A 189,528-nucleotide genomic window follows, 5' to 3' on the forward strand; every position below is an offset into this window, starting at 1 on the left:
CCGCCCGCGACTCAGCGCCGTCGCCACGTTGCTCGGCATGCTCGGGCTCGCCGGCTGCCAGATGGGTGGCTACCAGGACAGCGTGCCACCGAGCACCGGCGTGCAGCCGCTCAAAGGCCTGGCACAGAACGTCTCGGTCCGGCGCAACACCATGGGCGCGCCGCTGATCGAAAGCAGCAGTTTCCATGACGCCCTGTTTACCCTCGGCTATGTGCATGCAGGTGATCGCATCGAGCAGATGCTCACCATGCGCCTGCTCGCCCAGGGCCGCCTGGCGGAGCTTGCCGGCAGCGAAGCGCTGGATATCGACCGGCTGATGCGCGCCGCCAACCTCAAGCAAAGTGCCGCCCAGCAGTACGCCGACGCATCACCACGCCTGAAGCGCTTCTTCGAAGTGTATGCCCGCGGGGTCAACGCCTACCTGTTCCGTTACCGCGACAAGCTGCCCGCCAACCTGGCCAGCAGTGGTTATCGCCCGGAATACTGGAAGCCTGAAGATTCGGCGCTGATCTTCAGCCTGTACGCCTTCAGCCAGTCGGTGAACCTACAGGAAGAGCTAAGTGCCCTGACCCTGGCGCAGAAAGTCGGCAACGACAAACTGCCCTGGCTGCTGCCCGGCGCGCCAGACGAGCCCTTGGCTCACGCCGAAGTGGAAAAACTCAAGGGCCTGAACCTGGGCAGCCAGCTGCCAGGCTTGCCTGCGTTGGCGGCGGCCAGCCAGAAACTCGCCGACCTCGACCTGCTGGGCAGCCCCGGTTCGGCCAACCTGGCGCTGGGCCCGCAACGCAGCCGCAGCGGCAAGAGCCTGTTGGCCAGCGACAGCCGCGCGGCCTGGGCCTTGAGCCCGGTGCAGATCCACACGGGCAAGTACCAGGTTGCCGGCCTGTCCCTGCCGGGCCTGCCCATCGTGCTGGCCGGCTACAACGGCAAGTTGGCCTGGAGCAGCAGCGCGGTGATGGCCGACAACCAGGACCTGTACCTGGAGCAACTGCGCCATGCGGGCAGCCAGGTGACCTACCTGGCCGACGGCAAGTGGCTGCCAGCCCGAGCCCGCAGCGAAACCTTCTTTGTTCGCGGCCAACGCCCACAGCGCGAGGTGATGTACGACACCCGCCACGGCACCCTGCTCCCCCAGGCAGGGAACGCCAGCCTGGGCCTGGCGCTGAGCCTGCCTCAGCTCAAGGGCGACCGTAGCCTCGATGCACTGTTCGACCTGACCCGCGCACAAAACATAGAGCGCGCCTTCGACAGCACCCGTGAAGTCGCCACGGCCGCGCTCAACTTCGTTTTCGCCGAGCCTGAGCATATCGGCTGGCAAGTCAGCGGCCGTTACCCGAACCGCCGCGAAGGCCAAGGGCTGTTGCCATCGCCTGGCTGGGACGGTCGCTATGACTGGGACGGCTACGCCGACCCGATGCTGCACCCCTATGACCAGGACCCACCGGCCGGCTGGATCGCCCACGCCAACCAGCGCAGCCTGCCGCGGGGCTATGGCATGCAGCTGTCCAGCACCTGGTACTACCCTGAACGCGCCGAGCGCCTGGCGCAGCTGGCCGGCAACGGCCGCCACGACAGCCGCAGCGTGATGGCCATGCAGAACGACCAGGTGACGCTGCTGGCTGACAAGCTGAAGCAGATGTTCGACGCGCCTGGCATGGCCCAGCCGCTCAAGCACGCGATCGATGCGCTGCCCGCGGCCCAGCGCGACAAGGCGCGCGATGCCCTTGCCCGGTTGAAGGCCTTTGATGGCCGCCTGAGCCCGGTTTCGGCGGATGCCGCGCTTTACGAACTGTTCCTCCAGGAAGTGGCCCGGCAGACCTTCCTCGACGACCTCGGCCCGGAATCGAACCCAGCCTGGCAGGCGTTCGTCAGCGGCGCCCGCCTGTCGTACTCGGCACAGGCCGACCACTTGCTGGGCCGCGACGACAGCCCGTTCTGGGACGATCGCAATACCCCGCAAAAAGAAGACAAACCCGCCATCCTCGCCCGCAGCCTGGCCGCCGCCGTGGATGCCGGCACCGCGCAACTGGGCAGCGACCGCCGCGCCTGGCAGTGGGGCAAGCTGCACCAGTACCGCTGGCCAGCCCCTGCCTACCACGGGCTGGGCGATGCGCTGAGCCGTTCGCCGCTGGCCGCCGGTGGCGACTTCACCACACTGGCCCTGACCCCTTATGCCTGGGGTAGCGACTTCGACACTCGCCTGCCCGCCTCGGCGCGGATGATCGTCGACTTCGGCCAGGCCGAACCGCTGCAGGTGCTGACCAGCAACGGCCAGTCAGGCAACCCGGCCAGTTCGCATTACAGCGACGGGCTGGATGCCTGGTTCAAGGGGCGGTTCATGAGCCTGCCGTTGCAGCCGCAGAACTTCGGGCGGGCCTATGGCAGCCAGCGGTTGACGCTGGTTCCGGGCAAGTGAGGGCGTGTGGAAAGATCGGCCGGGGGGCCGCCAGGGTGACCGCCAGAAAGCTCTCAGCGCCTGTGAGATCGAGCGCCGCCCGCGCGGCGCATCGCGGATAAATCCGCTCCTACATTTGTTTTGGGCCAGTCACTCCTGTGAAGCCAACAGGGACCGCCTTGTTGGTATGGCGATACATCTCTGTGGGCATTGACGCAGCCCCATCTGTCTCCCGTCATGCACCAAGGCGGACAGCGATAACCTCACAGGAATAATTGGCCCGAAAAAATGTAGGAGCGGATTTATCCGCGATGCGCCGCGCGGGCGGCGCTCGATCTCAAAGACGCCATAAATCTTCCGCCAGGCACCTATCAGCCCCAACTCCATCCGAACTTCCACCTTCAGCCACGGCTCCTAACTGGTAACCCCAAACCAGCACACAGAAGCCATGGACCTCGTCATCGCCCGACCCGAAGGCCTTTACTGCCCACCCGGCGACTTCTACATAGACCCCTGGCGGCCGGTCGATCGGGCCGTGATCACCCACGGCCATGGCGACCATGCCCGCAGCGGCAACCGCCACTACCTGACCGCAGCCCCTGGCGCAGGCATCCTGCGCAGCCGCCTGGGCCAGGACATCGACCTGCAGACCCTGCCTTACGGCGAGCATATCCAGCATCACGGCGTCACACTCAGCCTGCACCCGGCCGGCCATGTCCTGGGTTCGGCACAGGTGCGTCTCGAGTATCAAGGTGAAGTGTGGGTGGCTTCAGGTGACTACAAAGTCGAGCCGGATGGCACCTGCGCCGCCTTCGAACCGGTGCGCTGCCATACCTTCATCACCGAGTCCACGTTCGGCCTGCCCATCTACCGCTGGCCCAGCCAGGCGAACATCTTTGCCGGGATCAATGCCTGGTGGCGTAGCAACTGCGAGCAAGGCAAGGCCAGCGTGCTGTTCTGCTATGCCTTCGGCAAGGCTCAGCGAATTCTTCATGGGCTGGACCCGGACATCGGACCGATCCTCGTGCATGGCGCTGTCGAGCCGCTGAACAGGGTGTACCGCGACGCCGGCGTGCAGCTGCCGGCCACCCGCTATGCCGGTGATGTCCCGCGCAACGACCCGCTGATGCGTCAGGCGCTGATTCTGGCGCCGCCGTCTGCCGCAGGTAGCAGCTGGATGCGCCGTTTCGGCGAGTACAGCGACGCCTTTGCCAGCGGCTGGATGCTGTTGCGCGGTACCCGCCGACGGCGCGGTGTGGATCGGGGCTTCGTGTTGTCTGACCACGCCGACTGGCCGGGGCTGCTGTGGGCCATCGAACAGACAGGAGCGGAACGGGTCATGGTTACCCACGGTTCGGTAAATGTGCTGGTGCGCTACCTCAACGAGCAAGGCCTGGATGCCCGCGCCTTCGTCACCGAATACGGCGAAGAGGATGACACCACGATCAGGGAGCCTGAGGCATGAAAGCCTTCGCCGATCTGTACCTGCGCCTGGATGCCACCACGTCCAGCAATGCCAAGCTCGAGGCCCTGCGCGACTACTTTGCTGCAGCGCCCGCCGAGGATGCAGCCTGGGCCGTGTATTTCCTCGCTGGCGGGCGCCCGCGCCAGCTGGTACCAACCCGCATGCTGCGCGAACTGGCCACGGCGATGGCGGGGTTACCCGAATGGTTGTTCGAAGAGAGCTACCAGGCCGTGGGCGACCTGGCCGAGACCATCTCGCTACTGCTACCAGAAGACAGCCAGGCCAGCGACGATGGCCTGGCATACTGGGTCGAAACCCGGTTGCTGCCCTTGCGTGGCCTGCCAGCTGACGAAGCCCGGCAACGCCTGCCCCCCTTGTGGGCACAATTGGACCGCCCCAGCCTGATGGTTTGCCTGAAACTGATCACCGGCAGTTTTCGCGTCGGCGTGTCCAAGCTACTGGTCACACGGGCCCTGGCACAACTGGCCGGGCTGGATGCCAAACGCGTGGCCCAGCGATTGGTCGGCTATACCGATATCGGCCATCGCCCAACGGCCGCCAGTTACCACACGTTGATCGCCGAAGAATCCGCTGATGAACATAGCCAGCGCGGTGGCCTGCCTTACCCATTCTTCCTGGCTCACGCCCTCCAGGCCCCACCAGAGCAATTCGAAGCCTTGCTCGGCTTGCCCGCTGCCTGGCAGATCGAATGGAAGTGGGATGGCATCCGCGCCCAAGTCGTCAAGCGCGATGGCCAGCTGTGGATTTGGTCGCGCGGCGAGGAACTGGTCACCGAGCGCTTTCCCGAATTGCACGGTTTGGCCGAGAGCCTGCCGGATGGCACCGTGCTCGACGGCGAAATCCTGGTCTGGAAGCCAGGCATGGATGCCAGCGCACCGGCAGTGCAGCCGTTCGCCGTACTGCAGCAACGCATCGGCCGCAAGACCCTGGGCAAGAAGCTCCTGGCTGACGCTCCAGTGGTGCTGCAAGCCTATGACTTGCTGGAATGGCAAGGCGAGGACTGGCGCAACCGCCCGCAACATGAACGGCGTAAGCAGCTGGAGTGTGTAGTGGCCGAGCACCCCTTGGCCCCACTGCTCCTTTCACCGCTGCTCGGTGGCCAGAACTGGAGCGAGCTCGCCCGGCAACGCGAACAGTCGCGCATCCTGGGCGTGGAGGGGCTGATGCTCAAGCAGCGCGATGCCCTGTACGGCGTAGGCCGGACCAAGGACATGGGCCTGTGGTGGAAGTGGAAGATCGACCCATTCAGCGTCGATGCGGTACTGATTTATGCCCAACGCGGCCACGGCCGCCGTGCCAGCCTCTACAGCGACTACACCTTTGCCGTGTGGAACGCGCCACCCGGCACACCCGAGCGCGCGCTGGTGCCCTTCGCCAAGGCCTATTCGGGGCTAAGCGACGAAGAGATGCGCAAGGTGGATGCAATCATCCGCAAGACCACCGTGGAAACCTTCGGGCCAGTGCGTAGCGTCACCCCCACCCTGGTGTTCGAGCTGGGCTTCGAGGGCATTGCGCTGTCCAAACGCCACAAGAGCGGCATCGCCGTCAGATTTCCGCGGATGTTGCGCTGGCGCCTGGACAAACCGGTCGATGAGGCCGATGACCTGGCAAGCCTGCAGGCATTGCTGGTCTGAAAGAAGGCAATGCGGTGAGGCGCGACAACGGAAATTATGCTTCTATCTTTCTGCCGACCCGTCGCAGACCGTTTTCGCCACGCAGCCAGGACCACCATGCACCATTCGACTCACGACCTGCTCTCGCCCGTACCGGGCATTACCCGCCAATTGCACAGCTTCCACTACGGCCCACGTGGTGGCGCCAAGGTGTATATCCAGGCCTCGCTGCATGCCGATGAACTGCCCGGCATGCTGGTGGCCTGGCACCTCAAGCGCCGCCTGGCAGAGCTGGAACAGCAGGGTCGCCTGCTGCGCGAGATCATTCTGGTACCGGTGGCCAACCCGGTCGGCCTGGAGCAGGTGATGCTGGACGCCCCCCTGGGCCGTTTCGAGCTGCAGAGCGGCGAGAATTTCAACCGTAACTTCGTCGACCTCTCCGACAGCATCGGCGACCAGATCGAAGGCCACCTGACCCAGGACCCAGCCCACAACGTGGCATTGATCCGCGAATACCTGCGTCGCGGGCTGGATGCTCACCCGGCGCACACGCCGTTGCAGTCCCAGCGCCTGACCTTGCAACGGCTGGCCTGCGATGCCGACCTGGTGCTGGACCTGCACTGTGACTTCGAGGCTGTCGAACATCTTTACACCACCCCGGAAGCCTGGCCACAGGTCGAGCCACTGGCCCGCTACCTGGGGGCCCAGGCCAGCCTCCTGGCCACCGACTCCGGCGGGCAATCGTTCGACGAATGTTTCAGCCTGGTCTGGTGGCAACTGCAGCAGCGCTTCGGCAAGCGCTACCCGATCCCGCTGGGCAGCATCGCGGTGACCGTCGAACTGCGTGGCCAGGCCGATGTGAACCATGACCTGGCTAGCCAGGACTGCCAGGCGATTCTCGATTACCTGACCCACGCAAGTGTCATCGAAGGCACTGTGCCCCCCCTGCCGGCGCTACCACGCCTGGCCACACCACTGGCTGCCGTTGAACCCGTGGCCGCGCCCCTTGGCGGGCTGCTGGTGTATCACGCCCGCCCTGGTCAGCAGCTGGAAGCCGGGCAACTGATCGCCGAAGTCATCGACCCGCTGAGTGACCGGGTGACCGCCATACGCAACAGCCAACCCGGCCTGCTGTATGCACGCAGCGTACGGCGCATGGCCACGGCGGGCATGGTCATTGCCCATGTCGCGGGTGAGCAGGTGTGCCGCAGCGGATACCTGCTGGCCAACTGATCGGTTAAAACCAATGCATGGGGCAAGTGGTCTGTAGAAGCACAACCTGCTCAGGACCTCTCGCCGCCATGCCCGCCCCTGCCGACCTCGCCAATGCCTGGTTCACCGCCCGTGGCTGGAAGCCCTTCGCTTTCCAGCGCCAGATATGGGCGGCAGTCGGCCGTGGCGAATCAGGGCTGCTGCATGCCAGCACAGGCGCGGGCAAGACTTATGCGCTCTGGCTGGGAGCGCTGCGTGCCTTCGCCAAGCCAGCCACCGGGCGCCAGCCCGCAGGGCTGCAGGTGCTCTGGATCACCCCCATGCGCGCACTGGCGGCCGATACGGCGCGTGCCCTGCAAATGCCACTGGATGAGCTCGGCCTGAACTGGACGGTCGGCGTGCGCAGTGGCGACACCGGCAGCGCCGAGCGCGCTCGCCAGGCCCGGCGCCTGCCAAGCGCCCTGATCACCACGCCGGAAAGCCTGACCCTGCTGTTGACCCGGGCGCAGGCCGCCGATGACTTTGCCAGCCTGCGCCTGTTGGTGGTGGATGAATGGCACGAGCTGCTTGGCAACAAGCGCGGGGTGCAGCTGCAACTGGCCCTGGCCCGCTTGCGCCGCTGGCATCCCGGCCTGATGACCTGGGGTTTGTCGGCCACGCTTGGCAATCTGCCGCACGCCCTTGAGGTGCTGCTTCCAGAGGGTGGTGAGCTGGTGAAAGGCCGGCAGGACAAGCAGCTGCTTGTCGACACCTTGCTGCCCGATGCCATCGAACGGTTCCCCTGGGCTGGGCACATGGGCTTGAAGATGCTCGGCCAGGTTGCCGATGAGCTCGACGCCAGCACCAGCAGCCTGGTGTTCACCAACACCCGTGCCCAGGCCGAACTCTGGTACCAGGCCTTGCTGGACGCCCGCCCCGACTGGGCCGGGCAAATTGCCTTGCATCATGCGTCACTGGCCCGGGCGACCCGCGACTGGGTCGAGCAGAGCCTCAAGCAGGGCACACTCAAGGCAGTCGTCTGCACGTCCAGCCTGGACCTGGGGGTGGATTTCCTGCCGGTCGAACGGGTGCTGCAGGTCGGCTCGGCCAAAGGCATTGCTCGCCTCATGCAGCGTGCCGGCCGCTCTGGCCATGCACCGGGGCGCCGCTCGCGCATAACCCTGGTACCGACCCATAGCCTGGAACTGGTGGAAGCCGCCGCTGCCCGGGCGGCACTGGCTGCCGGCCACATCGAGGCGCGTCGCTCGCCGCGCCTATGCATGGATGTCCTGGTCCAGCACGTGGTCAGCATGGCGCTGGGCAGTGGCTTTCGCCCTGGTCAATTGCTTGAGGAAGTTCGCAGCACCTGGGCATTCCGCGACCTGCGCGACGACCAGTGGCAGTGGGCCCTGGACTTCGTCAATCACGGTGGCCACGCCTTGACGGCCTACCCCGATTATCAGCGGGTAGAGGCGCACCCAGACGGGGTCTGGCGGGTGACCAGCGAGCGCCTGGCACGGCGCCAGCGCATGGGCATCGGCACTATCGTCAGCGACGCCAGCCTGCAGCTCAAGTACTGGAGCAAGGGTGGCGGCGGCAAGCACCTGGGCAGTGTCGAGGAAGCCTTCATTGCCCGCCTGCGACCTGGCGATACCCTGGTGTTTGCCGGACGGGTCCTGGAGTTGGTGCGGGTCGAAGGCATGACCGCCTACGTACGCCGCAGTACCGCGCGCAAGGCCGCCGTGGCGCGCTGGAATGGCGGGCGCATGCCGCTGTCCAGTGAACTGGCCGACGCGCTGGTCAAGCAACTCGATGCAGCCGCGCATGGGCACTTTACCGGCCCGGAGATGCAGGCCGTACGGCCACTTTTGGCCGTGCAGTCGCAGTGGTCGGCCTTACCCACCTGCGGCACGCTGCTGGCCGAAACGCTGGGATCGCGCCAGGGCTCGCATCTGTTCCTTTACCCTTTCGCAGGGCGCATGGCCAACCTGGGCCTGGCCAATCTGATCGCCTGGCGGGTGAGCCGGGTGCAGCCGCTATCGGTGTCCATCGCAGTGAATGACTATGGTTTCGAGCTGCTCAGCCCCAGCAGTGTGGATTGGGCCAGTTGCCTGCCAGAGGCGCTGTCGGGCGACAAGCTGCTGGAGGACGTGCTGGCGAGCCTGAACGCTGGCGAAATGGCGCTGCGGCGTTTTCGCGAAATCGCCCAGATCGCCGGCCTGGTGTTCGGGGGCTACCCGGCCGCGCAAAAAAGCACACGGCAGATTCAAGCCTCCAGCGGGTTGTTCTATGAGGTGTTCCGCAAACATGATGCCGGCAACCTGCTGCTCGGCCAGGCCCGCGATGAAGTACTGAGCGAAGAACTGGAGATCGAGCGGCTGCATCGCCAGTTGCTCAAGATGCAGGGCCTGCAATTGGACCTGCGCGCACTGCAGCGGCCTGGCCCGCTGGCGTTCGCCCTATTGGTGGAAGGCATGCGCGAGACCTTGAGCACAGAAAAACTGGCCGACCGCATTGCGCGAATGGTGGCCGACCTGGAGAAGGCGGCAAACAGGCCATGAATACTTATCTGCCCATCGAGCACTGTGGCGAAACGCTCTGGCTGTTACCGGACAAGGCAATCTACTGGCCAGCCCGCCGCGCCCTGCTGGTGGCCGACGTCCATATCGGCAAGGCGGCCAGTTACCGAGCGTTGCATCAACCTGTTCCACGAGGCACCACGGCCGCCACCCTGGCACGCCTGGATGCATTGCTGAACAGCCATGATTGCGAGCAGTTGATCATCCTCGGCGACTTTCTTCACGCACGTGCTGCGCATTCCCCTGCCACGCTGGCCAGCCTGCACACATGGAGAAGCCGCCATGCCAGGCTCAAGGTAGTGCTGGTGCGTGGCAACCATGATCGCCACGCCGGTGACCCGCCTCTGGCACTGGGGATCGAAGTGCGGGACGAACCGTTGCTGCTGGAACCCTTTGCCCTGCAGCACGAACCGCTGCCTCACCCCAGCCACCCAGTGCTGGCCGGGCACGTGCATCCGGTATTCGTGCTGCGCGGGCGGGCTCGACAAAAGCTCAGGCTACCTTGCTTCTTGATCGATGCTCAGGTCAGCCTGCTGCCGGCATTTGGTGAATTCACCGGGGGATGGTTGGTCGAGCCGGGCCTGAGCGGCCGCGTTTTCCTCGCTGGCGACGATCATGTCTGGGCACTTGCCCTCTGATCAGGCAACCGGAGAAGGTGGCGGCTCGTCGGGAAGGGTAGGTTCACCCGGCTCCATCGGCGGATGTTCACCGGGCTCCGCCGGCTGCGGCGTATCGGGATCTGGCTGGTGCGGCACGCCGCCGGCCTGCATGGGCAGCGGGTGCGCCAGCAGTGACCAGGCCAGCAACCCGATCTGGTTGGGCTGCAGTACAGCCAGCTTCGCAGTGATTACGGGGTCGAGTTTCATTGGCAGCTCCTGACGAGGGCCGACACGCTGCATGCGTATTCGGCACTGTTCAAATTCTTGGAGTGCCAGCAGGGAAAGTAATTCCCCGCGCTCGTCGGATCAGGTGCGCGGCAGGGTGACGCCGCGCTGGCCCTGGTACTTGCCGCCACGGTCCTTGTAAGACACTTCGCACTCTTCATCGGATTCGAGGAACAGCATCTGCGCCACGCCTTCGTTGGCGTAGATCTTCGCCGGCAAGGTGGTGGTGTTGGAGAATTCCAGGGTCACGTGGCCTTCCCACTCCGGCTCGAGCGGGGTGACGTTGACGATGATCCCGCAACGGGCGTAGGTGCTCTTGCCCAGGCAGATAGTCAACACGTTGCGCGGGATGCGGAAGTACTCGACAGTACGGGCCAGCGCGAAGGAGTTCGGCGGAATGATGCAGACATCGCTCTTGACGTCGACGAAGCTGCCGGCGTCGAAGTTTTTCGGGTCGACGGTGGCCGAGTTGATGTTGGTGAACACTTTGAATTCGTCGGCGCAACGCACGTCGTAGCCGTAGCTGGAGACGCCGAAGGAGATGACCCGGCTGTCGTGTTCGCCGCGCACCTGGCGCTCGACGAACGGTTCGATCATGCCGTGTTCCTGCGCCATGCGGCGAATCCACTTGTCCGATTTGATGCTCATGGCGGGGGTGTCCTGAAGAGTTGCGAGGGGAAAATCCAGACGCGCATATTACCGGTCCCGGCGCCTGGGTTAAAGTTCCGTGCCACATCCCGCGCCGGACGGGGGCTGTAGCCGCCGCCGATCTGAATTTGCGTAAAGCGTTCACAGACCATTGGCAGCTCGCGGAAAGTGGGGTAAGGTGACGCCACTGTGCTGCACGTGACACCGAGAATCTCTAGTTTGATGCACGATCCTGATCGGCCCATCGCTGAATTTTCTGCTCTCTTTGCGCTCAGTCCCGGCCAGGGTTTTTCCTGACCGTTATCAAATTGTCCAAGGAGACAGAAAAATGTCCAACCGTCAATCCGGTGTTGTTAAGTGGTTCAACGATGAGAAAGGCTACGGCTTCATCACCCCTCAGTCGGGCGACGACCTGTTCGTGCACTTCAAAGCCATCCAAGCTGACGGCTTCAAAACCCTGAAAGAAGGCCAGGCTGTTACTTTCGTCGCTACCCGCGGCCAGAAAGGCATGCAGGCTGAAGAAGTTCAGATCGCCTAAGTCGATCTCAGCTTCCTAGCTTTCAAAAAAACCCGCCTTCTGGCGGGTTTTTTTATGCCTCACTGAAATGCTGAGTCGCCTGCTTCGCGGGCAGCCCGCGAAGCAGCTCGTGCGGTTTTCAGTCCTCGCTGATGGTGATGCTCGGCATTGCCGGCGCCGCCGCTTCCTGCAGCACGATCCGTGCGCCCACCTGGCGCGCCAGTTCCTGGTAGACCATGGCAATCTGGCTTTCCGGCTCGGCAATCGCCGTCGGCTTGCCGCTGTCGGCCTGCTCGCGGATCAGCATCGAGAGCGGCAGCGAGGCCAGCAGGTCGACGCCATACTGCGCCGCCAGCTTCTCACCACCGCCTTCGCCGAACAGGTGCTCGGCATGGCCGCAGTTCGAGCAGATGTGCACGGCCATGTTCTCCACCACACCCAGCACCGGGATGTTGACCTTGCGGAACATCTCCACGCCTTTCTTGGCATCCAGCAGGGCCAGGTCCTGCGGCGTGGTGACGATCACCGAGCCGGCCACCGGCACCTTCTGCGCCAGGGTCAGCTGGATATCGCCAGTACCCGGCGGCATGTCGATGACCAGATAATCCAGGTCGTCCCAGGCAGTCTGGGTCACCAGTTGCAACAATGCACCCGAGACCATCGGCCCACGCCAGACCATCGGCGTGTTGTCATCGGTGAGAAATGCCATGGACATGACTTCGACGCCGTGGGCCTTGATCGGCACAAACCACTTCTGCTCGCGAATCTGCGGGCGGGTACCCTCGGGGATACCGAACATCACGCCCTGGCTGGGGCCATAGATGTCGGCATCGAGAATGCCCACGCGGGCACCTTCACGGGCCAGGGCCAAGGCCAGGTTGGCGGCCGTGGTCGACTTGCCGACCCCGCCCTTGCCCGAGGCCACGGCGATGATGTTCTTGACGTTGGCCATGGCCGGCACTTGGGCCTGGGCCTTGTGCGCGGCGACCTGGCAGTCGATCGATACCTGGGCCGAGCTGACACCGTCGAGGTTTTCGATCGCGGTCTGCAGCACCTGGGCCCAGCCGTTCTTGAACAAGCCGGCGGCATAGCCCAGCTGCAACTGCACAGCGACCTGCCCAGCCTGGATGTCGATAGCGCGCACGCAGCCGGCGCTGACCGGGTCCTGGTTCAGGTAAGGGTCGGTGTACTGGCGAAGCACGCCTTCGACGGCGGCACGGGTGACGGCACTCATGGACACTCCCATTGGCAAACAGAGTACGAAACAGACGCCTATCGTAACCCGTCAATCGTCAGCAGATGCGTGCTTGGGGTGAAATATCTTCGCCGGCCCTTTATAGTGGCCGATCACCCTCATTTTTACCCGAGCCAGATAAGTAGCCGAGCCACCATGTCCGAGCCACGTCAGATTCTCGTCACCAGCGCCCTGCCCTATGCCAATGGATCCATCCACCTTGGCCATATGCTGGAGTACATCCAGACGGACATGTGGGTGCGCTTCCAGAAGCTGCGCGGCAACCAGTGCATCTATGTCTGCGCCGACGATGCCCACGGTTCGGCCATCATGCTGCGCGCCGAAAAGGAAGGCATCACCCCCGAGCAGTTGATCGCCAATGTCCAGGCCGAGCACAGCGGCGACTTCGCAGACTTCCTGGTGGACTTCGACAACTTCCACTCCACCCACAGTGACGAAAACCGCGAGCTGTCGAGCCTTATCTACTCACGCCTGCGTGACGCCGGGCACATCGCCACCCGTTCGGTGACCCAGTATTTCGACCCTGAAAAGGGCATGTTCCTCGCCGACCGTTTCATCAAGGGCACCTGCCCGAAATGTGCGGCTGAAGACCAGTACGGCGACAACTGCGAGAAGTGCGGCGCCACCTACGCCCCGACCGAACTGAAGAACCCCAAGTCGGCAATCTCCGGTGCCACGCCGGTACTGCGCGATTCCCAGCACTTCTTCTTCAAGCTGCCAGACTTCCAGGCCATGCTGCAGCAGTGGACCCGCAGCGGCACCCTGCAGGATGCCGTGGCCAACAAGCTCGCCGAATGGCTGGATTCCGGCCTGCAGGAGTGGGACATCTCGCGTGATGCGCCCTACTTCGGCTTCGAGATCCCAGGCGAGCCAGGCAAGTACTTCTACGTCTGGCTGGACGCGCCGATCGGCTACATGGCCAGCTTCAAGAACCTCTGTGCCCGCCGCCCTGAACTGGACTTCGATGCCTTCTGGAACGAAGGCTCCAAGGCCGAGCTGTATCACTTCATCGGCAAGGACATCGTCAACTTCCACGCCCTGTTCTGGCCAGCCATGCTCGAAGGCGCCGGCTTCCGCAAACCGACCGCGGTCAACGTGCACGGCTACCTGACCGTCAACGGCGCGAAGATGTCCAAATCGCGTGGCACCTTCATCAAGGCTCGCACCTACCTGGACCACCTGCAGCCGGAATACCTGCGCTACTACTACGCCGCCAAGCTTGGCCGTGGCGTCGATGACCTCGACCTGAACCTCGAGGACTTCGTGCAGAAGGTCAACTCCGACCTGGTCGGCAAGGTCGTCAACATTGCCAGCCGTTGCGCAGGCTTCATCCACAAGGGCAATGCTGGCGTGATGGTCGCGGGCGACGCAGCGCCGGAGCTGACCGAGGCCTTCCTCGCCGCAGCCCCGTCGATCGCCGAGGCCTATGAAGGCCGCGACTTCGGCCGTGCAATGCGCGAAATCATGGCCCTGGCCGACCGTGCCAACGCCTGGATCGCCGACAAGGCGCCCTGGTCGCTGGCCAAGCAGGAAGGCAAGCAGGACGAAGTCCAGGCCATCTGCGCCCAGGGCATCAACCTGTTCCGCCAGCTGGTGATCTTCCTCAAGCCAGTGTTGCCGCTGCTGGCCGCCGACGCCGAAGCGTTCCTCAACGTCGCCCCGCTGACCTGGAACGACCATCAATCGCGCCTGGAAAACCACCCGTTGAACCCCTTCAAGGCGCTGATGAGCCGCATCGAGCCGGCCAAGGTCGAAGCCATGGTCGCAGCCAGCAAGGAAGACCTGCTGGCCGCCGAAGCACAGGCACCAGCTGGCAATGGCGAGCTGAGCAAAGACCCGCTGTCGACCGAGATCGAGTTCGACACCTTTGCCGCCGTCGACCTGCGCGTCGCGCTGATCGTCAAGGCCGAAGCCGTGCCTGGGGCCGACAAGTTGCTGCAACTGACCCTGGACATCGGTGACGAGCGCCGCAATGTGTTCTCCGGAATCAAGTCGGCCTATCCGGACCCGTCCAAGCTGGAAGGCCGCCTGACCATGATGGTGGCGAACCTCAAGCCGCGGAAAATGCGCTTTGGCGTGTCCGAGGGCATGGTCATGGCGGCCGGCCCTGGCGGCGAAGAGATCTACCTGCTCAGCCCTGACAGCGGCGCCAAGCCAGGTCAGCGCATCAAGTAACCCCACTGCCCCGGACTCACCGCCGGGGCAGCTCCATCTGCTGCGCCAATGCCGGACGTGCAAGGCGTTTCCCGGCTATCGTCATTCACATGAACGACTACATGCTGATCCTGGCAAGCGCTGCGCTGGTCAGCCATCTGCTCTTGCAAAAACAGCCGCCAAGCCGGCTGCGGCTGCACGTGTGCGGCCTGGCAGGTGCCATGTCGACAGCGCTCGGGGTAATCGGCGGGCAAGTGCTCGAGCGCGTGATCGTAGTGCCCTTGCATGCGCAGGACCTGCGCCTGTTCCTGCTCCTGCCCTGGCTGGGACTGCTCGCATGGGGACTGCCGCAGATGCTGGCAACGCTACGTCCGCAGTGGCCCACCCGGCACCTTGCGCGACCGATGCTGGGCAATGCATTGCTGCTGGGCTTGGCACTGCAAGTGACGGGAACCCGCACTGGCGCGCTTGCAACGTTGAGCGTGGGGATACTGGCCGGCCTCGGCTTCTGGCTTGCGCTGACGCTGTTTGACGACCTGTACCAGCGCAGTCAGCACGCTGAAATACCGGCCGCGCTGCGCGGCCTGCCTATTACATTGATCGGTACGGGTGTCATGGCCCTGGCGTTCTCGGGTTTCAACGGACTTTTCACGCAATGAACTTGATTCAACGTATCGACGCCCTGTTGCCGCAGACCCAATGCGGAAAATGCGGCCACAATGGCTGCCGGCCCTACGCCGAAGGCCTGGCTGCAGGCGAAGCAATCAACAAGTGCCCGCCGGGCGGCAGCGAAACCATCGCCGCGCTGGCCGCGCTGCTCGAGGTACCGCTGCTGGCGCCGGACCCGCAACGGGGCAGCGCACCGCCCCAGGTTGCCTATATTCGCGAAGCCGAATGCATCGGTTGCACCAAGTGCGTCCAGGCTTGCCCGGTCGATGCCATCATCGGTGCCGCAAAACTGATGCACACGGTCATCGCCAACGAATGCACCGGCTGTGACCTTTGCCTGTCGCCCTGCCCGGTCGACTGCATCGACATGCGCCCACTGCCGGCGGCGGTGGTGCCGATTGTCAGCGGCCTGGCCCATACCCCCGAGCAACTGCAGGCCCGCCGCCAGCGCCGCGATAAAGCCCGCCAGCGCCATGAACAGCGAAGCGCCCGCCTGCAACGCGATGTGGCGCGCCGGGAAGCGCAGCGCCTGGCACGTGCGGCCGAAGCCGCCAAAGGCGCGGCAGACCCGATCAAGGCCGCCCTCGAACGCATCAAGGCGCAACAAACCGCCGCCGCCAATGCCGCGCACACAGCGGCCGGGCCTGAACATGACAAGCCCTGACCCACGATTACGCAGGGCCATGGGCCTGGTGCTGCTGGCCTGTATACCCGGCTTGCTCGCCTCGTTCTGGACGCAGGGTTGGGGGGTACTGTTCAGCCTGTTGCTGTGCGCCAGTGGCGCTCTGGGTTGCGAAGCGGCACTGCTGGCAGTACGCCGCCTGCCTGTTCTGCCGGCATTGAACGATGGCAGCGCCCTGGTGACGGCCGTGCTGCTGGCCCTCGCCCTGCCAGCAGCGGCGCCTTGGTGGTTGCCCGTGACAGCGGCATGCATTGCCATCGGCGTCGGCAAGCAGGCCTTCGGCGGAGTGGGCCGCAACCTGTTCAACCCGGCGATGGTCGGTTACGCATGTGTGCTACTGAACGTTCCACTGCAAATGACTCACTGGCCCAGCCAGGCCCTTGGCTTTATCGACAGCCTTCAGCTAGTGTCTGGCAGCGCTACCCAGATCGATGCTTGGGCGGGACCGACCATTCTCGACGGCCTGCGCCACAATCGCAGCCTGACCATCGACGAGCTGTTCGCCAGCCACCCCGGCTTTGGCAATGTCGGCGGCAGCAGCAGCGAATGGATCAACCTGGCCCTGCTGCTCGGCGGGTTGTTTCTGTGGCTGCGCAAGGTCATCAGCTGGCATGCCCCGGCAGGCCTGCTGAGCGGGCTGTTTCTGTTCAGCCTGCTGGCCTGGAATGGCTCAGGCTCGGATTCGAACGGCTCGCCACTGCTGCACCTGTTCAGCGGCTCAACCATGCTGGCAGCGTTTTTCATCGCCACTGAGCCTGTGTCCGGCCCCAAGTCCAATCTGGCCAGGCTGCTGTTCGGCTTTGGCGCAGGCGCGCTGATCTACCTGATTCGCACTTGGGGCAGTTACCCGGATGGCACGGCATTCGCCATCCTGCTGATGAACCTGACCGCGCCCGCCCTGGATCGGTTCGCCTCGCGGCGCCAGCAGGCGTTGCCATGATCGCGCCCATTCGCAGTACCTTGCTGCTACTTGCCCTCGGTGGCTCGGCGATGGCGGTGACGTTGGCCTGGCAATACTGGACCCGCCCCGCCATCGTCGATGCCGAGCGCCAGTTGCGGGCTAGCCAGTTCCTCGCAGCCCTGCCGACGCAAAACTACGACAACCACCCGCTGGACAGCGCGTTGGCATTGCCGGCCGACCAGCCGCTGCATAGCAAGATACTCGCCGCCTATCGCGCAACACGCGGCACTTCGCCAACCGCCATCGTGCTGGTAAGCCAGGTACAGGGCTACGCCGGCCCTATCAGGCTGACCATTGCCATCGACACCGCTGGCCGCCTGATCGGGACTCGGGTGGTCGAACAGCAGGAAAGCCCTGGGTTGGGCGCCCAGATTGCCGATCCGCAGTCTGGCTGGCTGGAGCAGTTTGCCAAGCATGGCCTTGGCGACCACTGGGCGATCCGGCGCGACCAGGGCGACTTCGACCAGTTGGCCGGTGCAACCGTTACTTCTCGGGCAGTCATCGACGCCCAACAAGAGGCATTGCGCTATTTTGACCAGCATCGCCGCGAACTGCTCGGAGCACCTGACCATGAATAGATTCTGCTTGCTGGCAACCGGCCTGGCTCCACTGCTTGGCGCAACGCGAACGCTGCCTCAGGCTTTTGCCATCGGCATGTGCATGCTCGTGCTGCCGCTCCTCCACCAATGCTTGCTAAGCCCATTGCGGGCAACACTTCGCGGCGCGAAATACTGGCTGGCAAGCCTGCTGTTGCTTGCTGCGCTTGTCAGTTGCCTGCAACTGGCGCTGCGCGCCTGGGCATTGCCATTGTCGCTGGCGCTTGGCTATTTCCCAGCCCTGATCTGCCTGCAATGCCTTGCTCTCGACATACTGCTGCCAAGCGCAGGCCGCTGGCGGCAACTGTTGCTCCTTTTGCCTGGCGTGCTGCTCGCCTGCCTGCTGCTAGGTGCTGGTCGCCAATGGCTGGACCAGGTTGCGGGCATGCATCTGGCCAACCTGCCGGCAGGTGCACTGCTACTGCTCGGCACCCTGCTGGCCTTGTACAATTGGCTAGGCCCCACCCTCACACGTCGTCAAGGAAAGCGTTGACCCCATGAATGCCGCCAAACGCCTGGAGATCTTTCGCAGGCTGCACGAAGATAATCCCGACCCGAAAACGGAACTGGCTTACACCACCCCTTTCGAGCTGCTGGTTGCGGTGACGCTTTCTGCTCAGTCCACCGATGTCGGCGTCAACAAAGCCACCGCGCGCCTGTTCCCGGTCGCCAATACACCGCAGGCTATTCATGCTTTGGGGGTCGAGGGGTTAAGCGACTACATCAAGACCATCGGCCTCTACAACAGCAAGGCCAAGAATGTCATCGAGGCATGCCGATTGTTGATCGAACGCCATGACGGCGAAGTCCCGCAGACGCGGGAAGCACTGGAAGCGTTGCCAGGCGTTGGCCGCAAGACCGCCAACGTGGTGCTCAACACCGCCTTCCGCCAGCCGGCCATGGCCGTTGACACGCACATCTTCCGCGTCAGCAACCGCACTGGCATCGCACCCGGCAAGACCGTGCTCGAAGTCGAGAAGAAACTGCTCAAGTTCGTCCCCAAAGATTACCTGATCGATGCCCACCACTGGCTCATCCTGCATGGCCGCTACGTTTGCCAGGCTCGCAAGCCACGTTGCGGCAGCTGCCGCATCGAAGACCTTTGCGAATACAAGCACAAGACCGCCGATGATTGAGCCAATAGCAAAAACTGTTGCCGTGCGATTGAAAAAATCTTTTTTACCGAACTCCGCTTTCTCGCTATAAGGACGGCCAATGGCCCATTGGCTTGGAGCGACTCATGAGTACCGATAAAGACGACCTGTCGATCGAAGATGACTTTGCCACCGCTGACGACGAGGCGGAGCCTCAGGTGGAAACCGCGAAGACCAACCTGAGCAAGCGTCGCACCATAGACAACCTCCTCGAAGAACGGCGCCTGCAACGGCAACTCGCCGATTTCGACTACGACCTGTAATCCCATGCAAAGCCTCCTTCGCGGAGGCTTTGTGCATGCGCGGTTCAGCTGAGATCATGACGCCGGGCCAGCTCGATCAAGTCCACCAGCGAGTGGGCATTGAGCTTCAGCAACAAACGGGTCTTGTAGGTGCTGACCGTCTTGTTGCTGAGGAACATGCTGTCGGCGATCTCTTTGTTGGACCTCCCCCGAGCAAGCTGCTGCAGTACCATCATCTCCCTTGCCGACAGGCGATCGACCATCTCAGACTCGCTTGCGCCCCCTACCCGGCCACGCGACTTGTGCAAGGCCTGATTGGGGAAGTAGCTGTAACCGGAGAGCACGGCTTTGATAGCACTGAGCAGCTCGGTGAGCTCTTGCTGCTTGCACACATAGCCAGCGGCCCCCGCCTGCATGCAGCGCATGGAAAAATGCCCGGGGGCCTGTGAGGTCAATACCAGCACACGGCTGCCAGGGCTGGCAGCTGCCATGCGGGCGATGACCTCCAGCCCATCGAGTTTTGGAATACCAATATCCAGTACGACAATATCGGGAAGGTGTTTACGCGTGAGCTGCAAGGCCTCTATGCCGTTGTCGGTTTCCGCGACTACGTCGTACCCATGCCGCTCCATCAGCATGCGCACTGCCAAGCGTATGACCGGATGATCATCCACGATAAGGACTTTATTCATGCGATATCCATCATTCGTTATTTTGCTTTGACGACTGCCTCACCATAACCGAGCACAACGCTCAATGGCGCGTCCATTTCTCGAACAAATAGCCGAATAGATGAACCCTACATCGGTTTGGGAATTTTCCTACAAGAAAAAATTTATAAAATTTCCTCGAAAAAACTTGCGAATACGCGAAGCAGTAATGATCCAACCGCGTGCATCACTGGCCTTGTGGACAAATTCCCTCCCCCGGAAAAAGTCCACAATTTAGTTGAGGCGTTCAGTCGGTTATTGATAAGCCGAACATGCAGGAGGCCATTACATGATCGATAACCAACCTGTTGCTCCGTTGACGATAATCGCCATCTTCGCTGGCATCATTGAAGCTTCTGCCCTGGCAACATTGCCTTTTCTCAGCGAAAAAAGTCAGACGTACTACACATGGTTCCTAGTAGGGTTTCCATTCTTTCTCACTGCGCTGTTCTTCCTCACCTTGAATTTCAACTACAAGTCCTTTTACAAGCCCGACCCAGCCGAGCAGAAGAGCACACCCGAACTGGCGGGGCGTACCGATACTCAAGAATCTGTAACCATGATGTTTTCTGGCCCTGACGCGCAGAAGATGATTCAACAACAGGTGATGCAAGCCATTGCCCAGCAGCCTACCGAGAATAGAGAGTTGCGCTTGTGCAACATGGAACTACACCAATGTATCGTTCTTTCGATCACCCGCTTGCCTGAGGGTTTATCCCATGGGCATTGATCAGAGCAGTGACCAGAAGGCAAAAAAAACCCCGACCAAGGCCGGGGTTCAGTTGCCAGTTCAGCCAGATGCTCAGAGCATCCCGCGGCCTTTGTTGGCTGCGATGCGCATGCGCAGCGCATTGAGCTTGATGAAGCCAGCAGCATCGGCCTGGTTGTAGGCGCCGCCGTCTTCTTCGAAGGTGGCGATGTTGGCATCGAACAGCGAATCGTCTGACTTGCGACCCACCACGATGACGTTGCCCTTGTACAGTTTCAGGCGCACAACACCGTTTACGTTGACCTGCGAAGCATCGATCATCTTCTGCAGCATCAGACGCTCCGGGCTCCACCAGTAGCCGGTGTAGATCAGGCTGGCGTACTTCGGCATCAGCTCGTCTTTCAAGTGAGCGACTTCGCGGTCCAGTGTGATCGACTCGATGGCGCGGTGGGCCTTGAGCATGATGGTGCCGCCAGGGGTTTCGTAGCAGCCGCGGGACTTCATGCCCACATAGCGGTTTTCCACGATGTCCAGACGGCCGATACCGTTGGCGCCGCCGATGCGGTTCAGTTCGGCAAGCACGGTGGCCGGGCTCATGTCGACGCCGTCGATGGCGACGATGTCACCATTGCGATAGGTCAGTTCGATATAGGTAGCCTGGTCTGGGGCGTTCTCTGGCGAGACGCTCCAGCGCCACATGTCTTCTTCGTGCTCGGTCCAGGTATCTTCCAGGACACCGCCTTCGTAGGAGATGTGCAGCAGGTTGGCGTCCATCGAGTACGGCGACTTCTTCTTGCCGTGGCGCTCGATCGGGATACCGTGCTTCTCGGCGTAGTCCATCAGCTTCTCGCGGGACAACAGGTCCCACTCGCGCCATGGGGCGATGACCTTGACACCTGGCTTGAGCGCGTAGGCACCCAGCTCGAAGCGGACTTGGTCGTTACCCTTGCCGGTAGCGCCATGGGAAATGGCGTCGGCGCCGGTTTCGTTGGCGATTTCGATCAGACGCTTGGCGATCAGCGGGCGAGCGATGGAAGTACCCAGCAGGTACTCGCCTTCGTAGACGGTGTTGGCGCGGAACATCGGGAAGACGAAGTCACGCACGAACTCTTCGCGCAGGTCGTCGATGTAGATCTCTTTTACGCCCATCGCCTGAGCTTTGGCGCGAGCCGGCTCGACTTCTTCGCCCTGACCCAGGTCAGCGGTGAAGGTCACCACCTCGCAGTTGTAGGTGTCCTGCAGCCACTTGAGAATCACCGAAGTATCAAGGCCGCCGGAATACGCCAGTACGACCTTTTTTACGTCCGCCATGCCATCACTCCACGGGGTTGTACGGAAAAGGACCGATTCTACCGGCCTTGCGGATAAATTTACAGTGGGGCGACAGCTTCTGACGACAAAGCGACAGGAACTGTCAGTGGCGCGACGTCTGGTTGTGCATGCCCCAACGTTTTCAGCGCCAGTGACACCGAGCGCCGCCCGCGCGGCGCATCGCGGATGAATCCGCTCCTACATCTAATGCAACGTGCCACGCCTGTAAGGCCATGGTTGTCAGCCGGTTTACACGGCTCAAGTCATGCGCCAAGGCTGGCAACCATGGCATAACAGGTTCGGCACGTTGCAACAAATGTAGGAGCGGATTTATCCGCGATGCGCCGCGCGGGCGGCGCTCGATCTCACAGGCGCTGAAACTGATAAGGCATACACCCGCAAGCTCTGGGCAACTCAGAGCGCTTTAGCCCCCGGCGCAGCCTGTTGTACCGGCTGCACCACCGGCTTCTCCACCTGCGCCACGCGATCCAGTTCGATGTTCACACGACGGTTGCGCGCCCGATTGCCCGGGCTGTTGTTCTTCACCAATGGATAACGCTCGCCATGGAAGCGCACGAGGATCTGATCTTCAGGCACACCATGGGCCTTGAAGTAATCGGCAACGGCCAAAGCCCGGCGCCGCGAAGTGTCGCGATTGGTCAGCCGATTGCCGCTGTTGTCGGAATGGCCGTTGAGTTCGATGTGGTTCACTGTCGGGTCGGCCTTGAGGTAATCGAGGATCACGTCCAGCCGCGCGCGGGCATCGGCGTCCAGGTCGAAGCCACCGCCCGGGAAGCCGACCTGGGTCTGGCGAACCTGGTCGTAATTCATCGCCAGCATCTTGCTTGCACACACCTGATAGTCGCTGTATGCCTTGGCGAAGCTTACCGGCAATACCCGCACTTCCATCACCCGCCCACCTTCGCCAGTGTAATTGCGCACCACTGTGCTGCGGCCATCGAGCAGCCCATTGATCAGGCGGCTGGCCTGGCTCTGTGACGAGCTGAACAGCACGCCGCTGCGGGCCATGCGCACGGCGCCGAGGTTCACATCACCGCGGCCCGGCTGCCAAGGGGCAGCGGCCGCCAGCAAGGTGGCGGAACCTGCGCCCAGCACGTTGCTGGCCGAACGCAGCTGGAACACCGGCTGTTCACCGGCCTTGCGCACGAACTCACCACTGCCGAAACCGTCGATCGGCTGTATCAACCGGCATTCGAACTGGTCACCCTCGACTTTCCAGGCGACATTCTCCATGCGGGTCTGGAAGGTCAGTGCACCGGCCGGCAGGCTGGCGACAAGGGTCAACAGGGCTAGGTAACGCTGGCGCACGGGCGGCTCCACAAATTCTGACGGCTTACAGGCAGGCTATCGGACGCTCGCCGGAAAACTTGATAGCCGTGCTCGGCCCGGGGTTTTCCGGTAGCATTGGGGCCTGAGTTCGACCCGCCTGGAATTCCCAATGTCCGATCGCCTGACCCTCCTGCGTCCCGACGACTGGCACATCCATCTGCGCGATGGTGCCGTCTTGCCCCATACCGTTGGCGATGTGGCGCGTACTTTCGCCCGTGCCATCATCATGCCCAACCTGGTCCCGCCGGTGCGCAATGCCGTCGAAGCCAGCGCCTACCGCGAGCGCATCCTTGCCGCCCGCCCGGCCGGCAGCCGCTTTGAACCGCTGATGGTGCTGTACCTCACCGACCGCACCAGCCCCGAGGACATCCGCGCGGCCAAGGCCAGCGGGATCGTGTACGCCGCCAAGCTGTACCCCGCCGGCGCCACCACCAACTCCGATTCGGGCGTCACCAGCATCGACAACATCTTCCCGGCCATCGAGGCGCTGGCCGAGGTCGGCATGCCGCTGCTGGTGCACGGTGAAGTGACCCGCAGCGAAATCGACGTGTTCGACCGCGAGAAGCGCTTCATCGACGAGCACATGCGCCGCCTGGTCGAGCGCTTCCCGACCCTGAAAGTGGTGTTCGAACACATCACCACCGGTGATGCCGCGCAGTTCGTGACCGAGGCCCCAGCCAACGTCGGTGCCACCATCACTGCCCAGCACCTGCTGTACAACCGCAACCACATGCTGGTTGGCGGTATCCGCCCGCACTTCTATTGCCTGCCGATTCTCAAGCGCAACACCCACCAGGTGGCGCTGCTGGACGCGGCCACCAGTGGCAACCCGAAGTTCTTCCTCGGCACCGACTCGGCTCCGCACGCCCGTCACGCCAAGGAAGCTGCCTGCGGTTGCGCCGGCTGCTACACCGCCTATGCGGCGATCGAGATGTACGCCGAGGCGTTCGAACAACGCAATGCACTGGACAAGCTGGAAGGGTTCGCCAGCCTGCACGGCCCGGCTTTCTACGGTCTGCCAGCGAACACCGATACCATCACCCTGGTCCGCGAAGAATGGACTGCCCCGGACAGCCTGCCGTTTGGCGAGCAGACCGTGATCCCGCTGCGTGCCGGTGAAAAACTGCGCTGGCGCCTGCTGGAGGACAACGCGTGAGCGAAGACCTCTACGAAGACGACCAGGACGGCCAGGTCGGCAGCGGCTCGCGCCACCCGATGGCTGAGCGCTTCCGTGGCTATCTGCCAGTCGTGGTGGATGTCGAGACCGGCGGCTTCAACAGCGCCACCGACGCCTTGCTGGAAATCGCCGCAGTGACCATCGGCATGGACGAGAAAGGCTTCCTGTTCCCCGAGCACACCTACTTCTACCGGGTCGAACCGTTCGAAGGGGCCAATATCGAGCCCGCCGCGCTGGAGTTCACCGGCATCAAGCTGGACCACCCACTGCGCATGGCCGTGAGCGAAGAAAGCGCGCTCACCGACATCTTCCGCGGCGTGCGCAAGGCACTGAAAGCCAACGGCTGCAAACGGGCAATCCTGGTCGGCCACAACAGCAGCTTCGACCTTGGCTTCCTCAATGCGGCAGTAAGCCGCAACGATATCAAGCGTAACCCGTTCCACCCGTTCTCCAGCTTCGACACCGCGACCCTGGCGGGTTTGGCGTATGGCCAGACCGTACTGGCGCGGGCCTGTCAGAGCGCCGACATCGACTTCGACGGCCGTGAGGCGCACTCGGCGCGTTACGACACCGAGAAAACTGCCGAACTGTTCTGCGGCATCGTCAACCGCTGGAAAGAAATGGGCGGCTGGCGCGACTTCAACGATTGAGCTGCAAGCCACAAGCTTCAAGCGTCAAGGAAAACAGGCCGCATGCGCTGTGCTTTTTACTTGCAGCTTGAAACTTGAAGCAAAAAAAACCGGCCACATGGGCCGGTTTTTTTATGCGCGTGGCAATTACAGCTTGCCAGCGTTCTCGCTCAGGTAAGCAGCAACGCCTTCTGGCGAAGCGGTCATGCCCTGGTCGCCTTTTTTCCAGTTGGCAGGGCAGACTTCGCCGTGCTCTTCGTGGAATTGCAGAGCGTCGACCAGGCGCAGCAGTTCGTCCATGTTGCGGCCCAGTGGCAGGTCGTTGACGATCTGCGAACGGACAACACCGTTGGTGTCGATCAGGAAGGCGCCACGGAAGGCTACACCGCCTTCGGACTCAACGTCGTAGGCCTTGCAGATTTCGTGGGTGATGTCGGCTGCCAGGGTGTACTTGACCTGGCCAATACCACCGGCGTTGACCGGGGTGTTGCGCCAGGCGTTGTGGGTGAAGTGCGAGTCGATCGAAACGCCGATCACTTCAACGTTGCGCGCCTGGAAGTCAGGAATGCGGTTGTCCAGGGCGATCAGCTCGGACGGGCAGACGAAGGTGAAGTCCAGTGGGTAGAAGAACACCAGGCCGTACTTGCCCTTGATGGCCGAAGCCAGGTTGAAGCTGTCGACGATCTCGCCGTTGCCGAGGACGGCCGGGACGGTGAAGTCGGGGGCTTGTTTGCCAACGAGTACGCTCATTGTAATCTCCAGATGAGGGTGAAGAACCGTTTGCCGGGCCAAGGCAGGCTTGCCCGACATCCAACAAAGGCCGACCATCATACACGGCTTGCCGTGACAGGCCGAATGCAACCGTCGGTCGCTCAAGCACGGCCCTCTCAGAAAGTCCTTTGACAAGCATTCTCATTAACATTAAGCTCCAACCCATCGACTCAACCAGCGATGGTCAGCCCTATGTATGTGTGTCTTTGTGTCGGCGTCACCGACGGACAGATCCGCGATGCGATCTATGAAGGATGCTGCAGTTACAAGGAAGTCCGAGCTGCGACCAACGTCGCCAGCCAGTGTGGCAAATGCGCCTGCCTGGCCAAGCAGGTGGTCCGCGAGACCCTCACCGAATTGCAGGTGAGCCAGCACGCCGCCCTGCCCTACCCAGTGGAATTTACTGCTGCCTGATGTTACCGAATTTGAAGAACCGGACCTTGTGTCCGGTTTTTTTATGCCTGTATATCAATAAGTTAGCGCTCCAACGCGGTTCACAAACATTCTTATTCCTATTAATTTTCACTTATTATTCAATAACTTAGGTTTGACAGCCCTTAGTATCGGGCTCAAACTTCCCTGCATTGGCACACTTCTACAGGGCAGGAACCCGGCATGAAAGGCGACGTAAGCGTCATCCAGCATCTCAACAAGATCCTCGGAAACGAGCTGGTCGCGATCAACCAGTACTTCCTGCACGCGCGCATGTACGAAGATTGGGGCCTGAACAAGCTCGGCAAGCACGAGTACAAAGAATCGATCGACGAGATGAAGCACGCTGACAAATTGATCAAGCGTATTCTTTTCCTCGAAGGTATCCCGAACGTTCAGGACCTGGGCAAGCTGCTGATCGGTGAGCACACCAAAGAGATGCTCGAGTGCGACCTGAAGATCGAACAGAAGGGCCTGGTCGACCTGAAAGCTGCCATCGCGCACTGCGAAACCGCCGGCGACTTCGGGTCGCGTGACATGCTCGAAGACATCCTCGAATCCGAGGAAGAGCACATCGACTGGCTGGAGACCCAGCTCGGCCTGATCGACAAGATCGGCATCGAGAACTACCTGCAATCGCAGATGGGCGAAGAGTAAATTCTCCAGCCATAAAAAAACCCGCCTTGAGCGGGTTTTTTTATGGCGGCCTGATATCAGGCTTCGGAAGCCTTGGCCTTGGCAGCCGCTTCCTTGATCAGGGTCTGCAGCTCACCCTTCTCGAACATTTCCAGAATGATGTCGCTACCGCCAACCAGCTCACCGGCTACCCACAGTTGCGGGAAGGTCGGCCAGTTGGCGTATTTTGGCAGGTTGGCGCGGATTTCCGGGTTCTGCAGGATGTCGACGTAGGCGAACTTCTCGCCGCAACCCATCACGGCCTGCGAAGCACGCGCGGAGAAGCCACACTGCGGGGCATTCGGCGAGCCTTTCATGTAAAGCAGAACGGTGTTGTTGGCAATCTGCTCTTTGATCGTTTCGATGATATCCATGTAGCACCTCGGCTGAACTTTCCGACACTGTCGTCGGCACGGTGACGCATTGTATCGGAAAGCCGAGCAGCATGCTCGGCCTTACCGTTGCTCATGCGGCCTCGACCTGCACGGGGACGCCATTGAGCGCAGCATTACCGGAAACCTGATCACGCAGGCGTTCATCCGTGAGGTCGTTGGCACTTACACCCGCTTGTGCCCGGGCAACCTGCAACTGCACGCCCTGGCGGCCGTGGCCGAAGCCATGGGGCAGGCTGACTACCCCCGGCATCATGTCTTCACAGGCCTGCACCTCGACCTCCAGCGTGCCGGTGCGTGAACGGATACGCACCCGCTGGCCATCCTGCAGTTGCCGTTGCTGCAGGTCTTGCGGGTGCATCAGCAGCTGATGGCGCGGCTTGCCTTTGACCAGGCGATGAAAATTGTGCATCCATGAATTGTTGCTGCGCACGTGGCGGCGACCAATCAGCAGCAACTCGCCCGGCGCAGGCGGTGCCTGCAAGGCCAACCGCTGCAGGTCATCCAGCAGCACCTGCGGCGCCGCCTCGACGGTTTTGCTGGCGGTCGCCAGGCGCAACGCCAGGTTGGCCCGTAGCGGTCCCAGATCAAGCCCATGGGGGTGCTCATCCAAGGCCGACAGCGAGAGATTCCATGCGGTGCCTTCGCCATAGCGGCCCTTGCGCAAGGCCACATCGATCATCTGCGCCGGCGGCCAGGTCGGTTTCAATGCAAGTCCGGCACGCTCGGCGAACGCCTGCGCCAGGCCCACGAAGATTTCCCAGTCATGCAACGCACCTTCCGGCTTGGCCAGGATGGCGCGATTGAAACGGGTTACATTGCGTACGGCCAGCAGGTTGAAGGTGCTGTCGTAATGATCATTTTCCAGCGCCGAAGTCGAAGGCAGGATCAGGTCGGCGTGGCGGGTAGTTTCATTGATATAGAGGTCGATGCTGAGCATGAACTCCAGCCCGTCCAGCGCCGCATCCAGCTGCCGGCCATTGGGCGTGGACAACACCGGGTTGCCGGCTACTGTCACCAGGGCGCGCACCTGGCCCTCCCCGGGGACCAGCATCTCTTCGGCAAGGGCTGCCACCGGCAGCTCGCCGCCGTATTCAGGCAGGCCCGAAACCCGGCTTTGCCACGCATTGAAATGACCACCCGAAGTGGTTGCCACCAGATCGACCGCAGGTTCGGTACACAACGCCCCACCCTCTCGGTCGAGGTTGCCGGTAATCAGGTTGATCACCTGCACCAGCCAGTGACACAGCGTGCCGAACGCTTGGGTCGAGACCCCCATGCGCCCATAGCAGACTGCCTTGTCTGCAGCAGCAAAGTCCCGCGCCAGTTGGCGTATCTGGGTTGCGGGTATGCCGCAGTGAGCACTCATAGCCTCTGCGCTGAACGGCAAGATCGCTTCACGCACTTGCTCCAGGCCGCTCACCGGCAAATGCGAGCCACGCGCCAGATGCTCCTCGAACAGCGTGTTGAGCAGGCCGCAGAGCAAGGCGGCATCGCCACCGGGCCGGATGAACAGATGGTGGTCGGCCATGGCGGCGGTTTCGCTGCGCCGGGGATCGACCACCACCAGGCGACCACCCCGCCCGCGCAGGGCCTTCAGCCGCTTCTCCACATCCGGCACGGTCATGATGCTGCCATTGGAGGCCAGCGGGTTGCCACCGAGGATGAGCATGAAGTCGGTGTGGTCGATATCAGGGATCGGCAGCAGTAAGCCGTGGCCGTACATCAGATGGCTGGTCAGGTGTTGCGGCAGCTGGTCGACCGAGGTGGCGGAAAAGCGATTGCGGGTCTTGAGCAGGCCGAGGAAGTAGTTGCTGTGGGTCATCAGCCCATAGTTATGCACGCTGGGGTTGCCTTGATAGACCGCTACGGCATTGCGCCCGTGAGCCTGCTGGACAGCCCACAGCCTGTCGGCGGCCAAGGCAAAAGCCTCGTCCCAGCCGATTGGCTGCCACTCGCCCCCTACCCGCCGGTGAGGCTGGCGCAGGCGGTCCGGGTCGTTCTGAATGTCCTGCAGGGCCACTGCCTTGGGGCAGATGTGGCCGCGGCTGAACGGGTCCGCGGGGTCACCCTTGATCGAGCTGATCAGCGCCCGCCCGTCGTCTTCATGGCTGACTTCTATATTCAGGCCGCAGATTGCTTCGCACAGGTGACAGGCACGGTGGTGCAGGGTCTTGGTCATGGCCGCCTCTGCCTTGCTGTTGTAGGGAGTCGTGGAGCCATGACTATGCGCCGCAGCACTCGCGACGACCATCGCACTTCGCGGCGTGAATCCCGCGACATCAGGCGTACGATTTACGACAGGCATTTGCCAAATTGCCAGCTAGCCGTGTACAACCGTCTGTAACAAATAAAAAACAGCACTGGCCCCAGGGTTACGACACCCTTTGCAACATCCTTTGAAACGAGCTGCTGTTTCCCCTCTTGGTTTCAGGCGACATTTAATTATAGTATTGCGCCTTTCCCATTTCGTCCGCCCCGTGCGGCTTACGCCGCAGGTCACTCCCGTTGTCAAAAAAAACCATACGGTCGACCTGCATACCGTTGCAGATAAGGTAGTCAATCATGAGCGCTAGGCACTTTCTCTCCCTGCTGGATTTCACCACCGACGAATTGCTCGGTGTGATCCGCCGAGGCATCGAGCTGAAGGACCTGCGCAAGCGCGGCGTGCTGTTCGAACCCCTGAAGAACCGTGTGCTGGGCATGATCTTCGAGAAGTCCTCGACCCGTACCCGCGTCTCGTTCGAAGCCGGCATGATCCAGCTCGGTGGCCAGGCCATCTTTCTTTCGCCACGCGATACCCAGCTGGGCCGTGGCGAGCCGATCGGTGACAGCGCTATCGTTCTGTCGAGCATGCTTGACGTGGTGATGATCCGTACCCACGCCCACAGCACCCTGACCGAGTTCGCCGCCAAATCCCGCGTACCGGTGATCAACGCCCTGTCCGACGAGTCGCACCCGTGCCAGCTGCTGGCCGACATGCAGACTTTCCTCGAGCACCGCGGCTCGATCCAGGGCAAGACCGTGGCCTGGATCGGCGACGGCTTCAACATGTGCAACTCGTACATCGAAGCGGCCAAGCAGTTCGATTTCCAGCTGCGCATCGCCTGCCCCGAAGGTTATGAGCCCGATCCACGCTTCATGGCCCTGGGTGGCGAGCACGTGCAAATCGTCCGTGATCCACAGGAAGCCGTACGGGGTGCGCACCTGGTGACAACGGATGTCTGGACTTCCATGGGCCAGGAAGAGGAAACTGCTCGGCGCCTGGCGCATTTCGCGCCTTACCAGGTCACCCGCGCACTGCTCGACCTGGCGGCACCCGACGCCCTGTTCATGCACTGCCTGCCCGCCCACCGTGGTGAGGAAATCAGCCATGACCTGCTCGACGACCCTCGTTCGGTCGCCTGGGACCAGGCTGAAAACCGCTTGCATGCACAGAAGGCCCTTCTCGAATTCCTTGTCGAACCGGCTTACCACCACGCATGAGTCAACCCCTACTGCTCAACCTGCGCAACCTCGCCTGTGGCTATGGCGACCAGCGCATCGTCCAGAACCTCAACCTGCACCTGAACGCAGGCGACATCGGTTGCCTGCTGGGTTCCTCGGGTTGCGGCAAGACCACCACCCTGCGGGCCATCGCCGGCTTCGAGCCGGTGCATGAAGGCGAGATCCAGCTGGCCGGCGAGGTCATTTCCCGCGCGGGCTTCACCCTGGCGCCGGAAAAACGCCGGATCGGCATGGTGTTCCAGGACTACGCCCTGTTCCCGCACCTGACCGTGGCGCAGAACATCGCCTTCGGCATCAGCAAGCACCCGAACCAGGCGCAGGTGATCGAAGAAATGCTCGAACTGGTCAAGCTCGGCGGCCTCGGCGGGCGCTACCCGCATGAGCTGTCGGGTGGCCAGCAACAACGTGTCGCCCTGGCCCGCGCACTGGCACCTGAGCCGCAGCTGCTGCTGCTCGACGAGCCATTCTCCAACCTCGATGTGGAACTGCGCCGGCGCCTGAGCCACGAAGTACGGGACATCCTCAAGAGCCGTGGCACCAGCGCGATCCTGGTCACCCATGACCAGGAAGAAGCGTTTGCCGTCAGCGACCACGTCGGTGTGTTCAAGGAAGGCCGGCTGGAGCAGTGGGACACGCCCTACAACCTGTATCACGAACCGCAGACGCCATTCGTGGCCAGTTTCGTCGGCCAAGGCTACTTCATCCGTGGCCAGATGAGCAGCCATGAAGCGGTCAATACAGAACTCGGCGAGCTGCGTGGCAACCGTGCCTATACCATGGCACCGGGCAGCTCGGTGGATGTGCTGCTGCGCCCTGATGACATCGTGCCGGCCCCGGGCAGCGCGCTGCAGGCGAACATCGTTGGCAAGAGCTTCCTTGGCGCGTCGACGCTGTACCGCTTGCAGCTGCCTACTGGCAGCCAGCTCGAGGCGATCTTCCCGAGCCATATCGACCACCAGGTCGGTGAGGATGTGGGGATTGCAGTGAAGGCCGACCACCTGGTGGTGTTTCCGGTGCCAGGCAGTGTCTCGGCGCAGTTGTCGCGCCAGGAGAATGGGGTTCGCCGCTACAGTTCGGCGACCTGATGACAGAACGCTGGGGCCGCTTTGCGGCCCTTTCCGACCGGTCCGACGCCCCGGCAAGGCCGCTCCTACAGGGGATTACTGTCTCTGTATGCCGCAAAAGGGCTGCAAAGCAGCCCCCGCAATCTCACCCCCTGCCAATCCCGGCGAACTTGCCCTGGGTATGCTCGGCCAGTACCGCCGCCGCCAATTCAACCTCCAGCCCCCGACGCCCGGCGCTGACATGGATGGTTGCAAAATTTTGCGCCGAATCATCAATGAACGTACGCAGGCGCTTCTTCTGCCCCAACGGGCTGATACCTCCCACCAGATAGCCCGTTGCTCGCTGTGCCGCAGTGGGGTCAGCCATTTCACATTTCTTGACCCCAGCCGCATGAGCCAAGGCCTTGAGGTCCAACGTCCCCACCACTGGCACCACCGCCACCAGCAATTCGCCCTTTTCGCTGCTCGCCAGCAAGGTCTTGAATACCTGCTGCGGATCGAGCCCGAGCTTTTCCGCCGCCTCCAGCCCGTATGACGCCGACTTGGGGTCATGTTCGTAACTGTGCACGCGATGTTCGGCGCGGGCTTTCTTCAGCAGGTCGAGTGCAGGGGTCATGCAGTGCTCCGGTCTGGGACAGGTCGCGGCTACTTTAGGGCAAATCCCACATCCCAGCCAGCCAATGCCTGACGTAGCCCCTCTACTACGGGCTTCAGCCTTTGAAATAGGCGTCCAAAACGTGACTACCCGTTCACTTTCGACCTTTGACATCAGCGTTTCTTGTCTATATTTTTTCGTTTCTGAATAAATGGTGCCCTTTAAAGGTGCGCTTCTTAATACCCGCCTGAGGTCAATGGGGATAGACATCAGGCTTTGCTGTCGAGCGCTTCGCGCCTCACAACAAAAACAAAGAGGTCATACATGACGACTGCTCTACGCGAACCCACACTGTCCAGCCAATGCCTGGCCGAGTTTCTCGGCACCGCCTTGCTGATCTTCTTCGGTACCGGTTGCGTCGCCGCGCTCAAAGTCGCTGGCGCCAGCTTCGGCCTATGGGAAATCAGCATCATCTGGGGCGTCGGTGTAAGCATGGCGATCTACCTCACTGCAGGCATTTCCGGTGCGCACTTGAACCCGGCCGTGAGTATCGCGCTCACCCTGTTCGCCGGCTTCGACAAGCGCAAGCTGCCGTTCTACGCACTGGCCCAGATCTGCGGCGCCTTCTGCGGCGCGGCGCTGGTGTACACCCTGTACAGCAACCTGTTCTTCGATTACGAACAAGCCCACGCCATGCTGCGTGGCAGCACCGAAAGCCTTGAGCTGGCCTCGGTATTCTCGACATATCCGCACCCGTCGCTTTCCACTGGCCAGGCGTTCCTGGTCGAAGTGGTGATCACCGCGATCCTGATGGCCGTGATCATGGCCCTGACCGATGACAACAACGGCCTGCCACGCGGCGCCATGGCACCATTACTGATCGGCCTGCTGATTGCCGTTATTGGCAGTGCCATGGGCCCGCTGACCGGCTTCGCGATGAACCCTGCCCGCGACTTCGGGCCAAAATTGATGACCTTCCTGGCTGGCTGGGGCGAAATCGCCTTCACTGGCGGTCGGGACATTCCGTATTTCCTGGTTCCGGTGTTCGCACCGGTTCTCGGCGCTTGCCTGGGTGCCGCGATCTATCGCGGCCTTATCGCCCGCAACCTGCCGACGGCGCAAAGCGCAAGCGCCGAGACAACCGACAATCGCCAGGGCGATACTCAAGCCAATTGATGCTGACGCCCTGAACTCCTCTTTTTGCAAGGCCTACGACCATGACAGACACCCAGGATAAGAACTACATCATCGCCCTGGACCAGGGCACCACCAGCTCGCGGGCGATCATCTTCGACCGCGATGCCAATGTGGTAGGTACCTCGCAGCGCGAGTTCGCCCAACACTACCCACAAGCTGGCTGGGTCGAGCACGACCCGATGGAGATCTTCGCCACCCAAAGCGCGACCATGGTCGAGGCCCTGGCCCAGGCCGGTATCAGCCATGCGCAAGTTGCTGCGCTGGGGATTACCAACCAGCGTGAAACCACCGTGGTGTGGGACAAGGAAACCGGCCGCCCGGTGTACAACGCCATCGTCTGGCAGTGCCGCCGCAGCACCGAAATCTGCGCCCAGCTCAAGCGCGATGGGCATGAGGCGTACATTCGCGAAGCCACCGGCCTGGTTACCGACCCGTACTTCTCCGGTACCAAGCTGAAGTGGATCCTCGATAATGTCGAAGGCGCACGCGAACGCGCCGAGCGCGGCGAGCTGCTGTTCGGCACCATCGATACCTGGTTGATCTGGAAGTTCTCCGGCGGCAAGGTGCATGTCACCGACTACACCAACGCCTCGCGCACGCTGATGTTCAACATCCACAGCCTGCAGTGGGACGACACGCTGCTGGAAATCCTCGGCATCCCGCGGCAGATGCTGCCCGAGGTGCGTCCTTCCTCGGAAGTGTACGGCCACACCAAAAGCGGTATCGCCATCGCCGGTATCGCCGGCGACCAACAGTCGGCGCTGTTCGGCCAGATGTGCGTGGAACCGGGCCAGGCCAAGAACACCTACGGCACCGGCTGCTTCCTGCTGATGAATACCGGCGACAAGGCCGTCAAGTCCTCCCACGGCCTGCTCACCACCATCGCCTGCGGCCCGCGTGGCGAGGTGGCCTATGCCCTGGAGGGCGCGGTATTCAACGGCGGCTCCACCGTACAATGGCTGCGTGACGAGCTGAAGATCGTCAATGACGCCTTGGACACGGAGTACTTCGCCAGCAAGGTCAAGGACAGCAACGGCGTGTACCTGGTGCCGGCCTTCACTGGCCTGGGTGCTCCGTACTGGGACCCGTATGCCCGTGGCGCGCTGTTCGGCCTGACCCGTGGGGTGAAGGTCGACCACATCATTCGCGCTGCGCTGGAATCGATCGCCTACCAGACCCGCGACGTCCTTGACGCCATGCAGCAGGACTGCGGCGAACGCCTGTCGGAACTGCGCGTGGACGGTGGTGCGGTGGCCAACAACTTCCTCATGCAGTTCCAGGCCGACATTCTCGGCACCTGCGTGGAGCGCCCGAAAATGCGCGAAACCACCGCCCTCGGTGCCGCCTACCTGGCAGGCCTGGCCTGTGGCTTCTGGAGCGGCCTGGAAGAACTGCGCGACAAGGCGATCATCGAGCGCGAGTTCAGCCCGCAGCTGGATGAGGCTCAGAAAGAGAAACTGTATGCCGGCTGGAAGAAGGCCGTTGACCGCACCCGTGACTGGGAAGATCACGAGGTCTGACCCTTCCTCGGTAGCCACGCTTCAAGTGGGGGAGCGGCCTTGCGACGCGATAAGGTCGCGAAGCGGCCCCAGCAATTTGTGCCTTGACGCTGAAACCTTGGGGCTGCTTCGCAGCCCTATCGCGACACAAGGCCGCTCCACCCCAACAGCGCGTCACATCCCCATCGTCTACTGGCCGTAGTCCCCTTCCTACGGCATCATTGCAGAATTTGTCCGGCAGCCCCAAAGGACCGCCCATGAATCTGCCCCCACGCCAACAACAAATCCTCGAGCTGGTGCGCGACCGCGGCTACGTCAGTATCGAAGAAATGGCGCAGCTGTTCGTCGTCACCCCGCAAACCATCCGGCGCGACATCAACCAACTGGCCGAGCTCAACTTGCTGCGCCGCTACCACGGTGGTGCCGCCTATGATTCGAGCATCGAGAACACCGCCTATGCCATGCGCGCCGACCAGATGCGCGATGAAAAACAGCGCATCGCTGAAGCCGTGGCCAAGCAGATTCCCGACCATGCGTCGCTGTTCATCAACATCGGCACCACCACCGAATCGATTGCCCGGGCGTTGCTCAACCACAACCACTTGAAGGTCATCACCAACAACCTGCACGTGGCGGCGATTCTTGCGGCCAAGGATGACTTCGAGGTGTTGGTGGCAGGTGGCACGGTACGCCGCGATGGCGGCGTGGTCGGCCAGGCCAGCGTCGACTTCATCCACCAGTTCAAGGTCGACTTCGCCTTGGTCGGCATCAGCGGTATCGACGAAGACGGTAGCCTGCTCGACTTCGATTACCAGGAGGTACGGGTGTCCCAGGCGATCATCGCCAACGCCCGGCAAGTCATCCTCGCCGCCGACTCCAGCAAGTTCGGGCGCAATGCCATGGTGCGCCTGGGCTCGATCAGCCTGGTCGACTGCCTGGTGACCGACCAGCCGCCCACACCCACCCTCACCCAGCTGCTGAACCAGTACAAGATCCGCCTTGAGGTTGTGTGAGGGCTCTGGGGGCATGACGTGAGCCTTTTCGCGCCTGTGAGATCGAGCGCCGCCCGCGCGGCGCATCGCGGATGAATCCGCTCCTACATCTGTTTCTGGCCAGTCTGTCCTGCGCCAGATGGGCTGCCCGCCTTGCCGCCCACCTCGAAATTGTAGGGAACAAACGAGGCGGGCAAAGGTGATCTCACAGGCTGAACTGGCCCGAAACGGATGTAGGAGCGGATTCATCCGCGATGCGCCGCGCGGGCGGCGCTCGATCTCACAGGCGCCAAAAGGCGCAAACTGATCACCCAGAATATTCGTAAATGTTCATTTCTTTGTCATCTGATCAGTTTTTTCTATAAAGACTGACTGGCGACCGGCTTTCTGTTGCGCTAGTATTTTCGGAAACGAACATAGATGTTCATATTCGATGTGAACAGCCCCCAGGAGGCCTTGCCCGTGTCCCAGCCCGTTCCGTCCCAGCCATCACTCGCCGACTGCTATGACCTTGCCGTGATCGGCGGTGGCATCAATGGCGTGGGCATCGCTGCCGACGCCGCCGGCCGCGGCCTGAAGGTCTTTCTCTGCGAGAAGGACGACCTGGCCCAGCACACCTCCTCAGCCAGCAGCAAACTGATCCACGGCGGCCTGCGCTACCTGGAGCACTACGAGTTCCGCCTGGTGCGTGAGGCGCTGGCCGAGCGCGAAGTACTGCTGGCCAAGGCACCGCACATCGTCAAGCCGATGCGTTTTGTGCTGCCGCACCGCCCGCACCTGCGCCCTGCGTGGATGATCCGTGCCGGCCTGTTCCTCTACGATCACCTGGGCAAGCGCAAGCGCCTGGGCGCCTCACGCAGCCTGCGTTTTGGCCCGGGCTACCCACTCAAGCCGGCGATCACCCGCGGTTTCGAATATGCTGACTGCGCCGTGGACGACGCCCGCCTGGTGGTGCTCAATGCCATGGCCGCCCGTGAGAACGGTGCGGATATCGTCACTCGAACCCGCTGCCTGCGCGCCGAGCGCGTTGACGGCGTATGGCAGGTCGAACTGCAGCATGCCGACGGCCGCCTGCAGACGATTCGTGCCCGCGCCCTTGTCAATGCTGCCGGCCCTTGGGTAGCCAGCTTCATCAAGGACGATCTCAAGCTGAACGCCCCCTACGGCATCCGGCTGATCCAGGGCAGCCACATCATTGTGCCGCGCCTGTACGAAGGCGAGCATGCCTACATCCTGCAGAATGAAGACCAGCGCATCGTGTTCTGCATCCCGTATCTGGAACGTTTCACCCTGATCGGCACCACCGACCGTGAATACAGCGGCGATCCGGCGCAAGTAAACATTACCGAAGGCGAAACCGACTATCTGCTCAAGGTGGTCAACCAGCACTTCAACCACCAGCTCAGCCGTGCCGACATCCTGCACACGTATTCCGGCGTTCGCCCGCTGTGCAATGACGAATCGGACAACCCGTCGGCCGTGACTCGCGACTACACCTTGGCACTGTCCGCAGGCGATGGTCAGGCGCCATTGCTCTCTGTGTTCGGTGGCAAGCTCACCACTTACCGCAAGCTGGCTGAATCAGCGATGGGCGAGCTCAAACCCTTCTTCAACCAGATGCGCGGCAGCTGGACGGCTGAAAGCCCTCTTCCGGGTGGCGAGAACATGAGCGACGCACAAACCATGGTGGATGGCTTGCTCAAACGCCACGAGTGGTTGTCTGCAGACATTGCCAAGCGCTGGGCAACCACCTACGGCAGCCGCACATGGCAGCTGCTGGAGGGTGTTCAAGGGCCGGCCGACCTTGGCCAGGCAATCGGTGGTGGCCTGTTCGCACGTGAGGTGGATTACCTGTGCAACGAAGAATGGGCGCTGACGGCCGACGACATTCTGTGGCGCCGCACCAAGTTGGGCCTGTTCACCACGGCGGCTGAGCAACAAGCCCTGGCGGGGTACCTGAAAGAGGTAGAACGACAAGGCGTTCAAGCGGCCTGAAGGCATCTTGGTGCAGCGCTTCGCCATCAACGAAGCGCCGCATCAATGCGTCACAGCGCTACAAGGGCCAACGTGAGTAAGCCTCTGCGGTCAAGCGCTTGATGAGCGCTGTTTCCTGCGTTTCCAGATTCGATTTCAATGCGTTGGACCGCTCAATATACGTCTGCTCGTCTATCTCGCCGCTCTCTACTTGTGATTCGTACTGCTCCATTGCCGGCCGTTGAGCATCTACCAACGCCCTGAATCGCATGAAGTAAGTCTGGCGCAGGTAATCCTGCCAGAACATCTGATCTGCCAGAGATTGCGCCAGTTGCTCGGTGGACTCGGAAGACAGGATCTCAACCCGGGCACTGTTGATGTCCTGCGCCGTGACGAAAGATTCCTGCTCGTAATGCATACGAACAGGTTGAGCCGGCAGTTGCAGCGGCCCGGCCAGTCTCACCCGGTATGCCAGATAGGTTTCGATATCGTCGATCCGCTCCAGGTTGCTGGGTACATTCGCGTTCACCTCCCTGAGCCACGCCAGCTTGCGTGCGGCAATCCTGTCCACCTGTTGCAAGCGAAACAGCGAACGTCCAAGCCTCATCAAAGCGACCTCACTCTGCATCTGTGTAAGGCCCGTCGTCTGTCGGTGAACCAGCACACGCGTCTCCATCTGGCTGAACAACCACAGCAACCTGTCCTCGCAGCTGGCTATACCGCCCGCCTGCTCGAATAAAAGCTCGCGCAACTCGCTGTTCTGCTCGCACGCCTCGATGATGTTCCACACCCTGGCCCGGTAGTACGTCGGATGTTTCAAGTAATCCGGCAACCGTACGAAGTCACGCAGGAAGTTGAAGAAGTCATCCGAACCCGCCTCACTGCGCACGTTGCTCCACAGCATTTCACGTTCGGCGCGCAAGGCTCCTTTGGTGCCCGTCAACCATTCCTCCAACTCGGCTTGCAGAACAAGATGATGCCGATAGAAAGGACTGTGTCGGACACCGTGGGCAGAAGCATTCGATGGCCCCGGCTGCTCATCCAGCAATGCCTCGCTGGCTTCATCCAAGGGGTTATCGTGCAACGCCATCTGCTGCAAGCGAACCCTCAGCCCTAGAAGGTCGCTGTTGACTTGCTGAATGCGGTTTTGCCGCAAATCGACGATCCCCCGCCAGGGCAATTGTTGAATATTCTCGGGCAGTTGCTCGATGCCTGCCCCACGCAGCCCCAGCTGGCGCACGTTCAACAAGCGCCTCACCTCGGGAGGGTTACCCAACGGGTTGTAATTGAGTTCAATCCTTTCCAGATTGAGCAGCGTATTGATGCGTTGGCTGTCCGCCGGCGTCAGGGCGATCTGATTATTGTCCAGCCGCAGGAGGCGCAGTTGGGTCAGTTGCTCCAGACCTTGCGGGATGGACGACAGTCGATTGCTGCGCAGGTCAAGCTCCATAAGTTTCGGGAAACGCCCCAGGAAGTCGGCATCGACACGCTGCAGAGCCATGTCGCGCAGCACCAGGCGTGTCACATGCGCGAAGGTGATGCCCCCAGGCAACTGGGGTAAGCTGCCCACGCGCTCGCCGCTGATTTCCAGTGCGTAGCTACCGTCTGTGCGTCGCCGCAACTTGCGGCGCCAACAACGTCGGAGCGCGTTTGCCACCCTGCTACGCCTCAGTAAATCCAAAAGGTTTGCATACTCGGCTCGCCAGCTCGCCAATGACGACCGCAACGTCATCCATTGCTGATACAGCGCTTCGTAATGTGACCACGGGTCAACCTGCTCAGCAATCAAGTTGAGCATGTACTGCTGCAATTGTGCATCGTCCAGCGTTGGGTAAACCTGCAGAATGCCGCGCCTGGCCGCCTGCCCACGGCTTTCCCCCCGACCACTGAGCGGGTAGCCAAGACGACCATCGGCAAAGCGCAGGGGCGGACGGACACCACCGGAGATCGGCACCTGGCCTATGAGCCTTGATGCCAGGTCCCGGTGCCCCCGCACGTGGCCTGCCAGCCGATCGACCAGTTGCTGCTCGCCGAGCATCGCATTGCCCAGGATGATCTTCTGCTGGTCGTCCATGCACAACAGCAGCGCGTGCATCAGGCTGTAGGTAGGGCCTGCGGGGGTACGAGGATGTACTGCCTGATCATGGATGCTGTAGGTATGCTCGCCTCGCACGATGCCTATCACCTCCTGCGCTGCCTCTGCGCCCGCCTGCGCCAGCAGGGCACCTTGTGCCGAGCCCTCACGCAGCTCGACACGCAACGCCTCGGGCCAAGGCGCAAGCTCATGAATCAAACCGATCGCCAGCCTTTCAGTATCGCCATTGACTGCCTGCCATTGACGCAAACCGGCGCAGGCACGATCCAGCCGACTATCACGCAGGTACCAACGGATTCGTTCAGCCATTGCCAATGGTACCCGTCCACTCGAACGCAGTTGTTCGAGGAGTTGATTGTCGACCTGCTGGCGTATCTCCTTCGCCCCTCTGACCGAAAGCCCGGGGAACGTTCGCCGTATCAACGCATCCTCTACTTCTTCCCTTTCCTGGGCTGCAGCGACCAACAATTCAAAGGCCTCTGCCTCCATGGCTGGGTGCAGGACATGCAGGCGGTAGCGGTCGAAAGCATCCCGCAACCGTGCAGGCGCCGGGGCATTCTCCACATGCAACTGGCGTAGCCGCGCCTCGTCGAAACCGGTGCAGTCCAGCACGGCAGTCGCTTCTTCTGGTGTCATTTCAAAAAATGCCGCTGCCAGACGACGCAAGAGTTGCAGCTCCCCCACCCACTCCTGAGGCAGCTCCAGCGCATGTCGCCACGCACCGCTGCCGTTGCGCCGGAGCAACGGTCGGTATGCCTGCTCACGCGTTGGATGACGGATGACCAGGTCCTTGCCATCCTGCGAACGCGCGATCTGGAAAGTGCCTTCGTGAAACTGCACTTGAGTACGCCCAAGGTAACCCTCGCCTTGCACCACCGACACGCCAGGCGGTTGTTCGATCTGGTACGGCGCCATGTCCAGAGAGCAGAGCCTCAACCGCCCAGCGTCGAGCAGCACGGGAGTCAGCTTTTTCACAATGGCTGCCCCTGCCCCCACTGCCGCGCCCACCGCCAGGTTTTCCGCAATCGCGAATACATGCCCCAGGGCAGCCTCGCGATCCCCCAACTGCCAATCCTGATAGCCTTCATAGACTTCGTCGGCGATCTGAAGCGCAGCAACACCCAGCATCAGCTCACCCAGGACGGGTATGAACAGCCCAGCCAGGCCCAGCAGCGTCAAGCCCGCATTTTCATAGCTTGCGAGGCGCCGGCTGCGCGAGGCGGCATCTTCATCTTTGCTAGGTACCGCCAGCACCCTGGCGTCGTCGAGAATCTTGTCGATGTGCTGCGAACGCAGATGGGCGAACAACGGTTTGTCCAACGCAAAATGACGCCCGTCGAGTTCAAGCGCTGCGCCTGTCGCGGCTTTGGCCAGCAGACGCTCGAGTGTGCTGCTGAAGGCCATACGCTCGCGCTCACCTATAAATCGCATGAAGAACGTTGCATAGCTTGGTTCGCGCAAGCGCAGCCCCAAATCCTCATAGAGCGCGGCCCAGGAGGCATGCTGGCGAACAGGCCGGTCAGCGTCGCCCGGAATCCAGACGATAAGACCGGCGGGGTTGGTGCCACCCTGCTCACGCCACTCGACCACCACCACACCCTGGATGCACTTGCCCAGCAGGAACAGCTGCCTGCAGGCAAGCAGCGTCGTATCGGCCGGCACGGTCGGCTTTGCCGCAATGACCCTGAGCATCTGCAAATAACTGCGCTCATCGATGTCGGCCCTGACAAAGGCAACACGCACTGCCGCCTCCAGGGCCGTGCGCTGTGCTTCTTCAAACACGGCCTCGACTTTTCGTCGGGCATGGCCTGGCGGGTCACCCGCCTTGTCAGCTGGCAGCAGATGCTGGCGCAGCAGGTCTTGATAACGGCCGCCCAGGTCCAGCGCATGGCAGAGCTTTGCAAAAAGCACAAACGAAATGGGCAGCTTCGCGCCCGAGGGGGCCTCCAGCTGTCGACGGATACGTGGCCTGGTTACGATTTCGTCCTCGGCAAAGTTGTGCATCGCCGCCGACAGCAGCGGTATGGCGTTTGTACGCACCGTCCTCTCGATGGGCGGCAGCGGAAATATGCTGGGATAGGACCTGCGCACCACGGTACACAACTGCGCCGTTCGTACATCGACATGGATGTTGTGCTCCTTGTACAGCGCCTCTTCCAGCTGCGGAGCGCAAAACGCTATCAGGTCAGGAATCCCCCTCAACAGCCGCTTCAAGTGCTCGGCACTTTGCTGCTGCTGAATCAAGGAAAGGTGAAGTGCCTCTCGTGCCTCGCCCGATGCATTCTTGAGCCATTCAGGCATCTGCTTGGCGATCAAGGCGTCTATCGAGTCGGGTGGCAGGTCGTGTTCAGGGGAATCGGTCATGGGTTGCCTCTCTATTTCTTGAGAAGCGACCAAGAAGCCTGATACGGGCCTCAACTAAGTATTAATTAAATAGCACTAGCATTTTGCTCGAGAAGATTCGTTCGGATTACCGAACGAATTGACAGCGATTCATTCGGAGATTCGGACAAAAATCTGTTACATGACAACCGCTAAACTATTGATCGCCAGCTTCTACGGGGCGTTATGATCAGAATCAGAGCTTGGCACGACTCATGCTCTACACTTGGAAGCCGAATGCACCGCTTCATGCTGTATTCGTTGAACGAAAGAGTCCGCCAACGGCTCCATAAAAAAAACAAACACGTCGAGGAAAATTTGATGCGTATCGTTCGTCAATTGCTGGGCGCCGCCATCGCGGCCGCTGTCATCGCTTCGCCCGCCATGGCCGAGGAGCTGACCGGCACCCTGAAGAAGATCAAGGACTCGGGCACCATCACCCTGGGGCACCGCGACTCCTCCATTCCATTTTCCTACCTGGCAGGCAAGCCGGAACCTGTGGGCTACTCCCACGACATCCAGCTGGCCGTAGTCGACGCCCTCAAGAAGCAACTGGGCACCGACATCAAGGTCAAGTACAACCTGGTCACCTCCCAGACCCGCATCCCGCTGGTGCAGAACGGCACCGTGGACCTGGAGTGCGGCTCCACTACCAACAACGTCGAGCGCCAACAGCAAGTCGGCTTCTCGGTCGGTATCTTTGAAGTCGGTACCCGCCTGCTGACCAAGGTCAAGGACGGTCAGCCTGCCTACAAGGACTTCCCGGACCTGGCTGGCAAGAACGTGGTAACCACCGCCGGCACCACCTCCGAGCGCATCCTCAAGGCGATGAACGCCGACAAGCAGATGAAGATGAACGTGATTTCCGCCAAGGACCACGGTGAAGCCTTCAACATGCTCGAAAGCGGCCGCGCCGTGGCCTTCATGATGGACGACGCCCTGCTTGCCGGCGAAATGGCCAAGGCCCGCAATCCTAAAGACTGGGTCATCACCGGCACTCCACAGTCGTACGAAATCTACGGCTGCATGGTGCGCAAGGATGACGCGGCATTCAAGAAAGCGGTCGATGACGCCATCGTTGGCTACTTCAAGTCGGGCGAAGTCAACAAGAGCTACGACAAGTGGTTCACCCAGCCGATCCCGCCAAAAGGCCTCAATCTGAACTTCCAGATGAGCGACGAGCTGAAGAAACTGATCGCCGAGCCGACCGACAAGGCCGCGGACGAGAAAAAGTCCTGATCCTCAGCCAATAGTGGCCTGGTGCGCATCCGCACGCGATTGGACCCACAGGCCACGCTTTAGTGTCTACCCTTTCATCCGAGGGCGTTCAACGCCCTTGGATGCTCGAAGGTGCCCGTGAAACAACCGTCTGAGGGGAAATCCCGATGAATTACAACTGGGACTGGGGCGTGTTCTTCAAGTCCACCGGCGTGGGAAGCGAGACCTATCTGGACTGGTACATCACCGGTCTGGGCTGGACCATCGCCATCTCGATCACCGCCTGGATCATCGCATTGCTGCTGGGGTCGGTCCTCGGCGTCATGCGTACCGTACCGAACCGTCTGGTATCGGGCATCGCCACCGCCTACGTGGAGTTGTTCCGCAACGTGCCGCTGCTGGTGCAGCTGTTCATCTGGTACTTCCTGGTGCCGGACCTGCTGCCCGAAGGCTTGCAGGAATGGTTCAAGCAGGACCTCAACCCGACCACCTCGGCGCTGATCAGCGTGGTGATCTGCCTGGGCCTGTTCACCGCCGCCCGCGTCTGCGAGCAGGTGCGCACCGGCATTCAGGCGCTGCCTCGCGGCCAGGAAGCCGCCGCCCGCGCCATGGGCTTCAGCCTGCCGCAGATCTACAACAACGTACTGCTGCCGCAAGCTTACCGGATCATCATCCCGCCACTTACCTCGGAATTCCTGAACGTGTTCAAGAACTCCTCGGTGGCCTCGCTGATCGGCCTGATGGAGCTGCTGGCACAGACCAAGCAGACCGCCGAATTCTCGGCCAACCTGTTCGAGGCCTTCACGTTGGCCACGCTGATCTACTTCACCCTCAACATGGGCCTGATGCTGCTGATGCGCATGGTCGAGAAGAAAGTCGCCGTGCCTGGCCTGATCTCCGTGGGGGGCAAGTAAATGGACATGGACTTCAGCGAAATCATCCCGGCCCTGCCTGCCCTGTGGGATGGCATGATCATGACCCTGCAACTGATGGTCATGGGCGTGGTCGGCGGCATCGTGCTGGGTACCATCCTCGCACTGATGCGCCTGTCGTCGAGCAAGCTGCTGTCACGTGTGGCCGGTGCGTACGTCAACTACTTCCGCTCGATCCCGCTGCTGCTGGTCATTACCTGGTTCTACCTGGCGGTGCCGTTCGTGCTGCGCTGGATCACCGGCGAGGACACCCCGGTGGGTGCCTTCACCTCGTGCGTGGTGGCGTTCATGATGTTCGAGGCCGCCTACTTCTGCGAAATCGTCCGTGCCGGCGTGCAGTCGATCTCCAAGGGCCAGATGGGCGCCGCCCAGGCCCTGGGCATGAACTACAGCCAGACCATGCGCCTGATCATCCTGCCCCAGGCCTTCCGCAAGATGACCCCGCTGCTGCTGCAGCAAAGCATCATCCTGTTCCAGGACACCTCGCTGGTGTACACCGTGGGCCTGGTGGACTTCCTCAACTCGGCACGCTCCAACGGCGACATCATCGGGCGCTCCCACGAGTTCCTGATCTTCGCCGGGGTCGTCTACTTCCTCATCAGCTTCTCCGCTTCGTGGCTGGTCAAGCGCCTGCAAAAAAGGATCACCGTATGATTTCCATCAAGAACGTCAACAAGTGGTACGGCGACTTCCAGGTACTGACCGACTGCAGCACCGAGGTCAAGAAAGGTGAAGTGGTGGTGGTGTGCGGTCCATCGGGCTCGGGCAAATCCACCCTGATCAAGTGCGTCAACGCGCTGGAGCCGTTCCAGAAAGGCGACATCGTGGTCGATGGCACTTCGATCGCCGACCCCAAGACCAACCTGCCCAAGCTGCGTTCGCGGGTGGGCATGGTGTTCCAGCATTTCGAGCTGTTCCCGCACCTGACCATCACCGAGAACCTGACCATCGCCCAGCGCAAGGTGCTCGGCCGCAGCGAGGCAGAAGCCACCAAGAAAGGCCTGGCCCTGCTCGAGCGTGTCGGCCTCAGTGCGCACGCCAAGAAGCACCCCGGGCAGCTCTCCGGCGGCCAGCAGCAGCGCGTGGCGATCGCCCGCGCGCTGGCCATGGACCCGATCGTCATGCTGTTCGACGAACCGACCTCGGCACTGGACCCGGAAATGGTCAGCGAAGTACTGGATGTGATGGTGCAACTGGCCAACGAAGGCATGACCATGATGTGCGTGACCCACGAAATGGGCTTCGCCCGCAAGGTCGCCAACCGAGTCATTTTCATGGACAAGGGCAGCATCATCGAAGACTGCACCAAGGAAGAGTTCTTCGGCGACCAGGGTGCCCGTGACCAACGCACGCAGCACTTCCTCAGCAAGATCCTGCAACACTAAGTCGGCCACCGTTTCCGCTGCTCCGGGACTCTCCGGGCAGCGGATGCTGGTCGTGACAAGGCCACTGTGATGAAATGCGATCCCTCGCTACTTCGCCCTGCCAAGCCCGCCGTGAAATCCCGCCTGATTCGTCAACTGCTGCTGCCGCCCCTGATCATCCTGCTGATGGTCGGCCTGGGCCTGGCCGGCTTCCTGATCAGCGAGAGCAACGGCATTCGTACGCTCAGCGAAAACGGCGAGCGCGCGCTCGAACTGCATGCGCGCACGGTCGAAAGCGAAATCAGCAAGTACACCTACCTGCCGAGCCTGCTGGAGCTGGAAGACAGCGTCTCGCAGCTGCTCACCGACCCTGATGGCGCCAACCGGCAAGCCGTCAACGAATACCTCGAGGGCCTGAACCGGCGCAGCCGTAGCCGGGCGATCTTCGTCCTCGACACCAACGGCCGGGTACAGGCCAGCAGCAATTGGCGCGATGCCGACTCGTTCCTCGGTGAGGACCTGTCGTTTCGTGCCTATTTCCAGAGTGCCGTGCGCGGCGAGCCGGGCCGGTTCTACGGCATCGGCAGCACCACCGGCGAGGCGGGCTACTACCTCGCCCACGGCCTTGAAGAGCACGGCAAGATCATCGGCGTGGCAGTGATCAAGGTGCGCCTGGACACCCTCGAAGAGCGCTGGCAGCGCGCCCGCCTGGAAGCCTTCGTCAGCGACGAGAATGGCATCATCATCCTTTCCAGCGACCCGGCGCGTCGCCTGAAATCAGTGCGCCCGCTGACCCCACAGATCAAAGAACGGCTGGCGCGCAGCCTGCAATACTACTGGTGGCCGCTGAACGAGTTGCAGCCGCTGGCGCGGGAAACCCTGGCCGATGGCGTGGAAAAACTAACCTTCCCGGCCAACGCCGAAACCGCCCAGGGCAAGCCCCACGAAGTGAGCTACCTGGCGCAGACCCGGCGCCTGGCCGACACGCCCTGGCATTTCACCCTGCTCACCCCGCTACAGGACCTGCGCCGCGAATCCATGGTGCAGGGCATCCTGGTCGGCGTAGCCTTTGCCCTGCTGACGATCCTCGGCATCGCCTGGAACGAGCGGCGCAAGGTCGTTGCCACGCGCCTGGCCGCCCGCGAAGCACTGGAAGAAGCCAACAGCCAGCTGGAACGGCGCATCGCCGACCGCACGGCCGACCTGCGCGCCAGCAACGAACGGCTCAAGGGCCAGATTCGTGAACGCCGGCATGCCGAGCAGACCTTGCGCCATGCCCAGGACGAACTGGTCCAGGCCGGCAAGCTGGCAGCGATCGGGCAGATGTCCACCAGCATCGCCCACGAGCTGAACCAGCCCCTGGCGGCACTGCGGACCTTGTCCGGCAACACCGTGCGCTTCCTCGAACGCGGTGCCCTGGATACCGCCAGCACCAACCTGCGTACCATGAACGACCTGATCGACCGCATGGGCCGCATCACCGCCAGCCTGCGCTCATTCGCCCGGCGTGGCGACGACAGCGGCCAGGCGTCGTTGGCCAAGGCCGTGGAGGCGTCCCTGCAGGTGCTGAGCAACCGTATTTCCGGCTGCCACCTGCAACTGCACAGCCAGTTCGAAGACCATCAACTGGCCATCGACCAGACCCGCCTGGAACAAATCCTGGTCAACCTGATCGGTAACGCGCTCGATGCCATGGCTACCCAACCGCTGCCCGAACTGTGGCTTGAAGGTGAGCTGTCGGGTGATAAATACCGCCTGCGGGTGCGCGACAACGGCCACGGCATCGACGCCGAAACCCGCAAGCACCTGTTCGAACCCTTCTTCACCACCAAACCGGGCGAACACGGCCTGGGCCTGGGGCTGACCCTGTCGGCAAGCCTTGCCGCCGCCGCCAAAGGCAGCCTGAACGTCGAGCACCCCGCCACAGGCGGCACGGCCTTCGTCCTCGCCCTCCCCCTGGTCACACCCCCCAGCGAATCGGCAGAGCAACCATGAACCAAGCGCCACTTACCGTTCTGATCGTCGAAGACGACCCGCATGTGCTGCTCGGCTGCCAGCAGGCGCTGGCCCTGGAAGACATCGCCTGCGAGGGGGTCGGCAGTGCCGAACAGGCCCTTGAGCGCATCGGCGATGATTTTGCCGGGATTGTCGTCAGCGATATCCGCCTGCCCGGCATCGATGGCCTGGAGCTGCTCAACCGCCTGAAGGCCCGAGACCGCAGCCTGCCGGTGGTGCTGATCACCGGCCACGGCGATATTGACATGGCAGTGGGTGCCATGCGCAATGGCGCTTACGACTTCATGGAAAAGCCCTTCTCTCCCGAGCGCCTGGTCGATGTGGTACGCCGTGCGCTGGAGCAACGTGGGCTGTCTCGCGAAGTGGTGGCCCTGCGCCGGCAGCTGGCCGAGCAGAGCAGCCTGGAAGGGCGCATCATCGGTCGCTCGCCAGCCATGGAACACCTGCGCGAGCTGATCGCCAACGTCGCCGATACCTCGGCCAACGTGCTGATCGAAGGTGAAACCGGCACCGGCAAGGAGCTGGTCGCCCGCTGCCTTCACGATTTCAGCCGACGCCAGGGCCAACCATTCGTGGCGCTGAACTGTGGTGGCCTGCCGGAAAACCTGTTCGAAAGCGAGATCTTCGGCCACGAGGCCAACGCCTTCACCGGTGCCGGCAAGCGCCGCATCGGCAAGATCGAACACGCCAACGGTGGCACGCTGTTCCTCGACGAAGTGGAAAGCATGCCGGTCAACCTGCAGATCAAGCTGCTGCGCGTGCTGCAGGAGCGCACCTTGGAGCGCCTGGGCTCGAACCAGAGCATCGCGGTGGATTGCCGGGTGATCGCAGCCACCAAATCAGACCTCGACGCACTCGGCCAGACCGGGCAGTTCCGCAGCGACCTGTATTACCGCCTGAACGTGGTGACCCTTGAGCTACCGCCTCTGCGTGAACGCCGCGAGGACATCCTGCAACTGTTCGAGCACTTCCTGCAGCAGTCGGCGCTGCGTTTCGACCGCGAGGCGCCGACGCTGGACAGCCAGACCTTGTCGCGCCTTATGGCCCACGACTGGCCTGGCAACGTGCGCGAGCTGCGTAATGTGGCCGAGCGTTATGCCTTGGGGTTGCCAGCGTTCAAGAAGGGGCCGAGCAGCGGTGCCAGCCAGGGGGTTGGATTTGCCGAGGCGGTTGAAGCGTTCGAGCGCAACCTGCTCAGCGATGCCCTGCAGCGGACCGGTGGCAACCTGAGCCAGGCCAGCCAAGAGTTGGGGATGGCCAAGACCACGCTGTTCGACAAGGTCAAGAAATATGGGCTCGGCTGATGGAGCAGCGTCGCCTGCTTCGCGGGTAAACCCGCTCCCACAGGGCTAGTGCCTTGCCTGCGGCTTGTACAGCACCTGTGGGAGCGGGTTTACCCGCGAAGCAGGCGACGCCGATTCAAAGCCCGGCGATATGGGTGACATCCTGCCGGTGCGATTGCAGGTAAGGCAGTACCGCCGCCAGCAAGGGCACCTTGAACGGCTCCTGGAAGCGGTGCGCCAACCCTGGGATCAAGCGCAACTGGCTCCCCTGGATATGCGCCGCCAGGTGCACGCCGTGCATCACCGGCAATAGCGGATCAGCCGTGCCATGCACCACCAGCGTCGGCATCCGCAACCCATTCAGCAACTGCACCCTGCTCGGCTCAGCCAGGATCGCCATGATCTGACGCTTCGCGCCATCAGGGTTGAACGCCCGGTCATACGCCACCGCCGCCTGCTGCAGGAGCACGGCCCGGTCATCGTGTACCTGCGGGCTGCCCAACGCCGCCAGCAGGTCAGCCTGCTGCTCGATGGCCACCTCGCGGTTTGGTGCACTGCGCCGCGCCAGCAACTGCACCAGCGCCGGGTCCGGCGCCGGCAGCCCTGCCGCGCCCGAGCTGGACATCACAAGTGTCAGGCTGCGAACCCGCTCAGGGGCCATGGCCGCCAGGTGCTGGGCGATCATCCCGCCCATGCTCACGCCCAGCACATGGAACTGGCGAATGCCTAGCGCATCCATCAGTTTCAGGCCATCGTTCGCCATGTCGGTCAGGGTATACGGCGCGGCGACAGGCAGGCCCAGCTTGTAGCGCAACAGCTCGACGGTGAGGTTGGCCGACGGCGGCAGCTGGTTCCAGCGTGACAGGCCGACATCGCGATTGTCATAGCGGATGACCCTGAAGCCCTGGCGGCACAACGCCTCGACGACGTCGTCCGGCCAGTGGATGAGTTGCCCGCCCAGGCCCATGACCAGCAGCAAGGCTGGGTCACGAGGCGTGCCGACGCTCTGATAGACCAGGCTCAGTTCACCGATTTCGGCACGTTGTACCGGCGCATGGGTGTCGCAGCGCGTATCGGCGAAGCTTGCCGAAGCGCCGAACACAAGAAAGAAAAACAGCAGAAAAGCCCGCATGAAAGAAACACCAGAATGCAGATCCCCAGTAGAACGCGAGTCTGATGAATTTAGTTCGGGCGCGCTGCCACAGTTCAGTGACAGTTTGATGAATGCAGCCGAGCGGTCAGTGTACTAGTTATCTACCCCACGCGGATTCAGGTTGATTTCTTTAATAGCGATGCCGCTAACCGCATTGCATCCTGGAAAATCCAATGACCGCTACTCTGCCCACCGTGATCCCCGCACCGCTCATTCCCGCACGTCACCTACCACTTACCCGCTCGACGCTTGAAGCCATGAACCGCTGCAAACACGCGCGAGAAACGTTCCATGAACTGCTCAGAGCTGCGCCAAGACGTGGCGTCACACACCAGCTGTGGACTGCCTATTGGCAAGGACGTGCCCCAGGCACCGGGTCAAGTCGCCAGCACCATGCCCGGGCCCAGTACGTGCAACATTTTGAAGCGGCAGCGCGTCTGTCACTGGCCGCCAACGAACTGACCGAAACACAGTTCCGCCCTGTCACAGCCGTGCTTGAAGACCCCGAATGGAAGAAGATCGATGGCAAGCAGGCGCTGATCGAATCACTCGCCGGCAGCCTTGGTGCCTTGGTCTTCAGCATCGAAGGCGAACAAGCCCAGGTGCTTTATCTGCCTGGGCGTGCAGCAGCCTTCAGCAGCCATGCAACGCGTATTGACCTTGAGCGTCATCTACCACCGACCACGGAAGCATTCCGCTATCGCCCGCTGGACGATGTGGCGGATGGCCTTGGCGTTCTACTCGATGACCTGCTCGAAGCTACGCTTAAGGAGCCTGAAGAAACGCTGGATTACCCGCAGGTATTCTTCACCGACACGACCTACCCGTTGCCGGAAACCAGAGATGCTCAAGCGCCGTCGTCACTGTTCGACATGGGCAGCCTGAGTCATGATATTTCGAACCTCGCAGGCTCTCGTCAGATCGACGCCCAGATGAAGTTGATAGAAGGCTTGAGCGATACCGACGCCAAGCAGCTGGAGCAGCTTGAAACTGACCTGCAAGTACAAGGCGAACACGCCTGGCACGCAATCGATGCACTGTTGCAGTCACCCCACTGGCACTCAGGTGCCGCCTCGCCTCCAATCAGCCCCACGTTGATTGACGCCCATCGCCAAAGCCTGCGGACTCATGCACAGGTTCAGCGGCTGTTGGGGCAGATTACTGCGGCGCAGTTGAACGCTATTGAGCGCATGCTGGACCAAGGCGAGAACTTTTCCGAAGCAGACAGCGATGTTGTCGCCGCCTATCCACTGCTAAAACAGAAAATCCATGTCGAATTCGCTGACGACGCAGGTGAACAATCACTGCGCCAAGTCCTGCTGATCACCGACCCTGCGACCTTGGCCGCTAGCGCCGACGGCCCGCTGCTGCTGTACTGGCCTGGTAGGCACGGCGGGCTGTTGCTCTGCGAAAACCGCCAGGCGCTTGCAACCTGTCTCGGTGCGACTGCTGAGCACCAGTCTGTCGAGCTCAGGCAAATCAAAGGTAATGTCCTTGCACAGGTGCTCAACGCCATGCTGACAGGCGTGCGCGCAGAAAAGCAGCAGATACAGAATGATCAAGGCCTGGATACTCTGGCCACTCAATTGCCACGCCTCAAGGAAGTGCTCGAGCAACGTCTGCAGATTCCTCGCCATGCTGCGCGTGAAGTGGCAATGAAACTGGTACAACAGCAGGATCAAGTGGTGAGCCTGGCCGCCGCAAGCTCGACCCGGTTGAGCAGACTGCCACTCGCTACTTGTCAGGCACTTAGCCGTATCGTCCCTGAATACATCGATGCAGTAAGGCAATCTGAAGCGCTGTTGCGTAAAGACCTGGCGGACTGCCATGCATTCTGCCGCCCCCTCATCAGGCAACGCCTGAAACAAGACTTCCCCGGGTACGACAACAGTTATATCGGCCTGAATGTGCCCCGCAGCGTCGACCTGGTGACGGACATCGTTACCGGGGGAACCCCAGGGACAGTGCCCCGGAAAGTCTACCGGCCCAGCAATGAACGAGAAACACTGAGCCTTGAAACGCTGCTGCTGGAAAACATCGACGAAACCATGGGCAGGCGGCTGAACCACTTGGAACTGCAACTGGCGACGAACGACACCTCACTGGCCGACATCATGACGGCTGGCATCACTCGACCTTACCTGGAGATGCTGGCCCAGGAGCTCGACCTTGCAAAGGCATACGAAGAACAGATCCTCAACGCTTATCAAGGCTTGGCGGACAGTCCCTTCGTTGCCGAATTCCGCCGCGACTGCCTGACTGCACCTTACGCATTGATGCTACGGATGCAGGGCCTGTTGCTTCATGGACAAGGCACGCTGAACGCGCAAGGCCTCGCGATCCTGGAGGTCGCGATAGCCGCAAGTTCCAGCACTGCCTATCGGGTTCAAGGGCACGACATTCAGCTACTTCCCGCGACTCTGACCGCCGGCGGACCGGATACCGAAGATCGCCCGGTTACCCTTTCAGGCATCACGTTCATCGAAGACCGTACTTCTGGAATCACACTGTTGTATCTGCCCGAACATCCGACCACCGCTCTCGCTCAATACCAAAGCCTGGAGGCAGCCAGGCTCAGCCTCTATGATCGAAGCAAACAGGAGGGTGAGATCAACTACCTCGCCGGCCGAGCATTGCTCGGCGACCCACTCGCGCATAGCAGCCGTATACGCCAAGCTCATGTACACGGGTTCTCGGGCATTATTGGCATTGGCAGCGCCTGGCCTGCGACCACCTCCCTTCCCGAGCATCTGCTAAAAGCGCAGATGGGTCGAGTGATCAGGGCTCACCGGGCCACGACACGCTCCAATGACGACGTGTGGCTGGAAAACTTCACCCATCAGAGCAGCATGATCTTTAGCTACCTGAAGATCGTGCTGGGCCTGGTGCCCTTTCTTGGTACGGCGATCGGGGTCTATGACCTTTTCGAATCCGCAGCCAGGGCGGTCAACGCCTTTACCCAGAACAAGATTATCGAAGGGCTCGAAGCCCTCAACGATGTCTTGCTGGCGGTCATCGACGCGGCGATGGATCTCGCGACTGGCGTGGGTGTCAATCTGCTCACCGTGCGTCAGCTGACGCGCCAGCGCCAGCTGCGTGCTCTTAGCAGGGCCACGCCGCAAAGCCTGCAAGTGGCTGCTCACCCTCATCAACGCGCCAGGCGTTTTGCCGGGTATGAATATCCTCAGGCAATCACTCTGGACGGTATCTCCGCTGGCACGCACGGGCGTTACCGAGGTGTTTACCGGCACGTCGAGGGCGATTTTGTGCTGATCGAACACCAGCCATATCAGGTCGAGTGGGATTCAACTGCTCATACCTGGCGCCTGAAGGGCTCTACAACCAAGACATGGAAGCGCGCCATAGCATTATCGCAGGATGGCCAATGGGACACTCACTTCAATCTCTATGGCGTTCACCTGCTGGGTGGCGGCGCAGGGGGTGGACAAATCATCGGGCGGCTGGCCGATCAACTTGAGCCTTACTGGCCAGCTGCAATTCGCGACCAACTGCCACGCTTCCTGGTCGATCAGCGCTATCGTCAGCAGCACCGGCTGTCCTCGAAGGCCATTGCAGATGAATCAGACTTGATCCGTTCGATAAACCGCAGTAACGCACTGGCGCAACGTTCAGCTCCTTCTTCTCAACTGGAAGCAAGTTTCCTTGACGACATCAGGCTGGCCAAGCAGAGCCATCAGTCCTGGGATGAACTTTTGAAGTTCAGTGCACGCAGAGATCAAATAACGCCGAAAAGGCAAAAAGCCCGTTCGGCCAAACTGATCTGCGAGCGCTTGCTCAACGTGATAGAACTGCGGGCAGTACGCGGAAGCGGCCGCCTAATAGAAATGGCGCAGGTGCGTGCAGCGACGTTGTCGATAGAGGACTTGGCCGACCAATTGCCTCTGTTGCAGCAATGGCGACACAAAGCCATTGCGCACCTTCAGGAGCGGGATCAGTTGTTCAAGCAAATGGATGAGCTCGACACCTGGATCCAAAGGGCCGAAGGCGACCCGCGGCTGCAGGCATCCTATGAGAGGTACCAGCAGCACCTGAACAAAGACTTCAAGGCATTCTACGACACCCTTCACCTGATACCGGCAGCCCTGCGCCATGACAATGCAACGGTGTTGGCCGAATACCTTCTAGAGCGACTGGGCGAGTTCGAAGAAAGCATTCACCGCATCCGTAATACGGTGACTGACCTGCGGGAGGTGCCGGTCAATGCCCAGCAAAGGCGGGCCATCTACGAGCAGGCACGTACCGCCCATGAGCAGTACAAGCGACGCCTGCAAAGCACCCATGCAAGTTTGCCGGCTCTTTTCGACGAAACCTACCTCCAGCGGCTTTACGACAATCTGGATGCGCTGATCTCGATATCGGACACGAAACTCAGGCGCTTGCCGCGGGATCGGATCGCTGGTGGGAGCTCGCGCAGTCCAAGATTGTTTCTCGACACAGAAGGCCATTGGCATGTCGGGGATTATCAGCCCGCAACTGCGACCCGGCCTGCGCAAATTGTCGTTCACAGGGATGACGGCACTGTGCTCGACCGCTTCTCGGCAGACGGTGAGCGCTGGCGCCAGATACCCGCTAACCGACGCGCACGGCCCCATGAACGGCAAGACCTCAAGCAAGTGGCCAACCAATCTTTGTCCAATCTACCCGCCTACCGCCAGCAGGTTCAGCGTTACCAGAGCCAAGGCATGTTGCCCGTGGACGTTGAACACATGATGACCATCAAGGCCGAGGACCTTGAGCGTTACGCCAACCGATTGCAGCAGTTACAACCTGCCGCTCCCGAGCCGGCACGCCTGCGCGCCGAGGCCCTCACGCTGCGCAACGAGGGCAGGACAATGCGCATCGAACAGGTCAAGCAAAGTGCTCAACCCAATGAGGCACAGCTGAGTTACCTGATAGAACAACAGCAGGTCGAATTACGCCGTGCTGGCAATCGGCAGAGGCTCAAGGAACGTGATTATCTGCAAGAGTACGAGGTGCTGGATGCCCGTGCCAACGGCACCCCCGTGTTGTGGTACATCCACTTTCACTACCGGGGCCTGGACACCCCCTTCGAGCAATTCAGCGCAGCGCACCTCAAACGTGCCGAGGACCGTTATCGCGGCCAGCAATGGCAACAGGGTCAACCTGAGCATGATGCGGTCTGGCGTGGACCCGTATCGCGCCAGATCGCCATCACGCACTTAGCCCGCCTTTAGCATCACACCTGGGCGGGGATTTCTCCGCCCAGGTGCCGCCGCACGCAAACCCTCATCGACAGCCATTCCAACTTGAGCCAAACTCAACGACAAATCCGCCATCTTCAATATTCCTCATGGGAAGTCGTTGTGCTCGAAATCCGTCACCTGAAAACCCTTCATGCCTTGCGCGAAGCTGACAGCCTGGTAGAGGCCGCCGAGCGCCTGCACCTGACCCAGTCGGCGCTGTCACACCAGTTCAAAGAGCTCGAAGAGCGCCTGGGGCTGCCACTGTTCGTGCGCAAGACAAAGCCAATCCGTTTCACCAGCGCCGGGCTGCGCCTGCTGCAGCTGGCCGATGCCACCCTACCGCTGCTGCGCGGCGCCGAACGCGACATTGCCCGGCTGGCTGGCGGCACCGCCGGGCGTCTGCATATGGCCATCGAATGCCACAGCTGCTTCCAATGGCTGATGCCAACCATCGACCAGTTCCGCGATGCCTGGCCGGAAGTGGAGCTGGACCTGGCTTCGGGCTTCGCTTTCGCCCCCTTGCCGGCGCTGGCCCGTGGCGACCTCGACCTGGTGGTGACCTCCGACCCGCTGGACCTGGCCGGTATCACCTATGTGCCGCTGTTCACCTACGAAGCCATGCTCGCCGTGGCCAACCAGCATCCGCTGGCCGGCAAGCCGTACATCGTGCCCCAGGACCTGCTCGACCAGACCCTGATCACCTACCCGGTGGAGCGGGACCGCCTGGACATCTTCACCCGTTTCCTGGAGCCGGCCGACATCGAGCCGGCCGCCGTGCGCACGTCAGAGCTGACCGTGATGATGATGCAGCTGGTCGCCAGCGGCCGCGGCGTCTGCGGCATGCCACACTGGGCACTGCACGAGTACAGCGCGCGCGGCTATGTGAAAGGCAAGCGACTGGGCGAAAAAGGCCTGTTCGCCACGCTGTATGCCGCCGTGCGAACCGACATGCTCGATGCGCCTTACATGCGTGACTTCCTGCTGACGGCCAAGGACACCTCGTTCGCCACCCTCGACGGCGTCAGCGCGGTACGCTGACGGCCTGGCGGTACAAAGGCAAGATCAGGTCGCGGGTCAGCGGCGCCAGCTCCAGCGTTACAGCCTGATCGGCGGCCAGCCACCGCACTTCTTCGATTTCCGCCGCCGGGGCTACGGCCTCGGCGCTGTCGACGCGGAACAGTTCGGCCTGCACCTGGAAGCCCGGCTCGTTAGCGGCCGGCGCGCTGAACTGGCCCAGGTGCACCGCCCGCTCCGGGTCAATCTGCAACCCCAGCTCTTCGTGCAGTTCACGCACCAGCGCCTGAACCGGCGACTCACCCGCATCGATCTTGCCACCCGGTTGCATGAAAGCCTGGGTGCCGCGCTTGCGCACCAGCAGAGTGCGGCCTTGCGGGTCGATCAGCAGGGCTGCGGCGATGCGGATGATGTTGGGCATGGGTGTGCTCGCTGGAAAATGGCACAGTCTACAGAAGATCAACGACGAACGGCCCCTTGCCAACCCGCCGTTCACCCGCCATAACCAACACATGAACCTGCCAGCCCACCAGCACCCGGTGCTCGAGCTGTTCCACCCGGCCGTCGGCACCTGGTTTTGCCGCCACTTTGCAACCGTCACCGACGCCCAGGCCCGTGCCTGGCCGCTGATCCATGCAGGGCAGTCGCTACTGCTCGCCGCGCCGACCGGTTCGGGGAAGACGTTGAGCGCCTTTCTCGCCGTGCTCGACGAACTGTTCCGCGAGGGCCTGGAGCATGACGGAGAACTGCCTGCACACACCCAGGTGGTCTATGTGTCGCCGCTCAAGGCGCTGTCCAATGACATCCGTCTGAACTTGCAGGCCCCGCTTGAAGGCATCAGCAAAGCCGTTGAAGACCAAGGCCTGAAAGCACCGCGTATCACCACTGCCGTGCGCACTGGCGATACCCCGCAGAAAGAGCGTGCGGCAATGCGCAAGCGGGCACCGCATATTCTGGTGACCACCCCCGAATCGCTGTACGTGCTGATGGGCTCGGCTTCCGGCCGCGAGGGCTTGGCCAGCGTGCACACGGTTATCGTCGACGAGATCCACGCCCTGGCCGGCAATAAGCGTGGCGCTCATCTGGCGCTGACCCTTGAGCGCTTGCAGGCCTTGTGCGGGCGGCCGCTGCGACGCATCGGCCTGTCCGCCACCCAACGTCCGGTGGAGCGCGTGGCGCAGTTCCTGGTCGGCCAGCAGCGCCCGTGCGCGATCATCGATGTTGGCCATGCGCGCCAGCGCGACCTCGCCATCGAAGTGCCCCCGGTGCCACTCGGCGCGGTCATGGCCACGGATGTCTGGGGGCTGGTCTACGACCGCCTCGCCGCCTTGGCCCGGGAGCATCGCACCACGCTGGTGTTCGTCAACACTCGACGCCTGGCCGAACGCATTACCCGCCATCTCAGTGACCGTCTGGGCAAGGAGGCAGTGGCCGCGCACCATGGCAGCCTGGCCAAGGAACTGCGCCTGGATGCCGAACAGCGCTTGAAAAGTGGCCAGTTGCAGGTGCTGGTGGCCACTGCTTCGCTGGAACTGGGCATCGACATCGGCGATGTCGAGCTCGTCTGCCAGATCGAATCGCCCGGCTCGATCGCCGCCTTCCTGCAACGTGTCGGGCGCTCCGGGCACCAGGTCGATGGCATCCCCAAGGGGCGACTGTTCGCGACTTCGCGAGACGACCTGATCGAATGCGTGGCCTTGCTCGACTGCATCCGCCTTGGTGAACTCGACGAACTGCACATCGCCAAGGCCCCCCTGGATGTACTGGCCCAGCAGATCGTTGCCGAAGCCAGCAACCAGGCCTGGCAAGAGCAGGCATTGTTCGACTGCCTGCGCCAGGCCACGCCTTATGCCGCCCTCGACCCTGAGCATTACCAGGCATTGCTGCGCATGCTCGCCGAAGGCTACAACGGCCGCCAGGGCGTGCGCAGCGCCTACTTGCATCGCGATGCGGTCAGCGGCACGTTGCGGGGGCGCCGGGGCAGCCAGCTGACCGCGCTGACCAGCGGCGGCACCATCCCCGAAACCGCCGACTATGCCGTGCTGCTCGAACCGCAGGCGCTCAACATCGGCAGCGTCAACGAAGACTTCGCCGTGGAGAGTATCGCTGGCGATATCTTCCAGCTGGGCAACGCGTCTTACCGCATTCTGCGGGTCGAGGCCGGCCGGGTGCGGGTCGAAGACGCTCAGGGCCTGCCGCCGACCATTCCGTTCTGGCTTGGCGAAGCACCAGGGCGCAGCGATGAACTGTCCGCGGCTGTCGCGCGCCTGCAGGCGCGCATCGACGAAAAGCTTGGGTTGAATGAGGGGAACCCTTCAGCAGTGCTGCCGTGGCTGCAGGACACGTTTGAATTGAGCGAAGCCAGCGCCAGCCAGTTACTCGATTACCTGGGCCGCACCCGCGAAGTGTTGGGCGCCCTGCCCTCACAGCAGACGTTGGTGATGGAGCGCTTCTTCGACGAGTCCGGCGGTACCCAGCTGATCATCCATTCGCCCTATGGCAGCCGCATCAACCGCGCCTGGGGCCTGGCACTGCGCAAGCGCTTCTGCCGCACTTTCAATTTCGAGTTGCAGGCTGCGGCCAGCGAAGATGCCATCGTGCTGTCACTGTCGACCAGCCACAGTTTCGAGCTGGATGAGGTCTGGCGCTACCTCAACAGCCGCAACGCCGAACAGATCCTCATCCAGGCCCTGCTCGATGCGCCGCTGTTCGGCGTGCGCTGGCGCTGGAACGCAGGCGTGGCCATGGCCCTGCCGCGTTTCATCGGCGGGCGCAAGGTGGCACCGCAGATCCAGCGCATGAAGAGCGAGGACCTGATTGCCGCCGTATTCCCTGACCAGATCGCCTGCCTGGAGAACATCGTCGGCGAACGGCAGGTCCCCGATCACCCGCTGGTCGAGCAAACGCTCGATGACTGCCTGCACGAGGCCATGGACAGCCAAGGTTGGCTGGCCCTGCTACGGCGTATGGAAAGCGGCCAGGTGCGCCTGTTGTGCTGCGATCTGCCAGCGCCTTCACCATTGGCCTCGGCCATCCTCAACGCCAGGCCATACGCGTTCCTCGATGACGCCCCCCTGGAAGAGCGGCGTACCCAGGCAGTGCTCAACCGGCGCTGGAACGAAGTAAACAGCGGCGATGACATGGGCGCTCTGGATGCCGATGCGATTGCCGCCGTACAGGCCGAAGCATGGCCGCAGCCGGGCAATGCCGATGAAATGCACGAGGCGCTGATGAGCCTGGGTGCCGTCAGCCATGATGAAGTCCAGGCCAACGCCAGCTGGGACCTGCTGCTGCGCCAGCTGGCAAAAGCTGGGCGTGCTCTGCGTTTTATAGATGAGAAACTCTGGCTGGCGCGCGAGCGCCTGAACCTGCTGCAAATGCTGTATCCCGCAGCGCGCCTGGAGCCGGCGTTGGGAGTACTGCCCGGCTTCGACCAACCCATCGACCCTGACAGCGCACTGAGTGAACTACTGCGCGCCCGCCTGAGCGGCCATGGCCCGTTGAGCGTGGCACAGATCGCCGCGCCACTGGGCAAACCTGCAGTGCAGGTCGAACAGGCGCTGGCCCGCCTGGAAGCCGAAGGTTATGTGTTGCGCGGCCACTTCAGCCCAGGGGCAGCAGACCTGCAATGGTGTGAACGTCACCTGCTGGCACGCATCCATCGCTACACGGTAAAACGCCTGCGCCGGGAAATCGAACCGGTCAGCCTGCAGGATTTCATGCGTTTTCTGTTCGACTGGCAGCACCTGGCCCCAGATGAGCGCCTGCGTGGCCCAGAGGCGGTAGCGCAAGTGCTGGGCCAATTGCAGGGTTTTCCCAGTGCCGCCGGCGCCTGGGAAGCGGAACTGCTGCCCGCACGCATCAAGGACTACAGCCCGCACTGGCTGGATGATGCCTGCCGCAGCGGGCAGTTTGCCTGGAGCCGGCTGGCAGCAACGGTAGCAAGCAATACCTTGTCGAGCACCCCCCTGGTGCTGTTGCCACGCGAGCACATGGGCCAGTGGCGCAGCCTCGCCCCCGAGCCAGCCCGGGAAGCCCTAGGCGGGCGAGCGCAACGCGTGCTTGAGGCACTGCAAACGCAGGGTGCATTGTTCTTCGACGAACTGACCGTCGAAGCACACTTGTTGCCTAGCGAGTTGGAGACGGCATTGCAGGAACTGGTCGGCGCCGGGCTGGTGGGCGCCGACAGTTTCGCCGGCCTGCGCAGCCTGATCACCCCGGCGGCGAAGCGCACACCGCGCAACAGCCGCCGCGGTCACCCGCCGCTGTCCAGCAGCATGGCCCCTGCCGGGCGCTGGGCGTTGCTGCGCAGGGGCAGCGCCAGCGTCGACCAGGGCCAGCGCACCGAGCACATCGCCCGCGCCCTGCTACGGCGCTATGGGGTGATCTGCTGGCGGCTGCTGGAACGGGAAAGCGATGTATTGCCGCCCTGGCGTGAACTGCTGCGCTGCTATCACCGACTGGAGGCCCGCGGCGAGATTCGTGGCGGGCGTTTCATTGCCGGGTTGGCAGGGGAGCAGTTCGCCTTGCCGGAGGCGGTCGGCTTGCTGAGGCAAGTGCGGCGGCGAGCCTTGGACCAGGTGCTGGTCGTGGTGAGCGCAAGCGACCCGCTGAACTTGATCGGGTCGCTGCTGCCCGGGGCAAAAGTGCCTGCCGTTGGTGGCAACCGGCTGCTGTACCGCGATGGCGTGCCCGTGGCGGTGCGCGTGGCTGGGCGATATAGCTATCTGGTGGAGGGTTCGGCGCGGGAGCAAGCGAGCTGGAAGGAGAGACTGCTGCGTTCGCCGACAGGCTTTTAGCGCCTGTGAAATCGAGCGCCGCCCGCGCGGCGCATCGCGGATGAATCCGCGCCTACCGTTTGTTGCAACGTGGCCATGCCTGTGAGGCCATGGTTGTCAGCTGGTTTGCAAGACTCAAGACATGCGCCAAGGCAGGTGAGCATGGCGTTACAGGTTCGGCGCGTTGCAACTAAATGTAGGCGCGGATTCATCCGCGATTCACCGCGCGGGCGGCGCTTGATCTCCCGGGCACCGGAATCTTATCGGCGAACACTCCCAGGCGAGAATGATTTTTGCTACCCCGATTTTGATTTGCACTGCCACACAACTTGGCTATGGTCGGGGTTTGCCCCAGGCCCTGAGCCTGACCGCGCCATCGCAAGGATCCTGTATGAGCCTGTCACTTCTCAGCCGCTATGCCTTCTTCGCCGCCTGTGTACTGTTCACCCTGGCGAGCCTGCCGTACCTCCACCACGAATGGCTGTGGCCATTCACCCTGACCACCGGCGTGCTCAGCCTGATCGGGCTGTTCGACCTGCTGCAGCAACGCCATGCAGTGCGCCGCAACTACCCGATCCTCGGCAACATCCGCTACCTGGTCGAGGGCATTCGCCCGGAAATCCGCCAATACCTGCTGGAAGCCGACAGTGATGCCCTGCCCTTCTCCCGCGCCCAACGCTCGTTGGTGTATGCCCGGGCCAAGAACGAAGCCTCGGACAAGCCCTTCGGCACCCTGATTGACGTCTATGAGTCAGGGTTCGAGTTCATCGGCCACTCCATGCGCCCGGCGCCACTGACCGACCCTGCAAGCTTCCGGGTCATCGTCGGCGGCCCGCAGTGCAGCCAGCCGTACTCGGCGTCGATCTTCAACATCTCGGCCATGAGCTTCGGCTCGCTCAGCGCCAACGCCATTCGCGCTTTGAACAAAGGCGCCAAGCTGGGCAACTTCCACCACGACACCGGCGAAGGCAGCATCAGCCCCTACCACCGAGAAAACGGCGGCGATCTGGTCTGGGAACTGGGCAGCGGCTACTTCGGCTGCCGCACCGCCGATGGCCGTTTCGACCCCGAACGCTTCGCCGCCCAGGCCCGCACCCCGCAGGTGCGAATGATCGAGATCAAGATGAGCCAGGGTGCCAAGCCCGGCCACGGCGGCATCCTGCCCAAGCACAAGGTGACCCAGGAGATCGCCGAAACCCGCGGCGTGATGATGGGCGAAGACTGCATCTCGCCATCGCGCCACAGCGCCTTCTCCACGCCGATCGAGATGATGCATTTCATTGCCCAGTTGCGTGAGCTGTCCGGCGGCAAACCGGTGGGCTTCAAGTTCTGCCTGGGCCACCCGTGGGAATTCATGGGTATCGCCAAGGCCATGCTGGAAACCGGCATACTGCCGGACTTCATCGTCGTCGACGGCAAGGAGGGCGGCACCGGTGCCGCGCCAGTGGAGTTCACCGACCACATCGGCGTGCCGCTGCGCGAAGGGCTGCTGTTCGTGCACAACACCCTGGTCGGCCTGAACCTGCGCGACAAGATCAAGCTCGGTGCCAGCGGCAAGATCGTCAGCGCCTTCGACATCGCCAGCGTACTGGCCATCGGCGCCGACTGGGCCAACTCGGCGCGCGGCTTCATGTTCGCCATCGGCTGCATCCAGTCGCAGAGCTGCCACACCAACAAGTGCCCGACCGGCGTGGCCACGCAAGACCCGCTACGCCAGCGCGCCCTGGTGGTGCCGGACAAGGCTCAGCGGGTGCTGAACTTCCACCACAACACCTTGCGTGCGCTGGCCGAAATGCTGGCGGCGGCAGGCCTGGAGCATCCGGCGCAACTAGAGGCCAAGCACTTGGTGCGGCGCGTGTCGGCCACCGAGATCAAGCTGTTCTCGCAGATGCATGTGTTCCTCAAGCCGGGCGAGTTGCTCACTGGCGAGGTGAACGGTCAGTTCTATTCGCGCATGTGGCAGATGGCCCGGGCCGACAGTTTCGAGCCGCAGGCCGCCTGAACGGCTCAGTTGCTGCCAGCCCACATAATCGGGCATTGCGAACAGCAGTGCCCAACAATCACCTTTGCTGATCGCCGGGGGAACGCCACCAGGTTGCTGGGAGCCTGCTAATTGCCCGCCACCTGCAGCGCAGCAACTATGACCACGTGAACGGTGGTTTGAAGATGCCCACGATCAGACCTTTGAGAAATGCCAGCATTCTGCACCGCATGCGTGTTCGAGCCTTTTGACGGTGATGGCGGCAGGTTGGGAATGCTCCCACAAGTTCGATTGGTAGCGTCGCATGGCGAAGCATCAACGCTGCTGCCAATACTGTGCACATTCTCAAAGGAGCCCATACCATGCCTGCGACGCATCAGCCCATTACCCGCTCATACGCGCCAACGCCCTGCCAATTACAGGTCATCGGCAGTAACGCCGCGATGCTCGGTGTTGCCCTGCCCATGTTGATGATCGGCTTGCTGAAATTCACCGAGATCGAGGTGAAGGCGCTGGTGCCGCTGATCGCCAATACCCCCTGGCTGGCTTGGCTGCATGCCGTGTTCGGCGAGGCCGGTGCTTCCTACTTCCTGGGCGTGTTCGAAATCCTCGCCGCCCTGCTCATCCTCGCTTCGCGCTGGTCCGCCAGAGCCGCCATTGCGGGCGGCGCCATGTGCACCCTGACGTTCATCACGACGCTGTCGACTGTCTTCACCGTGCCCGTCTGGGAAGCTGGCTCGGGCGGCTTCCCTTGGCTCAATGACTTCGGCAGTTTCCTGATCAAGGACATTGCCTTGCTGGGCATCAGCCTGACAATCCTCGCCCAGGGCATGAACCGGCTCTCGCCAACAAATGCGACCCAGCCATGACCCCATGGAATGAAAAGCCCCGGCTGATACCCGGGGCTATCCGTGTCAGGCGACGCTGTTCAGCGTGGCGGGCTCCTGCCGCGGCGCCAGGCGCAACGCGTAATACAGCACCGTCAGCAACACCAGGAATGCCGGGCCGATGTACAGCGCCACACGGGTATCCTCGAAGTACGCCATCAGGCCCACCACCAGCACCAGGAAGGCCAGGGCCAGGTAGGAGCTCAGTGGCCACAGCCACATGCGGTATTTCAGCGCCTTCTGTTCGACGCTCGACAGGCCGGCGCGGAACTTGATCTGCGCCAGCAGGATCATCACCCAGGTCCAGATTGCACCGAAGGTGGCAATCGAGGTTACCCAGACAAACACCTTCTCCGGCACCAGGTAGTTGGCCAGCACGCCCAGCAGCAGCGCACCGATCGACAGCAGCAGTGCATTGCGCGGCACGCCGTTTTTTGAGGTGCGGGCAAAGGCGGCCGGTGCCTGGCCATTCTGCGCCAGGCTGTAGAGCATGCGCCCGGTGCTGAAGATGCCGCCGTTGCACGACGACAGCGCAGCGGTAATCACCACGAAGTTGATGATGCCGGCGGCCGTCTTGATGCCCAGACGCTCGAAGGTCATGACGAACGGGCTGCCCTGGCTGCCAATGCCGTCCCACGGGTAGATCGACAGGATCACGAACAACGCGCCGACGTAGAACAGCAGAATGCGCCAGAACACCGAGCCGATGGCCTGGGGGATGGTTTTCTGTGGGTTGCGTGCTTCACCGGCGGTGAGGCCGATCATTTCCACGCCCAGGTAAGCGAACATCACCATCTGCAGCGACATCAGCACGCCAGTCACGCCATTGGGCATGAAACCGCCGTTGCTCCAGAGGTTGGAGATACCCAGGGCGATGCCATCATTGCCGAAGCCGAACGCGATCACGCCGATGCCACCGATCACCATGGCGATGATGGTGACGATCTTGATCAGGGCGAACCAGAATTCGAATTCGCCAAACGCCTTCACGGTTGCCAGGTTGACCGCGCCCATGCTGCCCAGTGCCGCCAGGGCCCAGATCCAGCGGGGTACGTCGGGGAACCAGATGCCCATGTAGATGGCCACGGCGGTAATTTCCGCGACGCAGGTCACCAGCCACAGGAACCAGTAGTTCCAGCCAGTGAGGAAGCCCGCCAGCGGGCCAAGGTAATCCTGGGCATAGCGGCTGAACGAGCCGGCGACCGGGTTGTGCACGGCCATCTCGCCGAGGGCACGCATGATCACCAGAATCGCCAGGCCACCAATGATGTAGGACAGCATGATCGCGGGGCCGGCCATTTCGATGGCTTTGGCCGAACCGAGGAAAAGACCGACGCCGATACAGGCGCCCAGCGCCATCAGACGGATGTGCCGTTCGCCCAGCTCGCGCTTGAGCGGGCCGCCCTCGACGGGCTCGGCAGGGGCAGGATGGTTGCCGACTGGCATAGCAATACAACCTCATTTTGTTATTGGATTTGACCTTCGTGCAGCACCGACCATGCCGATAGGCGTGGCGTTGGCTTGCCAGGCTGGCCTTGTGGGCCGGCCCGTGTGCCGGTCCAGAGCGGTCGGCAGGGCGAAGGGCCGAGCAGTATAGGAAGTCCGTTACAGGGGTTTTCGCTGTATAAACAGGGAAATTCAGCGAGTTTTTCGGCCTGCTGCTGCGTCACCCCGATTCCAATGTCACCCTAACAACATCAATGCAGGAATAAACCCACACCAAAGCCGCATAGCCCTACGCCACTTTTCTCGACTTCCTACAATTTTTTCACCTGCTCCCGTCAACGTCTAAGCTTCAGACAAGCAAGACGAAAACACCTGGCCGGATAGAAGACTATGGGCGCACTGTGGCAATCGGAACCAACCAGAACGGAAGCACCTGAAGCACCGCCGGCCAAGACGCCACAACCGCAGCCCCCCCGTCAGCGCAGGCTCTGGTGGCGGCTGATTTTCCTGATCCTGCTGGTCGCACTGGTTGCCATCGGTTTCGCCGCCTACGACGAGTTCCGCACTTCCAACCTGCAGTCGCGTGAATTCAGCAAGCTGGCCACTACCCTTACCTATTCGCTGCAGCCAGGGCCGAGCGATGCGATCGTCTATCCGGGCGACGGGCCGTTCGACAAGCGCCTGGGCTACAGCGGGCTGGGCGAGTTCCTGCCGCGCCTGCTGAAACGCGACTACCTGATCAGCGAACAGGTGCAGTTCTCCCCGGCCTTGATGAGCTATGTCGAGCACGGGCTGTTCGCCCCCTACATCGAGAAGATCCAGGCCGGCCTGTCGATCACCGACTGCCGCGGCGACACGCTGTACCAGTACAACTACCCGCAGCACCTGTACCCAGATTTCGCCTCCATCCCGCCGGTGATGGTCAACAGCCTGTTGTTCATCGAAAACCGCGACCTGCTCGATAGCAAGGACGTGAAAAACAACCCGGCCGTCGACTGGCCGCGCTTTGCCAAGGCCGCCTACAGCCAGGTCGCCAAGTACCTGGCCCTGCCCGGCCAGTCTGCCGGTGGCAGTACCCTTGCCACCCAGCTGGAGAAATACCGCCACTCACCAGATGGCCTGACCGTCAATGGTGCCGAGAAGATCCGCCAGATGATCTCGGCCAGCGTGCGTGCCTACCAGGGCGGCCCTGACACCAGCGAAGCGCGCCACCGCATCGTGCGTGATTACCTCAACAGCGTGCCGCTGTCGGCAGTGCCCGGGCATGGCGAAGTGCATGGCATGGCCGAAGGCCTGCGGGTGTGGTACGGCGCCGATTTCGACCAGGTCAACCAGGCGCTGACCTCGACTGCCACTGACCCTGAGAGCATGGCCGCGCGCGGCCTGGCGCTGCGCCAGGTGCTGTCGCTGATGATCGCCCAGCGTCGCCCTTCGCATTACCTGTCCAAAGGCCGCGTCGAACTGGCCGAGCTCACCGATTCGCACATTCGCGTGCTGGCAGCCAGCAAGATCATCGACCAACCACTGGCCGATGCGGCGCTGGCCAGCAAGGCGGTGTACCGCGACTGGGTGGCACAACCGACCATCGTGCCGATCATCACCAACAAGGGCATCAGCCTGGCACGCAACCGCCTCGCAGCCATGCTCAACCGCCCGCTGTACGACCTTGACCGCCTTGACGTGTCAGCCACCAGCACCCTGCAGGCCGACTTGCAGTTGCAGGTCAGCCAGTACCTGAAAAACCTTGCCGACCCAGAATTTGCTGCGCAGATGGGCCTGATCGGCGAACGCCTGCTCACCTCCAAGACCACCGATCAGGTGAGCTACAGCTTCACCTTGTTCGAGCGCACCGCCGATGGCTCGCGGGTACGGGTACAGACCGACAGCACCAACCAGCCCTTCGACATCAACGAAGGCAGCAAGCTGGAACTGGGCTCGACCGCCAAGCTGCGGGTACTGACGACTTATCTGGAGATCATCGCCGAACTGCACGACAAGTACGCCGGCAAACCCGCTGCCGAGCTGAAGAAAGTCGAAGTCGCCGAACTCGACCGCATCACCCAGTGGTCGCTGGAGTGGCTGGCGCAGAACAGCAAGAACCAGAGCCTGGACGCCATGCTTGATGCAGCGCTGGAACGCAAGTACTCGGCCAACACCGGCGAAGCCTTCTTCACCGGCGGCGGCATGCACGTGTTCAACAACTTCCGCAAGGAAGACAACAACCGCAACCCGACCCTCAAGGATGCCCTGCGCGAGTCGATCAACCTGCCATTCATCCGCCTGATGCGTGACCTGGTGCGTTACGTCACCTACCAGCAGCCGTTCAACCGCGTGCCGCTGCTCAAGGACGACTCCGACCCGCGCCGCCAGGAATACCTGGCGCGCTTCGCCGACAAGGAAGGCACCAGCTACCTGATGCGCTTCTGGAAGAAATACCAGCGCAAGACCTCCCAACAGCGCCTGGACACCTTCCTCGACAGCATGCGCGCCACCCCGCAGCGCCTGGCTGCAGTGCACCGCTACTTGTTCCCGGAAGCCGGCCAGGAAACCTTCAACGCCTTCGTCCGCGCCCACAGCAAGGACGACAAGATTGCCCTGGGCAAACTCACCGACGGCAAGCTGGCGGAGATGTACGAAGCCTACGGCCCCGGCAAGTACGACCTGCCTGACCAGGGCTACATCGCCAAGGTCCACCCGCTGGACCTGTGGCTGCTGGGCTACCTGTTGAAGCACCCGAGCTCCACGCTCACGGAAATGGTCAACGCCAGCCATTTCGAGCGCCAGGAAGTCTACAGCTGGCTGTTCAAGAGCCGGCACCAGGGTGCGCGTGATAGCCGCATCCGCACCATGGTCGAGATCGAGGCGTTCCTCGATATCCACCAACGCTGGAAACGCGTCGGTTACCCGTTCGACCACCTGGTGCCCTCGCTGGCCACTGCCATCGGCAGCTCCGGCGACCGCCCGGCCGCCCTTTCGGAACTGGTCGGCATCATCCAGAACGATGGCGTGCGCCTGCCCACGCTGCGCATCGACACCCTTCACTTCGCCGCCAACACGCCCTACGAGACCAAGCTGGTCAGCGACCCGGACCGTGGTGTGCGGATTCTGCCAGTGGAAGTGGCGCGGGCGCTGAAAGGCGCCATGTCGCAGGTGGTCGATGCCGGTACCGCGCGGCGCATCTCCGGCAGCTTCAAGCTCAATGACGGCACGCCACTGGTGATGGGCGGCAAGACCGGTACCGGTGACAACCGTATCGAAAGCTTCGGCGCTGGCGGCCGCCTGATCGGTTCGCGCTCCCTGAACCGCACCGCCACTTTCGTGTTCTTCCTCGGCGACAACCACTTCGGCACCCTGACGGCCTTCGTCCCCGGGCGCTCGGCGGAAGCGTTCAAGTTCACCTCGGCGCTGCCGGTGCAGGTGCTCAAGGGCATGGCGCCGATCCTGATGCCGTACTTGCAGCCGGGCAACCCGAACGAGTGCAAGCCGCCGCAGATCGCCATGCATGGCAGCGACTCATCTAAAACGTAGATGATAATCATCGGCATTTAGCGGCTTGTGTTTAGATATATCTTGAGTAATATCTTGCGATATATCGAAACACAAGGAGCCTCTTCATGCGTGACCACTGCGCACATGATCCTTTCGAGCGCCGCCCCGCACGTGGTGAGCGTGGCCCGCGGGTTTTCGCCCCCGGCGACCTCAAGCTGCTGATGCTGTCGATGCTGGCCGAGCAGCCAGGCCACGGCTACGACCTGATCCGCCAGATCGAGAACCTGTTCGACGGCAGCTATACACCAAGCCCCGGCGTCATCTACCCCACCCTCAACTTCCTCGAAGAAGCCGAGCTGATCAGCGGCCAGGTGCACGGCAGCAAACGCCTGTACACCATCACCGCGGCCGGCCATGACGCCCTGGCCGACCAGGCCGTCGCCCTTGACGGTGTGCGCATGCGCATCGAGGTCAGCAAGCGCGCCCTGCGTGGCCACGACCGCCCGCCAGAAATCCACGAAGCCGTCGGCAACCTGCGCCATGCCCTGCACATGCACAGTGGCCGCTGGACGCCGGAAGAAATCGAACGGGTGCGCAACCTGCTCAACGACACTGCCAAGGCCATTGCCTCCGGGCCGGCCGATCCAGTCAGGGAGAATCCCCATGAGTAACACCATTCACCGCGTCAACCACGAAATCCGCCAACGTCGCCTGCAGGTGCTACGTGTCACCGACCTGACCCCGCGCATGCGCCGCATCACCCTCGGCGGCGACGAGCTGCAGGGCTTCACCAGCCTGGGCAGTGACGACCACATCAAGCTGCTGTTCGCCGAGAATGCCGAGCAGCAGCAGGCCATCGATGCCCGTAACCTGGGGCGTGACGGCGGTGCCCGGCCAACCATGCGCGAGTACACGCCGCGGCGTATCGACCTGGTGGCCAACGAGCTGGACATCGACTTCGTGCTGCACGGCGACGGCCCCGCGTCGACCTGGGCGGCACAGGCTGCGCCAGGGCAGGTCCTGAACATTGCCGGGCCACGGGCGTCGATGGTGGTGCCGGATATGTTCGACAGTTACATGCTGGTGGGTGACGAGACGGCGATCCCGGCAATTGGCCGGCGCCTCGAAGAACTGCCAGCAGGGCGTCAGGTGTTGGCGGTGATCCAGATCGAGGATGAACATGAGCGCCAGCCGCTGCCGAGCGCGGCGCAGGTGGAGGTCATCTGGATCAAGCGGGATGAGGACATGCTGGCGCTGCTGAAGGGGCTGAATCTGCCCGAAGGCAGGCTGTACAGCTGGGTCGCGCTGGAGAAGTCGCTGACCCGGCAGGCCAAGGCACTGCTGCTGGAGAAAGGCGTGGCGGAAGATGCCCTGAAGGCCGCCGCATACTGGCGAGCCGACGGGACCGCAGACGACGAGTGATTGGTTATTCCTGCCCTCTTCGCGGGCTTGCCCGCGAAGAGGCCGGTGCAGGCTACACAAAGTGCTGCGCTGCTCGCCACCGATCCAGCCCCAGCAATACCAGGCCAATCCCCCAGAATCCCGCCAGCACCCCCAACGCATTCAGCATCACCTGCCCATACCCCAGGCTCGCCACATCGATGAACGGGTAGGCATACGCCCCGATCTCACTCCCCCGCCACAGCGCATAGGCGAAATACACCGCCGGATACAATGCCCACACTGCCAGGTGCCGGAGCCGCAGGCTGCCCTTGGGCACCTCGAACCACCAGTACAAGACGAACAGCAGCGGCATCACATCGTGCAACAGCTCATCCGCCAGCCATTGCCAGCCTTCGGGCTGCCACAGGTGGCGCAGCAGCACACTGTAAGCCAGCGCCACCAGCACGATGCTGGCCGCCACGGCAGAACTCACCGATGGCGACAGAAAGAAGCGCCTGGCAGCTGACGCCCGGCCAAAGGCTGCGTAACTGACTACCGTCGCCACCAGGGTATTGGTCAGCACCGTGAAGTAACCGAACACATTGATCAGCCCGCCGATCAGGCTGGCCTGCTCCTGCCAACGCGCCAGCAGCACCAGGTAGACCTGCACGGTGAGGCCGAACCAGCCAAGCAACGCCATCGACGTCAGCCAGGGGCGCCGTGGCATGTCAGGCCTTGCGCTGCAGCTTCACGTACAACTGCTCGACCTTCTCCCGCGCCCAGGGCGTCTTGCGCAAAAAGGTCAGGCTCGACTTGATGCTCGGGTTGCTCTTGAAGCAGCGCACATCAACGCGTTCGGCCAGGCCCTGCCATTGGTAGTGCGCCACCAGCTCGGTGAGGATCTGTTCGAGGGTCTTGCCGTGCAGCGCGTTGTGTTGGGCCGTGCTCATGCCAGTGCTCCGTAGGAAAGATGCGCACCTTACACGAGTGTAGTGGCAGGTGGGATCCGTGTTGCCTGCGGAAAAACCGCTGGCCAGGCGTAAAACCTCTGTGCTGAAATAGTGATGTTATATTGTAACAACACAAAGCATCTGCCAAGGAACGCCCCATCCCCATGCTGCACATCCCTCTGCGCCTCTCCCCCCTCGCTGTCGCCCTGTGGCTCGCTTCATCACCCGGCCAAGCCGTGGAACTGGAACCCCAGGTCGTCACTGCCAACCCGCTGGGTAACCGTCAACTGGCTGCGCCCAGTACCGTGCTCGACGGTGACGACCTGCTGCAACAGCAGCACGGCAGCCTCGGTGAAACCCTTAACAAGCAACCCGGTGTGTCTTCCACCTGGTTCGGCCCAGGTGCCAGCCGCCCGGTTATTCGCGGCCTGGATGGCGACCGTATCCGCATCCTGCGCAATGGCGTGGGTGCTCTGGATGCCTCGTCGCTGTCCTACGACCACGCAGTACCGCTGGACCCGGTCACGGTCGAGCGCGTGGAAATCGTCCGCGGCCCGGCCGCCCTGCTCTACGGGGGTAATGCCATCGGCGGGGTGATCAACACGTTCGACAACCGCATCCCCGACTCGCCGATCGAGGGCATCCACGGTGCCGGCGAACTGCGCTACGGCGGCGCCGACACCACCCGCAGCAGTGCTGGCAAGCTGGAAGCCGGTGACGGCACCTTCGCCCTGCACCTGGACGCCAACAGCCGCCAGTTCAACGACCTGCGCATTCCCGGTTACGCGCAGAGCTCCAAAGTTCGTGACCCCGACGCGCCAGGCAGCCGCCACCGCCTGGAAAACAGCGACGGCCGCCAGGACGGTGGCGCGATCGGCGGTTCCTACCACTGGGAGCATGGCTATGCCGGCCTGTCCTACAGCCGCTACGACAGCAACTACGGCTCGGTGGCCGAATCCGGCGTGCGTCTGGACATGAAACAGGACCACTACGCCTTTGCCTCGGAACTGCGTGACCTGGACGGCCCGTTCAGCTCGGTCAAGGTCGATGCCGGCTACACCGACTACGAGCACAGCGAGATCGAAGAAGGCGAGGTACACACCACCTTCAAGAACAAGGGCTACGAAGCACGCATCGAAGCCCGTCATCAGCCACTCGGGCCAGTAGAAGGCGTGATTGGCGCACAGGTCAGCCGCAACGAGTTCTCGGCGCTGGGCGAGGAAGCCTTCGTCCCGCACACCGACACCGACAGCCTGGCGCTGTTCATGCTCGAGCAGTGGCAGGCCACCGAGCGCCTGAACCTGAGCCTTGGTGCACGCATGGAGCATACCCGCGTCGACCCCGACGCCAAGGGCAACGAAAACTTCACCGATGCCGACAGTGCCAGCAGCTTCAACGCTTTCAGCCTGTCTTCGGGCGCGGTGTACCAGCTCGACCCGATCTGGTCGCTGGCAGCCAACCTCGGCTATACCGAGCGTGCCCCGACGTTCTATGAGCTCTACGCCAACGGCGCCCACGTGGCCACCGGCGCATTCGAAGTCGGTGATGCCAGCCTGAACAAGGAAAAGGCGATTTCTGCAGACCTGGCCCTGCGCTTCGACAATGGCACCCACAAAGGCAGCGTCGGGCTGTTCTACAGCCACTTCCGCAATTACATCGGCCTGATCGGCACCGGTAACCTGCGTGAAGGCCATGACCACGACCATGATGGTGAAGATCACGACCACGATCATGACGACGGAGGCTTCCCCGAGTACCAGTACCAGGGCGTGCGTGCGCGCTTCTATGGCATCGAGGCGCAGGACCGCTGGAAGCTGCTGGAGAACCGCTATGGCAGCTTCGCCCTGGAGCTGTCTGGTGACTACACCCGGGCCAAGAACCTCGACAGCGGCGAGCCGTTGCCGCGCATTTCCCCGCTGCGCTTGAACAGCGGCCTGGTGTGGGAACTGGATCGTTGGCAGGCGCGGGTCGATGTGCAACATGCCGCTTCGCAGCATCGCAAGCCTGAGAATGAGACCAGCACCTCTGGCTACACCACGCTGGGCGCGAGCGTCGGCTACCGCTTCGATATCGGCCAGAGCCAGTGGCTGGCCTTCGTGCGCGGCGAGAACCTGACCGATCAGACCGTGCGCTATGCCAGCTCAATTCTGCGCGACATAGCACCGGCACCGGGGCGTAGCGTGGAAGTCGGGTTACGTACCACCTTCTGATTGGCATCTCCCTCTTCGCGGGCAAGCCCGCTCCCACAGGTAAAGCTCAGTACCGTGCGAGAGCGGGCTTGCCCGCGAAAAGGCCCACATTGTTGCCAGATCAGCAACAATCAACTGCGACAATTTGTCTTTTTTTCTTACAACTTCCCCTATATCCTCCTCGCCGCAAGCTGAATCGCTTCACCCTGCATTCCCAATTGTCATTTCCATCGAAGAGCCCGCTCCTCGGTGTGCTTGCCGTTTTCTCAATAATCAGAAGATAGCGCTATCTCATGTTTCAACTGCCCAAAACCCGCTACACCGGCCTGGCTTTCATCGCCATTGCCGCAGGCTTACCCGTCATTGCCAACGCCAGCGAAGCGTTCGCCAAGGACTCTCCATGGATGTTCGGCGACTGGGGCGGCACCCGCAGCGAGCTGCTGGAAAAAGGCTACGACTTCACCCTCGGCTACACCGGCGAGATGGGCAGCAACCTGCACGGCGGCTACGACCACGACCGCACTGCGCGCTACAGCGACCAGTTCACCTTTGGCAGCCACCTGGACCTGGAGAAGATCCTCGGCTGGAACGACACTGAGCTGCAGCTGACCATCACCGAACGCCACGGCGACAACATCAGCAACGACCGCATCAACGACCCGCGGGTGGGCGGCTTCACCTCGGCCCAGGAAGTCTGGGGCCGTGGCGAAACCTGGCGGTTGACGCAAATGTGGATCAAGCAGAAATACTTCGACGGCGCCCTGGACGTGAAAGTCGGCCGCTTTGGCGAAGGCGAGGACTTCAACAGCTTCCCCTGCGACTTCCAGAACCTGGCCTTCTGCGGCTCGCAGGTGGGCAACTGGGTCGGCGGCATCTGGTACAACTGGCCAGTCAGCCAGTGGGCCATGCGCGTTCGCTACAACCTCAACCCAGAGCTGTACGCCCAGGTCGGCGTGTATGAGCAGAACCCGTCCAACCTCGAATCGGGCAACGGCTTCAAGCTCAGCGGCAGCGGTACCCAAGGCGCGGTAATGCCAGTCGAACTGGTATGGAGCCCACGCCTGAATGGCCTGAAAGGGGAATATCGCGCCGGCTACTACTACAGTAATGCCAAGGCACAGGATGTTCTCAAGGACAGCAACGGCCAGCCGGCCGCCCTCAGTGGCGCCGCCTACCGCAGCAGTTCTAGCAAGCACGGCTTGTGGCTCGGGGCCCAGCAGCAGGTCACCTCGCTGGCATCCGACCAGTCGCGCGGCCTGAGCCTGTTCGCCAACGCCACGGTGCACGATAAGAAAACCAATGTCATCGACAACTATGTTCAAGCTGGACTCGTTTACAAAGGCCCCTTCGACGCCCGCGCCAAGGACGACATCGGCTTCGCCGTCGCCCGCGTGCACGCCAACCCGGGTTACCGCAAGAACGCCCGCCTGGCCAATCAGGTGGCCGGCCTCGACGACTACGACAACCCAGGCTACCTGCCGGTGCAAGACACCGAGTACAGCGCCGAACTCTATTACGGCATTCACCTGGCCGACTGGCTCACGGTGCGCCCGAACCTGCAGTACATCCGCCATCCGGGCGGGGTGTCGCAGGTCGACAGCGCGCTGATCGGCGGCCTGAAGATTCAAAGCACTTTCTGACCACCTTCACACTGACCACCTTCACATAACGGAGAACCTACGATGAGCACTGACGGTGCCAACCAAGGAACCCGCTGGCTACCGCGCCTGATGGGCGTGCTGCTGTTGCTGATGGGCCTGGCCCTGTTGGCCGGCGGCATCAAGCTGAGCCAGCTGGGCGGATCGCTGTACTACCTGATTGCCGGTATCGGCTTTGCCCTGTCGGGCGCCCTGCTGCTGGCCAAGCGCCGCATCGCCCTGGGCCTGTATGGCCTGGTGCTGCTGGGCAGCACCGTGTGGGCCATGCTCGAAGTGGGCCTGGACTGGTGGCAACTGGTGCCACGCCTGGCCATCTGGTTCGCCATCGGCGTTGTGCTGCTGCTGCCGTGGGCCCGTCGCCCGCTGACCGGCCCCGCATCCAAGGCCAATACCGCGCTGCTGAGCGTCGCCGTACTGGCGTCGGGGGCCTGCGCCCTGGGCAGCCAATTTACCCACCCGGGTGAAGTGTTCGGCGAACTCGGCCGCGACAACAGCGAAATGGGCAGCGCCGCACCGGCCATGCCCGATGGCGACTGGCAGGCCTATGGCCGTACCGAGCACGGCGACCGCTATTCGCCGCTTCGCCAGATCACCCCGCAGAACGCCTACCGCCTGGAAGAAGCCTGGCGCATCCGCACCGGCGACCTGCCGACCGACAACGACCCGGTCGAGCTGACCAACGAAAACACCCCGCTGAAGGCCAACGGCATGCTCTACGCCTGCACCGCCCACAGTAAGGTGCTGGCCCTGGACCCGGACACCGGCGCCGAGATCTGGCGTTACGACCCGCAGATCAAGACCCCGGTCGGTACCTTCAAGGGCTTCGCCCACATGACCTGCCGTGGCGTCTCGTACTACGACGAGAACAGCTACGTCAGCCGTGACGGCAGCCCGGCGCCGAAGGTGTCCGATGCCGGCCAGGCCGTGGCCCAGGCCTGCCCGCGCCGCCTCTACCTGCCAACCGCCGACGCGCGCCTGATCGCCATCAACGCCGACAACGGCAAGGTCTGCGAAGGCTTCGCCAACCAGGGCGCCATCGACCTGACCACCGGCATCGGCCCGTTCACCGCTGGCGGCTACTACTCCACCTCGCCGGTGGCGATCACCCGCAGCCTGGTGATCATCGGCGGCCATGTCACCGACAACGAGTCGACCAACGAACCGTCCGGCGTGATCCGCGCCTACGACGTGCACGACGGCCGACTGGTGTGGAACTGGGACAGCAACAACCCGGACGACACCAAGCCGCTGGCCCCCGGCAAGACGTACAGCCGCAACTCGGCCAACATGTGGTCGCTGGCCAGCGTCGACGAAGACCTGGGCATGGTCTACCTGCCACTGGGCAACCAGACGCCTGACCAATGGGGTGCCAACCGCACACCGGGCGCCGAAAAGTACAGCGCTGGCGTGGTCGCACTGGACCTGGCCACCGGCAAGGCGCGCTGGAACTACCAGTTCACCCACCACGACCTGTGGGACATGGACGTCGGCAGCCAGCCAACCCTGGTGCACCTGAAGACCAAGGACGACATCAAGCCGGCGATCATCGTGCCGACCAAGCAGGGCAGCCTGTATGTGCTTGACCGCCGTGACGGCACACCGATCGTGCCGATCCGCGAGATCCCGGTCCCGCAGGGCGCGGTCAAGGGTGACCATACCGCGCCGACCCAGGCCCGCTCCGACCTCAACCTGCTTGGCCCTGAGCTGACCGAACAGGCCATGTGGGGCGCCACGCCGTTCGACCAGATGCTGTGCCGCATCCAGTTCCGCGAGCTGCGCTACGAAGGCCAGTACACCCCGCCATCCGAACAGGGCAGCCTGGTCTACCCTGGCAACGTCGGTGTGTTCAACTGGGGCAGCGTGTCGGTCGACCCGGTGCGCCAGCTGCTGTTCACTTCGCCCAACTACATGGCCTTCGTGTCGAAGATGGTGCCACGCGAGCAGGTGGCCGCCGGCAGCAAACGCGAAAGCGAAACCAGCGGTGTGCAGCCGAACACCGGCGCGCCGTACGCGGTGACCATGCACCCGTTCATGTCGCCGATCGGCATCCCCTGCCAGGCGCCAGCCTGGGGCTATGTTGCAGCCATCGACCTGTTCACCAACAAGGTTGTGTGGAAGCGCAAGAACGGCACCACCCGTGACAGCACCCCGGTGCCGATCGGCATGCCGGTGGGCGTACCGAGCATGGGCGGTTCGATCGTCACCGCGGGCGGCGTCGGCTTCCTCAGCGGTACCCTGGACCAGTACCTGCGTGCCTACGACGTGAACAACGGCAAGGAACTGTGGAAAGCCCGCTTGCCTGCAGGTGGCCAAGCCACGCCGATGACCTATACCGGCAAGGACGGCAAGCAGTACGTGCTGATCGTTGCTGGCGGCCATGGCTCCCTGGGCACGAAAATGGGCGATTACATCATCGCTTACAAATTGGCCCAGTAACGCCATCGAGCCCCGTTCAGGGGCTCAACCAGCACATGCGGTCATTGTAGGCGCGGCCTTGTGTCGCGAAAGGGCCGCAAGGCGGCCCCAGGATTTCAGCAGCATTGCAGAAATAGCGGGGCCGCTTTGCGGCCCTTTCGCGACACAAGGCCGCGCCTACTCAAGCAAGGCCGGCATACGCTGGCAAAGATGAAACCGTCCCTCTGCGCCCTTCGTCTACCATTGAAACCCATCCCCCCGCGCCCCATCTAAGCACCATAGTCATTCACGCAGGTGCCCCATGAGCGACCAGCAGGATTTCCCGGAACAACCCGAAGAACACAGCGCAGTCGAACAGCCCGACACCCAGGCCGAAACCGGCCACGCCCTCGCCCTGCCCGGCCAGCAGCTGCCGGACAAGGTCTATGTGATCCCGATCCACAACCGCCCGTTCTTCCCCGCGCAGGTGCTGCCGGTGATCGTCAATGAAGAACCTTGGGCCGAAACCCTCGACCTGGTGGCCAAGACCGAGCACCACTCGCTGGCACTGTTCTTCATGGACACCCCGCCGGAGGACCACCGCCACTTCGACACCTCGGCGCTGCCGGAGTACGGCACCCTGGTCAAGGTGCACCACGCCAGCCGTGAAAACGGCAAGTTGCAGTTCGTCGCCCAAGGCCTGACCCGGGTGCGCATCCGCACCTGGCTCAAGCACCATCGCCCGCCGTACCTGGTCGAGGTCGAGTACCCGCGCCAGCCGGCCGAGCCGACCGACGAGGTCAAGGCCTACGGCATGGCGCTGATCAACGCGATCAAAGAGCTGCTGCCGCTCAACCCGCTGTACAGCGAAGAGCTGAAGAACTACCTCAACCGCTTCAGCCCCAACGACCCGTCACCGCTCACCGACTTTGCTGCCGCGCTCACCTCTGCCACCGGCAACCAGTTGCAAGAGGTGCTCGACTGCGTGCCCATGCTCAAGCGCATGGAGAAGGTCTTGCCGATGCTGCGCAAGGAGGTCGAAGTTGCGCGCCTGCAGAACGAGATCTCCGCCGAAGTGAATCGGCAGATCGGCGAACACCAGCGCGAGTTCTTCCTCAAGGAGCAGCTCAAGGTCATCCAGCAGGAGCTGGGCCTGACCAAGGACGATCGCAGCGCCGACCTCGAACAGTTCGAGCAGCGCCTTGCCGGCAAGACCCTGCCCGACCAGGCGAAAAAACGCATCGACGAAGAAATGGGCAAGCTGGCCATTCTCGAGACGGGCTCGCCCGAATACGCGGTCACCCGTAATTACCTGGAATGGGCCACCGCCCTGCCCTGGGGCCAGTACGGCAAGGACAAGCTAGACCTCAAGCACGCGCGCAAGGTGCTCGACCAGCATCACGCGGGGCTGGACGACATCAAGGAGCGTATCCTCGAATTCCTCGCGGTCGGCGCCTGGAAGGGCGAAATCAGCGGCTCGATCGTGCTGCTGGTGGGCCCGCCAGGGGTGGGCAAGACCAGCATCGGCAAGTCGATCGCCGAATCCCTGGGCCGGCCGTTCTACCGCTTCAGCGTGGGTGGCATGCGCGACGAGGCAGAGATCAAGGGCCACCGTCGCACCTACATCGGCGCCCAACCAGGCAAGCTGGTGCAGGCGCTGAAAGAGGTCGAGGTGATGAACCCGGTGATCATGCTCGACGAGATCGACAAGATGGGCCAGAGCTACCAGGGCGACCCGGCCTCGGCGCTGCTGGAAACGCTCGACCCGGAGCAGAACGTCGACTTCCTCGACCACTACCTGGACCTGCGCCTGGACCTGTCCAAGGTGCTGTTCGTGTGCACCGCCAACACCCTGGACTCAATCCCAGGGCCGCTGCTCGACCGTATGGAAGTGATCCGCCTGTCTGGCTACATCACTGAAGAGAAGCTGGCCATCGCCAAGCGCCACCTGTGGCCCAAGCAGCTGGAAAAGGCCGGCGTGGCCAAGACCAGCCTGAGCATCAGCGACAGCGCCCTGCGCACGGTAATCGACGGCTATGCCCGTGAAGCCGGCGTGCGCCAGCTGGAAAAACAGCTGGGCAAACTGGTGCGCAAGGCCGTGGTGAGGTTGCTGGAAGCCCCGGATGCCAAGATCAAGATCGGCAACAAGGATCTGGAGGCTGCCCTGGGCATGCCGGTGTTCCGCAGCGAGCAGGTATTGGCTGGCAAAGGGGTGATAACAGGCCTTGCCTGGACCAGCATGGGCGGCGCGACCTTGCCGATCGAGGCGACGCGCATCCATACCCTGAACCGCGGCTTCAAGCTCACCGGTAAGCTCGGCGATGTGATGAAGGAGTCCGCCGAAATCGCCTACAGCTACGTCAGTTCCAACCTCAAGCAGTTTGGCGGCGACCCGGGCTTCTTCAATGAGGCGTTCATTCACCTGCACGTGCCTGAAGGCGCCACGCCAAAGGATGGCCCAAGTGCCGGTATCACCATGGCCAGTGCGCTGCTTTCGCTGGCCCGCGACCAGGCGCCGAAGAAAGGCGTCGCCATGACCGGCGAGCTGACCCTCACCGGCCAGGTGCTGCCGATTGGCGGCGTGCGCGAAAAAGTGATCGCGGCGCGGCGCCAGAAGATTTTCGAGCTGATCCTGCCCGAACCCAACCGTGGTGATTTCGAGGAACTGCCGGACTACCTGCGCGAAGGCATGACCGTGCATTTCGCCAAGCGCTTCACGGACGTCGCCAAAGTCTTGTTCTGACCCACCGCCTCGCTTGTTGCAGGAGCGGCCTTGTGTCGCGAAAGGGCCGCAAAGCGGCCCCGGGATTTCAGCACCGGTGCATTAATTGTAGGGGCTGCTAGGCAGCCCTTTCGCGACACAAGGCCGCTCCCACAGGACCGAGTCATCGGTTATCCTCAGGCCATCGTCAGCCTCTGGAGCCACCATGACTGCCCCTCGTCTGCTCGTTCCCCTGAGCTTCGCCCTGCTCGCCGCCTGCGCCCAGCAGCCCAAACAAACCGTCGAACTGGACGCCGAAAGCGAATGCCCCAAGCGCCTGCAGGTCGGCCAGAGCCTCACCCTGACCCTGCCCAGCAACCCCACCACCGGTTACCGCTGGCTGGTGCAGAACCCGGCATCCAACGTGCTGCTAAGCCTGGGCCCCGAGGTCTACAGTGCACCCGAAGACGCCGGTATCGTCGGCAGCTCAGGCATCTCGACCTGGCGCTACCAGGCCCGTGCCGCCGGTGAAGGCCACCTGATGCTGGTTTACCAGCAACCGTGGGCCCCGGAAGTACGCCCGGTACAGACCTTCGATTGCGCCATCCGCGTCGACTGAACGCACAGCGCTGGTCAGCGAACCATGCATCCGCGCTGCGGTTTGGCTAGAATGCCGGCCCTGCATATCGCCAGCCGCCTGGATTCACCGTGAGCAAACAACCCGACCGCCTTTTCGCCCAACCCCTGGAGCAAGTCCCCGACTTCGTGTTCAACGAAGACGTGGTGCGCGTGTTCCCGGACATGATCAAGCGCTCGGTGCCCGGTTACCCGACCATCGTCGAGAACCTCGGCGTGTTGGCTGCGCGCTTCGCCCAGCCAAACACTGCGCTGTACGATCTCGGGGCCTCCCTGGGGGCCGTGACCCAATCGCTGCGCCGCCATGTGCGCAGCGACGGCTGCCGGGTAATCGCGGTGGACAATTCCGCGGCCATGGTCGAACGTTGCCGCCAGTACCTCACCGCCCAGGATTCGATGTTCCAGGAACTGCTGCCGGTCGAAGTACTGGACGCCGACATCCTCACCCTGCCCTTCGAACCGGCCTCGGTGGTGGCGATGAACTTCACGCTGCAGTTCATCGCACCGGAACAGCGCCTGGCGCTGCTCGGCCGGATCCGCCAGGCACTACTGCCCGGCGGCGCGCTGATCCTCTCGGAAAAACTGCGTTTCGCCGATGACGACGAGCAGAACCTGCTCAACGAACTGCACCTGGACTTCAAGCGGGCCAATGGCTACAGCGAACTGGAAATCGCCCAGAAGCGCAGCGCCATTGAGAACGTGATGAAGCCCGACACCCTGGAAGCCCATGAAGAACGCCTGCGCGCAGCCGGCTTCTCCAAGGTGGTGCCGTGGTTCCAATGCCTTAACTTCGCCTCGCTGATAGCCTTGCCATGATCGATCTGTCCCCCCTCGTCCGCCGCCTGGCGGGCACTCCCCTGGCTGCCTGGTCCCAGGGCCTGCAAGCTCAACTGGAAGCCAAGCTCGAAAAAGGCCATGGCGACCTCGACCGCTGGCGCGGCGCGCTGGACGCGCTGCCGGCCCTGCAGCCGAGCGTTATCGACCTGGCCGACGGCCTGCGCCTGGATTGCGACTGCGATGACGCCACCCGTGCACAGGTGCACCAGGCGCTGATGGGCCTGTCGCCCTGGCGCAAGGGGCCGTTCGACCTGTTCGGTGTGCATGTCGACACCGAATGGCGCTCGGACTGGAAGTGGTCACGGGTCGGCCCGCACCTGGACCTCAAAGGCAAGCGCGTGCTCGATGTCGGCTGCGGCAACGGTTACTACCAGTGGCGCATGCTGGGTGCCGGCGCCGACATGGTCATCGGCGTTGACCCCAACTGGCTGTTCTTCTGCCAGTTCCAAGCCGTGCAGCAGTATTTGCCCGAGCTGCCCGCCTGGCACTTGCCGTTCGCCCTGGAAGAGCTGCCGGCCAACCTCGAAGGCTTCGACACAGTGTTCTCCATGGGTGTGTTCTACCACCGCCGCTCGCCCATCGAGCACTTGCTGGCGCTCAAGGACTGCCTGGTCAAAGGCGGCGAACTGGTGCTGGAAACCCTGGTGATCGAAGGCGACGAAAACCAGGTGCTGGTGCCCGAAGACCGCTACGCGCAGATGCGCAACGTCTGGTACCTGCCGTCGGTACCGGCCCTGGAGCGCTGGTTGCGCCGCGCCGGTTTCACTGATGTGCGCTGCGTGGACGTGAGTGTCACCAGCGTCGAGGAACAGCGCAGCACCGAATGGATGCGCTATCAGTCGCTGGGCGATTTCCTCGACCCGAACGACCACAGCAAGACCATCGAAGGCCTACCGGCCCCGCGCCGCGCCACGCTGCTGGCGCGCAAATAAAAAAGGCGTCCACATGGACGCCTGAATCACAGCTGTGCCAGGGAGCAGTGCTGGCACAGCTGCTGTTGCTCACTCAGTCCTTGGCCACCTCGCGGGCCTTTTCCTGTGCCTTGCGCTCGCGCTCGGCGATGGCCTGTTGCTTGTCGCCATGCAGGCGCTCCTGGTCCTGGCGGAACGCTTGCCAGAACGCCTTGGAACGTTCGGCGCCGCCTTCGGCGTAAACGCTGGCGCTGCCCAGGGCAAGGGTCGCCAGCAGCAGGTATTTGGTCAGGTTCATCGTGCTTGCCTCGTTGATAACCGATCAGACAGGGCAAGCGTATCCAAGGGTAGCTAACGCCAAGGTGAGGCGGGCATTACAGTCTTGCAAGGTAGCCTTGGCCAACCGCCAGATAACACCGGGATTACAAATCCGTTATCTACGCCGATGGGCCATTAGCATGCCGTAACATCCTGCGGCTTGACCCTGAAGCCCCTCCAGGCTTGAGAATCCCGCCCTTTCCAGCACACCGAGCCCGCCCATGCGCCTACTGATCATCGAGGACGAACTGCGTACCGCCGACTACCTGCAACAAGGCCTGCGCGAAAACGGCTACGTGGTCGACTGCGCCCACACCGGCACCGACGGCCTGCACCTGGCACGCCAGCAGCCCTACGACCTGATCATCCTCGACGTCAACCTGCCCGAACTTGACGGCTGGACGGTGCTGCAGCGCCTGCGCGCCGAAGCGGCCACGCGCATCATGATGCTCACTGCCCATGGTCGCCTGGCAGACCGCGTCAAAGGCCTGGATCTGGGCGCTGACGATTATCTGCTCAAACCGTTCGAGTTCCCCGAATTGCTGGCCCGCATTCGCAGCCTGCTGCGCCGTAACGACCAGCAACTGCAACCGAGCACCCTGCGCGTCGCCGACCTTGAGCTGGACCCCGGCCGCCACCGCGCCTACCGCGCCGGCAAACGTATCGACCTGACCGCCAAGGAGTTCGCCCTGTTGCACCTGCTGATGCGCCAGAGCGGCGAAGTGCTATCGCGCACGCAGATCATCTCGCTGGTGTGGGACATGAACTTCGATTGCGACACCAATGTGGTCGAAGTCTCGATTCGCCGGCTACGGGCAAAGATCGACGATCCGTTCGACGACAAGCTGATCCATACCCTGCGCGGCGTTGGTTATGTCCTCGAGGCCCGGGTGTGAAGCACGCCAGCCTGTCGCTACGCCTGGGCCTGAGTGTGACCCTGATGGGCGCCGCCCTGGTGCTGCTGCTCGCCTGCCTCGCAGTGTTCGCCCTCGACCACGAACTGGACAGCCGCGCCCGCAAGGACCTGGCGCGCAAGATGTTGCAGGTGGAACACAACCTGCGAGTCGACTTGCGCAGCGAGGACCTTGGCAGCCGTGCTCATCCGTTGCTCGACCTGGTGATGGGCCACGACAACCTCAGCCTCAGCGTACTGGCCCTCGAGGGCCGCCACCCGCACCTGCTCAGCCTTGGCCCTGCGCTTGAATCCCGTGTCGGTGAATTGCACACCGATGCACGCCTGAACTACCACGAATGGCGTGACAGCAGCGGCAACCAGATCCTCACCGTCACCCGCCAGATGCGCCTGCGCGACGACACCCCGGTGCGGGTGATGATGTCGCTCAACCGGGCCGATGACCACGCCCTGCTTCAGGCCTACCTGCACTCGACCCTGCTGGCCCTGCCATTGCTGTTGCTGCTGATCGGCGCTGGCGCCTGGTGGCTGATGCAACGAGGCTTGAAGCCACTGCGCCACTTCCGCCGCATTGCCGGGCAGGTCTCTGCCCAGGATCTGCAACACCGCCTGCCCGCCACCGGGCTGCCCCTGGAACTGGCAGAGCTGGCGCGCAGCATCAATGTGATGCTCGACCGCCTGGATCAAGGTGTACGCCAGCTGTCGCAGTTCTCTGACGACCTGGCCCACGAACTGCGCACGCCGCTGAGCAACCTGATGGGCAAGACCCAGGTCACCCTGGCCCGCGAGCGTGACAGCGAGAACTACCGGGAGGTGCTGGAAGACAGCATCGAGGAGCTGACCCGGCTCAACCGCATCATCAACGACATGCTGTTCCTCGCTCAGGTCAGCCAGCCGCAGGCACAAGTGGCGCTCAAGCCGCTGGCGTTGGCGGACGAAGCGGCGCAGGTGAGCGAGCTGTTTGCCTTCAGTGCCGAGTTGAAGCATATCGAGCTGCGCCTGCAGGGCTGGGGTACGGCGCTGGCAGACCGCCTGATGTTCCAGCGGGCGCTGTCGAATTTGCTGAGCAATGCCATTCGTCACGGACCAGACGGACAGGCGGTGAAGCTGGGCATAGAGCGCCAGGCCAGCGAGGTATTGATATGGGTGGAGAATCAGGGGCCGGGCATTGCCGAAGAACACTGGCCGCAGTTGTTCGAGCGCTTCTACCGCGTGGGGTCGGGGCGTTCGCGGCTGGAGGGCGGGACGGGCTTGGGGTTGGCGATCGTGAAATCGATCATGCAGCTGCATGGAGGGCGGGTCGAGGTAAGCAGCAGCCCTTCAGGGCCGACTCGCTTCACACTGGTGTTTCAAGCAGAGTGAAGCGTTGCCTGCACCGGCCTCTTCGCGGGTGAACCCGCTGCCACAGGTGCTGCACATTACCTTGGGGCAGTGCTGTCCCTGTGGGAGCGGGTTCACCCGCGAAGGGGCCGGTACAAGCAACCGACGGATCAGCGCGAAGCCGCGACGATCAACGCCTTCATCTCGGCCACAGCGGCCTTGAAGCCGACGAACAAGGCATGCGCAACCAGCGCATGGCCGATGTTCAGCTCATTGATGCCCTTGATCGCGGCCACCGCCTCGACGTTGTGGTAATGCAGGCCATGGCCAGCATTGACGATCAACCCCTGGCCCACGCCAAACGCCACCCCATCGACGATGCGTTGCAGCTCCTCGGCCACTTCGGTCGGCGTTTCGGCATCGGCATAACGCCCGGTGTGCAACTCGATGGCCGGCGCACCGACACGGCGCGAAGCCTCGATCTGCCGCTCGTCGGCATCGATGAACAGCGACACTTCAGCACCGGTACGCGACAAGCGCTCGACCGCCGCCTTGATCCGCGCTTCCTGGCCTGCCACATCCAGGCCACCCTCGGTGGTCAGCTCCTGGCGGGTCTCGGGGACCAGGCAGATATGCGCCGGGCGGATTTTCTCGGCAAAGGCCATCATCTCTTCGGTGACGCCCATTTCGAAGTTCATGCGCGTCTGCAGCACGTCCTTGAGCAGCACCACGTCGCGCTCCTGGATGTGCCGGCGATCTTCACGCAGGTGCACGGTGATGCCATCGGCGCCTGCTTCCTCGGCATCCAGTGCAGCCTTGACCGGGTCCGGGTAGCGGGTGCCGCGGGCCTGGCGCAGGGTCGCTACGTGGTCGATGTTGACGCCAAGAAGCATGCGGTTGCTGTGAGTCACGAAAGGCTCTCCTGAAGTTTGAGCCACACAGCATACGACGTGCTCAGCGCTTGCGAAACAGTTCCCGGCTTACCAGCGGTTTTGGCCCCAAGTGCACCGCCAATGCCTGGCGCATCAGGCGCTTGGCCGCCAGCAAGGCGCCTGGTGCGTCCCAGTCGGCCTGGGCCAGGGCCAGCAGCTCGGTGCCATTGAACAGGCCAGGCTGGGCCAGGTACACGCGCTCCAGGCCGGCATCGACCCGCAGGCGGTACAGGCCGTCGGCTTCGACCGGGTCGTCGTTGATATCGTGGCTGAGCGAAAAGGTGTAGCCCAGGTCTTCCAGCAGCCGCCATTCGAATGAGCGCAGCAGCGGCTCCAGCGGCCTGCCCTCGGCCAATGCCTGCAGGGTCAGGGCGTACTGCTCGAACAGCTCCGGCTGCGGCGCCTCGGCGGGCAGCAGGCGCATCAGCAGTTCGTTGAGGTAGAGGCCGCTGAACAGCGCGTCACCATTGAGCCAGGCGGCGATGCCGACGGTGTCCAGGCGCCTGACGTTCTTCAGCTCGCCCTTGCCGAACAGTTCCACTTCCAGCGGTACGAACGGCCGCACCAGGCTGCCACCCTTGCCGCGTGCACGGCGCAGCACCGCACGCACGCGCCCCTGCGGCGTGAAGAAATCCACCAGTGCACTGGTTTCCTTGTAGGCGCGGCTGTGCAGGACATAGGCCGGCTGGGGGGTGGGTTGGTCCATTTACGATATCTGAGCCCGGGCTTGACGCGACCTCTGCAGGAGCGGCCTTGTGTCGCGAAAGGGCTGCGCAGCAGCCCCAAAATCTGTGTGCCAATCGAGATCTTGGGGCCCGCTACGCGCCCCTTTCGCGACACAAGGCCACTCCTACAGGAGTGCGCGCAGCGGCTTAGAGGTCGCCGTAGCCCAGCGAACGCAGGGCGCGTTCGTCGTCGGACCAGCCGCCTTTGACCTTGACCCAGAGGTTGAGCATGACCTTGGAGTCGAACAGCACCTCCATGTCCTTGCGCGCTTCAGAGCCAATGCGTTTGATACGCTCGCCCTTGTCACCAATGATGATTTTCTTCTGGCCATCACGCTCGACCAGGATCAGTGCATGGATGTGCAGCACGTGGCCCTGCTGCTTGAACTCTTCGATTTCCACGGTGATCTGGTACGGCAGCTCTGCCCCCAGCTGGCGCATGATCTTCTCGCGCACCAGTTCGGCGGCGAGGAAGCGGCTGCTGCGGTCGGTGATCTGGTCTTCCGGGAAGAAGTGATCGTTTTCCGGCAGGTGCTTGGCGATCTGGGCTTCCAGCGCTTCCAGGTTGTGGCCCTGCTGCGCGGAAATCGGCATCACCTCAGCGTTCGGCAGCTGCTCCTGCAACCACTGCAGGTGCGGGATCAACTCGGCCTTCTCTTCCATGCGGTCGGTCTTGTTGACCGCAATGATAAGCGGGCCGGTCACGTACTGCACCCGCTCGAGCACCAGTTGGTCCTCGTCGGTCCATTTGGTGCGGTCGACCACGAAGATCACCACGTCGACGTCCTTCAGGGCCGCCGAGGCGTTGCGGTTCATGTAGCGGTTCAAGGCCTTGTCGTTGGCCTTGTGCATGCCCGGGGTGTCCACGTAAATCGCCTGCACATCCCCCTCGGTCTTGATGCCGAGCATGTTGTGGCGGGTGGTCTGCGGCTTGCGCGAGGTGATTGCCAGCTTCTGGCCGAGGATGTGGTTGAGCAGGGTCGACTTGCCCACGTTCGGGCGGCCGACGATGGCCACGTAACCGCAGCGGGTCGGATTGTTATCAGTCATTGCCATTCTCCACGCCCAGGGCGATCAATGCAGCAGCGGCGGCGACTTGCTCGGCGATACGCCGGCTGACGCCCTGGCCACGGCTCTTGTTGTTCAGCAGCACCACTTCGCATTCGACGAAGAAGGTACGGCAGTGCGGTTCGCCCTGGATGTCGACCACCTCGTAACGCGGCAACTCGCAGCTGCGCGATTGCAGGAACTCCTGCAGGCGGGTTTTCGGGTCCTTGTTGGTGTCGACGAGGGTCAGGCCTTCGAACTCGTCGGTCAGCCAGGCGAGGACACGCTCGCGCGCGGTCTGCATGTCCGCGTCCAGATAGATTGCCCCGATCAGCGCCTCCAGGGCGTCGGCGAGGATCGATTCACGGCGGAAGCCACCGCTCTTGAGCTCACCCGAGCCCAGGCGCAGGTAATCGCCCAGGTCGAAACCACGGGCCAGTCGGGCCAGGGTCTCGCCCTTGACCAGGCGGGCGCGCAGGCGCGACAGCTGGCCTTCGCGGGCCTGCGGGAAGCGCTCGAACAGCGCCTCGCCGGCGACGAAGTTGAGAATGGCGTCACCGAGGAACTCCAGGCGCTCGTTGTTGCGCCCGGCGTAGCTGCGGTGAGTCAGGGCCAGCAGCATCTGCTCCTGGTTCTTGAAGGTGTAGCCGAGCTTGCGCTCGAGACGGGCAAGGGAAGCACTCATGCAGCCACCCGTTGGTTGTTCAACGCGTTGTTCAAATCAACATCCTGAAAGACTGTTTGGCTGTGGTCCGTCGCGGTGTTCGACGAATCTCTCGATCCCTGAGAACACAGCCTATGTCAGAAATGCATTCGGCGCTGTCTGCAGGACAGCGCCGAAGGGTATCAATGGATCAGGCCGACCCGCGACAGGTTGGGCAAGTGGCTGAGTTTTGGCTCTGGCCAGCTCATCCATACCGCGAAGGCCTTGCCGACGATGTTCCGGTCCGGAACCATGCCGTGCAGCGCTTTCGGGATTTTCGGGTCATCCCAGTAACGGCTGTCGTTGGAGTTGTCGCGGTTGTCGCCCATCATGAAGTAATGGCCGGCCGGCACTGTCCATTGCTGGTCCGGCGGCATGCGATAACGGGTCATCTCCTTGCGGATCAGGTGCTCGGCTTCGCCGAGTTTTTCCTTGTACAGCTCGGCGCTGCCCAAGGTACCTGGCTCGGCGCCGACCAGTTGCTCGGCGATCGGCTGGCCGTTGACGAACAGACGCTTGTCGCTGGTGTAGCTGATCTTGTCGCCCGGCAAGCCGACCACGCGCTTGATGTAGTTGACGTTCGGGTCGCTTGGGTAGCGGAACACCATGACATCGCCGCGTTGCGGGTCACCGACCTCGATGACCTTCTTGTCGATCACCGGCAGACGAATGCCGTAGGAGAACTTGTTCACCAGGATGAAATCGCCTACTTCCAGGGTCGGCTTCATCGAGCCCGAAGGGATCTGGAACGGCTCGACCAGGAACGAGCGCAGTACCAGCACGATGAACAGCACCGGGAAGAACGACTTACCGTACTCGACCAGCAGCGGCTCCTTGCTCAGGCGCTCGACCACCGCCATTTCTGGCTGGGTGACGCTGCCCTGGTAGGTGGCGATCGCTGCCCGCCGGCGCGGAGCCAGGAACAGCAGATCGATCAAGCCCAGCAGACCGCAGACGAAGACGGCGATGACTAGCAACAGCGGGAAATTTAGCGACATAGGACCTAGCTATCCAACCTGAGCACGGCGAGGAAGGCTTCCTGTGGAATCTCCACGTTGCCCACCTGCTTCATGCGTTTCTTACCGGCCTTCTGCTTCTCCAGCAGTTTCTTCTTACGGCTGACGTCACCACCGTAGCACTTGGCCAGTACGTTCTTTCTGAGTGCCTTGACGGTCGTCCGCGCAATGATCTGGCCGCCAATGGCTGCCTGGATCGCCACGTCGAACATCTGCCGAGGGATCAGCTCCTTCATCTTCTCGGTCAACGCACGGCCTTTGTAAGCCGCGTTGTCGCGGTGCACGATCAATGCCAGGGCATCGACCTTGTCGCCGTTGATCAGTACATCCAGCTTGACCAGGTTGGCCGACTGGTAGCGATCGAAATGATAGTCCAGCGAAGCATAGCCGCGGCTGGTGGACTTCAGGCGGTCGAAGAAGTCCAGTACCACTTCGTTCATCGGCATGTCATAGCGCACCTGCACCTGGCTGCCGAGGAACTGCATGTCGCGCTGCACGCCACGCTTCTCGATGCACAGGGTGATGACGTTACCCAGGTGCTCCTGCGGCACCAGAATGGTCGCGGTAACGATCGGCTCGCGGAAATCTGCCACGGCCGAAACATCCGGCAGCTTCGACGGGTTATCGACGACGATGGTCTCACCGGTCTTGAGTTCGAGCTCGTAGATCACGCTTGGCGCGGTGGTGATCAGGTCCAGGTCGTATTCGCGCTCCAGGCGCTCCTGGATGATCTCCATGTGCAGCATGCCGAGGAAGCCGCAACGGAAGCCGAAGCCCAGGGCGTCAGAGCTTTCCGGCATGTATTGCAGCGACGAGTCGTTGAGGGTCAGCTTCTGCAGGGCGTCGCGGAAGTCCTCGAAGTCGTCGGAGCTGACCGGGAACAGGCCGGCGTAGACCTGCGGCTGAATCTTCTTGAAGCCTGGCAGCACTTCAACTTCGGGGGTGGTGGACAGGGTCAGGGTGTCACCCACCGGCGCACCGTGAATGTCCTTGATGCTGGCGATGATGAAGCCTACTTCGCCGGCCTTCAGGTCAGCGGTCTGGGTGTGCTTCGGGGTGAACACACCGACGCTGTCGACCAGGTGCACCTTGCCGGTGGACTTGACCAGGATCTTGTCGCCTTTCTTGACGCGGCCGTGGCGCACACGCACCAGCGAGACAACGCCCAGGTAGTTGTCGAACCAGGAGTCGATGATCAACGCCTGCAGCGGCGCTTCGATATCGCCTTGCGGCGCGGGGATGGTCTGTACCAGGCGCTCGAGCACCTCGTCCACGCCCATGCCGCTCTTGGCACTGCAGGCCACGGCGTCGGTGGCGTCGATGCCGATGATCTTCTCGATCTCGTCCTTGACGCGGTCCGGGTCGGCCTGCGGCAGGTCCATCTTGTTGAGGACCGGCATGACCTCCAGGCCCTGCTCGATGGCGGTGTAGCAGTTGGCCACGGACTGGGCTTCGACGCCCTGGCCGGCGTCTACCACCAGCAGCGCACCTTCACAGGCCGCCAGCGAGCGCGAGACTTCGTAGGTGAAGTCGACGTGGCCGGGGGTGTCGATGAAGTTCAGCTGGTAGACCTTGCCGTCCTGCGCCTTGTAGTTGAGCGTGACGCTGTGGGCCTTGATGGTGATACCGCGTTCGCGCTCCAGGTCCATGGAGTCCAGTACCTGGGCTTCCATTTCGCGCGCCGACAGGCCACCGCACATTTGAATGAAACGGTCGGCCAGCGTCGACTTGCCATGGTCGATGTGGGCGATGATGGAGAAATTGCGGATATGACTCAAATCACTCACGGGTCAACACTCGGAAAAGGCTGCGAGCCGGACGCCCGCCGAAAAATAGCCGGGAATTGTACCTTAAGCCGGTGGGTTATGGGAGATTCCTCTATCGGACTGTACACAGCATTTGCATCCGCAATTGTGAACTTTCATGAAAAAGGGCAGCCGAAGCTGCCCTTTCCTACCCTTGAGCCCGCTTATTCAGCGAGTTTGAAGGTGATGAAGCTGGCACGGCCCTGACGCAGCACGCGCATCGACACCGAACGGTTCTTCGGCAGGTCCTTGGCGATTTCGGTGAACTGCTTGGCCGAAACGACCGCCTGGTTGTTCAGGTGGCTGATGACGTCACCCGGGCGCAGCCCGATCATCGCAGCCGGGCCATCCTGGACTTCCTTGATGACCACACCGCCCTTCAGCTCCAGGGTTTTCTTCTGCTCGGCGGTGAGGTCCGAGACCGACACACCCAAGCGGTTGCTGTTGCGCTCGGCGCCGCCTTCAGCGCCGCTGCCTGCAGCGATGTCGGCATCGTCATCCGGCATCGGGCCAACGGCGACGTCCAGGGTCTGGCGCTTGCCGTTGCGGATGATCTCGAGCTTGGCCTTCTCGCCGTCCTTCAGGCTGCCGACCAGGTGTGGCAGGTCAGCCGACATGACGATCGGCTGGCCGTTCATGCTCAGGATCACGTCACCCACCTGCAGGCCACCTTTGGCTGCCGGACCGTTTTCCAGCACCTGCGCCACCAGGGCGCCAGCCGGCTTGTCGAGACCGAACGATTCAGCCAGGTCCTTGTTGACCTCCTGAATCACCACGCCCAGCCAGCCGCGGCTGACCTTGCCGTCCTTCTTCAGCTGGTTGGACACATCGATGGCCACGTCGATCGGGATGGCGAAGGACAGGCCCATGAAGCCGCCGGAACGGGTGAAGATCTGCGAGTTGATACCGACAACTTCGCCCTTCATGTTGAACAACGGGCCGCCGGAGTTACCCGGGTTGATGGCCACGTCGGTCTGGATGAACGGTACATAGGTGTCGTTTGGCAGGGTCCGACCCTTGGCACTGACGATACCTTTGGTCACCGAATGGTCGAAGCCGAACGGCGAGCCGATGGCCAACACCCATTCACCGACCTTGAGCTTCTCCGAATCACCCAGCTTGACGGTCGGCAGGTTCTTGCCCTCGACCTTCAGCAGGGCCACGTCGGTGCGCGGGTCGGTGCCGATCAGCTTGGCCTGCAACTCACTGCGATCCGACAGGCGGACAATGATCTCGTCGGCATCGGCAACCACGTGGTTGTTGGTCAGTACATAGCCATCGCTGGAAATGATGAAGCCCGAACCCAGCGACATGGCCTCGCGCTGGCGATCACCACGTGGCGAACGGGGCTGCTGCGGCATGTTGCGTTCGAAGAATTCGCGGAACATCGGTGGCAGGCCTTCAAGGTCCGGCATCTGCCCAGCGGCGACGCGGTCTGGCAGCTTCTGCTTGGTACTGATGTTGACGACCGCAGGCGAGGCCTGCTCGACCAGGGTAGTGAAGTCCGGCAGGGCTTCCTCGGCCTGGGCGCTGAGCACCTGGCCGAGCATCAGCACGGCGGCGAACATCGTTAGGTAGGATTTCAAGCGTGGTATTGACATACGGCTCCCGTCACAACGAGCGGTAGTTGGAAATAGCCCTGCCCAAAGCAGGAAAGGCCAGACTCCTAGAAGCCTGACCTATAGAAAATTTGCCGAAGGATTGCAAATGACAATGCTTTAATTTCATTTCAGCCGCATGCCCGATCGCCTGTGCATTGCCCTTGAGCCGGCCCGCAAGAGCGCGCCATTACTGGCGCGCCTGGGCGTCCTGAGGGCGCATCGACAACGCGACACGTTCTGCCGTACCCAGCGGAATCTCGCCGACCACGGTGACCTGCACCTTGCCCTTGGGCGTGTTCAACCGGCGCGAAACGGCCGACGTCGGGCCAAGCTGGGTACGCACATCGGCACCGGCATCATCCTTCACGGGCTCGAGGAACACCGAGAAACGTGCCAGGCCATCGTCATACATCAGGCTGCTGATCGAACTGTTGCGCTCAGGGTCACGCCGCACCGTACTGTTGATCAGTTCAAACCCGGGCGGCAGCCAGTCTGAACGCCAACCGGCAACGGCCTCACTTGCGCTGCTGGCCGCACGCTCGATCGGCTTGCAGGCGGCACTGGCTTGCAGGTCATGATCACTGGGCAGGTGGTCGGTATCCAGACGGGTCATCTGGAAGCGCTCGAGCAACTGCCCCTTGTCATTGAGCATCAATGAACGCAGTGGCAGGCCGGTGCGGCGGTCCAGATGGAGTTCGAAAGCGTAGCGATGCTGGTCGCGGGGCGTCAGCGTGACAATCACGGCGTCGCGGTCAGCGACCCGTGACCTGCCCGCCACGCTCAGGTCGTACCAGCTCATCAGTTTGAGGGGATCGAGCGAGCGCTGCGCGGCGTCAGGCGGGTTGGTCACCCCATCAGCCCCGCCTGCCAGGGCACCACTCACGCACTGCACCTTGCCATCCACGCGCACGATTTCCTGGGCGGCACCATCGAGCTGCAAAAGCCGCTCGCTGACCTTGCCGTCCTGAACGCGATGCCAGATATCGTGGGAAGAGAAGCTGCCGTTACGTTCGTAGACGAAGGAGCCCTGGTAACTTTGCTTTTGCTCGGCCTGTGCCAGCTTGTTCAGCCATTCGTTCGCCTCAGGCGATGAGTTGGCCGCCAACGCTGGCACCGTCATGCAGCTGCCTATCAGCAGCGACAGGAGAGGTAGCGCGCGCATGATCCTCCTTACTTAGCGGTTTTCCAGGCTGGCGGCGCGGGCATACGGCAGGGCGGTTTCAGTGCCCTTGAGCGCGGATTCCTGCGCGTGCTGGCGCAGGTAACCTGGCAGACGCTGATCCCAGCCGGCCTGGTTCTGCAGCACGCCGTTGGCCATCGGCCCGGTCGGTTGCTCACTGCTTTCACTATAGCCTGCCAAAACCGCCGGCCCCTGACTTTGTGGCATGCTCAGGCCTTGTTGTGCAGGCTGCTGGGCAGCCAGCTCGGCACCGGTGATTTCGTCCTGGTTGTACATACGCACACCAGCCAGCACCGCTACGGTGACCGAGGCAGCGACGGCCAGGCGGCCAATGCTGCGCCACGGGCCCTGCTTGACCTTGGCCGGCACGGCTTCATCAGCCAGCGCGGCGGAGACCGCCGAGGCGATATCCAGTTTGGGCAGCAGCAGTTCCTTGTGCATCGCTGCGCGGGCTACCTGGTAACGCGACCAGGTGGCACGGGTTTCGGCATCGTCGACGGCATTCAACACCCGACGCAATTCCAGTTCGTCCGCTTCGTTATCCATCACCGCGGACAGCGATTCCTGCAAAGCTTCACGACTCATGGCGGTTCCTCTCTTGGCTGTCGCCGCTGTCTCAGGTTTCCTGCAACAACGGCTGCAGGGCTTTGTCTATGGCCTCCCGAGCGCGGAAGATTCGAGAGCGCACGGTACCCACCGGACATTGCATGACGCTGGCAATGTCTTCGTAACTCAATCCGTCAAATTCACGCAGGGTCAAAGCCGTGCGCAGATCTTCGGGCAGTTGCTGGATGGTGCGATGGACAGTGCCTTCGATTTCATCCCGCAACAACGAGCGCTCTGGGGACTCGAGATCCTTGAGACCATGATCGCCGTCGTAAAACTCCGCATCCTCGGAGCTCACATCACTGTCTGGTGGCCGTCTTCCACGGGACACCAGGTAGTTCTTCGCCGTGTTGATGGCGATGCGGTACAGCCACGTATAAAACGCACTGTCACCGCGAAAATTGCCAAGCGCACGGTAGGCCTTGATAAAGGCTTCCTGCGCCACATCCTGGGCCTCGTGGGTGTCGTGAACGAACCGCACGATCAACCCTAGAATCTTGTGCTGATACTTCAGCACCAACAGATCGAACGCTCGCCTGTCCCCGCGTTGCACACGCTCGACAAGCTGCTGATCCTCTTCCTGGGTTAGCATGAACACTCCTCAGTGAACTCGAAGGAGCGTGGCAACAGCCTTTGTTCGGGCTTGCAACCATAGACTCGGGCTTTGCGCAAAAGTTCTCCCCTCCAAGCAAGTTTCCTGCGGCCCTTGGTCGGCTCGCACGAAAGACGCGGCGCGGTCACGGCCCGCTGCGTCGATAATCAGGTTTCGAATACGCAGGTGTCAGCCCGGATAGAGCTGCCGCCCCGCGTCGCCGCGGCAAATTGTGGCGTGCGGACAGCCTTCATAGGATTTCCGGCCGTGTCGGAAAGTTCCCGCAAAGATTGACGCAACGTCCCAACTGGCATGGAAATTGGCTGCCGCAGGCTGCTATAAAGGCAACCCGGCCAGCAATCACGATAGTTTCACATTGCCATCTGCACGTGACTATTGTGCCGCGCCCTTTCCAAAGATTACTAGTGTCCCGACATGAGCCAACAATTCCAACATGATGTCCTGGTGATCGGCAGCGGCGCAGCCGGTCTGAGCCTGGCACTTAACCTTCCTGGCCACTTGCGCATTGCCGTGCTGAGCAAGGGCGACCTGGCCAACGGTTCGACCTTCTGGGCCCAAGGTGGGGTCGCAGCCGTGCTGGACAATACCGACACCGTGCAGTCGCATGTCGAGGACACCCTCAATGCCGGTGGCGGCCTGTGCCACGAAGAGGCGGTGCGCTTTACCGTCGAGCACAGCCGTGAAGCCATCGAATGGCTCATCGAGCAAGGCGTACCTTTTACCCGCGATGAACACTACAGCGTCGATGATGGCGGTTTCGAATTTCACCTCACCCGCGAGGGTGGCCACAGCCACCGGCGCATCATCCATGCTGCCGACGCCACCGGTGCGGCGATTTTCACCACCTTGCTGGAACAAGCCCGCAAGCGCGCGAACATCGAGTTGCTGGAGCAGCGCGTGGCGGTCGACCTGATCACCGAACGCCGCCTGGGCCTGGCGGGGGATCGTTGCCTGGGTGCCTATGTACTGAACCGTAACAGTGGCGAAGTCGATACCTTCGGCGCACGCTTCACCGTGCTGGCCACCGGCGGCGCGGCCAAGGTGTACCTCTATACCAGCAACCCCGACGGCGCCTGCGGTGATGGCATCGCCATGGCCTGGCGCGCAGGCTGCCGGGTAGCCAACCTGGAATTCAACCAGTTCCACCCGACCTGCCTGTATCACCCGCAGGCCAAGAGCTTCCTGGTCACCGAGGCCTTGCGTGGCGAAGGTGCGTTGTTGCGCCTGCCCAATGGCGAGCGCTTCATGCCGCGCTTCGACCCGCGAGAAGAGCTGGCCCCTCGCGACATCGTCGCCCGCGCCATCGACCATGAAATGAAGCGTCTGGGCGTCGATTGTGTCTACCTGGACATCACTCACAAGCCGGCCGACTTCATCAAGAGCCATTTCCCGACCGTCTACGAGCGTTGCCTGGCTTTTGGCATCGACATCACTCGCCAGCCGATCCCGGTGGTTCCGGCGGCGCATTACACCTGTGGCGGTGTGATGGTCGACGACCGCGGCCATACCGATGTACCCGGCCTGTACGCTATCGGCGAAACCAGTTTCACCGGCTTGCATGGCGCCAACCGCATGGCCAGCAACTCACTGCTGGAGTGCTTTGTCTATGGTCGCGCCGCAGCAGCGGACATCGAAGCGCACCTGGACCAGATCACCATGCCCCGGGCCCTGCCCTGCTGGGATGCCAGCCAGGTGACCGACTCGGACGAAGACGTGATCATCGCGCACAACTGGGACGAGCTGCGGCGCTTCATGTGGGACTACGTGGGTATCGTGCGCACCAGCAAACGCCTGCAGCGCGCCGAACACCGCGTTCGCCTGCTGCTCGACGAGATCGACGAGTTCTACAGCAACTACAAGGTCAGCCGCGACCTGATCGAACTGCGCAACCTGGCCCAGGTGGCGGAGCTGATGATCCGTTCGGCAATGCAGCGCAAGGAGAGCCGCGGGCTGCATTACACGCTGGATTACCCAGGGATGCTGCCCGAGGCCAAGGACACCATCCTCAGCCCGATTTGATACAGCTGTCGAACCGGCGCCGGCTGTACTTCAGCCTCACCCGCAAACGCCGGTGCAGGTCAGGCCCCAGGGCATCTCGAGGTATGCACTGGCTCTCGCCAAGCCAGTGCCCTGCCCTGACGAACCGCAACACCACCAACCCCGGCAGCGCCACACTGTCGCGGCACAAACGAACCGGCTGCCAGCCTTGCGCCCGGTTGAACACGCGCCAGCCCGAAGGGTCACGGCGCAGGCCGGTAACGGCATGGGCGTCAGTCAGCAGAATGCGGCGGGGAATGGCCCAGCAGGCGTGGGCAATACAAGCGCAAAGAACACAAAGGCCAAGCCACCCGGGCAGCGCGCTCAGCCACAAGACCAGTAGCGCCAGCACCTGGCAACCCAGGTAGGCCGCCAGCAACAGGCGCGAGCCCTGCCAACGGCACTCGAAAAACTCACTTGGGCTGGACACGGTCCAGAATGATGCGGACCATGCGCTGCAGCTCCGGGTCTTCCGACTCGGTACGCTCCATGAACCAGCCGAACATGTCCTGGTCTTCACAGCTCAACAGGCGGACATAAAGTTCGCGGTCGGCTTCGCTCAGGGTCGGGTAGACCTCCTGGGTGAATGGCACCAGCAGTACGTCCAGTTCCAGCATGCCGCGGCGGCTGTGCCAGAAAAGCCGGTTGAGTTCAGTTTGTTCGACCATGGGGCCCTCCTCGAATGGTCGCGCAGTATACCGCGCAGTGAACGAAGCGGCACAGGGCGTTGGTCTAGTCACCTACCTATTTTGTTACTGGCGTTCTATGATGGCCGCCAGTCTTTAGCCACCGCGATGACCCATGGCCGATTCCGCTTTCTTCAGCCCCCTGTCCCACGAGGGCATCCTCGCCGTCCGCGGCTCCGACGCCGGCAAGTTCCTGCAGGGCCAGCTGACCTGCAACATCAACTACCTCAGCCCCGAGCACGCCAGCCTCGGCGCCCGCTGCATGGTCAAGGGGCGCATGCAGTCCAGCTTCCGCATCCTGCCCGAGGGCAATGGCTACCTGCTGGCCATGGCCAGCGAGCTGCTGGAGATGCAACTGGCCGACCTGAAGAAGTACGCCGTGTTTTCCAAGGCCACGCTCACTGACGAGAGCGAGGCCTGGGCACGCTTCGGCCTGCAAGGTGGCGCCGCCGCGCTGCAGGCATTGGGGCTGGAGGTTCCGGCTGCAGCAGGGAGCACCGTACGCCATGATGGCCTGATCGCCATTGCCGTCAGCGCAGGCCGCGTGGAGCTCTGGGTACCGGCAGATCAGGCCGCCAGCGTTCGCCAACAGCTGGCAGCCACGTTGCCGGAAGGCAACCTCAACGACTGGATGCTTGGGCAGGTGCGCGCCGGTATCGGCCAGGTCATGGGCCCGACCCGTGAGCTGTTCATCCCGCAGATGATCAACCTGCAGGCTGTCGATGGCGTGAGCTTCAAGAAGGGCTGCTACACCGGCCAGGAAATCGTCGCGCGCATGCAGTACCTGGGCAAGCTCAAGCGCCGCCAGTACCGCCTGGCGCTCGAGCAGCAGGGTATTCCGGCACCCGGTACGGAAATCTTCTCGCCGACCCACGGCTCGTCGGTTGGCGAGGTGGTAATCGCCGCGAGCACCGGCCAGGGTTGCGAGCTGCTGGCAGTGCTGAGCGCTGAATCGGTAGAGGACGACAACCTGCACCTGGGCAGCCTGGAAGGCCCGCGCCTGCAGGTACTGACCCTGCCGTACGAGCTGGACCGCGACCGGGAAATCCAGCGCTGAACAGTGCACCACCCTTGCCGTTGAGACGTTCATGAACAAGCTGGCCGAGATGGTTCAAGCGCAGTTGCTGGCTGCCATCGACAACGATGACCTGGTCCTGCCAACCCTGCCCGAGGTTGCCCTGAGCATTCGCGAGGCGGCTGAAGACAGTGAAATCAGCGTTGCCGCTCTGAGCAAGGTGATCGGGCGCGACGCTGCCCTTTCGGCGCGCCTGATCAAGGTGGTCAACAGCCCGCTGTTGCGCGCAGCGGTCGAAGTCACCGACTTGCACACGGCCATCACGCGCCTGGGCATCAACTACAGCTGCAACCTGGCCATCGGCCTGGTGATCGAACAGATCTTCCATGCCCGCTCGTCTGCGGTTGAGCAAAAGCTACGGGATATCTGGTCGAACAGCCTTGAAGTGGCAGGCGTCAGTTATGAACTGTGCCGCCGCTTCACGCAGCTCAAACCTGACCAGGCAACCCTCGGCGGGCTGGTCAACCAGATCGGCGCGCTGCCGGTGCTGATCTACGCCGAAGAGCACAACGAGCTGCTTTCCGACCCGGTCTGCCTGCACTATGTGATCGAGCAGATCCAGCCGGTGCTGGGGGACAAGATTCTGTCTTCGTGGGAGTTTCCCGAGCAATTGGTCAACCTGCCAAGCCAGGTGCAAGACCTGGACCGGCGCACCGACAAGGTCGATTACATCGATGTGGTACAGATCGCCAAGTGCCTTAGCCAGCGCGGGCGCAGCCGACCCTTGCCGGCGCTGCCGGCCTATCGGCACCTTGGATTGCCGTACGGGACGGAACTGGAGATTGCCGAGTTGCTGGAAGCTCGGAGCATGTTGCGCTGACTTTTGCTGCCTGCACTGGCCTCTTCGCGGGTAAACCCGCTCCCACAGAGACACCGCAGGCCTTAGGTTTGCGCTGTACCTGTGGGAGCGGGTTTACCCGCGAAGAGGCCCGTGCAGGATAAAGATCAGTCGGCGATGAAACTCACCCTCACCTTCAACCCGCCCTTTTCACCATCATGCAGGCTGATCTGCGCCAGGTGCGCCCTGCAGATCTCACCGACAATGGCCAAGCCCAGCCCGCTGCCCTGCACTCCCCGCCGATAGAAACGCTCGAACACACGTTCGCGCTCATCTTCGGGAATCCCGGGTCCATCGTCTTCGACCTCCAGCACCGCCGGCGCCAACACCCGCAGAATCACGTTGCCGCCCGCGGGAGTGTGCGCCAGCGCATTGTCCACCAGGTTGCTGAGCAGCTCGTTTAGCAACGTCGGCTCGCCTTTCAACCACACTGGCGCCTCGGCTTCCAGCGCCAAGGCTACGCCCCGGTTGTACGCCAACGGCGCCATGGCCATGCCCAGTTCACGGGCCAGCTGGCTCAGGTCCAGGCGCTGGGCACCGCCTTCGGCAATCGCCCGGGCACCGTTTTCAACCCGCGCCAGCGACAACAACTGATTGGCCAGATGCGTCAGGCGGTCGGTACCCTGTGCGGCCGACTCCAGAGTCTGCCGCCACTCTTCAGGCTGCTGCGACCGCAACCCCAGCTCGACCCGCGCCTTCAGCGCCGCCAGCGGCGTGCGCAGTTCGTGGGCAGCCTCGGCGATGAACTGCGCCTGGCGCTCGAACTGCCCGCGCAAACGCTCGGTGAAGTGGTTCAAGGCACGCACCAGTGGGCTCAGCTCGCGCTGCACCTGCACCACGGGCAGCGCCCGCAAATCATCCGGCTGACGCTCCTCAACCGCCGTGCGCAGGCGCTCCAGCGGGCGCAACGCCGCGCTCACCGCAAACCACACCATCACCAGCGCGCCCAGCGCCAGCATGCCCAGGCGCAGCAAGGTGTCGGCCATCAGCCCGCGGGCCATGCGCACCCGCGCCTCTTCGGTCTCGGCCACGCGGATTTCCGCCATGCCGTTCATGTTCGGCTCGCTCACTGCCTTCAGCAGGCTGACCACACGCACATCCTGGCCGAGGTAGGTGGCGTCGTAGAAGCGCGCCAGTGCCGGATAGTCGTCGGTGCGCGGTGTGCCGGGCGGCGGTGGTGGCAGGTGCTCGTAGCCGGAAATCAGCTTCTGATTGATGTCCAGCACCTGGTAGTAGATACGCCCGGCGCTGTCGTAGGCGAAGGTGTCCAGCGCCACGTAGGGCACATCGGCACTGAGGCTGCCATCCCGCTGCGACAGCCCGGCGGCGATGGTCCGCGCCGAAGCCAGCAAGGTGCGGTCGTAGGCGGTATCGGCGGCTTCGCGACCATTCCAGTAGGCACTCAGGCCGCTGGCCAGCATCAACACCACCAGCAACAGCGCCAGGTTGCCCAGCAGCCGCCCGCGCAAGCTGCCGTTATCACGCATCACGGTGCTCGAGCAGGTAACCCAGGCCGCGGAAAGTGACGATGGCGACCGGATAGGCATCGAGCTTCTTGCGCAAGCGGTGGATGTAGATTTCGATGGCGTCGGGGCTGGCTTCTTCATCCAGGCCGAACACCTGGGCGGCCAGCTGTTCCTTGCTCATCACCCGACCGGGGCGGGCGATCAAGGCCTCGAGCACGCTCTGTTCGCGCGAGGTCAGGGTCAGGTTGTTCTCGCCGAGACTGAAGCGACGGGTGTCCAGGTCGTAGACCAGCGGCCCGCAACGCTGCTGGCGTTCGCCACCGAGCACGCTGCGCCTGAGCAGGGCCTTTACCCGTGCTTCCAGTTCGGTGAGCTCGAAAGGCTTGGCCAGATAATCGTCGGCGCCAAGGTTCAGGCCATGCACGCGGTCCTTCACATCGCTGCGTGCCGTGAGCATCAGCACCGGCAGGGTCTTGCCCCGGCCGCGCAGGCGCGCCAGCACCTCGAAGCCGTCCATGCGCGGCAGGCCCACATCGAGCACGGCGACGGCGTATTCCTCGCTGGCCAGGGCCAGGTCGGCAGCCACGCCGTCATGCAACACATCTACGGTCAGCCCTTGGCTTTTCAGGGCCTGGGCCACGCTTTCGGCCAGTTGCAGATGGTCTTCGACCAGCAGCACACGCATCGGATTCTCCCTGCTCGGGTGGGGCGGTGGCGCGGAGTGTACCGCCGTCATCAAGCCTGTGAAGCCCCTTGTAACAAACCTTTCACGCTGAAAGGTTAGCGAAAGGTTCATTTCCTAGCATCGCACCACGGTCGCTCCACGCGCCGAAAAAAGCACCAGCAAGGTGCAACGAATAAGAACAAAAAACGGAGTCATCCCGATGCTGTCATCGCAGCCTCAGGCGTTCGCGCCTCGCCGTTCCCTGTCCGCACGCCCTTCTGCCATCGCCTGCGCCCTTGCACTTGCCGGTGTTGCCCCGCTGAGCCAGGCCGCCTTCTTCGAAGACAGCACGGCCACCTTCGAAACCCGCAACATGTACTTCAACCGCGACTTCCGCGACGGCACCAGTGCGCAACAATCCAAGCGCGACGAATGGGCCCAGGGTTTCATGCTCAACTTCGAGTCCGGCTACACCGATGGCCCGGTGGGTTTCGGCCTGGATGCGCTGGGCATGCTGGGCATCAAGCTCGACTCCAGCCCCGACCGCACCGACACCGGCCTGCTGCCGACGCACGATGACGGCAAGGCCGCCGACGAGTATTCCAAGCTCGGCCTGACCGGCAAGGTGAAAGTGTCGAAGACCGAACTGAAGATCGGCACCCTGATCCCAGAACTTCCGACCTTGCAGCCCAACGACGGCCGCATCCTGCCGCAAACCTTCGAGGGCGGCCTGCTGACCTCCCAGGAAATCAAGGGCCTTACCTTCACCGGCGGGCGCCTGGACAAGGCCAAGGACCGTAACGACACCAACTGGGAAGACCTGGCCCTCAACAACAAGAACGGCCGCTTCGGTGGCACCTTCAGCGCCGACAACCTCGACCTGGCCGGCCTGGACTACACGTTCACCGACCGCATCACCGGCAGCTACCACTTCGCCCAGCTCGACGACATCTACCGCCAGCACTTCATCGGCATGCTCGCCACCCAACCGTGGGGCCCGGGCACCTTCGGCGCCGACGTGCGCCTTGCGATCAGCGACGATGCCGGCGCGGCCAAGGCCGGGCGGATCGACAACACCACCTTCAACACGATGCTCAGCTACAGCCTGGGCGGGCACAAGGTCAGCGCCGCCTGGCAGCAACTGTCGGGCGACAGTGCATTCCCCTACATCGATGGCGCCGACCCGTACCTGGTCAACTTCGTCCAGATCAACGACTTCGCCGGAGCCGACGAACGCTCGTGGCAAGCACGCTACGACTACAACTTCGCCGCCCTCGGCGTCCCCGGCCTGACCTTCATGACCCGCTACATCAACGGCGACAACGTCAGCCGCGCCGCCGGTGGCGAGGGCAAGGAGTGGGAACGCAACACCGAACTGAAGTACGTGGTACAAAGCGGCCCGTTGAAGAACGTCGCCGTGCGCCTGCGCAACGCCACCTTCCGCTCCAACTTCGCCCGCGACGCGGACGAAGTGCGGTTGCTGGTGAGCTACAGCGTCGCGCTGTGGTAACCCAATGCGGTAACCCATAACAACAACGCTCACGGAGACATTCGATGACCTTTTCACTGCGCCGCCTCGTCCTCGCCACCGGCTGCCTGCTGCTGGCCGGCAACGCCCTCGCTGCCGAACCGAAACGCCCTGAATGCATCGCCCCCGCCTCGCCCGGCGGTGGCTTCGACCTGACCTGCAAACTGGTGCAAAGCGCCCTGGTGCAGGAGAAGATCCTCAGCAAGCCGATGCGCGTGACCTACATGCCAGGCGGTGTCGGCGCCGTGGCGTACAACGCCGTGGTCGCCCAGCGTCCGGCCGATGCCGGCACCCTGGTAGCCTGGTCCAGCGGTTCGCTGCTGAACCTGGCCCAGGGCAAGTTCGGCCGCTTCGACGAGAACGCGGTGAAGTGGCTGGCTGCGGTCGGCACCAGCTACGGCGCCATCGCGGTGAAGAGTGACTCGCCCTACAAGACCCTCGACGACCTGGTCGCGGCACTGAAGAAGGACCCGAGCAAAGTCGTGATCGGCTCCGGCGGCACCGTCGGCAGCCAGGACTGGATGCAGACCGCGCTGATCGCCAAGGCCGCCGGCATCAACCCGCGTGACCTGCGCTACGTGGCCCTGGAAGGCGGCGGCGAGATCGCCACCGCGTTGCTGGGCGGGCACATCCAGGTCGGTTCCACCGACATCTCCGACTCCATGCCGCACATCCAGAGCGGCAACATGCGCATCCTCGCGGTGTTCTCGCCGAACCGCCTGGACGAGCCGGAAATGAAAGACATCCCCACCGCCAAGGAGCAGGGCTACGACATCGTCTGGCCGGTGGTGCGCGGTTTCTACCTCGGGCCGAAGGTGAGCGACGAAGACTACGCCTGGTGGAAAGAATCGTTCGACAAGATGCTGGCCTCGGAAGACTTCGCCAAGCTGCGTGACCAGCGCGAGCTGTTCCCGTTCGCCATGACCGGCGCGGAGCTGGACGGCTATGTGAAGAAGCAGGTGGCTGACTACAAGGCACTGGCCAAGGAATTCGGCCTGATTCAGTAAGCCCCCTACGCCAATCGCTCTTTGTAGGAGCGGCCTTGTGTCGCGAAAGGGCTGCGCAGCAGCCCCGGCAACATGTGCAGCGCGACTGAAATCCTGGGCCGCTGCGCGCCCCTTTCGCGACACAAGGCCGCTCCTACAAAGGGTCCGCGTCGTGCCGTATACAACGAGGATTCCTTCATGATCCTGCAACGCATCTTCGCCCTGGCCCTGCTGGCGGTGTGCGCCGCCCTGGCCGTGATGGCCTGGCCCTATCAGGCCGCATTTTCCTACGAACCGGTGGGGCCGCGTGCCTACCCGTTGCTGATGCTCGGCCTGATGAGCCTGGGCCTGCTGTACCTGGCCATCCGCCCCACGCCCATCGTGCGCAAGGACGACGAGCCGGAGCTCGACCGCGAAACCTTGATCAAGATCGCCGCTTGCGTCGGCCTGCTGATCGTCTTCGCCGGCACATTCGAAGCCTTGGGCTTCATTCTCAGCGCCATCCTGGTGGGCATCCCCATGGCCCGTCTGTATGGCGGCCGCTGGCGGCACAGCACGCTCGTGGTGGTGGGCATGAGCGTGCTGCTCTACTGGCTGTTCGACCGCGTCATGGACGTACCCCTGCCCCTTGGCCTGCTGAGCGTACTGGAGAACTGACACATGGATACCTTGAGCTACCTGGGCCAGGGCTTCGGCGTCGCCCTGTCCCCTTACAACCTGGTCACTGCCCTGTCGGGCACGCTGATCGGCACCGTGGTCGGCCTGCTGCCGGGCCTGGGCCCGATCAACGGCGTGGCCCTGCTGATTCCGATCGCCTTCGCCCTCGGCCTGCCGCCGGAGTCGGCGCTGATCCTGCTGGCTGCGGTGTACCTGGGCTGCGAATACGGCGGCCGGATCAGCTCGATCCTGCTGAACATCCCGGGCGAAGCCTCGACCGTGATGACCACCCTCGACGGTTACCCGATGGCCCGCCAGGGCCTGGCCGGCGTGGCCCTGTCGCTGTCGGCGTGGAGCTCGTTCATCGGCGCGTTCATCGCCACCTGCGGCATGGTGCTGTTCGCTCCGCTGCTGGCGAAATGGGCGATTGCCTTCGGCCCGGCGGAATACTTCGTGCTGATGGTGTTCGCCATCGTCGCCCTCGGCGGCATGGCCGGTGACAAGCCACTTAAAACCTTCATCGCCGCATTGATCGGCCTGTTCCTGTCGGCTGTCGGTATCGATGCCAACAGCGGCGTGTACCGCTTCACCGGCGATAGCGTGCACCTGGCCGATGGCATCCAGTTCGTGGTGCTGGTACTGGGCCTGTTCTCTGTCAGCGAAATCCTGCTGTTGCTGGAGAAAACCCACCATGGCCACGAAGCGGTCAAGGCCACCGGGCGCATGCTGTTCAACCTCAAGGAAGCAGCGTCGGTATTCGTGGTCAACATTCGCTGCGGCCTGCTGGGCTTCATCATGGGCGTACTGCCAGGTGCCGGCGCGACCCTGGCCAGCGCCGTGGCCTACATGACCGAAAAGCGCATCGCCGGCGAAAAGGGTAAGTTCGGCAAAGGTGACGCCCGCGGCCTGGCGGCCCCGGAAACCGCCATCGGTGCTTCCTGCTGTGGCGCCCTGGTGCCGATGCTGACGCTTGGCGTACCCGGTTCGGGCACCACGGCGGTGATGATCGGCGCGCTGACCCTGTACAACATCACCCCGGGCCCACTGCTGTTCGAACAGCAGCCAGACATCGTCTGGGGCCTGATCGCCTCGCTGTTCATCGCCAACATCATGCTGGTGATCCTGAACATCCCGATGATCCGCATCTTCACCCGCATCCTGGCCGTACCGAACTGGGCGCTGGTGCCGGTGATCGCGATCATCACCGCGATCGGTGTCTACGCCGTGCATGCCACCACCTTCGACCTGTTCCTGATGGTCGGCATCGGCATCATGGGTTACATCCTGCGCAAGCTGGACTTCCCACTGTCGCCAATCCTGCTCGGCTTCATCCTCGGCGGGCTGATGGAGCAGAACCTGCGCCGGGCGCTGTCGATTTCCAACGGTGAGCTGGGCATCCTCTGGTCGAGCCCGATCAGCATGGGCGTGTGGGTGCTGGTGTTCTGCATGCTGACCCTGCCGCTGCTGCGTATCTGGCGCAAGCGCAGCCTGCAGCGTCGGGCCATGGCCGATGCCTGATCGGCCACTGCCACTGTTTGTCGCGACCGGGCTGGTCGGCCTTGCTGGCGGTTTCGCCGCCAGCAAGGTCGGCTGGCCTTTGCCGTGGATGGTCGGCGCGTTGCTGTCGATCATCATGGTGCGCTGCCTGACGCCCTGGCAGCTGTCGGAAATACCCAATGGCCGCAAATGCGGGCAATGCATCATCGGTATCGGTATCGGCCTGCACTTCACCCCGGCGGTGATCGAGCAGGTTGCCAGCCACTTCGCGCTGATCTGCTTCGGCGCGCTGTTCACCACGCTTTCCAGCGTGATCGGTGTGTGGCTGCTGCGACGCACCGGTGAAGACCGTGCCACGGCATTCTTCGCCAGCATGCCCGGTGGCTCGGGCGAGATGGTCAACCTTGGCGCACGCAACGGCGCGGTACTCAGCCAGGTGGCCGCAGCGCAGAGCCTGCGCGTGCTGGCCGTGGTGCTGTGCGTACCGGCACTGTTCAAGTTCCTGCTCGGTGACGGGGTACCGCTGAATCACAACGGTAGCGTCAGCTGGAGCTGGCTGGCACTGATCGTGCCGCTGGGTGTGGCAGTGGGGTTAATCTGGCAGCGCTTGCGCCAGCCTAATCCTTGGCTGTTCGGGCCGTTGCTGGTGGCCGCCTCGGTGAGCCTGGCAGGCCACCTGCAAATCACCTTGCCCAACGGTGCCAGCCAGATCGGCCAATGGCTGATCGGCAGCGGCCTGGCCTGCCATTTCAACCGCGCGTTCTTCCGCCGCGCGCCGTCATTTCTCGGGCGCACGCTGCTGGCCACGGCGCTGTGCATGGCGATTGCCGGCAGTGCTGCGTGGGGGTTGAGCGTGATGACCGAGCTGGACCTGCGTTCGCTGACGCTGGGGATGATGCCTGGCGGCATCGCCGAGATGAGCCTTACGGCCGAAACCTTGCAACTGTCGGTGCCACTGGTGACGGCACTGCAAGTGGTGCGGTTGATCCTGGTGCTGTTTCTGGCGGAGCCATTGTTCAGGTATTGGGCCAAGGCTCAGGAATAGGGGCTGCCAGGCAGCCCCTACCGGTCTCAAAGTGGTGGCAATGCCCAGTTGATGGGCGCCATGCCACGCTGTTCGAGGAAGCCGTTGGTGCGGCTAAAGTGCCCGCAGCCCAGGAACCCGCGATACGCCGACAGCGGCGACGGGTGCACCGACTTGAGCACCAGGTGCTTGGTACCATCGATCAGCTTCTGCTTGCTCTGGGCATGCGCCCCCCATAGCAGGAACACCACGTTCGGGCACTGCTCGCTGACCACCTGGATGATCCGGTCGGTAAAGAACTCCCACCCCTTCTTCGCATGTGAAGCGGCATTGGCGCGCTCGACCGTCATGGTCGTGTTGAGCAACAGCACGCCCTGCTCGGCCCAGCTTTGCAGGTAACCGTGGCTGGCGATCGGGATGTTGAGGTCGCGCTGCAACTCTTTGTAGATATTGACCAGCGACGGCGGCGTCGGCACGCCTGGCTGCACCGAGAAGCAAAGGCCATGGGCCTGGCCCGGGCCGTGGTACGGGTCCTGGCCGAGGATCACCACCTTGACCTGCTCCAGCGGTGTGGAATTGAGCGCATTGAAGATCAGCGGCCCCGGCGGGTAGATTTCCTTCCCGGCCGCGTACTCCTGGCGCAGGAACTCACGCAACTGATGCATGTAAGGCTGGTCGAACTCGGCGCGCAATGCAGCCTTCCAGCCGGGTTCGAGTTTGATGCGATCGTCTTCAGTCATGGGGCCATCCGTAAACAATGGCGCGACACTAGGTAAGCCACCTGCCCTTGTCAATCGATCCGACCGACGACCGGCATGATCGGCCATGCGGGCCATACTTGGGGGATGACTTGCGCGAGGTAGTCCATGACCATTCATTGCGAGGTACTCACCGGCGTCGATGGCGCCCGAATCGGCATCGCCACGCTCGATGCCCCCAAGGCGCTCAATGCCCTCAACCTGCCGATGATCGAAGTGCTCGGCGAACACCTGCACAGCTGGGCCAGAGACCCAGGGGTGGTCTGCGTACTGTTGCGCGGCAACGGTGCCAAGGCCTTCTGCGCCGGCGGCGATGTGCGGGCACTGGCCCAGGCCTGCCTTGCCCACCCTGGCAACGTGCCACCGCTGGCCGCCACCTTCTTTGCTGCCGAATACCGCCTCGATTACCTCTTGCACACCTACCCCAAGCCGTTGCTGTGCTGGGGCCATGGGCATGTGCTGGGCGGCGGCATGGGGCTGCTGCAAGGCGCCGGGGTACGCATCGTCACGCCAAGTAGCCGCCTGGCCATGCCGGAAATCAGCATCGGCCTTTATCCGGACGTGGGCGCCAGCTGGTTTCTCGCACGCCTGCCCGGCAAGCTCGGCTTGTTCCTCGGGCTGACCGGAGCACCGATCAATGCCCGTGATGCACTTGACCTGGACTTGGCGGATCGGTTTTTCGGGGAAGAACAGCAAGAGGCGTTGATCGAAGAGCTGTTGCAACTGAACTGGCAGGAACAGACCAACCTGCAGTTGAACAGCCTGCTCAAGGCCGAACAGCATCGCGCCTGGGCCGAACTGCCTGCAGCGCAGTGGTTGCCGCGGCGCCAGGTGATCGACCAACTGCTTGATGTGGCCGACCCGGCTGCGGCCTGGCGGGCACTTGAAGGCCTCAAGCATCACGCTGATCCACTGCTGGCCGCAGCCGGCCAACGCCTGCATGAAGGTTGCCCGCTGACAGCGCACCTGGTCTGGGAGCAGATCCGGCGTGCCCGGCACTTGTCACTGGCCCAGGTGTTCCAGATGGAATACAGCATGAGCCTCAATTGCTGCCGGCACCCTGAATTCAGTGAAGGTGTACGCGCCCGCCTGCTGGACAAGGACAACCAGCCGCGCTGGCACTGGCCGGATGTAGCGCAAGTGCCAGCAGCCGTGGTCGAGGCGCATTTCGCCAAGGTGTGGGAAGGCCGGCATCCGTTGGCCGACCTGGAGTCATGACGCCTTCAGTGCTGCCAGTTGTGGTCCCCTCCGCGCCGACCGTCCGGCCGACGGTCGTTGTCCCCGCGGTTGTTGGAGTGCCAGCGATCATGCTGGTAGCGCTGGCTGCCATTGCGATAGTCATTGCGGTCGCGGTCACGACCATAGTCATTGCGCTGACGATTGCCATAGTCGTAACGCGGGTTGCCGTGCCACTGGTTCATGCCCGGCTGTGGATTGGGCCGGTAGTAAGGTGCGGGTGCCGGGCGGTAGTAACGAGGCGCCGGCTGGTAGTAGTAACGCGGCTGCGGCGTCACATAGTAGCGGTCATAGCCGTAGTAGCCCGGCGTAACGTAGCGGTCGGTCGAATAGTATTCAGAACGGGAATAACCGCCCCCCTCGTAGTAGGGGGCGCACGCGGACGTCATCAGACCCAACAGGGCGATCAACAGAATTCGATAGGACATGGCGGCCTCCCGGACCGCTAAGGTGCCCGAACAGCGGCGCTGGCGAGCGTCGACGAAAAAGTGTTCATCGACAATGAATAAGACAACTGCGCCGAGGTGCAGTGCCATTTCAGCAATAAATTGATACAGGTCGAAATAACCCTGAAAAACATGCAGTCATTTGCCTGTCATCTCACTAGAATGAGCGCCTTGGCACACATCACGGGAAGATCATGCCTTCACGCTCCGCCCTGTTTTCACAGCGCTCGCTGATCCTTGCCCTGCTGCTGTTGCTGGCCTGCGGCTTCCTTGCCACATCGCTGATCAGCTACTTCGCCTCGCGCAGTACGATCCGTGACGGCATCGTCAATACCGAACTGCCGCTGACCTCCGACACCGTCTATTCGGAGATCCAGAAAGACCTGATCCGCCCGGTGCTGATCGCCTCGATGATGGCCCAGGACACCTTCCTGCGCGACTGGGTGCTGGCGGGTGAACAGGACACCCAACGCATCACCCGCTTCCTCGGCGAGGTGATGGGCAAGCAGGACACATTCACATCGTTTTTCGTCTCCGACCGCAGCCTCACCTACTACCAGGCCAAGGGCGTGCTCAAACGCGTGGTACCGAACACCTGGCGTGATGCCTGGTACTTCCGGCTGCGCGAGATGAAAGCGCCGTATGAGATCAACGTCGACCTGGACATGGCCAACCAGGACAGCCTGACGGTGTTCATCAACTACCGGGTGCTGGACTTCCAGCAGCGCTTCATCGGCGCCGCCGGGGTTGGCCTCAGCGTGGACGCGGTGATCAAGCTGATCGACACCTATCAGCGCCGCTACCAGCGCTCGGTGTTCTTCACCGACGCCAAGGGCATGGTCATTCTGACCGGATCGGAGGGTGGCCCCCACGGCCTGAAGGTCGGCCAGCCTTTGACCGACAATACCGACCTCAGCGATTTGCTGGCGCAGCGCCCGACCCCGACCGAGGGCAGCCATGAGTACAAGGACGGCCAAGGCCACAGCCACTTCCTCAACGTGCGGCAACTGCCGGAACTGGGCTGGTACCTGCTGGTCGACAAACGCGAGACCGGCGCCCTCGACCGCATCCGTCACTCGCTGTACCTGAACCTGGCGATCTGCGCGATGATCACCCTGGTGGTGCTGTCACTGTTGAATGGCATGCTCAGGCGCCACCAGGCCAGCACCGAGGCGCTGGCGACCCTCGACAGCCTTACCGGCCTGCCCAACCGGCGCAGCTTCGACCTGCTGGCCGCCCAGGCTCTGCAGGAGGCTCAGCGCGATTGCGCAGCACTGGTCGCCTTGCTGATCGACCTCGATCATTTCAAGGTGCTCAACGATACCCATGGCCATCTGGCAGGCGACGAAGTGCTGCGCCAGTTCGCCAACGTGCTGGAGGGCAGCCTGCGGCAGTCGGATATACTCTGCCGCTGGGGCGGTGAGGAGTTCATCGTGCTGCTGCGTGAAGCCGAAGGCCGGCAGGCCATCGAAGTGGCGGAAAAGATCCGCCGTCGCACCGAGCAACTGACCTTCAACTACGAAGGTCAACCCTTGCGCCTGACCACCAGTATCGGCCTCAGCGCCCTGCAGCCTGGCGACACCCTGCACGCCCTGCTGACCCGCGCCGACCGTGCGCTCTATCGTGCCAAGCAGGCCGGCCGCAACCGCGTCTGCAGTGAAACACCCGGACCCGAACATGAATGACACCCAGCACTGCCCCGCCTGTGGCGCCCTCAACCAGTGCAGCCTGGCCGACCCACGCAGTGCCACCCTGGCCTGTTGGTGCTACAGCGTGAACATCGACCCCGCCGTGCTCCAGGCCCTGCCTGCCGAACTGCGCAACAAGGCGTGCCTGTGCCCGCGCTGCGCGGCTGTACAAGACCAGCTTGAAGCTGCAGAGCAGCATACTGTGGACGGGAGCTTGCCCGCGAAGAAGCCGGCAACTCGCTAAGGTGAAAAACCGCTAAACTGCCTCCCCTTTCTGCTTGCTCTCTGCCATGCGCCTCGATCGTTTCCTCGCCAACCTGCCGTGCTACAACCGTCAGCAAGTGCGACTGCTGCTGGTGCAGCGCCGTGTGCGCCTTGACGGCGAAGTGGTCAACGACCCTAAAGCAGAGGTTCGAGAGTTCAGCCGCGTCGAAGTCGACGATCAACTGCTGCAGGTTGGCCGCCCCGCCCGCTACCTGATGCTGCACAAACCCACCGGTTGCGTCAGTGCCACGCAAGACCCGCAGCACCGCACCGTGCTCGACTTGCTGCCAGGCGCATTGCGCGACGACCTGCACATCGCCGGGCGCCTGGACTTCAATACCACTGGCCTGATGATCCTCACCAACGACGGCCAGTGGTCGCGGCGCCTGACCCAGCCGACCACCAAGTTGCCCAAGCACTACCTTGTGGAAACCGAAGACGAGATCGGCGCGCACTATGTCGCCAAGTTCCACGAAGGCTTTTATTTCGCCTTCGAAGACCTGACCACCCAGCCCGCCCGGCTCGACATCCTCGGCCCGCATCAGGCGCGGCTGGCAATCGTCGAAGGGCGCTATCACCAGGTCAAACGCATGTTCGGCCATTTCGACAACAAGGTGGTCGCCCTGCATCGCGAAAGCATGGGTTCGATCAGCCTCGATCCATGCCTGCAACCCGGGGAATTCAGGGACCTGACGGCAGAAGAAATCGCCTCGGTGTGAATGCCGTAATACAGGCATACGACCGCTGAGCGCCCCAAGTCACAAATTTGCGCAAACGGCACTTGCGGGATCTCCGACCCGCTGCTTGACTCCTAACTCGTCAGTCCGCGAGTGACCAGCCAGTCACGCCCGCAGTTCATGACACTTTTTGCCGGCCACCCAAAGCCTTGATGCCTTGGGGCACGGCAATTTGCCCGCCAGAACAATATCGTCGACACGTGTGCGAAGGATCGACACAGGGCCCCCCGATTTATTCCAGGCAAATGCCTACCTGTCATAAAGAACGTGCACCCTAGGTGACGCGATTACCCTTTTTGCGCCAGGAGTCGATGACATGAGGCCAGAAATCGCTGTACTTGATATCCAAGGTCAGTATCGGGTTTACACGGAGTTCTATCGCGCGGATGCGGCCGAGAAGACGATCATCCTGATCAATGGTTCGCTGGCCACCACGGCCTCGTTCGCCCAGACGGTGCGTAACCTGCACCCGCAATTCAACGTTGTGCTGTACGACCAGCCGTATGCCGGCAAGTCCAAGCCGCACAACCGTCAGGAACGGCTCATCAGCAAGGAAGACGAGGCGCATATCCTCCTCGAGCTGATCGAGCGCTTCCAGTGCGACCACGTCATGTCCTTCTCCTGGGGCGGTGCCTGCACCTTGCTGGCGCTGGCGCACCAGCCGCGGCAGGTGAAGAAGGCAGTGGTCAGTTCGTTCTCGCCGGTGATCAACGAGCCGATGCGCGACTACCTGGAGCGTGGCTGCCAGTACCTGGCCGCCTGCGATCGCTACCAGGTCGGCAACCTGGTCAACGGCACCATCGGCAAGCACTTGCCATCACTGTTCAAGCGCTTCAACTACCGTCATGTCAGCAGCCTGGACAGCCACGAGTATGCGCAGATGCACTTCCACATCAACGAAGTGCTGCAGCGTGACTTGCAACGGGCATTGAATGGTGCGCGCAACATCGATATTCCGGTGCTGTTCATCAACGGCGAGCGCGACGAATACACCACTGTCGAAGATGCACGTGAGTTCGGCAAGCACGTAGGCAACAGCCAGTTCAGCGTGATCCGCGACGCTGGCCACTTCCTCGACATGGAAAACAAGTCAGCCTGTGAAGACACCCGCAACGTCATGCTTGGCTTCCTCAAGCCGACCGTGCGCGAGTCCCGTCAACGCGCTAACTCATACACCCAGGGGCAGCATGCATTGGCCATCTGAGCGCATCGGCGTCCTGTAGCCACACCCGCAGGTTATGGGTCGCCGACAAGCTTTTTTATAACGTGGGCTTCTATTTCAGGGAGGGTTCTGGTAAAAAGTCCAGCGCAGACGCGGGTATAGTTTAGTGGCAAAACGAAAGCTTCCCAAGCTTTAGTTGAGGGTTCGATTCCCTCTACCCGCTCCACACATTGCATTCCCCGCATGGCGTTCCAGCAACGTCATCGCTGTCAAAAGGAGCCCAGGGCTCCTTTTTTCGTTTCTGCTCCTTTCATTGACAGGGGCCATGGCCGCATTCAGCGTCTTTCGCTTTAATTCGCTTGCAAGCGAAACGGCTTGGGGCGCATATGCTTCATGAACCGTGAAACATTTCGAAAGGACGGCGTATGTTTCTCTCCCGCTGGCTCCCCGGCCTTGCCAACCTGCTGCATTACCGCCGCGAATGGTTCCATGCCGACCTGCAGGCAGGGCTTTCGGTGGCAGCAATCCAGATCCCCATCGCCATCGCCTATGCCCAGATCGTCGGCCTGCCGCCGCAATACGGCCTGTACGCGTGCGTGCTGCCCATGATGGTCTATGCCCTGATCGGCAGCTCGCGCCAGCTGATGGTCGGCCCGGATGCAGCAACCTGCGCGATGATCGCCGGTGCCGTGGCGCCGCTGGCCATGGGCGACCCGCATCGCATCGCCGAGCTGTCGGTGATCGTCACCGTGCTGGTCGGCGTGATGCTGATTGTCGCCGGCCTGGCACGCGCCGGCTTCATCGCCAGCTTCTTCTCGCGCCCGATCCTGATCGGCTACCTGAACGGCATCGGCCTTAGCCTGATTGCCGGGCAACTGTCCAAGGTGGTGGGGTTCAAGATCGAGGGTGACGGGTTCATCCTCAGCGTGGTGAATTTCTTCCAGCGCCTGAACGAGATCCACTGGATGACCCTGGCCATTGGCCTGGCCGGGCTGGCGCTGCTGATCTGGCTGCCGCGCCGCTACCCTCGCCTGCCAGCGGCCCTGGTGACCGTCGCAGTCTTCACCCTGCTCGCCGGCCTGCTCGGCCTGGACCGTTTCGGCGTCGCCATTCTCGGGCCGGTGCCGTCCGGCATCCCCAAGCTTGCCTGGCCACACAGCAACCTGGATGAAACCAAGAGCCTGCTGCGCGATGCCCTGGGTATCGCCACCGTGAGTTTCTGCAGTGCCATGCTTACCGCCCGCAGTTTCGCCGCACGGCACGGCTATGCGATCAACGCCAACCATGAGTTCGTCGCCCTGGGTGTTAGCAACCTGGCTGCCGGCATTTCCCAGGGCTTTGCCATCAGCGGCGCCGACTCACGCACGGCGGTCAATGACATGGTCGGAGGCAAGAGCCAGCTGGTCGGCATCATCGCGGCACTGGTCATAGCCCTGATTCTGTTGTTCTTCACCGCACCAATGGCGTGGATCCCGCAGGCGGTGCTGGGTGCAGTGCTGCTGATGGCCGGCTGGGGCCTGATCGACATCAAGTCGCTGGGCAGCATCAGGCGCCTGAGCCGCTTCGAGTTCTGGCTGTGCCTGCTGACCACGGTCGGCGTGCTCGGTCTGGGCGTGCTGCCGGGCATCGTGTTTGCCGTGACCCTGGCGATCCTGCGCCTGCTCTACACCATCTACCAACCCACCGATGCCGTGCTCGGCTGGCTGCCGGGTACCGAAGGCCAGGTCGACATCCGCAAGAACAAGGACGCTCGCACCGTGCCAGGCCTGGTGGTGTACCGTTTCGACGACGCGATCCTGTTCTTCAACGCCGACTACTTCAAGATGCGCCTGCTCGAAGCTGTACAGAGCCAGGCCCAGCCCCAGGCGGTACTGTTCGATGCGGAAGCGGTCACCAGCATCGACGTCAGCGGCATCGCCGCCCTGCGCGAAGTGCGCGACACCCTCTGCGCACAGGGTATCCACTTCGCCATCGCCCGCGCCCGCGGCACCTTCCTGCGCATGCTGGTGCGCTCGGGGATGGCACGGGAGATGGAAGACAAATTGCTGTTCGGCTCGGTGCGGGCGGGGATACGGGCTTATCGGGTCTGGCGGAACAGGCGTCGCAAGGAACCTGTGGCCGAACAGAAGCCACTGGCAAGCCAGGATAATCAGTAACCCAAGGCTTCCAGCTGTTCGGGTTCGGAGCGTTTCACTGGTCGCTGTAACGCTGCTCACCCAAGTGAATGCGCGTGGCTGACGGGCCCGTGCCAATGGCGCCCGCCTGCTTTGCATAGTCGAGCCAGCGCAGGAACGCCTCCCTGTCCTTGGGCTGCTGGCGAGCATAGAAAGCGGCTTTGTCCTGCTCGCCCGACTGGGCGAAATCCTGCCCGGATGCCGCTGCGATGCCTGACAGAGTCGGGCTCGGGGCGCTACGCGCCCCATCGCTGGCAAGGCCAGCTTCCACAAGAAGACAGTTGCTCCCACCGCTACCGCACCGCCCTGAAGCAAGTGGTAATCCTGTAGGAGCGGGTTTACCCGCGAAGAGGCCGGCGCAGGCAAGACAAGACGGCAATGTAAACAGCAACCCTCGCACACCTTGCATGACATGCTAAAGTCCACGCCGTTTCCCGCACCACCGAACGGATCGCACATGCCAGCTCACGACGCCAGCCTCGCCTCTTGGCCAGACCTCAACCAGCGCCATCCCTGCAACGCATTGCTGCTGGGCAACGGCGCCAGTCGCGCGCTGTGGAAACCGTTCGGCTACTTCTCGCTGTACGAAGAGGCCCAACGCGCCGGGCGCAAGAAAGGCCTGGCGATCAGCGACCAGGCCCTGTTCAAGTCGCTGGGAACCGAGCTGTTCGAGCCGGTGTTGAGCACCCTCAACCACACAGTGCGCGCCAATGCCGCCCTGGCCATCAACTCCACCGCGCCGTTGAACCGCTACTACTCGATCAAGGAAGGCCTGATCCACGCCATCCGCACCCTGCACCTGCCCTGGCCGCTGATGCCCGCCGCCACCCTGGCGTCGATCAACCAGGCCCTGCGTGAGTACCGCACTGTCTACACCAGCAACTACGACCTGATACTGCCCTGGGCCCTGCAACAGGACCCGCAGGGCTTTGCCGCACTGTTCGACGAGCAAGGTTTCTTCGACGTACGCCGCACCCGTAGCGAAGGCACCCGCGTACTCCACCTGCACGGTGGCCTGCACCTGCTCAAGCTGCCCGACGGCAGCACCCGCCAGCGCAGCGCCGAAAGCGCCGAGTTGCTGGACGGCTTTGCCGTGAACATTCCCGGTGAGGTGCCATTGTTCGTCAACGAAGAGCGCAGCGACGAGAAACTGCGCGCCATCCGCAACTCGGACTACCTGGCCTGGGGGTTGGGGCAACTGGCACAGGAAAGCCAAGGCATGTGCCTGTTCGGGCAGCATCTGGACAGCACTGACCAGCATCTGGTCGAAGCCATACGCCAGGCGCGGCCGGCGCATCTGTCGATTGCCATCCGGCCGTTGAGCGAAGCGTCGGTGCTGAACCAGAAGCAGCATTTTGTCGAGCGGTTCGGGGACATGACGGGCACGGCACTGCACTTCTTCGATGCCAGCACGCACCCGTTGGGGCTTGAGGGGTTGGCGATCGAGGTGCCGTCAGCGCGTCGCTAGATGACGGGCTCGAATGCGTTAGCCGCTCAACCCAAAATGCGCTGATGCGCGCGGGACACATTGACTCATTGCAACCCGGGCCAGTTCTACAATGTCCTGACCAATAGCGTAACGCCCCCGCGCCTGCAGCCACATCAGAACGAAAGATGCGAACGCGATGTACTGCCCTCATGGTTTGGTCTCGGCAAACTGTACATATGCGAAAGCATCAACGTGCGCATGTTTTGCCGTGAAACACCGATGATTTCAGCTACGTCAGTCAGCCCCGCCAAGTCGGGGGACAGGAATACAGGACAGGTGCTCCAATGCATCTCATCTTGCTGCAATCAGATCAGCTTGTCCGCCCGCAACAACGTCTCCAGGCAATGCTCCTGCACTCCGTAAAACGCCTTGAGCTGCCCGATCTTCTCCAGCAATGCCGCGTTATCTCCCACCTGCCGGCGCTTCACCGCAAGAATCATCTTGTTCTTGTTGGTGTGCTCCAGGGAGATGAACTCGAATACCTTGGTCTCATATCCACAGGCTTCCAGATACAGCGCGCGCAGGCTGTCGGTAAGCATCTCGGCCTGCTGCCCCAGGTGCAGCCCGTACTGCAGCATCGGCTGCAGCAGCCCTGGGCTGTGCAATTGCGGGCGGATCTGTTTGTGGCAACACGGTGAGCACATGATGATCGCTGCGTTGCAGCGGATGCCGGTGTGGATGGCGTAGTCGGTGGCGATGTCGCAGGCATGCAGGGCGATCATCACCTCGATGGCCTCGGGTACCACGCTGCGCACATCGCCGCACTGGAATTCCAGGCCAGAATGCTCCAGGCGCTGAGCGGCGGCGTTGCACAGGTCGACCATGTCCTGGCGCAGTTCAACCCCAGTCACCTGTGCCTCGCGGGCCAGGGTGTTGCGCAGGTAGTCGTGCATGGCAAACGTCAGATAGCCCTTGCCGGAACCAAAGTCGGCCACACGCAGCGGTTGCTCCGCTGGCACCGGGGCATTGGCCAGGGCGTGATCGAAGACTTCGATGAATTTGTTGATCTGCTTCCACTTGCGCGACATCGACGGGATCAGCGCACCCTGGGCATCGGTCACCCCCAGGTCACGCAGGAACGGCCGCGTCAGCTCCAGGTAGCGTTTCTTCTCGCGGTCATGGCCGGTATTGGCAACCGCCTCGCGTGGCGCTTGCGCGCCGTGGCGCTGGAGCATCGGCTTGCCCTTCTTGCTGAAGGTCAGCTGCACTTCGCCTTCGGCGTCGAACAGGTGGGCGTTGCGGAAGCTCTCCGGCAGCAGCTCGGCCACCAGCGCCTGGGCCTGGTCCAGCGGCAGGTTGCGAGTGATGTCGCGGGTCTGGTGGCGGTAGACCAGCGACAGCTGGGCCTGCCCCTTCACCAGCAGCGGCTTGGCGATGATGCGCTGCAAGGTCTGGTCGGCACCAACATGGCGCGCCAGCACCAGCTTGACCAAGGTGTTGCCGTGCAGGGCAGCACCCAGCAGGTCGAGAAACTGGGCGCGGGCATCCGGCGCAGGGGAAGCGGAAGTACTGGCGGACATGGAAAACAGGTGCCTCGGAAGCAGGGGGCGCGTTGCGCAATGCCGCGCATTCTACACCCTGCAACAGCTGGTTCAGTCGAGAATCACCAGACGGTTGGGCAGTTCGTTGCGAGCATGGGTGCGAGGCACGTGCTCGCCTAGCAGCTCGCCGCACGCCTCTATGCAATCGACAAAGCCCTGCAAGGTCCGCCCTTGACGGACCTGTTCGGTGAAACGCGCAACCATTACGGCGCGTGCCTTGGCATCGAAATGCTGATCGATGCCTTGGTCGACAAGGATTTCCACATGCCGCTCAGCCTCGGCGACAAAGATCAGCACGCCGGTGGCACCCTCCGTGCCCTGCAGGTTCTGTTCGCGAAACTGCTGACGCGCCAGGCTCGAAGCACGCCAGCGGCGCAAGGCGCTCGGGATCAGCCAGGCGGCCACGCGCGGGCTGCGCAGCAACAGGCACAGGCCGATGAACAGCAATACATTGGCAATCAGCAGCCCACGCACTCCTGGCCACCCCAGCAACCACTGCAGCAGGCCAGGCGCGGCCAGCGCCAGTGCGGCGGCCCAGAACAATGGCAGGTAAGCGTAGTCATCGGCGCGGCGCGCCAGCACGGTCACCAGCTGCGCATCGGTGCGCCGTTCCACGCGAGCGATGGCCTCGGCCACCTGGCGGCGTTGGTATTCGTCGAGGGGAGTCATGCCTTCGGTCTCGTCAGCGTTTTTATAGTTGTTTTCCCGGCATACGGGTCTTCCTCCGCGGCCGACATATTCAGGCATAATCCGCCGCTGGATGAATTACCGGCGAATCGTACAACAATAGCCGCCTGAAAACTTCGGCCACGCGCGTATCACTGTGAATACGGCACACGCCTCGACAATGGAATTGATGATGAAACTGTCTTTGCTGGGCCTGGCCATGGGCCTTGCCAGTCAGGCGGCCCTTGCCGCCCCTACCGCACCGCCCCTGCAGGACAAGCAGGCTTTCATCGACCATCTGATCAGCCAGATGACCGAAGCCGAAAAGATCGGCCAACTGCGCCTGATCAGCATCGGTCCGGAAATGCCCCGCGACAAGATCCGCGAAGAAATCGCCGCCGGGCGCATTGGCGGCACATTCAACTCGCGCACCGCACCCGAGAACCGGCCGATGCAGGATGCCGCCATGCGCAGCCGCCTGAAGATCCCGATGTTCTTTGCCTACGACACCATCCACGGCGAACGCACCATCTTCCCGATCGGCCTGGGCCTGGCCGCCAGCTGGGACATGGACGCCATCGCCAAGGTCGGCCGCACCTCGGCCATCGAAGCCTCGGCCGACGCGCTGGACATGACCTTCGCGCCGATGGTCGACATCGCCCGCGACCCACGCTGGGGCCGCACCAGTGAAGGCTTCGGCGAAGACACCTACCTGACCTCGAAGATTGGCCAGGTCATGGTCCGCTCGTTCCAGGGCAGCAGCCCGGCCAACCCCGACAGCATCATGGCCATCGTCAAGCACTTCGCCCTGTATGGCGCGGTGGAAGGCGGGCGCGACTACAACACAGTCGATATGAGCCTGCCGAAAATGTACAACGATTACCTGCCGCCTTACCGCGCCGCGCTCGACGCCGGTGCTGGCGGGGTGATGGTGGCGCTCAACTCGATCAACGGCGTGCCAGCCACCTCCAACACCTGGCTGATGAACGACCTGCTGCGCAAGGAGTGGGGCTTCAAGGGCGTGACCATCAGCGACCACGGCGCCATCCAGGAGCTGATCCGCCACGGTGTTGCCCGCGACGGCCGCGAAGCCGCCAAGCTGGCGATCAAGGCCGGCATCGACATGAGCATGAACGACACCCTGTACGGTGAAGAGCTGCCAGGGTTGCTGAAGTCCGGCGAAGTGACCGAGCACGAGCTGAACCAGGCAGTACGCGAGGTACTCGGTGCCAAGTACGAGATGGGCCTGTTCAAGGACCCGTACGTGCGCATCGGCAAGGCCGAAACCGACCTGAAAGACTACTACGCCGACAACCGCCTGCACCGCGACGCCGCCCGTGACGTGGCGCGCCGCAGCCTGGTGCTGTTGGAAAACCGCAATCAGACCCTGCCGCTGAAAAAGGCCGGCACCATTGCCCTGGTCGGCCCATTGGCGGATGCCCCGATCGACATGATGGGCAGCTGGGCCGCCGACGGTAAGCCGATGCACTCGGTAACCGTGCGCGAAGGCCTGCGCCGCGCTGTCGAGGGCAAGGCCAAGCTGGTGTATGCCAAAGGCTCCAATGTCACTGGCGACAAGGCGATCCTCGACTACCTGAACTTCCTCAACTTCGATGCCCCGGAAATCGTCGATGACCCACGCCCTGCGGCGGTGTTGATCGATGAGGCGGTCAAGGCTGCCAAGCAGTCCGATGTGGTGGTAGCCGTGGTCGGTGAGTCGCGTGGCATGTCCCACGAGTCGTCGAGCCGCACCACCCTGGAAATCCCGGCCAGCCAGCGCGAGCTGATCAAGGCCCTGAAGGCCACCGGCAAGCCGCTGGTGCTGGTCCTGATGAACGGCCGCCCGCTGTCGATCAGCTGGGAGCGTGACCAGGCAGATGCCATCCTCGAAACCTGGTTCTCCGGCACCGAAGGCGGCAACGCGATTGCCGACGTGCTGTTCGGCGACTACAACCCGTCGGGCAAGCTGGCCATCACCTTCCCGCGTTCGGTCGGGCAGATCCCGATGTACTACAACCATACGCGCATCGGCCGGCCGTTCACCCCAGGCAAGCCGGGTAACTACACCTCGCAGTACTTCGAAGAGCCCAACGGCCCGCTGTACCCGTTCGGCTATGGCCTGAGCTACAGCAGCTTCGAGCTGTCGGGCCTGACCCTGTCGAACAAGAGCCTCAAGCGTGGCGACACCCTGGAAGCCAAGGTGACGGTGAAGAACACTGGCAAGCTTGAGGGCGAGACGGTGGTGCAGCTCTACCTGCAGGATGTGTCGGCGTCGATGAGCCGCCCGGTCAAGGCGCTGAAGAACTTCCAGAAACTGATGCTCAAGGCTGGTGAGTCGCGGACCCTGACCTTCAGCATCAGTGAGGACGACCTGACGTTCTACAATGGTCAGTTGCAGCGGGTGGCCGAGCCTGGCGAGTTCAATGTCCAGATCGGGCTGGATTCCGAGGCGGTGCAACAGCAGAGCTTCGAACTGCTCTAGCGGTTTGTTGCCTGCACTGGCCCTTTTCGCGGGCAAGCCCGCTCCCACAGGTATTGCACACCACCTGTGGGAGCGGGCTTGCCCGTGAATGGTCCAGACCCGATATCCCTTTAGCTGGATCCGCCCCATGCCCTTTTCCTTTCGCGCCCTGCGTCTGGGGCTGTTCACCCTGCTGATCGTGCTTGGCACCGCCCTCAGCGCTGGCTGGGCCATGCAGCAGGCCAAACGCCAGGCAATGGAAGACGACGCCCGCCGCGCCAGCCAGCAGCTTGTGCTGTACGCCAACGCCTTGCACACCCTGATCGACCGCTACCGCGCCCTGCCCGCTGTGCTGGCGCTGGACCCGGAGCTGATCGAGGCCCTGCGCGGGCCTGTCAGCGAGCAGGTGCAGCAGGCGCTCAACCTCAAACTCGAACGCATCAATGGTGCCGCCAACTCTTCCACCCTGGAGCTGCTCGACCGCACCGGGCTGGCCGTGGCCGCCAGCAACTGGCGCCTGCCGACCACTTATGTGGGCTCCAACTACGGCTTTCGCCCCTACTTCAAACAGACCCGCAGCCAGGGCAGCGGCCGCTTCTACGCGGTGGGCGTGACCAGTGGCGTGCCGGGCTACTTCCTGTCCAGTGCAGTCAGCGACGAACAGGGGCGTTTCCTCGGCGCCATGGTGGTCAAGCTGGAGTTCCCGGAACTCGAGCGCGAATGGCGCCAGGGCAGCGACATCCTGCTGGTCAGTGACGCCCGCGGCATTACCTTCATCGCCAACCAGGATGGCTGGCGATACCGCGAACTCAAACCGCTCAGCGGCGCTGATCGCGCCGAGCTTGGCGAAACCCGCCAGTACGACAAGCAGCCATTGGTGCCGCTTCAGCATCAGGTGCTGACCCGCTTCGCCGACAACAGCCACTTGAGCCGCGTGCAGGGCCCCGATGGCTCCGCCGAATACCTCTGGGAAAGCCTGCCGCTGGAAGGTGAGAACTGGACCTTGCACCTGCTGCGCACACCACAGGTCGAAGCCGCTGGCCGCAATGCTGCCTTGGGCGCGGCCGCCGTGTGGCTGAGCCTGGTGTTCGCCGCGCTGTTCGTCAGCCAGCGCCTGCGCCTGGCCCGCCTGCGCCAGCGTAGCCGCGAAGAGCTCAAGCGCCAGGTCGAAGAACGCACCCGCGAGCTGCGCACCGCCCAGGAAGGCCTGGTGCAGTCAGCCAAATTGGCCGCGCTAGGGCAAATGTCCGCAGCCTTGGCCCACGAAATCAACCAGCCGCTGACCACCCAGCGCATGCAGCTGGAGACCCTCCGGCTGCTGCTCGACCACGGCCGCTACGACGATGCGCGCAGGGCCCTTGAACCGCTTGAACAGATGCTCACGCGCATGGCCGCGCTGACCAGCCACCTCAAGACCTTCGCCCGCAACAGCCCGGTAGGCCTGCGCGAACGCCTCGACCTGGCCAACGTGGTGGACCAGGCCCTGCACCTGCTGGACACCCGCATTCGCAGTGAGGAAGTCGAGGTAGCCCTTTACCTGGCACGCCCGGCCTGGGTCCGGGGCGATGCAATCCGCCTCGAACAGGTATTGATCAATCTGCTGCGCAACGCGCTCGATGCCATGGCCGACAAACGTTACAAGCGCCTGGAAGTCCGTATCGAACCGGACCACGAGCAATGGCGCCTGAGCGTGCTGGATTCCGGCGGCGGCATTGCTGAAGCGGACCTGGCGAGAGTATTCGACCCGTTCTTCACCACCAAGCCGGTGGGTGAAGGCCTGGGCCTGGGCCTGGCAATTTCCTATGGCATCATCGTCGAAGCCGGCGGCCAGCTGCACGCCGAGAACCTGCCGGGCGGCGCCCGGTTGAGCCTGACACTGCCCCGTGACCTGGAGCCTGTATGTTGAATTCGGTGATCGTCGTCGATGATGAAGCCAGCATCCGCACTGCGGTCGAGCAATGGCTGAGCCTGTCTGGCTTCAGCGTGCAGCTGTTCGCCCGCGCAGAAGACTGCCTGGCCCACCTGCCCGCGCACTTTGCCGGGGTGATCATCAGCGACGTCCGCATGCCGGGCATGGGTGGCCTGCAACTGCTCGAACGCCTGCAGGCGGATGACCCGGACCTGCCGGTGATCCTGCTGACCGGCCATGGCGATGTGCCGATGGCGGTCGAAGCGATGCGCAACGGCGCCTACGATTTTCTGGAAAAGCCCTTTACCCCCCAGCACCTGCTGGGCAGCCTGCGCCGCGCCCTGGAAAAACGCCAGCTGGTTCTGGAGAACCGTCGCCTGCATGAGCAGGCCGACCTCAAGTCGCGCCTGGAAATGACCCTGCTGGGCATGTCGCAAGGCTTGCAGCAGCTACGCCGGCAAGTGCTGGATCTGGCCAGCCTGCCGGTCAATGTGCTGATACGCGGCGAAACCGGCAGCGGCAAGGAGCGCGTGGCGCGTTGCCTGCACGACTTCGGCCCACGTGCCGACAAACCCTTCGTTGCACTCAACTGCGCGGCCATCCCCGAATCGCTGTTCGAAGCCGAACTGTTTGGTCACGAAAGCGGTGCATTCACCGGCGCCCATGGCAAACGCATCGGCAAACTGGAGTATGCCAATGGCGGTACGGTATTCCTCGACGAAATCGAGAGCATGCCATTGGCCCAGCAGGCCAAGCTGCTGCGGGTAATCCAGGAGCAGAAGCTGGAGCGGCTGGGGGCCAACCAGAGCATCAGCGTCGACCTGCGAATCATTGCCGCAACCAAGCCTGACCTGCTCGAAGAGGCCCGCGCCGGGCGGTTTCGCGAGGACCTGGCCTATCGCCTGAACGTGGCGGAATTGCGTCTGGCGCCGTTGCGTGACCGGCGGGAAGACATCCCGCTGCTGTTCGAGCATTTCGCCCGTGCAGCCGCCTCCAGGCTGGGGCGCGCGGCGCCACCGCTGGCCGGCGTGCAACTGGCGCAGTTGCTGTCGCATGACTGGCCGGGCAATGTGCGGGAGCTGGCCAATGCGGCGGAACGGCATGCGTTGGGGCTGGGCTCGCCGGACATCGAGACGGTCCCACCGGGGCAATCGCTGGTCGAGCAGATGGAGGCCTTCGAGGCCCAGTGCTTGCGGGCGGCGTTGCGTCAGCATGGCGGGGAGATCAAAGCAGTGATGGAAGCCTTGCAGTTGCCTCGGCGCACGTTGAACGAAAAGATGCAGCGGCATGGCTTGGTACGTGAGGACTTTGTCTCGCGACAGTAGGCGGAAATCCGCTTATTAACTGATTTCAATAGGCGGATATCCGCTTATTTCTAACCGATCGCGGGGTTGGATTTGCAGCCCTTCACGGGCAGGCCCACGCCCGCAGAGAATTCTACCGGCTCAGGTAGCACGCGGCATCTGGAGGGCCGTCCGCCCTCGAAGCGCCCCCATTTGGATCTCCATGCACCCATTTGGCACACCTTCTGCAATTGCCTTGGCAAGCTGCGCTTAGGCGCGCTCCACAAAAACAACGAGAAGGTATCCCTGATGGATAACGCCACCTCCCTGCCAGCCGGGGCGGCCGCCGCGCCCGCCGCTGAAAAAACCACCGCCAGCCGCCTCAAGTCGATCTTCAGTGGCTCCATCGGCAACATGGTCGAATGGTACGACTGGTACGTCTACGCCGCATTCTCGCTGTACTTCGCCAAGGCATTCTTCCCCGCCGGCGACTCCACTGCACAACTGCTCAACACCGCCGCGATCTTCGCCGTGGGCTTCCTGATGCGCCCGATCGGTGGCTGGCTGATGGGCCTGTACGCCGACCGCAAGGGCCGCAAGGCCGCACTGATGGCTTCGGTGCTGCTGATGTGCGCCGGCTCCCTGGTGATCGCCCTGACTCCGGGCTATGAAACCATCGGCGTCGCGGCGCCGGTCCTGCTGGTCATTGCACGCCTGATGCAGGGTTTGTCTGTGGGCGGCGAGTACGGCACCTCGGCCACCTACCTGAGCGAGATGGCCAGCAAGGACCGCCGTGGTTTCTTCTCCAGCTTCCAGTACGTGACACTGATTTCCGGCCAGCTCATCGCCCTGGCAGTACTGATCATCCTGCAGCAGACCCTGACCACCGAGCAACTGTATGCCTGGGGCTGGCGCGTACCCTTCGTGATTGGCGCGCTGTGCGCGGTAGTCGCCCTGTACCTGCGCCGTGGCATGGAAGAAACCGCCTCCTTCACCAAAAAGGAAAAGGCCAAGGAAAGCCTGATGCGCACCCTCATGCGCCACCCCAAGGAACTGATGACCGTGGTTGGCCTGACCATGGGCGGCACCCTGGCCTTCTACACCTACACCACCTACATGCAGAAGTACCTGGTCAATACCGTGGGTATGAGCATCAGCGACTCGACCACCATCTCGGCGGCCACGCTGTTCCTGTTCATGTGCCTGCAGCCAGTGATTGGTGGCCTGTCCGACAAGATCGGCCGTCGCCCGATCCTGATCGCTTTCGGCGTGCTCGGCACCCTGTTTACCGTGCCGATCCTCAGCACCCTGCATACCATCCAGACCTGGTGGGGCGCGTTCTTCCTGATCATGGCGGCGCTGATCATCGTCAGCGGCTATACCTCGATCAACGCCGTGGTGAAGGCCGAGCTGTTCCCTACCGAAATCCGCGCCCTGGGCGTCGGCCTGCCGTACGCACTGACCGTGTCGATCTTCGGCGGCACCGCCGAGTACGTGGCCCTGTGGTTCAAGAGCGCCGGCATGGAAAGCGGCTTCTACTGGTACGTCACGGCGTGCATCGCCTGCTCGCTGCTGGTGTATGCGACCATGAAAGACACCAAGCAACATTCACGGATTACAACGGACTGATTGTGATACCGCATTGAAAAAGGGCGCCCGTTCCAGGGCGCCCTTTTTGCTTCAGGACATCTCCATTACCTGACGCGGCTCACGGCGCTGGTACCAGCTCGCCATCAGCACCAGCACCAGCAGTACGCCACCCAGCACAGCGGAAGAGCCGATGGTGCCGAAGTCCAGGCCACCCTTCTCGTGCGGTTTGGTCAGGACGTCGCCAAGGGTGGCGCCAAACGGGCGGGTCAGCACGAAGGCTACCCAGAACAGCACCACACCCGGGATGCGCGTCCAGTAGCGCGCCAGCACCACCAGGGCGATGGCGCTGCCGACCAGCAATGCACCACCGGCAAAGCCCAGGCCCGAGTCATCCGCCAGGTAGTCACCCAACGCGGTACCCAGGGTGTTGGAGAACAGGATGGCCACCCAGTAGAAGATTTCACCGGTGCGGTTCTTGATGCGGGTGACGTCAAGCGGGTTGCCACTCAGGCGCCAGACCAGGAAGGTCAGCAACAGGATACCAATGAGGATTGCAGAGCCCGAGGCATAACCCAACCCCAGGGTGCGGTCCATGAAGTCGGACATGGTGGTGCCGGCCGTGCTGGTCGAGAGGATCACCAGCCAGTACAGCATCGGGTGATAGCGCCGTGAATACAGCTGACCGAACAAGGTCACCAGGAACACGCTGATCAGCAGCAGCGAGCTGACCGCATAGCCAACGTCGAGGGTCATCGACAGCAGATCACCGGCGGTTTCGCCAAGGGTGGTGGCGCAGATCTTCATGACCCAGAAGGCCAAGGTGATTTGCGGAAGTTTGTTCATTGTTCGCCGCTCCGGAAATAGGTGTGGCGATGGTGCTGAGCGGGGCCTGAAAAATCGGTTGGCGATATATGAAAAAAGCGTTCATACGCTGTTACAAATTAAGATTTTTAGTTCTTAACCCCCGATTAATCACCCCCCTTCAATCTGCAATGGCTGGCGAAGCATTGCACTCGCCCTGGATTTTGAACCCCATCAAATAAGGCATACGCAGCCTTTTATTGACATCGCTTGCGGCCATACACATCTATTAATTCGATTTTTATACGCTATTTTTTGCGCTTTTTAATCAAATTAATCGGCGTAGCATTACACCCATAGAAACAAACAACCTCTCGCACCCAAAGGAGCAACGACCATGAAAAGCAAACTGATCCTCACCCTGGCCCTGTCGGTTTTTGCCGCTGGCGCATTCGCCGAAGATGGTTTCGACCGTACCAACGCCCACACCTTCACCGCCGCCCAGGCTCAATCGGCCCGCTATGCCGAAGACGGTTTCGATCACACTGGCGCACAACGCTTCGCTGAAGACGGTTTCGACCACACTGGCGCCCAACGCTTCGCCGAAGACGGCTTCGACCGCACTGGCGGCCAACGCTTCGCCGAAGACGGCTTCGACCGCACTGGCGGCCAACGCTTCGCCGAAGATGGCTTCGACCACACTGGCGCACAACGCTTCGCCGAAGATGGCTTCGACCGCACCAACGCCCACCGCATCAGCTGATCCCTGTTGCGTGCTACCAGCCCGGCCTCGGCCGGGCTTGATCATTCCCAGGCGGACAAAGGCTTGGCACACTAGGCACTTCGTTCCCAGGATGCTGGCAGATGTACTACTACGAACCCGCCAAAGGCCACGGCCTGCCCCACGACCCGTTCAACGCAATCGTCGGCCCTCGCCCGATCGGCTGGATCTCCTCGCAGAGCCAGGACGGCCAGCTTAACCTCGCGCCGTACAGCTTCTTCAACGCCTTCAATTACATTCCACCGATCATCGGTTTCTGCAGCGTCGGGCGCAAAGACAGCCTGAACAACATCGAGCAGACCGGCGAATTCGTCTGGAACCTGGCTACCCGCCCGCTGGCCGAGCAGATGAACCAGAGCTGCGCGGCCGTTGCCGCCGATGTCAACGAGTTCGAACTGAGCGGCCTGACTGCGGTGCCATCGTCTATCGTCAAGGTGCCACGCGTGGGCGAAACGCCGGTAGCTTTCGAGTGCAAGGTGAGCCAGATCGTCCAGCTCAAGCGCGCCGACCAGGCATTGGTACCGAGCTGGCTGATTCTGGGTGAAGTGGTGGCGGTGCACATTGCCGAGCACCTGCTCAAGAACGGTATCTACGATACCGCTGCCGCCGAACCGATCTTGCGTGGCGGTGGCCCGGCGGATTACTTCGAGTTGGGCAACCTGTTCAAGATGGCTCGCCCACAGGCCTGATCACCAGATCAGTTCGCCTTCCTCGCCCACGCCCTGCAGGCGAGCGAGCTCGGCGCACGCGGCCTCGTCGGCCGCCATGGCGCTTTTGAACACCTGCTCGTCGAGTACCTTGTGAAAGCGCGGTGCACCGCCCATGCCCAGGGCCTTGACCGCGATCGCGGCGTTATAGCCACCGCCTTCCACCGGGACCATCGCCGAAACCGCTTCGAAGTGCGGGAATACTCTACGTGCCATGTTGCCATCCGCCTGTTGATCGAGGGGCGGCATTCTAACCGTGTTTCAATCGAAGGTATGCAAGTCGAGGCTGCTGACGACCTGCGCCTGAACCAGCTCGCCGAACAGATTGAGCGTGGGCGAAGCGAAGTAGCCACTCATTGCCTGCTGATCCTGCCAGCTGCCGCTAAGCAGCCACAGGTCAGCGTCGGCCTGGGAGCGCTGCACGGTGAAGCTGAGGCAGCCCGGGGAGCGCAAGGACGGCTCCAGCAGGTCGCGCAGGCGGGCGCCGAGCTCTGCGGAACGACCACTGCTGGCACGGATGAAAGCCAGATGGGTGACCGGTTGTCGTAGGGTCATTGCACGATCTCCTTGAAGCAGGCGGGCGGAAAAACCAGGCTGCCAAGGTTAGGGGCTGGCGCGCGAGGCGCGTTAGGCCATTACTGCTCACCGATTGCCTGATCCTGCAGCGGTGCAGGATCAGGCAATCGACGTGCAGCTTTCGACTAGCGCCCGCCATTGCCCAAACCTATGCTGCGTCGGTCAGCAGAGGAAAGCCATCATGACTACCGCCCCGTCCATCGACCCGACTCTGGAAGTGCAACGCCAGGAACTGGCCGAGCTGATTCGCAAGCACGCCGGTGAGCCTTATGGCCCAGCCTCGGCCATCGACGACCTGTATCTGGTGCGCTACACCGAGAACGTTCGTTCGGTACCGACCCTGGCCCAACCTGCTTTGTGCATCTTGGCGCAAGGCAGCAAAAGCCTCTTCCTCGGCGACGAGCAATACGCGTACGACCCGTTGCACTACATGGTGGTATCGGTGACCTTGCCACTGAGTGGCGTGAAGCTGGACGCCAGCCCGCAGAACCCAAGCCTGGGCATCCGCATGGACCTCGACCCCGCCGAAATCAGCCAACTGATCGCAGAGAGCGGGCCAATGCTGGTGCCCAACCTGCCCTCTGGCCGCGGCCTGTATGTGGAGCGCACCGATCCGCAGCTGCTCGACGCGCTGCTGAGGCTGGTCCGCTTGCTGGATTCACCGCGCGACATCGGCATGCTGGCGCCGCTGATTCGTCGCGAGATTCTGTACCGCCTGCTGCGTGGGCCGCAGGGCTATCGCCTGTACGAAATCGCCCTGGCCAATAGCCAGACCCATCGGGTGTGCCAGGCCATCACCTGGCTCAACCAGAACTTCCAGCAACCGCTGCGCATCGAAGACCTGGCCCGCGAGGTCAACCTCAGCACCTCGACCTTGCATCACCGCTTCAAGGCCGTGACGTCCATGAGCCCGCTGCAGTACCAGAAACAACTGCGCCTGCAGGAGGCGCGGCGGCTGATGCTCAACGATGGCCTGGAAGCGGCGGTGGCGGGCTATCGGGTGGGATACGAAAGCCCGTCGCAGTTCAGCCGCGAGTACAGCCGGCTGTATGGTGCTCCGCCGATTCGGGATGTGGCGAGGTTGCGCGCCAGCGCGGGTTGAAATCAGCCCGCGACTGCTGCCTGCCACTGGTTCTGGTCAACCTGGATCAGCGTCGGCCCCTTGCGCTCCACCGCCCTTCCCAGCGCAGCCTGCAGTTGCTCGACATCGGCCACATGCTCGGCATCGGCGCCCAACGCCCGCGCCACGCCGATGAAGTCCGGGGTATGAATATCCACGCCGACCGGCTCGATGGCCCGGTTGACCATGTACTTCTTGATCTCCTCGTAGCCTTGGTTATTCCACAGCAATACGATCAGCGGCACCTGGGCCTCAACCGCGCTGGCCAGTTCCGGCAGGGTGAACTGCATGCCACCATCGCCAATCAGGCAGACCGCAGGTACTCGCTCGCTGGTGTTTTCGGCGCAGCCCAACCAGGCGCCCATCGCTGCGGGCAACGCATAACCCAAGGTGCCGTAACCGGTTGAAGCGTTGAACCAACGGCGTGGCGCCTGCATGTCCAGGGTCAGGTTGCCGGTGTACACCGGCTGCGTCGAATCACCGACCAGGATGGCATTGGGCAACCGCTCCAGGATGCCTGTCAGCAAGCGGGTCTGGCTCAGCGTCGGCTGGTCCCAACTCGCCGCCAACGACTCGCGCAAACGCTGCGCGCGGGCAACGCCCCAACCCTCGGCAGGCACCGGTGTTGGCAGCTGCCGCAAAGCCTCGAGCACGGCCTGGGCGGCAAGCTCGGCATCAGCCACCAGCGCCAGCTCCGGCAGATAGTTGCGCACGGTCTGGTCCGGGTCGATGTCGATGCGCAGCAAGCTGCCCGGGATCTTGAAGCCACCCTTGAAGGTCACGTCATAGTCGGTCTCGGCCAGTTCGGTGCCTATCGCCAGCACCACGTCGGCCTCTTCTACCAGCTCACGGGTGGCAACCAACGATTGGGTCGAACCGATCTGCAAAGGGTGGCTGGCCGGCAGCAGGCCTTTGGCATTGATAGTCAGTGCCACCGGTGCCTGCAAATGCTCGGCCAGCAGCGCCAGCGGCGCCCCCGCAGCCAGCGCACCACCACCGGCCAGCATCAGTGGCCGACGGGCCTTGGCCAGGCGCTCGGCCATGGCGGCCACTGCCTGGGGTGCGGCGCCCGCGCGGGCACTGCGCACAGGGCGGCCAGGCAGCAGGTGGTCGGCAGGCTCGACCAGCACATCCAACGGGATCTCGATATGCACCGGGCGCGGGCGGGCGCCGTCAAACACGGCAAAGGCGCGCGCCAGCACCTGTGGCAGGTCATCAGCGCTCATCAGCGTCTGCGAGAACGCCGCCACGCCCGACACCAGCGCAGCCTGGTTGGGCAGCTCGTGCAGCTTGCCGCGGCCACCACCCAGTTGGTCGCGCGACTGCACGCTGGAGATCACCAGCATCGGGATCGAATCGGCATAGGCCTGGCCCATGGCGGTGGTGATGTTGGTCATCCCCGGGCCGGTGATGATGAAGCACACGCCTGGCTTGCCCCGGGTACGCGCATAGCCATCAGCCATGAACCCGGCGCCCTGCTCGTGGCGCGGGGTGATGTGGCGGATCGACGAGCCCGCCAGGCCACGGTAGAGCTCCACGGTATGTACGCCGGGAATGCCGAAGACATGGTCCACGCCATAGCCTTCAAGGAGTTTGACCAGCACTTCGCCGCAGGTTGCCATCGGGTTTCACCTAGGATTTTGTTTGAGAGAAACGTGTTGGAATCTGCCCCCATTGGACCCAAGGCACCGCTACCGCCACAATGCAAAAAAACACATACTAGCCATGTCCTGTAATCATGGCTCAGCACAATGAAACGCCTACCGCCCCTGCCCGCGCTGCACACATTTCTGGTCACCGCGCAGCACTGCAATTTCACCCGCGCCGGGCAGCAGCTACACATCACGCAGGGTGCCGTGAGCCGGCAGATCGCCGGGCTCGAAGAGCACCTGGGCTACGCCTTGTTCCAGCGCCAGGCCCGCGGCCTGAGCCTGACCCGCGAGGGCCAGGACTGGCTGCCACGGGTACAGCAGATCTTCGGCCTTATCGAACAAGGCGTGCGCGAAGTGGGCGGGCGCAGCGCCACCTTGCAGCTCAAGGCACCGACCTGCGTGATGCGCTGGCTGCTGCCGCGGCTGATGGAGTGGCAGGCGCTGCGGCCCGATGTGCCAGTAGAGCTGACCACCACAGTGCAGCATGGGGTGGACTTTCGCCGTGAAGGGTTCGATGCCGCCGTCGTCTATGGCGATGTGCCCAACCATGGGCTGCGGGTGCGCAAGCTGTTCGACGAGCAGCTGACGCCGGTGTGCGCGCCTTCGCTGTTGAATGGGCCGGTTGCGCTGCAACAGCTCCAGGACCTGGCGCGCCATATGCTGTTGCACCCGTCACGGGATGAGCATGACTGGCGACTGTGGCTTCAAGCAGCAGGCGTAGTACTGGAGGCACAAGGGCCAAAGCAGCATTTCGAAACCCTGGACATGGCGATGGCAATGGCCTCCCAGGGAACCGGGGTGGCGATTGGTGATTGGGCGTTGATCGCTGATGACTTGCGCGGTGGGCGGCTGTGCATGCCATTTGCACTGAAGGTGCAAACCGGCAAAGGGTATTACCTGGTGAGCCAGGCCAAGAGCCTGCCGCCGGGGCTGGTGGAGTTGCTGGATTGGCTTGAAGATCGCGCCAATTCTCGAAGGTAGGAGCGGCCTTGCCGGGGCGCTCCTACAGAAAAGCGCAGGCGGCTCAGTAACCGACGGTGAAACGCTGCCGCGAATGCGCTGGTTTCTCAAGTTCATCAAGCATGGCAATGGCAAAGTCGGCAAAGGTGATCCAGCTTTTGCCATCCGCACCGATCAGCAGGTGGTCCTTGCCCAGCGTGTAGTGCCCGCTGCGCTCACCTTCGACAAACTCCGCCGACGGCGACAGGAAGGTCCAGTCCAGCGTCGGCTCCTGACGCAGCACGTCGAGAAAACGCACACCCGCAGTGGCCTCAGCCTTGTAGGCTTCGGGGAAGTCCGGGCTGTCGATCACGCGATGCCCGGAAGGCAGCAGCAGGCTGCCCGCACCGCCCACTACCAGCAGGCGCTTGACCCCGGCACGCTTGACAGGCTCGATGACGGCGTGGGGTTCGATGGTCGAGAAATGCGCTGCACTCAATACCGCGTCGACACCTGCAAGCGCCTGCTGCAGGGCCGCACTGTCCTTGGCATCCAGCGCTTGGGTGGTGACACCATCGCGCCCCTGAAGCTTCGAGGGGTCGCGGGCGATGGCCACGACACTGTGCCCGCGGCGCAGGGCTTCTTCCAGCAACTGGCTGCCGGCACGGCCGGTGGCACCAATGATTGCGATCTTGCTCATGGGTAGATTCTCCAGCAGTTGAACAACGAATGCACAACAGCTTAGTTGCCCGATCCATGACAAAAAATGCGATGCTCAGACATAGTTTGTTTCTGAAATCGGGCAAATCATGGACCGTCTCAACGCCATGCGCGTTTTCGTCACCGTCGTCGACCTGGGCAGCCAGTCTGCAGCGGCAGACCACCTGCAACTGTCGCGGCCTGTAGTATCGCGTTACCTGGCTGAACTGGAGGACTGGGTCGGTGCACGGTTGATGCAGCGCACCACACGCAAGCTGAGCCTGACAGCCGCCGGCCAGGAAACCCTGCCCCGCTGCCGCCAGTTGCTGGACTTGGCCGGCGACCTGCAGGCCGCCGTGCAGCAACCGGAAGATGCGCCAAAGGGTGCCCTGCGCATCAGTGTCAGTACGTCGTTTGGCCAAGCGCAGCTGGTGAGTGCGGTAGCCGATTATGTACGGCGCTACCCAGGCGTGAACGTTGAACTGCAGATGCTCGATCGCACGGTCAACCTGGTAGATGAGCGCATCGACCTTGCGATCCGCACCAGCAACGATCTGGACCCGAACCTGATCGCCAGGCGCCTGACCGTGTGCCGCTCGGTGATCTGCGCAACGCCCGCCTACCTGCGCGAGCACGGCACACCGCAACGGGTCGAGGAACTGAGCCAGCACAACTGCCTGACCCATGCCTATTTCGGCCACAGCCTTTGGCATTTCGAGGTAGACGGCCAGCAGATCGCCGTGCCGGTGCGAGGCAACATCAGCGCCAACGAGGTCATGACACTGCAGAATGCAACGCTGGCAGGCGCCGGCATCGCCATGTTGCCGACCTACCAGGCAGCCACGGCCCTGCGCAGTGGCGCCCTGCTGCGCCTGCTGCCTGAGGCGCGGCCACGGGCGCTGAACCTGAACGCGGTATACACCTCGCGCAAGCATATGCCGGCGACCTTGCGCAGCATGCTGGATTTTCTGGTGCAGCGGTTCAAGGACGAACCGGAGTGGGACCGCGATCTGTATTGACTATGCTTAGAGGTGTCACCTGTCGCGATTAACAGGAGGTGAGCACCATGGGCATTACGTCCAGAAGAGTCGCCATGGTCATGGCCCTGACCGCGGTCGCGGCGCTGTACGGCTCGGCCTGCTGGCGCGCCGAGCTGCTTCGCAGCCAGCCCAGTGCGGCCAACCGTTGCGAGCAGGAACACTGCGTGCCCCACACCGCAACCTTGAGCGCCGTTCGTTAGTGAAGCGGCGCCGCGCCGATCACTCCTCGACGCTCATGTACTCCTTGGCCCAGCGGATGTAGTCCTCTGGCTGGGTATAGGTGTGCGAGAGTTCGGTGGCGCTGAGGTTCTCGGACTTGTTCTGCTGGCCGCGCTGCAGGCGCAGGCAGTCATAGGTGGCCTTGATCGCGGCAAAGTAGGCGGCATGGCCATCGACCACGATACGCACGCCCAGCCGAGCGAGGCGTTCATCGTCACGCAGGTTCGGGTTGGCGTAGGTCACCAGCATCAGCGGCACGGTCAGGTGCTCGGCAATCTGCTCCAGCTGCTCGAAATCCTTCACCCCGACCATGCAGATACCGTCGGCACCGGCCTTCTGGTAGCTCTGGGTGCGAACGATGATTTCCTCGGTGGTGAGTACGCCGGCGTTGGTCCGGGCGATGATCGACAGCGACGAGTCGACGCGCGCTTCCAGGGCCGCGCGGATCTTGCCCACGCCCTCCTCCACCGAGATCAGGTCGGTGGACTTGCGCCCGAACTGGGCGGGCAACAGCGTGTCCTCGATGGTCAGTGCAGCCACGCCGGCGCGCTCCAGTTCGATGACCGTGCGCATGACGTTGAGTGCGTTGCCATAACCGTGGTCGGCATCGGCGAGTACCGGCAGTTGCGCCACGCGGCCAATTCGGGTGGCCTGCTCGACGAACTCACTCAAGGTGATCAGGGCGAAGTCGGGTGCGGCCAGCACCTGCAACGAAGCCACCGAACCGCCGAGGATGCCGACTTCGAAGCCCAGGTCGGCAGCGATGCGTGCCGACATCGGGTCAAACACGGAGGCGGTGTGATAGCAGGAACCTGAAGCGAGCAGCTCGCGGAAGGCAAAACGCAGATCTTGATGGGAAGCCTTGGGCATGATCACTCCGCTTATATAGGTAGAAATTGAACGGTGCTACCGACCCCTGAATCGGGTCTACCTGACCTGTTCCAACCGTCGCCATCTGGGCGGTCATGCTCGACATGCAGGCAGAGGAATAAAAGGTGTGGGAGACAGCGGCGTACAGGCCTGCGGCAAAATGCTGCACCAAGCTGGTGCAGGCCGCGGCTTTCAGCCTCTGTGGCAGACTCACGATATCACGCGGCCATGCAGCTCTGAATGAATGCGCCAATGCCGATCTTGCATAGGCGATGCAGATAGTACATAGGAAGCTACCTAACTCGGGTTACAATTGCGCTATTCGCGTCACCTCCCAGACAAGGTACCCCCGTGACCGCCGCCCTGCCCCCGACCGTCCTGCGCAACGTGTTGACCGCCCTGATGCTGGCGATCTTCCTTGGCGCCCTCGACCAGACCATCGTCGCGGTTTCCCTGCCGGCCATCTCGGCCCAGTTCAACGACGTCGGCCTGCTGGCCTGGGTGATTTCCGGCTACATGGTGGCGATGACCGTGGCGGTGCCGATCTACGGCAAGCTTGGCGACCTGTATGGCCGCCGGCGCATGATCCTCACCGGCATCAGCCTGTTCACCCTGGCCTCGATCGCCTGTGCCATGGCCCAGGACATGCAGCAACTGGTCATGGCGCGCGTGCTGCAAGGTATCGGTGCCGGCGGCATGGTGTCGGTGAGCCAGGCAATCATCGGCGACTTCGTACCGCCGCGCGAACGTGGCCGTTACCAGGGCTACTTCAGCAGCATGTACGCCGTGGCCAGCGTGGCCGGGCCAGTGCTCGGCGGCTGGCTGACCGAGTACCTGTCCTGGCGTTGGGTATTCTGGATCAACCTGCCGCTGGGCCTGGTTGCACTGTGGGCGATCCGCCGCGCCTTGGCCGGCATGCCGGTGCAACGTCGCCAGGCCCGGGTCGATTACCTCGGCGCGATACTGATGATCCTCGGCCTGGGCAGTTTGCTGCTGGGCATTACCCTGGTCGGCCAGGGCCATGCGTGGCGCTCTACCGCCGTGCTGGCACTGTTCGCCTGCGCATTGCTTGGCCTGAGCTTGTTCGTCGGCCATGAGCGGCGCTGCCAGGAACCGCTGCTACCCATGGGCCTGTTTGGCAACCGGGTTGCCGTGCTGTGCTGGGGGGTGATCTTCTTCGCCAGCTTCCAGTCGATCTCACTGACCATGTTGATGCCCCTGCGCTACCAGGGCATCACGGGCGCCGGTGCCGACAGCGCCGCGCTGCACCTGCTGCCGCTGGCCATGGGCCTGCCCATCGGCGCCTTCACCGGCGGGCGCATGACCAGCCTCACCGGGCGCTTCAAACCACAGATTCTGGCAGGCGCCGTACTGATGCCCGTGGCGATCTTCGCCATGGCCATCACCCCACCGCAGTCAGGTTTGCTCAGTGCCGTGTTCATGCTGCTGACGGGTATCGCCTGTGGCCTGCAGTTCCCGACCTCGCTGGTGGGTACGCAGAGCGCAGTGGAAAGCAAGGACATCGGCGTGGCCACCAGCACCACCAACCTGTTCCGCTCGCTAGGTGGGGCCATGGGTGTGGCATGCATGTCCAGCCTGCTGCTGGCGCTGCTGCAACAGGGTGGTTTCGAGTTGCTGGGCAACCCGCTGTTGGGAAGCCTCAAGGCTGGCGAGGCAGACCCAGCCACGCAGATGCGGCTCATGGAAACGTTCCGCCTCTTGCTGCTGGGCAGTGCGGGGATTGCGCTGCTGGGGCTGTTGGCGGCCCTGGCATTGCCAGACCGGCAACTGCGCGGCCGTTGAACGCTGTGGAGCTTCCACTAAGCTCGATTGCCGAAAGGTATTAATGCTCGCTTAATACACAAGGAAAACACTTCCTCACAATCCTTAACAAAGTGTCATTTGCGTAGCGCTGGGCTCAAGCGCAGCATATCCAGCCCTGTGTCGACCCATTTTTCAGCATCGCGCAGCAGATCGAAACTGTCCGGCAGCAGCAACCAGCGCCCGATCAGGCCATCGACATAGGCGAACAGAGCCACGGCCGCTCGGTCTATATCCAAATCCGCAGGTAGCTGGCCGCGGCGCACGGCATTGGCGAAGGCCAGCTTGATGCCCACATGGCAATCCAGCACCGCACCTTGGCGCTGCTGGCGAATTTCACACATGTCATCGGTGAACTCGCACTTGTGATGCAGGATTTCATTGATACGCCGGGTACGGGCGTCCAGCACCAGCTCGTTGAGCACCTGCAGCAAAAGCTTGCGCATGCAGCCGAGCGGGTCCAGTTCGTCTTCGCTTTCACTGGCCCGCGCCAGGTGGTCATGGGTTTCATGCAAGCTGTCGAGCAGGGCCTGCACCAGTTCCGCCTTGTTGCTGAAGTGCCAGTAGATGGCCCCCCGGGTAACGCCCGCCAGCTCGGCGATGTCAGCCAGTGTGGTTCGCGCAACCCCGCGCTTGTAGAAGGCCTTTTCCGCGGCCTCGATGATCTGGGCGCGAGTCTCCTGGGCTTCTTCTTTGGTTCGACGGACCATGGCAGTGCAACCTCATCTGGGCCCGCTGCGCTGCGCAGCCGGGGAGAATCGCCGGGGTCACCTCTGCAGGGTGCCTCCCGGATGGGCTAATCAAGGGCTGTGGTAGTAGCCAAGTACTACCCAGCGGTATTTACAAACAACCGTGAATGTAAGTATATTCGTTAGTAAGCTATTTATCCACCGGATAGTTTTTTTCTGACAAGACTCTTCCATTACTCTTGAGCGTCTCCCTGCTCTTGCGACCCGAGGATCCTCATGCAATTCAAGCCAGCCGTTACCGCTCTGGTTTCCGCCGTCGCCCTGGCAACCCTGCTAAGTGGCTGTAAGAAAGAAGAAGCCGCGCCCGCAGCGCAGGCTCCTCAGGTCGGCGTCGTGACCATTCAGCCGCAATCCTTCACCCTGACCTCGGAACTGCCAGGGCGCACCAGCGCCTTCCGCGTCGCCGAAGTGCGCCCGCAGGTCAATGGCATCATCCTCAAGCGCCTGTTCAAGGAAGGCAGCGAGGTCAAGGAAGGCCAGCAGCTGTACCAGATCGACCCAGCCGTGTACGAAGCCACCCTGGCCAACGCCCAGGCCAACCTGCAGGCGACCAAGTCGCTGGCCGAGCGCTACAAGCAGCTGGTCAACGAACAGGCGGTCTCGAAACAGGAATACGACGACGCCAGTGCCAAACGATTGCAGGCCGAAGCTTCGCTGAAAAGCGCGCAAATCGATTTGCGTTACACCAAGGTCCTGGCCCCGATCAGCGGCCGTATTGGCCGCTCCTCGTTTACCGAAGGCGCCCTGGTGAGCAATGGCCAGACCAACGCCATGGCCACCATCCAGCAGCTCGACCCGATCTACGTCGACGTCACCCAGTCCACTGCCGAGCTGCTCAAGCTGCGCCGTGACCTGGAAAGCGGCCAGTTGCAGAAGGCCGGCGACAACGCCGCTTCGGTGCAGCTGGTGCTGGAAGACGGCAGCCTGTTCAAGCAGGACGGGCGCCTGGAGTTCTCCGAAGTGTCGGTCGACGAAACCACCGGCTCCGTGACCCTGCGCGCGCTCTTCCCCAACCCCGATCACACCCTGCTGCCTGGCATGTTCGTGCATGCGCGGCTCAAGGCCGGGGTCAACGCCAATGCCATCCTGGCGCCGCAACAAGGCGTGACCCGCGACCTCAAGGGCGCGCCCACCGCGCTGGTGGTCAACCAGGAGAACAAGGTCGAACTGCGCCAGCTCAAGGCCAGCCGTACCCTGGGCAGCGACTGGCTGATCGAGGAAGGCTTGAACCCGGGCGACCGCCTGATCACCGAAGGCCTGCAGTACGTACGCCCTGGGGTCGAGGTCAAGGTCAGCGACGCCACCAACGTCAAGAAGCCAGGCAGCCCTGATCAGGCCAACGCGGCCAAAGCAGACGCCAAAGCGGAGTAAACCATGTCGAAGTTCTTTATCGATCGCCCGATCTTCGCCTGGGTGATTGCCTTGGTGATCATGCTGGTCGGCGCCTTGTCGATCCTGAAGCTGCCGATCAACCAGTACCCGAGCATCGCGCCGCCGGCCATCGCCATCGCCGTGACCTACCCGGGCGCCTCGGCGCAGACCGTGCAGGACACCGTGGTGCAGGTCATCGAGCAGCAGCTCAACGGTATCGACAACCTGCGTTATGTGTCGTCGGAAAGTAACTCCGACGGCAGCATGACCATTACCGCTACCTTCGAGCAGGGCACCAACCCTGACACCGCCCAGGTCCAGGTGCAGAACAAGCTGAACCTGGCCACCCCGCTGCTGCCGCAGGAAGTGCAGCAGCAAGGTATCCGCGTCACCAAGGCCGTGAAGAACTTCCTGCTGGTGATCGGCCTGGTGTCCGAAGACGGCAGCATGACCAAGGACGACCTGGCCAACTACATCGTCTCGAACATGCAGGACCCGATTTCGCGGACTGCCGGTGTGGGTGACTTCCAGGTGTTCGGTGCGCAGTACGCCATGCGTATCTGGCTCGATCCGGCCAAGCTGAACAAATTCCAGCTGACCCCGGTCGACGTCAAGACCGCCGTTGCCGCGCAGAACGTGCAGGTGTCCTCCGGCCAGCTCGGCGGCCTGCCCGCCATGCCTGGCACCCAGCTGAACGCCACCATCATCGGCAAGACCCGTCTGCAGACCGCCGAGCAGTTCGAGAAGATCCTGCTCAAGGTCAACACCGACGGTTCGCAGGTGCGTCTGGGTGATGTTGCCCAGGTCGGCCTGGGCGGCGAAAACTACGCGGTGAGCGCCCAGTTCAACGGCAAGCCGGCTTCCGGCCTTGCGGTAAAACTGGCCACTGGTGCCAACGCCCTGGACACTGCCAAGGCCCTGCGCAAGACCATTTCCGACCTGGAACCGTTCTTCCCGCCCGGGGTGAAAGCGGTATTCCCGTATGACACCACCCCGGTGGTCACCGAATCGATCAGCGGTGTGATCCACACCTTGATCGAAGCCGTGGTCCTGGTGTTCCTGGTGATGTACCTGTTCCTGCAGAACTTCCGCGCCACCATCATCACCACCATGACCGTCCCGGTGGTGTTGCTGGGTACCTTCGGTATCCTTGCCGCTGCGGGCTTCAGCATCAACACCCTGACCATGTTCGCCATGGTCCTGGCCATCGGCTTGCTGGTGGACGACGCCATCGTCGTGGTGGAGAACGTCGAGCGGGTGATGTCCGAAGAGGGCCTGCCGCCCAAAGAGGCGACCAAGCGCTCGATGGAACAGATCCAGGGTGCCCTGGTGGGTATCGCCCTGGTGCTGTCGGCGGTACTGCTGCCCATGGCGTTCTTTGGTGGTTCCACCGGCGTGATCTATCGGCAGTTCTCCATCACCATCGTTTCGGCCATGGGCCTTTCGGTACTGGTGGCGCTGATCTTCACCCCGGCCCTGTGTGCAACCATGCTCAAGCCGCTGAAGAAAGGTGAGCACCACACCGCCAAAGGTGGCTTCTTCGGCTGGTTCAACCGCAACTTCGACCGCAGCGTCAATGGTTACGAGCGTAGCGTTGGCGCAATCCTGCGCAACAAGGTTCCATTCCTGTTGGCCTATGCGCTGATCGTGGTCGGCATGATCTGGCTGTTCGCCCGCATCCCGACTGCGTTCCTGCCTGAAGAAGACCAGGGTGTACTGTTCGCCCAGGTACAAACGCCGGCCGGTTCCAGTGCCGAGCGCACCCAGGTGGTGGTCGACCAGATGCGTGAGTACCTGCTCAAGGAAGAATCCGACACCGTAGCGTCGGTGTTCACCGTCAACGGTTTCAACTTCGCCGGTCGCGGGCAGAGTTCGGGCATGGCGTTCATCATGCTCAAGCCCTGGGATCAACGCGCCAAGGAAAACAGCGTGTTCGCCCTGGCCCAGCGTGCCCAGCAGCACTTCTTCACGTTCCGTGACGCGATGGTGTTCGCCTTTGCCCCGCCTGCGGTACTCGAACTGGGTAACGCCACCGGCTTCGACGTGTTCCTGCAGGACCGCGGCGGTGTCGGCCACGCCAAGCTGATGGAAGCACGCAACCAGTTCCTGGCCAAGGCCGCGCAGAGCAAGATCCTCAGCGCCGTGCGCCCGAACGGCCTGAACGATGAACCGCAATACCAGCTGACCATTGATGACGAACGTGCCAGCGCCCTGGGCGTGACCATCGCCGACATCAACAACACCCTGTCGATTGCTTTGGGTGCCAGCTACGTCAACGACTTCATCGACCGTGGCCGGGTCAAGAAGGTGTACATCCAGGGTGAACCCAACTCGCGGATGAGCCCGGAAGACCTGCAGAAGTGGTACGTGCGCAACGGCGCGGGCGAGATGGTGCCGTTCTCCTCCTTCGCCAAGGGCGAATGGACCTACGGCTCGCCGAAACTGTCGCGCTACAACGGCGTCGAGGCGATGGAAATCCTGGGTGCGCCAGCGCCGGGCTACAGTACCGGTGAGGCCATGGCCGAAGTCGAGCGTATCGCCGGCGAACTGCCAAGCGGTGTCGGCTTCTCCTGGACCGGCATGTCCTACGAGGAAAAACTCTCCGGCTCGCAAATGCCGGCGCTGTTCGCCCTCTCCGTACTGTTCGTGTTCCTCTGCCTGGCAGCCTTGTACGAGAGCTGGTCGATCCCGATCGCCGTCGTACTGGTAGTCCCACTGGGTATCATCGGTGCGCTGATCGCCACCAGCCTGCGCGGGTTGTCCAACGACGTGTACTTCCTGGTCGGCCTGTTGACCACCATCGGCCTGGCGGCGAAGAACGCGATCCTGATCGTCGAATTCGCCAAGGAACTGCACGAGCAGGGCCGCAGCCTTTATGACTCGGCCATCGAAGCGTGCCGCATGCGTCTGCGCCCGATCATCATGACCTCGCTGGCGTTCATCCTCGGCGTGGTACCGTTGACCATCGCCAGCGGCGCCGGCGCGGGCAGCCAGCACGCCATCGGCACCGGCGTGATCGGCGGCATGATCAGTGCAACCATCCTGGCAATCTTCTGGGTACCGCTATTCTTCGTCGCAGTGTCGTCGCTGTTCGGCAGCAAAGAGCCGGAAAAACACGACTCCCCTGAAACTCCACGTTATGAGGCTGGGCAATGACCAAGTCTTTGTTGTCCCTGGCGGTAACCGCTTTCATTCTCGGCGGCTGCTCGCTGATCCCTGACTACCAGACCCCGGAATCGCCGGTGGCTGCGCAGTGGCCGCAAGGCCCTGCGTACTCGCCCACCCAGTCGGCCGACGTCGCCGCTGCCGAACAGGGCTGGCGCCAGTTCTTCCACGACCCGGCACTGCAGCAGCTGATCCAGACCTCGCTGGTCAACAACCGCGACCTGCGTGTGGCAGCGTTGAACATCGACGCCTACCGTGCCCAGTACCGCATCCAGCGTGCCGACCTGTTCCCGGCAGTTTCGGCCACCGGCAGCGGCAGCCGCCAGCGCGTGCCAGCGAACATGTCGCAAACCGGCGAGTCAGGCATCACCAGCCAGTATTCGGCCACCCTGGGCGTCAGTGCCTATGAACTGGACCTGTTCGGCCGCGTACGCAGCCTGACCGAGCAGGCCCTGGAAACCTACCTGTCCAGCGAGCAGGCGCGCCGCTCCACGCAGATCGCCCTGGTGGCCAGCGTGGCGAACGCCTACTACACCTGGCAGGCCGACCAAGCCCTGTTCAAGCTGACTGAAGAGACGCTCAAGACCTACGAGGAAAGCTACAACCTGACCCGCCGCAGCAATGAAGTCGGTGTGGCTTCAGCGCTCGACGTCAGCCAGTCGCGTACCGCCGTGGAAGGTGCACGGGTCAAGTACTCGCAGTACCAGCGCCTGCTCGCCCAGGACGTCAACAGCCTGACCGTGCTGCTGGGCACCGGCATTCCGGCCGACCTGGCCAAGCCGCTGGAGCTCAATGCCGACCAGCTGGCCGAAGTGCCAGCCGGCCTGCCGTCCGATGTCCTTCAGCGGCGCCCGGACATCCAGGAAGCCGAGCACCTGCTCAAGGCCGCCAACGCCAACATCGGCGCGGCCCGTGCAGCGTTCTTCCCGAGCATCAGCCTGACCGCCAATGCCGGCAGCCTGAGCCCCGACATGGGTCACCTGTTCGCGGGCGGCCAGGGCACCTGGCTGTTCCAGCCGCAGATCAACCTGCCGATTTTCAACGCCGGCAGCCTGAAGGCCAGCCTGGACTACTCGAAGATCCAGAAGGACATCAACGTCGCCAAGTACGAAAAGACCATCCAGACCGCCTTCCAGGAAGTCTCCGATGGCCTCGCGGCGCGCAAGACCTTCGAAGAGCAGCTGCAAGCGCAACGCGACCTTGTGCAGGCGAACAAGGACTACTACCGCCTGGCCGAGCGCCGCTACCGCATCGGTATCGACAGCAACCTGACCTTCCTCGATGCCCAGCGCAACCTGTACTCGTCGCAGCAGTCGCTGATCACCGACCGCCTCTCGCAGCTGACCAGCGAGGTCAACCTGTACAAGGCGCTCGGCGGTGGCTGGTACGAGCAGACTGGCCAAGCCAATCAGCAAGCCTCGGTAGACACACCGAAAAGCTGATTAATCGGCAACAACATCAAGCCCAGCCTCGCGCTGGGCTTTTTGTTAGGCAAAATTAACCAACCGGAACATAGCGTTCGATTATCGCCCAATACCGTTTGCGGCGAATTGCCTCACCCTCCCCCGGCCCCGCACCATCTCCCACGCAACGCTGCACAAGTTGATCAAAAGACCCGCGCCAGCAGGCCGCATCCTGCCGAGCAGCGGCTCGCCCATAAAAACAAGAGATCCACGACAGATGAGCACTTCGCAACCCGCACGCCAGCTGCTGCCCGGCCTGTTGGCCATTTCCTGCGCCCTGCCTGTATGCGCCGCCGACAATGGCGGGTTCATGGAGGACGCCAAGGCCAGCCTCAACCTGCGCAACTTCTATATCAACCGCAACTTTGTCGACCCGGCCTACCCGCAGGGCAAGGGCGAAGAATGGACCCAGAGCTTCATCCTCGATGCCCGCTCCGGTTTCACCCAAGGGACCGTCGGCTTCGGCGTGGACGTGCTGGGCCTGTATTCGGTCAAGCTCGATGGCGGTAAAGGCACCACCAACACCCAGTTACTACCGGTGCATGACGACGGCCGCCCGGCTGACGACTTTGGCCGCCTGGGTGTGGCATTGAAAGCCAAGCTGTCCGAGACCGAACTGAAAGTCGGCGAATGGATGCCGGTACTGCCTATTTTGCGCTCGGACGACGGCCGCTCGCTGCCGCAGACCTTCCGTGGTGGCCAGGTCACTTCGAAGGAAATCGAAGGGCTGACCCTGTACGCCGGCCAGTTCCGCGGCAACAGCCCGCGCAACGATGCCAGCATGGAAGACATGTCGCTAAACGGCCGCGCGGCCTTCACTTCAGACCGCTTCAATTTCGGCGGCGGTGAATACACCTTCAACGACAAGCGCACCATGATCGGCCTGTGGGACGCCCAGCTCAAGGACATCTACCGCCAGCAATACCTGAACCTGATGCACAGCCAGCCGCTGGGCGAATGGACCCTGGGCGCCAACCTGGGCTACTTCTGGGGCAAGGAAGATGGCGCGGAACGCGCAGGCCAACTGGACAACCGCACGGCTTCGGCAATGCTGTCGGCGCGCTACAAGGGCAACACCTTCTACGTCGGCCTGCAGAAGGTCAGCGGTGACAACGCGTGGCTGCGGGTCAACGGCACCAGCGGCGGCACCCTGGCCAACGACAGCTACAACTCAAGCTTCGACAATGCCAAGGAGCGCTCCTGGCAGGTACGCCACGACTTCAACTTCGTCACCGTCGGCATCCCCGGTCTGACCCTGATGAACCGCTACATCAAGGGCGACAATGTCACCGCCGGCGGCGTGACCGACGGCAAGGAATGGGCGCGGGAGAGCGAGCTGGCCTATGTGATCCAGTCGGGCACCTTCAAGGACCTGTCGGTGAAGTGGCGCAATTCCACGATGCGCCGGGATTTCAGCACCAACGCTTTTGATGAAAACCGGTTGATCGTGAGCTACCCACTGAATCTCCTCTAAATTGACTGGCCTCTTCGCGGCTAAAGCCGCTCCTACAGGCTCTCCGGCACACCTGTAGGAGCGGCTTTAGCCGCGAAGAGGCCAGATGCCTTGTTAAATAACCAAAAGAAATAAACACATCCACAAACCTTCTTTGACGACATATGAAGTAACAGCTTAAATCGAGCCCTGTTTCCGCCGCAGAGCCTCGACATGGACCTTCGCCAACTGCGCTACTTCATCGCCCTTACCGAATACCGCAGTTTCGTCCGCGCCGCCGAAGCCATGGGCATCACTCAACCTGCCTTCAGCCGGGCCATCCAGGGCCTCGAGCAAACCTTCGGCTGCCCCTTGGTCGACCGCGCCAGCAAAGCCCTGCCCCCCACCCCCGAGGGCCAGGTGGTACTGCAACATGCCCGACGCCTGGTACAGGGTGCCAACCAACTGAGCAACGAAGTGCTGCAGATGACCAAGCTCGACGCTGGCGAACTGCATTTCGGCAGCGGACCAGCCCTGGCCGTGCGCCTGGTGCCACAAGCACTGCAGCATTTCATCGCCAGCCACCCAGGCATCCGCACGGCGCTCTTGGTGGACAACGCCGAACGACTGGGCCAGGCCTTGCGTCGGGAGCAGATCGAGTTCTTCGTCGACGACATCCGCCCGTTCGAAGCGGACCCCAACTTCCATACCGAACCGCTCACCCCGCGCCCCGGGCTGTTCTTCTGTCGCCCCGGCCACCCGCTGCTGGCCAAGGACAGCCTGTCGACCAACGACCTGTTCACCTACCCCCTGGCCAGTGCCCTGCTCGCCCCCGGTGTGCGCAAGCGGCTGGCCAACCTCAGCGGGCGCAGCGATTTCATCCCGCACCTGCAGACCGAGCACCTGGCGGTGTTGCGCAGTGTGGTGCTGGCCAGCGATGCCGTGGGCACTGCCAGCGAAGAAGCCGTGGCTGACGATCTCGCCGCCGGGCGCCTGGTGCGCCTGCACTGGCGCAACCTGCCGCCGGCGCTGGAAGTCCTGAGCGTGAGGTGTGGTGTGGTCAGCCGCAGCGGTTACCGGCTGTCCCCGGCGGCACGGGCGATGATCGAGACCTTGGTGGCGCTGGATGCGCCAATGCGCGCTGCTGCCATTCGCTGAACTGATGATGGTGGTCGCTGCGGGCTATCCTCAGCTATATCGGTAGCCTGTCCCGGCCCTTTCGCGGGTAAACCCGCTCCCACAGGATCACCGCTGCTCTTGAGACAGGCGCTGTACCTGTGGGAGCGGGTTTACCCGCGAAAGGGCCGGGACAGGCAGCACACCCCGACCAGGCACACCAGGGAGGAACAACAATGAAAAACCTCGTCGAACACCTGAGCCAATACGCCAACTACCACCGCGACCCACGCAACATCGCCACCCACTTTGTCGGTATTCCGCTGATCGTGGTGGCCGTCACTGTGCTGCTGTCGCGCCCTGGCTGGGACGTGGCCGGCATCTGGCTATCCCCCGCCCTGCTCGCCGCAGCCGCTGCAGTGCGGTTCTACCTGCGCCTGGACCTGCGCTTCGGCCTGGTCATGGGCCTGCTGCTGGGGTTGTGCCTGTGGATTGGCCAGGCACTGGCCACGCAGTCGACCAGCCTGTGGCTCAGCGCCGGGCTGGGTGCGTTCGTGGTGGGCTGGATCATCCAGTTCGTCGGGCATCATTACGAGGGCCGCAAGCCGGCGTTCGTCGACGACATCAGCGGGCTGATCATCGGCCCGCTGTTCGTGGTCGCTGAAGCGGCGTTCATGCTGGGCCTGTGCCCTGAGTTGAAGCGGGCTGTGGAAGCCAATGCCGGCCCTGTGGCCGTTCGCGCATTGTAGGAGCGGCCTTGCCGGGGCGCTCCTACAGGGCATGAGCAGGCTCAGGACCTCGATTCAACCCCGAGCTCATCCCACACGGACTCGGCCATGTGGAAAGTGGCATTGGCCGCCGGAATGCCGCAGTAGATCGCGCTCTGCATCAGCACTTCCTTGATCTCGTCGCGGGTCACGCCGTTGTTAGCCGCCGCGCGCAGGTGCAGCTTCAGTTCATCGTTGCGGTTCATGCCGATCAGCATGGCAATGGTGATCAGGCTGCGGGTGTGCCGTGGCAGGCCGGGGCGGGTCCAGATGTCGCCCCAGGCGTGCCGGGTGATCATTTCCTGGAACTCGCCGTTGAAGTCGTTGAGCTTCTCCAGGCTGCGGTCCACATGGGCATCGCCCAGCACAGCGCGGCGAACCTGCATGCCGGCGTCGTAACGTTGTTTCTCATCCATGGCCAAGTCCTCAGCGAGCCAGCAGGAAGTCGAGCACGCGGCGGCTGAACGGCTCGCCAATCTCGACGTTGGACAGGTGCGCCGCCGGGAACTCGGCGTAAGTGGCACCGATGATACCGGCCTGCATGAAACGGCCATGCTCCGGTGTGGTGACCACATCTTCGCTACCGGCGACGATCAGCGTCGCTACCTGGATGCGGCCCAGTTGCTCGCGGAAGTCGGCGTCACGCACGGCCGCGCAGTTGGCGGCATAGCCCTCGGGACGGGTCTGCGCCAACATATGGCAGATGCGCTGGGCCTCTTGCGGCTGTTGCTCGGCAAATGCTGGGGTGAACCAGCGGGCGATGGAAGCATCGCGCAGGTTGACCATGGCTTGCTGGCCGCCTTTGAGCACGGTGTCGATACGGGTGTTCCACACCTCGTCGTTGGCGATCTTGGCGGCAGTGTTGCACAGGGTCAGGCTGTGCAGGCGCGCGCCGGCATTGATGCCCAGCCACTGGCCGATCAGGCCGCCCATGGACAGGCCGACGAAGTGCGCGTGCTGGATGTCCAGGGCGTCAAGCAGCGCCAGTACATCCTGGCCCAGTTGTTCGATGCTGTACGGGCCTTCACTGACCAGCGAAGCACCGTGGCCACGAGTGTCATAGCGCAGCACGCGGAAATGTTCGCTCCACAGCGGAATCTGGCTGTCCCACATGCCCAGGTCGGTACCCAGCGAGTTGGACAGAACCAGCACCGGAGCATCGGCCGGGCCATCGAGTTGGTAGTTCAGTACGCCATCGGCCAGTTGCAAGTGCGCCACAGCGATCTCCTTCAGGCAGTCAAACGTTGATGTTCAGCCACGGCGCGCGCCACCCAGACGCGGGCCTGGCCAAGATAATGGGCAGGGTCGAGCAGGCGGTCGAGTTCTTCGGCGCTCAGTTCGGCACTGACCTGCGGCTCGTCACCCAGTACGGCGCGCAGGTGGCGCTGTTCGGCCACGGCACGCTGGCAGCACTGCTCCAGCAAGTGGTGGGCACGGTCTCGGCCCAGGCGCTGGGCGAGCACGATACTCACGGCTTCGGCCAGCACCAGGCCCTGGGTCAGGTCTAGGTTGCGGCGCATGCGCTCGGCATCCACCTCCATGCCTTCGGCGATCACCTGGGCCTGGCGCAGGGCGCCAGAGACAAGGCAGCAGATGTCTGGCAAGGTTTCCCATTCGGCATGCCACAGGCCGAGGCTGCGCTCGTGCTCCTGGGGCATGGCCGCAAACAGTGTCGACAGCAGCCCCGGCACGCGGGTGGCGGCGCCGATCAGCACCGCAGCACCGACCGGGTTGCGCTTGTGCGGCATGGTCGATGAACCACCCTTGCCCGGCGCGGAAGGCTCGAACACCTCACCGGCTTCTGTCTGCATCAGCAGGCTGACATCGCGGCCGAACTTGCCCAGGCTGCCGGCTATCAGGCCCAGCACTGAAGCGAACTCCACCAGGCGGTCACGCTGGGTATGCCACGGCTGCTCAGGCAAGGTCAGCTTGAGTTGTTCGGCCAGGCCCTCAGCAACCGGTATGGCTTTGCTTCCCAGCGCCGCCAGGCTGCCGGAGGCTCCGCCGAACTGCAGCACCAACAGGCGCGGGCGCAGTTCCTGCAGGCGCTGGCGATGGCGCGTCAAGGCACCGAGCAAACCTGCCAGCTTCATGCCCAGGGTTACTGGGGTGGCATGCTGCAGCCAGGTACGCCCAACCAGGGGCGTATCGGCATGCTGCAGGGCCTGGCGGGCCAGGGTGTCGGCCAGCTTGCCGAGGTCGGTTTCGATCAGCGCCAATGCATCACGCAACTGCAGCACCAGCCCGGTATCCATCGCATCCTGGCTGGTGGCGCCCAAGTGCACGTAGCGCTCGGCTTCGGGCACGCCACTGGCGATCACCTTGCCCAGCGCCTTGACCAGCGGGATCGCCGAGTTGCCAGCGGTGGCAATGGCATCGGCCAGGGCGCGCACGTCGTAGCGTTCAGCCTGGCAGGCTGCCTCGATAGCCGCCACGGCAGTGTGCGGCACCAGGCCGGCCGCGGCCTCAGCACGGGCCAGCGCGGCTTCGAAGTCGAGCATGCCCTGCAGGCGGCCACGGTCGGAGAACACTTCGCGCATGGCCGGGGCAGTGAAGTAGGCGTCGAACAGTTGGTTGCTCATGCAACGTCCTTAATCATCATGGTGCAGGTATTCCGCCTGCTTCGGCAGGCGCAGGCTGAACAGGAAGGCGATTGCCATCATGGCCGTCACGTACCAGTAGAAGGTGTTTTCCATGCCCATGGTCTTCAGGCCCAGGGCCACGTACTCGGCCGACCCACCAAACGCCGCGTTAGCCACCGCGTAAGCCAGGCCCACGCCCAGCGCACGGACCTGCGGCGGGAACATCTCGGCTTTCACCAGGCCACTGATCGAGGTGTAGAAACTGACGATGCACAGTGCCAGGGTAATCAGCACGAAGGCCATGAATGGGTTGCTCACGGTCTTAAGCGCCATCAGCAGCGGTACCGTGCAGAGGGTGCCCAGCGCACCGAACAGCAGCATCGAGTTGCGACGGCCGATGCGGTCGGAAAGCATGCCGAAGAACGGCTGCATCACCATGTACAGGAACAGCGCCCCGGTCATCACGTAACTGGCGGTCTTCGCATGCATGCCGGCCGTGTTGACCAGGTACTTCTGCATGTAGGTGGTGAAGGTGTAGAAGATCAGCGAGCCACCGGCCGTGTAGCCAAGCACGGTGATGAATGCTGCGGTGTGGTTGCGGAACAGCCCCTTGATGGTGCCGGCGTCCTTGTCCTTGCGGGTTTCGGCGCTGCTGGTCTCGTGCAGCGAGCGGCGTAGCATCAGCGAGATCAGCGCCGCGATGGCACCGACCACAAACGGAATGCGCCAGCCCCAGGCGCGCAGCTCTTCCTCGCTCAGCAGTTGCTGCATGATCACCACCACCAGCACTGCCAGCAACTGGCCGCCGATCAGGGTCACATACTGGAACGACGCGTAGAAGCCGCGCTGGCCGCTCAGGGCCACTTCACTCATGTAGGTCGCGGTGGTGCCATATTCACCCCCCACCGACAGGCCCTGGATCAGCCGCGCGAGCAACAGCAGCGCCGGAGCCCAGGCACCGATGCTCGAATAGGTCGGCAGGCAGGCGATCATCAAGGAGCCGAAGCACATCATCAGCACCGAGATCATCAGGGAATTCTTGCGGCCGTGGCGGTCGGCCAGGCGGCCGAAGATCCAGCCACCGATCGGGCGCATCAGGAAGCCTGCAGCAAATACACCGGCCGTGTTGAGCAACTGCACGGTGGGGTCGTCGGAGGGGAAGAAAGAGGCCGCGAAGTAGATCGCGCTGAAGGCATAGACGTAGAAGTCGAACCATTCCACCAAGTTGCCCGAAGAGGCACCGACGATAGCGAAGATGCGCTTGCTGCGCTCTTCACCGGTGTAATAGCTTGAGGTCATGACGGTTTACTCCTGGAGGGTCCTAGGTAAGTCTAGACATACCTAGTAACACACTCGTTCCGCTTGCGGGCTGGCAATTGGCCTTGTGTCGTAAGTGCCGACCTCTTCGCGGGTGAGCCCGCTCCCACAAAGGGAGGCGTGGTTCCCCCTGTGGGAGCGGGTTCACCCGCGAAGAGGCCGAAACCGATCAAACCCGCTCGATCGCCAACGCCAGACCTTGGCCAACACCCACACACATGGTTGCCAGGCCCTTGCGGCCACCGCTCTTCTCCAGCTGGTGAAGCGCCGTCAGCACCAGGCGCGCACCGCTCATGCCCAGCGGGTGGCCCAGGGCGATTGCGCCACCGTTAGGGTTCACCTGCGGCGCATCGTCGGCCACACCCAGCTCACGCAGCACCGCCAAGCCTTGGCTGGCGAAGGCTTCGTTAAGCTCGATGACGTCGAAATCGTTCACTGCCACACCCAGGCGCTCGGTGAGCTTGCGCACCGCTGGCACCGGGCCGATGCCCATGACACGCGGGGCAACACCGGCGCTGGCCATGCCCAGTACGCGAGCACGTGGAGTCAGGCCATGCTTCTTCACCGCTTCGGCCGAAGCCAGGATCAATGCCGCAGCGCCGTCGTTGACACCCGAGGCGTTGCCAGCGGTGACCGTCTTGTCCGGGCCGTTGACTGGCTTGAGCTTGGTCAGCGCTTCCAGCGTGGTCTCTGGGCGCAGGTGCTCGTCACGCTCGACGACGGTTTCGCCCTTCTTGTGCGCGATGCGCACCGGCACGATCTCTTCGGCGAAGAAACCGGCAGCCTGGGCGGCAGCGGCCTTCTGCTGGCTGCGCAGGGCGAAAGCGTCCTGGTCAGCGCGGGAAACCTTGTAGTCGTCAGCCACGTTGTCGGCAGTTTCCGGCATGGCGTCGACGCCGTACTGGCTCTTCATCAACGGGTTGATGAAACGCCAGCCGATGGTGGTGTCTTCGAGCTTCATGTTGCGCGAGTAACCGCTTTCGGCCTTGCCCATGACGAACGGTGCACGGGACATCGACTCGACGCCGCCGGCAATCACAAACTCCATCTCGCCGCTGGCAATCGCGCGGAAGGCAGTGCCGATAGCGTCCATGCCCGAAGCGCACAGGCGGTTCAGGGTCACGCCCGGGATGCTCTCCGGCAGCCCGGCCAGCAGCAGGGCCATGCGTGCGACGTTGCGGTTGTCTTCACCGGCCTGGTTGGCGCAGCCGAAAAACACTTCGTCCAGCTGGTCCCACTGAACCGACGGATTACGTTCGATCAGCGCCTTCAGCGGCACGGCCGCCAGGTCGTCGGCCCGCACGCCTGCCAGGGAGCCGCCGAAGCGGCCGATCGGGGTGCGGATGGCGTCACAGATAAATACTTCACGCATCAGGCTTCTCCTGCCAGGGGTGCTACGTTGAGCCCAGATTAAGGAGACAGAGGGGTTGCTTACAATTCGATAATCGACTATTCGTGCGATTATCGAACAAAATGTTACACCCGCCTTCGGTTCTGGGGCTGACTGCTGCGCAGCCCCACGCTTGTCAGGTCGCGTCGGCGTGGCTCACCAGCCCTTTGACGATCACGCCCACCGTCGCCAACGCCGCCGGCACCAAGAGTGCGGTCAATACCTGCTCGAAATTCCAGCCCAAGCCCAGCAGCGTCGCGCCGCTCCAGGCCCCGAGGATGGCGCCGAAGCGGCCGATACCCAGCATCCACGATACGCCTGTGGCGCGCGCTTGGGTCGGGTAGAAACGCGCGGCCAGCGACGGCATGGCCGACTGTGCGCCGTTCACGCACATGCCGGCGACCAGCACCAAAGTGGCAAGTACGGTGATGTTGCCCAGGCTCTGGCCCACGGCGTAGGCAAACACCCCGGCCAGCAAGTAGAAGATGCCGATGACCTTGTGCGGATTGAAGCGGTCCATGGCCCAACCTACCGCCACCGCGCTGAGTACACCGCCAAACTGGAACAGCGCACCAATGAAGGCTGCCTGCTCCATGCTTGCGCCGCTGTCGCGCATCAGCGTTGGCAACCAGCTGGTCAGCAGATAGACGATAACCAGGCCCATGAAGTAGGTCAGCCACAGCAATACCGTGCCCAGGCCGTAAGTCCCGGAGAAGATCACCGCAAACACGTTGCGTGCAGCCACGGCCTTCTGCTCTGGCACGCTGAAGCTTGCCGCCTGCGCCACCACTGCCGGCGCGATCGGCGCCAGGGTCTTGCGCACCTTGTCGTTACCCCGGTTGCGCACCACCAGGAAGCGCGCCGACTCTGGCAGCCAGACCATCAGCACCACGGCCAGCAGCAGCGGCAACACACCACCGATCACCAGCAGGCTGTGCCAGCCGTAAGCCGGGATCATCTTCGCAGAGATGAAACCGCCACCGGCCATGCCGAGGTTGAAGCCGCAGAACATGCTGGTCACCAGCAGCGACTTGAGGCGCTCAGGGGTGTATTCGGACAGCAGCGTGGTGGCATTGGGCATACCGGCCCCCAAACCCAGGCCAGTCAGAAAGCGCAGCACCAGCAACTGATCGACGTTGCCGGCATAGGCCGAAGCCAGGCTGAAACCACCGAACACAAGCACCGCACCGACCAGCACACCCTTGCGCCCGAAACGGTCGGCCAGCGGCCCGGAGCCCAAGGCCCCGAATACCATGCCGATCAACGCGGCACTCATCACCGGGCCGAGGCTGGCGCGGTCGATGCCCCACTCCTGCGACAAGGCAGGCGCGATGAAGCCCATGGCCGCGGTATCGAGGCCATCGAGGAAGACGATCAGAAAACAGAGGATCACCACGCGCCACTGATAGCGCGACAGCGGTTGTTCATTGATGAACGACTGGACGTCGAGATTGTTCCCGACAGAATGTGGTTGGTTCATTGTTGTTATCCAGAAAGGGAGCACGGTCGCGCCACTGCACTTGAGTCAACAGTACAGGGCTTGAATATCGATGAAGTGCGGCCTGAATCAGCCTGGATACAACGGCACTGCAAACGGGTGCGGCCGTAGCAGTCGAGTGACAGTGGTCATGGGATGCGCCTCTTATGTTTTTCTTGTATCGGTCGGCAGTGCCGACCGTTGCGAGAGACATTAATCAGCGATTGAGGGTGGCGCAATTCACCCGGAGCGACACTGTGCGTTTATCGAACAGGAAACAGTGTCGTTCACACCGTCAACCGAACAATTGATGGCAAAGGTCGCGGCTGGCCGCCAGCAGGATCGGCAGGAAGCGCTGCTCCAGTTCGCTACGCGTCACCCGCCCGACATGGGTGCTCACGTTCAGCGCCGCCAACACCTGCCCGGACGCATCATAGATAGGCACCGCGATCGACCGCAGCCCCTGCTCCAGCTCCTGGTCAACCACACACCAGCCCTGCTCCCGCACTTGCTGGATGCAGGCGAACAACGACTCGGGGTCATTCAGGGTACGGCTGGTCCGAGCCTTGAGGTCGGCACGGTCGAGGTATTCGCGCAAGCTGGTGTCGTCCATCGCCGCCAGCAGGATGCGCCCCATGGATGTGCAATAGGCCGGCAACCGCCCACCGACCGACAGGTCGACCGATATCAGCCGCTCCACCGTGGCCGAACGGGCTATATAAAGGATGTCATCGCCCTCGAGAGTGGCCATGTTGGCAGCTTCGTGCAACTGGTCGCTGATGCGGTCCAGATAGGGCTGGGCCGACACCGCCAGAGGCGTTGACGACAGATAGGCATGGCCCAGGGTCAGCACTTTCGGCAACAGCGAATAGGTACGCCCATCGGTGGTGGCGTAACCAAGCTTGATCAGTGTATGCAGGCAGCGGCGCACGGCGGCCCGGGGAATCTCGGTGCGGTGGCTGATCTGCGCGATGGTCAGGTGGCGCTTGCGCTCCTGGAAGGCCTGGATCACTGCCAGGCCACGCGCCAGGGAGGTCATGAAGTCCGGGTCACCGGTAAATGCCTGGATGCGCTTGGCCGGTGAAGCCACGATCGGCGGCGCCAGCGCAGGTGCGCTCGGGCGGGACGCTTCTGGATTGGCAGATTCGTTGGCCGTGGTTTCGTCACTCATCGCTCACCTCAAAAAAATCGCTGGCTCGTGCGATTATCGAACGAACGGCCGATAATCGCAATTGACCGCCGACAAATTTACTTATACCTTTCTCCTGCCACATGTGGCTTCTTTGGAGAGACTGGTCAGGTACCCACCGTAGAAGTCCCCAGGCAACGGCCTCGCCTCGTGCGGGGCCGTTTTATTTCTAATTTGCGGCATAACCCCAGCGAACTATTGCAGGCACTGCGTGCTCAAAGTGTGTACAGGCCGCCGCTGGCCTGGAAACTTTGTACGCCGTTGCATAAATAACCCGCTTTGGCGATTTACCGATTGCTATAATCGATTCCGCTGGCCCGGATCGACACTCCGGCAATGGAACACTGGCCCGGCTTTCATCCGCCAACCAGCACGTCATGTGCATGGGCAACTTGCACCTGCGCACAACACCAGCCATTACTACTTATTCAGGTATTACTGTGACGAAAGATGAACTGCGCGCGGAACTCGAGCGCCAGGCAGAACGTTACAAGGAAGTTTACGGTGGTGAAGTCACCACCTATGCCGCACAACCAGAGCCAGAACGCAAACCCTGGCGCAAACGTGCAACCGTTCAGGACCAGGCATTCAGCCAGGAACTGGAAAAGATGGAAAAGGAACTGCGCAGCGAGCAGCCCTGAGTTGCCTTCTGTACCGCCATCACGTCGCGGGCCTGGCGCCCACGACGCGGACGATCTTTACCGAAAGGCCGAGGATGAAATGGAATTACACAAATTTCATACACTCGTTTGAAGCGATATGACGCCGAGATTTTTTCAGAGATTTGACGATTTTTCGTAAATTTCAGGCTTTTTTACGGAACTTTTTCTGCCAGATCACTTCAACTTCCTGGCTGAGAGGACGCTCACAACGCTGCCATCGGTCAGCTGTGGGTGCATCGATTGCCAAGGTTTTCTGGCATAATCCCGCCCCCCTATGACCGCCAGACAACCTTCATGATCGATTTATTCAGCGGACTGGATGCCTGGGTATTGGTGAGCCTGCTGCTCGCCCTGACCTTCGTGCTCGCATTCGAGTTCATCAATGGCTTTCATGACACCGCGAACGCGGTAGCCACCGTCATCTATACCAAAGCCATGCCACCACACCTGGCCGTGTTCTTCTCCGGGGTGTTCAACTTCCTCGGCGTTCTGCTCGGCGGTGTCGGGGTGGCCTACGCCATCGTGCACCTGCTGCCGGTCGAACTGCTGATCAATGTGAATACCGGGCATGGCCTGGCCATGGTCTTCTCGTTGCTGGCCGCCGCCATCACCTGGAACCTCGGTACCTGGTACTTCGGCATCCCCGCTTCCAGCTCGCACACCCTGATCGGCTCGATCCTCGGCGTGGGCCTGGCCAACGCCCTGATCAACGACATCCCGCTGGGCGATGGCGTCAACTGGCAGAAGGCGATCGACATCGCCATGTCGCTTGTGGTCTCGCCGATCGCCGGCTTCGCTGTCGCCGCGCTGGTGCTGATCGGCCTGAAGTGGTGGCGCCCGCTGTCGAAGATGCACAAGACGCCGGAACAACGCCGCAAACTCGACGACAAGAAACACCCACCGTTCTGGAACCGCCTGGTACTGGTGATTTCGGCCATGGGCGTGAGCTTCGTGCACGGTTCCAACGATGGCCAGAAAGGCATCGGCCTGATCATGCTGGTGCTGATCGGTATCGTCCCGGCCAAGTTCGTTCTCGACCTGAACAGCACCACCTACCAGATCGAGCGCACCCGCGACGCCACCTTGCACATGAGCCAGTTCTACCAGCGCAACGCCGCCACCCTCGGCGAGTTCCTGGCACTGGGCAAGGCCAAGTCGACCGACCTGCCTGAGCAGTTCAGCTGCAACCCGCAGCAAACCGAACCGACCATCGCCGCCCTGCAGTCCTCGCTGCAAGGGGTGACCGACTACCACGCGCTGGATGCCGAAAAGCGTGTTGAAGTGCGCCGCTACCTGCTGTGCCTGGATGACACCGCGAAGAAGGTAGGCAAGCTGCCTGGCCTGGACGCCCGTGAAAAGGCCGACCTCGAGAAACTGCGCAAGGACCTGACCGCCACCACCGAATACGCCCCGTTCTGGGTGATCGTGGCCGTTGCCCTGGCCTTGGGCCTGGGCACCATGGTGGGCTGGAAGCGTGTGGTACTGACCGTCGGCGAGAAGATCGGCAAGCAGGGCATGACCTATGCCCAGGGCATGTCGGCACAAATCACCGCGGCCTGTGCCATCGGCATGGCCAACGTGTTCGCCCTGCCGGTGTCGACCACCCATGTGCTGTCATCCGGCGTTGCCGGCACCATGGTCGCCAACAAGAGCGGCCTGCAAGGCGGCACCGTGAAAACCATCCTGCTGGCTTGGGTTCTGACCCTGCCGGCCTCGATGGGCCTGGCGGCCGGCCTGTTCTGGCTCGCATCCAAGGCACTGGCCTGAGCGATTGCGCTGCACTGAAAAGGCGCCCCAGGGCGCCTTTTTCGTGGCCATCATTCCTGCCGTGACGCGTCCGCTGTAGGAGCGGCCTTGCCGGGGCGCCGGACCGGTCGGAAAGGGCTGCGTAGCGGCCCCGGGATTTATGCAACAGCACAGATTGTCGGGGCCGCTTTGCGGCCCTTTCCGACCGGTCCGGCGCCCCGGCAAGGCCGCTCCTACAAAGACCGCACAGCCATGCCAATCACTTTTTCTTGCCACCCAGCAACGACCCCATCAACCCTCGCACCAGTTGCCTCCCAAACTGATTGGCCGCCTGGCGCACCGCCGACTTGATCGCCTGCCCCGCCGCGCTCTGCAAAAAATCGCCCGCCTTGTCAGCGAAACTCTCTTCATCCGCCTTCGGCACTGGCGCCGGCTCCACTGGCTCACCTTTACGCTGGGTCAGCATTTCATACGCCGACTCCCGGTCGATCGCCTTGTCGTAGCGCCCCAGCAGAGGTGAAGCCGCGATCAATGCACTGCGTTCGGCCGCACTCAATGGGCCGATCCGCGATTGCGGTGGCGCGATCAGTACCCGTTGGACCATCGCCGGCGTCCCCTTCTCTTCCAAAGTGCCGACCAGCGCCTCGCCAATCCCCAGCTCGGTCAACACCGCAAGGCTGTCGAACGCCGGGTTGGGGCGAAAGCCATCAGCCACAGCCCTGAGCGACTTCTGTTCTTTGGCGGTAAAGGCACGCAGGCCATGCTGAATGCGCAAACCCAACTGGGCCAGGACGCTATCGGGCAGATCGCTCGGCGATTGGGTGACGAAATACACCCCAACCCCCTTGGAACGAATCAGCCGCACCACCTGCTCCAGCCGGTCCTGCAACGCTTTCGGCGTGCCGTTGAACAACAGGTGCGCCTCATCGAAAAACAGCGCCAGCACAGGCTTGTCGGCATCACCGCGCTCCGGCAGCTGCTCGAACAGTTCAGCCAGTAGCCATAGCAGGAAGGTGGCGTAAACCTTCGGCGCTTCATGCACCAGCCGGCTGGCATCAAGCAGGTGAATGCGCCCACGGCCATCGGCATCTGGCCGCAGCAGATCTTCCAGTTGCAGCGCCGGTTCACCAAACAACGCCTCGGCACCTTGCTGCTCCAGGGTTGCCAGCCGGCGCAGCAAGGCCTGGGTCGAGCCAGTGGTCATCAATGCGCTGTCTTCGCCGAGCAGTTGCGGGTTGTCCTTCAGATGCGCCAACAAGGCCTTGAGGTCTTTCAGGTCGAGCAGCAGCAAGCCTTCACGATCCGCCACCTTGAACGCCGCATACAGCGCTGCCTGCTGACTGTCGGTCAACTCCAGCAGATTACCGAGCAACAACGGGCCCATTTCGCTGAGGGTTGTGCGCAAAGGGTGGCCAAGCTGCCCGGCCACCTCCCAGAGCGACACCGGATAGGCCCGTGGCACATGCCCAAGCCAAGGCATGCCAGCGATTCGCTCAGCCACCTTGCCTTGTGGCGCGCCTGCCGCCCCCAGGCCACACAGGTCGCCTTTGACATCTGCGGCGAACACCGCCACGCCGGCATCGCTGAACACTTCCGCCAGGTGCTGCAGAGTCACGGTCTTGCCAGTACCGGTAGCCCCGGCGACCAGGCCGTGGCGATTGGCCAGGCGCATGGCTTGCTGCACTGGCTGACCGCTCGGGTCAGCGCCTACAACTATGGTCGAAGTTTCCGACATCTCTTTATTCCCCCGCTCAAGCTTTAGCTTAATTCGGCCGATACCTTTGGGTGATATTCGCCTTAATAGACAGGAGCAACCGAAAAAGGACTTTTCGGGATGGTGCACTGTTTGCAGCGATACCGTGCGAACGCCCGATAAAAACCTTAGCGGAACCGATTACGCCATGAACAAAAACCTGCGTTTCAGCCACAAGATCCTTTTGGCTGCATCATTGATTGTGATACTCGCCTTCAGCCTGTTCACCCTTTACAACGATTACCTCCAGCGTAATGCGATCCGCGAGAATCTGGAGAATTATCTGGCTGAAATGGGCGAATCCACTTCGACCAACATCCGCAACCTGTTCGATGGCCGTATCAAGCTGGTGGAAAACCTGGCGCAGAACATTGCCCAGCAACCGTCCAATGCCGAAACACTCATGGGCCAGAATGCCCTGATCTCGAGCTTCCTCACTGTTTACCTGGGCAAGGTCGATGGTGGTTTCAGCGTGCGCCCGGACGCCAAGATGCCCGAGGGCTACGACCCGCGCACCCGCCCCTGGTACAAGGACGGCATGAATGCCCAAGGTGCGATTCTCACCGAACCCTACATCGACCTGACCACCAACAAGATGGTCATCGGCATCCTCAGCAAGGTTTCCGGCAGCGTCGGCGTGGTCGGTGGCGACCTTGCTCTCGATGGCCTGGTGCAGATCATCAATTCGCTGAACTTCGGCGGCATGGGTTATGCGTTCCTGGTCAACGACCAGGGCAAGATCTTGGTCCACCCGGACAAGGAGCTGGTGATGAAGTCGCTGTCGGACCTGTTCCCGCAGCACACGCCGAAACTGTCCGGTGAGCTGACCGAAGTCGACGCCAATGGCCAGGCCCGCCTGCTGACCTTCACCCCGATCAAGGGCCTGCCATCGGCCAACTGGTACATCGGCCTGTCGGTAGACAAGGACAAGGCCTTTGCCATGCTCAGCACCTTCCGCACCTCGGCGGTGATCGCCACATTGGTGGCCGTGGTGATCATCATTGGCTTGCTCGGCCTGCTTATCCGCGTGCTGATGCAGCCACTGCACACCATGACCCGCGCCATGGAGGACATCGCCGAAGGTGAAGGCGACCTCACCAAGCGCCTGAACATCCACAATCACGATGAATTTGGCATCCTCGGCAAAGCCTTCAACCGCTTCGTCGAACGTATCCACGGTTCGATTCGTGAAGTCTCGTCGGCGACCGAGCAGGTCAATGAAGTGGCCCTGCGCGTCATCAGCGCCTCGAATTCGTCCATGGCCAATTCCGACGAGCAGTCCAACCGCACCAACAGCGTCGCCGCAGCCATCAACGAACTGGGCGCCGCCGCCCAGGAAATCGCCGGCAATGCCGCCCAGGCCTCTCAGCACGCCAGTTCCGCGCGCCTGCTGGCCGAAGAAGGCCAGCAGGTGGTAGAGCGCAACATCGCAGCGATGAACCGCCTGTCCGACCTGATCGTCACCTCGAGCGCGCACATCGAGACGCTCAACAGCAAGACCGTGAACATCGGCCAAATCCTCGAAGTGATCACCAGCATTTCCCAGCAGACCAACCTGCTGGCGCTCAACGCAGCGATCGAAGCGGCGCGCGCCGGTGAAGCAGGGCGTGGTTTTGCCGTGGTCGCCGACGAGGTACGCAACCTGGCGCACCGCACCCAGGAGTCGGCACAGCAGGTGCAGACCATGATCGAAGAGCTGCAGGTCGGTGCCCGCGAGTCGGTCGACACCATGGGCCAGAGCCAGCGCCACAGCCAGGACAGCATGCAGATTGCCAACCAGGCCGGCGAACGCCTGGACAGCGTGACCGTGCGCATCGGCGAGATCGACGGCATGAACCAGTCGGTGGCCACCGCCACCGAAGAGCAGACCGCGGTGGTCGACTCGATCAACATGGACATCAACGAGATCAACATGCTCAACCAGGAGGGCGTCGAGAACCTGCAGGCCACCCTGCGCGCCTGCTCGGACCTTGAGCAGCAAGCCACCCGCCTGAAACACCTGGTCGGCAGCTTCCGCATCTGACCGTCAAACCGCGTCGCCTGCTTCGCGGCTAAAGTCGCTCCCACAGGATCTCCTTGCCCTCCAGGCCGAGGTGATCGCTCTGGGAGCGGCTTTAGCCGCGAAGAATCCAGCACTGCACTCACGCCCAACCCCGATCGAACAAACTATCCTTCAGGAAGGTCAACCTTTAGGCGCGTCATTACCAGATGACAGACCCGAAGACGATCCCGGAGGGATGCTGATCGTGCACATCGCCGACATCACCATGTTCTACGCCCCGGCCAGCGGCGGCGTGCGGACGTATCTGGATGCCAAACACCACCGCCTCGACGCCCTTCCGGGCGTACACCACAGCCTCCTGATCCCCGGCGCCAGCGCCAGCGATGCCGATGGCATCTACCAGGTCCCCGCACCGCCCTTGCCGTTCGGCAAAGGCTACCGTTTCCCGGTACGCCTGGCGCCGTGGTGCAATGTGCTGCGCCGGCTCAAGCCCGACCTGATCGAAGTCGGCGACCCGTACCTCACTGCCTGGGCCGCACTGGAAGCCCGGCGCCAGCTCGATGTGCCGGTGATCGGTTTCTACCATTCCGACCTGCCGCTGCTGGTGAGCAACCGTATGGGCAACTGGTTCACGCCCAATGTCGAGGCCTATGTCAGCAAGCTGTATGGCAATTTCGACCGGGTACTGGCGCCGAGCCTGGTGATGGCCGACAAGCTGCGCCGGCTTGGCGTGCGTGACGTGCACGTGCAGCGCCTGGGTGTCGACCTGAACACCTTCCACCCCGACCATCGCGACCCGCAGCTGCGGGCCCAGCTGGGTATAGCCGATACCAGCCGCCTGCTCATCTATGCCGGGCGCGGTTCACGCGAGAAGAACCTGCCGGTGCTGCTCGAATGCATGCAACACCTGGGGCGCCCCTACCACCTGTTGCTGGTCGGCTCGAACATGCCCGCCAATGTGCCCGAGAACGTCAGCGTCATCGACCAGTTCCGCCCACCGCAGGAGGTCGCACGCCTGGTCGCCAGCGCCGACCTGCTGGTGCACGCCGGCGACCAGGAGACTTTCGGCCTGGTCATCCTCGAGGCCATGGCCAGCGCCACCCCGGTGGTCGCCGTACGCGCCGGGGCATTTGGCGAAATCGTCAACGAACAGTGCGGGCGGCTGTGCCGGGCCAACGATGGCCAAGCCATGGCACTGGCCGTGCGCGAAGCGTTCGAGGCCGGGGTGCGCAAGCTCGGCGCCCAGGCCCGCCAGCACGTGGAGCAACACTATTCATGGGACAACGTGGTGGCTGGCCTGCTGCAACACTACCAGGCCGTGCTCGGCCACCAACCGCAGGTGCGCGCCCATGGCTGAGCCCGGCAGTGCCTCGGGCAGCCTGATGCTGGTGCTGCACGATATCGCGCCCGAAACCTGGCCTGACTACCAGCCGTTCGTGCAGGCCGTGGACGAGATGGGCAATGTGCCAATGACCTGGCTGGTGGTGCCGGATTTCCACCATCGCAACCCGTTGACCCGCTCACCGACCTTCTGCCGCCTGCTCGAACGGCGCCTGGCACGGGGGGACGAACTGGCGCTGCACGGCCTCTACCACGCCGACGATGGCCCCCCACCGCGCAACCTCGGCGAATACTTCATGCGGCGTATCTACACCCACGAAGGCGAGTTCTACGCCCTCGATCAGGCGCAAGCCCTGCAGCGCCTGGAACAAGGTCTGGCCGTGTTCGATCGGCAAGGCTGGCCGGTGGCCGGTTTCGTCGCCCCGGCCTGGCTGATGAGCCAAGGCACTCGACAGGCGCTGAGCCAGTTGCCGCTGCGCTACACCAGCACGCCCCAGCACCTTTATCGTTTACCTGACTTCACCGCCTATGAAGCGCCAGGCCTGGTATGGAGCGCACGCAGCGCCTGGCGCCGTGGGCTGTCGAGGGTGGTCTGCGACTGGCAGTGTCGGCGCTTGCGCACAGCCGAAACCCTGCGCCTGGGCCTCCACCCGGTCGACATGCGCCACAGCTCGTCGCGCAACTACTGGCTGCGCACCCTCGACAACCTGCTGCTGCAAGGCCGTGAGCCGTTGACCAAGTCGACCTGGCTGGAGCGCCAGGTGATCGCATGAACCGCGTCGGCTGGCTGGCCCTGGCACTGGTAGGCGCCCTGCTGGTGCCAACACTGTTGGGCGGCAACGAGCTGATGCCCAGGCTGATGGCCTTCGATACCAGGCTGTTGCTGGCCCTGCTGGGCATGATCCTGCTGTGCTGGGTGATCAATGCCATTCGCCTGCGCTTGCTACTGGGCCAGCAAGGTGCGCAGCTTGGCCATGTACGTAGCCTGGGCGTGGTAATGGCAACCGAGTTCGCCATCTGCACCACCCCTGGAGGCAGCGGCGGGCCGGTCACCCTCATGGCCTTGCTCGCCCGTGACCGCATCGGGCCGGCCCGCAGCGGTGCGGTGTTTGCCATGGATCAGTTGAACGACCTGCTGTTCTTCTTCTGCGCGATGCTGGCAATTGCCGGTTATGCGCTGTTCCACAGCCTTGGACGCAGCCAGCAAAGCATGCTGCTGGGCAGCGCGTTGCTGCTGTGCGCCGCCCTGGCCACGATCGTGCTGCTGCTGCGTTACCGGCGTGCACTGATGCGCTTCAACGGGAGGGTGCTGCAGCGGTTGGGGATGCCTGGCAAACGCAGGCGCCGCTGGGCACGTAAGGTTCTGCATTTCATCGACGCCCTGGCGCAGACCTGGCAGTTGCCCAAGCGAACCTTGGCAATGGTGTTCGCCCTCACCTGCTTGCACTGGAGCCTGCGCTACAGCGTGCTTTACCTGGTGCTGCAAGGTCTGGGGGTGGAACTGTCGTGGATCCCGAGCTTTCTGGTGCAGATGCTGTCGCTCAGCGCCGGGCAATTCAGCCTGCTGCCCGGTGGCGCTGGTGCCGCCGAGCTGACCTCGGCAAGTCTGCTGACTCCGCTGGTTGGCAGTTCGACCGCCGCAGCCGCGATCCTGATCTGGCGAGCGATCACTTACTACTTTTATCTGCTGGCGGGTGGGCCGGTGTTTGTCTGCCTGCTGGCGCGCCCGCTGCTGGAGCGCTGGCGGCGTCAGGCGGGTTGAGCTGGCGCCAGAGCTCGGCGGCATCCGGGAAGTCGGTGCCGTCTTCGTCGCCCAGGGCTTCGGGGTCGTAGCGGGCCAGGCAGCCTTCGCCGAGGGTGGGCGGGGGTGAGGCAGTGGGTTTGTTACGTGAACTTGCCATTGCTGTATCGCTCCCGATTGTCGGGGCGCTTTGCGCCCCTTTCGCGACACAAGGCCGCTCCTACAGCAGAAGGCGATTTCCTGTAGGAGCGGCCTTGTGTCGCGAAAGGGCTGCAAAGCAGCCCCATACATGGATCAGTCGAACACCACGGTCTTGTTGCCATGCACCAGCACGCGGTCTTCCAGGTGATAGCGCAGGCCGCGGGCCAGCACCATCTTCTCGACGTCACGGCCGAAGCGGACCATGTCTTCGATGCTGTCGGCGTGGCTCACGCGCACCACGTCCTGCTCGATGATCGGGCCGGCATCCAGCTCTTCAGTCACATAGTGGCAGGTCGCACCGATCAGCTTCACACCTCGCAGGGCGGCCTGGTGGTACGGCTTGGCACCGACGAACGACGGCAGGAAGCTGTGGTGGATGTTGATGACCTTCTCGGCATAGTCCTGGCACAGCTGCGGCGGCAGGATCTGCATGTAGCGCGCCAGCACCACCACGTCAGCCGCGTGCTCCTGTACCAGGCGCGACACTTCGGCAAAAGCCGGGGCCTTGTCCTTGGGGTCGACCGGAACGTGGAAGAACGGAATGCCGTGCCACTCGACCATGCTGCGCAGGTCGTTGTGGTTGGAAATCACACAAGGGATCTCGCAATCCAGCTCATCGGTGTGCCAGCGGTGCAGCAGGTCGGCCAGGCAGTGTGATTCGCGGCTGGCCATCAGCACCACGCGCTTCTTCTGCGCCGAGTCGGTGATACGCCAGGTCATGGAGAACTCTTCGGCGATAGGCGCGAAGGCTTCGCGGAACGCCTCGATACCAAATGGCAGCGATTCTGCACGGATTTCATGGCGCATGAAGAACCAGCCGCTCTGCTCATCGGAGTGGTGGCTGGCTTCGTTGATCCAGCCATTGTACAAGGCCAGGAAATTACTGACTTTCGCCACGATGCCAACACGGTCGGGGCAGGCGATCACCAGACGATAGGTGCGCATGAATTAAGACTCCAGAACTTCGCAAAGGCGCTCATTCTAGCGGCCCGACCAGAAAAACGCAGTAATCATTGCGCCCGCCGGTAGCGCCATGCCCGCAAAGGCTACGTGCGAGCTTGGCTGACTACAGCCTGATGACAATCAGGGCCAATTGCAGGGCATATGTAAATTTTTCTTAATCTTGAGATATTTTGTCACAGCGTTAATAACAGTTAACGCCCGAATAATATGTTTACTTGAGAGTATCGCCTGTCTATTATTGACCTACACATTTCTGAACACGCATTAAGGAACACTCCATGTCCCTGATCAACGAGTACCGCGCTACCGAAGAAGCCATCAAGGAACTTCAGGCCCGCCTGGCCAACCTGTCTCAGGATGACAAGCTGAAGAAAGAACTGGAGTTCGAAGGCAAACTGCGTACGCTGATGGGTGAATACTCCAAGTCGCTGCGCGACGTCATCGCCCTGCTCGACCCAGAATCGAAACTGAGCAAAGCCCCGCGCGGTGCAGCGAAACCTGTCGCCACCAAGCGTGCGCGCAAGGTCAAGCAATACAAAAACCCGCACAACGGTGAAGTCATCGAAACCAAAGGCGGCAACCACAAGACCCTGAAAGAATGGAAAGCCAAATGGGGTGGCGATGTGGTTGAAAGCTGGGCGACTCTGCTGGACTGATTGTCCACAGCCACGCGCTGTATATACAAACAAAAACGCCGGCCTGCTGCCGGCGTTTTTGTTTGCTCTGTCAAAGGCTGATAGCAAACTGCTCACGCAAGTTGCGGGCATGCACCTCCCAGGCGTCCAACACCCGCCGCCCAGCCTCGTCAGCATTGGCCCAGGCCCCCCGCCTGGCCTGCTCGAAATCACCCAGCGTATTGGGTGCCCCCCACTGCGGGTCGCTCAGACGCTGCTGGCAGAAACCATACCAGCGCTGGCGCTCTTCACTGTTCAAGGTTTCAGGGAAGTTCCGGGCGCGATAACGGAACAACAACTCCGGCAGGCGCGGATCATCGAACATCCAGTGGCCGTGCCCTAACTGGGCAGGGTCCAGCGTGCGAACTTGCTCGCACAGGCGGCGGTCGCGGTCACCGATGAAACCGTCATATAACTGTTGTTCCGGGTCTTCAACCGCAGCGAAATCCTCCTTGCCGTAGATATGCGCTAGCTTGTCTTGCCAGGCCGGCTGTTGATTAGCCAACTCTTCAGCGCGTGTTTGAATCACTTTCAGATCGATGCCCAGCCGTTGCTGATCCGCAGGGCGCAATACCGAGAGCGGAGCGACTACCGGGCAGCGATTGATCTGCACCAACTTGAGCGGGACGGGTAATTGTCCTTCCGATAATTCCTCATGCCGCGTGTACAAACGCTCGCGCAGTACCTCGGCACTTTCCCTTATTAACGGTAGGGTTTCCTGATGCAGGTCGCACACAATCAGTGCATTGCGATTACGCGGGTGCCAGGCCAATGGCAAGACCACACCCAGATAATTACGCGCCGAAGAAAAACGCCCGGATATATGCACCAACGGCTGCAATAGACGAATCTGCTCCATCACTTTGTGCTTGCTGCGCAACTGGAACAGCCACTCGTACAACTTGGGCTGCTTCTGCCTTATCAGGCGCGCCAAAGCGATCGTGGCCCGTACGTCGGAAAGCGCTTCATGAGCATGCCCATGGTCGATGCCATTGGCCTTGCTGAGCAACTCCAGACGCAGGCTGGTGCGCCCATCCTGCTGCGGCCAGACGATGCCTTCCGGGCGCAAGGCGTAAGCGGTGCGCACCACGTCGATCAGGTCCCAGCGGCTGTTGCCACCCTGCCACTCGCGGGCGTAGGGGTCGAAGAAGTTACGGTAGAGGCTGTATCGGGTCACTTCGTCGTCGAAGCGCAGGGTGTTGTAGCCGGCACCGCATGTGCCGGGGCGCGCCAGCTGCTGGTGGACCCGGGTCATGAACTCGGCTTCGCACAGGCCCTGGTGAGCGAGTTGCTCGGGGGTGATGCCGGTGACCAGGCAGGCGGCCGGGTGCGGCAGAATATCGTCCGAGGGGTGGCAGTAAAGGCTGATCGGGTCTTCGATCTCGTTGAGGTCGAGATCGGTGCGCACACCAGCGACCTGCAGCGGCCGGTCGCAGCGCGGGTTGATGCCAGTGGTTTCGTAGTCGTGCCAGAAGATGCTGGTAGTCACGGGGTCGTCCTGTTTCAAGGTCGACCCGATTTTAGCGGAGCCAGGCTCAGGCGGAAGCGTTGGCGGGGCGGAAACTGAAATAGTCGCGCAGCGAGCGGACGAATTCTTCGTATTCGCGCGGCGCCTGCAGCAACATGAAACCGGAATCGTAGTGGCCCGGGGTCTGGTCTTCGCGGCACCACAGGCAACTGGCGGTCAGGTTGATGAACTGATACCCGCCACCGGCCAGCGGCAGACGCAATTGCAGCTCGAAGTCCGGGCCGACCAGCACCGGCAGCGAGCTGATCAACATGATCCCGTCTTCGGAGGCATTGCCCAGCTGACCGATCGGCTGATCGGTAAAGCGGTTGTAGACCTTGAGCACACAAGGCAGCTGATGGCGTTCGATATGGCGCTGGTTGAACATGATCGAAAGTGCAATCCCGTACCAGGTGCCAGGAATGCTAGGTACTGGCGGTTGTTGTAACAACTGAGTTACAGATTAGCGCAGCGTGCCAGGCAAATCCCGTGAAATTAAAGACACCTTGGTGTTAACGCCAAGTGGGGGTATTCACCGGGTTGACCACCGCCGCCTCTGTACCCCGGTAGTGCCCGAGCTTCTGCAAGGTTTCCAGGCGCGCCTTGGCCCGATAGGCGTATTCATTGCCTGGGTACTGCTGGATCAGGTACTCGTAGGTCTGCGCAGCATCCACATAAAGCCTGTCACGCTCCAGGCACTGGCCACGCAGCAACGACACTTCCGGGTGGATGAACGGCCGCGCACGGCTGGTGCGGTCGACCTGCGACAACTCCAGCATGACCTTCGAACAATCGCCACGGTCATAGGCACGGTAGGCGTTGTTCAGGTGGTGGTCCATGGACCAGCGGGTGCAGCCGACGGTGCTGGCCGCCAGGGCAATTACGATCAGGGCGCGCATGGGGTATCTCCTTTGATGCCAGTGTATCGGCCATTGCCGGCAAATCTTCACAGCCTTTTGCAAGGATACCCCCGCCCGTTCAAATGCCACCCTGCGATGGTCGCAGGTAGTGCAACGGAACAATGACTACAGCGCAATTGAGGAGTAGCCTTTCGCTGCGCTTCACTATAGGAGTCTGTGCATGAGCATCCGCCGTACCAAAATCGTCGCCACCCTTGGCCCCGCCAGCAACTCGCCGGAAGTGATCGAACAGCTGATCCTTGCCGGCCTGGACGTGGCACGCCTGAACTTCTCCCACGGCACTCCGGACGAGCACAAGGCGCGCGCCCGCCTGATCCGTGACATCGCCGCCAAGAACGGCCGCCATGTCGCACTGCTGGGTGACCTGCAGGGTCCGAAGATCCGCATCGCCAAGTTCGCCAACAAGCGCATCGAACTGAAGATCGGTGACAAGTTCACCTTCTCCACCGCCCACCCGCTGACCGAAGGCAACCAGGACATCGTCGGTATCGACTATCCCGACCTGGTCAAGGACTGCGGCGTCGGTGACGAACTGCTGCTCGACGACGGCCGTGTGGTCATGCGCGTCGAGACCGCCACCGCAGACGCCCTGCACTGCGTGGTGATCATCGGTGGCCCGCTGTCGGACCACAAAGGCATCAACCGTAAAGGTGGCGGCCTGACCGCACCGGCCCTGACCGAAAAAGACAAGGCCGACATCAAGCTGGCCGCGGAAATGGACCTGGACTACCTGGCCGTCTCCTTCCCGCGTGACGCCAGCGACATGGAATACGCGCGCAAACTGCGTGACGAAGCCGGCGGCAGCGCCTGGCTGGTGGCCAAGATCGAACGTGCCGAGGCCGTAGCTGACGACGAGACCCTGGACAAACTGATCGCAGCCTCGGACGCGGTGATGGTTGCCCGTGGCGACCTGGGTGTGGAAATCGGCGACGCCGAGCTGATCGCCATCCAGAAAAAGATCATCCAGCACGCCCGCCGCAACAACAAGGCAGTGATCGTCGCGACCCAGATGATGGAGTCGATGATCCAGAACCCGATGCCGACCCGCGCCGAAGTGTCCGACGTGGCCAACGCCGTGCTGGACAACACCGATGCGGTGATGCTGTCGGCCGAAAGCGCCGCGGGCTCCTACCCGATCGAAGCCGTACAGGCCATGGCCCGTATCTGCCTGGGCGCCGAGAAGCACCCGACCAGCCAGAAGTCCAGCCACCGCCTGCACACCACCTTCGAGCGTTGCGACGAAAGCATCGCCCTGGCGGCCATGTACACCGCCAACCACTTCCCAGGCGTGAAGGCGATCATCGCCCTGACCGAAAGTGGCTACACCCCGCTGATCATGTCGCGCCTTCGCTCGCACGTGCCGATCTTCGCACTGTCGCCGCACCGCGCCACCCAGGCCCGGGCCAACATGTTCCGCGGCGTCTACCCGATTGCCTTCGACCCGGCTTCGCTGCCGGCCGACAAGGTCAGCCAGGCGGCCGTCGACGAACTGCTCAAGCGCGGCCTGGTGGAGCAAGGTGACTGGGTGATCCTGACCAAGGGTGACAGCTACCACACCATCGGCGGCACCAACGGCATGAAGATCCTGCACGTCGGTGATCCACTGGTCGGCTGATCTGCCGCTCCCAAGGGGGCCGCTTGGCGGCCCCATTCGCGGGCAAGCCCGCTCCCACAGTTCTGCACCCGCCTTGAGGCTTATGCGGTACCTGTGGGAGCGGGCTTGCCCGCGAAAGGGCCAGCACTTTCACTAAAATACTTCAGGCATGTTCCAAGAACACATCAGTAAACACCTGCCCCCGCGGCACCCCGGCAATGAACAACCGCCGGGCAAACCGCTCGACACTCCCAGGCGCCCCGCACACCAACGCCACCGTTTGCCGCGATGAAGGCCGCAACCCCGCCAGCGCTTCATCCATCTGCTCTGCCAATACCAGCTCCACCTTCACACCTTCCAGCCGCAGCAATGGCTCCGCCAGATAGTGCGCAACGCTGTCCCGCGCCACATGCACCACCCGAATCTCCCCTTGATGCCCCTGGCGCAATGCTTCGCGCAAGATGCCCCACAACGGCGCCAACCCGGTGCCTGCCGCCAATAGCCAGAGCGGCCGTGCGTGCCAGTCCGGGTCGTAATGCAGCGCTCCCCCCCTGAACTCACCAAGGCGCAACTGGTCGCCCACGTGCAACCCGCGGGCCTTGTCGCAGAAGGCACCCGGCCGCTGGCAGTCGATATGAAACTCAAGAAAGTCTTCTTCACCCGGCAGGCTGGCAATCGAGTAGGGCCTTGCCACAGCACCGCTCCACAGCACCACATGCTGCCCCGCCTGATAACGCAACGCCCGCTCCGGTCGCAGCCTTACGCGCAGCACATCGCCGAACGTGTCCACTGCACATACCCGCGCCGGCACCCCGTCCTGCTGCGGGTCGAATACCGCCACGCGCAGGTCCTCGACCACCCGGCACTGGCAGGCCAGGCGCCAGCCCAGGGCATGCTTGTCCAGCGCCAGGGCCTCGGGCAAGGCATCAGCCGGCTGACCTGCCAGGCAATGCACCAGGCAGGCGTGGCAACTGCCCGCACGGCAGCTGTAGGGCACATTCAGCCCTGCCTCGTTCAGGGCATCGAGCAGGTTGCTGCCAGCCGGCACCGTCCAGCGGCGCGCGCCCACGCAAAGTTCAGGCATGGTAAGTCTTTCTCCATCGAGCACCGGGTCACTGTATGCCAAGCGCGCATTGGCAGCAAAAAGGATGCCTGCTACCTGCCGACCATGGTCCAGACCACGCGCAGGTGTTTCGCGCGGTGAGGCGCGCTATACTGCCGCGCCCTTTTGCGTCGGCCAGCCTGCCGGCGCGCCTTGCAAGGCGCTTCGACACGCTGGTCGGCACCGTCGAGCGTCTTTTTGAATGTTCCCGTCTTTAAGAGGAGCGCGCTGCATGACCGTGATCAAGCAAGACGACCTGATTCAGAGCGTCGCCGACGCCCTGCAATTCATCTCGTACTACCACCCCGTCGATTTCATCCAGGCGATGCACGAAGCCTACCTGCGTGAAGAGTCGCCTGCCGCACGCGACTCGATCGCCCAGATCCTGATCAACTCGCGCATGTGCGCCACCGGCCACCGCCCGATCTGCCAGGACACTGGTATCGTCACCGTGTTCATCCGCGTGGGCATGGACGTGCGCTGGGACGGCGCCACCATGAGCGTCGACGACATGATCAACGAAGGTGTGCGTCGCGCCTACAACCTGCCTGAAAACGTCCTGCGCGCCTCGATCCTGGCCGACCCGGCCGGTGCCCGCAAGAACACCAAGGACAACACCCCGGCCGTCATCCACTACTCCATCGTCCCGGGCGACAAGGTCGAAGTCGACGTCGCAGCCAAAGGCGGCGGCTCGGAGAACAAGTCGAAGATGGCCATGCTCAACCCGTCCGACTCGATCGTCGACTGGGTACTGAAGACCGTCCCGACCATGGGCGCTGGCTGGTGCCCGCCTGGCATGCTCGGCATCGGCATCGGTGGTACTGCCGAGAAGGCTGCGGTAATGGCCAAGGAAGTGTTGATGGAGTCCATCGACATCCACGAACTGAAAGCCCGTGGCCCGCAGAACCGCCTCGAAGAGATCCGCCTGGAGCTGTTCGACAAGGTCAACCAGCTGGGCATCGGCGCCCAGGGCCTGGGTGGCCTGACCACCGTGCTCGACGTCAAGATCATGGACTACCCGACTCACGCCGCCTCGCTGCCGGTGTGCATGATCCCGAACTGCGCCGCCACCCGTCACGCCCACTTCGTGCTCGACGGCAACGGCCCGGCCGAGCTGGAAGCGCCGTCGCTGGACGCCTACCCGGAAATCGTCTGGGAAGCTGGTCCGAGCGCCCGTCGCGTCAACCTCGACGACATCACCCCGGAAGAAGTCGCCAGCTGGAAGCCGGGCGAGACCATCCTGCTCAACGGCAAGATGCTCACCGGCCGCGACGCTGCGCACAAGCGCATGGTCGAGATGCTCAACCGCGGTGAAGAACTGCCGGTCGACCTCAAAGGCCGCTTCATCTACTACGTCGGCCCGGTCGACCCGGTCGGTGACGAAGTGGTAGGCCCAGCCGGCCCGACCACTGCCACCCGCATGGACAAGTTCACCCGCCAGATCCTCGAGCAGACCGGCCTGCTGGGCATGATCGGCAAGTCCGAGCGTGGCCCGACCGCCATCGAAGCGATCAAGGACAACAAGGCCGTGTACCTGATGGCCGTAGGTGGCGCTGCCTACCTGGTGGCCCAGGCCATCCGCAAGTCGAAGGTCCTGGCCTTCGCCGAACTGGGCATGGAAGCGATCTACGAGTTCGAGGTCAAGGACATGCCGGTGACCGTCGCTGTCGACAGCAACGGTGAGTCGGTGCACATCACTGGCCCTGCCCTGTGGCAGAGCAAGATTGCCGAGAGCCTGGCAGTCGAAGTGAAGTAAACCTGATGTAAATGCGGCGCCTGCTTCGCGGGCAAGCCCGCTCCCACAGATATCGCGCAAGCTTGAGGGCGATGCGAAACCTGGGGGAGCGTGCTCGTCCGCCAAGCAGGCGCCACCGCCCTCACAGGATTCTCTCGAACTGCTCCGGCCAGTCCCTGCGGGTAAACACCTGCCCTTCCTGCCTCACCCGCCTCACTTCCTCAAGATCCACTTCACACACCAGCCACTGGCTGCTCACCGGGCTCAACGCCTCACTCAGCGCAACCACCCCGTCCCCCGGCATGCCGTGATCTGGCGGCACGAACAGCCCAGCCCGGCCGATGTTCTCGTCCAATGCCGGCGACCACGCTGCCACGCCGGCTGTCGGGCTCTGCAACACGGCTATCTGGTTCTCCAGCGCTCGTGCCTGCGCGCCAATGCGCACCCGATGGTAACCCGCTTCAGTGTCGGTGCAGCTCGGCGCCAGAATCAGGTCGGCACCACCCTCGGCCAGGCGCCGCGCCAGCATTGGGAACTCATTGTCATAGCAGATCAGGATGCCCAGGCGGCCAAGATCGGTGTCGAACACCTGCAGCCCATCACCTGCGGCAATGCCCCACTGCTCCCGCTCGAAGCGGGTCATGATCAGTTTGTCCTGATAGCCGAGCATGCCCTTGGGGCCGAACAGCCAGGCACGGTTGCGGTACTGCCCATCGAGGTCGAGCACTGGCAGGCTGCCCGGCTGCAGGTAGATGCCCCAGCGCCGGGCAATACCTTCGCATAACGCCAACCAGGGCTCGATCAGCGGCTGAATGCCGGCGATCGAAGCCTTGAGGTCGCCACGCTGTTCGGCCGGCAACTGGCCGCTGAGCACCAGGCCGGCGTATTCGGGCAGCAACAGCAGCTGGGCGCCCGCCTCTACGGCCTCGGCACACAAGGCCTGCAAGTGGTCGGCATAGGCATCCCAGGTTTCATGCAGCTCGATGGCGTACTGGCAGGCCGCGAGGCGGATCAAATCGGCAGCTCCTTGGTCCAGAACGACATGATCTTTTCCGAGCTTTGCGCCTCGTCCAGGTCGCGCCAGGCGTAGCGGGTACGCAGGGAGGGGTCATGCAGGAAGCCGCGGTTGCGCCAGAACCCGTGCAGCGGCTTGTAGTCCGCAGGCCGGCGCGGATGCACACCTGGGCGCTCCACGGCACAGAACGCGCAGAAGTCGAATTCGGCCAGTTTGTGGGCATAAGACTCGCGCTCTATGAAAAAGCGCACGCCCAGGCCACGGCCACGGTAGGCCGGCAGTACCAGCGATTCAGCGAAGTAGTAGACGCTGGCCGGGTCGCGCCCCAGCGCCAGAAACGGCTGCTGGAACTCCGGGGCCACATCTACCAGCGGCAGGCCGGTCGAAGCACCCACCACCTCGCCGTCGTCAATCGCCAGCACCACCAGGCTGCGCCCGGAGCGGGTGTAGCTGGCCAGGTAGTCTGCTTCGTACTCCGGACTACCGTCGTAGAGGTAGGGAAACTCGCGAAACACGGTCAGGCGCAGGCGAGCGAGGTCATCGATGTAAGGCGCGATAGCGGCGCCGTGCAACAGGCGTATTTCCATGCTTGGCGGTCGTTTTGTCGATGTGGATGACGCGCTCGGCTAAGCCGGGCTTGAGGGGAAACCCTATCATCCAAGCCAACACACCGCCTTTTCCCTACACGACAGGTATTGTTCCATGACCGCTACCGAACTGGTAAATGCTTACTACGCAGCCTTCAACGCCGGCGACATGCCAGCGTTCCTGGCACTGCTCAGTGAAGACGTGATCCACGACATCAACCAGGGCGAGCGGCACATGGGCAAAGCGAAATTTGCCGCCTTCATGGACAAGATGAACCGTTGCTACCGCGAGCGCCTGGCCGACATCGTGGTGATGCAGAATGCCGACGGCAGCCGGGCGGCGGCGGAGTTCACCGTGCATGGCCAATACCTGGCCGACGACGAAGGATTGCCGGCGGCCAAAGGGCAGACCTATGTGCTGCCGGCGGGGGCATTCTTCTACATTCACTGCGGCAAGATTGCCCGGGTCACCAACTACTACAACCTCAATGACTGGGTCGAGCAGGTCGGTTGAGCGTCGCAAGCCCTGTAGGAGCGGCCTTGTGTCGCGAAAGGGCCGCAAAGCGGCCCCAGCGATCTTTGCATTGATGCTAAGCCCTGGGGCCGCTGCGCAGCCCATTCGCGACACAAGGCCGCTCCTACAAAAGCCAGGTCGGTCAGGCGATACGGGTGCCCAGCACCTTGAGAAAAGCCGCCAGCCAGGCCGGGTGCGCCGGCCAGGCTGGCGCGGTTACCAGGTTGCCATTCACATGCGCCTGGTCCACCGCGATATCGATGAACGTGCCACCGGCCAGGCGCACCTCTGGCGCACAGGCCGGATACGCACTGCACTCACGCCCTTCCAGCACACCCGCCGCTGCCAGCAACTGCGCGCCATGGCACACCGCCGCGATCGGCTTGCCGGCCTGGTTGAATGCCCGCACCAGCTCCAGTACCCGCTCATCCAGGCGCAGGTACTCCGGCGCACGGCCGCCGGGGATCAGCAACGCGTCGTACCCCTCGGGCCGCACCCGCACGAAATCGTAGTTCAGGGCAAAATTGTGCCCTGGCTTTTCGCTGTAGGTCTGCTCACCCTCGAAATCATGAATGGCCGTGCGTACGGTCTGCCCGGCGACCTTCTCCGGGCACACCGCGTGAACCGTGTGGCCGACCATGCTCAGTGCCTGAAACGGCACCATGGCCTCGTAATCTTCGACGTAGTCGCCAACCAGCATGAGAATTTTTTTCGCCGTCATCGCACCCACTCCTTCGCTTGCCAAGGGACAGTCACTGCACGATAGCCGCTCTCAGTCGCGCCGGTCGAGGAAGTTGACCACCAGCCGGTCCAGCCAGCCCCACACGCGCTGCTTGACCCGACGCCACAGCGGCCGGGCATGCCAGTGGTCAAGGTCGACCACCTGGCTCAAGGCAAAATCACGCTCGAAGCTGGCCTGCACGGCGGCCGTCAACGGCGGGTCGAGTGCCTCGATGTTGGCCTCCAGATTGAAGCGCAGGTTCCAGTGATCGAAATTGCACGAACCGACACTGACCCAGTCGTCGATCAGCACCATCTTCAGGTGCAGGAAACACGGCTGATACTCGTAGATACGCACCCCGGCACGTAGCAATCGGGGGTAGTAGCGGTGCCCGGCATAGCGCACCGAAGGGTGGTCGGTGCGCGGCCCGGTCAGCAGCAAGCGCACGTCGACGCCTTTGCCGGCAGCCCGGCGCAACGACCGGCGCACGCTCCAGGTTGGCAGGAAGTACGGCGTGGCCAGCCACACCCGCTGCTTGCCGCTGTTGATCGCCCGCACCAGCGAATGCAGGATGTCCTGGTGCTGACGGGCGTCGGCGTAGGCCACCCGGCCCATGCCCTGGCCTTGCGCCGGTACCTTGGGCAAGCGCGGCAGGCCAAAGCCCTCGGCCGGGCGCCAGGCGGTGCGGCGGTTGTTGGCTTGCCACTGGCGGTCGAACAGCAACTGCCAGTCGTTCACCACGGGCCCTTGCAACTGCACCATCACCTCGTGCCAGGCGCTGGTCGCCTCACCAGGCGTCCAGAACTCGTCGGTGACGCCCGTGCCTCCCACCACGGCCCAGCGCTCGTCCACCAGCAACAGCTTGCGATGGTCGCGATACAGGTTGCGCAAACCACGCTTCCAGCGCAGGCGGTTGTACCAGCGCAAGTACACCCCGGCCTCCACCAGGCGCTGGCGCAACGCCGCGGTAAACGCCAGCGAGCCATAGTCATCGAACAGGCAACGCACCCGCACGCCGCGCCGCGCAGCCTGCTCCAACGCCTCGACCACCGCCTCGGCACAGGCACCGGCCTCGACCAGGTACAACTCCAGGTCGACCTGGAATTCGGCGCGCACGATCGCCTGAATCATGCGCGGAAAGAATTCGGGCCCATCGATCAGCAGTTCGAACTCATTGCCATCCCGCCAAGGGAAGACCGGCCCCGACATGTCAGCGGGCGTTGAAGATCAGCACCGCATTGACCGGTACCGAAGGGTTGATGGATTTCAGCTTGGCGAACTTGCGCAGGTTTTCCAACCCGGGCAGCAGGCCAAAGTCCGAAGCCCGCAGCACCAGCGGTTCGAGGGTCACCACCTGGAAGCGCCGCTGATCCAGGCGGGTCGCCAGCAGCAGCGCGTTGTAGCTGTGCGACTGGCCATGCAGGGTAACGGTCAGCGGCAGGCGCAGTTCGATCTGCGCGCCATCGGCCAGGTCGTTGATTGGCCGCAGGTCGATCTGCGCCTTGACGCTCGCCTCGGCGAAGCGCCCCACCTCGAACAGGTTGTCGCGCATCTGCTCGTCACGCAGCGGGATGCCGCTGCTTACCGAGTCCATCTCGATACTCAGCGCGGCCCTACCGTTGCGGTCGACGTTGCCGTGCAACACCAAAAAGCGATGCACCTCGGCGGTATCGCCGTTTTTGCCGGTGACGAAGGACAGGCGTGACGACTCGCCATCAAGGTGCCAGTTGGCGTGGGCGGGCAGGCACAAAGCCAGCAGCAGGGCAGGCAGAAGACGGGGCAGCTTGAACATGACAGGTCTCGTGAAACTTGACCGCCAACCTTACCCGCCCGCCTTCATGGCAGCAAGCGGCAGCCTGCCTGCGCACCCTGCCAGGCCGCCTCGTTGCGCTGGCCCAGGCCCTCGGCGCTGACCCGCCGTTGCGGGCTGTGTTCCTCCAGCCGGCTCAGGGGTAACCACTGCTTCACATACCCCCGGCAATAGGCCTCATCGAAGCCCATGACGAAGCGGCACGAGCAGTACTCCTTGGCCGAATAGGCCGAAAGGATACCGGGGAAGTCCGCCAACGCCTGGCGCTCCAGCCAGGCCCAGCCGAGAGAGGCGACGGTCAGCAGCACCAGCACGCGCTTCATGCGCCCTCCTTGGCCAGCGCCGCCAGCACCCGCTTCAGCATTTCGTTGTGGCTGTAGCTGCCGTCGCGGTCATCGGCGTAGCGCACGATCAGCAGTTTCTGCGACGGCACGATATACAGCGCCTGGCCCCAGTGGCCGAGCGCGGCGTAGGTATCCGTCGGGGCATCGGGCCAGGGCACCGGGCTACCTGGTAATGGCAGATTGAGCCACCAATGGCCACCCGGGTTGGCTTCGCCGGGGATGGCAGCAGCCTGGGTAAACAGCGTTCGGTTGAAAGCAACCCAGCTCGCGGGCAGCAACTGGCGTCCCTGCCAGCGGCCATCGCGCTGCATCAGCAAGCCGATGCGCGCCAGGTCGCGGGCACTGAGATAGAGGTAGGACGAGCCGACAAAGGTGCCCGCGCCATCACGCTCCCAGACCGCGCTGTCGATGCCCAGCGGGGTGAACAATGCCTGCCAGGGGTAGTCGGCATAGCCACTGGCGTCGAGCATGCCGCGTAGCGCTGCAGCCAACACGTTGCTGTCCCCGCTGGAGTAGAGAAAACGCTGGCCAGGGTTTTCGCTGCGCGTGCGAGCTGCGGTGTAGGCCGCCATGTCGTTGCGCCCGCGGGTATAGAGCATCGCCACCACCGAGGACTTCAATGGCGCGTATTCATAGTCTTCCTGCCAGTCCAGGCCGCTGGCCCAATGCAGCAAGTCAGCCAGGCGCACGTCGGGATGGGCCTGCATGGGCGGGTAATAGCGCGCCGCGGGGTCCCGCAACTGGAAGCGCCCTTGCCCCTGCGCAACGCCCAGCACGGTGGCCAGGACGCTCTTGCTGACCGACCAGGTCAGGTGGGCAGTATTTGCGGTGGTGGGAGCGCTATAGCGTTCGTGGAGGATGCGACCATCGCGGATGATCAGCAAAGCGTCGCTGCGGATGCCGCTGCGTTCACTGGCGCTGCGTTCGGGGAAGGCGTACGCGTCGACGGCTTGCCAGTCGATGGCAGCACTGTCGATTGGCCAGTCAGGCTCGGGCCAGACTTCGGCCCAGGCGGGACTTACAACTATCGCAAGGATCAGCAGCAGTGCTTTCATCGTCATCGCCTGCAGGGGCCGCTTCGCGAGCAAGGCCGCCCCTGCAGGAGATCCCGTTCCCTTGTAGGAGCGGCCTTGTGTCGCGAAAGGGTCGCGAAGCGGCCCCAGGATCTAAAAGGTCCCACAGTATGTCAGGCCTTCATGACAACCCTGCTGCCAGCCAAGCCTTGGCCAACCTCTTTTCCCGCGCCGCAGTGGCCAGTGCCAGCACCCCCTGATCCCGCTGCCACAGCTGCGCCCACTGCTCCGGCCCCGCCAGCAGCGCCTTGTCGATCGCCCCACGCAGCTCCTGAAACTGCGAGAACAGCCCCCCCAGCAACAGGTGACAACCGACGCTGTCAGCGCATTGCCGACTACCCTCGGCACACCCCGCCAACAGCCCCAGCAAACGCAGGCGCAGCTCCTGCGGCCAGTCGCACTCCTGCCCCACCCCATACAACCAGGCGGTCAGCGACGCGAGCACGTAGAGGTCCTCCAGCGAGCGGAACGGTTTGACGTAGGCATCCCAACCATCGCCCGCGAGCAGCTCGCAGGCCGCATCCTGCAAGTGCAATCGGCCATGCCCCACCTCGGGCATCAGCGGCAGGGTCGGCAATGCTTCCAGCGTCACCCCTGCCTCCCCCGGGTAGACCACCGCCAGGTTCAGCCGTGGTGTTTCACCCAACGCTTCGCTGCGCGCGGCCACCAATAACCATTCTGCGTCGAGGCCGGCGGTGACGAAGTCCTTGTTGCCATTCAGGCGCAAACCGACCAGCCGGGTATGCATGTCCGCCGGGCGCACGCTACGCCGCTCGGTGGCGCACAACGCGCCGAGGCTGGCGGGTGCACTGGGCCAGAGCACGCGCAAGGCGGCCTGGTAACCGATGAGAAACGCCAGACCGGGCGTGGCCATGGCGCGGCCGCCCAGCACCGCCAGTTCGAACGGGGCAACCGGGCCAAGGCGCTCGAGCTGCGCGGCATAGGTCTCGCCCAAGGTGCCGGCCAAAGGCTGGCGGAGGGGGTCGTTGAGTCGTTGCAACCAGGCCATCGGGCGCTCCTTCAAGGGGCTGTTCTGGGGGGGGTGTCATGCAAGCATCACCAAAGATTCACAGGGGTGACACCGCGCCTACCTAGGCTGACTTTGCACAACAAAGCCGACCGGCCGCAACCCTTCATGGCTGGCTTATGGAGACTCGTAATGACTCGGATCGCTCACGCTGGCGACAACAGCACTGAACGCCGTCTGCAAGCCGAACGCCTGGTCGGCGCCACGGCCCTGCAGGAAGCCCAGGCCCTGCGCTACAAAGTGTTCAGCGCAGAATTCAAGGCCAAGCTCAAAGGCGCCGAACTGGGCCTGGACATGGATGACTACGACGTACACTGCCGCCACATCGGCGTGCGCGACCTGAGCACCGGCGAACTGGTAGCTACCACCCGCCTGCTCGACCACCAGGCCGCCAGCAGCCTGGGGCGCTTCTACAGTGAAGAAGAATTCAGCCTGCACGGCCTGCTGCAACTGCAGGGCCCAATACTCGAACTGGGCCGCACCTGCGTCGCCCCCGACTACCGCAACGGCGGCACCATCGCCGTGCTCTGGGGCGAGCTGGCCGAAGTGCTCAACGAAGGCCGCTACAGCTACCTGATGGGCTGCGCCAGCATCCCCATGCAGGACGGCGGTGTGCAGGCCCACGCGGTCATGCAGCGCCTTCGCGAGCGCTACCTGTGCACCGAGCACCTGCGCGCCGAACCGAAGAACCCGTTGCCCAGCCTGGCCCTGCCGAACAACGTCATCGCCGAAATGCCGCCGCTGCTCAAGGCCTACATGCGCCTGGGCGCGAAGATCTGCGGCGAGCCGTGCTGGGACGAGGACTTCCAGGTGGCCGACGTGTTCATCCTGCTCAAGCGTGACGACCTTTGCCCGCGCTACGCCCGCCACTTCAAGGCAGCGGTCTGATGCCGGGCGTGCGGGTGCTCGCCCGCCTCTCGCGGCTGCTGCTGGTGCTGGTGCTCGGCATGCTCATGGCCGGCGTCATCGCCGTGGGCGAGCGCCTGGGCATCAAGGCATCGATCGAGCTTCGCCAGCGCTGGTCGTGCTGGTTCATGAAGCGCCTGGTCGGCGCCCTGCCCTTCGAGGTACGGGTGATCGGCGAGCGGCCACAACGGCCAATGCTGTGGGTCAGCAACCACGTTTCCTGGACCGACATTCCCCTGCTCGGCATGTTGCTGCCGCTGTCGTTCCTGTCCAAGGCCGAAGTTCGCCACTGGCCGGTGGCCGGCTGGCTGGCAGAAAAGGCCGGCACGTTGTTCATTCGCCGCGGTGGTGGTGATGGCCAGCGCCTGCGCGAGCAGATCAGCGAGCAGCTGGGCCAAGCCCGGCCGCTGCTGATCTTCCCCGAAGGCACCACCACCGACGGTCGTCAGCTGCGCACCTTCCACGGCCGCCTGCTGGCCGGTGCCATCGACCAGGGCGTGGCAGTGCAGCCGGTGGCCATCCAGTACCTGCGCAATGGCGAAGCGGACCCGATTGCACCGTTCATAGGCGACGATGACCTGGTTTCGCACCTGATGCGACTGTTTGCCGAGCCCCGGGGTGAGGTGTGCATCCACTTGTTGAAGCCGATTGGCAGTGTCGAGAAGGAACGAGCGGCGCTGGCGTTTCAGGCGCAACAGGCGATTCACATGGCGCTGTTCGGGGTGGAGGAAGTGGCGGTGGTCCGTCAGGCACGCGCTGCATGAGTGTGTCTTGAAAGTTGTGGTGCTTGTGAGATCGAGCGCCGCCCGCGCGGCGCATCGCGGATAAATCCGCTCCTACATTTGTTGCAACGTGCCGAACCTGCCAGGCCATGGTCGCCTGCCTCGCGCACGACTTGAGCCTTGCAAACAAAGCTGACAACCATGGCCTCACAGGCATGGCCACGTTGCAACAAATGTAGGAGCGGATTTATCCGCGATGCGCCGCGCGGGCGGCGCTCGATCTCAGAGGTGCTGAAGCCCCCTCGTCATACCCCTCCCGCCCCACCGCCGCAAACGCCTGCAGCTGCGGATAGAACTCGCGAAAATCCGCCAGCAACGGCTCATACAACCGCTCCAGCTCGGCCATCACCCCGACCATCCCTTCCGGCCGCGACAAGCGCCGGGCAATGCCATTGAACACCTGCTCCAGCGTGGCAAAATCGCCATACGCCCCCAGCCAGTCATCCGCCGCCATGAATGGCGCAATCCGCGCCAGCCGCCCCGGCAGCTCGGGTTCGGCCAGCAGCACCCGATAAAAATCCCCGGTGAACTGCACCAGTGGCTGCTCGGCGTAATCGCCCCAATGCCGCGCCAGGCAATGGTCGAAAAACACATCCAGGACGATCCCGGCAAAGCGTCGCCGCTCCCGCGGGAAACGCGCCAGCGCCGCCAGTACCAGGGGATGACGGTCGGTGTAGCTGTCGATATGCCGATGCAGCCGGATCGCCGCTTCCAGCGCAGGCGGGAAGCGGCCCTCCAGCGAGCCTTTGACGAAGTCGCCATACAGGCTGCCAAGCAGTTGTTGCGGCGCCGGGCCGCCCAGGTGCAGGTGTGCGAGGTAGTTCATGAGCGCAGTCTAGCACCGCCACCCCGTATATCGTTATAACGCGATATAGCGATTCGTGCTCAGCTCAGAACCTCTTCATATTTGTATATCGCGAAATACCGATGTACGTTTCGCCCTATCGCGATATACCGCTACAGCACGAGCCATAACCCCATGCCACTCGATCTCGACGAAATCATAAAAGCACTGGCCCACCCGGTCAGGCGAGAAATCCTCAGCTGGCTGAAAGACCCGGCAACGCATTTCCCCGACCAGTACCACAGCACCGAAAACGGTGTCTGTGCCGGGCAGATCGACCAACGCTGCGGGCTGTCGCAGTCGACCGTGTCGGCCCACCTGGCCACTTTGCAGCGGGCCGGCCTGATCAACAGCCAGAAGGTCGGCCAGTGGCACTTCTTCAAACGCAACGAAGCCACCATCGAGGCGTTCCTCGACCAACTGCGCCAAGCGCTTTGACAAGGCAGGTAACCGTTATGACCACGCTTTTCGATCCGATCCAACTGGGCGATGTGCAATTGCCCAACCGTATCATCATGGCCCCGCTGACCCGCTGCCGCGCCGATGAAGGCCGCGTGCCCAATGCGTTGATGGCCGAGTACTACGTGCAACGTGCCAGTGCCGGCCTGATCCTCAGCGAGGCGACATCGGTCAGCGCCATGGGAGTCGGCTACCCCGACACCCCAGGCATCTGGAACGACCAGCAGGTGCGTGGCTGGCACAACGTCACCCAGGCCGTGCATGGCGCTGGCGGGCGTATTTTCCTGCAACTGTGGCACGTTGGCCGTATTTCCCACCCCAGCTACCTCAATGGCGAGCTGCCGGTGGCGCCCAGCGCCATCCAGGCCAAGGGCCACGTCAGTTTGGTACGCCCGCTGAGCGACTACCCGACCCCGCGCGCACTGGAAACCGAAGAAATCGCCGACATCGTCGAGGCTTACCGCAGCGGTGCCGAGAACGCCAAGGCCGCTGGCTTCGACGGCGTGGAGATCCACGGCGCCAACGGTTACCTGCTCGACCAGTTCCTGCAGAGCAGCACCAACCAGCGCAGCGACCGTTACGGCGGCTCGCTGGAAAACCGTGCGCGGCTGCTGCTGGAAGTGACCGATGCCGCCATCGAAGTGTGGGGCGCTGGCCGCGTCGGCGTGCACCTGGCGCCGCGCGCCGATGCCCATGACATGGGCGATGCAGACCGAGCCGAAACCTTCACCTATGTGGCACGTGAGCTGGGCAAGCGTGGCATTGCCTTCATCTGCTCCCGGGAGAAGGAAGCCGACGACAGCATCGGCCCGCAGATCAAGGCGGCATTTGGTGGGCCGTATATCGTCAACGAGCGCTTTGACAAGGCCACTGCCAATGCGGCATTGGCGGCGGGCAAGGCGGATGCGGTGGCGTTTGGTGTGCCATTTATTGCCAACCCGGACCTGCCGGCGCGGCTGGCGGCCGATGCGCCGTTGAACGAGGCGCATCCGGAGACCTTCTATGGTAAGGGGCCGGTGGGGTACATCGACTATCCGCGCCTGTAATCGAGATCGCCGGGGTCGCTTTGCGGCCCATCGCGACACAAGGTGGCTCCTACAGGAAAGACGCGATCCTTTGTAGGAGCGGCCTTGTGTCGCGAAAAGAGGGCGAAACCCTCCCCTGCGGCCTCAAGGCCGGGAATTGATCTGCTGCTGCAGGTTCTGAATCTGGCTCTGCAGGGTATTGAGGTTACGCGTGGTCTGCCCGCGGAACGCATCGAATTCCTGCACCGTCGCCCCGCTCGACGACGCTGAGCGGTTTTCCATCTGGGTCTTGAGCACCAGCACATCCTGCTCCAGGCTTTCGACAGCAGCTTTCTGATTACCCTGTTTCTTCAGCGCAGCCACTTCATCGTTCAGGGTCTTCAGCTGGCCATCGAGCTTGCCGGCATCGACCTGCCCCGACTTCAGCGCCGTCAGCTCGGCATTCACGGCCTTCAGTTGCGCCTGCAGCTGGGTCTGCAACTCGGTCACTGCCTTCTGCTGCTCACGGGTATCTGCCAGCACCTGTTCCAGGCGCTTGCCCAGGTCCCCGGCCTGCCCCGCCACGCCTTGCTGCTGCTTGCCCTGCTCGGCCAGGCTGGCCTGCAACTGACGGATCTGCAGCTTCAGTGCTTCGCTGCCCGTGGTACTCGACGTCTCGCTGGCATCAACCTTGCCGCTGATTGCCTGCAAACGCCCGGCAGCTTCTTCGCTGATCCGCGCAAAGCTTTCCTGGGTGGCCACCAGTTGCTGCTCCATCAGCGAGATCTGCTGGAAGCTCCACCAGCCCAGCCCCGCCAAGGCGATGAACGATGCCCCCAGCAACGCCCACAGTGCCCCGCTGCTGGCTGGCCTTGCCGCCTTCTTGCGGCTGCGCGAGACGTGCGCGGGCAGCAGCTCGTCGTCATCGGGGGTACCTGCCCGCAAGGTGGGCACGTCATCGAAATCATCGTGGGCATCGTTACGCATAGGTGGCATCAACCGCGGTGGTAGCAAAGAGACATGAGTATAAACCGCTCGCGCGGCGCACTGATGACCATCATCTGCAGATCTGGTTCACTGCCCCAGCGGTTGATGCTTCCACCAGGCGCAGAATTCATCCAGCGCGGTCCACAGGCTGACCTTGGGCTGGTAATCCAGGTATTGGCGGGCGCGGCTGATATCCAGGGTGAAATCACGGCTCATCACCTGCATGCCCAGGCGCGACAATGTCGGCTGCGGGCGCCCGGGCCAGAGCATGCAGGCGGCTTCGTTAAGGGCGGCAAGGCTGTAGGCCAGGCCATATGAACGGTAGCGGGTAACCTGCGGCAGCTGCATCTGGCGCATCACGTAGTTGACCACGTCCCACAGCGGCAGCGGCTGGCCGTTGCTGATGTTGTAAGCCTGGCCAAGCGCGCGGTCTTCGGCGAACAACGCGCTGAGCAGTGCCTCGTTGAGGTTGTGCACGCTGGTAAAGTCGACCTTGTTCAGGCCGTTGCCGATGATGGCCACACGGCCCTTGCGCTGCATCTGCATCAAGCGCGGGAAAATGCTCGCATCCCCGGCCCCGGTGACGAAACGTGGGCGCAGCGCAAGCACTTCCAGGCCGAACTCCTGGGCACCGAACACTTTCTGTTCAGCGATGTGTTTGGTCTGCGCATAGTGATCGTGGAAGCGGCGCGGCACCTGGTCTTCACGGATCCCCAGGCGCGAGCGGCCATTGAAATAGATCGACGGCGACGACAGGTGCACCAGCCGCCGCACATGCTCCTTGAGGCAGCCTTCGACGACATTTTCCGTGACCACCACGTTGCCCTGGTGGAAGTCCTGGTAACGCCCCCAGCTACCCACGGCGCCCGCGCAATGCACCACGGCCTCGACCCCCTGGCAAAGGCGACGGGCCAGTTCAGGGTCACCCAGGTCGCCAGGAATGAACTGTGCGCCTCGCTTGACCAGGTGCTCCACGCCTTCGGCACGCCGGCCGCTGACCCGCACAGCCAGGCCCTGTTCAAGGGCAAAGCGCGCGAAGCGCCCGCCAATGAAGCCGCTCGCGCCGGTGACCAGAATTTGCATGTATGACTCCGCCTTGATTTCAGATGCAACAGACGCCAGCCGCCGCTACAACGGCACCAGCCAGTGCTGTGCCGTATGCCGCAGATGTTCGGTCAGTTGCGCGAGCAGGTGCCCGCCGTTGCGCCAATGATGCCAGTACAAGGGCACATCGATGGGGGTATCGCTGCAGATTTCCACCAACTGGCCATTCGCCAACTGTTCACGGGCCTGCAGTTCGGGCACCAGGCCCCAGCCCAGACCGGCCTCGGTCATGCGCAGAAAACCTTCGGACGAAGGGCACAGGTGGTGCAGGAAACCGTCCTGAATCCCCAGCGACGCCAAGTAACGGTGCTGCAGGAAATCGTCCGGCCCATAGACAATGGCCGGCGTGCGCGCCAGGCGCTGCGCCTCGAACCCCTGCGGGAAATAGCGCGCCATGAACCCTGGGCTGGCCAGCGCCCGATAGCGCATCGCCCCCAGCGGCAGGCTGCGCGCCCCGGCCACTGGCCGCTCGCTGCCACACAGGCAGGCTGCCACTTCACCGGCGCGCATGCGCTTGAGGCCGACTTCCTGGTCTTCTACCACCAGATCGGTGAGCAACTGATGCTCAGCGCAGAACACCCCTACCGCGCCGACCCACCAGGTCGCCAGGCTGTCAGCATTGAGGGCGATACGCAGGCGCTCGGGCATGCCTTCTTCGTCCAGCGCTGGCACCTGGCGCTGCAGGTCGCGCTCAAGAAGGCGTACCTGCTGCACATGGTTGAGCAACTGGCGGCCGACCTCGGTCGGGCTCGGCGGCGTGGCACGCACCAGTACCGGCTGGCCAACCCGCGCTTCGAGCAGCTTGATGCGCTGCGAAATGGCCGACTGCGAAAGCCCCAGCACCTGTGCAGCACGCTCGAAACCGCCTTGCTCGATCACCGCCGCGAGGGCAGCCAGCAGCTTGTAGTCGAACATCGATTTTCCTAATGACGGATCAGCGCTATTTGTTTTTCTTATACAGCGCTGATTGCCACAATGGCCAGCATCTTTTACGGCAGTTCATTCCTGGAGCACGCGCCATGTGGCAAAGCTATCTCAACGGCATGCTGGTGGCCTTCGGCCTGATCATGGCCATCGGTGCACAAAACGCCTTCGTCCTCGCCCAGAGCCTGCGCCGCGAGCACCACTTGCCGGTGGCTGCGCTGTGCATCGTCTGCGACGCCATCCTGGTGGCAGCCGGGGTGTTCGGCCTGGCCACGGTGCTGGCGCACAACCCGACGCTGCTGGCCATAGCCCGCTGGGGCGGCGCGGTTTTCCTCATCTGGTATGGCGCCAAGGCGCTGCGCAGCGCGTTTTCCAAGCAGAGCCTGCAGCAGCAGGAAGGCCAGGGCATGCGTTCGCGCCGGGCAGTATTGCTGAGCGCACTGGCGGTCACCCTGCTCAACCCGCATGTGTATCTCGACACGGTGTTGCTGATCGGCTCGCTCGGTGCCCAGCAGACGGCTCCAGGCGCCTACGTGGCTGGGGCGGCCAGCGCCTCGCTGCTGTGGTTCTCGACCTTGGCGATCGGTGCTGCGTGGCTGGCACCGTGGCTGGCACGGCCAGCGACCTGGCGGATGCTCGACCTGATGGTGGCGGTGATGATGTTCGCGGT

The 189,528-nt window shown here is 62.8% G+C and carries 161 protein-coding genes, 1 tRNA gene and 4 pseudogenes; 98 read left to right on the plus strand and 68 right to left on the minus strand.

Annotated features, from left to right (window positions below; translation table 11 throughout):
* Nucleotides 1–28: 28 nt before the first annotated feature.
* From APH27_RS03480 to pdeM, 6 genes are all read left to right on the plus strand, one after another.
* Nucleotides 29–2,416, plus strand: coding sequence for a penicillin acylase family protein (locus APH27_RS03480; protein ID WP_060484077.1), 2,388 nt, complete (start codon nucleotides 29–31; stop codon nucleotides 2,414–2,416).
* 427 nt (nucleotides 2,417–2,843) lie between these two features.
* Nucleotides 2,844–3,860 (plus strand): ligase-associated DNA damage response exonuclease, encoded by a 1,017-nt coding sequence (locus APH27_RS03485; RefSeq protein WP_060483988.1) that lies wholly within the window; start codon nucleotides 2,844–2,846, stop codon nucleotides 3,858–3,860.
* Nucleotides 3,857–5,515 carry an ATP-dependent DNA ligase gene (locus tag APH27_RS03490; RefSeq protein ID WP_060483989.1) on the plus strand — a complete coding sequence of 553 codons (1,659 nt, stop codon included), beginning with the start codon at nucleotides 3,857–3,859 and terminating at the stop codon, nucleotides 5,513–5,515. Before APH27_RS03485 ends, APH27_RS03490 begins: the two co-directional genes overlap by 4 nt.
* Nucleotides 5,516–5,611: 96 nt before the next feature.
* The gene (locus APH27_RS03495) at nucleotides 5,612–6,727 is read left to right on the plus strand and encodes a succinylglutamate desuccinylase/aspartoacylase family protein (RefSeq protein ID WP_027918953.1); all 1,116 of its coding nucleotides are present in this window, start codon (nucleotides 5,612–5,614) and stop codon (nucleotides 6,725–6,727) included.
* Nucleotides 6,728–6,795: 68 nt separating this feature from the next.
* Nucleotides 6,796–9,246 carry a ligase-associated DNA damage response DEXH box helicase gene (locus APH27_RS03500; protein ID WP_060483990.1) on the plus strand — a complete coding sequence of 817 codons (2,451 nt, stop codon included), beginning with the start codon at nucleotides 6,796–6,798 and terminating at the stop codon, nucleotides 9,244–9,246.
* The gene (gene pdeM / locus APH27_RS03505; RefSeq protein ID WP_060483991.1) at nucleotides 9,243–9,902 is read left to right on the plus strand and encodes a ligase-associated DNA damage response endonuclease PdeM; all 660 of its coding nucleotides are present in this window, start codon (nucleotides 9,243–9,245) and stop codon (nucleotides 9,900–9,902) included. Before APH27_RS03500 ends, pdeM begins: the two co-directional genes overlap by 4 nt.
* Here pdeM and APH27_RS03510 read toward each other — a convergent pair whose 3' ends face one another.
* Together APH27_RS03510 and dcd are read right to left on the minus strand one after the other, a co-directional pair.
* Complete coding sequence (locus APH27_RS03510) at nucleotides 9,903–10,130, minus strand: hypothetical protein (RefSeq protein WP_027918956.1); 228 nt, start codon at nucleotides 10,128–10,130, stop codon at nucleotides 9,903–9,905.
* Nucleotides 10,131–10,229: 99 nt separating this feature from the next.
* On the minus strand, nucleotides 10,230–10,796 hold the full coding sequence (gene dcd, locus APH27_RS03515; RefSeq protein ID WP_012313046.1) for a dCTP deaminase: 567 nt from the start codon (nucleotides 10,794–10,796) through the stop codon (nucleotides 10,230–10,232).
* A gap of 328 nt (nucleotides 10,797–11,124) precedes the next feature.
* On the opposite strand from dcd, the gene APH27_RS03520 reads away from it, so the two are divergent.
* Nucleotides 11,125–11,334 (plus strand): cold-shock protein, encoded by a 210-nt coding sequence (locus APH27_RS03520; RefSeq protein WP_003254922.1) that lies wholly within the window; start codon nucleotides 11,125–11,127, stop codon nucleotides 11,332–11,334.
* Between the two features lie 118 nt (nucleotides 11,335–11,452).
* Here APH27_RS03520 and apbC read toward each other — a convergent pair whose 3' ends face one another.
* On the minus strand, nucleotides 11,453–12,547 hold the full coding sequence (gene apbC / locus APH27_RS03525) for an iron-sulfur cluster carrier protein ApbC (protein WP_060483992.1): 1,095 nt from the start codon (nucleotides 12,545–12,547) through the stop codon (nucleotides 11,453–11,455).
* 156 nt (nucleotides 12,548–12,703) lie between these two features.
* On the opposite strand from apbC, the gene metG reads away from it, so the two are divergent.
* From metG to APH27_RS26540, 8 genes and pseudogenes are all read left to right on the plus strand, one after another.
* On the plus strand, nucleotides 12,704–14,743 hold the full coding sequence (metG, locus tag APH27_RS03530) for a methionine--tRNA ligase (protein ID WP_027918958.1): 2,040 nt from the start codon (nucleotides 12,704–12,706) through the stop codon (nucleotides 14,741–14,743).
* 89 nt (nucleotides 14,744–14,832) lie between these two features.
* Nucleotides 14,833–15,381 carry an Rnf-Nqr domain containing protein gene (locus APH27_RS03535; RefSeq protein WP_060483993.1) on the plus strand — a complete coding sequence of 183 codons (549 nt, stop codon included), beginning with the start codon at nucleotides 14,833–14,835 and terminating at the stop codon, nucleotides 15,379–15,381.
* A pseudogene (locus APH27_RS03540) lies at nucleotides 15,378–16,019 on the plus strand (RnfABCDGE type electron transport complex subunit B); the annotation flags it as partial. The gene APH27_RS03535 and the pseudogene APH27_RS03540, both read left to right, overlap by 4 nt.
* 22 nt (nucleotides 16,020–16,041) lie before the next feature.
* Nucleotides 16,042–17,013, plus strand: coding sequence for an RnfABCDGE type electron transport complex subunit D (locus APH27_RS03545; RefSeq protein ID WP_027918960.1), 972 nt, complete (start codon nucleotides 16,042–16,044; stop codon nucleotides 17,011–17,013).
* Entirely contained in the window at nucleotides 17,010–17,612 is a 603-nt protein-coding gene (locus tag APH27_RS03550; RefSeq protein WP_060483994.1) for an RnfABCDGE type electron transport complex subunit G, read from the plus strand. The genes APH27_RS03545 and APH27_RS03550 overlap by 4 nt, the downstream gene beginning before the upstream one ends.
* Nucleotides 17,605–18,123, plus strand: coding sequence for an Rnf-Nqr domain containing protein (locus tag APH27_RS03555; RefSeq protein ID WP_060483995.1), 519 nt, complete (start codon nucleotides 17,605–17,607; stop codon nucleotides 18,121–18,123). Before APH27_RS03550 ends, APH27_RS03555 begins: the two co-directional genes overlap by 8 nt.
* A gap of 4 nt (nucleotides 18,124–18,127) precedes the next feature.
* A complete protein-coding gene (gene nth, locus APH27_RS03560; RefSeq protein ID WP_060483996.1) occupies nucleotides 18,128–18,766 on the plus strand; it encodes an endonuclease III in 639 nt (212 codons plus the stop codon).
* 104 nt (nucleotides 18,767–18,870) lie between these two features.
* Nucleotides 18,871–19,047 carry a PA3496 family putative envelope integrity protein gene (locus tag APH27_RS26540; protein ID WP_027918964.1) on the plus strand — a complete coding sequence of 59 codons (177 nt, stop codon included), beginning with the start codon at nucleotides 18,871–18,873 and terminating at the stop codon, nucleotides 19,045–19,047.
* Between the two features lie 44 nt (nucleotides 19,048–19,091).
* Here the strand turns inward: APH27_RS26540 and APH27_RS03565 are convergent, their stop codons facing one another.
* Nucleotides 19,092–19,718, minus strand: a complete 627-nt coding sequence (locus APH27_RS03565; RefSeq protein ID WP_027918965.1) for a response regulator transcription factor — start codon at nucleotides 19,716–19,718, stop codon at nucleotides 19,092–19,094.
* 307 nt (nucleotides 19,719–20,025) lie between these two features.
* On the opposite strand from APH27_RS03565, the gene APH27_RS03570 reads away from it, so the two are divergent.
* Complete coding sequence (locus tag APH27_RS03570; protein ID WP_060483997.1) at nucleotides 20,026–20,466, plus strand: hypothetical protein; 441 nt, start codon at nucleotides 20,026–20,028, stop codon at nucleotides 20,464–20,466.
* A gap of 72 nt (nucleotides 20,467–20,538) precedes the next feature.
* Here APH27_RS03570 and APH27_RS03575 read toward each other — a convergent pair whose 3' ends face one another.
* The gene (locus APH27_RS03575; RefSeq protein ID WP_060483998.1) at nucleotides 20,539–21,756 is read right to left on the minus strand and encodes an argininosuccinate synthase; all 1,218 of its coding nucleotides are present in this window, start codon (nucleotides 21,754–21,756) and stop codon (nucleotides 20,539–20,541) included.
* Between the two features lie 414 nt (nucleotides 21,757–22,170).
* On the minus strand, nucleotides 22,171–23,085 hold the full coding sequence (locus tag APH27_RS03580; protein ID WP_060483999.1) for an OmpA family protein: 915 nt from the start codon (nucleotides 23,083–23,085) through the stop codon (nucleotides 22,171–22,173).
* Nucleotides 23,086–23,215: 130 nt separating this feature from the next.
* Here APH27_RS03580 and pyrC point away from each other — a divergent pair, with 130 nt between their 5' ends.
* Nucleotides 23,216–24,262 carry a dihydroorotase gene (pyrC, locus tag APH27_RS03585; protein ID WP_060484000.1) on the plus strand — a complete coding sequence of 349 codons (1,047 nt, stop codon included), beginning with the start codon at nucleotides 23,216–23,218 and terminating at the stop codon, nucleotides 24,260–24,262.
* 59 nt (nucleotides 24,263–24,321) lie between these two features.
* A complete protein-coding gene (gene rnt / locus APH27_RS03590) occupies nucleotides 24,322–24,933 on the plus strand; it encodes a ribonuclease T (RefSeq protein WP_371260249.1) in 612 nt (203 codons plus the stop codon).
* A gap of 126 nt (nucleotides 24,934–25,059) precedes the next feature.
* Here rnt and APH27_RS03595 read toward each other — a convergent pair whose 3' ends face one another.
* Nucleotides 25,060–25,662, minus strand: coding sequence for a peroxiredoxin (locus APH27_RS03595; protein ID WP_027918971.1), 603 nt, complete (start codon nucleotides 25,660–25,662; stop codon nucleotides 25,060–25,062).
* Between the two features lie 213 nt (nucleotides 25,663–25,875).
* Between APH27_RS03595 and APH27_RS03600 the strand changes: the two genes are divergently transcribed.
* Both APH27_RS03600 and bfr read left to right on the plus strand, forming a co-directional pair.
* Complete coding sequence (locus tag APH27_RS03600; RefSeq protein ID WP_027918972.1) at nucleotides 25,876–26,097, plus strand: bacterioferritin-associated ferredoxin; 222 nt, start codon at nucleotides 25,876–25,878, stop codon at nucleotides 26,095–26,097.
* A 201-nt stretch (nucleotides 26,098–26,298) separates the two neighbouring features.
* Entirely contained in the window at nucleotides 26,299–26,772 is a 474-nt protein-coding gene (bfr, locus tag APH27_RS03605; protein WP_003258014.1) for a bacterioferritin, read from the plus strand.
* Nucleotides 26,773–26,828: 56 nt separating this feature from the next.
* On the opposite strand, the gene grxD is transcribed toward bfr, so the two are convergent.
* On the minus strand, nucleotides 26,829–27,164 hold the full coding sequence (gene grxD / locus APH27_RS03610) for a Grx4 family monothiol glutaredoxin (RefSeq protein ID WP_060484001.1): 336 nt from the start codon (nucleotides 27,162–27,164) through the stop codon (nucleotides 26,829–26,831).
* 91 nt (nucleotides 27,165–27,255) lie between these two features.
* Nucleotides 27,256–29,364 (minus strand): molybdopterin-dependent oxidoreductase, encoded by a 2,109-nt coding sequence (locus APH27_RS03615; protein ID WP_060484002.1) that lies wholly within the window; start codon nucleotides 29,362–29,364, stop codon nucleotides 27,256–27,258.
* Between the two features lie 383 nt (nucleotides 29,365–29,747).
* On the opposite strand from APH27_RS03615, the gene argF reads away from it, so the two are divergent.
* Together argF and APH27_RS03625 are read left to right on the plus strand one after the other, a co-directional pair.
* The gene (gene argF / locus APH27_RS03620) at nucleotides 29,748–30,668 is read left to right on the plus strand and encodes an ornithine carbamoyltransferase (protein WP_027918975.1); all 921 of its coding nucleotides are present in this window, start codon (nucleotides 29,748–29,750) and stop codon (nucleotides 30,666–30,668) included.
* Nucleotides 30,665–31,774: an ABC transporter ATP-binding protein gene (locus tag APH27_RS03625; RefSeq protein WP_027918976.1), complete on the plus strand. Its 1,110-nt coding sequence runs from the start codon at nucleotides 30,665–30,667 to the stop codon at nucleotides 31,772–31,774. Before argF ends, APH27_RS03625 begins: the two co-directional genes overlap by 4 nt.
* Before the next feature lie 124 nt (nucleotides 31,775–31,898).
* On the opposite strand, the gene ybaK is transcribed toward APH27_RS03625, so the two are convergent.
* Nucleotides 31,899–32,369, minus strand: coding sequence for a Cys-tRNA(Pro) deacylase (gene ybaK / locus APH27_RS03630; protein ID WP_027918977.1), 471 nt, complete (start codon nucleotides 32,367–32,369; stop codon nucleotides 31,899–31,901).
* A 303-nt stretch (nucleotides 32,370–32,672) separates the two neighbouring features.
* Here ybaK and APH27_RS03635 point away from each other — a divergent pair, with 303 nt between their 5' ends.
* The 4 genes from APH27_RS03635 to glpD all read left to right on the plus strand — a co-directional run bounded on the left by APH27_RS03635 (nucleotide 32,673) and on the right by glpD (nucleotide 38,031).
* On the plus strand, nucleotides 32,673–33,524 hold the full coding sequence (locus APH27_RS03635; protein ID WP_027918978.1) for an MIP/aquaporin family protein: 852 nt from the start codon (nucleotides 32,673–32,675) through the stop codon (nucleotides 33,522–33,524).
* Nucleotides 33,525–33,565: 41 nt separating this feature from the next.
* Entirely contained in the window at nucleotides 33,566–35,065 is a 1,500-nt protein-coding gene (gene glpK / locus APH27_RS03640) for a glycerol kinase GlpK (protein ID WP_060484003.1), read from the plus strand.
* 236 nt (nucleotides 35,066–35,301) lie between these two features.
* Complete coding sequence (gene glpR / locus APH27_RS03645) at nucleotides 35,302–36,057, plus strand: DNA-binding transcriptional repressor GlpR (protein ID WP_060484004.1); 756 nt, start codon at nucleotides 35,302–35,304, stop codon at nucleotides 36,055–36,057.
* A gap of 441 nt (nucleotides 36,058–36,498) precedes the next feature.
* Nucleotides 36,499–38,031 carry a glycerol-3-phosphate dehydrogenase gene (glpD, locus tag APH27_RS03650; protein ID WP_177331637.1) on the plus strand — a complete coding sequence of 511 codons (1,533 nt, stop codon included), beginning with the start codon at nucleotides 36,499–36,501 and terminating at the stop codon, nucleotides 38,029–38,031.
* Nucleotides 38,032–38,089: 58 nt separating this feature from the next.
* Here the strand turns inward: glpD and APH27_RS03655 are convergent, their stop codons facing one another.
* Nucleotides 38,090–42,469, minus strand: coding sequence for an NEL-type E3 ubiquitin ligase domain-containing protein (locus tag APH27_RS03655; protein WP_060484006.1), 4,380 nt, complete (start codon nucleotides 42,467–42,469; stop codon nucleotides 38,090–38,092).
* Nucleotides 42,470–42,808: 339 nt separating this feature from the next.
* Here APH27_RS03655 and APH27_RS03660 point away from each other — a divergent pair, with 339 nt between their 5' ends.
* From APH27_RS03660 to APH27_RS03685, 6 genes are all read left to right on the plus strand, one after another.
* Nucleotides 42,809–43,726 carry a glutamate/aspartate ABC transporter substrate-binding protein gene (locus APH27_RS03660; protein WP_060484007.1) on the plus strand — a complete coding sequence of 306 codons (918 nt, stop codon included), beginning with the start codon at nucleotides 42,809–42,811 and terminating at the stop codon, nucleotides 43,724–43,726.
* 146 nt (nucleotides 43,727–43,872) lie between these two features.
* Complete coding sequence (locus tag APH27_RS03665) at nucleotides 43,873–44,619, plus strand: amino acid ABC transporter permease (RefSeq protein ID WP_060484008.1); 747 nt, start codon at nucleotides 43,873–43,875, stop codon at nucleotides 44,617–44,619.
* Complete coding sequence (locus APH27_RS03670; RefSeq protein ID WP_060484009.1) at nucleotides 44,620–45,291, plus strand: amino acid ABC transporter permease; 672 nt, start codon at nucleotides 44,620–44,622, stop codon at nucleotides 45,289–45,291.
* On the plus strand, nucleotides 45,288–46,022 hold the full coding sequence (locus tag APH27_RS03675; protein ID WP_027918986.1) for an amino acid ABC transporter ATP-binding protein: 735 nt from the start codon (nucleotides 45,288–45,290) through the stop codon (nucleotides 46,020–46,022). Before APH27_RS03670 ends, APH27_RS03675 begins: the two co-directional genes overlap by 4 nt.
* A 69-nt stretch (nucleotides 46,023–46,091) precedes the next feature.
* Nucleotides 46,092–47,996, plus strand: coding sequence for an ATP-binding protein (locus tag APH27_RS03680; protein ID WP_060484010.1), 1,905 nt, complete (start codon nucleotides 46,092–46,094; stop codon nucleotides 47,994–47,996).
* A complete protein-coding gene (locus APH27_RS03685) occupies nucleotides 47,993–49,321 on the plus strand; it encodes a sigma-54 dependent transcriptional regulator (protein WP_027918988.1) in 1,329 nt (442 codons plus the stop codon). Before APH27_RS03680 ends, APH27_RS03685 begins: the two co-directional genes overlap by 4 nt.
* A gap of 115 nt (nucleotides 49,322–49,436) precedes the next feature.
* Here the strand turns inward: APH27_RS03685 and APH27_RS03690 are convergent, their stop codons facing one another.
* Nucleotides 49,437–50,432, minus strand: a complete 996-nt coding sequence (locus tag APH27_RS03690) for an alpha/beta fold hydrolase (protein ID WP_060484011.1) — start codon at nucleotides 50,430–50,432, stop codon at nucleotides 49,437–49,439.
* A 194-nt stretch (nucleotides 50,433–50,626) separates the two neighbouring features.
* Here APH27_RS03690 and APH27_RS03695 point away from each other — a divergent pair, with 194 nt between their 5' ends.
* Both APH27_RS03695 and metR read left to right on the plus strand, forming a co-directional pair.
* Nucleotides 50,627–55,669: a dermonecrotic toxin domain-containing protein gene (locus APH27_RS03695; RefSeq protein WP_060484012.1), complete on the plus strand. Its 5,043-nt coding sequence runs from the start codon at nucleotides 50,627–50,629 to the stop codon at nucleotides 55,667–55,669.
* Nucleotides 55,670–55,798: 129 nt separating this feature from the next.
* Nucleotides 55,799–56,716, plus strand: a complete 918-nt coding sequence (gene metR, locus APH27_RS03700; RefSeq protein WP_027917851.1) for a transcriptional regulator MetR — start codon at nucleotides 55,799–55,801, stop codon at nucleotides 56,714–56,716.
* On the opposite strand, the gene APH27_RS03705 is transcribed toward metR, so the two are convergent.
* A complete protein-coding gene (locus tag APH27_RS03705; RefSeq protein WP_027917852.1) occupies nucleotides 56,700–57,113 on the minus strand; it encodes an NUDIX domain-containing protein in 414 nt (137 codons plus the stop codon). The genes metR and APH27_RS03705 overlap by 17 nt on opposite strands.
* 91 nt (nucleotides 57,114–57,204) lie before the next feature.
* Here APH27_RS03705 and APH27_RS03710 point away from each other — a divergent pair, with 91 nt between their 5' ends.
* The 3 genes from APH27_RS03710 (at nucleotide 57,205) to APH27_RS03720 (ending at nucleotide 64,320) form a co-directional block, all read left to right on the plus strand.
* Nucleotides 57,205–61,491, plus strand: a complete 4,287-nt coding sequence (locus APH27_RS03710; protein WP_060484078.1) for a DEAD/DEAH box helicase — start codon at nucleotides 57,205–57,207, stop codon at nucleotides 61,489–61,491.
* Between the two features lie 370 nt (nucleotides 61,492–61,861).
* A complete protein-coding gene (locus APH27_RS03715; RefSeq protein ID WP_027917854.1) occupies nucleotides 61,862–63,472 on the plus strand; it encodes an FMN-binding glutamate synthase family protein in 1,611 nt (536 codons plus the stop codon).
* Nucleotides 63,473–63,813: 341 nt separating this feature from the next.
* Nucleotides 63,814–64,320, plus strand: a complete 507-nt coding sequence (locus APH27_RS03720; RefSeq protein ID WP_060484013.1) for a YkgB family protein — start codon at nucleotides 63,814–63,816, stop codon at nucleotides 64,318–64,320.
* Between the two features lie 45 nt (nucleotides 64,321–64,365).
* Here the strand turns inward: APH27_RS03720 and APH27_RS03725 are convergent, their stop codons facing one another.
* Nucleotides 64,366–65,784, minus strand: coding sequence for an amino acid permease (locus APH27_RS03725; RefSeq protein WP_027917855.1), 1,419 nt, complete (start codon nucleotides 65,782–65,784; stop codon nucleotides 64,366–64,368).
* A gap of 390 nt (nucleotides 65,785–66,174) precedes the next feature.
* Here APH27_RS03725 and APH27_RS03730 point away from each other — a divergent pair, with 390 nt between their 5' ends.
* The 3 genes from APH27_RS03730 to APH27_RS03740 all read left to right on the plus strand — a co-directional run bounded on the left by APH27_RS03730 (nucleotide 66,175) and on the right by APH27_RS03740 (nucleotide 70,695).
* On the plus strand, nucleotides 66,175–69,312 hold the full coding sequence (locus APH27_RS03730; protein WP_060484014.1) for a transglycosylase domain-containing protein: 3,138 nt from the start codon (nucleotides 66,175–66,177) through the stop codon (nucleotides 69,310–69,312).
* An 86-nt stretch (nucleotides 69,313–69,398) separates the two neighbouring features.
* Complete coding sequence (locus APH27_RS03735; protein ID WP_060484015.1) at nucleotides 69,399–69,944, plus strand: PadR family transcriptional regulator; 546 nt, start codon at nucleotides 69,399–69,401, stop codon at nucleotides 69,942–69,944.
* Nucleotides 69,937–70,695, plus strand: coding sequence for a siderophore-interacting protein (locus APH27_RS03740; RefSeq protein ID WP_060484016.1), 759 nt, complete (start codon nucleotides 69,937–69,939; stop codon nucleotides 70,693–70,695). The genes APH27_RS03735 and APH27_RS03740 overlap by 8 nt, the downstream gene beginning before the upstream one ends.
* 52 nt (nucleotides 70,696–70,747) lie before the next feature.
* Here APH27_RS03740 and APH27_RS03745 read toward each other — a convergent pair whose 3' ends face one another.
* Nucleotides 70,748–71,383: a Pr6Pr family membrane protein gene (locus tag APH27_RS03745; RefSeq protein WP_060484017.1), complete on the minus strand. Its 636-nt coding sequence runs from the start codon at nucleotides 71,381–71,383 to the stop codon at nucleotides 70,748–70,750.
* A 1-nt stretch (nucleotide 71,384) separates the two neighbouring features.
* Entirely contained in the window at nucleotides 71,385–71,606 is a 222-nt protein-coding gene (locus tag APH27_RS03750) for a VF530 family DNA-binding protein (RefSeq protein ID WP_027917860.1), read from the minus strand.
* 164 nt (nucleotides 71,607–71,770) lie between these two features.
* On the opposite strand from APH27_RS03750, the gene APH27_RS03755 reads away from it, so the two are divergent.
* From APH27_RS03755 to cmoB, 7 genes are all read left to right on the plus strand, one after another.
* The gene (locus tag APH27_RS03755; RefSeq protein WP_060484018.1) at nucleotides 71,771–73,816 is read left to right on the plus strand and encodes a TonB-dependent receptor; all 2,046 of its coding nucleotides are present in this window, start codon (nucleotides 71,771–71,773) and stop codon (nucleotides 73,814–73,816) included.
* A 272-nt stretch (nucleotides 73,817–74,088) separates the two neighbouring features.
* Nucleotides 74,089–75,435, plus strand: coding sequence for a carbohydrate porin (locus APH27_RS03760; RefSeq protein WP_027917862.1), 1,347 nt, complete (start codon nucleotides 74,089–74,091; stop codon nucleotides 75,433–75,435).
* A gap of 42 nt (nucleotides 75,436–75,477) precedes the next feature.
* Nucleotides 75,478–77,889 carry a glucose/quinate/shikimate family membrane-bound PQQ-dependent dehydrogenase gene (locus tag APH27_RS03765; RefSeq protein ID WP_027917863.1) on the plus strand — a complete coding sequence of 804 codons (2,412 nt, stop codon included), beginning with the start codon at nucleotides 75,478–75,480 and terminating at the stop codon, nucleotides 77,887–77,889.
* A gap of 280 nt (nucleotides 77,890–78,169) precedes the next feature.
* Nucleotides 78,170–80,590 carry an endopeptidase La gene (gene lon, locus APH27_RS03770; protein ID WP_027917864.1) on the plus strand — a complete coding sequence of 807 codons (2,421 nt, stop codon included), beginning with the start codon at nucleotides 78,170–78,172 and terminating at the stop codon, nucleotides 80,588–80,590.
* Nucleotides 80,591–80,774: 184 nt separating this feature from the next.
* Nucleotides 80,775–81,167: a protease inhibitor I42 family protein gene (locus tag APH27_RS03775; protein WP_060484019.1), complete on the plus strand. Its 393-nt coding sequence runs from the start codon at nucleotides 80,775–80,777 to the stop codon at nucleotides 81,165–81,167.
* Between the two features lie 89 nt (nucleotides 81,168–81,256).
* The gene (gene cmoA / locus APH27_RS03780) at nucleotides 81,257–82,000 is read left to right on the plus strand and encodes a carboxy-S-adenosyl-L-methionine synthase CmoA (RefSeq protein WP_027917866.1); all 744 of its coding nucleotides are present in this window, start codon (nucleotides 81,257–81,259) and stop codon (nucleotides 81,998–82,000) included.
* Nucleotides 81,997–82,953 (plus strand): tRNA 5-methoxyuridine(34)/uridine 5-oxyacetic acid(34) synthase CmoB, encoded by a 957-nt coding sequence (cmoB, locus tag APH27_RS03785; RefSeq protein WP_027917867.1) that lies wholly within the window; start codon nucleotides 81,997–81,999, stop codon nucleotides 82,951–82,953. The genes cmoA and cmoB overlap by 4 nt, the downstream gene beginning before the upstream one ends.
* A gap of 73 nt (nucleotides 82,954–83,026) precedes the next feature.
* On the opposite strand, the gene APH27_RS03790 is transcribed toward cmoB, so the two are convergent.
* Nucleotides 83,027–83,230 carry a hypothetical protein gene (locus APH27_RS03790; protein WP_027917868.1) on the minus strand — a complete coding sequence of 68 codons (204 nt, stop codon included), beginning with the start codon at nucleotides 83,228–83,230 and terminating at the stop codon, nucleotides 83,027–83,029.
* A gap of 241 nt (nucleotides 83,231–83,471) precedes the next feature.
* Here APH27_RS03790 and APH27_RS03795 point away from each other — a divergent pair, with 241 nt between their 5' ends.
* On the plus strand, nucleotides 83,472–84,146 hold the full coding sequence (locus APH27_RS03795; protein ID WP_027917869.1) for a heavy metal response regulator transcription factor: 675 nt from the start codon (nucleotides 83,472–83,474) through the stop codon (nucleotides 84,144–84,146).
* Nucleotides 84,143–85,525, plus strand: coding sequence for a heavy metal sensor histidine kinase (locus tag APH27_RS03800; RefSeq protein WP_060484020.1), 1,383 nt, complete (start codon nucleotides 84,143–84,145; stop codon nucleotides 85,523–85,525). Before APH27_RS03795 ends, APH27_RS03800 begins: the two co-directional genes overlap by 4 nt.
* A gap of 128 nt (nucleotides 85,526–85,653) precedes the next feature.
* Here the strand turns inward: APH27_RS03800 and pdxJ are convergent, their stop codons facing one another.
* The 10 genes from pdxJ to rpoE form a co-directional block, all read right to left on the minus strand.
* Nucleotides 85,654–86,376, minus strand: a complete 723-nt coding sequence (pdxJ, locus tag APH27_RS03805; protein WP_152954894.1) for a pyridoxine 5'-phosphate synthase — start codon at nucleotides 86,374–86,376, stop codon at nucleotides 85,654–85,656.
* Nucleotides 86,377–86,437: 61 nt separating this feature from the next.
* On the minus strand, nucleotides 86,438–87,121 hold the full coding sequence (recO, locus tag APH27_RS03810; RefSeq protein ID WP_027917872.1) for a DNA repair protein RecO: 684 nt from the start codon (nucleotides 87,119–87,121) through the stop codon (nucleotides 86,438–86,440).
* Nucleotides 87,122–87,287: 166 nt separating this feature from the next.
* Nucleotides 87,288–88,190: a GTPase Era gene (gene era, locus APH27_RS03815; RefSeq protein ID WP_016498176.1), complete on the minus strand. Its 903-nt coding sequence runs from the start codon at nucleotides 88,188–88,190 to the stop codon at nucleotides 87,288–87,290.
* Nucleotides 88,183–88,872 (minus strand): ribonuclease III, encoded by a 690-nt coding sequence (gene rnc, locus APH27_RS03820; RefSeq protein WP_027917873.1) that lies wholly within the window; start codon nucleotides 88,870–88,872, stop codon nucleotides 88,183–88,185. Before rnc ends, era begins: the two co-directional genes overlap by 8 nt.
* A 161-nt stretch (nucleotides 88,873–89,033) precedes the next feature.
* Nucleotides 89,034–89,888 carry a signal peptidase I gene (gene lepB / locus APH27_RS03825; RefSeq protein ID WP_027917874.1) on the minus strand — a complete coding sequence of 285 codons (855 nt, stop codon included), beginning with the start codon at nucleotides 89,886–89,888 and terminating at the stop codon, nucleotides 89,034–89,036.
* A gap of 5 nt (nucleotides 89,889–89,893) precedes the next feature.
* The gene (lepA, locus tag APH27_RS03830; protein WP_060484021.1) at nucleotides 89,894–91,693 is read right to left on the minus strand and encodes a translation elongation factor 4; all 1,800 of its coding nucleotides are present in this window, start codon (nucleotides 91,691–91,693) and stop codon (nucleotides 89,894–89,896) included.
* 182 nt (nucleotides 91,694–91,875) lie between these two features.
* Nucleotides 91,876–93,279 carry a DegQ family serine endoprotease gene (locus APH27_RS03835; protein WP_371260236.1) on the minus strand — a complete coding sequence of 468 codons (1,404 nt, stop codon included), beginning with the start codon at nucleotides 93,277–93,279 and terminating at the stop codon, nucleotides 91,876–91,878.
* 220 nt (nucleotides 93,280–93,499) lie between these two features.
* Nucleotides 93,500–94,474: a MucB/RseB C-terminal domain-containing protein gene (locus APH27_RS03840; protein ID WP_060484022.1), complete on the minus strand. Its 975-nt coding sequence runs from the start codon at nucleotides 94,472–94,474 to the stop codon at nucleotides 93,500–93,502.
* 12 nt (nucleotides 94,475–94,486) lie between these two features.
* Nucleotides 94,487–95,077, minus strand: coding sequence for a sigma-E factor negative regulatory protein (locus APH27_RS03845; RefSeq protein WP_027917878.1), 591 nt, complete (start codon nucleotides 95,075–95,077; stop codon nucleotides 94,487–94,489).
* A 31-nt stretch (nucleotides 95,078–95,108) separates the two neighbouring features.
* Entirely contained in the window at nucleotides 95,109–95,690 is a 582-nt protein-coding gene (rpoE, locus tag APH27_RS03850) for an RNA polymerase sigma factor RpoE (protein WP_003252049.1), read from the minus strand.
* Nucleotides 95,691–96,125: 435 nt separating this feature from the next.
* Between rpoE and nadB the strand changes: the two genes are divergently transcribed.
* Nucleotides 96,126–97,730, plus strand: a complete 1,605-nt coding sequence (gene nadB, locus APH27_RS03855; protein WP_060484023.1) for an L-aspartate oxidase — start codon at nucleotides 96,126–96,128, stop codon at nucleotides 97,728–97,730.
* On the opposite strand, the gene APH27_RS03860 is transcribed toward nadB, so the two are convergent.
* Nucleotides 97,717–98,178 (minus strand): protein YgfX, encoded by a 462-nt coding sequence (locus tag APH27_RS03860; RefSeq protein ID WP_060484024.1) that lies wholly within the window; start codon nucleotides 98,176–98,178, stop codon nucleotides 97,717–97,719. The two genes, nadB and APH27_RS03860, sit on opposite strands and share 14 nt — an antisense overlap.
* Nucleotides 98,162–98,416 carry a succinate dehydrogenase assembly factor 2 gene (locus tag APH27_RS03865; RefSeq protein ID WP_008094993.1) on the minus strand — a complete coding sequence of 85 codons (255 nt, stop codon included), beginning with the start codon at nucleotides 98,414–98,416 and terminating at the stop codon, nucleotides 98,162–98,164. Before APH27_RS03865 ends, APH27_RS03860 begins: the two co-directional genes overlap by 17 nt.
* Before the next feature lie 133 nt (nucleotides 98,417–98,549).
* On the opposite strand from APH27_RS03865, the gene APH27_RS03870 reads away from it, so the two are divergent.
* Entirely contained in the window at nucleotides 98,550–99,491 is a 942-nt protein-coding gene (locus APH27_RS03870; RefSeq protein ID WP_060484025.1) for a folate-binding protein YgfZ, read from the plus strand.
* A gap of 31 nt (nucleotides 99,492–99,522) precedes the next feature.
* Complete coding sequence (locus APH27_RS03875; RefSeq protein ID WP_060484026.1) at nucleotides 99,523–100,329, plus strand: HDOD domain-containing protein; 807 nt, start codon at nucleotides 99,523–99,525, stop codon at nucleotides 100,327–100,329.
* A 125-nt stretch (nucleotides 100,330–100,454) separates the two neighbouring features.
* Here the strand turns inward: APH27_RS03875 and APH27_RS03880 are convergent, their stop codons facing one another.
* Together APH27_RS03880 and APH27_RS03885 are read right to left on the minus strand one after the other, a co-directional pair.
* Nucleotides 100,455–101,834, minus strand: a complete 1,380-nt coding sequence (locus APH27_RS03880) for a sensor histidine kinase (RefSeq protein WP_027917883.1) — start codon at nucleotides 101,832–101,834, stop codon at nucleotides 100,455–100,457.
* Nucleotides 101,827–102,498, minus strand: a complete 672-nt coding sequence (locus tag APH27_RS03885; protein WP_027917884.1) for a response regulator — start codon at nucleotides 102,496–102,498, stop codon at nucleotides 101,827–101,829. The genes APH27_RS03880 and APH27_RS03885 overlap by 8 nt, the downstream gene beginning before the upstream one ends.
* 199 nt (nucleotides 102,499–102,697) lie before the next feature.
* Here APH27_RS03885 and APH27_RS03890 point away from each other — a divergent pair, with 199 nt between their 5' ends.
* The 5 genes from APH27_RS03890 to APH27_RS03910 all read left to right on the plus strand — a co-directional run bounded on the left by APH27_RS03890 (nucleotide 102,698) and on the right by APH27_RS03910 (nucleotide 108,190).
* Entirely contained in the window at nucleotides 102,698–103,987 is a 1,290-nt protein-coding gene (locus APH27_RS03890; RefSeq protein WP_060484027.1) for an OprD family porin, read from the plus strand.
* A gap of 44 nt (nucleotides 103,988–104,031) precedes the next feature.
* Nucleotides 104,032–105,012 carry a tripartite tricarboxylate transporter substrate binding protein gene (locus APH27_RS03895; protein ID WP_027917886.1) on the plus strand — a complete coding sequence of 327 codons (981 nt, stop codon included), beginning with the start codon at nucleotides 104,032–104,034 and terminating at the stop codon, nucleotides 105,010–105,012.
* A gap of 177 nt (nucleotides 105,013–105,189) precedes the next feature.
* A complete protein-coding gene (locus tag APH27_RS03900; RefSeq protein ID WP_060484028.1) occupies nucleotides 105,190–105,648 on the plus strand; it encodes a tripartite tricarboxylate transporter TctB family protein in 459 nt (152 codons plus the stop codon).
* A 3-nt stretch (nucleotides 105,649–105,651) separates the two neighbouring features.
* Complete coding sequence (locus tag APH27_RS03905) at nucleotides 105,652–107,166, plus strand: tripartite tricarboxylate transporter permease (RefSeq protein ID WP_027917888.1); 1,515 nt, start codon at nucleotides 105,652–105,654, stop codon at nucleotides 107,164–107,166.
* A complete protein-coding gene (locus APH27_RS03910) occupies nucleotides 107,159–108,190 on the plus strand; it encodes an AbrB family transcriptional regulator (protein WP_060484029.1) in 1,032 nt (343 codons plus the stop codon). The genes APH27_RS03905 and APH27_RS03910 overlap by 8 nt, the downstream gene beginning before the upstream one ends.
* Nucleotides 108,191–108,216: 26 nt before the next feature.
* Here APH27_RS03910 and ung read toward each other — a convergent pair whose 3' ends face one another.
* The gene (ung, locus tag APH27_RS03915) at nucleotides 108,217–108,909 is read right to left on the minus strand and encodes a uracil-DNA glycosylase (protein ID WP_060484030.1); all 693 of its coding nucleotides are present in this window, start codon (nucleotides 108,907–108,909) and stop codon (nucleotides 108,217–108,219) included.
* A gap of 126 nt (nucleotides 108,910–109,035) precedes the next feature.
* On the opposite strand from ung, the gene APH27_RS03920 reads away from it, so the two are divergent.
* Complete coding sequence (locus APH27_RS03920) at nucleotides 109,036–110,145, plus strand: enoyl-CoA hydratase/isomerase family protein (protein ID WP_060484031.1); 1,110 nt, start codon at nucleotides 109,036–109,038, stop codon at nucleotides 110,143–110,145.
* Between the two features lie 5 nt (nucleotides 110,146–110,150).
* Here APH27_RS03920 and APH27_RS03925 read toward each other — a convergent pair whose 3' ends face one another.
* Complete coding sequence (locus APH27_RS03925) at nucleotides 110,151–110,591, minus strand: hypothetical protein (protein ID WP_060484032.1); 441 nt, start codon at nucleotides 110,589–110,591, stop codon at nucleotides 110,151–110,153.
* 212 nt (nucleotides 110,592–110,803) lie between these two features.
* On the opposite strand from APH27_RS03925, the gene APH27_RS03930 reads away from it, so the two are divergent.
* The 6 genes from APH27_RS03930 to APH27_RS03955 all read left to right on the plus strand — a co-directional run bounded on the left by APH27_RS03930 (nucleotide 110,804) and on the right by APH27_RS03955 (nucleotide 116,616).
* A complete protein-coding gene (locus tag APH27_RS03930; protein WP_060484033.1) occupies nucleotides 110,804–112,294 on the plus strand; it encodes a sensor domain-containing diguanylate cyclase in 1,491 nt (496 codons plus the stop codon).
* A complete protein-coding gene (locus APH27_RS03935) occupies nucleotides 112,287–112,541 on the plus strand; it encodes a cysteine-rich CWC family protein (RefSeq protein WP_060484034.1) in 255 nt (84 codons plus the stop codon). The genes APH27_RS03930 and APH27_RS03935 overlap by 8 nt, the downstream gene beginning before the upstream one ends.
* 46 nt (nucleotides 112,542–112,587) lie before the next feature.
* A complete protein-coding gene (locus APH27_RS03940; RefSeq protein ID WP_060484035.1) occupies nucleotides 112,588–113,280 on the plus strand; it encodes a pseudouridine synthase in 693 nt (230 codons plus the stop codon).
* Between the two features lie 334 nt (nucleotides 113,281–113,614).
* Nucleotides 113,615–114,502 carry an alpha/beta fold hydrolase gene (locus APH27_RS03945; RefSeq protein WP_060484036.1) on the plus strand — a complete coding sequence of 296 codons (888 nt, stop codon included), beginning with the start codon at nucleotides 113,615–113,617 and terminating at the stop codon, nucleotides 114,500–114,502.
* A gap of 110 nt (nucleotides 114,503–114,612) precedes the next feature.
* A tRNA-Gly gene (locus APH27_RS03950) sits at nucleotides 114,613–114,686 on the plus strand.
* Between the two features lie 199 nt (nucleotides 114,687–114,885).
* The gene (locus APH27_RS03955; RefSeq protein ID WP_060484037.1) at nucleotides 114,886–116,616 is read left to right on the plus strand and encodes a SulP family inorganic anion transporter; all 1,731 of its coding nucleotides are present in this window, start codon (nucleotides 114,886–114,888) and stop codon (nucleotides 116,614–116,616) included.
* Nucleotides 116,617–116,656: 40 nt separating this feature from the next.
* On the opposite strand, the pseudogene APH27_RS03960 reads toward APH27_RS03955, so the two are convergent.
* Nucleotides 116,657–116,845 (minus strand): annotated as a pseudogene (locus APH27_RS03960) (glycerophosphodiester phosphodiesterase); the annotation flags it as partial.
* 246 nt (nucleotides 116,846–117,091) lie between these two features.
* Here APH27_RS03960 and APH27_RS03965 point away from each other — a divergent pair.
* A complete protein-coding gene (locus APH27_RS03965; protein WP_027917898.1) occupies nucleotides 117,092–118,102 on the plus strand; it encodes a DUF4917 family protein in 1,011 nt (336 codons plus the stop codon).
* Between the two features lie 326 nt (nucleotides 118,103–118,428).
* Here APH27_RS03965 and APH27_RS03970 read toward each other — a convergent pair whose 3' ends face one another.
* Together APH27_RS03970 and APH27_RS03975 are read right to left on the minus strand one after the other, a co-directional pair.
* A complete protein-coding gene (locus APH27_RS03970; protein ID WP_060484039.1) occupies nucleotides 118,429–119,643 on the minus strand; it encodes an SAM-dependent methyltransferase in 1,215 nt (404 codons plus the stop codon).
* A 72-nt stretch (nucleotides 119,644–119,715) separates the two neighbouring features.
* Nucleotides 119,716–120,333 (minus strand): TPM domain-containing protein, encoded by a 618-nt coding sequence (locus tag APH27_RS03975; RefSeq protein WP_060484040.1) that lies wholly within the window; start codon nucleotides 120,331–120,333, stop codon nucleotides 119,716–119,718.
* Between the two features lie 187 nt (nucleotides 120,334–120,520).
* Here APH27_RS03975 and bglX point away from each other — a divergent pair, with 187 nt between their 5' ends.
* The 4 genes from bglX to APH27_RS03995 all read left to right on the plus strand — a co-directional run bounded on the left by bglX (nucleotide 120,521) and on the right by APH27_RS03995 (nucleotide 127,612).
* Nucleotides 120,521–122,812: a beta-glucosidase BglX gene (bglX, locus tag APH27_RS03980; protein ID WP_060484041.1), complete on the plus strand. Its 2,292-nt coding sequence runs from the start codon at nucleotides 120,521–120,523 to the stop codon at nucleotides 122,810–122,812.
* A 127-nt stretch (nucleotides 122,813–122,939) separates the two neighbouring features.
* Nucleotides 122,940–124,697 carry an ATP-binding protein gene (locus APH27_RS03985; RefSeq protein WP_060484042.1) on the plus strand — a complete coding sequence of 586 codons (1,758 nt, stop codon included), beginning with the start codon at nucleotides 122,940–122,942 and terminating at the stop codon, nucleotides 124,695–124,697.
* Nucleotides 124,691–126,025: a sigma-54 dependent transcriptional regulator gene (locus tag APH27_RS03990; protein ID WP_060484043.1), complete on the plus strand. Its 1,335-nt coding sequence runs from the start codon at nucleotides 124,691–124,693 to the stop codon at nucleotides 126,023–126,025. Before APH27_RS03985 ends, APH27_RS03990 begins: the two co-directional genes overlap by 7 nt.
* Nucleotides 126,026–126,292: 267 nt before the next feature.
* The gene (locus tag APH27_RS03995; RefSeq protein WP_027917904.1) at nucleotides 126,293–127,612 is read left to right on the plus strand and encodes an MFS transporter; all 1,320 of its coding nucleotides are present in this window, start codon (nucleotides 126,293–126,295) and stop codon (nucleotides 127,610–127,612) included.
* A 51-nt stretch (nucleotides 127,613–127,663) separates the two neighbouring features.
* On the opposite strand, the gene APH27_RS04000 is transcribed toward APH27_RS03995, so the two are convergent.
* A complete protein-coding gene (locus APH27_RS04000; protein ID WP_060484044.1) occupies nucleotides 127,664–128,416 on the minus strand; it encodes a hypothetical protein in 753 nt (250 codons plus the stop codon).
* Nucleotides 128,417–128,771: 355 nt separating this feature from the next.
* Between APH27_RS04000 and APH27_RS04005 the strand changes: the two genes are divergently transcribed.
* Both APH27_RS04005 and APH27_RS04010 read left to right on the plus strand, forming a co-directional pair.
* On the plus strand, nucleotides 128,772–129,137 hold the full coding sequence (locus APH27_RS04005) for a hypothetical protein (protein WP_060484045.1): 366 nt from the start codon (nucleotides 128,772–128,774) through the stop codon (nucleotides 129,135–129,137).
* 101 nt (nucleotides 129,138–129,238) lie between these two features.
* On the plus strand, nucleotides 129,239–129,844 hold the full coding sequence (locus APH27_RS04010; RefSeq protein ID WP_027917907.1) for a flavin reductase family protein: 606 nt from the start codon (nucleotides 129,239–129,241) through the stop codon (nucleotides 129,842–129,844).
* Here the strand turns inward: APH27_RS04010 and APH27_RS04015 are convergent, their stop codons facing one another.
* Both APH27_RS04015 and APH27_RS04020 read right to left on the minus strand, forming a co-directional pair.
* Nucleotides 129,845–130,111 (minus strand): hypothetical protein, encoded by a 267-nt coding sequence (locus APH27_RS04015; RefSeq protein ID WP_027917908.1) that lies wholly within the window; start codon nucleotides 130,109–130,111, stop codon nucleotides 129,845–129,847.
* A gap of 12 nt (nucleotides 130,112–130,123) precedes the next feature.
* Nucleotides 130,124–130,417 carry a putative quinol monooxygenase gene (locus APH27_RS04020; RefSeq protein WP_060484046.1) on the minus strand — a complete coding sequence of 98 codons (294 nt, stop codon included), beginning with the start codon at nucleotides 130,415–130,417 and terminating at the stop codon, nucleotides 130,124–130,126.
* A 202-nt stretch (nucleotides 130,418–130,619) separates the two neighbouring features.
* On the opposite strand from APH27_RS04020, the gene APH27_RS04025 reads away from it, so the two are divergent.
* On the plus strand, nucleotides 130,620–131,540 hold the full coding sequence (locus tag APH27_RS04025) for an AraC family transcriptional regulator (RefSeq protein ID WP_027917910.1): 921 nt from the start codon (nucleotides 130,620–130,622) through the stop codon (nucleotides 131,538–131,540).
* Nucleotides 131,541–131,542: 2 nt separating this feature from the next.
* Here APH27_RS04025 and APH27_RS04030 read toward each other — a convergent pair whose 3' ends face one another.
* Nucleotides 131,543–133,180: a 5-guanidino-2-oxopentanoate decarboxylase gene (locus APH27_RS04030; RefSeq protein WP_027917911.1), complete on the minus strand. Its 1,638-nt coding sequence runs from the start codon at nucleotides 133,178–133,180 to the stop codon at nucleotides 131,543–131,545.
* A 129-nt stretch (nucleotides 133,181–133,309) separates the two neighbouring features.
* On the opposite strand from APH27_RS04030, the gene APH27_RS04035 reads away from it, so the two are divergent.
* Entirely contained in the window at nucleotides 133,310–134,191 is an 882-nt protein-coding gene (locus APH27_RS04035; RefSeq protein WP_060484047.1) for a LysR substrate-binding domain-containing protein, read from the plus strand.
* 43 nt (nucleotides 134,192–134,234) lie between these two features.
* Here the strand turns inward: APH27_RS04035 and APH27_RS04040 are convergent, their stop codons facing one another.
* Nucleotides 134,235–134,849 (minus strand): NAD(P)-dependent oxidoreductase, encoded by a 615-nt coding sequence (locus APH27_RS04040; protein WP_027917913.1) that lies wholly within the window; start codon nucleotides 134,847–134,849, stop codon nucleotides 134,235–134,237.
* Nucleotides 134,850–134,958: 109 nt separating this feature from the next.
* Here APH27_RS04040 and APH27_RS04045 point away from each other — a divergent pair, with 109 nt between their 5' ends.
* Nucleotides 134,959–135,867, plus strand: a complete 909-nt coding sequence (locus APH27_RS04045) for a LysR family transcriptional regulator (protein WP_027917914.1) — start codon at nucleotides 134,959–134,961, stop codon at nucleotides 135,865–135,867.
* Between the two features lie 47 nt (nucleotides 135,868–135,914).
* On the plus strand, nucleotides 135,915–136,088 hold the full coding sequence (locus APH27_RS26545) for a hypothetical protein (protein WP_177326683.1): 174 nt from the start codon (nucleotides 135,915–135,917) through the stop codon (nucleotides 136,086–136,088).
* 19 nt (nucleotides 136,089–136,107) lie between these two features.
* Here the strand turns inward: APH27_RS26545 and APH27_RS04050 are convergent, their stop codons facing one another.
* Nucleotides 136,108–136,977, minus strand: a complete 870-nt coding sequence (locus APH27_RS04050; RefSeq protein WP_027917915.1) for an oxaloacetate decarboxylase — start codon at nucleotides 136,975–136,977, stop codon at nucleotides 136,108–136,110.
* Nucleotides 136,978–137,328: 351 nt separating this feature from the next.
* Here APH27_RS04050 and APH27_RS04055 point away from each other — a divergent pair, with 351 nt between their 5' ends.
* Complete coding sequence (locus APH27_RS04055; RefSeq protein ID WP_060484048.1) at nucleotides 137,329–138,780, plus strand: MDR family MFS transporter; 1,452 nt, start codon at nucleotides 137,329–137,331, stop codon at nucleotides 138,778–138,780.
* Nucleotides 138,781–138,875: 95 nt separating this feature from the next.
* On the opposite strand, the gene APH27_RS04060 is transcribed toward APH27_RS04055, so the two are convergent.
* Nucleotides 138,876–139,508: a TetR family transcriptional regulator gene (locus APH27_RS04060; protein ID WP_060484049.1), complete on the minus strand. Its 633-nt coding sequence runs from the start codon at nucleotides 139,506–139,508 to the stop codon at nucleotides 138,876–138,878.
* Between the two features lie 255 nt (nucleotides 139,509–139,763).
* On the opposite strand from APH27_RS04060, the gene ttgA reads away from it, so the two are divergent.
* The 6 genes from ttgA (at nucleotide 139,764) to APH27_RS04090 (ending at nucleotide 148,843) form a co-directional block, all read left to right on the plus strand.
* Complete coding sequence (gene ttgA / locus APH27_RS04065; RefSeq protein WP_027917918.1) at nucleotides 139,764–140,918, plus strand: toluene efflux RND transporter periplasmic adaptor subunit TtgA; 1,155 nt, start codon at nucleotides 139,764–139,766, stop codon at nucleotides 140,916–140,918.
* A gap of 3 nt (nucleotides 140,919–140,921) precedes the next feature.
* On the plus strand, nucleotides 140,922–144,074 hold the full coding sequence (gene ttgB, locus APH27_RS04070) for a multidrug efflux RND transporter permease subunit TtgB (RefSeq protein WP_060484050.1): 3,153 nt from the start codon (nucleotides 140,922–140,924) through the stop codon (nucleotides 144,072–144,074).
* Nucleotides 144,071–145,525 (plus strand): AdeC/AdeK/OprM family multidrug efflux complex outer membrane factor, encoded by a 1,455-nt coding sequence (locus APH27_RS04075; protein ID WP_060484051.1) that lies wholly within the window; start codon nucleotides 144,071–144,073, stop codon nucleotides 145,523–145,525. Before ttgB ends, APH27_RS04075 begins: the two co-directional genes overlap by 4 nt.
* Before the next feature lie 238 nt (nucleotides 145,526–145,763).
* Nucleotides 145,764–147,020 carry an OprD family porin gene (locus tag APH27_RS04080; RefSeq protein ID WP_060484052.1) on the plus strand — a complete coding sequence of 419 codons (1,257 nt, stop codon included), beginning with the start codon at nucleotides 145,764–145,766 and terminating at the stop codon, nucleotides 147,018–147,020.
* Between the two features lie 192 nt (nucleotides 147,021–147,212).
* A complete protein-coding gene (locus APH27_RS04085; RefSeq protein ID WP_060484053.1) occupies nucleotides 147,213–148,136 on the plus strand; it encodes a LysR family transcriptional regulator in 924 nt (307 codons plus the stop codon).
* A gap of 194 nt (nucleotides 148,137–148,330) precedes the next feature.
* Nucleotides 148,331–148,843 carry a DUF962 domain-containing protein gene (locus tag APH27_RS04090; RefSeq protein ID WP_027917923.1) on the plus strand — a complete coding sequence of 171 codons (513 nt, stop codon included), beginning with the start codon at nucleotides 148,331–148,333 and terminating at the stop codon, nucleotides 148,841–148,843.
* 41 nt (nucleotides 148,844–148,884) lie between these two features.
* Here APH27_RS04090 and pcaC read toward each other — a convergent pair whose 3' ends face one another.
* From pcaC to pcaR, 7 genes are all read right to left on the minus strand, one after another.
* Nucleotides 148,885–149,277, minus strand: a complete 393-nt coding sequence (pcaC, locus tag APH27_RS04095) for a 4-carboxymuconolactone decarboxylase (protein ID WP_012273983.1) — start codon at nucleotides 149,275–149,277, stop codon at nucleotides 148,885–148,887.
* Nucleotides 149,278–149,287: 10 nt separating this feature from the next.
* Nucleotides 149,288–150,079, minus strand: coding sequence for a 3-oxoadipate enol-lactonase (gene pcaD, locus APH27_RS04100; protein ID WP_060484054.1), 792 nt, complete (start codon nucleotides 150,077–150,079; stop codon nucleotides 149,288–149,290).
* 11 nt (nucleotides 150,080–150,090) lie between these two features.
* Complete coding sequence (locus APH27_RS04105) at nucleotides 150,091–151,443, minus strand: 3-carboxy-cis,cis-muconate cycloisomerase (RefSeq protein ID WP_060484055.1); 1,353 nt, start codon at nucleotides 151,441–151,443, stop codon at nucleotides 150,091–150,093.
* Nucleotides 151,444–151,452: 9 nt separating this feature from the next.
* Complete coding sequence (locus tag APH27_RS04110) at nucleotides 151,453–152,742, minus strand: MFS family transporter (protein ID WP_060484056.1); 1,290 nt, start codon at nucleotides 152,740–152,742, stop codon at nucleotides 151,453–151,455.
* Nucleotides 152,743–152,929: 187 nt separating this feature from the next.
* Nucleotides 152,930–154,135: a 3-oxoadipyl-CoA thiolase gene (pcaF, locus tag APH27_RS04115; protein ID WP_177326684.1), complete on the minus strand. Its 1,206-nt coding sequence runs from the start codon at nucleotides 154,133–154,135 to the stop codon at nucleotides 152,930–152,932.
* Between the two features lie 151 nt (nucleotides 154,136–154,286).
* Nucleotides 154,287–155,630, minus strand: coding sequence for an MFS transporter (locus APH27_RS04120; protein WP_027917928.1), 1,344 nt, complete (start codon nucleotides 155,628–155,630; stop codon nucleotides 154,287–154,289).
* Nucleotides 155,631–155,922: 292 nt separating this feature from the next.
* Nucleotides 155,923–156,798: a pca regulon transcriptional regulator PcaR gene (gene pcaR, locus APH27_RS04125; protein WP_027917929.1), complete on the minus strand. Its 876-nt coding sequence runs from the start codon at nucleotides 156,796–156,798 to the stop codon at nucleotides 155,923–155,925.
* Nucleotides 156,799–157,256: 458 nt separating this feature from the next.
* Between pcaR and APH27_RS04130 the strand changes: the two genes are divergently transcribed.
* Both APH27_RS04130 and APH27_RS04135 read left to right on the plus strand, forming a co-directional pair.
* Nucleotides 157,257–157,457, plus strand: a complete 201-nt coding sequence (locus tag APH27_RS04130; RefSeq protein WP_027917930.1) for a hypothetical protein — start codon at nucleotides 157,257–157,259, stop codon at nucleotides 157,455–157,457.
* A gap of 315 nt (nucleotides 157,458–157,772) precedes the next feature.
* On the plus strand, nucleotides 157,773–159,245 hold the full coding sequence (locus APH27_RS04135; RefSeq protein ID WP_060484057.1) for an inorganic phosphate transporter: 1,473 nt from the start codon (nucleotides 157,773–157,775) through the stop codon (nucleotides 159,243–159,245).
* Between the two features lie 238 nt (nucleotides 159,246–159,483).
* Here APH27_RS04135 and APH27_RS04140 read toward each other — a convergent pair whose 3' ends face one another.
* Complete coding sequence (locus tag APH27_RS04140; RefSeq protein WP_060484058.1) at nucleotides 159,484–160,959, minus strand: helicase HerA-like domain-containing protein; 1,476 nt, start codon at nucleotides 160,957–160,959, stop codon at nucleotides 159,484–159,486.
* Nucleotides 160,960–161,125: 166 nt separating this feature from the next.
* Between APH27_RS04140 and APH27_RS27080 the strand changes: the two are divergent.
* The 5 genes and pseudogenes from APH27_RS27080 to APH27_RS04160 all read left to right on the plus strand — a co-directional run.
* Nucleotides 161,126–162,142: pseudogene (locus APH27_RS27080) on the plus strand (cache domain-containing protein); the annotation flags it as partial.
* A gap of 261 nt (nucleotides 162,143–162,403) precedes the next feature.
* Nucleotides 162,404–163,000 (plus strand): annotated as a pseudogene (locus APH27_RS27085) (methyl-accepting chemotaxis protein); the annotation flags it as partial.
* A 214-nt stretch (nucleotides 163,001–163,214) separates the two neighbouring features.
* Complete coding sequence (locus APH27_RS04150) at nucleotides 163,215–164,336, plus strand: glycosyltransferase family 1 protein (RefSeq protein ID WP_060484060.1); 1,122 nt, start codon at nucleotides 163,215–163,217, stop codon at nucleotides 164,334–164,336.
* Entirely contained in the window at nucleotides 164,329–165,093 is a 765-nt protein-coding gene (locus tag APH27_RS04155; RefSeq protein WP_060484061.1) for a DUF2334 domain-containing protein, read from the plus strand. Before APH27_RS04150 ends, APH27_RS04155 begins: the two co-directional genes overlap by 8 nt.
* The gene (locus APH27_RS04160) at nucleotides 165,090–166,082 is read left to right on the plus strand and encodes a lysylphosphatidylglycerol synthase transmembrane domain-containing protein (RefSeq protein ID WP_060484062.1); all 993 of its coding nucleotides are present in this window, start codon (nucleotides 165,090–165,092) and stop codon (nucleotides 166,080–166,082) included. The genes APH27_RS04155 and APH27_RS04160 overlap by 4 nt, the downstream gene beginning before the upstream one ends.
* A 273-nt stretch (nucleotides 166,083–166,355) precedes the next feature.
* On the opposite strand, the gene purU is transcribed toward APH27_RS04160, so the two are convergent.
* Entirely contained in the window at nucleotides 166,356–167,207 is an 852-nt protein-coding gene (gene purU, locus APH27_RS04165) for a formyltetrahydrofolate deformylase (RefSeq protein ID WP_023378897.1), read from the minus strand.
* A gap of 296 nt (nucleotides 167,208–167,503) precedes the next feature.
* Between purU and mvaT the strand changes: the two genes are divergently transcribed.
* The gene (mvaT, locus tag APH27_RS04170; RefSeq protein ID WP_027917937.1) at nucleotides 167,504–167,881 is read left to right on the plus strand and encodes a histone-like nucleoid-structuring protein MvaT; all 378 of its coding nucleotides are present in this window, start codon (nucleotides 167,504–167,506) and stop codon (nucleotides 167,879–167,881) included.
* A gap of 70 nt (nucleotides 167,882–167,951) precedes the next feature.
* Here the strand turns inward: mvaT and sbcB are convergent, their stop codons facing one another.
* The 3 genes from sbcB to APH27_RS04185 all read right to left on the minus strand — a co-directional run bounded on the left by sbcB (nucleotide 167,952) and on the right by APH27_RS04185 (nucleotide 170,305).
* On the minus strand, nucleotides 167,952–169,388 hold the full coding sequence (gene sbcB / locus APH27_RS04175) for an exodeoxyribonuclease I (RefSeq protein ID WP_060484063.1): 1,437 nt from the start codon (nucleotides 169,386–169,388) through the stop codon (nucleotides 167,952–167,954).
* A gap of 46 nt (nucleotides 169,389–169,434) precedes the next feature.
* Complete coding sequence (locus APH27_RS04180; protein ID WP_027917939.1) at nucleotides 169,435–169,794, minus strand: PilZ domain-containing protein; 360 nt, start codon at nucleotides 169,792–169,794, stop codon at nucleotides 169,435–169,437.
* A 124-nt stretch (nucleotides 169,795–169,918) separates the two neighbouring features.
* The gene (locus APH27_RS04185) at nucleotides 169,919–170,305 is read right to left on the minus strand and encodes a hypothetical protein (protein ID WP_027917940.1); all 387 of its coding nucleotides are present in this window, start codon (nucleotides 170,303–170,305) and stop codon (nucleotides 169,919–169,921) included.
* Between the two features lie 181 nt (nucleotides 170,306–170,486).
* On the opposite strand from APH27_RS04185, the gene pyk reads away from it, so the two are divergent.
* Nucleotides 170,487–171,941, plus strand: a complete 1,455-nt coding sequence (gene pyk, locus APH27_RS04190) for a pyruvate kinase (RefSeq protein WP_016713620.1) — start codon at nucleotides 170,487–170,489, stop codon at nucleotides 171,939–171,941.
* Between the two features lie 142 nt (nucleotides 171,942–172,083).
* Here the strand turns inward: pyk and APH27_RS04195 are convergent, their stop codons facing one another.
* Nucleotides 172,084–173,004: an iron-sulfur-binding ferredoxin reductase gene (locus APH27_RS04195; protein ID WP_060484064.1), complete on the minus strand. Its 921-nt coding sequence runs from the start codon at nucleotides 173,002–173,004 to the stop codon at nucleotides 172,084–172,086.
* Nucleotides 173,005–173,254: 250 nt separating this feature from the next.
* Between APH27_RS04195 and APH27_RS04200 the strand changes: the two genes are divergently transcribed.
* Entirely contained in the window at nucleotides 173,255–174,778 is a 1,524-nt protein-coding gene (locus APH27_RS04200) for a fumarate hydratase (protein WP_027917942.1), read from the plus strand.
* Nucleotides 174,779–174,899: 121 nt separating this feature from the next.
* Here APH27_RS04200 and APH27_RS04205 read toward each other — a convergent pair whose 3' ends face one another.
* Both APH27_RS04205 and APH27_RS04210 read right to left on the minus strand, forming a co-directional pair.
* Nucleotides 174,900–175,772, minus strand: a complete 873-nt coding sequence (locus APH27_RS04205; RefSeq protein WP_060484065.1) for a carbon-nitrogen hydrolase family protein — start codon at nucleotides 175,770–175,772, stop codon at nucleotides 174,900–174,902.
* Nucleotides 175,769–176,359, minus strand: coding sequence for a GNAT family N-acetyltransferase (locus APH27_RS04210; RefSeq protein WP_060484066.1), 591 nt, complete (start codon nucleotides 176,357–176,359; stop codon nucleotides 175,769–175,771). The genes APH27_RS04205 and APH27_RS04210 overlap by 4 nt, the downstream gene beginning before the upstream one ends.
* Nucleotides 176,360–176,474: 115 nt before the next feature.
* Between APH27_RS04210 and APH27_RS04215 the strand changes: the two genes are divergently transcribed.
* Nucleotides 176,475–176,873, plus strand: coding sequence for a nuclear transport factor 2 family protein (locus APH27_RS04215; protein WP_027917945.1), 399 nt, complete (start codon nucleotides 176,475–176,477; stop codon nucleotides 176,871–176,873).
* Nucleotides 176,874–177,015: 142 nt separating this feature from the next.
* Here the strand turns inward: APH27_RS04215 and APH27_RS04220 are convergent, their stop codons facing one another.
* The 6 genes from APH27_RS04220 to APH27_RS04245 all read right to left on the minus strand — a co-directional run bounded on the left by APH27_RS04220 (nucleotide 177,016) and on the right by APH27_RS04245 (nucleotide 181,830).
* Nucleotides 177,016–177,594: a DJ-1/PfpI family protein gene (locus APH27_RS04220; RefSeq protein ID WP_060484067.1), complete on the minus strand. Its 579-nt coding sequence runs from the start codon at nucleotides 177,592–177,594 to the stop codon at nucleotides 177,016–177,018.
* Nucleotides 177,595–177,645: 51 nt separating this feature from the next.
* Entirely contained in the window at nucleotides 177,646–178,803 is a 1,158-nt protein-coding gene (locus APH27_RS04225) for a phosphatidylserine/phosphatidylglycerophosphate/cardiolipin synthase family protein (RefSeq protein ID WP_027917947.1), read from the minus strand.
* Between the two features lies 1 nt (nucleotide 178,804).
* Complete coding sequence (locus APH27_RS04230; protein ID WP_060484068.1) at nucleotides 178,805–179,386, minus strand: YceI family protein; 582 nt, start codon at nucleotides 179,384–179,386, stop codon at nucleotides 178,805–178,807.
* A gap of 44 nt (nucleotides 179,387–179,430) precedes the next feature.
* Nucleotides 179,431–179,727 carry a hypothetical protein gene (locus APH27_RS04235; RefSeq protein WP_027917949.1) on the minus strand — a complete coding sequence of 99 codons (297 nt, stop codon included), beginning with the start codon at nucleotides 179,725–179,727 and terminating at the stop codon, nucleotides 179,431–179,433.
* A complete protein-coding gene (locus APH27_RS04240) occupies nucleotides 179,724–180,803 on the minus strand; it encodes a serine hydrolase (RefSeq protein ID WP_060484069.1) in 1,080 nt (359 codons plus the stop codon). Before APH27_RS04240 ends, APH27_RS04235 begins: the two co-directional genes overlap by 4 nt.
* A 139-nt stretch (nucleotides 180,804–180,942) precedes the next feature.
* Nucleotides 180,943–181,830, minus strand: a complete 888-nt coding sequence (locus APH27_RS04245; RefSeq protein ID WP_027917951.1) for an acyl-CoA dehydrogenase — start codon at nucleotides 181,828–181,830, stop codon at nucleotides 180,943–180,945.
* 150 nt (nucleotides 181,831–181,980) lie between these two features.
* Between APH27_RS04245 and olsB the strand changes: the two genes are divergently transcribed.
* Together olsB and APH27_RS04255 are read left to right on the plus strand one after the other, a co-directional pair.
* Nucleotides 181,981–182,736 carry an L-ornithine N(alpha)-acyltransferase gene (gene olsB, locus APH27_RS04250; protein WP_060484070.1) on the plus strand — a complete coding sequence of 252 codons (756 nt, stop codon included), beginning with the start codon at nucleotides 181,981–181,983 and terminating at the stop codon, nucleotides 182,734–182,736.
* The gene (locus APH27_RS04255) at nucleotides 182,736–183,518 is read left to right on the plus strand and encodes a lysophospholipid acyltransferase family protein (protein WP_060484071.1); all 783 of its coding nucleotides are present in this window, start codon (nucleotides 182,736–182,738) and stop codon (nucleotides 183,516–183,518) included. Before olsB ends, APH27_RS04255 begins: the two co-directional genes overlap by 1 nt.
* Before the next feature lie 205 nt (nucleotides 183,519–183,723).
* On the opposite strand, the gene APH27_RS04260 is transcribed toward APH27_RS04255, so the two are convergent.
* Nucleotides 183,724–184,362, minus strand: coding sequence for an ACP phosphodiesterase (locus APH27_RS04260; protein WP_060484072.1), 639 nt, complete (start codon nucleotides 184,360–184,362; stop codon nucleotides 183,724–183,726).
* A gap of 153 nt (nucleotides 184,363–184,515) precedes the next feature.
* Here APH27_RS04260 and APH27_RS04265 point away from each other — a divergent pair, with 153 nt between their 5' ends.
* Nucleotides 184,516–184,818 (plus strand): helix-turn-helix transcriptional regulator, encoded by a 303-nt coding sequence (locus APH27_RS04265; RefSeq protein ID WP_060484073.1) that lies wholly within the window; start codon nucleotides 184,516–184,518, stop codon nucleotides 184,816–184,818.
* 17 nt (nucleotides 184,819–184,835) lie between these two features.
* The gene (locus tag APH27_RS04270) at nucleotides 184,836–185,885 is read left to right on the plus strand and encodes an alkene reductase (RefSeq protein WP_027917955.1); all 1,050 of its coding nucleotides are present in this window, start codon (nucleotides 184,836–184,838) and stop codon (nucleotides 185,883–185,885) included.
* 123 nt (nucleotides 185,886–186,008) lie between these two features.
* On the opposite strand, the gene APH27_RS04275 is transcribed toward APH27_RS04270, so the two are convergent.
* From APH27_RS04275 to APH27_RS04285, 3 genes are all read right to left on the minus strand, one after another.
* A complete protein-coding gene (locus APH27_RS04275) occupies nucleotides 186,009–186,830 on the minus strand; it encodes a hypothetical protein (protein ID WP_060484074.1) in 822 nt (273 codons plus the stop codon).
* 87 nt (nucleotides 186,831–186,917) lie between these two features.
* Nucleotides 186,918–187,913, minus strand: coding sequence for an NAD(P)-dependent oxidoreductase (locus APH27_RS04280; RefSeq protein ID WP_027917957.1), 996 nt, complete (start codon nucleotides 187,911–187,913; stop codon nucleotides 186,918–186,920).
* Between the two features lie 45 nt (nucleotides 187,914–187,958).
* On the minus strand, nucleotides 187,959–188,849 hold the full coding sequence (locus APH27_RS04285; RefSeq protein ID WP_060484075.1) for a LysR family transcriptional regulator ArgP: 891 nt from the start codon (nucleotides 188,847–188,849) through the stop codon (nucleotides 187,959–187,961).
* Between the two features lie 104 nt (nucleotides 188,850–188,953).
* Between APH27_RS04285 and APH27_RS04290 the strand changes: the two genes are divergently transcribed.
* Nucleotides 188,954–189,528, plus strand: a 575-nt coding sequence (locus APH27_RS04290) for a LysE/ArgO family amino acid transporter (RefSeq protein ID WP_060484076.1), incomplete at its 3' end; no start/stop codon positions are given.

This window comes from Pseudomonas sp. NBRC 111123, from assembly GCF_001320205.1.
In the GTDB taxonomy this organism is placed as follows: domain Bacteria; phylum Pseudomonadota; class Gammaproteobacteria; order Pseudomonadales; family Pseudomonadaceae; genus Aquipseudomonas; species Aquipseudomonas putida_J.

Excerpts from the sequence above, each read along its gene's own strand:
- APH27_RS03485 (WP_060483988.1), top strand. The coding sequence starts at position 2,844 with ATGGACCTCGTCATCGCCCGACCCGAAGGCCTTTACTGCCCACCCGGC.
- APH27_RS03490 (WP_060483989.1), top strand. The coding sequence starts at position 3,857 with ATGAAAGCCTTCGCCGATCTGTACCTGCGCCTGGATGCCACCACGTCC.
- APH27_RS03495 (WP_027918953.1), top strand. The coding sequence starts at position 5,612 with ATGCACCATTCGACTCACGACCTGCTCTCGCCCGTACCGGGCATTACC.
- APH27_RS03500 (WP_060483990.1), top strand. The coding sequence starts at position 6,796 with ATGCCCGCCCCTGCCGACCTCGCCAATGCCTGGTTCACCGCCCGTGGC.
- pdeM (WP_060483991.1), top strand. The coding sequence starts at position 9,243 with ATGAATACTTATCTGCCCATCGAGCACTGTGGCGAAACGCTCTGGCTG.
- APH27_RS03510 (WP_027918956.1), bottom strand. The coding sequence starts at position 10,130 with ATGAAACTCGACCCCGTAATCACTGCGAAGCTGGCTGTACTGCAGCCC.
- dcd (WP_012313046.1), bottom strand. The coding sequence starts at position 10,796 with ATGAGCATCAAATCGGACAAGTGGATTCGCCGCATGGCGCAGGAACAC.
- APH27_RS03520 (WP_003254922.1), top strand. The coding sequence starts at position 11,125 with ATGTCCAACCGTCAATCCGGTGTTGTTAAGTGGTTCAACGATGAGAAA.
- apbC (WP_060483992.1), bottom strand. The coding sequence starts at position 12,547 with ATGAGTGCCGTCACCCGTGCCGCCGTCGAAGGCGTGCTTCGCCAGTAC.
- metG (WP_027918958.1), top strand. The coding sequence starts at position 12,704 with ATGTCCGAGCCACGTCAGATTCTCGTCACCAGCGCCCTGCCCTATGCC.
- APH27_RS03535 (WP_060483993.1), top strand. The coding sequence starts at position 14,833 with ATGAACGACTACATGCTGATCCTGGCAAGCGCTGCGCTGGTCAGCCAT.
- APH27_RS03545 (WP_027918960.1), top strand. The coding sequence starts at position 16,042 with ATGACAAGCCCTGACCCACGATTACGCAGGGCCATGGGCCTGGTGCTG.
- APH27_RS03550 (WP_060483994.1), top strand. The coding sequence starts at position 17,010 with ATGATCGCGCCCATTCGCAGTACCTTGCTGCTACTTGCCCTCGGTGGC.
- APH27_RS03555 (WP_060483995.1), top strand. The coding sequence starts at position 17,605 with ATGAATAGATTCTGCTTGCTGGCAACCGGCCTGGCTCCACTGCTTGGC.
- nth (WP_060483996.1), top strand. The coding sequence starts at position 18,128 with ATGAATGCCGCCAAACGCCTGGAGATCTTTCGCAGGCTGCACGAAGAT.
- APH27_RS26540 (WP_027918964.1), top strand. The coding sequence starts at position 18,871 with ATGAGTACCGATAAAGACGACCTGTCGATCGAAGATGACTTTGCCACC.
- APH27_RS03565 (WP_027918965.1), bottom strand. The coding sequence starts at position 19,718 with ATGAATAAAGTCCTTATCGTGGATGATCATCCGGTCATACGCTTGGCA.
- APH27_RS03570 (WP_060483997.1), top strand. The coding sequence starts at position 20,026 with ATGATCGATAACCAACCTGTTGCTCCGTTGACGATAATCGCCATCTTC.
- APH27_RS03575 (WP_060483998.1), bottom strand. The coding sequence starts at position 21,756 with ATGGCGGACGTAAAAAAGGTCGTACTGGCGTATTCCGGCGGCCTTGAT.
- pyrC (WP_060484000.1), top strand. The coding sequence starts at position 23,216 with ATGTCCGATCGCCTGACCCTCCTGCGTCCCGACGACTGGCACATCCAT.
- rnt (WP_371260249.1), top strand. The coding sequence starts at position 24,322 with ATGGCTGAGCGCTTCCGTGGCTATCTGCCAGTCGTGGTGGATGTCGAG.
- APH27_RS03595 (WP_027918971.1), bottom strand. The coding sequence starts at position 25,662 with ATGAGCGTACTCGTTGGCAAACAAGCCCCCGACTTCACCGTCCCGGCC.
- APH27_RS03600 (WP_027918972.1), top strand. The coding sequence starts at position 25,876 with ATGTATGTGTGTCTTTGTGTCGGCGTCACCGACGGACAGATCCGCGAT.
- bfr (WP_003258014.1), top strand. The coding sequence starts at position 26,299 with ATGAAAGGCGACGTAAGCGTCATCCAGCATCTCAACAAGATCCTCGGA.
- grxD (WP_060484001.1), bottom strand. The coding sequence starts at position 27,164 with ATGGATATCATCGAAACGATCAAAGAGCAGATTGCCAACAACACCGTT.
- APH27_RS03615 (WP_060484002.1), bottom strand. The coding sequence starts at position 29,364 with ATGACCAAGACCCTGCACCACCGTGCCTGTCACCTGTGCGAAGCAATC.
- argF (WP_027918975.1), top strand. The coding sequence starts at position 29,748 with ATGAGCGCTAGGCACTTTCTCTCCCTGCTGGATTTCACCACCGACGAA.
- APH27_RS03625 (WP_027918976.1), top strand. The coding sequence starts at position 30,665 with ATGAGTCAACCCCTACTGCTCAACCTGCGCAACCTCGCCTGTGGCTAT.
- ybaK (WP_027918977.1), bottom strand. The coding sequence starts at position 32,369 with ATGACCCCTGCACTCGACCTGCTGAAGAAAGCCCGCGCCGAACATCGC.
- APH27_RS03635 (WP_027918978.1), top strand. The coding sequence starts at position 32,673 with ATGACGACTGCTCTACGCGAACCCACACTGTCCAGCCAATGCCTGGCC.
- glpK (WP_060484003.1), top strand. The coding sequence starts at position 33,566 with ATGACAGACACCCAGGATAAGAACTACATCATCGCCCTGGACCAGGGC.
- glpR (WP_060484004.1), top strand. The coding sequence starts at position 35,302 with ATGAATCTGCCCCCACGCCAACAACAAATCCTCGAGCTGGTGCGCGAC.
- APH27_RS03655 (WP_060484006.1), bottom strand. The coding sequence starts at position 42,469 with ATGACCGATTCCCCTGAACACGACCTGCCACCCGACTCGATAGACGCC.
- APH27_RS03660 (WP_060484007.1), top strand. The coding sequence starts at position 42,809 with ATGCGTATCGTTCGTCAATTGCTGGGCGCCGCCATCGCGGCCGCTGTC.
- APH27_RS03665 (WP_060484008.1), top strand. The coding sequence starts at position 43,873 with ATGAATTACAACTGGGACTGGGGCGTGTTCTTCAAGTCCACCGGCGTG.
- APH27_RS03670 (WP_060484009.1), top strand. The coding sequence starts at position 44,620 with ATGGACATGGACTTCAGCGAAATCATCCCGGCCCTGCCTGCCCTGTGG.
- APH27_RS03675 (WP_027918986.1), top strand. The coding sequence starts at position 45,288 with ATGATTTCCATCAAGAACGTCAACAAGTGGTACGGCGACTTCCAGGTA.
- APH27_RS03680 (WP_060484010.1), top strand. The coding sequence starts at position 46,092 with ATGAAATGCGATCCCTCGCTACTTCGCCCTGCCAAGCCCGCCGTGAAA.
- APH27_RS03685 (WP_027918988.1), top strand. The coding sequence starts at position 47,993 with ATGAACCAAGCGCCACTTACCGTTCTGATCGTCGAAGACGACCCGCAT.
- APH27_RS03690 (WP_060484011.1), bottom strand. The coding sequence starts at position 50,432 with ATGCGGGCTTTTCTGCTGTTTTTCTTTCTTGTGTTCGGCGCTTCGGCA.
- APH27_RS03695 (WP_060484012.1), top strand. The coding sequence starts at position 50,627 with ATGACCGCTACTCTGCCCACCGTGATCCCCGCACCGCTCATTCCCGCA.
- APH27_RS03705 (WP_027917852.1), bottom strand. The coding sequence starts at position 57,113 with ATGCCCAACATCATCCGCATCGCCGCAGCCCTGCTGATCGACCCGCAA.
- APH27_RS03710 (WP_060484078.1), top strand. The coding sequence starts at position 57,205 with ATGAACCTGCCAGCCCACCAGCACCCGGTGCTCGAGCTGTTCCACCCG.
- APH27_RS03715 (WP_027917854.1), top strand. The coding sequence starts at position 61,862 with ATGAGCCTGTCACTTCTCAGCCGCTATGCCTTCTTCGCCGCCTGTGTA.
- APH27_RS03720 (WP_060484013.1), top strand. The coding sequence starts at position 63,814 with ATGCCTGCGACGCATCAGCCCATTACCCGCTCATACGCGCCAACGCCC.
- APH27_RS03725 (WP_027917855.1), bottom strand. The coding sequence starts at position 65,784 with ATGCCAGTCGGCAACCATCCTGCCCCTGCCGAGCCCGTCGAGGGCGGC.
- APH27_RS03730 (WP_060484014.1), top strand. The coding sequence starts at position 66,175 with ATGGGCGCACTGTGGCAATCGGAACCAACCAGAACGGAAGCACCTGAA.
- APH27_RS03735 (WP_060484015.1), top strand. The coding sequence starts at position 69,399 with ATGCGTGACCACTGCGCACATGATCCTTTCGAGCGCCGCCCCGCACGT.
- APH27_RS03740 (WP_060484016.1), top strand. The coding sequence starts at position 69,937 with ATGAGTAACACCATTCACCGCGTCAACCACGAAATCCGCCAACGTCGC.
- APH27_RS03745 (WP_060484017.1), bottom strand. The coding sequence starts at position 71,383 with ATGCCACGGCGCCCCTGGCTGACGTCGATGGCGTTGCTTGGCTGGTTC.
- APH27_RS03750 (WP_027917860.1), bottom strand. The coding sequence starts at position 71,606 with ATGAGCACGGCCCAACACAACGCGCTGCACGGCAAGACCCTCGAACAG.
- APH27_RS03755 (WP_060484018.1), top strand. The coding sequence starts at position 71,771 with ATGCTGCACATCCCTCTGCGCCTCTCCCCCCTCGCTGTCGCCCTGTGG.
- APH27_RS03760 (WP_027917862.1), top strand. The coding sequence starts at position 74,089 with ATGTTTCAACTGCCCAAAACCCGCTACACCGGCCTGGCTTTCATCGCC.
- APH27_RS03765 (WP_027917863.1), top strand. The coding sequence starts at position 75,478 with ATGAGCACTGACGGTGCCAACCAAGGAACCCGCTGGCTACCGCGCCTG.
- lon (WP_027917864.1), top strand. The coding sequence starts at position 78,170 with ATGAGCGACCAGCAGGATTTCCCGGAACAACCCGAAGAACACAGCGCA.
- APH27_RS03775 (WP_060484019.1), top strand. The coding sequence starts at position 80,775 with ATGACTGCCCCTCGTCTGCTCGTTCCCCTGAGCTTCGCCCTGCTCGCC.
- cmoB (WP_027917867.1), top strand. The coding sequence starts at position 81,997 with ATGATCGATCTGTCCCCCCTCGTCCGCCGCCTGGCGGGCACTCCCCTG.
- APH27_RS03790 (WP_027917868.1), bottom strand. The coding sequence starts at position 83,230 with ATGAACCTGACCAAATACCTGCTGCTGGCGACCCTTGCCCTGGGCAGC.
- APH27_RS03795 (WP_027917869.1), top strand. The coding sequence starts at position 83,472 with ATGCGCCTACTGATCATCGAGGACGAACTGCGTACCGCCGACTACCTG.
- pdxJ (WP_152954894.1), bottom strand. The coding sequence starts at position 86,376 with ATGCTTCTTGGCGTCAACATCGACCACGTAGCGACCCTGCGCCAGGCC.
- recO (WP_027917872.1), bottom strand. The coding sequence starts at position 87,121 with ATGGACCAACCCACCCCCCAGCCGGCCTATGTCCTGCACAGCCGCGCC.
- era (WP_016498176.1), bottom strand. The coding sequence starts at position 88,190 with ATGACTGATAACAATCCGACCCGCTGCGGTTACGTGGCCATCGTCGGC.
- rnc (WP_027917873.1), bottom strand. The coding sequence starts at position 88,872 with ATGAGTGCTTCCCTTGCCCGTCTCGAGCGCAAGCTCGGCTACACCTTC.
- lepB (WP_027917874.1), bottom strand. The coding sequence starts at position 89,888 with ATGTCGCTAAATTTCCCGCTGTTGCTAGTCATCGCCGTCTTCGTCTGC.
- APH27_RS03835 (WP_371260236.1), bottom strand. The coding sequence starts at position 93,279 with ATGTTCGCCGCCGTGCTGATGCTCGGCCAGGTGCTCAGCGCCCAGGCC.
- APH27_RS03840 (WP_060484022.1), bottom strand. The coding sequence starts at position 94,474 with ATGCGCGCGCTACCTCTCCTGTCGCTGCTGATAGGCAGCTGCATGACG.
- APH27_RS03845 (WP_027917878.1), bottom strand. The coding sequence starts at position 95,077 with ATGAGTCGTGAAGCTTTGCAGGAATCGCTGTCCGCGGTGATGGATAAC.
- rpoE (WP_003252049.1), bottom strand. The coding sequence starts at position 95,690 with ATGCTAACCCAGGAAGAGGATCAGCAGCTTGTCGAGCGTGTGCAACGC.
- nadB (WP_060484023.1), top strand. The coding sequence starts at position 96,126 with ATGAGCCAACAATTCCAACATGATGTCCTGGTGATCGGCAGCGGCGCA.
- APH27_RS03865 (WP_008094993.1), bottom strand. The coding sequence starts at position 98,416 with ATGGTCGAACAAACTGAACTCAACCGGCTTTTCTGGCACAGCCGCCGC.
- APH27_RS03870 (WP_060484025.1), top strand. The coding sequence starts at position 98,550 with ATGGCCGATTCCGCTTTCTTCAGCCCCCTGTCCCACGAGGGCATCCTC.
- APH27_RS03875 (WP_060484026.1), top strand. The coding sequence starts at position 99,523 with ATGAACAAGCTGGCCGAGATGGTTCAAGCGCAGTTGCTGGCTGCCATC.
- APH27_RS03880 (WP_027917883.1), bottom strand. The coding sequence starts at position 101,834 with ATGCGTGATAACGGCAGCTTGCGCGGGCGGCTGCTGGGCAACCTGGCG.
- APH27_RS03885 (WP_027917884.1), bottom strand. The coding sequence starts at position 102,498 with ATGCGTGTGCTGCTGGTCGAAGACCATCTGCAACTGGCCGAAAGCGTG.
- APH27_RS03890 (WP_060484027.1), top strand. The coding sequence starts at position 102,698 with ATGCTGTCATCGCAGCCTCAGGCGTTCGCGCCTCGCCGTTCCCTGTCC.
- APH27_RS03895 (WP_027917886.1), top strand. The coding sequence starts at position 104,032 with ATGACCTTTTCACTGCGCCGCCTCGTCCTCGCCACCGGCTGCCTGCTG.
- APH27_RS03900 (WP_060484028.1), top strand. The coding sequence starts at position 105,190 with ATGATCCTGCAACGCATCTTCGCCCTGGCCCTGCTGGCGGTGTGCGCC.
- APH27_RS03905 (WP_027917888.1), top strand. The coding sequence starts at position 105,652 with ATGGATACCTTGAGCTACCTGGGCCAGGGCTTCGGCGTCGCCCTGTCC.
- APH27_RS03910 (WP_060484029.1), top strand. The coding sequence starts at position 107,159 with ATGCCTGATCGGCCACTGCCACTGTTTGTCGCGACCGGGCTGGTCGGC.
- ung (WP_060484030.1), bottom strand. The coding sequence starts at position 108,909 with ATGACTGAAGACGATCGCATCAAACTCGAACCCGGCTGGAAGGCTGCA.
- APH27_RS03920 (WP_060484031.1), top strand. The coding sequence starts at position 109,036 with ATGACCATTCATTGCGAGGTACTCACCGGCGTCGATGGCGCCCGAATC.
- APH27_RS03925 (WP_060484032.1), bottom strand. The coding sequence starts at position 110,591 with ATGTCCTATCGAATTCTGTTGATCGCCCTGTTGGGTCTGATGACGTCC.
- APH27_RS03930 (WP_060484033.1), top strand. The coding sequence starts at position 110,804 with ATGCCTTCACGCTCCGCCCTGTTTTCACAGCGCTCGCTGATCCTTGCC.
- APH27_RS03935 (WP_060484034.1), top strand. The coding sequence starts at position 112,287 with ATGAATGACACCCAGCACTGCCCCGCCTGTGGCGCCCTCAACCAGTGC.
- APH27_RS03940 (WP_060484035.1), top strand. The coding sequence starts at position 112,588 with ATGCGCCTCGATCGTTTCCTCGCCAACCTGCCGTGCTACAACCGTCAG.
- APH27_RS03945 (WP_060484036.1), top strand. The coding sequence starts at position 113,615 with ATGAGGCCAGAAATCGCTGTACTTGATATCCAAGGTCAGTATCGGGTT.
- APH27_RS03955 (WP_060484037.1), top strand. The coding sequence starts at position 114,886 with ATGTTTCTCTCCCGCTGGCTCCCCGGCCTTGCCAACCTGCTGCATTAC.
- APH27_RS03965 (WP_027917898.1), top strand. The coding sequence starts at position 117,092 with ATGCCAGCTCACGACGCCAGCCTCGCCTCTTGGCCAGACCTCAACCAG.
- APH27_RS03970 (WP_060484039.1), bottom strand. The coding sequence starts at position 119,643 with ATGTCCGCCAGTACTTCCGCTTCCCCTGCGCCGGATGCCCGCGCCCAG.
- APH27_RS03975 (WP_060484040.1), bottom strand. The coding sequence starts at position 120,333 with ATGACTCCCCTCGACGAATACCAACGCCGCCAGGTGGCCGAGGCCATC.
- bglX (WP_060484041.1), top strand. The coding sequence starts at position 120,521 with ATGATGAAACTGTCTTTGCTGGGCCTGGCCATGGGCCTTGCCAGTCAG.
- APH27_RS03985 (WP_060484042.1), top strand. The coding sequence starts at position 122,940 with ATGCCCTTTTCCTTTCGCGCCCTGCGTCTGGGGCTGTTCACCCTGCTG.
- APH27_RS03990 (WP_060484043.1), top strand. The coding sequence starts at position 124,691 with ATGTTGAATTCGGTGATCGTCGTCGATGATGAAGCCAGCATCCGCACT.
- APH27_RS03995 (WP_027917904.1), top strand. The coding sequence starts at position 126,293 with ATGGATAACGCCACCTCCCTGCCAGCCGGGGCGGCCGCCGCGCCCGCC.
- APH27_RS04000 (WP_060484044.1), bottom strand. The coding sequence starts at position 128,416 with ATGAACAAACTTCCGCAAATCACCTTGGCCTTCTGGGTCATGAAGATC.
- APH27_RS04005 (WP_060484045.1), top strand. The coding sequence starts at position 128,772 with ATGAAAAGCAAACTGATCCTCACCCTGGCCCTGTCGGTTTTTGCCGCT.
- APH27_RS04010 (WP_027917907.1), top strand. The coding sequence starts at position 129,239 with ATGTACTACTACGAACCCGCCAAAGGCCACGGCCTGCCCCACGACCCG.
- APH27_RS04015 (WP_027917908.1), bottom strand. The coding sequence starts at position 130,111 with ATGCCGCCCCTCGATCAACAGGCGGATGGCAACATGGCACGTAGAGTA.
- APH27_RS04020 (WP_060484046.1), bottom strand. The coding sequence starts at position 130,417 with ATGACCCTACGACAACCGGTCACCCATCTGGCTTTCATCCGTGCCAGC.
- APH27_RS04025 (WP_027917910.1), top strand. The coding sequence starts at position 130,620 with ATGACTACCGCCCCGTCCATCGACCCGACTCTGGAAGTGCAACGCCAG.
- APH27_RS04030 (WP_027917911.1), bottom strand. The coding sequence starts at position 133,180 with ATGGCAACCTGCGGCGAAGTGCTGGTCAAACTCCTTGAAGGCTATGGC.
- APH27_RS04035 (WP_060484047.1), top strand. The coding sequence starts at position 133,310 with ATGAAACGCCTACCGCCCCTGCCCGCGCTGCACACATTTCTGGTCACC.
- APH27_RS04040 (WP_027917913.1), bottom strand. The coding sequence starts at position 134,849 with ATGAGCAAGATCGCAATCATTGGTGCCACCGGCCGTGCCGGCAGCCAG.
- APH27_RS04045 (WP_027917914.1), top strand. The coding sequence starts at position 134,959 with ATGGACCGTCTCAACGCCATGCGCGTTTTCGTCACCGTCGTCGACCTG.
- APH27_RS26545 (WP_177326683.1), top strand. The coding sequence starts at position 135,915 with ATGGGCATTACGTCCAGAAGAGTCGCCATGGTCATGGCCCTGACCGCG.
- APH27_RS04050 (WP_027917915.1), bottom strand. The coding sequence starts at position 136,977 with ATGCCCAAGGCTTCCCATCAAGATCTGCGTTTTGCCTTCCGCGAGCTG.
- APH27_RS04060 (WP_060484049.1), bottom strand. The coding sequence starts at position 139,508 with ATGGTCCGTCGAACCAAAGAAGAAGCCCAGGAGACTCGCGCCCAGATC.
- ttgA (WP_027917918.1), top strand. The coding sequence starts at position 139,764 with ATGCAATTCAAGCCAGCCGTTACCGCTCTGGTTTCCGCCGTCGCCCTG.
- ttgB (WP_060484050.1), top strand. The coding sequence starts at position 140,922 with ATGTCGAAGTTCTTTATCGATCGCCCGATCTTCGCCTGGGTGATTGCC.
- APH27_RS04075 (WP_060484051.1), top strand. The coding sequence starts at position 144,071 with ATGACCAAGTCTTTGTTGTCCCTGGCGGTAACCGCTTTCATTCTCGGC.
- APH27_RS04080 (WP_060484052.1), top strand. The coding sequence starts at position 145,764 with ATGAGCACTTCGCAACCCGCACGCCAGCTGCTGCCCGGCCTGTTGGCC.
- APH27_RS04085 (WP_060484053.1), top strand. The coding sequence starts at position 147,213 with ATGGACCTTCGCCAACTGCGCTACTTCATCGCCCTTACCGAATACCGC.
- APH27_RS04090 (WP_027917923.1), top strand. The coding sequence starts at position 148,331 with ATGAAAAACCTCGTCGAACACCTGAGCCAATACGCCAACTACCACCGC.
- pcaC (WP_012273983.1), bottom strand. The coding sequence starts at position 149,277 with ATGGATGAGAAACAACGTTACGACGCCGGCATGCAGGTTCGCCGCGCT.
- APH27_RS04105 (WP_060484055.1), bottom strand. The coding sequence starts at position 151,443 with ATGAGCAACCAACTGTTCGACGCCTACTTCACTGCCCCGGCCATGCGC.
- APH27_RS04110 (WP_060484056.1), bottom strand. The coding sequence starts at position 152,742 with ATGACCTCAAGCTATTACACCGGTGAAGAGCGCAGCAAGCGCATCTTC.
- APH27_RS04120 (WP_027917928.1), bottom strand. The coding sequence starts at position 155,630 with ATGAACCAACCACATTCTGTCGGGAACAATCTCGACGTCCAGTCGTTC.
- pcaR (WP_027917929.1), bottom strand. The coding sequence starts at position 156,798 with ATGAGTGACGAAACCACGGCCAACGAATCTGCCAATCCAGAAGCGTCC.
- APH27_RS04135 (WP_060484057.1), top strand. The coding sequence starts at position 157,773 with ATGATCGATTTATTCAGCGGACTGGATGCCTGGGTATTGGTGAGCCTG.
- APH27_RS04140 (WP_060484058.1), bottom strand. The coding sequence starts at position 160,959 with ATGTCGGAAACTTCGACCATAGTTGTAGGCGCTGACCCGAGCGGTCAG.
- APH27_RS04150 (WP_060484060.1), top strand. The coding sequence starts at position 163,215 with ATGCTGATCGTGCACATCGCCGACATCACCATGTTCTACGCCCCGGCC.
- APH27_RS04155 (WP_060484061.1), top strand. The coding sequence starts at position 164,329 with ATGGCTGAGCCCGGCAGTGCCTCGGGCAGCCTGATGCTGGTGCTGCAC.
- APH27_RS04160 (WP_060484062.1), top strand. The coding sequence starts at position 165,090 with ATGAACCGCGTCGGCTGGCTGGCCCTGGCACTGGTAGGCGCCCTGCTG.
- purU (WP_023378897.1), bottom strand. The coding sequence starts at position 167,207 with ATGCGCACCTATCGTCTGGTGATCGCCTGCCCCGACCGTGTTGGCATC.
- mvaT (WP_027917937.1), top strand. The coding sequence starts at position 167,504 with ATGTCCCTGATCAACGAGTACCGCGCTACCGAAGAAGCCATCAAGGAA.
- APH27_RS04180 (WP_027917939.1), bottom strand. The coding sequence starts at position 169,794 with ATGTTCAACCAGCGCCATATCGAACGCCATCAGCTGCCTTGTGTGCTC.
- APH27_RS04185 (WP_027917940.1), bottom strand. The coding sequence starts at position 170,305 with ATGCGCGCCCTGATCGTAATTGCCCTGGCGGCCAGCACCGTCGGCTGC.
- pyk (WP_016713620.1), top strand. The coding sequence starts at position 170,487 with ATGAGCATCCGCCGTACCAAAATCGTCGCCACCCTTGGCCCCGCCAGC.
- APH27_RS04195 (WP_060484064.1), bottom strand. The coding sequence starts at position 173,004 with ATGCCTGAACTTTGCGTGGGCGCGCGCCGCTGGACGGTGCCGGCTGGC.
- APH27_RS04200 (WP_027917942.1), top strand. The coding sequence starts at position 173,255 with ATGACCGTGATCAAGCAAGACGACCTGATTCAGAGCGTCGCCGACGCC.
- APH27_RS04210 (WP_060484066.1), bottom strand. The coding sequence starts at position 176,359 with ATGGAAATACGCCTGTTGCACGGCGCCGCTATCGCGCCTTACATCGAT.
- APH27_RS04215 (WP_027917945.1), top strand. The coding sequence starts at position 176,475 with ATGACCGCTACCGAACTGGTAAATGCTTACTACGCAGCCTTCAACGCC.
- APH27_RS04220 (WP_060484067.1), bottom strand. The coding sequence starts at position 177,594 with ATGACGGCGAAAAAAATTCTCATGCTGGTTGGCGACTACGTCGAAGAT.
- APH27_RS04225 (WP_027917947.1), bottom strand. The coding sequence starts at position 178,803 with ATGTCGGGGCCGGTCTTCCCTTGGCGGGATGGCAATGAGTTCGAACTG.
- APH27_RS04230 (WP_060484068.1), bottom strand. The coding sequence starts at position 179,386 with ATGTTCAAGCTGCCCCGTCTTCTGCCTGCCCTGCTGCTGGCTTTGTGC.
- APH27_RS04235 (WP_027917949.1), bottom strand. The coding sequence starts at position 179,727 with ATGAAGCGCGTGCTGGTGCTGCTGACCGTCGCCTCTCTCGGCTGGGCC.
- APH27_RS04240 (WP_060484069.1), bottom strand. The coding sequence starts at position 180,803 with ATGAAAGCACTGCTGCTGATCCTTGCGATAGTTGTAAGTCCCGCCTGG.
- APH27_RS04245 (WP_027917951.1), bottom strand. The coding sequence starts at position 181,830 with ATGGCCTGGTTGCAACGACTCAACGACCCCCTCCGCCAGCCTTTGGCC.
- olsB (WP_060484070.1), top strand. The coding sequence starts at position 181,981 with ATGACTCGGATCGCTCACGCTGGCGACAACAGCACTGAACGCCGTCTG.
- APH27_RS04255 (WP_060484071.1), top strand. The coding sequence starts at position 182,736 with ATGCCGGGCGTGCGGGTGCTCGCCCGCCTCTCGCGGCTGCTGCTGGTG.
- APH27_RS04260 (WP_060484072.1), bottom strand. The coding sequence starts at position 184,362 with ATGAACTACCTCGCACACCTGCACCTGGGCGGCCCGGCGCCGCAACAA.
- APH27_RS04265 (WP_060484073.1), top strand. The coding sequence starts at position 184,516 with ATGCCACTCGATCTCGACGAAATCATAAAAGCACTGGCCCACCCGGTC.
- APH27_RS04270 (WP_027917955.1), top strand. The coding sequence starts at position 184,836 with ATGACCACGCTTTTCGATCCGATCCAACTGGGCGATGTGCAATTGCCC.
- APH27_RS04275 (WP_060484074.1), bottom strand. The coding sequence starts at position 186,830 with ATGCGTAACGATGCCCACGATGATTTCGATGACGTGCCCACCTTGCGG.
- APH27_RS04280 (WP_027917957.1), bottom strand. The coding sequence starts at position 187,913 with ATGCAAATTCTGGTCACCGGCGCGAGCGGCTTCATTGGCGGGCGCTTC.
- APH27_RS04285 (WP_060484075.1), bottom strand. The coding sequence starts at position 188,849 with ATGTTCGACTACAAGCTGCTGGCTGCCCTCGCGGCGGTGATCGAGCAA.